Below are 171,616 nucleotides of genomic sequence, written 5' to 3' on the forward strand. Positions count from 1 at the left end.
CTTCGTCGATGAAGACGTCGTTTGCCTGCTGGACGTCTGATACCCGGAATTCCAGGGCAAGCAGTCCCAGCAGCACTGCAACCCACCCGGTGCGTCTCACAAGTAGGCGGTGCCGGCCCGCGGGCCTCCCCGTCCGCAGCTTCGAACGCACAGCCAGGACGCCGTCGATCACGGTCATGGCTTCCGTGATGGCCCGGCGGGCACGTAGTAGGTTTCCGGTTGCAGCGGGATCTCCCCTGTCGGAAACAATGCTTCGGCTTGGGAGTCGTACTGCCTGATCCGGCAGGTCTTGGCCTCGAGGCCGGACTCCCAGGTCCATGGCACAAAGCCCAGTTCTGACAAGTGCCTTTCATCCGGTCCGGCGCTGAGGTTGTAGGGAAAGTCCGAGTACATCACCAGGTTCTCCGGATGGGCCTCGCCTGCCTTGCGGGTAATCAGGTGGTCCACGTGCTTCCCCACGCCCACTGGACAGAACAGCAGCTCCGCCCTGGTCAGCGCCATGAGCTCCGCGATGTCACTTCGGAGTTGGTGGATGAGTCCCCGGTCGGCCCTGGATATCCGTCCCAGGGCAATGTCGAACCGATACGTGGGATAGCTGTGGGAAAGCTCCGGGAGCAGCCTGTCCCACGCACTGCTGCCCGGCTTCAAAGGCTTCCGGCGCCGGAACAGGGCGTCCACGTGCCCCAGATGGATCGACTGGACGCCCATGTCTTCCAACACAGCCTTGTCCTCGGACTGCCTGGCCTCAAAGAGCCCGAGGGCGTCCGGTACGGTGCATTGTCGCATGAAAGAACGCGCCGCCCGGGTATGCGGCGCGGGAAGAGCCTCAGTGAACAGGGTGGCAACGATGATCTCCCGGTCCTTCGCTTGCGCTTCCATGAGCGCTCCGCAGGACAACACGGCGTCATCCAGATGCGGTGAAAGGAACAGCCACGGCGCATCGCCGGCCAGGGACGTCTCGACTCTCGAACAGGGCATCATTTCAAAGCCCTTCCCGCTTCGTGGCGCATCGCAGCGCGTCCCTCCAGTTTGGTAACGGCGGCGGTGTAGGCGTCAGCCTGCATGTCGGCGAGCGCATCCCAGTTGTAGGCCCTGGCAAATGCCTGCCCCCGGGCGGCCACCTGTTCCAGGTCGGCCTGCTGGTACCTGCGGACAATTTCCTGACCCAAGGCTTCGACGTCGAACGGCGCAACAAGCCAACCGGCCCCCTCCGGAACGATCTCCCGGACGCACGGGATGTCGAAGGCAATGACGGGTGTACCCGCGGCCAATGCTTCGAGGGCCACCAAGCCGAACGTCTCGTGCCGGGAAGGCATCACCAACAGCCGGGCTTCACTGATGGCCTGTAACTTCCTGTCTCCTGAGGCCCAGCCCAGCAATTTCACGCGTCCAGAGATGCCGAGCTCCTGGATGGCAGCACGGGCCCTCTCTTCATCCGGACCTGTTCCCACGATCAACAAGTCGCCCTCCACCCGGGAGCAGGCCTGGGCCCACGCTCGCAGAAGGAGGTCCAAACCCTTGGCCACATACTCAAGCCGCCCCAGGAAAAGGACGTCCTTTCCCAGCTTGGGTTCGGCATTCCAGGCACGGGGATCCACGCCGTTGCCGATCACGTCCACGTGGAGATCCGGGTTTATCTTGGTCAAGCGATCCCCGATACCCTCCGAAACAGCGATCAGCCTGCGGTGGTGCCTCACACCCCAGCGCTCTATCCAGTCCAGGGGCAGCTTGTACTGCCTCGCTTTGTCCTTGGCGTGCAGCCATTGAACTACTCCGATGGTGGGACGACCGGTCCACAGGGGCGCACCCATGGTGGAAAACGGAGCGAAAAAATCCTCCACCACCAGTCGGGCAGCAGAACGGCGCTTCCGGACCTCGAAAGGCAGCCGCGCAACGTAGGCCACCAGCCTCGTCAGGCGGTTACCACCTGTACCGATGCCGATTGGCACATAGTGGACGCCGTCTTCACAGCGTTCTTTCCACCCTGGATAACGGGTGGTCAGCACAGTGACGTGAAACCCCCTCACCGCAAGCCGGCGGTTGATTTCGTGGGTCCGCACGGAGCCCCCTCCGGCACCGGGCATGCGCGGATCTTCAAAGCCTAAATGTAAAACTCTCATCATCGTCTTTCTTGTTTGAGTCCTTGGAAGCGCCGACGCAGGGAAGCCCCGGTGCATGGCAGCCCCGGTGCTTTGAGGCGCTGATCCATCACGCCCAGCGCGATCCCCGTGGATTTCGAAGGTGCCGGGCCCGGAACTCCTGCCGGTCCGGTTCCTTCTCCTTCCTGCGGCTGTTGCCCCGGCGCCGTCGGAAGATCCTGACGTCGTTCCAGATCGGAAGCAGGCCCCGCTGGTGGGCGAGGACGGTGGAACCGCTCAGGGCGGACAACGCAAGCCAGACCATGGGCTGCAGGCGGGAGGAGATTGCCAAGGCCGCGATGAGCATCATGGCAGTGAAGACAAACTTCACAGCTCCAGCGCGCGAGGCCACGATTACCGGCCACGCCAGTACGGCGAGGACCGTACCGGACACCACAGCGCCGATGGCGGAGCCCACCGCCATGCCCGCCACGGCATTCAGGTTCCAGCCGATCCACAGCCCGCCCACCACCAGGAAGCTCGCACACACGAGGCCCAGTTGGCAGCGCCGGTAGGCCCGTAGGGCGAGAAGGACAGTGGCAAGTACCATCAGTACGGCGTATCCGAGGCCTGAAACTGCCAGCCACGGCAGCAGGCCTAGCGAGCCTCGATATTTCTCCGGGACAATTAATCCGGCCATTACCGGCGGTGCAGTGGCAATGATGCCAAAGGCTACAACCACGAGTTGCCCAAAAGAGGCGAAGGATGCCCCCAGCACTTCGCTGATCCTGGCCCCCGGCGTACGCAGGAGCGGAAAGGCCACCAAAGCCGAACCCGCAGCCACGTACACGGGCCCCTTGGCAATCGTGGCGAGTGCTTGGAACCCCGCCGCCGCGATGGAGCCGTTGTCCAGGAAGCCGACAACCACGACGTCGAGACCTACCAGGACCGAAACAACGCACAACACCGATGCGATATCGCTCGTTCAGCCCAACGCCGCCTTTCGCGCAAAACCCCCGGACGCCAGCGAAGGTCCTTGTAGAACGACGACGGCACAACCATGGGAGCCGCGCAAGCCACAACGAATCCCCATACAGCTCCCCCGGCACCCCACCCGATGACAATGACCAGCAGGCTGAAAACCAGCCGGAGGACCACCTCGCCGATGGTGGATACTGCGTACCACGTGAACCGGAACTCCCCCTGCAACCATCCGGCAGGCGCATTGGCCATGAAGATGGCGATCGAGGCCAATGCCACCACCGGGGCGAGGTCAGGAGCGGCGAGCGCGAACATCACCGAGCCCGTGATGAGTGCCGCGACCATGCCTGCAAGGCAGGACACAAAGACCGAGAAGGCGACCCCGTTGCGCCGTTCCTCGGACCCTTCCGGATGCACGGCAACCACATGTGACAGGGGAAGTGGAACCAGCGCATTGGCAACAATTCCCACAATTCCCAGGATCATCGCAGCGGCGGCGAACCGCGTATAGTCCGAGGTCCCGAGCATCGTGGCCATGAGGAGGGTGCAGGCGTAGCTCACCACTCCCACCAGTCCGGCTGACACGGCAAGGAATCCGCTGTTGCCGGCAATGTTTACATCGTGATCCGGGGTCTTCCTTCTCCGCTCGGCCCTGGTCGTGGGAGGCCGGACGGTGCCAATGGATTGCCTGGTTTCATCAAGGAAGGCAGAGCTAGTGACCATCGACCGTGTCCGCGGGGGCCAAACCGGCCCAGGGTCCGGCGAGCAGCACAGTGCGCCCTGCGGGATGGACTTCGGCTGTCCGCAGGCCAAGGGTTTTCACGGCAGAAAAGGCTTCGAATTCATCGCGGCCTTTCATCAGGATCGAAACATGTCCGTCCTCGGTCACCGCCACTTCGTCCGTGGCCCGCAGGATGCTGCGCAGATCAACGCCGTCGCGTAGTTCGAAGCGCACCATCGTAGACAAGTCCGAATGCACCAAACGTGGATCGCCGCCGTCGCGACGCATCCTTTCTTCTTCCAGAAGCACTCCGGTGAGCAGCTTTGTGCTGCGATCCCAAGTGAAGGAGCCAGCCCACGCCCGGCATTCAACCGCCGTGTCCGTGACGATATCCGGCTCCGCCAGTAAGCTGAGCGTCTCCGCCAATGCTGCGCCGAATTCGCGGGGAGTATCAACCAACCAGCCGGTTTTCCCGTCAATAACGGAATCCCGGATACCCGGCACGCGAAGGGCCAGGCATGGCACGCCCCAGGCCGCGGCTTCGATGACGGAACAGCCCCAGCCTTCCGAGGCCGACATGGAGGCAGTCAACCAGGCCCTCCCCAGCAACCCGTCACGGACCTCGTTGGGCTGGTAGCCGTGGAAGGTGACGGCATGGTCGAGGCCGAGGTCCATGGCGAGCTGCTGAAGCCGGGCCCGTTCCGGTCCGTCGCCGACAATATCCATTTTCAGGTTGGGAACGGTTCGGGCGGCCACGGCAAACTGGCCCAGCAAAAGGTCCAGGCGTTTGTGGGGAACCAAGCGACTGACGACGGCGATGGTCGGCTCAGGGGCACGGTCGCCAACCATTGGCGGAATGTCGATGGTGCCGTTCGGCACCACATGGATCGGGCCCGTGAACCCGAGCTTTCGCAGTTCCAACCGCGTGGACGGAGACACGGCCACGATCGCCCGTTGTCCGTACACCGTCTTGGCGCCTGTCCCCTCCAGGAAGCGGCCCACGGCGGCCAGGGGCGGGGAGAAGCGGGTGCGGAACTGTTCCTGGTGCACATGGTGGACCAACTGGACCACCGGGATCCCGCGGGGCAGGAACAACGGCGAAAAGAACGGGATGCCGTTTTGGCAATCCACTACTGCGTCAAACTGGCCGCTGGCTCGAAAGAGACGGAAGGCTGCGTGACCGTAGATGGACAACGGTCCGCCGCCCCGAAGGATCCGGATACCGTCGATGACCTCCTCCGCCGCCTGGCCGTCGTCGCGCGCTGTGAACCAGGTGACCCTGGTTCCGTTGTCCACCCACCTGCGGGAGATCTCGTGCATGTATTGCTCGGCGCCTCCGGCCTGCGAATGCCTGATATCGCGCCAGTTGAGGACCAGGACGTGCTTTCCAGCGAGCTTGGCCGGGGAATTCACATCGGGTAAATCGTTAGTCACAGCGTTACCTTCTGGAGCTGGATCACCGAGGCGAAGCTGGCCACCCCGTCGCGGAGTGTGCGGAATGTGGACCCGGCGCCGTCTGTCCATGCCACGGGCAATTCGATGATGCTGGAGCGGTTGTTCTGGAGCCGCAGAAGCAGTTCCACGTCGAAGGCGAACCCCGTACTCCGGCACTGCACCATGGCCGCGGTGAGGGCTTCGCGTTCGAAGAACTTGAAGCCGCACTGGGTATCCCGGATGCCCTTGACCTTTGAACTGGTCAGGACCCGGAAGGCCTTTCCCCCCACCCTGCGCACAGGGTGTTGTGGACGCACAAGGCTGGAGCCCGGGGCATGGCGGGACGCGATGACGGCGGCTGCGCCCGCCGCAAGGTGGGTCATGGCGTCAGTGAGCGTCTCCAAAGGTGTGGCAAGGTCCGCGTCGAAAAAGCCGGTGAACCGGGAGGTGCCGCTGAGGAGTCCGCGACGGACCGCCGCTCCCTTTCCCCGGCGGGAGCATCCCACCACGGAAATCGGCACTTCGTTCCCCGTTTCACGCGAAATTCCGCGGACAACCGCTGCGGTCTCGTCAACGCTGCCGTTATCCACCACCACGATGCGGGAGGACCAAGGCATGGCGGCCAGGAAATCGACTGTCTTCCTGAGGGTGCCGGGAATCCGCTCCGCCTCGTTGTATGCCGGGATGACGACCTCGAGGTCCACATAGGAGCGTGGCATCGTCCCGGCCATCGGGCCCGGCTCGAAGTGACGGCGCGGTTGAAGAGCCACCCTCTTGCCAATGTGAGTGCTGTGCTGTTGCTGCAGGACCATGAGAGCCTCCAATAATCCGGGAACTGCGCGAAAACTGTGCTCGCAATATAGGAAGTGGCGGATAACGCCAGTCATGACGACACTTGACGCTGTACTAAACCGTCAGTGCCTTCGGGGCTTCCCGGCGCTGTCAGCGAAATCGCTGGTTGGGTGTCCGGGGGCGTCGATAGAGTGGCCACATGAGCCACATCTCCTCCGCACCTGCTCCTGCCATGGACACCTCCGTTACGCCCCCGGTTGCCAAACGCGTCCCCTTCCGGCGCGAACACCACGGAGACGTCTTCATTGACAACTACGAGTGGCTGCGGGACAAGGAATCCCTGGAGGTGGTTGGACACCTCAAGGCCGAGAACGCTTACCAGGAAGCAGTGACGGCGCACCAGGAGCCGCTGCGGGAGGCCATGTTCCAGGAGATCAAGGGCCGCACACAGGAGACCGACCTTTCCGTGCCCAGCCGCAAGGATGGCTGGTGGTATTACAGCCGTTCGGTGGAAGGCAAGGAGTACAGCATCCAGTGCCGCGTCAAGGCCCAGGACACCGGGGACCGGGTGGCCGACTGGACTCCCCCTTCCGTGGAGCCCGGCGTCGCCATTGCCGGAGAGGAAGTCCTCCTGGACGGCAACGTCGAGGCCCAGGGCCAGCCCTTCTTCAGCATCGGAGGCGCTGCCGTGACCATCGACGGCAACCTCTACGCCTACGCCGTGGACAACTCCGGCGACGAACGCTTCACCTTGCGCGTCAAGGACCTGCGTACCGGCGAACTCCTCCCGGACATGATCGAGAACATCTTCTACGGCGTTGCCTTCTCTCCCGATGGCACACGCCTCTTCTACACCGTGGTGGACGATTCCTGGCGGCCGTACCAGGTCAAGTCCCACGTCCTGGGCACGCCCGTCACCGAGGATGAGGTGCTGTACCAGGAGGACGACGTCGCCATGTGGCTGGGCTTCGACCTCGCCTCCGACCGCCGCCATCTGGTGCTCAGCATCGGCTGCTCGGAATTCAGCGAGACCCGGCTGCTTCGCTTCGACGACTACGAAGCCGGGCTCTCTACGGTCATTTCCCGCGACGAACACATCCTCTACGAAGCCGAGCCCTTCCTGCTCGACGGCCGCGAAACGCTTCTCCTCACCCACAACAAAGACGCCATCAACTCGATGGTGAGCCTGGTTGATCCTGAAGAACTGGCCAAGCCGCAGTCCGGGCAGAACTGGCGGACCGTCGTCGGGCATTCCGACGACGTACGCGTCAACGGCGCGGGGGTCACCTCCACGCACCTCGTGCTGTCCATCCGGAAGGACACGATCGAACGGGTCCAGGTGCTGCCGCTCGCGGGTCTGGGGACTGCTGCCCAGGCCGCGCCGGTGGAGCCGGAGTTCGACGAGGAGCTGTACACCGCAGGGGTTTCCGGCTCCGACTACGAGGCTCCCGTGATACGGATCGGCTATACGTCCTACTTCACGCCGTCGCGCGTCTACGACTTCGTGCTGCCCACCGCCGATGCTCCCGCCGGCGAGTTGCTGCTCCGCAAGGAGAGCCCGGTGCTGGGCGGCTACTCTTCCTCGGACTACGTGGCTACGCGGGAATGGGCAGTGGCCGACGACGGCACGCGGGTTCCGCTGTCCGTGCTGCGGCACGCTTCGGTCAAGCAGGACGGGACCGCGGCAGGCCTGGTGTACGGGTATGGCTCCTACGAAGTGAGCATGGATCCTGGATTCGGCGTGGCCCGTTTGTCCTTGCTGGACCGCGGAATCGTCATGGTCATCGCGCACATCCGGGGCGGTGGTGAACTCGGCCGGCACTGGTACGAGGACGGCAAGAAGCTCACCAAGAAGAACACGTTCACGGACTTCATCGCGGCCACTGACTGGCTGGCGGAGTCCGGTTGGGTTTCACCCTCCCGGATTGCTGCCATGGGCGGCTCGGCAGGTGGCCTGCTCATGGGCGCAGTCGCCAACATGGCCCCGGAGAAATACGCTGCCGTAGTGGCCCAGGTGCCGTTCGTGGATGCCCTGACCACCATCCTGGATCCCGAACTTCCGCTGTCTGCGCTGGAGTGGGAAGAGTGGGGCAACCCGATCACGGACCCGGAAGCCTACGCGTACATGAAGTCCTACACTCCGTACGAGAATGTGCGTGCCGTTGCCTACCCGAAGATCGCCGCGGTGACGTCCTTCAATGACACCCGGGTCCTCTATGTGGAGCCTGCCAAGTGGGTCCAGGCACTGCGTGCGGAATCGACGGGCTCCGAGCCGATCGTCATGAAGATCGAGATGGATGGCGGGCACGGCGGCGCCTCCGGTCGCTACGTCCAGTGGCGCGAGCGTGCGTGGGATTACGCGTTCGTGGCGGACTCCCTGGGCGCTACGGAACTCCTGCCCGGGGCGGGCCTCAAGTAGCGCTCGTGGCACTAGCGGGCGCGGAGGATTGCGTAGTAGCCGGGGATGACGTCCGGGCGGGAGGGATTGCTGAGTGGTCGGGTTTCGATGTCCGCCGAGCCCTCCTCCACCAGGTTCCAGTCCGACGCCGGGAAGGCCTTCCCCCGCTGCCTGGCGCCAAACCGTCCGGGCATCGGCAGGCCGCGGATGGCCCATTCGAGGGGCGCAGGGATGGAGTTCCGTGTTGCACCGAGGTGGGTGACGTAATCAACCGGTGTACCGGGAAAGTCGGTCTCCGCGAAGAATACAGTGCCGCGTTTTCCGACGACGGGCAGCAGGTTGGCGGCCAGGGCGGCACGGCCTTTCCTGTCCAGGACATGCAGGACGCCACGGATGAAAACGTTGGAGTCGCCCGAGAAGCCGGCCCGGCCCAGTGCCGTCGCAACAGTCCGCGAAGCGCCGGGTTCCGTCATGTCGCACACGGCGAACGACGTCGTCGGACTTCCGGCCGACTCCTGACGCGCCCGCTCCACCGCGTTCGCCGCGTAGTCCACTCCCAGCGCGTGCGGAAAGTGTCCAGCCAGAAGCCGTGTGAAACTGCCGTTGCCGCAACCGACGTCAACAATGGGAAGCGTGGCGTCCATACGGGACAGTTGGGGAAGGTAGCCCTCCAATTCGTGGCTGCTTCCGGAATCCCACAGCACGTCGCCTGAGGCACCGGTGGAACGGACACTTCCCCAGTACTGGTCCCAGGCAGTCAACGGATCCTTGGGCGCCCCGGAAGACAGCCTGATCAAGCGCGGGACCAGGAGGTACTTCTTGAAAGCGGACAGCATTCTCCCAATATAGGACGCCACAAGGCACCTACCTGCGCTTATTCCTCAACAAGCCACTCCAAGGCTTCTGTTTCGTCGGTAAAAAACCGCGTGGGACAAGGGGGTTTCATGATGCCGAGGAAGAAGTTGGCGATCACGCGGTCCACCGGGGATGAGCCCCACAGGGCAATCCGTGACGCCTGGCATGGCTTGGCAAAGACCGACCGCGCACCCCGGGTGACGTCGTCCGTGGTGGCCATGTCCACGATCATCGGATACCGGCTCGTCCCGCACAGGTCATTGACCTGGTCCATGGCACGTTGGGCGTCCGTCTCCTTGATGCGGGCGCCGCGAGGCCATGTCAGCCGAAGTATCCCGGAGTCGTCCAGGTTTAGTTGGAACGCCACTGGCTGCTGGTCTTGCGATGTCGCTGACTGGTCCACCCTGCTCCTTGGCGTTCTGCTGGGGGCACCGGCAGCATCCCCCAAACTGGCATTCCAAGCGTGTCGAATCCCCAAGCCAAAGTAAAGAGCGCGCCATCATGACCGGCGCCACCGTGCGTGCGCCGCTGGTCCGCACCTTGGGCAAGCGCTGATAAGGTGATGCCAAATCTGGTAAAACCGTGGAACAAACGTTGTAACGGAAGGGGCCCAGTGGTTGAGAACGGAGCCGGGGCGGATGACGTTACAAGCACAGCCGTGGTGGCGGATACTGACGTCGAGCGGCTGACGCTGACTTCGGCCGCCTTGGCAGCTGCCGGCTTCCGTGTGCTGACCGCTTCCAATGCGGCCTCGCTCTCGGTGAGCTTGGAACACAACAACCCCGCGATTGTGGTGCTGGAAAATTCCCTGGCCCACGGGCTCCGCAGCCCCGGTGTGCCCGTCCTGCTGCTCCTGGATGCCGGCGATTCGGTGGACCTCGAAGAAGTTGAAGCCTGGCGCGTGGTGGACTACGTCATCAACCCGGTGCGACCGGACGAACTGGTGCACCGGGTTAACACGCTCATCGGGAGGTCCCGGGAGCGCGCCCGGGCCCGCGGCCAAGTGGAAGCACTTCGGGAAAGCCTGCGCAACGTTTCGTCGGCCATCCGGGAAACCAACGATCCCCAGCTGATCGCGGACCACGTTGTCCGCGGCTTCGGGGAGGCCTTGGGCGTCGACCATGTCTGGTTCGCGACGTTCCGGGACGAGCGGGTCCCCTCCATCCGCGCCCAATGGAACCGCCCCGGAGTCTTGCAACTGCCCGCAAAACTTGGCGAAAGCGAGGGCACCATCACCGAGCTCGCCAACAGGCTGTGGTCCGAGGCCGATGTCCTGGCCGTCCTTGACCACCGGCTGGAGCCCGGGTCAAAGATCACCCAAGCCCTGCAGGAATGGTCACCTGAGCTCACCCCCGTCTCCTCCGTGATCCTGCCCGTGGGCGAAGGCGCAACTGCCTTGGGAGTGATCCTCCTGGCCACGGACCAGAGACGGCATGACTGGACTCGTCCCGAAATTTCGCTGATGCAGCACGTGGCCGGGAACGTTGCCCACGGACTGATCCAAGGGAATCTCATCAGCGCCCAGCAGAGGGTGCTGCACCAGCTGAGGCAGCTGGATAAAGCCAAGACCGACTTCCTGGCCACCGTGAACCACGAACTCCGGACTCCCCTGACCTCGATCACCGCGTACTTGGACATGATCCGCGATGGCTCCGGCGGGCCCGTCCCTGAGGGCATCAGCAAAATGCTGGACGTGATCGCCCGTAATTCGGACCGCCTGCGCCGGCTCATCGAGGACATGCTGACGGTTTCCATGCAGGACGGGAGCAACCTCGACCTCAAGCCCGTGGACATTGCCAAACTCCTGCAGGTGGTGGTGGCCACCCTGCGTCCCTTGGCAGAGTCCAGGCATGTGGCCATCTCCTACGTGGAGGCGTCCGAGGACATCGAGGTCACCGCCGACGAAGCCAAACTGGAACAGGTCTTCACGAACATCGTGGCCAACGCCATCAAGTTCACCCCGGAGGGCGGCCGGGTGGGGATTACCAGCGTGCTCTCGGCCACGGACGACGGCGGCCAGGCAGCGCTTGTCCGCGTGGCGGACACAGGGCTGGGCATCCCGGAACACGATCTCCCGCACATCTTCACCCGGTTCTACCGTGCCTCCAATGCCACGGCCGCTGCGGTGCCTGGAAGCGGGCTGGGCCTGGCCATCGCACAGGACATCATCAGCCGGCACATGGGCCGTTTGGACCTGGATTCCACCCTTGGTGCCGGGACCACGGTCTCCGTGGAGTTGCCGGTGGGCGGTCCATAGGCTGTGACAACTCTGTCAACCAGGGATTTCCAGCCTTACCCGGACAGTCACTAATCTGCGACATACAGCGAAACAAAACTGATGCCCCGGGCAGCAACCCGGGGCATCAATTTGCGTCATGGGGCCTTTGCAGGCGTCCCCCCAATTAGTTCGGCCACCAACCGATGCTGGTGGTGTTGGTCTTGGTGGTGACGCTGTTCGGCCACCAGCCGATTGCCGTGCTGTCCTGCGAAGGCTCGGCATTAGCCGGAGCAGCAAATCCTGTTACTGCCAGGACTGCTGCCATGAGCAGAGTTGCCGCAAATTTTTTCATCCGCTGTGCCCTTTCGTTCTGATGCGAATTTCTTGTCTGTGACTTGAATAAAGTCACGGGGCAAACTATACGAGCTTTTCAACAGCATTGACATGGATAATGGGCATATGCAGAGTCCACAACTAGCGTCACACGTCATCGCGGGACTCAATGCACGCGCCAAATGGAAGGAACGCGATTTCGACGAGGCCTTCCGGCTGGCCGGCGAGGCAGCGGAGCTGGCTGCGGCGGCTGAAGACGAAGACGCGTGGTGGGACATGCTCTACCTCCAAGCTGAGTGCCGCCGGGACCAAGGCCGGATCGAGGAGTATCTGCAGCTGGCCACGGAACTGAATGAACATCGACTGACGGCCACATCGCGCGAACGCGGCGTCAAGGCAGGCACGCTCGTGGCAGTGGCGCTGCAGGGACTTGGCCGCCTCCAAGAAGCCGCAACCATGGCCTCGGACTCCGCCAAGCTTGCCGCGGGCGATCCTGATCTGCTGTATGTCCAGATCCTCGCCCAGCGCGCCCTGATCGCTGCCCTCGCGGAAAGCCGGCTCCTCGACGACGCCTGGCGGGAATGCCTGGAACTGGAGAACCTCCTCACGGATGTGGACGAGGACACCGCAGGCAAGGGCTACTGGGTGATCGGAAACGTGGCATTCCTTGCCGACCGGGTAGCCGACGGCGGGCTCTACCACGACCTCGCGGCCGAGCGCCTTTCACCATCCAAGGATGTTGACCTGTGGGCCCGCTTCAATCGTGCCTCCGCCGAGATGCGCCTCCAGGCCAAGCTCAGCGATGCCGCCACGCTCCGATGCATCGAGAGGGCAGAGCTGGCCACGGACATCGTCGGCGGATCGGAACGTGACCACTTGGAGATGTCCCTGGTCCGGGCACGATGGAACTTCCTCAACCGGGACTTCCAGGAAGCCCTGGCCATCCTGGAACCGCTATGCGCCCGTTCCTCCATTCTTGCCACGCAGACCGCAGCTGAGGCCCACTTCCTCCTGGGCCGCACCCTCCTGGCCTTGGGGCGGCAGATGGATGCACAGGCCACCTTCGACGTTTCGGCAGGTTTGTTCGAGCAGGCTGCCCTCCCGGAGAGAAGCTCTGCCGTCCACGAGTATCTCCGCGATAATGTTGGGCGTACCGCAGATGACCGAGGCGGGCCGCACGGGGGGTGAGCATGTCCGAGGAGAAGGTGTCCGAAGCCGGATCGGACCCACGCCTTGCGTTGCTCCTGGACAGCATCGTCAAATTGGCCGCGGGTGACCTCGACGCCCGCATTGAGGTTTCCGAAGCACGCGATGAGATCGACGCCGTCATCATGGGCACCAACCTCCTGGCCGAGGACCTGCAGATTATCTATGCAGAACTCGAAGAACGCGTAGCGGCAAGGACCCAGCAGTTGCACGAGGCCCATCGTGAGATGCAGAAAATGGCGATGACCGATTCCCTCACAGGACTTAACAACCGTTCTGCCTTCACCGCGGCGCTCTCCGACGCCCAGGAAAGAGCACGTACCGAAGGCGGGCGCCCCGGGATTCTCCTCATGGACATGGACGGGTTCAAGGGCATCAACGACTCAATGGGCCACACAATAGGTGACAAGGTCCTGGAAGTCGTGGCCGAACGGATTACCGGCGCCGTCCGGGATGAAGACATGGTCGCGCGGATGGGTGGCGACGAATTCGCCGTCCTGCTGCGGAACGTCACTCCCGCCATCGCTTCCTCGATCGGCAACCGGGTACTTGCCGCCGTCGACCAGATCATGGAGGTCGAGGGACAGCACCTGCGCTGCGGCGCCAGCATGGGCCTCCGCATGGCCGGCCCGGACCAGAGCGCCCAAGAGCTGATGATGGAAGCGGACATCGCCATGTACGAGTCCAAAGCCGAAGGCCGTGGACGGCTCAAGGTGTTTCAGCCGGCCATGCTGCATGCCAGGCAGTTGCGCAGCCAGCTCATCAACGAACTCAAGGAAGCCATTTCCGGTGATCAGTTGGTGCTGTTCTACCAGCCCATCATCCGCTTGGACACCCGCGGAATCGAGGGCGTGGAGGCCTTGGTCCGCTGGCAGCACCCCACCCGCGGCATGATCATGCCGGACGAATTCATCCCCCTCGCGGAAGAAACGGGCATGATTTCCGATCTGGGCGGGTGGGTGCTTCGCACCGCCGTCGAGCAGTTGCAAAAGTGGCGGGTCGACCCCCTGACCGCACACCATGACTTCAACATGCGCATCAACGTGTCCGCCGCGGACCTGCAGCGCCTCGAGTTCATTGAGGACGTCCGGGATGCGCTGAACGCGGCAGGCCTCGACCCGGCGTCGCTGGTCCTGGAACTGACCGAAAGCGCCGTGATCCAAGGCAACGATCTTGACCGCTACACCCTGAAAGCCCTCGAAAGGCTCGGTGTCGGCATGGAGATCGACGACTTCGGCACGGGCTACTCCTCCATCGACTATCTGCGACGCCTGCCCGTGCACGCCGTCAAAGTGGACCGGTCACTGCTCGCCGCACTTGGCAGCGACCCCTCCCAGCCCGCGCTGCTGGCAGCCGTCCTGCAACTCATCCGTGCGTGCGGCCTCGGAGCCGTGTGGGAAGGCATCGAGACGGAGGAACAGGCCGAATACCTGCTCAGCATCGGCTGCACGAGCGGGCAGGGCTACTACTTCAGCCGCCCCCTGCCCGAGTCGCAGCTCACCGAACAACTGAAGCACCATAAGGCGTGGCCGGTGCCGGACTGAGATTTTGCCGTTGTAAAACCACGACGCCGGCCGGCCGGGTTTTGGTTGATGCGCTAGTTGGGCCGGGCGGCTTTTTCGCTCTCGCTGACGCGGCGCGCCCGCCACTCCGAATCGAGGATGGCGTAGATATCCTCGGTGGCCCACTGGCCCTTGTAATGCCAGATGTCCACCAGGGAAGCTTCCTTCCGCATCCCGATCCGCCGGCAGATACCGGCTGATCCTGTGTTGAGCGCATCGAGTTTGGCATCAACACGGTGGAACGCGAGCAGGCCAAAAGCAAGGTCGAGGACCGCTTCCGCCGCTTCCGTGGCGATGCCTTGGCCCCTCGCGTCCGGGTGCAGGATCCAGCCCACCTCCGCTTGGCCGGTACCCTCCAGCCACTTGAGCACCACCTCGCCCATGAGTCCTGGCTGATCCTGGCGTTCGATGGCAAGGCAGACCCAGTCCCCCGGCTCCTTGAACCCGAAGTTGGCATAGCGCCCCAGGACCTCCATGGACTTGGTCTTGGTCAGCTCCGGCCGCAGCAGGAACCGGGCGGTCTCCGGAAGGGACTGGTACCCGTGGAAACGCTCGAGGTCCTCGGCCTCGAAGCGCCGCAGGATGAGTCGTTCGGTGAGGATCGGAAGCTCAATATCGGGCATGCCTTCGAGGCTACAGGGTGGGCCCGGAGCAGGGTCCAATTAGGCCATGCCTACCTTGTCCGGTCTTGACAGTTGGGCCGATCTGGGATTACCTAATGAACATTCGGTAAATAAAGCTGGAGGCAATGACGCATGGTTGAAACAACCCTCTCCGGTGCTTCGCACCACATCCTGACCAACGACTACGCGTCCGAATGGATGGGCATCGAGGTCCTCAAACTCGACGACGGCCACGCCACCATCCGAATGAAGCTCCGGCAGGAAATGCTCAACGGCTTCGGCATGGCCCACGGCGGAATGATCTTCGCCTTCGGTGACACCGCGTTCGCCTTGGCCTGCAACCCGGCCAACCCCACGCCCCAGGAGGCCGCCAACATCACGGTGGCGTCCGGCGTCGACATCAACTTCATGAAGCCGGCCTTCGAAGGCCAGGTGATTACCGCCGTCGCCAACCGCCGCGCGAGCACCGGCCGCAGCGGCCTCTACGACATCCAGCTTTACGCCGCCGACGCCGCAGCTTCCCCCTCCATCGACGCGCCAGGCGAGCTCATCGCAGAGTTCCGTGGCCGCAGCCGCACCATCTCCAAGAAGTAGGAACCCATGACACAGAACACCGTCGCAGCGCCCACTGCGTCCACGTCAGATGCAGTGCTGGACCGCGAAGAGACCATGTCCCGGGACGAACTGGAAGCCCTGCAGCTCAGCCGCCTCCAGCACACGGTTGCCTACGCCTACGACCGCGTGCCGTTGTACAAACGCAAGTTCGATGAAGCCGGCGTGCATCCCGGCGACCTGCGCGAACTGGGCGATCTGGGCAAGTTCCCTTTCACCACCAAGGAAGACCTGCGGCTGGAGTACCCGTTCGGCATGTTTGCCGTCCCGCAGGATCAGGTTGCCCGGATCCACGCGAGCTCCGGCACCACCGGGCGCCCCACTGTGGTTGGCTACACCAAGAACGACCTCGCCAACTGGGCCACGTTGGTGGCCCGCTCCCTGCGCGCTTCCGGGGTCCGTCCCGGCATGAAGGTCCACAACGCCTACGGCTACGGACTGTTCACCGGCGGTCTCGGCGCCCACGCCGGCGCCGAAGCACTCGGCTGCACCGTCATCCCCATGTCCGGCGGCCAGACCGAACGGCAGATCCAGCTCATCCAGGACTTCAAGCCGGATGCCATCCTGGCCACGCCCACGTACCTCCTGACAATCGCCGATGCCATGGCACACATGGGCATCGACCCCACGTCCACGTCGCTCAAGTACGCCGTGCTGGGCGCCGAGCCGTGGACCGAGGAGATGCGACACGAGCTGGAAACCACCATGAACATCAAAGCCTGCGATATCTACGGGCTCTCCGAGGTCATGGGCCCGGGCGTCGCCGGCGAAGCCGTGGAAACCCAGGACGGTTGCCACATCTGGGAAGACCACTTCCGCCCCGAAATAATCGACCCGTTCGATCACACCCGAGTCCTGGGCGACGGCGAACCGGGCGAGCTCGTCTTCACTTCGCTGACCAAGGAAGCGCTGCCGATCATCCGGTACCGCACCAAGGACCTCACGCGCCTGCTCCCTGGTACGGCTCGCCCGGCCCACCGCCGCATGGGACGCATCACCGGCCGCAGCGACGACATGATCATCCTCCGCGGCGTGAACCTGTTCCCGTCCCAGATCGAGGAAATCGCTTTGAGGATTCCGGAGCTCAGCCCCCACTTCCAGCTGGAACTTACGCGGCCCGAAGGCAAGCGCATGGACACGCTGACGGTGCGGATCGAGCGCCGTGAGAACGTTCCGGTTGAGTCAGGCACGACGGCGGCACACGCCTTGCGCGAGCAGATCAAGATCCACGTTGGGTCCTCTTGCGTGGTTGACGTCGTTGAGCCCGGTTCGCTTGAACGATCCAACGGAAAGCTCCGCCGGATCTACGACCTTCGCCCCAAGGGCTAGTTCGCATGGGCGACGCCGCGCGTTTTGATTGACATGCGGCGTCGCTCAACCGGCCCTGCCAAGAGATCGTGAGAAAATGCCACCATGCCTACTGAGACAACAGCCAAGCGCGGACGGCCGGGTTACGACCAGCAGTCGGTGCTCCGCATCGCCGTCGAAGTCTTCAACCGCCACGGCTACGATGCAACGTCCATGGGCATCCTGGCCGAGAACCTCGGCATCTCAAAGTCGGCCATCTACCACCACGTTCCGTCAAAGGGCGACCTCCTGAAGCTGGCCCTCGACCACGCCCTGGGTGGCCTTGAAGCGATCCTGGAACAGCCCTCCGCCTTGACCGGTCCGGCCGACGCCCGCCTTGAGTTCGTGCTGCGGCAGACCATCGCAGTGCTCGTGGACCGGCTCCCCTTCGTCACGCTGCTCCTCCGGCTGCGTGGGAACACCGACATCGAGCGCGACGCCTTGGAACGCCGTCGTGCATTCGACCATAAGGTAGCGGCACTCATCTCGGCCGCCCGCGAGGACGGCTCCCTGCGCCAGGACATCGATCCCCGGACGGTGACGAGGCTCCTGTTCGGCACCATCAACTCGATCGTGGAGTGGTACAAGCCCGGCGGCTCGCTGTCCCCGGAGAAGCTCGCGGACGACGTCATCACCATGGCCTTCGACGGCCTCCACACCGCCGCCTGACGCTCTCTCGCATCCCACCCCGTCTGGCGGCGTCCCTCTCGCACATCCCACCCCGTCTGGCGCGCCCCTCTCGCACATCCCACCCCGTCTGGCGCGACCCTCTCGCACATCCCACCCCGTCTGGCGCGACCCTCTCGCACATCCCACCGCTCCACGGACCTGACAGAAATTCGTAAAGTCTTCAAAGCCACGGCGAGCGTAGGATTTTCAGCGTAGGAGGTGGCCATTATGCAACTAGCACTCAACACAGCCACAACCGTCCTGCCCGTCGATGACATGAGCCGCGCACACGCTTTCTATTCGGAAAAGCTCGGCCTGCCGCACCGAGGGACCACTCCGGACGGTAACGATTTGTTCGGCAACGACGGAGGAGCCATGCTTCAGCTGTTGCCCATCACGGATGGCGTGCACTCCAGCCATACCGCACTAAGTTTCGAGGTCCACGACATCGAGCGCTTGGTCGCTGAAATGGAAGCCAGGGGCGTCTCATTCCAGGACTACGACCAGCCGGACCTCAAGACGGAGAACCACATTTGTACCACCGAAACCGAAAAGTGTGCCTGGTTCATGGACACGGAGAACAACGTCCTCTGCATCCATGAAACCCTTGGGCAGCAGGCCGACTACCAGCTTTAAAATAAACGAGAAACGCTCTCCGCAGGGGAGAGCGTTTCTCGTATTTGGGACGGGACGTGAGCGAGCAACCACCCAAACCCGACGGGACCTGAGCGAGCAACCACCCAAACCGACGGGACCTGAGCGAGGGTTACTTCTCTACGAGGGTAAGGACATCGTAGGTGGCCACGATTTCGTCGTTCTGGTTGGTCAGCACGGCGTCCCAGGCAACCTCGCCGTATTCGTCTGTTTCGCGCGGGGTGATCTTCTTGGCGGTCAGAGTCACCCGGATGGAGTCGCCTGCGGCCACAGGTGTGATGAAACGCAGGTTCTCCAGGCCGTAGTTGGCCAGGACAGGACCCGGAGCAGGCTCCACGAACAGGCCGGCAGCCCAGCTCAGCAGCAGGTAGCCGTGCGCCACGATGCCCGGGAAGAACGGGTTGGCTTCGGCGGCTTCCTGGTTGGTGTGGGCGTAAAAGGTGTCGCCTGTGGAGTTGGCGAAGGCAGTGATGTCATCAAGGGTGACCTGGCGGAGCTCCGAGCGTACAGCGTCACCGATGCGAAGCGTGGCAAGGGACTTGCGGAACGGGTGCTCCCCCTCAGTTTCCACCGTGAAGTTCCGGTCGGCGCCGGTGTGCCACTGACCGGTGACGGCGGTGAGCATGTTCGGCGAGCCCTGGATTGCCGTGCGCTGCATGTGGTGCAGCACGGAGCGGATGCCGCCCAGTTCTTCGCCGCCGCCCGCGCGCCCCGGGCCGCCATGGACCAGGTGCGGAACCGGGGAACCGTGGCCAGTGGAGGAACGTGCGTCTTCGCGATTGAGCATGTGCACGCGGCCATGGTGGGCGGCGATGCCGGTAACCAATTCGCGGGCCACCGCGGGATCGTTAGTGCACACGGAGGCCACCAGCGAGCCGGAACCGCGGGCAGCAAGGCGCACGGCGTCGGCGAGGTCGGTGTAGCCGAGCACCGAGGAAACCGGTCCGAAGGCTTCAAGGGAATGCACTTCTTCGGCTTCCGAGTCAGCCCAGCTGAGGAGCACCGGTGCCATGAAGGCCCCGTCTTCCACCACACCTACGGCCCCTCCAACCGAGGTGACCGACGGCGATTCGAGAGATCCGTACGCAAGCTCACCGCCGGCGTCGAGCATTGACTGGACGGCCGCGCGCACGTCGGCGAGCTGCTCCAGCGAAGCGAGGGCGCCCATGGTGACGCCCTCGGCGCGAGGGTCGCCGACCACGACGCGCTCGTTGATCCGGGCTCCGATGGCGGCGGCGACATCAGACGTCAATTCGGCCGGCACGAGGACGCGGCGAATGGCTGTGCACTTCTGTCCTGCTTTGACGGTCATCTCGGTGACAACTGCCTTGATGAAAGCGTCGAACTCGGGGGTGCCGGGAACGGCGTCGGGACCGAGGATGGCTGCGTTCAGTGAGTCCGTCTCGGAGGTGAACCGGACGCCGCCCTGAACCACGTTCGCGTGAGACTTCAGCGAATTCGCCGTTGACGCCGAACCGGTGAAGGAGACGAGGTCCCGGTAGTCGAGTTCGTCCAGGAGCGTGCGGGCAGAGCCGGAGATCAGCTGGAGCGAACCCGCGGGAAGGATACCGGATTCGACGATGGCCTTGACGGCTGCTGCCGCGACGTAGCCCGTGGGGGTGGCCGGTTTGACGATTGTCGGCACCCCGGCAAGGAATGCGGGAGCGAACTTCTCCAACATGCCCCAAACCGGGAAGTTGAAGGCGTTGATCTGGACGGCAACGCCGGGAATGCGGGTGTAGATGTGCTCGCCGGCGAACGAACCGTCTTTGGACAGGATCTCCATGGGCCCGTCCACGATGACCTGCGAGTTGGGAAGCTCGCGGCGGCCCTTGGAGCCGAACGTGAAGAGGACGCCGATTCCGCCGTCGATGTCGATCATGTTGTCGATCTTGGTGGCGCCGGTCTGCGAGGAGGATGCATACAGCTCCTCGCGCCGCCCGTTGAGGTACATGGCGAGCTCTTTGAGCTTGAGTGCCCGCTGGTGGAACGTCAGCTTGCCGAGTTCCGCCTGACCGGTGGTGCGTCCGTAGTTCACGACGGCGGCCAGGTCCAGTCCGTCGGTGCTCACGTTGGCGAGGACTTCCCCGGTGCTGGCGTCCCGGACGGGAACGGATTTGGCTTCAGGCGCCGGAGTCCACCACGCATCCTGAACGTAGCTGGGGACGGTGGCTACGTCTGTAGTTTCCGGGGCGACTGCTGTTGTGGTCATCGTCGACGGGTCCTTCCAAGGCACATGAAAGCGGCTCGGTCGATGCTGGATGGGCCAACATTACTGACCGGCCGTTCGGTAATATATACCAGCGTACATGAAGGACCGCCAGAGGTCAGCCCCCTTTTTGAGTGTGCTGACCTCAGTTGGCTCCGAGCTTCACCTTCAGCAGCGAAATCTCCCGATTCGTCACGCCATTGACCGTCAGGAACCGGGAGACATCGAGCCGGCCAAGGAACTCCCGCAATGCAACCCGCCTCCGTGCGAGCAAGGCTTCAAGGTCTTCGTCGGAAAGATAGGGATCGTGGGCGTGGGGTGCGCCGTGCGTGCGGTGGCGTTCGTTGATTCCACGCGCTGCCAACTCGTAGCCACGCACGATGTCCTCGTCACCCACTCCCGCCAGCCGTTGCAGCATGATGGCAATGATTCCGCTCCGGTCACGCCCCGCCGAGCAATGGACCACTACCTTGCCCTGCGATTCGGCTATCGCCCTGAAGACCTCCGCGATCCTTTCCCCGAACAGGGTGAGGTAGTCCGCGTACTGGCTCGGTTCCTTCAAGTAGGGACCAAAGAGTGCGGCAAAGTCGCCGTGGTCCGGATCCTCAGTCGGGCAATGTACGACGTCGATCCGAGCCTTTACGTCGTCCGGCACCGCGGGGTCCGTCTCGCGTGGCCGCCTCTCGCGCGAGGCGCGGAGGTCAACGACGGTGCGGACGCCGTCGTCGTACATTTGCCGCCACCCCTCTGCGGTGACCCATTCGTGGCGGCCCATCCGGTACACATCTCCAGCGATCCGCCATGCGTTTACGGCCCCGTCCCAGTGGACGCTTTCCAGGGGCACGGCAGCCGGGTTCCCATCCATAGGACTCAGCTAAGCACATCGGTCCGCTGGTGCGGGACGTGAGCGAGGATCGCGCTCAAGCAGACGGGACGTGAGCGAGGATCGCGCTCAAGCAGACGGGACGTGAGCGAGGATCGCAGCCACGTGGGCGAGGGACGGTCACGCGCCGTACTTGGACAGCCGGTACTCCAGACCGTTCCGGACTGCCGGCCACTCGTGCTCGAGGATCGAGAAAACCACCGTGTCACGGAGCACGCCATCCTTGGTGCGCGAGTGGTTCCGGAGCACCCCGTCCTGCTTGGCCCCCAAACGCGCGATCGCCTCGCGGGACTGGTGGTTCAGCCAGTGGGTGCGGAATTCCACGGCCGGGCAGCCCAGGGTTTCAAACGCGTGCCTGAGCAAGAGCAGTTTGGAATCAGGGTTGGTTCCTGTCCCATGCGACGAGGCCGCGTTCCAGGTGGAACCGATCTCTACCCGCGGAGTGTCGGCGTCGATATTCATGTAGGTCGTCATGCCGATGAGCTTGCCCGTGCTGTTCAAGCGCGTGGCGAAGGGCAGCATGGAACCTGCCTCCTGGAGACCCAGACGGCGTTCGATCTCCGCCGCCATTCCCTTAGGCGTGGGAACGGAGGTGTACCAGAGCTTCCACAAGTCACCGTCACGGGCGGCGTCCACAAGACCGTCGTGGTGCTCGGGCGCCAGCGGCTCGAGGGTCACGAATTTGCCGGTCAGGGTGATGGGTTCGATTGAAGTCACCCGGCTAGCCTAACCGGCTCCAGCGCTTAGTCGTTCCAGTCGAAGAAGCCCTTGCCCGATTTTCGGCCGAGCTCGCCGCGCGCCACTTTGTCGCGCAGTATCTGCGGCGGGGCGAAGCGGTCGCCCAGCGTGGAGTGCAGGTATTCGGCGATCCCCAGACGGACGTCCAACCCCACAATGTCCGTGGTCTTCAGCGGGCCCGTGGGGTGCTTGTAGCCAAGGACCATCGCGGCGTCGATATCCTCGGCGGACGCGACACCCTCCTCCACCATGCGCATCGCTTCCAAGGCAATGGCGACGCCAAGCCTCGAGGACGCAAAGCCGGGAGCGTCATTAACGACGACGGCGGTCTTGCCGAGCGCCTCGGTCCAGCTTTTCGCCGCTTGAGCGAGTTCGGGAGACGTTTCTTTGGCCAGCACCACTTCGATCAGCGTGGAGGCGGGCACCGGGTTGAAGAAGTGCAACCCAACAAAGTTGGCGGGCCTGCGGAGTTCGTTCGCGAGTCCTGTGACTGACAGCGAAGATGTGTTTGAGGCCAGGAACGCGTCCCCGGACAAGTGGTCTTCCACGGCTTTCAGCGCTGCGACCTTGAGATCGAAATCCTCAGGGACTGCTTCCACTACCAGGCCGCAGTGAATGAAGGACTCGTAATCCGTGGAGGTGCTGAAGCGGGACATGGCTTCTTCGGCCGATTCGCTGAGTGTGCCACGAGCTACGGACTTGGCCACGGCTTCTGCCACCCGGCCATGCGCGCCGGCTGCGGCCTCGTGGTCTCTCTCTACAACGATCACGGTGGCGCCCTTGGTCAGGAAGGCGTGTGCGATACCGGCGCCCATCCGGCCCCCGCCCAGGACTCCTACAACGTGCGGAATGGAGGGAACGGCTGTCATTTCTGGGTCCTGTCCTGCGTAGCGTCTGCGTTCTTTTGATCAGCAGATTTCTTGTCTCCAGACTTCTTGTCCAAAAACGCCTGCATACGGTCAAACTTTGCCTGGGATTCGAAGAGTATGCCTTGTGCCAAGGTGTCGATGAGGGGGTGGGCCTCCGCCGGGGCATGGAACACCGATTTGGTGATGCGAACGGCCATCGGATCCTGGCGGCCGATCCGGTCGGCAAGAGCGTGCGCCGCATCCATCAGCTCGGGCGCCTCAACAATGGAGGTGATGAGATTGATGCGGAGCGCTTCTTCGGCCCTCAGGACCGCGCCTGCCAAGAGGATCTCTTTGGCTTTCGGTTCCCCCACCAGTTCCTTGAGGCGCCACGTGGCACCGGCGGCAGCCATGATGCCCAGGCCTGTCTCCGGGTTTCCGATCCGGACGCTTGGCGTGCCGATCCGGAAGTCGGCGGCATAGGCCAGCTCCGCTCCCCCGCCGAGGCAATAACCATCCAGGGCGGCAATGACAGGCATTGGCAGTTTGGCGATGCGGACAAAGATCGTTGAATTTATGCCCTGCAAAGCGTCATCCCGGCGTCGTTCACGCAGCTGCCCGATGTCGGCACCCGAGGCAAACACACCGTCCGTTCCGGCGATGATCAACACTTTCGGGTTGCGCTCCAACTCGGCACACACGGCGTGGAGTTCATCAACCATCGCCTGGTCGATCGCATTGCGGACCTCGGGCCGATTCAAGAGCACAATAAGCCTGTCTTCGCGTTCCTCAATCAGGAGCGCCGTGAAGTCTTCAGGATTCAGTGCCATTACACGCCTTCCAGCAGCATTGCAGTCCCTTGGCCAACACCGATGCACATGGTGGCCAGGCCCAGCTTGGGGCCGGTCGACGAAGCGAGTTCGCGCTCCATACGGCCCAGGAGCGTGATCGCAATCCGTGAGCCGCTGGAACCGAGCGGGTGCCCCAAACTGATGGCGCCGCCGTCATTGTTGACGATGTCCGGGTCCAGCCCAAGGCGACGCATGCTCGCCAGGGACTGTGTGGCGAATGCTTCATTGAGTTCCACGGCTCCGAGCTGGTCAACAGTAAGTCCGGTACGCGCCAGGACCTTCTGCGTGGCAGGAACGGGCCCGATGCCCATGATTTCCGGTTCGCAGCCTGCGGAAGCGCCGTCGATGATCCGGGCGCGGGGCGTCAGGCCGAATTTTTGGATAGCGGATTCGGACGCAACGATGATGGCCGAGGCACCGTCATTGAGGGTGGAAGAGTTGCCAGCCGTCACCACTGAGCCACCGGGGACGACCGGCCGCAGACCCGCCAGGACATCCATGGTGGTTCCCTCGCGTGGGCCTTCGTCAGTGTCCACCACTGTTTCGGACTTCCGTGTTTTGACGGTGACGGGAATGATCTCGTCCTTGAAGCGACCGCCGGCAATGGCCGCCAGGGCGCGCTCATGCGAACGGACGGCGAACGCGTCAGCGTCCTCGCGGGAAATGTTGTCCACACGGCCCACTTCCTCCGCCGTTTCAGGCATGGAGTAGGTCATCTTGCCGTCACGCGAGAGCTCGCCCCTGGTGAAGAGTGGATTAGCGAAGCGCCAGCCGATGGAGGTATCGAAGATCTGGCCAGGCTTGGCGAACGCGGTGGCGGGCTTCTCCTGCACCCACGGCGCCCGGCTCATGGATTCGACGCCGCCGGCCACCACGATGTCCGCAGCACCGGACTTGATCATCTGGCTGGCCATGATGATCGCGCTCAGGCCTGAGGCGCAGAGGCGGTTCACGGTGATTCCGGGGATATGCAGGGGAAGTCCGGCAAGGAGGGTTGCCATGCGGGCGACGTTGCGATTCTCCTCACCGGCGCCGTTCGCATTGCCGAGGATCACCTCGTCAATGGCATCGGGATCGACGCCGGCACGGGCCACGGCTTCGCGGACCACCAATGCTGCGAGGTCGTCAGGACGGACGGAGGACAGTGCGCCACCGTAGCGACCGACCGGCGTACGGGCGCCGCCAACAAGAAAAGCCTCGACCATGAGAACATCCTTCGCGAAAGAGAAAGGGACCGGCATGGAATAATATACCGACCGTTCGTTCTATAAAGATTACACGGCCCAGCGGGACGGTCAACAGATGAAGCTCTCCGCCGGACCGCCCCTCCACCGCCTCAGATCACCCGAATTCCAAGGTGTCCGGCAAGCAAGGGCGCCATCAAGCTCAGCTGGTAATCGTCGATGACCACCCCCGCAAGCCCTGCAAGGCCGTTGATTCCGCGGAATTCCGAGGTCCGCAAGTCCACGTCCTTGAACTTTGCCCCGGTCACATCCAGGGTGCCGATGGTGCAATTCTTCAAAGCCACCCGCGTTCCAGAGCAACCCCCAAGATCGAGCTCGTTGATGATGCAATCCGAGATCTGGACGTCCATGAGCTTTGAGCCCCTGAGGTTCACATAATCCAGTTTCCCGCCGTCGATCCGAACGGAGCGCCAGGTGCCCTCATAAAGTTCGGCCGACCCCCAGCGTGGGTTGGTGATCTCCACGTCCTGCCAGGAGGTGCGCGCAGCCATCAGCACGGGCGCATACGGCTCGGCCAGAACACACTCCCGGAACGTTGCCCCACGGAGTTGAGCCTCGTTGAAGGACACCCCATTGAACTCGCACTCGATGAAATCCGCGCCACTGAGCTCCTCGCCATCGGCGGAAACCCTGGTGAGCCGGACGCCGTCGTACCGTTCGCCGCGCTGGAAATCCGGGGCGTCGTCGTCACGCAGTTCCTCCAACCGCACCGGGGAAATCTTGGGGGCCGCAACCTTCGCTGCCATCAGAGGGCCTCCGCCTTCCTGGAATCCTCCGGAAAATCCGGCAGGCCAGGGCAAAGCTTCCCCAATCCGGCGTTGGTATGCTGCGTCAAAGTGGTGGGTAGTTCCATGCTTCGAGCCTATCGTTGGGCCCTGACAAAAAGCTCCGTCATCCCGCCGGCGGCTTAGTTCCCAGGAGGCGTGTACGTGCAATGCGCCGTCCCGGCGATGCTGTTGCTCTGCTGCTTGGACACGGACTTTCCGTCGACCAGGATTTCACAACCGTAGCTCGGGTTGCCCGCGCTCCAGTCATCGTTGCGCACGTAGAGGCTGAGGCGTCCATCGGATTTGGCCTGGACTGTGTTTGTGGAGTCAGTGGTGGCGTCGAAGGTGCGGTTGCTCGAGCTCTCGTCGCCGCTGGCGGACCAGCTTGAGTCTACTGAGGCCTGGCTGTTCGGGGTCACTTTGAACTCGACGGACACGTCCTTGGAAGTCTTGTCGCTCGTGGAGCTGGAGTACCCCTGGTAGTACGCGCAAGCCGCACTGGCACCTTTACCCTCGCCGCTCTCTTTCGCCACCGATGTGCCATCGATGAGAATCTCGCAGGTGACTTTGGCCGCCGTTATCTCCCGGTCCGTCGAGGTCGCCGAAACCCGCAGTATGTCTTTACCTTGGGCGGTGAATTCTGTCGCGTAGTCCTTGCTGACGGTGACGTCCGAATCTCCGGTCGGTTCAGCCACGCTCACATCGGTGGGCGTGGACGTAGTCACGATGTATTTGACGGAGACCTGCGTGTTCTGGTCCTCGTTGTATTTTTGGAGAGGTCCGAGTCCCGAACTGATCGCCATGTTGCCCAGGATCGCTAAAACGATTATCAGGACCGTTACGACGATGCCGAGCAGACCCAGGCCCTTCCCGGTCCAAGCCATGACCTTGCCGTCAAACTTTTTCACCAGGGACACCGCGCCCAGGACGATGGCGGCGACGCCGGCCACCAGCGCCAGGAAGTTGATCACCGGGATCCAGGCCAAGAGCAGGGACATGATGCCGCAAACCAGCGAGGCAATAGCCACGCCCTTCATGCCCGACGGCGCCGGTGGCAGTTGAGTGTGTGCGGGCAAGCCATGGCCCGGGCCGCTGACGCCTACTCCGCCTTGGACATAACCACCGTACTGCGGTGTACCGCCGTAAACGGCGCCCTCGACCATCTGGCGCTGGGCGTTGAAGGGCTGCTCTCCCGGCTGACGGCCGTCAGCTCCGTGACCGCTCGAGGGGGTGTTGTTTGACAAGGCGTCCTCCGAGTATTAGTCAAATGACTGTAGTAATTGGCGGTCCCCATCCTAACCGTCGTCGAGACCCCTAATCGCGAAGCTCGCGTGACCATCTCAGTGGCCCCACGTCACTAACGGGGGTTTCTGAATTTGGGCGGCGACGGAGTCTCCGTGGGCGGCATTAGCATGGGTGGGGTGAACGAGAAGATCACCATCCAGGTCGACCGGGACAGCGTCAGCATGGGCGACGACATGCGCACCCACAACCGCAAGCTGGAGGTCGAACACGGCACCACGCTGGACGCACTCATCGTCCTCACCGCACCGGACATTCACGTGCCGGGCTGGGCCTGGGTCGCGCTGGTTGAAGGTCGGCCGCGCGCGGTCTGGTCCTTCGACCACGGCGTGATGCTGCTTGGCGAGGATTCCGAGATCGTCAGCAACGGCGACGCCATGCAGGTCCATTTCCGCTACGTTCCCGGGACGGATCCGCACTGGCTTCGCGAACGACTGCCCGACGGAGCTGTGGTGGACTGGGAGGCCCTCGAGGCCGAGTACCGGCCTCTGCGTCGCGCGGCATGGGAGCAGGAACAGCGGCGCCTCGAGGCCGAGGATCCCCGTCGTCTTCTCACCCCTGAGTGCGTTGCGGCGATTCATTCCCTCGGGGGCCAGGGCGATCTGCACAACGCCCGGATGTACCGCTTCACGCTCTTCGGGACCACCTGGTCCATTCAGTTTTCGAACACCATGTTTCTGGTGTACCGCGGCGGGGGAGGAAGAGGACCGATCGCCTCCCTGAGACCGGCGCCGTTGGCCGAAAGCTGGCTCGTCGCGGCGGTCGCGGCGGAAAGCCGGGGCCAGCACGGGCTTCCACCGATTCCGGTGGTGCCCGCCCATCCGGGTCCGGCACTGACCGTCGAGACCGACCCTTCCGGGACGCCTCTGCGGTGGACAACGCCCCAGGGTGCTGTGCATGCGACGTTCGAAGATGCGATGTCCGCGGCCTGCTACCCTCTCGCCGTCGGACGATCGGTTCCCGAGGTGCTGGCCGCAATGGATCCAGGGCCGCAGGCCAGCGGTAAGTCAGATGCGCATGGAGGCGATAACCCCGGCATCATCGAGCGATCAGACTCGGCAGGTGTTTGCCTCGTGACCCCTTCGGACAGCAACGACCATCATCGGAAGCGACGCCGTCTCCGGGCCCGCGCAACCGGCGGTGGCCTGATCGCGTCCGTGCTGGTCGTCTTCGGTTGCGTTCTGCTTTTTACACTGGTCCGGACGGCGCCGGGTCTCGCCCCGCTTGGCATCACCGACTTGGCGCTCGGCCTATGCGCGTTGCTGATCAGCGCGCTTGCTTTCAGTGCGGGTCGACGGAAGCCGGTCACTCCCCAGTCAACCGGCGCCCTGAACCTGATACGCGTGGTGACCTATGCGGTCGCCGTCGGAGGCATGATTGCAACGATTGCGGGCGGCCTGGCGATCGTCCCTGCAATCGGCATGGCGCTGCTTGGACTGTTGACTGCTTTCGTCGTGGATCTCCTCGCCGTAGGCATCCTCCGCGACATCCGGCAACAGGGGGCGTGAGTCAATAACCAGCGCCTACACGAATAGTCTTCACGTCTCCGCTTGAACCAGAAGGAGAGCCGCACCCATGGCAACCATCGACTTGAGCACGCCAAGCCAGGCCGCAGGGGGATCGTCCGCGCTGAGGGGTTACCTCGCCGAGCCCAAAGGAGAGGGGCCTTTCCCGGCGGTGGTGATGATCCACGAAGCCTTCGGGCTGGATGATGTGATGCGTCGCAACGCAGACCGCCTGGCGACGGCCGGCTACTTGACCCTCGCGGTTGACCTCTATAGCGACGGCGGTCCCAGACACTGCCTCGTCGCAACCATGCGCGCCATGCTTTCGGGCACAGGGCGGGCGTTCACAGACATCGCCACCGCCAAGGAGTGGCTCCGGAAAGATGAGAGGTGCACGGGAAAGGTCGGGGTCATCGGGTTCTGCATGGGCGGCGCTTTCGCGCTGCTTTCAGCCAATGACGGCTTTGATGCGGCTTCCGTCAATTACGGCCAACTTCCGCGGGACCTGCACGGCGCCCTCGAAGGCGCCTGTCCCGTCGTCGCCAACTACGGCACCAAGGACCGGACCTTGCCGGGCGCGGCGGCCAAGTTGGAACATGCCCTCTCCGAGCTCGGCATCGAGCACGACGTCAAGGAATTCCCGACGGCGGGCCACGCCTTCATGAACGACGCGCCGGTTGGCCCCAAGCCACTCCGACCGCTGATGCGGGTCATGGGGATCAAGCCGGATCCCGCGGCGGCCCCGGAAGCATGGCACAGGATCGAAGAGCATTTCGCCAAGCACCTTCGCGGCCGCTGATGCAAAACGGCGGGCGCCCCCAGGGTGACGTCATCACCGGAAGGAGGCACCCGCCGTCGAGCGTTATAAGCCTTAGCTGAACAGCTCGCTCTTGGGCTCGTTGTTCTTGACCTTCTGCCAGCCTAGCCACAGAACCAGGGCGAAGAACGGGATGGTCGCCAGGGTCCACAGACCCAGGAGGAACACGTCGCCGGTGGCCTTGTCAGTCATGGTGTCGAAACCGATCAGCACGGTGATGGCCAGCAAAGCCACCAGGCCGAGCCAACTGGTCCACGGTGAGCCGGGCATCGGCAGGGAGGACACGGCCCCCTTCTTCTTCCGCAGCGCGATCTGGCTCGCGAAGATCGAGCCCCACGTGAAGATCACGCCGATGGACGCGGTGTTCAGGGCGAGGTCGAAGGCGTGCGAGCCGCCAAGCCAGATGTTCAGGAGAATGCCCACCAGGTAGACGCCGCCGATGGCCAGGATGGCTGCATAGGGCACGTGGCGGCTGGACATCTTGGTGAGCCACTGCGGGGCGTGCCCATTGTTGGCCATGGTGCGGAAGATACGGCCGATCGAGTACAGGCCGGAGTTGCAGGAGGAGAGCGCAGCAGTGATGACGATCATGTTCATCACATCACCCATCCAGCCCAGGCCCATCTGCCCGAACACGGTGACGAACGGGGAAGTACCCGCCTTGTACTGGTCGGACGGGAGCAACATGGCCAGGAGGGACACGGAACCGACGTAGAAAACAACAATGCGGATCACGACGGCGCGGATCGCCTTGGGCACTTCGCGTTCCGGGTTCTGCATCTCACCTGCGGTGATGCCGACGAGTTCGATGGCGTTGTAGGCGAAGATGACTGCATTGAGGACCAGGATCATCACGAGGCCGCCCTTGGGGAACATGCCGCCTTCGTCGTGGAAGAGGTTGCCCACGGATGCGTGGCCGGCACCCACCTGGGCGTTAGTGACCACCATGAAGGTGCCCACGGCCAGGAAGATCACGATTGCGGCGACCTTCAGGCAGGAAGCCCAGAATTCGAACTCACCGAATGCCTTGACGCTGAACAGGTTCACGGCCACCAGCAGCACCAGCGCTGCGATGGCGGACAGTTCAACGGGAACATTCGGGAAGAAGAACTGGAAGTACAGGCCGATCGCGATCAGCTCGGCGATGCCCGTCATGGCCCAGTTGATGAAGTACATCCAACCGGAGAGGTAGGCGCCCTTCTTGCCGAACATTTCACCCGCGTAGCTCACGAAGGAGCCCGAGGTCTGCCGGTACATGATGAGTTCGCCCAGGGCGCGCATCAGCAGGTAAGCGATGACGCCGGCAATGGCGTAGGAGAAAATCAGGGCCGGGCCCGTGGAGGCCAAACGGCCACCTGCGCCCATGAACAGGCCGACGCCGATCGCGCCGCCCATTGCAATCATGGTCACGTGGCGGCGGCTCAGGGTCTTCTGGTAACCCTCGGCGCTGAGGGAGGAACCGACGGCGGTGGTTGAAGCCGTCTGGTTCTTGAGGTCTGTGGAGGTACTTTGCGGCACAGCTGTTCCTTGTGGGTCGGGGTGTTGCTGTTGTGGTTGCGCCGGTGCCGGAGCACGGACGACTTTGGCACACAAAATTCGGGCTATTCCGGTTTTAGGAGTCCGCTGTGTGATCCAGGCCGCAGAACGCCGAACGTTCGCGCAACCCGTCTATCTTACGGCATGTGACGCGGCACCCGTGACGCAGGCAACAAAGCTTGCTGTCAAAGCATCATGCGGCCATTTTCCATGCGACGGCGCAGCCAGTGGCCGCCACCGAGGCGGGGATGCGGCCGGAAGAGGGGCTGCTGTCAGGACTCCATCGGTCCGGGTGGCGAAGATAGGCTGGTCGCATGGGCACCATATCGACTCGTAACAGGCTTTACCGGTTCAACGCCCTTGATGCTGCGGCCGTCGCCGCCTACGTGGGTTTCACGTTGTACTTCAGCCTCGCCGGCGATTCCGTGGAACGGTTGATGCTGCAGCTCTTTCCCGAGCCGGCCACTGCGTCCTACGCGGTAAATGCAGTCTTCTACGCAACCGTGGGTGTCTTCGCTGCTGCTTCGGCCTGGCGCGTGGTTGGCCGTGATTTCAGGATCCTTGCCACCCGGCCTTGGTTCACGCTGGGCATGGTGCCCTTGGCCGTGGTGGTCATGCTCATCATCACGGCGATCTTTGTCGGGGTGATCGGTGGCGTGCAGAACTCCGAAAACCAGTTGGGAATCCAGGGCCTGCTGCAGCATGTGCCGGCGTGGTTGATGGTCCCGTTGCTGGTGGTCCTTGGGCCATTCGTGGAGGAGTACCTGTTCCGGCACCTGCTGATCGGCAAGTTGTCGCAATATGTGAACATTTGGATCTGTTGCCTGGTGTCGGTTGTGGTGTTCGCTTCAATCCACACCGTTGGCCGGGAAGGGCTGGCGCTGTCCGCACTTGCCCCGTATCTGGGGATGGGCGTGGTGTTGGTTGGCGTGTATGTGTGGACGGGCAAGAACCTGATGTTCTCCTACTTCGTGCATGCGGCGAAGAATTTGTTGGCCGTGGTCCTCATCTATGCGATCCCTGCCGAGCTCCTCCCCAACTAAACCCAACGGGGAACCCGGACGGAAAGTGACCGCATCCCACTACCCGACCACCCGCCCGGGGGCCTAGCGTAAGCAGCATGACACTCAATATCCAGGTAGTAGTGGACTGCAAGAAGCCCCACGAATTGGCGGACTGGTGGGCCGAAACCCTCGAGTGGACGGTGGAACCCCAGGACGAGTCGTTCATCCGATCCATGATCGAGCAGGGCTATGCCTCGGAGGACCAGACCATCACGCACAAAGGCAAACTTGTCTGGGCCGAGGGCTGCGCGATTGTTCCGGCCGAGGACAAGGACGCAAAGCACGGCCGGCGCATCCTCTTCCAGACCGACCCGAATCTCAAGACCGTGAAGAACCGCGTTCACTGGGACGTCCGCCTGGATGGCCGGGACAAGGACGTAGTCCGCAAAGAACTCGAAGCGCGCGGGGCCACACACCTGTGGACCGCCAACCAAGGACCGCACGAGTGGCACACCATGGCCGACCCCGAAGGCAACGAGTTCTGCATCAGCTAAGGCAATTACTAGACTCGGACTGTGAACAACGATCTTCCTGCCAAGGTTTCCGACGTCTTTGACCCCTCACGCTGGCGCACCGTTTCCGGCTTCGACGACTTCAAGGACATGACGTACCACCGGCAGGTCGAGCGTTCAGCCGACGGCGTGGTCAAGGATCTCCCCACGGTCCGGATCGCCTTCAACAGGCCCGAGGTTCGCAATGCGTTCCGCCCGGGGACAGTGGACGAGCTGTACCGTGCCATGGACCACGCCCGCATGACCCCGGACGTTGCCACGGTCCTGCTCACGGGCAACGGGCCCTCTCCCAAGGACGGCGGGCACTCATTCTGCTCGGGCGGGGACCAGCGGATCCGTGGCCGCGACGGCTACCGCTACGCGGAAGGCGATACCCAGGAGACGATCGACCCCGCCCGCGCCGGCCGCCTCCACATCCTGGAAGTCCAGCGATTGATGCGGACCATGCCCAAGGTGGTCATCGCCGTCGTGAATGGCTGGGCAGCAGGCGGCGGCCACTCGCTCCATGTGGTCAGCGACCTCACCATCGCTTCGCGTGAACACGGCAAGTTCAAGCAGACGGACGCCACAGTGGGAAGTTTCGACGCCGGATACGGCTCAGCGCTGCTGGCCCGCCAGATCGGGCAGAAAGCCGCGCGGGAGATCTTCTTCCTTGCCCGCGAATATTCCGCAGAGGACATGGTCCGCATGGGCGCAGTCAACGAAGCCGTGGACCACGAACGCCTGGAAGAAGTCGCCCTCGAGTACGCCGCGGACATTGCGCGCCAATCACCCCAGGCCATCCGCATGCTCAAATTCGCCTTCAACCTGGCCGATGACGGGCTCGCCGGGCAGCAGGTCTTCGCCGGGGAGGCCACACGCCTTGCGTACATGACGGACGAAGCCGTGGAGGGCAAGGAAGCCTTCCTCCAGAAGCGCGATCCCGACTGGTCCAACTTCCCCTACTACTTCTAGGACCCGTCGTGGACATCGATCCGATTCTTAAAGCACTCGCTGCCGCCCTCCACGGCGAGGGTCCCGCCGTCGAACTCGTCACTGACCCAAACGGCCGCCCGAGCGCCGTCCCGGTGGAAACCAGCGTGGAGGATGCTGCGGTGGTTGTCCGCACTTCCGGGTCCACCGGAGCTCCGAAGGCCACGGTCCTCACCGTCGATGCCCTTGCAGCCTCTTCCATGGGGACGGCGGTTGCGCTGCGCGGCGAAGGCCAATGGCTCCTGGCCCTGCCTCTCCAGTACGTTGCCGGCATCCAGGTGCTGGTGCGTTCCCTGTACGCCGGAACGCGCCCGTGGGCCATGGACCTGTCCGGCGGATTCACGCCTGAGGCCTTTACGGAAGCCGCGCAGGAACTGACGGATAAGATCCGCTTCACGTCCCTGGTACCCACCCAGTTACAGCGGCTCCTGGACTCCCCCGCCCCGGAAACCCTGGCTGCGCTGCGCCGGTTCAACGCGATCCTGTTGGGCGGCGCCCCGGCGTCGCCTGAGTTGCTCGCCAGCGCGCAGGCTGAAGGCCTGAAGGTGGTCACCACCTACGGCTCAGCCGAGACGTGCGGCGGCTGCGTGTACGACGGCGAGCCGCTGGACGGCGTCGAAGTCCGCCTTGGCGAAGGTGAGCTGGAGGGCCGGATCCTGCTGGGCGGCGCGACCGTCGCCGCCGGCTACCTGGACGCTCCCCCTGCATCCAACGCGGCCTTCTTCGAAGAGGACGGCACCCGCTGGTACGTCACCGGCGACCTCGGCGAACTGTCCGGGGAAGGCAAGCTCACCGTCCTGGGACGGGCCGACGACGTCATCATCACCGGCGGCGTCAAAGCCTCCGCCGCGTACATCCAAAGCAAGCTTGAAGAGCTCGACGGCGTCAGGGCAGCTTTCGTGGCTGGTGTTCCGTCCCGCGAGTGGGGCCAGGCCGTGGCGGCGTACGTAGCCATGGACGACCCCACACCTGAGGGCATCAAGGGATTCACCGCGAGGCGCGAGGCTGCCCTGGGCCTGCTGGCCCCGAAGACCGTGCTTGCAGCCGGCGAACTGATCATGCTCCCGAACGGAAAACCGGACAGGCTGGCCATGATCGAACAACTGGACGCACTTCATCAGGGACAATAGACAAGTTCTTCACTGACGACTCTGACTCAAGTTCAATGCGAAACACACGAGGTACTGCACGTGGCGACAGCTGCACAATGGATTCAAGGGGCCCGGCTCCGAACACTGCCCGCGGCGATTGCGCCGGTCCTGATCGGCTCCGCAGCGGCATTCGAACTCCATGCTTTCCGGCTGCCCAATGCCATCCTTGCGGCGCTGGTGGCCCTCCTGCTGCAAGTGGGCGTGAACTACGCCAACGACTACTCCGACGGCATCCGCGGCACGGATGAGGACCGCGTCGGGCCGCTTCGCCTGGTGGGTTCGGGCGTCGCCAAGCCCGAGCAAGTGAAATGGGCCGCGTTCGGGCTGTTCGGTCTGGCCATGATCTGTGGCCTCATCCTGGTGATCATCACGCAGGCCTGGTGGCTGATCCTGGTGGGAATCGGCTGTGTCCTGGCCGCCTGGGGATATACGGGAGGAAAGAACCCTTACGGCTATCTGGGCCTCGGCGACGTCTTCGTGTTCGTATTCTTCGGCCTCGTGGCCACGCTGGGAACCACCTACACGCAAGCCGGCCAGGTAAGCCTGCCAGCCGTCATCGGCGCGATCGGCACCGGGCTCATTGCCTGCGCCCTGCTCATGGCCAACAACGTCCGGGACATTCCCACGGACACCGCCGCCGGCAAGCGTACGTTGGCGGTACGGCTGGGCGACCGCCACGCCCGGGAGAGCTACGTCCTGATGCTCGGCGTGGCCATCCTGCTGGTCATCGTCCTGGCACCCACCAAGCCGTGGATGCTGATTGTGCTCCTGCTGATCCCGGCCTGCCTCATGCCGGCGTGGCTCATGGTCAACGGCAAGAAGCGCAAGAGCCTCATTCCGGTGCTCAAGCAGACCGGCCTGATCAACCTCGGCTACAGCGTGCTGTTCTCGCTCGGACTGATCCTGACCCGCATCTGATCGCTAGAGGGAACCCGGGCGCTTGTCGTTGTTGATGGCAACGTCCGGGTTCTGCTCAACCAGGGTGTCCTCGGCGTCGGCATCCTCCACCTCACCCGCTGAGCGGATGGGCTTCGCGCGGCCCGAGAAGCGCTCCCGCATGGCCCCGGTTGCAGCGTCGCGCTGCTTCTGGAAGAACAGGTAGCTGATGGCAAAGGCAATCAGCCCGGCAAAGATCACTGCCAGGACCACTCCCGTCCCCAAAAACAGGAAAAGCACGAACAAAGGCACGAACAGCGCCAAACGGATCAGGGAATACTTCAGGAAAGCCACCATCCAAGTTTAGCCGCCCGGATGGTTGCACTCTGATCACACCCCCAAGAAGGCATCCAGCGAAGACCGTTGGGCGACTAGACTTGGTGCATGCTCCGCGTTGTTGGCGTCGTCGTCGTCCTGGTTGTCTTCGTGTACGCCCTCATCGATGTGATACGTACGGACGGCAGCGCAACCCGCGGCATCTCCAAGCCGGCCTGGATCATCGTGATGCTGGTCCTGCCCGTACTCGGGGCCCTCCTCTGGTTCATCTTTGGCCGCCCATACGGCAAACCGAGTTCCCAGCCGGCCCGCCGCTACCCCACAGCCCCGGACGACGATCCGGAGTTCCTGCGCAACCTTGAGGCACGCCGGCGGAACCAGGCCGAGGAAGAACGGCTCAAGAAACTCAAGTCCGAACTTGAAGCCAAGGAACGCAAGCTCAAGGACTCCCAGGGCAAGGACGCCGGCACCGGCAGGAAAGCGCCCGGGTTCAACGCAGGCGAAGCCAAGCGCGGCGAGCCGGACCCACACGATACCGACGAGCTGAAGTAGGCGCCATGGCCCAGCAAGCTGATGAATCACGCTCCCTCCAGGAAAGCACCGGGAAGCCACTCAGCGGGCCACCACAAAGCACTCCAGCACCACCACGCCCGGGCGTCTCCTTCGCCACGCCCCCACCCATCGCTGCTGTAGTCCGGCCGCCCGCACCTGCCCGGCTGGCGCGGGCTTTCTGGGTGGTCAGCTTCATGGCCGGGCTGGCCGTGATCATGACTGATTTCCTGGGCCGCAACGCCCATTTCGAACGGCTCAAAGGCGTTGTTAGCGGATTGGTCCAGGATGGTGACGCGAAGGCAATCGACGGGGCCACCGCCGTCGTGTTCCTGGGCAGCCTCGGCCTGCTCGCGGTGGTCACCGCCATGGAAGCGGCTTTCCTGGCCATCGTCTTCAAACGCCGTCCGTGGGCCCGCTGGGTCCTGGCACCCGTGGTTCTGCTGCACGCGGTGGTAACCGTTGTCATCGCGGATTTCCTCATCGCGCCCGGAGCCGACGGCATCCTGGTGATCGTGCTGCTGGCCGCCCAGTACATCCTCGCAGCCGCAGGCCTGCTCCTGCTCTTCCTGCCGTCGGCCTCGGCATGGCTTTGGAGCGAACGGCGGGCCGCGCCTGAACCGCAGTCCTTCCAGCGCACCTAACGGGATGCGGGGATGGCCGCGAGCATCCCTTCACAACTACGGATCACTACCCGGCAGGCATCAAGGGACGAAGGGTCTGTGAGGGGGTTTTCCGCGATGATGCGCCAGCGGTCAAGCCCGGCACGAGCCGCTTCGTTGATCGCTTCCCCGGACGGATCCGGGGGCAAGCCAAGCCTCATGGCAGGTGCCGTGCCACGCCCGCCCACCAACCGTTCCGCCTCGGTCGCCAACTCGGGACCAAGCACCACGCCACCGGTACGCAGTTGGGCCAGGAGTTTCAGTTCACGGAACTCGTGCGCTCCCGACTGCAGGCGTTCCATGGCCGTCGCCAGCGGCGTCGCGGCATGGTGCCCGGCGTTTTGCAACAGCGCTTCGAGGCCCACGACGGCGGCGCGCGCCTTGAGTGCATCCGCGCGTGTCTGGAACAGCGCAGAAATTGTTTGGAGCAGTTGGCCCAGCCCGCTCCGTCTGGCGAGCTCGTGGGCCAGGGCCGTGGGATCGTCAAGGCCTCCGCGGATGAGTGCAACTCCCAGCCGGATCCCGAACAGTCCAAAACGGTTGACCAGGGACGCCCGGGATTCCGGGTCGATCCCGGCAGGTTCGACGGCCCGGACGAATCGGTCGGCGGACAGCAGGGTCCTCTCCCGTTCAGGGCGTTCCATTCCTGCGAGCAGTCCCATCGCGCGGTACTCGGCCTGGCGCATGGTTCGTGCGCTTTGCGCGAGCAAACCCGCCACAGGGACCACTCCCAAGGCCAGGGGTTTCAAGTTTTCATCACGGCTGTAGCGGTCAGCGATCACCGCGGCGGAGATCAACGAATCAATCCGCCCGGCACCGATCTCATCAGCCCTGGACAGGACCGCGAGCGCATTGACGGTACCGGAGCCCCCGGCGGCCTTGTCCTTGAAAGACTCGAGGAAATTTACATCCGAGGCGTGCAGGTGGCGCATGAGGTAGATGACGGCGTCGGCGGCGGAAGGCGCATTCTCAGGGAGCAGGAAGGCTGTCGAACGGCCGGACACGTCCTGCGAGAGCGAGGCGATTCCCGGAGTGTCGATCAAGGTGAGTTCCTGCAATCCCGGTGCGGGCCAGTCAACTACCAAGCGCTCTACGTCCTCGGGTTCGCTCCCACCGAGGGAAAAGACCAATCGACCGTCTTCACGGGTGACAGGTAGCGCCCGCGGATCGCCAAGCTTGGGTATGAGCGTCACGCGTGGGGTGGTCCCGAACCGGTACCACGTGACGATCCTGGTGCACTCCCCCGCGTCGGTGGGGGCAATTTCTTCCCCGATGATGGCGTTGAGGAGAGTGGATTTGCCGGCTTTGACCATGCCTGCCACGGCAATCCTCAGGGGTCCCGAGAGCCTGGCTTCCAGTTCGGACAGAATCGCGGTCGCAGCAGGGTCGTTCCGGAATACTTCCTTGGCTGTTTGGAACAGGGCAGCGGTTTCTTCGATAAGCCCGGCACCCGGAGGCTCCGCCCCGTTCATCCGGCCCGCACCGCTGCAGCCCGTGGCCGGGGACCTTCGTCTGCAGGTTGCGTTGCCGGCGGCTGTTGCAGAACGACGGCGGCCTGGTTCAAGGCGTCCACTTTCTTCAGCCGGGCCCGGATTTCCCTGATCCGCAGATCGCGTTCCACCGCATAGCCAGCAGCGGCCTTTTGGGCAGCGGCCACGGAATCCGTGAGCGAACGGTGATGTTCGTCGGCCAAGTCCGTGAAGTGGTCCCGCGTGGCACGTTGAACCAGCCGCAGACGGTCCTTGAGCTGCTTGCCTACCTGGAACACGACGTCGTCAACCTGCTTCCGCACCAACGCTTTGGCCTCGGCCTGCCGGCGTTTAAGGCGTGCTTCCTTCTCTTCCCGGTACGCTTTCCGCCCCAATAGCAGCCCGGCGCCCACGGACAGCGGGTTGATCAAGGCCAAACCGAAGATTCCAGTGAGGAGACCAAACATCAGCACTCCACCGTAGGAGCCCCGCATCCCTATCAGCACCTTTTGGACGGGTGCCATCCGACCGTCCTCCAAGGTGGGCATGTCGCCGACGGGATCCAGGACGCCTCCGCTGTCAGCCACCTGCATGAGCGGAAGGGCAACTTCGTCCTGGGAAAAGTGTTCGGCAACCCTCCCGGCAAGCCATTGGGCCCGTTCACTCGTCCAGACGAAAGTGTCCGAGATCGCAGCCGCCGCGCTTTGTTCCAGCCACTTGGAGAACTGTTCCCAGGCAGGACCGGGATCTCCCTGGTCGATCGCCGCCTCGGCCTCGCGCTGGATCCGGCGGAGCCGGTCGCGGAGATCGTATTCCATGTCCGCTATGAGGTCCCCGATGCCGTCGTTCAGGGTGGTCTGCCAGCGGGCGGAGCGTTTCCTGAGCGCGTCGGCCTCCTGTTTTGCCGATTGCAGTTCGGCAATCATGTGCGGCGTGCCCTCGGGGTTTTCCAGCGCGGCCAGTTCTGCCTGCAGGGACAGCCGGAGGTGCTCAGTCACGGAGAGGAGGTCCTGGGATACCGATCGCCGCTGGATTGCCGCGGCCTTTCCGACGATGTTGTCCCGCAGGTAGCTGATCAGTTCCGGAAAACCCGATTCCTCGTTCAACTCCTGGTCGTGCAGGAGTGCGGCCTGCAGGCGGAGTTCGGAGGAGACCGGAAGCAACGGAATGCCGGGCCCGACGTCGGCCAAGTGCTGCCGGTCAAGTCCGGCCACCTGCCGCCAGCTTGGATACAGATCGGTTTTGGAGAGGACGCAAAGAACATTCGGGCAGACCCTCATGGCCTGCCGGAGGAAACGCATTTCAGGTTCGGTGTACTCCTGTGAGGCATCAGAGACGAACACCACCGCATGGGCGGACGGCAGCGCGGTGAGGGTGGTGAGCGTGTGGGTTGAACCGAGGCCGCCCACGCCCGGCGAATCGACGATCGAGAGGCCTCCACTCAGGAGTCGCCGGGGAAGGGACACTTCAGCTGCGGCGAGGTTCCTGGCATTTCCGGGATTCCCCGCCTCCGACACATAAGCCGCCAGCTCATCAAGGTTGATTTCCCGGCGCTCCAGTTGGGGATCACCGGTCGACAGTTCGGCCGCGGGATCCTGTCCGGCCTCCTTGGGGACCAGGACCACAGCCGAGGCAGGGTCGCCGTGCTTTACCACCGTGGGTACGGACGTTGCGATGTCATCATCTACCGGACAGACCGGAGCGTTGACCAACGCGTTGATGAGTTGGCTCTTGCCCTGTTTGAATTCCCCCACCACGATCACGCGGACACTCGGATCAAGCAAACGACGCCGGCTCTGTTCCAGCCGCCGTCGGAGGTCGCTCCGCTCACCCGCCCCGACCAGTTCGATGCCCTGGTCAATCAGGGCGGCCAGTCGTTCTGATTCCGTCACAGCTGCTCCTTTGCTTCCGCGCCCGTACCTACCGGCAAAAGCGCCCGGCAGGTGGTTTCCCGCCTGCCGGGCACTGCCGGGAACTGATTGGAATTGCTAGTGGGCCGGGTCGTAACCGTGGTCCGGTGCCGGAGCGAGGTCCAAATCGACATCGTTGTCGGCCACCACCACGGAGTGTTCGGCGTCGATGTCGGTGTAGTCAACGTTGAGTTCGTTGTCCTCGACGTTGATGGAGTTGTCATTGTTCGAGTCGTGGACCGAATTGTCCGTCAGCGTGTTGCCGTTGAGCGAGTCGTTCACGGAGTTATCCGTCAACGTATTGCCGTTGAACGAATCGTTCACCGAGTTGTCCGTCGCCGAGTTGTCGGTGTTGAAGGAATCCTCGATCTTGACGTCGATATCGGCGTCCACGTCCACGTCCGTGGAGTTGTCGTTGTACGAGTCCGACGTGGTGGTGGTGTTGCCCGAATGGTTGCCGTTGAAGGAATCGGAGACATTCGTCGAGTTGTCCGAGTTGTCGCTGTTGTCGGTCACCGAATTGTCGTTGTACGAATCGTTCGTCGAGTGGTCGGAGTTGTCAGTGTTGAACGAATCCCTGACGTCCACGTCAACATCGACATCCGTATTGTAGGAGTCCTTCGTGACCGAGTGGTCCGAGTTGTCGTTGAAGGAGTCCCTGACGTCGATGTCGGTGTTGCCCACGTTAACGTCGCCGTCTCCCTGGGAAATGATGTTCAGCGAGTGGTCGTCGGAGTTGTCGTTGTTCGTAGTGGTCGTGGTGGTCGTGGTGGTGTTGCCCGAGTCGCGGACATCGTCGCCGGCGGCGATGGCACCGTCACCCGAAGCGATCACTGCTTCCTGGTTGAAGACCTGGCTGACATCCCCGTTGGCCCAGATGTTCTGGTTCACGGATTGGTCGTTGATCGTGTCGCGGTCGTCGATGATGGTGGTGTAGGAGTAGTTGTTCACCACGTGGATGAGCTGCTGGACAGCGTGGGCGTGATCGTCCCAGTCGCCACCGCCACCACCGCCGTGCCCATGATCGTCGTCGTGATCATCATCGCCATGGCCATCCCAGCCACCGCCGCCGTGACCATGATCGTCGTCGTGATCATCATCGCCGTGACCATCCCAACCACCACCGCCATGCCCGTGATCGTCGTCGTGATCATCATCGCCGTGACCATCCCAACCACCACCGCCATGCCCGTGATCGTCGTCGTGATCATCCCAGCCGCCGGTGTTGCCGCTGCCGCCGCCGGGAGCGTGATGAACGCCGCCGCCGGTGGTCGCGTGGTTGCCACCGGTGTTGTATTCGCGATCGAACGACGAGCGGGCGTTGATCGGGGCGTAGTCGAGAACCACGGGACGGACTGCGTCCACGTCGGCTGAGGAAACGTTGTGCAGTCCCGCGGCTGCCAGGGCAGCTTCCGGATCGCGGACAAAGTCTTCGGCGGCCTCTGGATTGTTGAACAGGCTCATCAGGAACTGCACGAGCTGTTGTGCGAGTGTTGGCATTGGAACGCTCCCTCAAATTGTGTGTTGGTGGGGAAAACGCCCGGCGCCGTTGCCGGGCTTGTTTCCAAACTATGGCTGGGGGAAGGGACCGGGCATCGGGTTCCGTCCCCCTACCCGCTGCCCCGCCGTTAGGGGATCCATCGGGATTCCGTTAGGGGGTGGGGGTGTTACTCCCTTGGCGGCGTCGCCTCCCCTAAGGCCAGCCTGAGACGGACCAGCAGGTCGGAGCGGTTTTCCGCCCCCAAGCGTCGACGCATCCGGGCAACATGGTGTTCGGCAGTGCGCGGCGAGATGTAGATTGCCTCCCCGATTTCCCGGTAGGTCCTGCCTTCGAGGACCAGCCGTGCCACTTCCTCTTCCCGGGCGCTGAGGCCCGACGGCGCGGCAACCGTCGAGGCGGCCGACCCCGCCCGCGTCAGGGGTGCTTCAGGTCGGTTGCCCGTAGCCGGGGCAGCGACCTGGGGATGGATATCGCGCGCACAAGCCAGCAACTTCACCATGTCCCGGCGCTCATCCACCCGGGCAGCAGCGTGGCCTGCCAGGCGGGCACCTTCCCAGGGCATACCCACTGCTGCCAATCCGCGGGCAGCAGCCTCGACGTCGTGCGCGTCAAAACGGCCGGCCAGCACCGAAACCCAGGCCTTTCCGGCCCCGGCAAGCATGGCTGCATAACGACTGTGCGCAGCGGCGCGGACCAGCGCTGCGGCATGGGGGGCCAGGTCTTCCGGGCTTTCGGCGAGCAATGCGGCCTCGACTGCCGCCCAGTGCAACGGCACGGACCAAAGGACCGGGTTGCCCAGCCGCTCCAGGAGCTCCCACGCGCCCTGCATGTCATGCGCAACCCGGGCTGTTTCCCGCAGGCGCGCCGCGGTGATCAGCAATTCACCCCACGGCAAGAGGCTGTATAAATCCACAGAGACGTGCATCATCGCCTCACGGGCACGATCCCAGGCGAGGACCAGTTCATGGACTTCCCCGCCTCGGCGTGCCAGACCCACATCAAGGACTGAAAGCAGGAACTCATCCCGGGGCGTGAGCTTCCAGGGGTTCGCCTTGAGGGCTTCGTTGATGGACAGTCGCGCGTCGTCCGCATTGTCCTGTTGCATGGCACACCACGCCTGGAGCAGGAAGAGCCGTGGCCTGGCGGAGTCGCCTCCTTGGCCGGCCGCCAAAGCTGCCTTCAGGACACTGTGGGCCACTGCCGGTTCTCCGCCATGCAGTGCACACAGGGCCGCGAGCACTGCCGGAACCTCCGGCATGGGAAGGGCAGCCCCTGCCGCGTTCATCATGTCCGACGCCCGGATCAAGTACGGCAGCCCGAGTTCCGGTTGTTCGCCCAACGTCCGCAGCAGACCATCCCGGGCCTGGGAAAGAGCCACTGACAACAGGGTGGGTGATCCGGAAGAATGCGCCGCAGCCAGCAGCGCCTTCGCTCCGGCAACATCCCCCGTGCCGATCATCGCCAAGGCGGCCAGCGGAGCGGAGTTCCCGGTTCGTTCCGGGCCAATCCAGGCATAGGTATCGGCACTCCTGGCCAGCATTCCACGGTGGGCCCATACCGCAGCCGCCACATCAACGGCCAGGTTCGCGTTGTTCGGATCGGGCAACGCCAGCAGCCTGTCCACGAGCCGTCCCGCGGCGTCCAGCTCGCCGGTAGCCAGCAGGGCGTGTGCCCGCTTGGCCGCGTTCGGCAATTCGGAAGCGCCGGCCATGATTGACTCGGCATACAAGGCTGCGGCGAGTCCCGGATCCGTGGCTAACGCCGTGTCCGCTGCCTGCTCAAGTTCGGCTGCAACACGGGGGTCCTCCAGGCCCTCGCGCGCCAGTTCCCGGGCCAAATCACCCAGCCCTTGGCCACCTGCCACCAGTTTGTCCACCAGCTGCCTCCGCAGTGCCTGGACCACTGGAGCCGGTGTGGTGTTGAGCAGCGCATGGCGGGCAGTTCCCACCAAGGAGCCATCCGGCATGAGCAGCCCGGCCTGTGTGGCGGCGTCGATGATCTGCGGCAGGTCCTCCCGGGCGGCCAGCCTGTCCGGGAGTGGGGCCGGCACCATGAATCCTGCTGCCAGGGCAAGGAGGAGTTCCCTGACCGCCAGCGTGCTCGCGGACAGGCCGTGCCCTCCCTCCGGCACCTCCTCTCCGTGGGAGTGCTTGCCTGGGTAGTCTTCTGCGGAATGGTCTTGTTCCCGCATCCCCTACACCACCGCTGCCGGGGCGGGTTCCTGGCTCGGGGTGGTTTCCGTGGGAGGTGGTGCCGGAGCCGGCTCAGTCACGGGATCCGACGGTACTGGTGCCGGGTCCTGTGTGGCGGGAGGCGGAGGCGCCTGCGTGGTTGGCTGCGGCGCCGGGGTGACCGGATCAGGAACAGTGGCGGGCGGCGGATCTGCCGGCGTCGTGGGGGTTACCACCGGCGGTGTTGTGGGTTGAACCACGGGCGGCGGGGTGGAAGGATCGGGCGTCGGCCCGCTGGCCGCCCCTCCCGGGGTGGTTGGCAGTGGAGTGGATGCGCCGGGGTTGGACGTGCCGGGGTTGGACGTGCCGGGGTTCGATGCACCGGGCGCTGTGCTCCCGGGCAGCGGCGCACCCGGAGCAACACTGCCCGTGCCGGGTACCGCCGCAGAGCCTGAGCCGCCCGCAGGTTGGCTTCCTTTCCTTCCGCTTGGGCCGGTTCCGGTGGACGTTCGGGACGTTCCCGTGCGGGCACTGGCGTCAAGGCCCGCGTCCGGCTGGCCGCCAGCTGCAACTGACCCGGCAGCTCCGTCGCCTGCGCCGCCTGCCGGTCCAGCGGGCTGGCCTCCGCCGTCGCGCATTACATCGGTTGCCTGGGAGGCGAAGATGGACAAAAGGTCCTTGCCGTCGGGACTTTGGGCCGCCGTCGCCGTCACCATGGTCAGCACGGTTGCAGCGGCCGCGGCCGCCGCGGTCATCCGGACGCGCGTTCGCGGAGCATGCCGCCCTGGCTGCGCACCGTGGCTGCCCGCCGCTGCTGTTCTGAGCGCCCCCGCTCTGAGCGCAGACAGTGCCGAAGGGCGATGTACGACGCCGGCCCGCGCCAGAGCACCTTGAGTCGCCACGCCTGCCGCACGGCCAACAGTGGGGGTGGCAACAGTCTGGTCGGCTTTATCGGGTACCGGCAACACGGCGGGAAGCGCGGATACGGCCGCGCCCAGGCAGATGGAGGACTTTGGGTCCGCATCCACGGCTATGGGGCGGCCAAGTTCGGCGGAAATGAGTTCGGCAACCAAGGGTATCCGGGAAGAGCCTCCGATGAGCAGCACGGCGCTCAGGTCTCCAGGTTCAAGCTCCACGCTTTGCAGACTGCGTTCCAGCGCGTCCAGGGTTTCCCGCACATGGTGCTCAATCAAAGACTCGAACTCGGCACGGACCAGCCTGATGGATTGTTGGGTACCCGGAAGGGAAACCGAAATGCTGGCCTCGCTGTCCAAGGAGAGCGCTTCCTTGGCTTCGCGGCATTCGCGGCGCAACCTGGACAAAGCAGCAAGGGTAACGGGGTCCGCGGGGTCGAGGCCGGTCAGGGCCTCGCCGAGGTGGGATGCCAAATAACGCAAAACGGCGGCGTCGAAATCGGCGCCGCCTAGTGTTTCCAGTCCGTCCGGATGGCCCAGCAGTTCAAAGTTGCCGGCACCGGCCTTGCGGAGAATCGCAGTATCGAACGTTCCGCCGCCGAGGTCGTAGACCGCAATGGTGCTGCCGTCCTCCACCTTGGTTTGTGAAACGTAATGGAGGGCGGCCGCTTCCGGTTCGCTGATCAGGCTCACTGCAGCCAGGCCCGCTAAGTTCAGCGCAGCCAGGACCGTCGAGGTCCGGTGCCGGCCCCACGCGGCCGGGTAGGTCAGGACAATCGAGGTTGCCGGGCTTCCTTCACGTTCCGCGGCCTTGTCCGCCACCCATGCCGCCATGGCAGCGAAGACGTCTTCCGGCGCAAGCCATCCATCCCCAACGGCAAGTGGCACGGAATCGCCGATCCGGCGCTTGAATTCCCGCACGACGCGCTTAGGATCGTCCAGGCCGCGTCGTTCCGCGGCCTCCCCCACCAGGACCCTGCCGTTGTCCGCGTAGTAGAGCACGGAAGGCACAGCGCTTCCATGGAGTCCAAGGGGGAGGATTTCAGGGGCAGTGGCTGGTTCCTGGCCGTACCTGAGCACGGCTGCAGCGGTGAAACTTGTCCCGACGTCAATGGCGAGAACATAGCTCATGGTTACCTCGAAGTGAACACGGCATGGCGCAAGCGGACTTCATCACAAGCGGGTTCAAAACAAGGTAGCACTTGCTTTTGGCGGGCGACAGCTAAATTTTTGGGCCCTCACCGGGCTTGCTCCAGGAAATACTCGACTCGTTGGAGAAAGCCCAGTTCAGGCCCATGTACGGTTTAGAGACCGGAATATGAATGCAATCCGTTGAAGACGGTATTAACCAGGGTGAAGTTGATGACCACGCATGCGTAGCCCACAATCGACAACCAGGCGGCACGCGTTCCGGTCCATCCGCGGGTGGCACGGGCGTGCAGGTAGCCTGCGTAGACCACCCAGATCACAAAGGTCCATACTTCCTTGGGGTCCCAGCCCCAGAAGCGGCCCCATGCCTTCTCGGCCCAGATGGCACCGAACATCAGCGTGAAGGTCCAGCCCACGAAGGCAACAGTGTTGATCCGGTAGGACAGGTTTTCCAAGCTCAGGGCGTTGGGCACCAGCCGCATGAAGGGAAGGTTGTCGGTACGGCCTGCCGCGAGGTTCTTCTGCCGATGCGACTGCACCAACTGCAGGGCCGACATGGCGAAGGTCAGCGTGAAGAGGGCCGAGGACAGCACCGCGATGGAGACGTGGATGATCAGCCAGTAGCTCTGCAGTGCCGGAACCAAGTGACCTACGGGGGTCCAAAACGCAACGTTGGCAGCCACGAGCATGATGATGGCCAAGCCGATCACGAATGTGCCCAGGAAACGGAGGTCGCGGCGGATCAGGGCAACCAGGAACACAGCCACAGCGACGAACGCACCCGTGGTCAGGAACTCGTACATGTTGCCCCACGGCACACGACCTGCGCCTATTGCACGCGTCACAACGCCGGCTGCGTGGATCAGCACGCCCAGGATGCTCAGTGCCACGCCCACTCGGGCGGCCGCCCGGCGTTCGCCTGCGTACTTCATGTCGCCTGCCGCCGTTGACACCGCAGAGGTAGCGCCCGACGTCGGACGCTCACCACGGTCCGCGGGCCCGGCAGCGTCGGAGGCGCCCAGGCCAACCCGCCCGGCCGCCACGGTGACCCGTTCGGTCGTGGAGCTCGCTGCCGCCTTCAGATCCACGGCGCGCAAGGTCTTGCTGCTCTTGGCCAGGTCCCAGAGGAAAGCAAGGAACGCAATGGTGTACGTGCCGGCGGCCAACAGCATGAAGAGCTCGCTGTACTGGCCCAGTGTTTCGTTGATAGCGGGCATTACTTGTCCTTCGGGGTTGTGGAAGAGACGGAGTCTGGTGAGTGAGTCCGGTCAGGACCGGGTTGCGCTTCCGCCGCGTCTGCAGGGAGCTGCCATTCCTTGGCGAACAACTCCCGCAAGGCGGCGGCTTCGCCGGCCAAGCGGTGGTCTTCGCCGCGGGCCAGCAGGCCGTACTCCACCATGGTGCGGCCGTCCTGGTGGGTTCCGGTGCGGACCCATACGCGGCGGCGGCTGATGTAGAGGGAGGTGACGAGTCCCGCGACGGCCAGCAGTCCGAAGATCAGGGCATACAGCTGGCCGGGGTTGTGGTGGATGTCCACGCCGACGTACTTCTTGACGCTGTCAAAGGTGATGCTGCCCTTGCCTTCAGGCAGGGTTGTGGTCTGTCCCAGGGCCAGCACGATGCCACCGGCATCGAGCTTTCGGCCGTTGAGCTGGGTCAGGTTCTTCACATCCAGCTCAAAAACGTTCTGCGGAGTTCCCTTGTCGAGGCCCAGATCGCCGTAATACGAGTCCAGGTTCAACTGCGGATTGGCCAGCGCAGGGTCGGCGCTGAACGAGATCCCCTGTTCAGTCTGGAAAGCCGTAGGCAGGAAGAAGCCAACAAAGCCAAGCTGGTCCGGCTTGCCATCCGGAACCTTGATCACCACTGAAGAGTAGTAGTTGTCTCCCTGCAGCTTTGCAACAACCGGACCTTGGAACGACACGTTGCCGTTACCGTCACGGACCGTGACAACGGGTGCGTAGCCGTTACCGGTGAGGTACATGCTGGTGCCGCCCAGTGAGATGGGGTCGTTGACCTTGAGCGTCTCCTTCTTCTCCGGAGCGTCAGGGTTCTCCTTGGTGGTGACGTCAGCAGTGAAGTCGATCGGCTGGCCGGTCTTCTTGGGCGACTCACGATCGAACGTCGCCTGGAACTTGTCCAAGCGGACGGAATACGGCTGCAGCCATGCGCTCTGGAAATTGGTTCCCGGCGAGAACTGGTCGTAGCCCACCAAGGTGTTCACGAAGGTCTCGCCCTCAACCAGGATCCGCTGGCCGCTGTAGCCGAACAGGCCACCGATGGCCACGGACACCAGTACGCCGATCAGCGAAGTATGGAACACCAGGTTCCCGATTTCCTTGGTGAAACCGCGTTCGGCACCAAGGTTCGGAAGGTCGCCGTCGGCGTCCCTGACCTCAACGCGGTAGCCGCGCTTCCTGAGCAGCCCGGCGGCGTCGTCAATGGCCTTCGACGCCGGGACGCCGGCGTCGGCGGGCAGTACCAGCGTGCCGTACTCCGGCAGCCGGGACAGTCGCTTGGGTGTCCGCGGCGGCTGCGACTTCATGGCCTTGTAGTGCGCGATCGCCCGCGGAGTAACACAGCCGATGAGCGAGATGAAGAGCAGCAGGTAGATGGCCGAGAACCAAGCCGACGAGTAGACGTCGTAAAGCTGCAGGGCGTCGAGGATCTGGCCGTAATCAGGGTGGTCCTTGATGTACTGCGTGACATTGGCCGGATTCGCGGGACGCTGCGGGAACAACGAGCCCGGCACCGCCGCAATCGCCAGGAGGAGGAGCAGGAACAACGCAGTCCGCATGCTGGTGAGCTGTGTCCATGCCCACCGGAGCATGCCAAGGATGCCCAAGCTCGGCAGCGCGGCCTCGGACTTGGCCTTTTTCAGCTTCTGCTCGCCGGGTTTGCCGGTTTCATTGCCGGTGGCAGCGTTTTTCTTGGACTTCACGGACTCGCTCATCAGATCGGCAACTTCACGTCGGTTTGGAACCAGTACTGCAGCTCAGTCACCCAATGGCCCCACACACCGGTGGCCATCAGGATGCCGAGCAAAATCAAAATGCCGCCACCGATGCGCTGGATCGCAAGGCGGTGGGTGCGGAAGAAGGACATGACTCCCATTCCCCTGCGGACGGCCAACGCAATCAGGAGGAAGGGCACGCCCAGCCCCAGGCTGTAGACAAATGCCAGCAGCGCTCCCTTGGCCGCCGACGATCCGCCGGACAGGCTCAAAAGCTGCACTGCCGAATACGTCGGACCGATACAGGGGGCCCAGCCGAGGCCGAACGTCAGGCCAAGCAACGGCGCGCCCCAGAGGCCTGCCGGTGGTTTGGCGTGGATCTTCGCATCCCGCTGAAGCCACGCGAAGCCACCCATGAACACAACGCCCATGACGATGACCAGGATCCCCAGGACCTGGGTGATCCACGCGTTCTGGCCTCCGCCCACCAGGGTCCCCAGCTGTCCGAAAGCACCGCCCAGCAGAACGAAAATCACTGAGAAGCCCAGGACGAAGAGTCCGATCCCGGCCAGCATGCGGCCGCGCCGCTGCTTCTGGAGGTCGACGCCGGTCAGTCCGGTGACGTAGCCAAGGTAACCGGGCACGAGTGGCAGCACGCACGGCGAAAGGAAGGAGACGAGGCCCGCCAGCAGCGCAACGGGCACTGCGAGAAGCAGTGATCCGTTGAGGATGGTCTCGGCGAAAGGACTGTTCATGATGCCTACTCCGCCACGGCGGAGGTGATGAGAGCCTTCAGGGTGCTTTTCTCGATCTCGCCGAGCACGCGGGAGGCCACTTTTCCGTCCTTGTCCAGGACCAGCGTGGTGGGCACGGCGTTGGGCGGAACAATCCCGGACACGGACAGCAGTACCGCGCCGTCCTTGTCATTGAAGCTCGGGTAGGTGAGGTTGAAGCTCTTGTCGAATGCCTCGGCCGTGGCCTTCTCGTCACGGAGGTTGACGCCGAAGAACTGCACGCCCTGGTCCTTGAACTCCTGGTGCAAAGCCTCCAGCTGGGGAGCCTCCACACGGCAGGGAGCACACGCGGCAAACCAAAAGTTCAGGACGGTGACTTTCCCTTTGAGGACGTCCGGAGTGACAGCAGTCCCGTCGAAGAGGGTTCCCTTGAGCGCTACGGGCGCACCACGCTCGGCTTTGGCGAACTCGGTGACGGAGCCGTCACCTGCAACGTAGTTCTTGTTGTCACCCTTGCGGGCCTGGTCCGCCAAGGAATCAGGCTGTCCGCCGCAGGCCGAAAGTCCAACGGTAAGGCCCGCCAGGAGGAGGCCACCGGCAGTGAGCGCGCCGCGGCGCGAGAGGTTGTTCTTATCCATAGGTGTCTTTCACGCTCCCGGGGTGCTGGCGGCACCGGGCAGGAGTACGGCAGCAGGTTCGCTGTAGTCCACCCGCGCCACCTTGCCGTCGTCGTCGAAGACCAACGACGTTAGGGAGGTCAGGGTGCACTCGCGCTTGCGCGGATCGTGCGCGAGGCGGCGGCCCTCGGCGGACAGGCGGGTGGCCCAGATCGGCAACTGGTGGCTGACCAGGATGGCTTCGGCGCCGTCTCCGCCCAGTTCGATGGCCTTCAGGCGGGCGTCCTGCACTGCTGCGATAACGCGTGCCGCCTGCTCCTTGTAGGGCTCGCCCCACGAAGGACGCAGCGGGTTCCGGAAGTAGTACCAGTGCTTGGGTTTCAAAAATTCGCTGCGCTTGGGGTGGAGCCCCTCAAAGTGGTTTTCCGCCTCGATGATCCGGGGATCAGTGGTGATCTCCAGGCCCAGCGCCGCGGCCGTCGGCATGGCGGTTTCCTGCGCGCGCGTCAGGGGCGAGGCCACCAGGTGAACGATTTTTGCCCCCTCGTTGGCACGGGCCGCAAAGTGATCCGCCAACATGCGGGCCATCTCGCGCCCCCTCTCGGAGAGGTGGAATTCAGGCAGCCGGCCATACAGGACGCCATCGGGGTTATGGACTTCGCCATGGCGGAGCAGATGGACAGTTGCGTGGGGCATGTTTACCAGTTTCTCAAAGAAGCGGGGCGATCTGAAATCTTCTACCGCAAGTAGAACTCAAAGTTTTTACGAAATGTTCCGCGGGGTTGGAATAAAAGATGCATATGCATGTTTATACTAGTCACGAAGCTCGGTTGACGCTTCAAGTAACAAGTACCTTTCGACCGGGCAAGCACCAAGTCCTTCCACTACCCAAAGGAGCACCACCATGATGACCCTCCCCGCCAACGTCACTACCGGCACCTGGATCCTCGACAACTCCCACAGCGAAATCGCGTTCACCGTCCGCCACGCCGGCATCAGCAAGGTCCGCGGCCAGTTCAAGGAAGCCGAAGCCACCCTCGAGGTCGGCGAAACCCTGACCGACTCCAAGGTCACCGCCACCATCAAGACCGCCAGCTTCGACTCCGGCGACGTCAACCGCGACGGCCACGTCAAGGGCGAAGACTTCTTCGACGTGGAGAAGTTCCCGGAGATCACCTTCGTCTCCCGCCACGTCAAGGCCAACGGTGACGGCTTCGACCTCGTGGGCGATCTCACCATCAAGGGCGTGACCAAGGAAGTTGCCATCGAGACCGAGTTCAACGGTGTCGCCGTGGATCCGTTCGGCAACACCCGCGCCGGCGTCTCCGGCGAAACCACCATCAGCCGCAAGGAGTTCGGCCTGACCTGGAACGCAGTACTCGAAGCAGGTGGCGTCCTGGTCAGCGACAAGGTTGCCATCAACCTCGAGCTCGCCTTCATCGCACCGGCAGCTGCTTAGTCCTGCCGACGGCGCTCCACGGACGGCGCCCCTGCACACCATGGCTGTGCAGGGGCGCCGTTTCGCGTATTGGGAAGTCACCCGCCGATTGTTCGGCACGGACCCGGTATGAGGCTGCGAGTTCGCTCCGAATTTCCTATGTTTCCTTCAACCTGCGGTCTAAAGTGATGCCATGAGTAACCCAGACGAAGCACCACAGCCACAGCAGCCCGGCGCCCAGCCACCGCAGCCCGGCAATGTTCCTCCTGCGGGTTACCAGCCTCCGCAGGGATACCAACCTCCCCAGGGCTACCAGCCGCCATCGCAGCCCGGTCAATATCCCCAGCAGGGCCAATACTCCCAGCCCGGCCCCGGACAACCGGCGCCCGGCCAGCCCGCACCAGGGCAACCGGCGCCCGGTCAGCCGGGTGGCTTCCACTTTGAGATGCCCACCGACGGACCGCGCAGCTTCAACGACGTCCTGCCCCAAGGCGGCTTTTCCGGCATCTTCAAGACCCAAGGGCTGCCCACCGAGTTGAAGGTGTCCTACTTCATCTGGGTTATCTCGGGTCTGCTTGGCCTCCTGTTCGGGCTCATTGCCTTCTTTGCGCTCATCGCGGCTTTTGCCTTTGCACCCGGGTTAGCGGCATTTGCCTTGGTCCTGCTGCTCATCAGCCTCGCAGTAGCAGCTGCGCAAGTGATCCTGGCCATGAAAATGAAGGAAGGCAAGGAGTGGGCACGCCTGGCCCTCACAGTCCTCGCTGCCGTCTCCCTGCTCCTGGCTGTCTTCGGCTCCATCAACATGGGCGGCCCCAGTGCAGGCCTCGGCAGTAACTGGTTCGGCTTCACGGTGAGCCTCGTCGCCGTCGTCCTGATGTGGCTGCCCAACTCCCAACTCTGGTTCAAGGCAGTCAAAGGCACCGCGTAACCCAAAACCCGATGTGCCGCCGTCGGGCCTCCGGAATCGGCGCACGCTTCGCGGCTTGAAGGCCGCGGCAGTCCCTCCAGGACCGCCGCGGCCTTCATCATCAAGGAGTACTTCCACCGGGCGGAGCGTACTCCCTCGTGATGATTTATCCACATGGAGGAATTTCCTGCGTGTGATCGTCCGCGCCGCCGGATCGTGGGGGTACGGTGGACTCAGAACCATGCTGGGGGCAGGGGTTTACTTGCTGACCCGGTAGCCACACAGCAGTCGAACAAGCAAAGGAATGCCATGAGCAACCCTCCCTACCCGCCCTCCAACCCGGGCGACTCCACTCCGGAGCAGCAGGGTTCACAGTCTTCGACGCCCCAGTACGGGCAGCCCTCAGCCCCGCAGTACGGCCAGCAGTCCCAGCCGCAGGCACCCCAGTACGGACAGCCCGCTGCGCCGCAATACGGCCAGTCCGCGCCGCAGTACGGCCAGCAGGCACCGCAGTACGGGCAGCAGGCTTCTCCTTATGGCCAGTCCGCGCCGCAATACGGGCAGCAGGCACCGCAGTACGGCCAGGACACCAACTGGCCGAGCCAGCAGCCGGGTCCCAGCCGGGTTCCGCAGCTGGTCAACATCTCGTTCTGGATGATCCTGGCAGCAGGCGTCCTGACCCTGATCGGCATCCCGCTGACCATCGCGTTGCTCAACTCCAGCGAAGGCCAGGCCATGATCCAGCAGGCCCTTGATGGTCAGGGCTCACGGAGCTCCGACATCTCGGTCAGCAGCATTGTTGGTGTGGCCATCACGTTCGTGGTCATCATTTCCCTGATCATGGCCGGGCTTTATGCTTTGGTCGCTTTCAAAGTGCGCCAAGGCAAGAACTGGGCCCGGATCCTTGGCACCGTCCTGGCTGCGATCTCCCTCCTGGGCCTCTCGCAGATCGGCGTTGGCACCATCACCATCCTGCTGGGCGTGGCAGCGATCGTCCTGCTGTACTTGCCGGCGTCGGCTCCGTACTTCCGCAAGCAGCAGGCTTTCGGAAACCCGTACCAGAACCCTTACAACGGCCGCTAGGCCGGAACCCGAACCATCAGCGGGCGCGGACCCGGCGAAGGCTAAACAGCCTGGCCCGGTGTCTGCGCCCGTTGTGCGTGGTAGGCCAGGATCTGAAGCTCAGTGGCCATATCCACTTTGCGGAGGTTGACGTGCGGCGGCACCTGCAAGAGCACCGGCGCAAAGCTGAGGATGCTGCGGATCCCGGCTGCGATCACGCGGTCACAGACCTCTTGGGCCACCGTTGCCGGGAGGGCAAGAACCACCATGTTGGCATGGGTACGTTCCAGGACACGTTCAAGTTCCGCTGAGTCGCTGACCCGGAGCCAGCCCACCTCGTTCCCGATCACCATGGGGTCAGCATCGAAGATTGCCACAACGTCGAAGCCCCTGGACTCGAAGCCGCCATAGCGGGCCAGGGCCTTGCCCAAGTTTCCGGCCCCGACTATCGCTACTTTCCAGTCGTGGGTCAGCCCCAGGGCAGCAGCGATGTGGCGGCTCAGGTTTTGGACTTCATAGCCCACGCCGCGCGTTCCATAGGAGCCCACGTAGGAGAGGTCCTTGCGCAGGGTGGAGGAACTGACCCCCGAGGCCTCGGCCAGGGCATCCGACGAAACCCGTTCGACCCCCTCGGCCAGGAGCGAGTTGAGCGCGCGCAAATAGAGGGTCATCCGGGCCACAGCCGCGGGCGGGATCTGCTTGGCGGCAGCTTGGTTGTCCCCGGTTGTTGCTTCCGGGGACGGTTCCAGCGCAGTCACGGTATTCTCCATTGCGTCGCTTGTTGTTCCACTCTAGGACCCTTCGCCGGGGTCAACAAAAAGCGGTTGCTTCCGGAGTGCGGACCGTTCAGCCTTCCAGCGCTTTCTTCAAAATGCGGGTCAAACGCTGCTCGTCGATGGTCCAGAAATCCCGCTGCACGCCGTCCACCAGCACCACCGGAATCTCTTCCGCGTACCGCTCCTGGAGGCCCGGGTCGCCGTCGATCGCCTGCTCGGTCCACTGCACCCCCAGCCCGGAGGCAACACGTTCGACGGCGGCACGCGCCTCCGTGCACAGGTGGCAGTCAGCTTTGGTGAGGAGAACGACGTCGGGAATCGGCATGTCTCAACGGTAACCGCATCATCCCTCCCTCACCTCCCTCCCCCGGCTTTCGTACGGTCTCAGCAGGGAACCACCCACATTGACTAGACTCAAGGCATGCCCGAGGAGAAGAACGCCGCTGTGCTCGCTCACGCCAAGGCGCCGCAGCACATCGGCGAAGCAGCCTTCTTCGACGTGGACAACACCCTCATGAAGGGTGCCAGCCTCTTTCACGTGGCCCGCAAAATGTACGAACGCAAAGCCTTCACGCTCTCGCAGGCTGCGGGGTTCGCGTGGAAGCAGTTCAAGTTCGTCATGCGCGGCGAGAACATGGAAGACGTCCACTCGGTGCGCGATTCAGCCCTGACTCTCGCTGCCGGCATTTCCGTGGACGACATCAAGGCCCTGGGCGAGGAGGTCTACGACGAAATGATCGAGTCGCGGATCTGGCCGGGCACCAAAGCCCTCGCGGAGCAGCATCTACGGGTGGGCAGGAAGGTGTGGCTCGTTACCGCCACACCGATCGAGGTGGCCACCGTCATCTCCACCAGGCTAGGGCTTAGCGGTGCACTGGGCACCGTTGGCGAGGTGGAAGATGGCATGTACACCGGCCGCTTGGTCGGCGACATCCTCCACGGCCCGGCAAAAGCTGTGGCCGTGCAACTGGTGGCCGAACGTGAAGGCCTGGACCTGGACCACTGCTGGGCCTATAGCGACTCCGCCAACGACATCCCATTGTTGACGATGGTGGGACATCCTGTGGTCATCAATCCTGACTCGCGCCTGCGTAGGCACGCCCGGGATAACAACTGGCCGGTTTACGACTTCCGTTCCGGCCGCCGCGCAGCAACGCTCGGGCTCAAGGCAGCCACGGTCGGCGGCGCTATCTACGGACTCTGGCGGGGATTCAGCCGCTTCCGTAGCCCCCGCTGATCCTCACTCACATCCCACCCGCCTACTCGCGTTCCTCGCTCACATGAGGATCAACCGCCAGGACCTGTGGATAACTTCTGCGCCGTTAGGGTCTTTGCGGCAACAATGCCTTCATGGAAAAGCCTTCTGTGATTACGTCCGAGCTACCATCCGCCCCCTTCACGTTGCACGAAGCCAGGGCAATGGGCCTGCACCAAAAACAGCTTTGGCGTCGGCAAGACGTCGATCCAGTCAGCAGGGGTCTTTATCGTCCTGCGGAATGGGACTTTGATCTTTCATCGGCGGCTCGCTCATTGGCTTCCGCCACTCCGGGCGCTTGGATCTCCCACGTGACGGCCGCGAGACTCCACGGCCTGGTCCTTCCGGCCTGGTTGGCCGATTCGAATGAGCTCCACCTGAGCAAGCCAAGAAAGTTGCCGTCGGTCCGCCGCAAGGGAGTGTCGGGGCACACCGTTCTGGTCTTCGACGGCGAGGTAGAGGATGTCGAGGGCGTCCGTATGACTACGCGTTCCCGCACTTGGCTGGATTTGGCCAGTCTGCTACCCCTGTATGACCTTGTCTGCATGGGCGACCAATTGATCCGTCACCCGCGGCCCGAATTTGAGGGACGGACAACGCCCTTCAGTACCCTCCCGGATCTTCAGGCAATGTTGCAGCTTCACAGGAACCGCCAAGGCGTGGTCCGGGCACGGGAGGCCTGCGATCTGATGCGCGTCGGCTCCGACTCTGCACAAGAATCGCTCCTTCGCCTTGCAATGCTCGACGCCGGCCTCCCGGAGCCGGACCTCCAGATCAAGCTACGGCCGGAGGATCCGTTCTCGCCGACGGCCGACCTGGGTTTCAGGTCACGGCGGCTCGCAATACAGTACGACGGCGGCCATCACCTGGAAGAGGAGCAGATCTTCAGCGATCTGCGCAGGGACAAAGCCTTCAGAGCAGCCGGCTGGAATGTTCTGGTGTTCGGGAAAGACGATGCGCGGGACAACTTTTCTTCTGCCACACGGGCCATCAAGAAGGCACTTCGAACGGCCTGGCTGGATCCATCGGTCCGGGCCGGCTTCGCTCGATAGAGAGAGGAACCCGCCAACGGCGGCGGGAAGTGAGAGAGGAACCCGCCAACGGCGGCGGGACGTGAGAGAGGAACCCGCCAACGGCGGCGGGACGTGAGAGAGGATGCAAAAATGCCCGCCGCCTTGTGCAGGCAACGGGCATTCACGCTTGGTGAAGTATTTCTACTTCTTATTGCGGCGCTGGTGGCGAGTCTTGCGAAGCAGCTTGCGGTGCTTCTTCTTGGCCATACGCTTGCGGCGCTTCTTGATAACTGAACCCACGAAAGTTCCTTACAAACTAGATGAAGGTCCTGTCTGTTGGAACGGATCCGCGGACAAAGCTGCAGACAGTACAACTGACAGATTCTTACAATGACGTAAAACGTTCCTTAACAGGGTACCGCTTCACAGGGGCACCCAATGACCATCAACCGCAGAGCGGACTTCTGCAGGCCTTAGGCGGTCTCCGATTGCCCGTCCACAACAGCACCCTTGAGGTACTGGGCAACGGCCTCCTCAGGAACCCGGAAGGACCGGCCGAACCTGACGGCGGGCATTTCCCCGGAGTGAACCAATCGGTACACGGTCATTTTGGAAACACGCAAGACGTCGGCCACTTCAGCCACCGTCATGAAACGCGCATTCGAGAAGTTAGTCTCTGCGGACATTTCCCATATTCCTTTGCTCTCAGACAGTAGGACACCCCCAGTAGAACGGTGTGCCGATGCTGAGCCATCAAACAACCATGTGCTAGATACTCTAGAGGCTGATGGGGCCAATGTGAAAGCACTTGGGAAAAGTGGGATCGTACTTTCCGCCTACTCCCCCGTAGCGAGCCGGCGCTTCCGAGCCGAGGCCGCGAGTTGCTCCAGGACCGAGGCCGTGACGTCCCACTCCATGCAGGCATCCGTGACGCTCTGCCCGTAAACAAGTTCCTGTTCACCCGAGTGTTGCTTGGAAACGTCCAGGTTCTGGGCTCCCCCCACCAGGAAGCTCTCCAGCATGACTCCGGCAATGGGCGAGGTGGCGCCGGCCTCGAGCTGAGCACCGATCTCGAGGGCAACTTCCGCCTGCCGGTGGTGGCTCTTGCCGCTGTTTGCGTGGCTCGCGTCCACGATCAACCGTGGGTTGAGGCCCTTGCCCGCGAGCAGGGACGAAGCTGCGGCTACGTCTGCTTCGGAGTAGTTCGGACCCTTGCGCCCACCGCGCAGAATCACGTGGGTGTCAGGGTTTCCCGCCGTCGCAACCAAAGCCGCGCGGCCGTCGTCGTCGATCCCCAGGAAGGCTTGCCCGGCAGCGGCGGCGCCACACGCATCGATGGCCACCTGCAGGTCCCCGTCGGTCCCGTTCTTGAAGCCGATGGGCATGGAAAGACCCGATGCGAGCTGGCGGTGGATCTGGCTCTCGGTGGTGCGGGCTCCAATTGCACCCCAGGAAACGAGGTCTGCCACGTACTGCGGGCTGATGGGCTCGAGGAACTCTGTAGCGGTGGGAAGTCCCAGCGCGGTGACTTGCTTCAGGAATCCACGGGCCGCGCGCAGCCCGGCGGCGATGTCGTGGCTGCCGTCCAGGTGCGGATCGTTGATGAGCCCCTTCCAGCCGACGGTGGTGCGCGGCTTCTCGAAGTAGGTCCGCATGACGATCAGCAGGTCTTCCTTGTGCTTCTCCGCCTGGCTGACCAGTCGGCGGGCGTATTCGAGGCCTGCCTTGGGATCGTGGATGGAGCATGGGCCCACGATGACCAGGAGCCGGTCGTCAAGACCGTCCATAATGGCGCGCACTTCGTCACGGCCACGGTCGACGACGGCGGCCGAGCGGGCGTCCAGCGGCAGCTCCGCGATGAGGTCCTGCGGCGCAGGAAGCGGCTCGAAGCGGGCTACGCGCAGGTTGGAGGTTGCGGGCTGGGCGTTGTCCGATGTCAAAGAAGATTCGGGGGCGATGCTGGTCATTTTCTGGGTCCTGTCCGGGATGCGGAGCGGGCCCCTTGTCAGAACCCGCCGGATATGGCGAAGGGCAGAGAATGATCTCTGCCCTGTTGGCTCTGAAGGAATGTTGGATGCGTGTCAGTTAGACGCGGGCCCCTCCAGAGCCAACGAAAAATACGCATACCAACGCTTAGTCATAGCCACACCATAGCCGCGGCTGATCGGCCCCGGCAAATCGTGTCCGTCATGATGACAAAAGTTTGCGGAGGAACTGCAACTGCTTGATCCAGTGGTGTTCCTGCCCGCCCTCGTGGTTGTTGAAGCGGTACACCTCGATGTCCTTCTCCGGGGATCCGCCCAAAGCGCCGTAATTGTTGTAGCTCGCAAAGACCGTAGACGGCGGGCAGATATCGTCCATCTGCGCAGCGGAGAACAGGGCCGGGACGTTCGCAAAGCGCCCAAGGTGCACCCCGTCGAAATAGTTGAGCACGGCGAGCATGGATTCGTAGCGGTCCCGGTGCCGCCCAAGGAATGATGCGATCTCCGGGTACGGACCTCGGGGTGCGATGTCGATCGCCCGCGGAAAGTCCTGCAGGAAGGGGACGTCCGGCAGCGCGGCGATGACGCCGTCGAGCCTTCCGGCGGTGAGGCCCGCGGCGGCGACCGTGATGCCGCCGCCCTGGCTCACGCCCGTCAGGACAACTTTGGAAGGGTCGACGGCGGGATGCTGCTGTGCCGCTTCGACGGCACGGAATGCGTCCACGTAGACCCGACGGAAATAGTAGTCGTCCTGGTGTCCCGCGCCCCGGGTCATGAGGCCCGCGTAGTTGACCTCGCCGGCCGAGGGATGCGGGTCCGGGGTGTCACCGAATACGCCGCCGTAGCCCTGGCCGCGGGTGTCCATGATGAAGTGGGCGTACCCCGCCTGGGCCCAACGGGTGTTCTGGTTTGCCAACCCGCGGCCGCCTGAGTAGCCGATGTATTCCACTACAACAGGCAAGCGCCGGCCGGGTTCAAGGTGTGCGAGCACGTGCAGCCAACCCTTGATGCGGTGGCCGCCGAAGCCGGAGAACGTGACGTCAAACGTGTCGATGACGGAAAGGTAGTTGTCCACCGGCTCAAAGACCGCATTTAGCGGAAGGGCGCGGGCTTCCGTAAGCGTCCGGTCCCAAAACGCATCAAGGTCGTCCGGCGCGACGGCAGCTGAGGTGTAGTGACGGAGCTGTTCAAGAGGAAGGTCGAAGAGTGGCATTGGTCCGTTCCGGGGTGGGGAGTGGAAATGGGAAGATTTGAGGACATCCTACGTCATGTGCGCGTGGTGCCCGTCACAGAGCTTCAACAATGAGGTTGCGGTAGGCCGCGACGAGCGGCGCCATCTGACGGATTCCGAAGTAACCCCTGCCGAACGGCTCATCGGAAGGATCCCGCCAGTCGAACAAATCCAGTCCATTGATGGAGAAGGCCACCCGCGGTCCATCCTTAATGACGGACATCCTGTAGAAACCGTCGGCGTCCTCGGCGGGCGGGAGCGGATCAGCGCCTTGGGCCACGAGTTCGAATCCGGCACTCTTACGCAGGTTGCACGTCCGGAATGCCCGCTCGGAAGCGTACTTGTGGCGGAAGTAGGAGACGTGGAGCGCGTCCATGTCACCTGAGTGGTACTGCGGGTAGAAACCTGTCCGCGGCGACAAGGCCGCAGAGAAGAGGTCCTCTCCACCGTGGCCGCGCGCCGCGAAGAACACCATGGCCAGGCCCGGTTCCTTGATGGGCTTGAATTCCCATGAAATACGGATGTGGTCCGGCAACTCGTGGGGGCACCACAGTGTCCAGTGGGCTTGGTCGCCGAGTTCCTCCGGATCCAGCGCCCCGGAGAGCAGCAGCGCCGGGCCGCCGTCGTAAGCCGGCCCGCCGTCGTAAGCCGGCCCGCCGTCGTAAGTTCCAAAGCGGACCGGACCCTCCGCAATCCAGTAGGTGACGTCTCCGGGCCCGCGGAGCTGGTTGGTGTAGATGGTGGCGGTATCGACGCTCAAGGCTGCACCGCCGTTGTCACCCGCAGGCCAAGTACAAGCGTTTCGAGCTCCCGCGACACGTGCGCAGCGATCAACCGCGCGCCGTTCTCGTGGAAGTGCGTATTGTCCTCCAGGCCGCCCACCCAATGCGCATGCTCCCCCGGAGCGAAGTGGAAGAACAACTCCTTGGACCTTCCCTCCCCAAGTTCGAGATACAGCGCCCGGGTCCACTGGTTGAGGTCGATGACCTCCAGTCCCAACTGGCCGCCAAGGTCACGCACGACGGCGGGATACTCACCAAGCGTCTCCAGCGGAATCCCGCCGGAGAAGTGCCGGCGTTCCACCGGGGTGCACAGGATCGGCACGCCGCCCTTGGAGCGCACGTCGGCAACCATGCGCCGGAGGTTCTCCGCGTAGCCGGTCCGCGCCGTCAGGTGTTCGCGCTTTTGGTCGTTGTGTCCGAACTGGATGAGAATTACGTCGCCTTGGACCGCCTGGTGCAAGAGCTCCTGCCAGCGGCCCTCCTCGCGGAACGACTCGGTGGTGGCGCCGCCCTTGGCGTAATTGTGGACGGCGGCCCACCGGTAGGTCTCGGGAGCCAGGTGGGCTCCCCAACCGCTCATGGGGTATTCGTAGCTAGGGCAGCCCGCCACGGTTGAGTCGCCCGCGAGGAGGATTTTCATGGTTTGTCCTTTGACATGTGCGTCAGCCCTTGACGGAGCCGATCAGCATTCCTTTGGCGAAGTGCTTCTGAAGGAAGGGGTAGAAGATGAGGATGGGAAGGGTGGCCACGACGATCACCGCGAACTTCACCCCTTGCTCCGGCGGGATGTAGGTGGGATCCACGTTGCCTGTCCCCAGGAGGTCGGACGCGGCGGTCACCTGCCGGAGGTACATCTGCAGGGTCCACATGTTGTTGTCGCTGAGGTAGAGCAACGGGGACATGAAGTCGTTCCAGATGCCCACGGCGTAGAACAGGGCAAATGTTGCCAGCACCGGCTTGGACAAGGGCAGGAGGATGCGCCAAAGGATGCCGATCTCCGTGGCGCCGTCCATCTTGGCCGATTCCTCCAGCTCCGCGGGGAGCTCCTGGAAGAAGTTCTTGATGATAATCAGGCTGAAGGGATTGATCGCGGCCGGCAGGATCAGCGCCCAGTAGGTGTTGAGCAGGCCGAGGTCCTTGACCAGCAGGAACGTGGGAATCATGCCGCCGGAGAACACCATGGCGAAGACCACGAGGGAGAGGATCAGTTTCCGGCCCCGAAGGCCGCGCTTTGCCAGCGGATAGGCCATGGTTACAGTGAGCAGCAGCTGGATCAGCGTGCCAACCAAAGTGACCAGGACAGTGGTGAGCAGCGCCTTGGTGAACGCCGGCGTCGAGAAGATGTATTGGTAGGAACCGAACGTGAACTGCTCCGGCCAGATGAAGAACGGGCGCCGGGTGATCTCGGCTTCCGTGGCGAACGAGCCTGCCATGACGTACACGAACGGCAGCAAGGTGATGAGGCCGATCAGGGCAAGGAACACATAATTGGCAGCGTCGAAAATCCGGCCGCCCCGGGTGTTATGGATCTTCATTAGAACAGTCCGCTCTGGTTGAACCGCTTGGACAGCCAGTTGGTGCCGAAGATCAGCACGATGCCCACCAAGGATTTGAAGAGCCCGACGGCGGTGCTGTAGCTGTAGGCGCCTTGGGTGATGCCCACGAAGTAGACGTAGGTATCGAAGACGTCGGCCACGTTGCGGTTGAGTGCGTTGGTCATGAGGTAGATCTGCTCAAAGCCGGTGTTGAGCATCTGTCCGATGGCCAGGATGAGCATCACGATGATCGTGGAACGGATTCCAGGCAGGGTGATGTGCCAGACCCTGCGGAACCTGCCGGCGCCGTCGATGATCGCGGCCTCGTACTGGTCCTGGTCAACGGTGGCCAGCGCGGCGAGGAAGATGATGGTCCCCCAGCCGGTGTTCTTCCAGATTTCCTGGAGCACGATCAGCGGCCTGAACCAGTTGGGATCGGACAGGAAATCGACGTGCGTTCCCAGGAGCCCGTTGATCAACTGGAACAGCGGCCCGATGTCCAGGGCGAACAAAAGGAAGCTCAGCGAAGCAACGATCGTCCACGACAGGAAGTGCGGAATGTACACGAGTGTCTGGACAGTCCGTTTCAGGATGGACAGCCGGACCTCATTGAGCAGCAATGCCAGCACGATGGTCAGGGGGAAGGCGATGCCCAAGTTCAGGAAGGCCAGGATCAGCGTGTTACCAAGCAGCCGGGGAAAATCGGGGTTCGCGAAAAAGTCCGTGAAGTTGGAGAAACCTACCCATGGGCTGCCGTTGACGCCCAGGAATGGAACGTAATCCTTGAACGCTATGGACACCCCGTACATGGGTCCGTACCGGAAAATCGCGAAGTACAGCACTCCCGGCAGCATGAGCAGATAGAGCCACTTGTAGTGCGCAAAGTGGACAGCGAAACCACGCCGCCGCGCCCGGGCGAGCGGCTGGGTGGCCGCCCGCTCCGGAGCTTTGGCCTCAACAACCGGCGCTGTCACTTCTTGTTTTCCTGCCAGAGCTTGTTAATTTCTTCCTTGACCTTGTCACCGCCGCTGGTGTTCCACAGCTTGATGGCGTCCTTCAGGCCTTGCTCGTCGATCTGGCCGGCAAGGTACTTGATACGGGCATCGGCAACGATGTTGTCCAACTGGGCACCCTTGGCAACGTAGGTGGGCGAAACGAAGGGGGCCGCTGGGTTGTAAACGGCGCTCTTGATGTCCTCAGCCATGACTTTCACGCGGTCATCGAAGACCTTTTGCTCGTACTCTGAGGGCTGTTTGACGGCGTAGAAGTTGTTGCCGGTGACGTTGGTCCCCAGTTGCGCGTAGCTCTTGATGTCGGTGTTGACCACTTTGCCTTCGGGGGTCTCCGGCTTGATGGTTGCGGCGAGGTTGTCTTGCACCGTGAAGTTGACGCCCTCGATGCCGTTGTTCAACAACACGGCAACTTCCTTGCTGTTCATTTTGTCCAGGAACTGCAGGACGTTCTTGAGGTCAGCCTCGGTGCGGACGCTCGACTTGGGAATGGCGAGGAAGCCCGAGTAGCCGTCGGTCGGGTGAGCGTGAAGTTCGCCGTCGGGCCCTTTGAGGCTGCCCACAAAGCCCACCTTATTTTGGAAATCGTTGGGGTTGGCCTGCTTGAAGAGGTTGATCAGCACGCTGGCCCGGGAGTCGACATCCACGATGATGCCGCCCTTGCCGTTGAAGAACGGCTCGTTCCACTTGGTGGAGTCGAACGTGGCGAAGTCCGGGTTGATGAGCTTCTCGTCCACCATCTTCTTGATGAACCGGTCGGCCTCCAGGAACTCGTCCGTCTCGAAGCTCGGGATCAGCTTGCCGTCACGCTCGGTCCAGCGGTTGCCGGCGCCGAACCATGTTTCGATCATGTCGTAGGGGCTGTTGGTACCCAGCGCACCCCACTTGGGAATGGTGATGCCGTAGGTGTCGTTCCGGCCGTTGCCGTCGGGATCCTGCTCGGTAAAGGCCTTGGCCACTTTGTATAGGTCTTCGACCGTCTCCGGCGCCTTCAGGCCAAGCTTGTCCAGCCAATCCTGGCGGAACATCACTGCGGCACGGATCGGATTCCGCGCACGGAAAACACCGTAGACCTTGCCGTTGACGCTCGCGTTCTGTTCCACCTCGGGGAAGCCGGTCTTGAGGTTCGGGTAGTCCTTGAGCTTGTCCGTGAGGTCCCAGAAGGCACCGGCTTGGGCGTTCTTCACGAAGCCGGGCGATTTGCTTTGGACCACCAGCACCTGCGGAATCTCCGAGGATGCCAAGGTGATGTTCATCTTGTCTTCGTAGGAGGAGTTGGGCGTCCACGTGATGTTCACGTCCTTGCCCGTCAGTTCCTCGAGCTTCTTTTGGACTGCGCCGTCCGCAGAGGGCGGCTGCGCTTCCAGGAACGGCGCCATGATGCTGATGCTCTTCATGTCGGCAGCAGGCTGCTCGCCACCGCCACAGGCTGTGAGGGCCAGCGCGGCGGAAACGACGACGGCGGCTGCGAGCGTTGGTTTCTTACGGTTCATGATGTTCCTTTTCCACTTTTTCGGGATCGTTTTCCGTCGGGAAGTTCTGGGGGCCGTGAAACCTTTTGAGTGTCCAAAGGTATTGGCCCAGTGGGTCTTGATACGTTTCACTAACGCTCACGCCGTCGAAGGTCCGGTGGAGGACCAAGTGCTCCTGGACATCGAGCGGAGGATGAGGCGGAAGAGTGGGCTCAGGCAAGGCGGGCCTCCTTGACGGTTCTGGCATCTTGGGCGGGGGCGGTTGTGGATTGCGCCGGGGCTGCGTCCGCGTTCCCGTTGATCGAGGCTGTGGCCATGGCGTCGTCGTTAGCCGTGAAGAACCGGTCACAGAGCCAACCCGTGACGTACAGCCAGGCGCCGACTCCGAAAAAGGGAATCAGGCCAGGGACTGCGCGGCAGGCAAAAATCACGGCAGAGGACACGAACAAGAGGATCGCCGTGCCTGCAAGATGGCGCACGGCAAACCGCGACGACATCAGAAAGTACTGCGGAATGGTCAGTTCATAGCGCGCGAACATGGGGAACAGATGGCAGACCGCACCCGCAGCCAAGAGGGCCGCCAGCAGTATTGCCATGGAGGCTGCCTGCGAACCGAAATCCCACCCCACAGAGAAGAATGCCCAGTTGAGATACAGGGCCGCGGCAATCAGCACCAGCGGCAAGCCGAGGGCATTTCCCTTGGCAAAATTCCTGAAGTACTCGTGGGCAAAGCGCCGTAATAAAGGAACCGAGTCCCCGCGCACTTTCTCGCGGACCAGGATGTGGGCGGCCGCTGTGCTTGGCCCGAACCCGAGCAACACGCCACCCAGCAAGGTGAAGGCGATCCAAAAAATATTGAGGCAGGCGATCCAGAGCAGGTTGTCGAAAAACGTGTAAGCCCGGAAGCCGAAGGCGCCAGACGCCATGATTGCCCCTTTCTCCATCGTTGCAGAATGTGGCCTGGGCAGCTGGCCGAAGATGTTCTCGCGGCCCTCCGCTCCCGAAAAGTGAGTCTTGATCGGTGGGCCACATCACAAAGTAAACGGTTTCACGAAAATCTAGACCGGCCTGAAAGATGAGTCAAGGCCAAACTTGAATCGTTACATTCTGTAGCGGCCGCGCTACACTGGCTGAAGGCTTATCTAGGGAAAGCGCTTGCCGCGATTTTGCGGCAGGCGCTTTGCCCAAGCCTTTGGACACCGAACATATAGACGATGGCGTCGTTCGCTCGCGATGCCCCGGAGGAGAATCATGGACACCCCTTCCACCGAAGCGTGCCGGGACACCACACACTCCCGGACTCCGACGGCGAGAATCGCCTTGGTGGGCGTCCATGGTTTTGGCGCCCACCATCTCGACAATCTGGAACGGCTCGCTGCCGGCGGCCATGTGGAGTTGGTGGCTGTCGCCGATCCCAATCAGCCCGCGCCCGGGGCGCTCCCCGACGCCACTGCCGTGCATCCAAACCTCGAATCCCTCCTGGCCGGCAACCACCAGCCGGATGTCATCATCGTGGCCACCCCGATCCAAACCCACGCCCCCTTGGCCCTGGCTGTCCTTGCCTCGTCCGCCGATCTCTATTTGGAAAAGCCACCGGTGGCATCCATGGAGGACTTCATTCGTCTTCAACAAGCGGCACGGGAAGCCGGCCGCAGCGTCCAGGTCGGCTTCCAAAGCCTCGGATCGCACGCCCTCATCCCGCTCGCCCACCTTGCCGCCGGCAACGCTTCAGCAGAACTTCCAGCCATCGGAAGGCTCAAGAGCATCTCCGCGACGGGGCGCTGGGTGCGGGACCGCGCTTATTACAAACGCTCGCGCTGGGCCGGAAAACGCAGCATGGACGGAGTGGATGTGGTGGATGGAGTAGCCACCAACCCCCTGGCCCACGCCATTGCTACCGCCCTCTGGATCGCGGGAGCACACGAGGCAAAGGATCTGGTTTCCGTGGATGCCGACCTCTACCACGCCAACGACATCGAGGCGGACGATACCTCCGTGATCAGGATGCGCACCGTGGGCGGCATAACCATCACCTGCGCCCTCACCCTGTGCGCGGCGGAATCGGTGGAACCCTACATCACCCTGCACGGCACGGAAGGATCGGCGGTGTTCCACTACACCGAGGACCGCGTCACCGTCACCACCGGTAACGGCAAAACCACCCGGACCTTCGGGCGGGACGACCTTACCGGGAACCTTCTCGAGCATCTGGCCCACGGCACCCCGCTCCTCAGTCCTTTGGACCACAGCGGTGCCTTCATGCGCGTCCTTGAAACGATCCGGACAGCCGAGGCTCCCACGCTTATTCCGCAACCGGACGTTGAGTGGGCGGGATCCGGTGAACAGGCACATGCGGTCATTCCCGGGATCGAAGAAGCCCTGGAACGCGCCACCAAGGCGAACGCCACCTTCTCCGAGCTCGCACTCCCCTGGGCTGTTCGGGGGCCGGCAGACGCGGAGCCCCTGTTCACCACCGAGGCCGCAGCAGGGAAAGCCGCCCTCCGCCCGGGAACCTCCCTCGATGCGGGCCTGTCCCCGCGGCCCTACCTTCATCCTGTCACCACCCCGGCAGGCACCACGGTGACCGACCATCTGCCAGTCGATCACGTGTGGCACCTTGGCGCGGGATTCGCCCTCCAGGACGTCAACGGCAGCAACTTCTGGGGTGGCCGCAGCTACCGCCGTTCGGCAGGCCGGTACCTTGACCTCCCGGATCACGGCCGAATCGCCATAGGTACGGTTCGCCACGGCCAGGACCAATCGGCCCTGGACCTCGATTGGATTGGAGCCGATGGCCGGAAACTCCTGAGCGAAAAGCGCAGCTTCCGCCAGACGGCAGTTGACCACCGCACGTGGCGCCTGGACCTCAAAACCGAGCTCACCGCCGTCGTGGATTCTGCCCTGGGCAGCCCGGGTTCCCACGGCCAGGCCGGCAGCGGATACGGCGGATTCTTTTGGCGTCTGCCCGTCAACGCCTCAGCGCGGGTCTTCTCCTCCACAGCTGACGGCGAACTTGCCGTCCATGGTTCAGTTTCACCGTGGTTGGCCTGGTCAGGAAAGTTCGACGGCGGACCTGCCACACTGGTCTTCGGCGCGCCCGAGGAATCAGCGGATCCGTGGTTCGTCCGGCTGGAAGACTACCCGGCCGTGGGCTCCGCACTGGCGTGGGATGCGCCCGTGGAACTCAAAGCAGGGCGAACCCTGAGCCGCACCATCCCTGTATGGATCGCCGACGGAATCCTGACGGCCGACGAGGTTGAGGACGTAGTGTCCACACGCTGAGGGGAACCCCCGCCTACCAGTGGCGGGGGACACGCCGCCTAGCTTAGCCGGGCTGGTTGGCCCTCGCGCGTCCCGCGGACAGGTAGAGCAGCAGGCCGATCGACGCGGCTGACACCATCCCCAGGGCGCCGGTGACCACGAGTCCTGTTCGTACCCCGAAGACTTCCGTCAGCCACCCTGCCAGCAAACCGCCCAACGCGTGGCCGCCCAGGAGTAGCGGGAAATAGAGGGCAAGAACCCTGCCCCTGACATGGGCTCCGGCTTCGAGCTGCACGGCGGTTGCTGCGCTCGTGAGGAACATCAGGGTCATGAAGCCAACCACAACCAGCATCGCCACGAATGACTCTTGGGTGGGCATGACCGCCGCCAGCAGCTGGCTCAGGCCGAAAAGCCCGGCGCTCGCCACGATGCCCTTCCGGCCGAACCGCTTGAGCCGCGTGGCAAGAAGAGCGCCGGCAAGGGCACCCAGGGCGCTGACTGTATTGAAAAGGCCAAACCCGGCTGGCCCGCTGTGCCACACGCGGTCCGCGAAAGCTGCAAGCACCACGGGACCGTTCATTCCGAACGCCCCCAGCAATCCCGCCAACAGCATGGTGAGCAGCAGTGGTGGCCGGGCCCGGATAAAACGGAAACCGGCCAGGACCTGCCCCTTCCGGGCATCGGGATCCAGGCGGTCCGTAGAGTGATGCAACTCCCCCGGCCTGATGGCTGCGATCATCACCAAGACAGCCACGCACAGGACCGCGTTGGCAGCGAACGCCGCGGCCGGGCCCGCCTTGGCAATGACGACACCGGCAAGGGCGGGACCCGCCATGGCACCCAGCTGCCCGATCGCACTGTTCAGCCCGATCGCCGCCGGCAATCCCCTGTCCCCCACCACCTCATTGACAAAGACCTGGCGGGCCGGTCCATCGATTGCACTGGTGAGGCCCAAGGCGATGCAGCTGGCATAAACCACCCATAGGTCGGTGCCGCCCGTCGCGTTCCACACCGCCAATCCTGCCGCCAGGACCGCTGCAATCGACTGGCAGACCAGCAGGATCCGACGTTTGGGGAAGATATCCACCAGCACGCCGCTCAGCGGACCCACCACCAGCATCGGCAGAAACTGCAGGGCCACCGCGACTCCTACGGCAGCGGGGCTTCCGGTCAGCTGGAGGACCAACCAATCCTGCGCCAGACGCTGCATCCACACGCCGCCGCTGCTGGTCAGCGTGAGGGCCACGAAGATGCGGTAATTGTGGTGCCGGAGCGGGTAGTGCCACGCCTCCGGGTTGCTCGAGTTGCTTGGAGCAGGCTGCTCGGTTTTCGGACGCTGGGAAAACGGGCGCGGGGGCACGGGTGAGGTCAGCTCTTATCTAATGGGAACGGATCTTGATGGCGGCTGTGGCGAGAATGAGCGCGCCGGGAACTACAACGAACAGGGCCTGGAGCATCCAGACGAACACCACGGCCATGCCAAACGCGGCAAGCAACAGGAGGGAACCGGACCAGTCGCGCAAGGAATCTGCCTTGGCGTCGGCGAAGGCACGCTTCCACTGGTTACGCCCGCCGGTTTCAACCGGCGGGGTCGAGGCGTCCCACACCACGGGGCCGCTCCAGTGGGCTGTGGACCGTAGCAGGAGGACCGCCCCGGCTGCTGCGAGCACCAGAGTGGCGGGCAGGATCAGGGCCCGGCCCGGCAGTTGGCCCACCAGCGCGAGAAACAGGTTCAGGACAATCACGACGGCGGCAGCCGCCGTCGTGATTCCGTACTTCCAACTTCCCGGCAAGGCCAGGCGGAAATTGCGCCACAACGTTTTGAGGGCGTCGTCCCTGCCGCTGAGGTGCCGTTCGAGATGCGCGACGCCGGCGGCATACGCCGCCGGGGCCGTTACCAGTGGCAGGGACAACAGGAGCACGATGACGCCGGCCAGGATCGTTTCGGAGAACAGGGCAAAGCGGTTGACGGGGATGCCGGGCATTGCCGGTGACTTACCTGTGGCGTTCACGGTGCTCATTTTCTGTGGCTCCCTAGCCCTTGAGGCCTTGCGTGGAAACGCCCTCGACGATGTAGCGCTGGAAGACGAGGAAGAACACCAGGACCGGAAGCAGCGCCAGGACGGACATGGCGATCATGGCGCCGTAGTCCGAGCTCTGGGTCTGGTCCACGAACAACCGCAAGGCCAGGGGCAGCGGGTACTTCTCGGGGGTGTTGAGGTACAGCAGCGGTCCCAGGAAGTCGTTCCAGCTCCAGATGAAGGAGAAGATCGAGGTCGAAATCAGGGCGGGCTTCATGAGCGGGAGCATGATCGAGCGGAAGATCCGCACGTGTCCGGCGCCGTCGATGCGGGCCGCTTCGTCCAGTTCGGCCGGGAGGCCACGCATGAACTGGACCATGAGGAACACGAAGAACGCATCGGCGGCCAGGAACTTGCCAATCAGCAGCGGAACGTAAGTATCCACCAATCCGAGCTGCTGGAAGATGATGTACTGCGGAATGATCACCACGTGGAAAGGCAGCAGGAGGGTGGCGATCATCATGCCGAAGAACAATCCCCGGCCCGGGAAGTTGATCCTGGCGAACGCGTACGCCGAAACGCTGGCCGAGAGGATCGTGCCCACCACAGCCCCGACGGCCAGGATCAGGGAGTTGGTGAAGAACGTCAGCGTGGACACACCGCCTATGCCGTCCATGGCCGTGGCGAAATTATCGAAGCTGAAGTTGGCCGACCACAACGAGGTGTTGCCGCCGCCGATCTCCGAGTTCGGTTTGAAGGAGGAGGCCATCATCCACAGCGCCGGATAGAGCACGATTGCCACCAACACCAGGGCCACGGCGTGGAAGATGATGCTCTTGGCCTTCTTGGCGGCCCCGGATTCGGATTTGGGGTTGTAGGCGGGAGCCTTCGCCGGAGTTGGTGCGGACTGGGTTGGAGTTGCCATGGTTGTCATTTCGAATCACCGCTGTAGTGGACCCAGGACTTGGACGTCTTGAAGAAGATCAGCGTGATCACGCCGACCACAATCACCAGGAGCCAAGCCATTGCCGAGGCGTAGCCCATGCGGAAGTCGCTGAAACCACGCAAGTAAAGGTAGAGAGTGTAGAAAAGCGTTGAGCCTGCGGGACCGCCTTCGCCGTTGGAGATGATGTACGCCGAGGCGAAGATCTGGAATGCGTGGATGGTCTCCATGAGCAGGTTGAAGAAGATCACGGGGGAAAGCATGGGCCAGGTGATGTTGAAGAACTTGCGGACCGGACCGGCCCCGTCCATGGAGGCAGCCTCATACAGGTCCGCCGGGATCTGCTTCAAGCCGGCCAGGAAGATCACCATCGGTGCACCGAACTGCCACACCGTCAGCATGATCATCATGGGCATGGTCATGGATGGGTTACCAACCCAACCCCCCAGGTTGATGCCAAAGAACGAGAGCCCTTGGTCTACGGGACCGGAATCACCGAACATGGCCTTCCAGACAATGGCGATGGAAACACTCGCGCCGATGAGAGAGGGTGCATAGAAAGCCGAGCGGTAGAAACCTTGCCCCTTGCGCTTGCTGTTCAGCAACATGGCAACCGCCAAGGCAGCGGCCAGCTTCAGCGGGGTACCAAAGGCCACGTAGCTCAGCGTCACACCCACGGACTGCAGGAACCGCTCGTCCTGGAAAAGGGTGGCGTAGTTGTCCAGGCCGATCCACTTGGGCGCCTCGAACAGGTTGTAGTTGGTGAAGGACAGGTACAGGGAAGAAATCATCGGTCCCACGGTCAGGGCGATGAATCCCACCAGCCAGGGCAAAAGGAACGTGTAGCCGGCGCGCGCATCCGCACCCCGCCGCCGCGATTTGGGCAGCTGCGGAGCGGCGGACGTTTGGGGACGCCTGCCCAGGGTTGGGCTTTGAGTCACGAGATCAGTCCGTCGCTTCAGGAAAGCCTGTTTCAGGCGTTCTGCTTGATAAGGTCTTCGGCTTCCTTGAACCAGGCGTCGGCCGCACTGTCCACGGTCTGCTTGCCGTAGTTCAGTTCCGAGCTGATGCGTTTGAAGGATGCCTCAAGGGTTCCGAAGCCCACGATGGGCGGCTCAGGCGCGTCCTTGAGGTACTTCTCGATCGACTTTTCGTAGTCCACCACGAGCTTGTCGGTGCCTTCAAAGGTGGTGCCGTCGCGCTGGGTCTTCGACGCCGGAACGCCTCGGGAGGTTTTGAAGATCTGGCCTACCTCGGGATCGTTGACCATGAAGTCGATGAAGCGGGCTGCTGCATCCTTGTACTTGGTCTTGGCGCTGGCAACCATCAGCATCGAGGGCTTGAGGAACAGCCCCAGGTTGTCCTGGTTGTCCGAGGGGACGGGAACCAACTTCAGTTCCTTGGCGCCGCTGTCCGCAAGGTAGCCCGCCATGAAGTTGTCCCAAGTGACCTCGGTGGCAGTGACGTTGGAGCCGAACGGGGACTTGGGCAGGAGCTGGGTGACTTTGTCCTCGCCCACCACCGCGCCGGTTCCACGAAGGTTGGCCGCCATGTTCCACCACTTCTTCAAGTCGTCCTTGGAGAAACCGAGCTTGCCTTCGTCGGTGAATGCCTTGATGTTGTTCTGGCGCAGCCAGATGTTGAAGTTCCACCACACACCGGTGTAGTCGGTCCCACCGAAGAGCGTGCCGTTGCCCTTGGCTCCCACCTCGGTGAGGAAGGCATTGAACTCCTTGTAATTCCAGCTCCCGTCCGGCTCTGCGATGCCAAGGGTCTTGAGCTTGGCGGGGTCGTAATAGACGGCGAAAGCGTTGGTGCTGGTGGGGATGCCGAACTGCTTGCCCCTGATCTGCCCGGAAGGGAGGAGCGATTTATCGAAGGCATCGGTGTTGATTTTCACGGTGCCGAGGTCCAGCAACTGGTTCCGTTGGCCGTAGTCCCGCAGGTAGGAAAGGTCCCACTGCATGACGTCCGGAAGTCCACCGCCAGCAGCTTCGGTTGCACGCTTCTGCCAGTAGCCGTTGAAGTCGGTGAAGTTTCCGTTGACCTTCACATCGGGGTTCTTGGACTCGAACAGCGCGATCGCCTTGCGGGTGCGCTCGGCACGGTCATCATTGCCCCACCACGTGTAGGTGATGGTGACCGGGTTCTGCGCCGAACCGGCCTGGCCCGAGGACGATGACTGTCCGCAGGCGGAGAGAAAAGCGGCCGACGCCGTTCCCAGCGCCACAGTGGTGAGGAAATTCCTTCTGTTGATCATGCGAGCCTCCTTGCTCAGTTGGTGCAAGTCCTTTGTGACCTCTGCGACACGCCAGTGATCTCGCTTACACTCGTTCTGAATCGATACAATATCTGCATTAGCAAATCTGGGCAAGCGTTTTCCAAGGGAGCAATTCCAAGCGTGTGGCCAGAGGGTATAGAGCGCCACCCAGTGATCCAGAGCAGCCAACCAGACATAGGAGTCCCTTTGTCCTCTACCGAAACCTCCCGCAGATCAACGGTTTGGAACAACATTCCGGGGCTCGCCTACGGTGGCGACTACAACCCCGAACAGTGGCCGGAGGACATCCGGCTAGAGGACGTCGAGCTCATGAAGGAAGCGGGCGTCAACTTCCTGAGCGTCGCGATCTTCTCTTGGGGCCTGCTGGAGCCTACCGAGGGAAGCTACGATTTCACGTGGCTGGATGACGTCCTGGACACCCTGCACGCCGCCGGCATCAAGGTGGCTTTGGCCACCGCTACGGCGTCCCCGCCGGCCTGGCTGGCACGCAAACACCCGGAGATCCTTCCCGTTACCGCGGAAGGAACAAGGCTCGAACGCGGCTCGCGAAGGCATTATTCGCCGTCGTCGTCTGTGTACCGAACGTACGCCAAAGGCATGACCCGCGCCCTCGCCGAACGGTACAAGGACCACCCCGCCCTGGCGCTTTGGCACGTTGACAACGAACTTGGCTGCCACGTCGGAGAATTCCACGGCGAAGAAGACGCCGCCGCCTTCCGCCGCTGGCTTGAGCGGAAGTACGGCTCGATCGAGACCTTGAACGAGGCCTGGGGAACCGCCTTTTGGTCCCAGCACTACGCCTCCTTCGACGAAATCATCCCACCCGGGTTGGCGCCGACCACCCTCAACCCCGGCCAGCAACTGGACTTTGCCCGCTTCAACTCCTGGGCGTTCGTGGACTACTACCGTGAACTGCTGGCTGTCATCCGCGAAGTGACACCTAATGTCCCCGCGACCACCAACTTCATGGTTTCCAGCGCCACCAAGACCCCGGACTATTTCGATTGGTCCAAGGACATGGACGTCATCGCCAACGACCACTACCTTGTAGCCGCAGATCCGGAACGTGAAATCGAACTTGCGTTCAGCGCGGACCTGACCCGCGGCGTGGCCGGCGGAGAGCCCTGGATCCTCATGGAGCATTCAACCTCGGCCGTGAACTGGCAGCCTTACAACCAACCCAAGATGCCCGGCGAAATGCTCCGGAACTCCCTGGGCCACGTGGCCCGTGGGGCGGACGCCGTCATGTTCTTCCAGTGGCGCCAGAGCAAGGCCGGATCGGAGAAGTTCCATTCGGCCATGGTTCCCCACGGCGGCAGGGACACCCAGGTTTGGCGCAATGTGGTGGAGCTTGGCGAGGCACTCCGGAAACTGGAAGCGGTCAAGGGCTCGCGCGTCGAGTCGCGCGTGGCGATCGTATTCGACTACGAAGCCTGGTGGGCCGCGGAACTGGATTCGCACCCCAGCCAAGGCGTGAAGTACCTGGACACCATGCGGGCATTCCACCGGGCACTCTATCTTCGCGGCGTGACTGCCGACTTCGTGCATCCCGGCGCGGACCTCGCCGGTTACGACCTCATCCTGGTCTGCACGCTTTACGCCGTGACAGACCAAGCTGCAGCCTCCATTGCCGCGGCTGCACACCATGGCGCCACTGTCCTGGTCAGCTATTTCAGCGGCATCGTCGACGAACACGACCACGTGCGCCTCGGCGGCTATCCAGGCGCTTTCCGTGAGCTGCTGGGGATCCGTACGGAGGAATTCCACCCGCTCTTCCCCGGCAAGTCGGTCACCCTCAGCGACGGAACAGTTGGATCAGTGTGGAGTGAAAACATGAAGGCGTTGGATTCAACCGAGGTTCTGGCCACCTTCACCGACTATCCGCTCGATGGAGTACCGGCCCTTACCCGCCGGGCAACCGGAGCCGGTTCCGCCTGGTACCTGGCCACCCTGCCGGACGCCGACGGCATCGACGCGCTCATCGCCCGGCTCTTGGAGGAGGCCAAGGTGCCATCCGTCGCAGAGGCGACATCCGGCGTCGAACTTACCCGCCGCCGTTCAGAAGACGGCCGCAGTTTCCTGTTCGCCATCAACCACGGCCGGGAGGACGTAACGGTGAAGTCCGACGGCGATGAGCTACTGAGCGGTGCGCGTTTCAGTGGCGTGGTGCCCGCCGGAGCCGTGGCAGTGATCGCGGAAGACCCACCCAAGTAAGGGACAGATAACGTCCTTCTGACCTGCCAGAAGGACGTTATCTGTCCCCCAGATGGGTGCCAGCGCACGGAAAAGTGCCCCGGGCGAATCATTCACGATCCGCCCGGGGCACTTGGGGATTCAATCGAGGCTAGGCGCCGATTGCAGACTTCATTTCGTCCACGGCCTTCTTGCCTGCTTCCTCAGTGGAGAGCCTGTTGAACAGGACCTCCGAGCTGTAACGCTTGACGATTTCCTGGATGGCACCGGCACCCTTCGGTGGAGCAGCGGGAGCTTCACCGAGTTCCGGCTGGATCTCGCTGATGAAGTTGACCACCTTAGTATCTGCCGGGGCGAGCTTGGTCTGGATCGCTTCACGGACATCGGAGTTCGGGTAGACGCCGCGGTCAGCCAGGAGGATTTCGCCGGCCTTGACGTTGTTGGTCAGGAAGTTGATGAACTTCGCGGTCTCTTCCGGGTGCTTGGTGCGCGAAGATGCGGACCAGAACTGCGAGGCCTTGTACCAAAGCTTGGTGTCCGAGGCTTTACCGGTCTTGGAGGGGAACCGGAGGATCTGCAGTTCGCCGCCGGCCGCCTTTTCGAGTGCGGGCAACTGGTTGGACCACCAGAAAGCCATCCCGTTCTTGCCGGTCGCCAAACCGCTTTGGTCGAGGGGTGCCGCTTCGGCTTCGACAATTTCGGAAGCCGACGGGACGGCCTTCTTTTCGCTCAATTCCTTCAGGAAGTCCCAGTATCCGGCGATGTCCGAGGGCTCGAAGCCCAGCTTGCCGTCCTGGGTATACAGCGACTTTCCGTTCTGGCGCAACCAGACACCGAGCGAAGCCTCGTCGGTGCCGTAGGCGGCGGCGCCGTACGTGCCTTTGGGGGACTTCTCGGTGACCTCGGCGGCGATGCGCTCAAAGTCTTCCCACGTCCAGGTCTTGTCATCCGGGAGAGCAACGCCTGCCGCCTTGAAGACTGCGGGGTTGGCCAAAATGGTGGCTGCGTTGATGCCCGCGGCGATGCCGGTGAGACCCTTGGGACCCTTGCCCGCGTTCAACGCAGCTTCGTCCAGCTTGGAGGTATCGATCTGGTACTTGGACAGGTCAAGCAGCGCGCCGCGGCTGGAGTACTCCGTGATGTACTTCTCGTCCATCTGGATGATGTCCGGCGCATCGTTTGCTGCGACCTGCGTTGCGAGCTTGTCCCAGTACCCGGACCAGTCGCCATACTCGGCCTTGATGGTGATGTTGGGATTCTCCGCTTCGAAGGCTTTGATGGCCTCCTGCGTCAGTTGTGCGCGCTTGTCGCCACCCCACCAGGAGAAGCGGAGTTCCACTTTGCCATCGGCACTCTTGGCTTCGGATCCTCCCCCGCAGGCGCTGAGGGCGAGGACTGCTGCAGCGGTTGCTGCGATGATGGCCGAGGCGCGAAGCCTGCGCTTGGACCGCTTGGCCTTGGGTTCCAACGCACGCGCCTCCGACGCAACTGCGGGGGCGACTGCTTCACCCTTGGGAAATACCGGCACTTTAGTCTCCGATCTTCGTTGATCTCAATGCGAGTGAGAAAGCGTTTTCTCATTGAATTTATGATACAAGTCGCTATCTTGTGTGACAAGCATCAGTTTTGTCTGGGTGGGGGGAAAGGGGCCGGCGGCGGCCGACCCCTTTCTCATCGGCGGGGCGCCTTGTGGCCTATTTGATCCCCGTGGTCGCGATGCCCTTGATGAGGAAACGCTGGCCGAACAGGAAGACCAGGAATACCGGGAACAGGGACACAATGGACATGGCGAACAACGACCCCCAACTGGTGGCCGACTGGGAGTCGACAAAGGCCCGGAGGGCGACCGGGACGGTGAACATGTCAGGGTCTGTCAGATAGATCAGTGCGCCGAAGAAGTCGTTCCAGGTCCAGATGAACGTGAAGATCGTGGTGGTGGCCAGGGCGGGGACCATGAGGGGCAGGATGACCCGCAGGAAGATGCGGGGGTGGCCTGCGCCGTCGATGCGCGCGGCTTCGTCGAGTTCCTTCGGTATACCGCGGATGAACTGGACCATGAGGAAGACGAAGAACGCGTCCGTTGCCAGCAGTTTGGGCACAATGAGGGGCCAGAAGGTGTTCACCCAGCCGATCTGCGAGAACAGGATGTACTGCGGCACGATCACCACATGGAAGGGAAGCATGATGGTCAGCAGCATGATGCCAAAAAACAGCTTCTTGCCGGAGAACTGGAGCCTGGCGAAGGCATAGGCGGCCATGGAGCACGAGATCAGGTTGCCCAGGATGGAACCGAGGACCACGATCGCGGAGTTGATCATGTAATGCCCGAACGGGTGGGTCAACGCCGACCAGCCATCGGTGTAGTTGCTCATTTCCAGGTTCTGCAGCCAAAGTCCAGGCTCACGGAAGATGAGGTCGTTCGGGCGGAGCGAGGAAACAACCATCCACAGCAGCGGGTAGATCATGACCCCGCCCACCAGGATCAGGATGGCGTGCTTGATGAGTCCTTTGACGCGGGCGCTGCGGCTGAAGGCCAGTGTTCCCCGCGATTCGCGGCGGCGGGGGCTCTTGTCCGACGTCTCGGGAGTGGAACCTGCGGCAGGTGGCATGGTCTGAGTTTTAGTCATCGTAGAACACCCAATACTTTGAAGCGATGAAGTTGATGGCAGTGAAGGCACCGATGATGACCAGCAGGAACCAGGCCATCGCCGACGCGTATCCCATGTCGAATTGGCCGAAACCCTTCTGGTACAGGTACAGCGTGAAGAACATGGTCGAGTCGGATGGACCGCCGTTGCCACCGGAGACGATGAATGCCTGCGTGAACGACTGGAATGAGCCGATGATCTGGAGCACCAGGTTGAAGAAGATGATGGGGCTCAGCATGGGGATGGTGATCCGCCAGAACTTCTGCAAAGTGGTGGCACCATCGACTTCGGCCGCCTCGTAGTACATGTTCGGGATCTGGCGCAGGCCGGCCAGGAAGATGATCATGGGGCTGCCGAATGTCCAGACGTGCAGCAGGATGATGGAGCCCAAGGCGGTGTTCGGGTCCGAGATCCAGCCCGGCCCTTCGATTCCGATCATGGCCAGGACCTGGTTGACCAGGCCGGTGGTGCCGAAGATCTGCTTCCACAAGATGGCGACGGCAACTGAACCACCCAGCAGGGAGGGCAAGTAGAAGATGGAGCGGTAGAACGGAAGCCCACGAAGGCCCTTGTCCAGGACCAATGCGATCAACAACGCCACCGCCAGCTGCAGCGGTACACCCACCAGTACGTACGTGAACGTCACGCGCAAGGAGTTGTGCAGGCGGGCATCACTGAACATGCGGACAAAGTTGTCCAGGCCAACCCAGGCTGGTGGCTGGAGGAGGTTGTAGTCCGTGAAGGACAGATAGAGGGACATCAACATGGGCCCCACCGTGATGACCACCAAGCCCACCAACCACGGAAGAAGGAAGATGTAGGCGGCCTTGTTGTCGCGGCCGTTTGCCTTCTTCTCCTCCTTGGTCATGGGGCCCTTGCGGCGGGTCATCGAGGAGAGTTCGCCAATAGCGCTCATTGCGTCCTCCCTGCGTAACCCCGGACGCCCTGCGGCGTTGCGGGGTGATGCTGTGCGGCCATGTGGTCTCCTTTGGTCATCGTGGCCTTCCACGGAATTCGTGCTGGGAAATGCTGCTCTTCCGGGACCGCCGGGGCTCCGGCGCAACCCCTGGTTTTCCAGGATTCCGATCCCGGCGTTCAGCGGCTCCGTATCAAAGTAAACGTTTTCTTGACCCGTGTACAGCCTTTTGCTAATTTTTGAGAAAGCGTTTTCTGGTGAAGGCGCTCCGCAGATTTTGGCCCACGCTGAAGAAGTCCGGCGTGCGGTTCCGCACACCCGCCCGCCCCAGCAAAGCAGGACTCACGTGTTCCCAAAGACAGCCCAGGCCATCGCCGACCTGGCCGGGATTCAGCGCCGCCCAAGTGCCATTGCCGGTTATGAAGATTGGCCGGACTACTCCACACAGCACCGCCATCTGGCTGGCTCCCCGGAAGCGGACCGGCTTGCCGAAACACTCGGCGTTCCTGCCGTTGTGCCGAATCTTCGGTACCGGGTGGAAGCGGAGGCCGAAGACAACAATGTGGTTACGTCGCGGTTATCCTGGCAAACCGGCTTCGGTCCCCGGACCTCAGCCTGGCTGGTTCGTCCCGCCAACGCCTCCGGGCCGTTGCCCGGCATCCTCGCACTGCACTGCCATGGCGGCATCAAGTCGCACGGCGCCGAACGGCTTCTCGGACTTCCGTTGGGCGCGGCAGAGCATTCCATGCACGACGGCGGCACAGCCTCGCGGCCGGCGCTCGGCCCGGTGCCTCCAGGCCTGCGGGAAAAACTCTATGGAAGCCGCCCGCCGGCCACGTGGCTGGCACAACAGGGGTTTGCCGTACTGGCCCACGATGCTTTCATGTGGGGCAGCCGCCGGTTCAACCTGGACAGCCCGCCCCACCGCACCGCCCACGCACTGGCCGGGCAGGAGGCACTTTGGCGGGAGGCCGGCGTCGTACCTTCCGCAGCGGAACGGTACGACGCCGCAGCAGCAGCGCACGAAGAAACCGTCGCGAAGGCAGCCACCTTGCTCGGTTCCACCGTCGCCGGGACGGTGGCACACGATGACCTTGCCGCTTTGGGCGTCCTGGCCTCGGTTCCGGAAGTAGATGCCGGGCGGATGGGCTGCATCGGTTTCTCCGGGGGTGGCGGGCGGGCCATGCTCCTCGCCGCGCTCAGTCCGCAGGTCCGGAGCCTCGTGGTGACGTGCATGATGACCACCTTCCAATCGCTGCTTCCGGCTTATACGGACGCGCACTCCTGGCTGCTCCACTCCCCAGGGCTGTCAAAGTTGGGCGAATGGCCAGGCATCCTGGCACGCTCCAGTGCCGAGGCATTCCTGGTCCAGTACGGATTGCGCGATGAGTTGTTCCCGGAGGCGGGCATGCGCGACGCCGATGCGTACCTGGAGGCCAGCGCGCCAAGCCGCTATACGGGCAGCTTCCATGACGAAAAACACTGTTTCTCCCCTGCCATGCAGGCAGAGGCCGCGACATTCCTCGCCTCGCATCTGACCACGGAACAAACCACACCAGCTTCGACCAGGACCGCCTCATGACCCAGACTGCAACCACACCCACCCGCCCCGTGCCCGGAGTCCTTCCCCGAGTGGCCTTGGTTGGTGTCCACGGCTTCGGGGAACGCCATCTGGAGAACCTGGGGCGCCTTGGTTCCGAGGGGCGTCTTGAATTGGTGACAGTCGCAGATCCGCTTCCACCAGAGGACGGGCAACTCCCCGCCGGCGTCGCTGTCTTCGGTTCGCTGGAGGACCTCCTGGCCTCCGGAAAGACCCCGGACGTTGTCATCATTTCAACGCCCATCCAAACGCACGCACCCCTTGCCTTGGCCGCACTGGCCGCTGGTGCGAACGTTTACCTGGAAAAACCTCCAGTGGCGTCCATGGCCCAATATGAGGAAGTCCTGGCCGCGGCGAAACACGCCGGGAAGCTGGTGCAGGTGGGGTTTCAAAGCCTCGGTTCCGATGCGATCCCGGCAATTCAGGAGGTCATCGCTTCGGGGGACATTGGCGAAATTCGCGGGATCAGCGCCACAGGTCAATGGCTCCGCACCAAGGGGTACTTCAACCGCTCGCGATGGGCCGGCAAACGCAGCCTGAACGGAACCGACGTTGTTGACGGCGTGGCTACGAATGCATTGGCCCACGCAGTCGCAACAGGCCTCCGACTGGCCGGAGCCCGGACCCTCGCCGACGTCCGGCGGGTGGATACGGACCTCTACCGTGCCCATGACACCGAAAGCGACGACACCTCGGTGGTGAGGATAACCACCGCCCAGGAGACTGTGCTCACGTGCGCCCTCACCCTATGCGCTCCCGTGCAAACGGCCCCGCTGGTTACCGTCTACGGCACTTTGGGCCAGATCGCGTTCTCCTACACTGAGGACCGCTTGGACATCACGACGGCTGCCGGGACCAGGAGCCGGAGCTATGGCAGGACCGATCTGCTGGAGAACCTGATCACAGCCCGTTCCGAGGAGGACCTGCTCAGCCCCCTCGGAAAGACCGGAGCGTATGTGGCAGTACTGGAAACCATCCGGACCGCATCCGAACCCACACAGATCGATGCAGCACATGTGAGCTGGCATGGAGACGGCGACAATTCCCACCCCGTGGTTCACGGGATTGAGTCGTGGATCCAGCGCGCAGCCCTCGGCCAAGCAACGTTTGCCGAGCTCGGGGCACCCTGGGCGCGCGCGGCCGACTATCCGGAGATGGAGATCGCCGGAACCGCGGTTGCTACCGTCCAGGACGGAACCAGGGTCAGGACCACCTCCTCGCCGAGGCCCTACCTGCACCCGGTACGCACCCTCGCCGGCACGGTCGTCTCCGACCATGTCCCCGCTGACCACGTATGGCATCTGGGCGTCGGTGTGGCGGTGCAGGACGTGGACGGCATCAATTTCTGGGGTGGCCGGACCTACACCCGTGAGGCGGGTGCCTACGTCTGGCGCAAGGATCACGGCCGCATCGTCACTGAATCGGCGGAGCACTCCGACGGAAAGCGGGTGGAACAGCTCGGCTGGATCGGCCCCGACGGCACCCGGATACTCAGCGAACAGCGCAACTGGCAGTGGTCCGCCGTCGGAAATTCCGCCTGGCAGTTGGCGCTCGACTTCACCCTTGAACCGGCGGGCGGCAGAACTGTGCTGCTGGGCAGCCCGGGCTCGAACGGTCGGTCGGCGGGCGGCTACGGAGGCTTCTTCTGGCGACTTCCCAAGGTTTCGGACGCCACCATCTGGACCGCAGAAGCGCGTGGTGAGGATGCGGTTCACGGCAGCATTGCGCCATGGCTGGCCTGGTCGGGAACCTTCGACGCCGGAAGTCCGGCAGGCGGGAACGGAACCGAGCACCTTGGGCACCCGGCGACGCTCGTGTTCCTGGCCTCTCCGCAGGCACAGGATCCGTGGTTCGTCCGCCACTCGGGCTATCCCGGCGTCGGGTTGTCCCTTGCCTGGGACGCGCCGGCTGCGGCGGAGCCGGGCAGCCCCCTGCACCGCACGGTCCGGGTTCTCGTCATCGACGGTTTCCTGGCCACACAAGACATAGAGCAACTCATCACAACTTTGGGGGAAACAGCATGACCGTTCCAGTCCACTCCGCACCAGTCACTGCTGCACCGCGAACGGCCCCCGGCAACGCAGCCGACCGTGCCGTCAAGCGCAGCAGGGTCCTGGATATTCTCGACGCCTCAGGACGCGACTCCCTGTTGCTGACCAGCAATACCGCCCTTACGTGGTATCTGGACGGCAGCCGCGTCCACGTCAGCCTGGCCGGCGATCCGATCGCTGCCGTGCTGGTGGACCGCGACGGCGACCACCTTGTCACGTTCAACAACGAGGCCGGGCGGATCACAGCGGAGGAGTTGCCCCACGGGGTTACCCTGCACACCGTTCCCTGGTACGGGCCGCTGCATGCCACTGCGGCAGCCTTGGCCTCTGACGGGAACCCTTTGCCGGAGGCCGCGGTGGTCACCGAGCTGCGTGCCGCCCGCCAACAGCTGCTGCCTGCCGAAGCAGCCCGCTATGCAAAGCTTTCCGCCGACGCCGCAGAGGCCATGACCGACGTCCTGTCGCATGCAACACCTGGTACCACCGAATTCGAGCTGGTGTCCGAACTTGCCGCCCGGATCGTGGCCGTTGGGGCCGAGCCGCTTGTCCTGCTGTGCAACGGCAGCAGCCGAAGCGACTTCCGCCACCCCCTGGCTACGCACGCGCCCCTGGGCCGTCGCGCCATGGCCGTGGTCTGCTCCCGCCGGGACGGCTTGGTTGCCAACGTGACCCGATGGGTAGCGTTCGACGCCGGAACACCCCAGGAGCTTGACGCCGAGGCCCGCATCGCGGCAGTAGAGGCGGACATCTTCCGGGCGACGGTACCCGGTGCCCGCCTCAATGGTGTGTTTGCGGAGATCCAAGCGTCCTATGCGCGGCACGGTTTCGGGGCTGAGCAATGGAAGCTGCACCACCAAGGAGGCCCGGCAGGTTACGCAGGCCGCGATCCGCGGGTCACTGCGGATGTCCTGGACACGATCGTGCTCAACCAACCCTTCACGTGGAACCCTTCCGGACCCGGCGTAAAGATCGAGGACACTGTGCTGCTCACGGAGGGCGGTTTGCAGGTCCTCAGCTTTGACGAGCGCTGGCCCACAACGGAAGTTGAGGGCCGCCGTCGTCCGTTGACCCTTCGTCCATAACCTCTAACGGAACAAGAAGGGGCGGGTCACCGTGAAGGTGACCCGCCCCTTTAGCGCGTGGCTCCCAACTGGGGACAGCACATGTCCTTTGAGCGTTCAGTGGAGCATGTGCTGTCCCCTACTTGGGCTAGCTGAGGTTCAGCACGCCGTCCACGCGGCGCGGGATACCCAGAGGGTTGGCTTCGTGCAGGGCAGGGTGCAGGATGCTTTCGGGCGCGTCCTGGTAGGCGACGGGGCGCTGGAACCTGCGGACGGCCGTCGCGCCCACCGAAGTGAACAGCGAGGTCGTCGCCGGATACGGGCCGCCGTGCTGCTGGGCCCAGTTCACTGCGACGCCGGTAGGCCAGCCAGCGAACAACACACGCCCGGCCAGCTCGCTCAACTGCTCCACCAACCCCGAAATGTCTTCCCCGGGCTGGGCGTGGACAGTAGCCGTCAGGCTGCCGGGAACCTTGGAGAGCGCATCCGACAATTCGGCGTCGTCCGCATACTCAATCAGCAGGGTCGTAGGGCCGAAGCACTCCTCCAGCAGTTCCTCCGGCCTTTCCAGGACGTTGGCCGCAGTGGTGGAGAAGACCACGGGGGCGGCTCCATCAGCCTGGGCGTCCTGGTCAGCCGTGCCGCTGACCAACGTGACTCCGGGCTGGCCGGCAACGTTGCGGAGGCCATGGGGATAGGCTTCGGCAATACGGTCGGTCAGCATGGCAGCCGCGGGCTTGCCTATGCTCGCCTCGGCCAGATGTGCAGCGAAGTCCGTTCCGGCCGGGATGAAGATGAGGCCGGGCTTGGTGCAGAACTGCCCCGCGCCCATGGTGAAGGAAGCTGCCAGCCCCGTGGCGAGTTCCTCACTGCGCTCCGCCACGGCCGCTGGCGTGATGACCACGGGGTTGAGGCTGCCAAGCTCGCCGTAGAACGGGATGGGCTCGGGCCGTGACACTGCAAGGTCGAACAGGGCGCGGCCACCTGGAATGGAACCGGTGAAGCCCACGGCCTTGATCGCCGGATCCTGGACCAGTGCCGTACCTGCCTCTCGACCGCTCACCAAAGCGAAGATGCCCTCCGGAGCGCCTGCCTTGGCCAAAGCCTCTGCGACGATCTCGGCCGTGCGCTCGGACAGTCGCAGGTGTCCTGAGTGGGCTTTGACGATCACCGGGCAGCCAACGGCGAGCGCAGAGGCGGTATCGCCACCGGCTACGGAGAACGCGAAGGGAAAGTTCGACGCCGAGAACACGGCTACCGGACCTACCGGCCTCAGGATGCGCCGCAGGTCCGGCTTGGGCGGGGTGGCCTGCGGATCGGCGTGGTCGATGACGGCTTCAAGGTACGAACCCTCGGTAATGACTTGCGCGAACAACCGCAGCTGGCCGGTGGTGCGCGCTACTTCGCCGGTAAGCCTGACCGTGCCCAAGCTGGTCTCGGAGTCCGCGATGGCCACGAGCTCCGTTACATTGGCATCCAAAGCGTCGGCGACGGCGCTCAGCCAGGCCGCCCGTTCGGCGTCGGAGGCCGCTGCGGTCACTTTGGCGGCGGCCGCCGCGGCAGCAGTTACTGCCGCCAGGTCAAGAGTTGCTGTACTCAATGGTGTTTCCTTTGCTTTCACTGGCAGGAATTTCGGAGGCAAACTCGAAGCCCAGGCCTGGACGGCCTGCGGAACTGAGCCTGCTGTTACGGATCCTGATCGGCGATGGGCCGTCAAGGATGCCCAGCTGGTGGAAAGAAGCGTCCTCCACGTCTTCCACGCTGACGGACTCGGCCAAAGTAAGTGCCAACTGACCGGATAGTTCGGGAAGCAGGTGTGGTGCCACCCTGATGCTGTTGGCCCGGGCAAGCTCGACGATCCGCCTGAACGGAGTAATGCCGCCCACGCGCACGATATTCGGCTGGATGATGTCTACGGCCTCAGCCTCGATGAAGTCGCGGAACCGATAGATCGTGTGGACGTTCTCCCCCAATGCAATGGGCACCGGCGAGTGTTTGCGCAACCTCCGGTAGGCCCACAGATCGTCCGCACGGATCGGTTCTTCCAGCCACTCCAGGCCATAACCCGCCAGGACATCCAAGGCACGGAAGGTATGCGCCAGGTCCCAGCGCTGGTTGGCGTCGATCATGAGCAGCCGGTCCGGTCCAAGGACCTCCCGGACCGCGGCCACCCGTTCGGCATCCTCGCGCAGCTCCGGTTTGCCTACCTTGATCTTCACGGCACGGTGTCCTGCCGCAACCCAGCGCCGGGTTTGCTCCACGAGTTCGTCCAATGAGTAATGCAGGTTCACTCCGGAACCGTAGACTTCCACGGATTCCTGGCGCTGGCCCAGCAGTCCGGTGACCGATTGGCCGGCCTTCCGAGCTGCGAGGTCCCACAGTGCAAGGTCCACGCCCGCCATCGCAATGGTGGTCAGTCCTCCCCCGCCCGCTTCGTGCAGCCGTTTCCACAACGCGTCCCATACGATCTCCGGGTGCGCTTCCAACCCCCGGATGAAAGGGGCAATGTCGTGGTCCAGGAGGGCCTGCACAGCCTGGGGGCCGATGGTCGGCGTCCAGGAAAACCCGTAGCCGGTGCCGCCGTCGTCAGTGGTAAGTTCGGTGGCAATCACGTGGTTCTCCGGCGCCTCCACGCCCCAGCTGCGGAGCAGCGGGACTGTGAGCAGGCGCGTGGACAGCCCAGTGATTCGGCTTGTCATCAGTTACCGGCCAGCTCGTGGCCCTTGGCGAGGATTGCCTTGAGCTCAAGCAGTTGTTCCTCGGTAGGGTCCACCAGCGGCGGTCGGACCGCGCCCACTGGCAGCCCCGCCAGGCGGAGCCCGGCCTTGATGAGCGAGACACCAAAGCCAGGCGTCTGGTCGCGCAGTCGGACGAGAGGTCCGTAGAAGCCCTCAAGCAGTGCGTTCCGACGCTCTTCGTCGCCGGATACATATGCGTCGTAGTAGGCCTTGGCGATTTCCGGTGCCATGGCGAAGGCTGCGGAGGAATAGAGCGGAATGCCTAAGCCGCGGTAGGCGCCTTGCGTCAGTTCCGCGGTCAGCAGTCCGTTGAAGAGCGCAAAGTCCTTGCGTCCGCTGGCGTTGATGGCGGACACGATCTCCTGCGCGAGCCCGACGTCACCGATCCCGTCCTTGAAGCCCACCACCTTGGGGTTGGCCGTCAATCGGGTCATGGCCGCGGCGGTGAACTTCGCGGTGCCGCGGTGGTAGACGATGACCGGCAGGCTGCTGGCAGCGGCAACGGCTTCGATGTACGCCACAACGCCATCGGTGGGGCCGGTGACGAGGTACGGAGGAAGGACCAGGAGTGCGTCTGCACCGGCTTCCTCGGCAACCTTCGCGGCGGCGATGGCGTGGCCCAGGGGACCGCCGGCACCGGCGACCACGGGCACGACTCCTGCCACGACCTCGACGGCGGCAGTAACCACAGTGCGGATCTCGTCAAGGGACAGGGCATGGAACTCGCCGGTGCCGCAGGCCGGGAACACTCCGCCTGGGCCGAAGGGCAACCGTGAGCTGATGTGTTCCTTCAAGAGGGCCACATCCACCGATCCGTCTTCCTTGAAGGGCGTGACGGGGAAGAAAAGTACGCCGTCGAAGTTCATGCTGTCTCCTTGCTGTTTGCTCCCGCAGGCACCAGGCCGCGGTCATTCTCGTCGTTGAGTACTGCTGTGTCTTCGCCTTCGTAGGGCGGAGCAAGTTCGGTGCGCCAGCTGCGCTTCGGTTCCCAGCCGAGGAGTTCGCGGGCCTTGTCCACGGAGAAAGCGGAGCTGGTGCCGGTGAGGTGTTGCGCCAGTGGGCCGCTGCCCGGCAGGAACCGCGGGAACAATTCGGCCAAGGGCGCCGTAGCCAGGGCATCCTTTGCGCCGACGAAGAACGTCTGTCCGTTGGGGATGGTGTCAAGCTTCGCCAGCAGCACGTCCAGGAACTCCGCGACGTCCCGCGCATCGACGTAATTGAACAACGCCGGGGCTGACAAGGCGGGATCGTCCAACCTTTCGCGGACCGTGTGCCCTTGCTGGGTCAGTGCCCCCTCCCATTCCTCGGGGGAAATGACATAGCAGGGACGGAAGGCTGCGTACCTGATCTTGTCACCCTGGGCTGCAGCGAACATCTGGACCGTCTGCTCGGCGATCAGCTTGGACAGTGCGTAGGCGTTCCAAGGCTTCGGCGGCGTCTGCTCGTCGAGCGGGAACGACGGCGGCAGCCAACCGGCCGGTGACCCGTAGCCGAGGGCGGTGGGGCTGCTTGCCGTCACGATCTTCGGAACCCCGGCGTCGGTGGCAGCACTGATTACCGCGTAGGCGAGCCGGGTGTTCGTGCTGAAAATGACATCCTCGGGCGCGCTGAAAGGTACCGCAATAGCGGCGAGGTGGATGACGGCGTCGGGCGTTGTTTCGCGGATCAGCCGCTCCGCCTCGCCGGGAGCCAGAAGGTCTGCGCTGTGTTGCGTCGCGCCCTCAGGCAACTGATCCGCGGGGATGGCATCGCGGTCCACGGAGATGACTTCATGGCCTGCCGCGGCGAGACCCGCAACCACGCTGCGACCGAGACGGCCCGACCCGCCGGTGACGAAAATCCTGCTCATCTGATGTTCCTTGTGTCTTTTGGGATCAGGCCTGGCCGCGGCTGAGGTCCACGCCGAGGCCGAGTTCGCTGATGCGGACCGGAAGATCGCTCTCAAGGGACTGGTTTCCCGCGATGCCCACCGAGACGGAACGGAGTCCGTCGATGTAACCCGACGGACGGCCCAGCGGGTCCACTCCGGGGCCATTGAAGAGGTCCGAAAGCAGCAGGTTGTCGCCACCGCCATGGCCGCCTTCGCCATTGATGATCGGCACCTCGTAGGCTGCCTCCCAGTGGCGCTGGACGATCAGGCGCTCACCGTTGCGGCGCACGGCGTCCTCTTCCTCAATGGGAGTGGCGCTCGGGTCCACCACGGTCTTCTTGTCCGTGCTGAATTCGACGGCGGCGCGCTCCACCACTTCGAGTTCGGCGCGGCCTTCCGTTCCGTTCACGGTGACGCGGTAGCCCTCCCACGGGCTGTGCGCGTTCAACGAGTAGCTCAACGTAGGACCGCCCTGATAATCCACCACTAGCGCGAGGTTGTCCTCGATGGTGATGCCTTCCGTGAACACGTCCTGGTCGCGGCGGTAGCCGTCGAACTTCTCGTTGTCGTAATAGAGGGCCTTCAGCCGCTCGTCGTCTCGCAGGTCCAGACGGAACGGATCGCGCTCCAGCCCGTCCACGGTTCCACGTTCCGGACGCGCTCCCAGTCCGCGCTCACTGGCGTTCTTGTCACCGTAGAACCGAAGGCCGCCGGAAGCGAAAACGCGCTCGGGAACGTCGTTGATCCACCAGTTGACGAGGTCGAAATGGTGGGAAGCCTTGTGGATGAGGAGTCCGCCGGAGTTCTTCTTCTCACGGTGCCAGCGGCGGAAATAGTCGGCTCCGTGTACGGTGTCCAGCACCCAATTGAAGTCGATGGAGGTCACCTTGCCGATCACCCCGTTCTGGATGACTTCCTTGAGCGCGGAGTTGCGCGGCGAATAGCGGTAGTTGAAGGTGACCACCACGTTCCGGCCGGTTTCGGCCACGGCTGCGGTGATCCGGCGGCAGCCCTCGACGTCGATGGTGAGCGGCTTTTCAACCACGACGTCGGCACCGGCCTCGAGTGCTTCAACGATGTAGTCGGCGTGGGTGTAGTCCGGGGTGGTCACGATGACACGCTCAATGCCGTTGGCCTGGATGAAGCTGGTGAGTTCACCCGGTTCAAAGGACGCAACCGGTTCCGCACCGCCGAGTTCCTTGATGAGCTCCTGGTAGAACTCGACGCGGCCGGCGTTGACGTCGGACAATGCCACGAGCTCAGCGACGTCGGCGTGCTGGCCGAAGATGGCGCGGATATACATTTCGGAACGGCCACCTGTGCCAATGAGGGCGATCCTTGTGCGCGGGGCGGCGCTTCCCGGAGAGGCTGTGTTTGTGGCTGGGTGGGTCTCGGCGGTGTCGACGTTGACCATGGAGAATGCCCCTTTCCAAAGGCAGGAGTGAACCGCTTGACGGCCCGGCTTGTTCTGGGAAGAATCATGAGAAAGCGTTTTCTCAGAGCGTTATAAGCTTTGTATCAAGACTCTGGCGGTCGCGTCAACCACCGCCCCAAGGACGGGGCAGCACGGGCCAAGCCAATCGGAAGGGGCAGGATGGCACGCAGGAATACCAACAGGCGCGTTGGCATCGCCGACGTCGCGGAGAAGGCTGGCGTCTCCCACGCCACCGTGTCGCGCGTCATGAACGGCAACGCTGCGGTGGACCCCGGCATCGCCGCGCGCGTGCGTGCCGCCGCTGCGGAATTGAAGTACCAGCCCAATCCTGTGGGCCGGAGCCTGGCACTGGGCAAAACGGACACCATCGGCATCGTGGTGCCGGACCTGGCCAACCCCACCTTCCAGGCCATCCTTCGCGGCCTGAGCATCGCCGCGGCCCAGGACGGTTACCGTGTGCTGATAGCAGACTCCTCCGAAGTGACCAGCGAAGAAGCCATCCTTGCCGGGGAGGCTCGGCGGCGCTGCGACGGTGTGGTGCTGTGCGCACCCCGCATGCCAGATGCCGAACTTGAGGAACTGGCACCGACGCTCCACCCACTGGTCCTGATCAACCGGACCACCATCAACACCACTACTCCCAGCCTCAGCGTCGACTACGGCCAAGGAATCCAGGAACTCGCCCAGCACCTGGTGTCCCTTGGCCACCAGCGCCTGGTTTACCTCTCCGGCCCGGAACACAGCGCCTCAAACCGCCAGCGTCTGGTTGGACTGGCGGAATTCCGCAAGGAACATCCGGAAATCGAGCTCCAGATGCTGCATGGCGGTTCCAACTTCGACTCGGGGCACGACTCCACAGAAGCCATCATCGCCAGCGGCGCCACGGGCATCCTGGCCTTCAACGACCTCGTGGCCATGGGCCTGCTGAGTGGCCTGCACGAGCGGGGTATCCGCGTGCCGGAAGACATCTCGGTGACGGGGTTCGACGACATTCCCTTTGCCCGGTACACCACTCCTCCGCTGACCACGGCAGCGGTCCCGATCAACGAACTCGGCAGTCTGGCCTGGCGCAGGATGCGGGAACAGATCCAGCAGGCGGACCAAACACCCACTCATCAGCAGGACGAATTCGCCCCACGCATGGAAATCCGCAAAAGCACCGCCGCTCCGGCCCTCAAACCCGCCTGACCAACCAACCACGCGAGCCGGGGTCTCTTGCGGCCCAAAACGAAGGCAAACATAGGCCGTAAGTGACCCCGCGTTGGGCTATTCCTCGGTGGACCGCCCAACTCCGGCTTCCGCATAGAAGCCACGGATGTGTGCCGCCACCAGCTCCGCCGCCGCGCCGCCGTCGTTCGCGTTGACGGCGGCGAGGATCGCGCGGTGCTCAGCCCGAAGCCGAGCGCATGTGGCGTCCCAGTCGGGAAGATTGCCGGTGAGCTCGCCGGCGTAATTCTCGATCGCGCCACGCAGCGAAGCCATCATGGCGCTCACCACGGCATTACCGGCGGATTGGGCCAAGGCAACGTGGAAGCGGGCATCAAGGGCAAGGAACGTAATTGGGTCCGGCGCCTGGTCCATGTGGTCCAGCAATGTCGAAGCTTCAGCCAGCTCCGGCACTCCTGCATGAGCGCGCTCCACAGCCCACGACTCCAGCAAGACGCGCGTTTCCACGATGTCCGCCACCGGAAGGTGCCTGGTAGCCACGTGGAGGCGGAGCGTCGAGCCCAGTGCGGACCCGGGCTCGGCGATGACGATGGTTCCGGCATCCTTGCCGGAGCCGACGCCGGCACGGACCACACCCATCGCCTCGAGGATGCGGACGGCCTCGCGCACCGACGTGCGGGACACTTGCAACTGCTCGGCCATGGCCCGCTCACCGGGCAGCCTCCCGCCGAGCGTAAGCTCGCCGCTGGACAACTGCTTCTCAATCCACTCCAGGACAAGTTGGTGCGTTCGCATACCGGAATACTAGTTGATGTGGTCCAACCACATGCTTTACAGTGTGGTTAGACCACACAAATTCCAGGGAGAACCGCATGACCGACACCCTTGATCCGAAGCTCACCGCTGCCCCCGCCGATGCCGGCAGCGACCAAAACGTCAGCAGGGCGCCGCAGCCGACACCCGCCGTCGTACAGCCTCCGGCCCTGAAGCGGCGCGTGCCCAAGGTCTCCGACCTGGCTCCGTTGATGCAGTTCAAGAAGCCCGAATTCAGCAAGGCGGCCCGGCTCAAGCGGGCCAGCACCATCTGGGACCTCCGGGACATCGCCAAGCGCCGCACCCCTCAGGCACCCTTCGATTACACCGATGGCGCCGCGGAAGAAGAGATCACCCTGCGGCGGGCACGCCAGGCTTTCCAGGACATCGAGTTCCGGCCGGGCATCCTGCGGAACGTGTCCAGGATCGATCTCCGGACGGACATCCTCGGCCAGGAATCGAAGCTCCCGTTCGGCATCGCACCCACGGGGTTCACACGGATGATGCAGTCCGAAGGGGAATATGCAGGTTCCCAGGCCGCTGAGGCAGCCGGCATCCCTTACACCCTGTCCACCATGGGCACCGCGTCCATCGAGGACGTCGCAGCAGCAGCGCCCAACGGCCGCAATTGGTTCCAGCTCTACCTCTGGACAGACCGCGACCGCTCCTTGGAACTGATCGAGCGGGCTGCGAAGGCCGGCAATGACACCCTGATGGTCACCGTGGATACGGCAGTGGCCGGCGCCCGGTTGCGCGACGTCCGGAACGGCATGACCATCCCGCCGGCCCTGACACTGAAGACCGTCCTTGATGCTTCCTACCGGCCAGCGTGGTGGTTCAACTTCCTGACTCACGAGCCGCTGACCTTCGCCTCGCTGTCCCGCTACACGGGCACGGTGGCGGACCTGATCAACTCCATGTTCGATCCCACCCTGACCTACGAGGACCTGGACTGGTTGCGCGAAACCTGGAAAGGCAAACTCGTGGTGAAGGGCATCCAGACGGTCGAGGACGCCCGGAAAGTGGTGGACCACGGCGCGGATGGCATCGTGCTCTCAAACCACGGTGGTCGCCAGCTGGACCGCGCCCCGATCCCGTTCCACCTGCTTCCCGAGGTGACGTCGGCATTGAAGGCGGACAACAGCAACGCTGCAGTCATCCTGGACACGGGCATCATGAGCGGCGCCGACATCGTTGCGGCCTTGGCCTTGGGTGCCGACTTCGCCCTGATAGGCCGCGCCTACCTCTACGGCTTGATGGCCGGCGGGCGCGAGGGCGTGGACCGGACCATCCAGATTTTGGAAAAGGACATGACCCGGACCATGGCACTCCTCGGGGTCAGCAAGGTGGCCGACCTCAACCCGGACCACGTGCGCCTGCTACAGCACTAGCCCATGTAGGGGACAGCTCCTGTCGCTACGAGCAATCATTGCGACAGGAGCTGTCCCCTAGTTGGGTACCGCGGGCGTTAGATGAGGCCTTGGGCCAACATGGCGTCGGCTACCTTGACGAAGCCGCCGATGTTGGCACCCACCACGTAGTTGCCCGGCGCGCCGTACTCCTCGGCGGTTTCGGCACAACGGTCGTGGATGCCCACCATGATCTCCGTGAGGCGTTGCTCCGTGTGCTCGAACGACCAGGAGTCGCGGCTCGCGTTTTGCTGCATCTCCAACGCGGAGGTTGCCACGCCGCCGGCATTAGCGGCCTTGCCCGGCCCGAACAGGATCCCGGCTTCCTGGAAGACCGCCACCGCAGACTGGGTGGAGGGCATGTTCGCACCTTCGGCCACGGCAATCAGGCCGTTGCTGACCAGCTTCGCGGCAGCATCGCCGTCGAGCTCATTTTGGGTGGCGCAGGGCAGGGCAACCGTACCGTTCACGTCCCAGACGGAGCCGCCTGCCACGTAGTTGGAGCCCTTGCGCCGGGCCGCATATTCAGTGAGGCGGGCACGCTCCACTTCCTTGACTTGGCTCAGAAGTCCGACGTCGATGCCCGCCTCATCCACGACGTAACCGGCAGAGTCGGAACAGGCCACTACCGTGGCACCGAGGGACTGGGCCTTGGCAATCGCATGGATGGCCACGTTGCCCGAGCCGGACACCACCACGCGCTGTCCATCAAACGAGGTACCCCGCGTCTTGAGCATCTCCTGCGCGAAGATCACCGTTCCATACCCTGTGGCCTCCGGACGAACCAGCGAGCCACCCCAGGAAATACCCTTGCCGGTCAAAACGCCGGATTCATAGCGGTTGGTGATGCGCTTGTACTGGCCGAAGAGGTAGCCGATTTCGCGGCCACCCACCCCAATATCGCCGGCGGGGACGTCGGTGTACTCACCGATATGGCGGTAAAGCTCGGTCATGAAGGACTGGCAGAACCGCATGATCTCGGCATCGGAGCGGCCGCGGGGATCGAAGTCCGAACCGCCCTTGCCGCCACCGATCGGCATGCCCGTCAACGCATTCTTGAAGATCTGTTCGAAACCAAGGAACTTCACAATGCCCAGGTAGACGGAAGGGTGGAAGCGCAGACCGCCCTTGTACGGGCCGAGCGCGGAGTTGAATTCAACCCGGAAGCCACGGTTTACGTGAACGCGGCCGGCGTCGTCAGTCCATGGGACACGGAAAATGATCTGGCGCTCGGGCTCGCAAAGCCGCTCCAGCACCGCTCCTTCAAGGAATTCCGGGTGGCGGTCATGCACGGGGCCGAGGCTTTCGAAGACCTCGGTCACGGCTTGGTGGAATTCCTTTTCCCCCGGGTTCCGCGCCAATACGGTGTCCCGGACGGCCTCGAGCCTTGAATCCATGCGTCTTCCTATCCCTCTGTGCCACGAACCGCGGCGAGACAATCAAAGTCCCGCTCATGGTTGCACCAACAGAGGTAGGATCTCCATTCGAGCCGGTTGTGACTGTCCGGACCCGATTTAACACAAGCGAAGAAAAACCTCGTCAAGCCGGGAAACTGGAGACCAGCAATAACTCACATTGTGAGCAGGATCACTGTGAAGATCAGCGCTTGCGGCCGAACTTCGGAAGGTTCGGCAGGTTGGGAAGGTTCGCCAGGAGGTCGGCCGCCTTGGTGGCGGCCCGGCCCACGGTACGCCCGATCTGCTGTGGAACAGTATCGTCGGACTGCAACTCCACGGAAACGGGAGTCTCCGCAGCCTGGGCCATAACGGCCTGGCTGAGCGCTTCGGGACGGTCTGCCGGTTTAGCGGCGGCTGCAGCCTCCGCGGCGGGCGGCTCGACGGAGGGCGCGACCGCGGCGCTTGGCGAGGGTCCGACGTCGAACGTCTCCAGCCAGCTGGCCACCCCCGCAAGCGGCTTGGGGTTGAGGGTGTAGAAACGCTTCTGGCCTTGGGCGCGCATGCTGACGAGGTCCGCCTCGCGCAGAACCTTCAAATGCTTTGAGATGGTGGGCTGGCTTGCTGCCAATTCCTCCACCAGTTCCCCTACAGCTTTATCCCCAGAGCGGAGGGAAACCAGGATGTCGCGCCTGGTTGCCTCAGCAATGACGGCAAATACGTCGTCAGTCACCATGACACCAACCCTAGCGACATATACGTCAAATGGCATCCCTTGTTTCGTGCCGCTCCCCTGCGCGTTCGTTGACCGATTGCGGGGCCGGTGCTACAACGATGTCACGGTCCGTCCGGGCTCCCAGGCCCAGGCCGCCAACAGCACGGGGTGCATGGCCATGACTGACATTTTCCGGCGGCAAATTTTCAACATCATTGCCGCGGTATTCCTTGCCTTGTTCGTGCTGGTGTGGGCCGCCGTCCTGCTCCGGGTAGGAACATGGGTGCCCACCGGGACGGCCGAGGCGCCGGAGCTGAACGGAGCTTTGGTCACGGCCGCCGGTGTCCTTGCCACATCCCTGAGTTCCCTCACCGCCTCGGCCTTGGGCTTCACCATCTCCGAGGTCAAGAGGGACAACGCACAGTCCGGTGATTCATCGTCTCTGGTCAGTCCCGCCCAGGTGGCCACACGCCTCTCGGGCAGGGTGATCTTCGCGATCATGGTGTACATGACCATGGGAATGCTGGTCCTGGTCATCTGGCTCTTCAAAGGTCAGGCTTCCACCGACCTGATCGGGGCCTTCGCATTGTCCCTGCTTGGCTGGTTGGTGGGGGCGGCGGGCGTCGTCTTCCAGACGGAAAAGACGGACGACTAGCTGCGCCAGGTCAGTCGAACCAGGGATCCAGCCCGTAGAGGGGGAAGATTTCCTTGCGGGTAGCGATGACAGTCCTGTCCACTTCGTCCGCGGGATCGTAACCGACCTCCCACGAACGCCACCAAATATCCACGTCGTCACCCATGGACTCCGGCGCCTGCACGCCGTATTTTTCCTTCACGTACGTGCGCCATGTTTCCGGCACCGGCGTAGCGAGCGGCACGGCCCGCTGTGTCACCATGCCGATCAGGTGGCTCCAGGCGCGCGGCACCACTCCGGTAACGTCATACCCGCCGCCGCCAGTAGCTATCCAACGGTTGCCGCAATACCTGGCAGCCAGGCTCCCGACGGCGCTGGCAGCCTCCCGTTGCGCATCGACGCTGAGGTTGAGGTGCGTCAGCGGATCCAGGCGGTGCGAATCGCAGCCGTGCTGGCTCACGATCACCTCGGGTTCGAATGCGCCCACGAGTTGCGGAACCACGGCATGGAAGGCCCGAAGCCAGGCTGCATCTCCGGTGAAGGCGGGAAGTGCCACGTTGACGGCTGTTCCCGGAGCATCCGGGCCACCGGTCTCATTGGCGAATCCGGTCCCGGGGAAAAGCGTCAGGCCAGACTCGTGAAGGGAGATGGTCATCACCCGCGGATCGTTCCAGAAGATCCCCTGGGTTCCGTCGCCGTGATGGGCATCAACGTCGATGCTGACGATCCGTTGCACGCCGCCGTCGAGCAGCCTCTGGATGGCCATGGCCACATCGTTGTAGACGCAAAACCCGCTGGCTTTGTCCCGGGAGGCGTGGTGCATGCCCCCGCTGAAGTTCACCGCCCGGATAGCCGTGCCGTCCAGGACCGATTCTGCTGCTACCAACGAGCCGCCGGCCAACCGCGCGCTTGCCTCATGCATGCCGGCGAACGCGGGATCGTCCTCGGTACCAAGCCCGCGTCGTTCATCGGGTGAGGACGGGTCGTCGCTTACCCGGCGGACGGCCGCCACGTACTCGGGGCTATGCACAGAGCAAAGTTCGACGTCGGACGCCACCTTGGGTGCCTCGACGGCCACATGCTGATGGCTGAACAAGCCGAGCGACTCCGCCAGCCGGGCCGTCAACTCCAGTCGCTGCGGTGCCATGGGGTGGCCCGGACCGAAATTGTAGGCAGTCATGGCAGGGTCCCACACCACCGTCGTTGGCAGCGCGGAACGGGTGATGCTGGAAGCCGGCGTTCCAAGCGTGGAGTTCATCCAGAACAGGCTACCTGAGGCTGTGCCGGTGCCCTGCCCCGTTACGGGGAGGGAATAGTGGTTTACTACTCAGGAAAGTATGTTCAACTGAGGAAGAGCGCCATGTCTCAAAGCCAGTCGCGGTCCACCACCCCGGCCAACTGGCAACCAGGCCAGCCGGAACGTGAAGGCCTGTGGATTTTTACCCGCGTGCGCGACTTCATCGACAACATCGCCAACACGTCACCGGCCCGTTTGGCCCTGGTGGCGTTCGCTATGGTCATCCTGCTTTTCACGGGGCTTCTGTCCCTTCCGGCCTCCTCGGCCAGCGGTGAAGCGACTCCGCTGCACCAGGCCATGTTTACCGCCGTTTCCTCCGTCTGCGTCACCGGCCTCACCGTTGTATCGACGGCCACGCACTGGTCCTTCTTCGGGCAACTCGTCATCCTGGTAGGCATCTTCGTCGGTGGCCTGGGTACCTTGACCCTCGCATCGTTGCTGGCCCTCATGGTCAGCAAACGCCTCGGTGTCCGGGGCAAGCTCATCGCCCAGGAAGCCATGAACAATGCCGGCCGGCTCGGCGAAGTAGGTACCCTGCTACGGATCGTCATCGTGACCTCCGTGGTCATCGAAGGCGCCCTCGCGCTGGCACTGATTCCCCGCTTCATCCTGCTGGGTGAGCCGTTCTGGCAGTCCGTCTGGCACGGTATTTTCTATTCCATCTCCTCGTTCAACAACGCCGGCTTCACTCCCCATTCAGACGGCATCGTCCCTTATGAGACGGACCTTTGGATCCTCATTCCGCTCATGCTCGGGGTGTTCCTGGGCAGCCTCGGTTTTCCCGTGGTCATGGTGCTCCAGCAAAACGGCTTGAACTGGAAGAAGTGGAACCTGCACACCAAGCTGACCATCCAGGTGTCCTTGATCCTGCTTTTGGCCGGAACCGTCTTGTGGGCGCTGATGGAATGGGACAACGTGCGGACCATCGCCCACATGGACCTTGGCGACAAAATCATCCATTCGCTCTTCGCCTCCGTCATGACCCGCTCCGGCGGCTTCAACTTGGTGGACCAAAACCACATGGAATCCACCACCATGCTGCTGACTGATGCGCTCATGTTCGCAGGCGGCGGTTCGGCTTCGACTGCCGGTGGCATCAAGGTGACCACCATCGCCGTCATGTTCCTTGCGATCGTCGCCGAGGCACGCGGCGACGCCGATGTGAAGGTCTACGGCCGCACCATCCCCCAAGGCACCATGCGCGTAGCCATCTCGGTGATCGTCGCCGGCGCCACCTTGGTATCGGTTGCAGCATTCCTGCTGCTCTCCATCAGTGGAGCCTCACTGGACCGGGTTCTTTTTGAAACAATCTCCGCTTTTGCCACCGTGGGGCTGAGCACCAACCTCAGCGCCGAACTGCCGCCGACGGGCGTTTACGTCCTGACGGCGCTCATGTTCGCCGGCCGCGTCGGCACCGTTACCCTTGCTGCGGGCCTGGCGTTGCGCCAGCGCAGCCAGCTGTACCACTACCCGGAAGAGAGGCCAATCATTGGCTAACACCCAGGGGGCGGCCAACCGTCCCGCCCACAACGCGCCGGTTCTGGTGATCGGTCTTGGCCGTTTCGGCTCCGCAACCGCCGAGCAATTGGTCAAACAGGGACGCGAAGTCCTGGCGATCGAGCGGGACCGCAGCCTGGTCCAGAAGTGGGCACCGGTGCTCACCCACGTCGTTGAGGCGGACGCCACCAACATCGACGCACTCCGCCAACTCGGAGCGCAGGAGTTCAGCTCAGCAGTGGTGGGCGTCGGCACGTCGATCGAATCCTCCGTGCTGATCACGGTGAACCTTGTGGACCTCGGCATCCAGCACCTCTGGGTCAAGGCCATCACGCCCTCGCATGGCAAGATCCTCAGCAGGATCGGGGCCAACCACGTCATCTACCCCGAGGCCGACGCCGGTGTCCGCGCAGCCCACCTCGTCTCCGGGCGCATGCTGGACTTTATCGAGTTCGACGACGACTACGCGATCGTCAAAATGTACCCGCCCAAGGAGACCGTGGGCTTCACACTCGAGGAATCCAAGGTCCGCTCCAAGTACGGCGTGACGATCGTCGGCGTCAAGACTCCCGGTGAGGACTTCACGTATGCGCGTCCGGAAACCAAAGTGTCCGGACACGACATGCTGATCGTGTCCGGACACGTGGACCTGCTGGAACGCTTCGCGGCGCGCCCGTAGCCTTTGGGCGGCCCGCTCAGCCGAGTTGCTTGGTGATCTCCGCTGCCCGGGCGGCGGCTGCACGGGCGCCGTCGGCAATGATCTTGGGGATCCCGCCGTCGTCAAAAGCGGCGATGGCGCGCTCGGTGGTGCCGTTCGGGCTGGTGACGGCGACGCGCAGGGCGGTGGGGTCCGCCCCCGGCTCAGCGAGCATGAAGCCGGCACCGGCCACCGTTTCGCGGGCGAGCATGACGGACAGTTCCGGGTCCAAGCCCAACTCCACGCCGGCTGCGGCCATGGCCTCGGCAAGGTAGAAAGCATAGGCCGGGCCTGAACCGCTGATGGCGGACAGCGCGTCCACCTGTTCCTCGGGAACCTCAACTACCTTGCCTGCGCCCGCGAGGGCGGCCTTCGCCTGCTCCAGTTGTTCGGGCGTGCAGTGCGTTCCCGGAGACACGGATACGACGCCGCGGCCCAGCTTGGCGGGGGTGTTGGGCATCGTACGGATCACCGGCTGTCCCTCGGGAAGGGCAGCCTCGAGCTGGGCGATGGAAACAGCCGCAGCGACGCTGAGCACAATGGTGTCTTTGCTGAGCGCCGGGCTGATCTCCCGTGCAAGGTCGGTAATTCCCACCGGCTTGACGCCGAGGATCACCATGGATGACCCCTTGGTTGCCAGCTTGTTGTTGTCCGGCTCTTCTTCGCCGGCGATTGCTGTGACCCCATGACGCTGGGCCAACTCCTCCGCCCGTTCTGCACGCCGCACCGTTGCGACGACGTCCGAAGGGCTGGTCCCCGCGGCCAGGAGACCGCCAAGAATTGCCTCGTTCATTGATCCACAGCCAAGGAATGCGATTCGGTTGCTCATGGCTCCATCATGGCAGTTGGGGCTCGGGCGGGTCGAACGCTGGCCGGGAAACAAAATTCCCAGCTTGTTCACAAGGTTATTGCAGGCAGTCCCCAATGTTGGTCCGTAACTTAGTAGTTACCTCATTGAGGGTGCGAGTGATGAGGCGGGCATGGGGATGTCCGCCAGCAGCACCGGTGGCCGGGGCGGGTTTTCCCCCATTTCCCGATTCGGCCGCCGGTGCTTTCGCATTTAAAGGCTCAAATGGGGCGGTGCCGCGCGGGTTAGCGGACAGCGCCGCCGCCTATGGGCGACGGCGCTTCTGGGGATCGCTGGTGGGGGCGTCCGCTACGGCGGCCCGTCAGTTATCCAGGCTCCGGACCAAGGGAATGCTCAAGTGCTGCCGCGCAAAACGCAGGGTTTCGGCGAGCATCTCCTCGCGTTCACCGGCCACTTTTGCCTTGCGCGTGGAAATCTCCGCTACCACAACGCCGCCCCACTCGGAAGATGCCAGATGCTGCAGGACATCCGCGCACTGCTGCGTTCCCATACCCGGGACGAGGTGCTCGTCCTTCCCGGAACCCGAGCCATCCGTGAGGTGCACGTGCCTGAGCTTGCTGCCCAGTGCCTGAATCGCTTCCAGGCTGTTGGCCCCCGCAGTCGCAGCGTGCGAGAAGTCCCAAGTGACGTCGTCGTAATCCTGTCCCAACGGGTCCCAGTGCGGCAGGTAAGCCACTGCCTCGCGTCCGCGAACGCGCCACGGATACATGTTCTCCACGGCAATGTGCACCTGGTACATGGCCGCGATCTCACGAACGCCCTCGGCAAAATTCTCCGCATAGTTGGACTGCCACCGGAACGGCGGGTGCACCACAACGGTGTCGCAACCGACTTCCTTGGCCATCTGGCACGAGCGCTCAATCTTGTTCCACGCCGATCCCCAGACCTGCTGGGTCAACAGGAGGGTAGGCGCGTGGATGGAGACGATCTGCTGGTTGTAACGGTGGCTCAGCTGGACGAGGGCATCGGGGTTCTGGCTCACCGCATTGTTGGTGACCATGACCTCAACGCCCTCGTAACCGAGGTCCTGGGCCACGGCGAAGGCGTCATGCACGCTGAGCGGATAAACCGATGCGCTGGAAAGCGCCACCGGTATCTGGCGGTTGTTGGCAACAGGTTCGACGTCGGTACTCATCTCAGGAAGCCAGCCCGCCTGCCGCAGGGGCTGGGATGGGGGCTGGTGCGGGGTCGTTTACGGAGACCGGGAACTCCTTGACGGGATTGTCCGGTTCCTCGTCTTCTTTGTGCTTGTCCGGGTGCTTGCCGTCTTTCTTCTTCTTCGATTTGTCCTTCTTCCGTTTACCCACATGCGGCGCAGGGTCCAAGGCATCTTCAAAAACCAACTGGTCCAGTCGGCGCAGTATCAAGCCTTCGCGGAGGGCCCAGGGACAAATCTCCATCTTGGGAAACTCGAAGAGCTCCAAAGCAGCCTCGGCAACCAGTGCGCCCGCAAGAAGCTGCCGCGCCCGCGCATCGGAAACGCCGGGCAAGTAGAGCCTGTCTGCCACAGTCATGGCCGAAATCCTTTGCGCCCAAAGCCCAAGATCCGCGGCGTGGAGCTCGCGCTTGACGTACGGGCCCGCCGCGCTCGGAGCAGCTCCGGCAATCCGGGCCAGCGAACGGAACGTCTTTGACGTGCCCGCCACGAGGTTGGCCCTACCCAGCTCGTGGAACTCGCGGACCACGGGTTTGAGCGTGGACCGGATGTAGCGCCGCAGTTCCTTGACACTTTTGGCTGTGGGGGGATCCTCGTGCAGCCAGTCCCGGGTCAACCTGCTGGCACCCAGGGGAACGGATGTGGCGAACTCGGGGAGCTCGTCGGTGCCGTACGCCATTTCGAACGAACCGCCTCCGATATCGAGGTCCAGGATGGGACCTGCGCCCCACCCGTACCAACGGCGGACGGCGAAGAAGGTCATGGACGCTTCCTCGCTGCCTGTCAGCTCCTGCAGTGTGACGGTGGTCTCGTGCTTGACTCTGGCCAGGACGTCGGCGCCATTCGTGGCTTCACGTATCGCCGATGTACAGAAAGCCAGCAAATCCTCGGCCTTGTGGCGCGCCGCGAACTCCCAGGCTTCCAAGACGAATTCGATCAGCTCGTGTTGGCCCGCATCGTTGATGTTGCCGTCCCCGTCGAGGTACTGGACCAGGGAGAGCGGACGTTTGTGCGAGGCGAAAGCCACCGGGCGCGCGCCAGGGTGGGCATCCACGAGGAGCAGGTGGACGGTGTTGGACCCGATGTCGAGAACGCCAAGACGCATTCTGCCATTATTCACTGATTCGAAGCCCGGGAAGCAACTTCGGGACCACGTTTCGCCGACGTGCGGGTGACTTGCGCGCCTACTCTGCCGGCTCCCCGGCTTCGTCTGCCCGCTTGAAGTCACGGCGGATATTGGCGATGCCTTCGGGATCGATTTCGAAACCGTGCTCGCTGCCCGGATTGATAACCAAGCCCAGCTCATCACCGATGTTGGCAAGGATCGCCGAACCCATGGTCCCCAGGACGTGCGGAGCAGCTTCAAGGAACCGCTCGTCCACGCGGCTTGGGTGGCTGAAAACCGCCAGAACCGGCTGACCATCCACATTGGAAAGCACCAGCGGTTCCACCGACGAATCCGGGCCGTCAACCGATTCGGAGCTGACCAGGTAGACCTCGTTGTTCAGGAAAGCGAGGATGACGTCGACCGGATTGGCGTCCGGCTGTTCGGCCAGGGCGAGCTTCGCCTCGAGGTCGTTCAGGGGCTGGTTGTCCGGTGAAACCGTCTGTTCAGTCATGGTTCTACTCGACCATGCCGGCGGCCGGGACGCAATTCCCGGGCGCGTCCCGGCCTGGCGTGAGTTACTTCTTGGCCGTTGCCTTGCGGGCCGGCGCCTTACGGGTGGTGGTCCGTTTGACGGGGCCCTTGGCGCGCTTCTCGGCCAGGAGTTCGATGGCCCGCTCCCTGGTGAGTTCTTCCAGGGACGTGGACCGTGGCACCGTGATGTTGGTGACGCCATCGGTGATGTACGGGCCGAAACGGCCTTCCTTGACCACGATGTTCTTCTCCGAAACCGGGTCCGGACCGAACTCGGCCAGGGGCGGCACTGCTGCGCGCGCACCCCGCTGCTTGGGCTGCGAGTAGATCTCCAGGGCCTGCTCCAAGGTGATCGTGAAGATTTCCTCTTCCGAGCCGATGGAGCGGGAGTCCGTGCTCTTCTTAAGGTACGGCCCGAAACGACCGTTCTGGACCGTGATCGGATTGCCTTCCGCGTCCTCGCCCAAGACCCGCGGAAGGCTCATGAGTTGGAGTGCTTCATCCAGGGTGACACTGTCCACTGTCATGGACTTGAACAGCGAACCCGTCCTCGGTTTGACCTTCACCGGCTTCTTAGGCGGCTTGGGTTTGCCGTTCTTGTAATACTCCACCGGCTGGTTCGCCAGCTGTTCCTCGGTCATTTCAGGGATGATCTCGGTGACATACGCCCCGTACCGGCCGTTCTTGGCAACAACCGTGTGGCCCGTGTGGGGATCGGTTCCAAGAACGCGTTCCTCGGGAGCTGCGGTCTCCATGAGCTCAATGGCCTTGGCCGCGGTCAGTTCGTCCGGCGCCAGTTCTTCCGGCACATTGGCTCGGGCAGACTCCACCACTTCACCGGTCTTTTCATCGACGGTGGGAATCGTGCTTTCGAGGTAGGGTCCGAATTTGCCCACCCGCAGCGTAATTCCATCCGCGATCGGCACGGAGTTGATCTCCCGGGCGTCGATCTCGCCCAGGTTGTTGACGATACTCAGCAAGCCGGGATCGGCGTCTTCGCCGTAGTAGAAGTGCTTGAGCCACGCTGCGCCGATGGCCTGCCCGTTGGCAATCTTGTCCAGGTCACCTTCCATGTCAGCGGTGAACTCGTAATCCACATAGTCCGTGAAGTGCTGCTCCAGAAGGCGGATCACCGAGAAGGCAATCCAGCTGGGAACCAGGGCTGAGCCCTGCTTCCGGACGTAGCCACGGTCCTGGATGGTGGAGATCGTCGAGGCGTACGTGGACGGGCGGCCGATCCCCTTCTTTTCCAGCTCAGCGGTAAGCGAGGCTTCGGTGTACCGCGGCGGGGGTGAGGTTTCGTGGCCGACGGCGACGATCTCCGAAGCGGTCAGGGCGTCATCCTTGGCCACGTTGGGCAAGCGCCGTGCTTCATCGGAATCATCGTCTCCGCGGCTTTCGTCCTTGCCTTCCTCATACGCAGCGAGGAAGCCCGGGAAGGTGATGACCGTACCGGAGGCCGAGAACTCAGCGTCCCTGCCATCACTCGCAACTGCGCCGAGGCGGATGGTCGCAGTGGAACCCTTGGCGTCGGCCATCTGCGAGGCGACCGTGCGCTTCCAGATCAGCTCATACAGACGGAATTCATCGCCGCTGAGCTGCTTCGCAACCTGGGCAGGTGTCCGGAACGAGTCACCGGCAGGACGGATGGCCTCGTGGGCTTCCTGGGCGTTTGCCGCCTTGTTGGCATAGATGCGCGGGCTCTGGGGCACGTATTCAGGGCCATATAGCTCCGCAGCCTGCCGGCGGGCCGCAGTGACGGCTTCATCGCTCAATGCCGACGAGTCCGTACGCATATAGGTGATGTAGCCGTTTTCATACAGGCGCTGGGCTACCTGCATTGTGCTCTTGGAAGAGAAGCGCAGCTTGCGGCCGGCTTCCTGCTGCAACGTGGACGTGGTGAAGGGTGCCGCGGGACGGCGCGTGTACGGCTTGGTGTCGACGGACCGGACACGGAAGTCCGAGTTCTCCAGCCCTGCCGCCAAGGAAGTCGCGAGTTCTTCGTTGAGGTGAACGACGTTCGAGGACGTGAGCTCACCGTTGTCATTGAAGTCGCGGCCACTGGCAACCTTGGATCCGTCCACCGCGGCAAGCTTTGCCTTGAACGAACCCGAATCCGCGCCGAACTGGCCCGTCAGGTCCCAGTAGGACGCTGCCCGGAACGCCATGCGTTCCCGCTCCCGGTCAACCACCATGCGGGTCACCACCGACTGCACGCGGCCAGCGGAGAGCCCGCGGGCTACCTTGCGCCAGAGGACCGGCGAAATTTCGTAGCCGTAGAGGCGGTCCAGGATACGGCGGGTCTCCTGCGCATCAACCAGGGCGGTATCGACGTCGCGCAGGTTGTCCATGGCACGGTGGATTGCTTCCTTGGTAATTTCGCCAAAGGTCATCCGGTAGACGGGGACCTTGGGCTTAAGGACCTCCAGGAGGTGCCACGCGATGGCTTCGCCTTCGCGGTCCCCATCGGTTGCGAGATAGAGCGCGTCGGCGTCTTTGAGCTGGGCCTTGAGCTCGGCCACCTTCTTTTTCTTGTCAGGCGAGACGACGTAGTAGGGCTTGAAGTCGTTTTCGACGTCGACGGCGAACTTGCCCAGCGACGTCTTTTTCAGTTCTGCAGGCAGGTCCGAGGGCTGGGGAAGGTCACGGATGTGGCCGATGGATGCCTCGACGATGAAGCCCTCGCCAAGGTATTTGGCGATGGTCTTGCTCTTGGCCGGAGACTCCACGATCACGAGTTTCTTGCCGGTTTTTGCCTTGCTGGGCACGGTGCTCCTACATAAAAAATGTGTATTTGGGCTGGTGCCCATATTGGCCTAGTTCACCACAGTTTGCAGAATCCTGCGTTCTGGCCGGGAAAACCAGAACCCTTCCAATCGGCTACTGGCCGGGCGCCGAACGGTCGTCCGGGATCATCGACCACAGGGTGGCCATGCGCTGGGCACCCTCCGGAATCAGGGTTGGATCCTCAAGTTCGTACTCCCTGAGGACCTCACGGATCCTATCGGAAAGTTCCTTGCGCTGCTGGTTGGTCAAGTACAACAGATTGCTGGCCAAGACTACGCTTGCGGCCTCTTCCGCGGATTCGCCCCGCTGCCGCCGTTCGCCCCGGGCCTTGGCAAAGGCCGAGGCCCGGCGCCGGAACGCGTCCAGTTCCAGGTCCACCACCGCGATCTCCGGGCTGGCGACGCTGCCTCCGGAAATAGTGAAGTCCGTTCCTGCGGCCTTCCAGCGCCGTTCCCTCGCATCTCCCGCGTTCTCTGCGGGCGCTACGATGCCCCACTTCTGAAGGGCCCGGAGGTGGTAGCTCATGGCACTGGGGGTGAGGCCGGTCCTGGCTGCCAGTTCCGTGGCCGTGTGGCTGACCTGCGTGGCATAGAGTTCGGAAATAACCTCAAGGCGTGCTGCGTGGGCCAAGGCCCGGATGGCCTTGGGATCGGTGATCTCAACCGTCTTCTCGGCGCGCTTACGGCGTGGTGCCTCTCCTGATGATTCGGATATCCCGTTCTGTGCAGTCACTTCATCAGTGTAATCAGCGTCACTTCCTTCGCTGCCTGTGGCGCCGCCTCCCGGCGTGTGGTTGGTACTCACGCGGGAGCCTGCGCATCGTCCGGCAGAAGAAATCCGTCAACCACGAGGTTTCCAACCTCACGGAACAATTTCTCCCGGAAGGCAGCGGCATCGAAGCCTTCTCCGCCGCCAAGGAGGACTTCCAGCGCCGTGACAATCTGGCTCACGGACAGTTCGCCGTCGCACGTTGAGACGAACCCGGCCAGTTCCGTACTCAAAAGATTGGTCCGGCGAAGTCCTGCCCCTTGCCGCAGCAGGATTACGCCGGGGTGTTGGGCACCGGGCCTCTGGTGGCGTTCCTCCGTGACATCCTCCGCCACCACCAGGTGCGCGTTCCACAAATCGTTTGCCGCTGCCCAGTCGGCACGCTCAACAGCCGCCCCCAGGTGGGGGCCGATGGGTTGCTCAATGGGGTAAGTGATTTCCTCGAAACGCCTGATGAGGCCAGTGCGGGCGTTGCCGGAACGGTTGCCTGGGTGCTCGGCAGCCAAGGGCCGGCGCAACCAGATCATGCCGAATCCGATCCCCTCCACGTCCCTGCTGCCGAAGTCAGCGAGGTAGGCGGAGTACGACTCCTGATAGTGCTTGCGGTCCCTGTTCTCGGACGCATCCTGCAGCCACGTCTCGGCGTATTGTTCGGGTCCTACCTGCTCGCGCTGAATGAACCAAACGTCCAGTCCCGAGTCTTCAAGCCACGCCGCCGGGCGGTCGCTCCACTGCGCTCCAGTGGGGATCTCCCAATTTCCCAGCATCTGGGCCATACCGCCCGGCTCCAGGACTCCGGCGAGCGACTTCACCAAGGACGAAACAATCTGGTCTCCGGGGAGTCCGCCGTCGCGGTAGGTGAACTGGTCCTGTGAGGACTCGCCGGATGTCCGGGGGGTGATGACGAAGGGCGGGTTGGAAACGACCAGCCCGAACGATTCCCCTTCCACCGGTTCAAGGAGTGAGCCGAGACGAAGACTAACCCGGGATTCAAGGTTGTCCGGATCCAACCCGAGCTCGGAAGCATTCAAGAGAAGATTGAACCGCGTATAGGCAAGCGCCCTTTGCGAAATATCGGTTGCGGTCACGTGCTCGCAGTGGTGGAGCAGGTGGAAGGTCTGGATGCCACACCCTGTCCCCAGGTCCAGGGCCCGGCCTGTGTGTTGCCTGATGGTGGTCTGCACCAGAGTGGTGGACGCTTGCCCGATTCCCAGGACATGATCGTGCCTGAGCACCCCCGCCTGCTGGTGCGCCGCGAGGTCGCTGGCTACCCAAAGTTCAGCGCCGCCGGTCCCATCGGAGTTGGCGTCCCACCCATAGGGGCGTAGGTCTGCCGTAGCAGCCACCACACCACCATCCACAGTGACCAGGCCCAGCCGGGCAAGTCCACTCGACCCGACCCCGGGCAGCGCAGCATCAATCCCCTGGACAGATTGCGGCTCCGCCAGGAGCCACAGCCCGACGACGGCGGCCAGACCGCCGAGCTTCGCATCCCCAGCGGACCTTTCCGTGACCAACAGCGCTGGAATCAATTGGTCCCGGCCAAGTGCGGCATAGGCCGACGGCCCCAGGAAGTCCGCTACGCCGTCGACCGTGTAGCCAACGGCACGAAGGTCTGTTGCCAGCGCCGCCAGGAGCTGTGGTTCATCGCTGCGTGGAGCGTCTGGAGTGGTACCGGAGGTAAAGGCGGAGGGGGTTTGGTTCACGTTGCAAGTCTATTGGCGCCGACGCTGCGCGTTGCCCGCCGACGTAGCTATGTGGAAAAGCCCTCCCGCGAAAACCGGTAGCGTTGAACCATGCTCAAGTTTTCCTGGCCACGGCGCACTGCCGGCCTCGTTGCCATGGCCGCGGGGATCCTCGTTGCCGCCACAGCTTGCCAGGGACAGGTGGACATCGCACACGCGGATGTGCCCGCGTGGAAACAAAAGGTCCTGCCTGCAGCTTCCGGAGTGGTACTTGAAGACTCAGGAAAAATCCTGGACCGGAACCCCTTGGTGAAGGACGCCCCCAGCATCCCCGCCGGCAACTACACGCTGACCATGGCCTGCGACGGCGGCGGGAAGGCTTTCTTCGCCGTGACATCGGGCGGAAAGCAGATCGCCGACGCCGGAGCCGCCTGCAACGGCAGTCGGGAAGTTGCCAAGATCAAGATCTCCAGCGCTTCTTCGGTCTCCATCTCCACCAGCAGCGTCGATGCGCCGCTGATCTACGCCTACCAAATGGTTCCAGCGGGCAGTTAGCACCCTATGGCGACCCGCCCCCCAAGCGTAAAGTCGGAACATGGGCGGCAAGCTGGCTGGCTTGGCAACGTCGCGTCGGCTGGCGAGTGCCGCCGTCGTAATTTTGCTTGGGGTGGGCGCCACCCTGACAGGGTGTGAGTACACCTACGACGACCGCGTCCGGGCTGACGAAAGCCCTGCAGCGACGGTGGCCGGCAACGTGGTGCTTCCGCCGGACCCCTCCCTTGAACAAACAGTCACCGGCCAGGCGCTTGACGAGTGGGCGAAAACCGCATTGCCGGAATCGCAAGGGCGATCGTTCTACTCGAGCAGCGGATATCTCAGCGCGGGCGAGTCCAAGACGGAGCAAACGGTCCAACTTCCCGGGGGAACCTACGCCGTCACGTTAGCCTGCCGGGGGACGCGACGGGTATCTTTTTCCGTCCGGATGGGTGAAACGGACCTGGTGGACCTGACCCTGGGATGCACCAACGCCCGCGTCAGCGTGGTCCAACTCGATGCTGACGCGATATTGAACATCACTGTCGGGACAAGATCGGAGGCGAACTTCGCCTACCGGGTCAGCAGGCTATAAGCCGTTGGCAGGCGCTCAAGCCGCCTGGCACCCGTCCGGGCAACGCAGCGTGGCAGGGTCAGAGGCGCAATCGGCGCAGTAGAGCGTCAACGTCCGGCAGCTCGGGTTGGAGCAGTTTTCAAACTTGTTGGTGGGCGCCGAACAGCGTACGCATTCACCAATGGTCTTGGCTTCCTCGCTGAACTCCACGTGCATGCGCTTATCGAAAACGTAAAGGGAACCTTCCCAAAGGCCCTGGTCCTTATAGGTCTCTCCATAGCGGACGATCCCGCCGTCCAGCTGGTAGACCTCCTTGAACCCCCGGTTCACCATCAGGCTCGACAACACCTCACACCGAATGCCGCCGGTGCAATAGGTGACCACGGGCTTGTCCTTCAGGGCGTCGTACTTACCCGAATCAAGCTCCTTGATGAAGTCGTGCGTGGTGGCGACGTCCGGGACTATGGCGTCCTTGAATTTGCCGATCTGCGCCTCGAAAGCGTTCCGGCCATCGAAGAAGACAACATCCTCACCCTCCGCCTTCTTGGCATCCAGCAAATGGTGCAACTCCTCGGGCTGGAGGTGCTTGCCGCCGCCCACAACTCCGTTTTGGTCGACCTTCAACTCACCCGGCGCCCCGAAGGACACAATTTCATCGCGTACCTTGACGCTTAACCGCGGGAAGTCCTCGGCCCCACCTTCGGACCATTTGAAGTCGATGTTGTGGAAACCCTTGTACTCACGAGTAGTTTTGACGTACTGCTTCATGTTGTTCAGCTCGCCGCCGACGGTGGCGTTGATGCCGTCCTTGGAGATGAGGATGCGGCCCGTGAGCCCCAGCTTTTCGCACAAGGCACGCTGCCACAGGCGCACAGCGTCCGGGTCCGCGATCGGAGTAAAGCCGTAAAAGAGCACAATTCGGTTCAAAGCCACCGTTAAAGGTTACTAGGTGTACTAGAATCCCGCGGCGAAGTCACAATTCCATAAGCACCGATCACCGGGCTCACCCGGCTCTGTTGCTTCCCCGGGCGCTGGCATACTCTCTCTACATGAGTCCTGACGCCTTGGTTGAAGACATCGCGCACCTCTTGGAGGTCTGGGTTGCCGGCTGGGCCGGTTGCCGTGGCTACGAAAAAAGTCAAGAGGGACGTTTCCCGGCCGCACTGCGTGCCGACAAGACGGGTGATTGGGAGTACTTCGCCCATGATCCCTCCGACGATGAGTTTGCCGCGCTTGCCCAAAAGACCGCCGAAGCGGACACCCGCATCCTCACGATTCTGACCAACGACGTACAGCGCTACAAGTACTTGGCTGAACAGCACGGCCTGAACGTCAACTCCGCTTCCCAGACCATGATGATCGTGGACATGGAAACGCAGGATGCCGAAGATCCATGGCTTCCGGACGACGACCTGGAACTGGCCGTTTCAGAATCCAAGGGAGTCCACTACGCCGTGGTCCATTCCGGTGAGAAAGTGGCGGCCAGCGGCCGGGTATTCGTCATCAATGGAACCGCCGTTTTCGACAAGATTGTCACCGAACCTGAATTCCAGCGGCGTGGCTTGGGAAGTTTCATCATGAAAGCCCTTGCCGCACAGGCTTTCGCCCACGACGTCGAAAACGGACTGCTGCTCGCCTCGCTGGACGGCCAGAAGCTGTACTCCCACCTGGGCTGGGATGTGGTCTGCCATGTGCTGATGATGTCCGTTTCCAGCTCCGGAGGAGCCGACCTTTCTGCAGAGTGACCAACTGGTGCGGGCGCTTGACGGGCGCCCTGCGGTTTGGAGGGCTGCCGTTTCCGGTTTGCACCGGAGTGACAGAATGATTTGGTGGCTGCAGCAAATTCCCTGATTTCCCTCCTGGGCCGGACGCCGGACCCGGAGCAGCTTCGCCACGTCCACACCATCCCCGCCCGCAAGGCCGTCAACGAGCCATGGCCCGAATGGGTCCACCCCGACATCGTGGCGGCGTACCAGGACCTTGGAATCCAGGAACCATACCGGCACCAAGTCCAGGCCGCCGGCCTGGCGCATTCCGGACAGCACGTGGTCATTGCCACGGGAACGGCTTCCGGCAAGTCGCTTGCCTACCAATTGCCGTCGCTTGATGCGATCCACCGATCGGAACTCCGGGTACTGTCCGAGCCCGGAAAGATCCACGACGACGGCGCAGTCACCTTGTACCTGTCCCCCACCAAAGCGCTGGCGGCCGACCAGCTTGCGGCCATCCGTGCACTGAAGCTGCCCACCGTCCGCGCGGAAACGTACGACGGCGATACGGACATGGCGTCCCGGCGCTGGATCCGCGATCACGCCAACTTCATCCTCGCCAATCCGGACATGCTGCACTTTGGGATACTGCCGAACCACGCTTGGTGGGCTAAGTTTTTCCGCAGGCTGCGCTACGTCATTGTCGACGAGGCGCACAGCTACCGCGGAGTATTCGGCTCCCATGTTGCCAACCTCATGCGCAGGCTCCGCCGGATCTGCGCCTATTACGGGGCCGGCACGTCCTTCCCCGAGCCCGTGTTTATCGCCGCATCGGCCACCGCCTCCGATCCCGGCGTCTCGTTCGGACGCCTCATCGGTGCCCCTGCACGTGAAATCTCCGAGGACTGTTCCCCCCATGGCTCCACGACGGTGGCCTTCTGGGAACCGGCCCTCACCGATACCAAGGGAGAGAACGGAGCCAAGCAACGCCGAACGGCCGTGGCCGAGACTGCCGATATCCTCGCCAACCTTGTCTCTTCGCGGGTGCGGACAATAGCCTTCATCAAGTCCCGGCGCGGTGCCGAGTCGATAGCTTCGATCACTAAACGGCTCCTTGACGAAGTGGATCCCAGCCTGCCCGGCCGGGTGGCCGCCTACCGGTCCGGCTATCTGCCGGAAGAACGGCGGGCGCTTGAGCAGGCCCTGAGGTCCGGTCAGTTGTTGGGCGTTTCCAGCACCTCCGCCCTGGAGTTGGGAATCGACATTTCGGGGCTGGACGCCGTGCTCGTAGCAGGTTGGCCTGGAACCAGGGCGTCCCTTTTCCAGCAAATCGGTCGAGCCGGGCGCGCCGGCCAGGATGCCATCGCGGCCTTTGTTGCAAGTGACGATCCGCTGGACACCTACCTTGTAAACCATCCCCAGGCCATCTTTGACGTCTCGGTGGAAGCCACCGTGTTCGACCCCGGCAACCCCTACGTCCTGGGTCCGCACTTGTGCGCCGCGGCCGCGGAACTGCCCATCGGCCCGGCCGAGCTTGAACTGTTCGGCAGCACCGCCGAGGGCCTCCTGGACCGCCTCGTGGCTCAAGGCTATCTGCGCAAGCGACCGGCGGGATGGTTCTGGACCCACTCCGAGAGCGCTGCAGCCATGGTGAACCTCAGGGCAGACGGCGGTGGACCAGTCAGTATTGTTGATGCCGGAACCGGCTCCCTGCTCGGGACCATGGACTCGCCGCAAACCCATTACCAAGCCCACACCGGGGCAATCTACGTCCACCAAGGTGAAAGCTACCTCGTAGAGGAACTGAACGAGGGCGATCACTGCGTGATGGTGCGGCGCGTGAATCCCGACTTCTACACCACCGCACGGGACGTGACCCAGATCGAAGTCCTCGAATCCAACCGGTCCGTCCAATGGGGCGATGTCACCGTGCATTTCGGCGACGTCAAGGTCACCACCCAAGTTGTCTCCTTCCAACGCAAGGCCCTGATTTCCAATGAGATCCTCGGCGAGGAGCCCTTGGACCTCGGCGCCAGGGACCTGTTCACGAAGGCCGTGTGGTTTGTGGTGGGCAATCGCTCACTTAACGATGCGGGGTTGGTGGAAGCCCAGTTCCCGGGTGCCCTGCACGCTGCCGAACACGCGGCGATCGGGCTTCTTCCCTTGGTCGCGTCCAGTGACCGTTGGGACATTGGAGGTGTTTCTACAGCACTTCACGCCGACACAGGTGTTCCGACAATCTTTGTTTACGACGGGCACCCCGGTGGCGCCGGTTTTGCGGAGCGCGGATTCGAAAAAGCCAAGGTCTGGCTTGGGGCGACCCGCGATGCCATCGATGCGTGCGAGTGTGATGCCGGCTGCCCGTCCTGTGTCCAATCGCCCAAGTGCGGCAACAAGAACAACCCCCTGGACAAGGCAGCCGCCATCACGCTCCTCGATGTGCTGCTCAAGAACGCGGTTTAGTCCGGCGCTTTTGCAGGCTCCGGCCCTCCGACTCCGGCCCCTCGATTGCTCTCGGGTGGAGGCCCGGCCCGGGACCTGCCCGTCGCCGTCCCATACAGGAATTGCCCGGAAAGCTCTGTGGAAACTTCCACCACCTCACCCCCTTTTACCTCGCACGAGACCAAACGAGCGTCATGGTGTGCCGCAACTTCTGCAGCCACCCCACAGGGATCCCCTGACGTCAGCCCACGCGCTGCATCTGCCCCGGCGAGCGCAGCGAGATCCGAGGCCGCAGCCGCACGGGAAGCCATGATTCCGGCCTGCGCCAACAGCATCAGTGCAACCAAGAGCGCCCCCACCACCATCACCAGCGCCAGAGCCAGAATTGTTCCTGAGCCTCGTTCCCGCGTTCCCTGCCGTTCTCGCCTTGCATGGTGGGACCACATCAGCCCGAGGCACCCTCATCGGCGGCTTCTTCCCTGGCCGATGCCGATGCATTGAGGGTCCACGGAATCATGGCCCCCAGGGCACCGCCTGCCCGCGATGCAGCGGTCACTGTCAGCCAGCCGTCCCCGGACGCAACTCCGGCTTGCGCTCCCGGCCCTGCGATCCGCTGGACAATGCCCTGCACCGAACTGCTGTCCTCGCCACGCGCCAACGCCCGCGCCCCGGCCCTGGCTGCTTCCTCCAGTCGCAATTGAGTGATGCCTGCCGCTCCTCCAGCCAACAAGAACGCCAGAGTCAGGACCACCGCGGGCAGCGCCACCGCAAACTCGGCGGTAACGGCACCACGCTGACCATGGCATTCGCCGGTCCCCCCACGACCGGCTTGATCAAGGCCGCGGATACTCGAGGATTGACCCAGATTCTCCATGGGCCAACGGTCTTCGCGGCTTGACACTCTTCGGGTGGTCCGTGGCTGCGCACTCATGGCAGCGACAAGGCAGTCCGGATCAGGTTGAGCAGGAAACCACGGACTTCCTCGCTGCGAAGTATGACCACCAGGAGGCCGGCCAGCCCGACAGCTGCGAGGGTGGCGATCGCATACTCGGCGGTGGCCATGCCCGCCTCACTGCCGAACAGACGGCTGGAGAATCGCTGCTTCCTGTCCGGAATGCGATTCTCCCGGATGCGTACGCTGCCTGGTTCCTTGGAAACCGACGCAGGAGTGAGGGCCAATTCCTTCGCTGCGGCGGGGCTCGTTGGTCCGTCCATTACCGGGCGGAGCGCACCGGCATCTCCACCGTGAATGCTGCGGTTCTCTGCAAAGCGGGAATCCAGCGCGGACACCGGGGCCGGCAGCGATGACGAATCAGTTTGTCCGGTAGGGACAAGGGAGGGCCAAGCAGCCACCGATCCTCGCTTGGCGGGAAGTCGGAGCCGACGACGGGCGGGGAGGGTACTGGAGGGTGTATTCACGTTGTTTCCTTTCTTGAGGCCGGATGATGTCCCGGCTCAACTGACTCTTCCTGCCTCTGAAACCTGTTTGAAGCGAAGCCCTTCCCCAAGTGGAAAAACCACCGCATCGGGATCTTGTGGAGGAAAAGTGGGCCGGGTTCTTCGCGCACGTTTTCAGCCCGCAGGGAGCATGGCGATCAAAACGGGCACGATTCCCAAGCAGATGAACGCCGGGAGGGAGCACAGCCCGAGCGGCACCACCAGCTTGACGCCCAAAGCCGCCGCACGCTTCTCGGCTGCACGGAATTGTTCGCGGCGTTCCCTGGCAGCCTGGGCATACAGGATCGAAGCAGAAGGAGCACCGGTCAACGCAGCGAAGGCCAAAGCATCCCTGAGCCGCGCCACCTCAGGCACAGGTTCATTGGGGGCACGCCAAGCTGTCTCCCAATCGGCCCCTATGGCGAGCGCCGCAACCACTGACCGCAGGGAATTCCTGACTGCCGGCTTGGAACTGCGGGAAATCAGATCAAGCGACCTTCCGATCCCGGCACCGGCGTGCAGCATCGATGCCACCAATTCGAGCATCATGGCTGTATCAGAGAGGCCGTCGGCGTCGGCTCCGCCTTTAACGGAGCCAAGGCGTTCTTTGGAGCCCTTGAATGTCCTTTCATGCTCTGCCGGCCCGTGCGGTGGACTCAAGCGATGAATGAACTGTTCCGGCCGCCGTCTGCGGTTGCCGAATGCTGCCAGTGTGGCGGCAACGAGCACTGCTGCCAAGAGGACCGGGAGCCAGGCTGCCATCACGTTGCCTCCGCCGCCGAAGCCACGAGCCGTGAGGACCACATGCGGCCGGCAACAGTGAGTACCAGGCCCGACGTGAACGTGGCTATTCCCAAGGGATTTTTCAACAGGATGCCCAAAGGGTCCACCCCGAGGGCCATGCCCAGCACCAATCCGAAGACGGGGAGCCACGACAAGAGCCGGACCGTTGCTTTGGGCCCGGCGAGGGCCGTCTGGCGGGCAGCTTCAGCGTCTTCTTCGGCTTCCAACTGTGCCGCAAACCTGGTCAGCAGGTCGGCCAGTGGGCATCCGCTAAGCTCGGCGATCTCCAGGCATGCGGCGAGTTCAGCCCAAATCCTTCGTTCGGAACTGCCTCGGATGGGATAGCTCCTGGCCGCGGTGCTCCGGATGGCATCCGCGGGGGAATTTCCCATGGCCGCAGCCGCGCGTGCGGCAGCCAACACCTTAAGCGATTCCGCGGAGACCGTTTTCTTACTGCCGGGCGTCGGACCTGCCCCGTGGACCGTCCATAGTTCTTCCCAGAGTTGCGATGTACGCCGTCCGCCGCGGAGCAGGGCTGCGAGCTGTTGTACCAGCACCACCATGGAAGCGGGCTGCACTTTGGCCGGTTTAAGGAGCTTGAAGAGGGGTCCGGCTTCCTGCCCGTCGTCCACTTCACGCACGGTACTTAGGCGGTTCCTGGCTCTTCCCTTCCCCACCCGCGGTGGCAGTACCAACAACCAGGCCGCCGCTGCCATGACAACCATCAGAGGCACGTTCATTCCCGCGTACCATTCATAGTTGCCGGCCAAGGTCCAGGCGCCCCGCCAAAAGTGGCCAATGAGGTCCGTGCTCCACGCCATTGGGGCTCCAACTGAGTGCAGGCACAACGCTCTGTCCGGTCCCTGAATCCGTTAGGACTCCAACCGAAACAACTTTCCGGCCCACCGGAGTCCGCTCCACGTGGATCACAACATCCAAAGCGCTTGAAACCTGGAGGGCCACGGCTTCCGCGTTCATGCCGGCCAGCGCTCCGAGAGCCACCAAGCGGGCCGGGACGGCTTCAGCTGTATTGGCGTGGATGGTTCCGCCACCACCTGTGTGGCCGGTGTTGAGTGCGGTGAGCAATTCCCGGACCTCGGCGCCCCGGCATTCGCCCACAATGAGGCGGTCCGGCCGCATACGCAGCGCTTGCCGTACCAGCTCGCCCAAATCCAGCGCACCACCGCCTTCGAGGTTCCCGTGCCTGGATTCAAGCGTGACCACGTGCGGGTGCGCGGGATTCAGTTCCGCGGCGTCCTCTATGAGAACAAGGCGTTCGGAAGGGTCGCTCAGCCCTAGGAGGGTGGACAGAAGCGTCGTCTTGCCCGAGCCCGTGGCCCCGCTGATCAGGAAGCTGAGCCGGCATCCCACAACTGCACGGAGAACGTCTTCGATTTCTTCGCCGAACATTCCGCTTTGCCTGAGCTCCCCGAGGGTGAATGTCCGTTCTCGCCTGATTCGTATCGACAGTAGGGTGCCGGCTGTCGATATGGGCGCGAGGACCGCATGGACCCGATATCCGTCTTTGAGCCGTACATCGACGCAGGGCGATCCGTCGTCCAAGCGGCGGCCACCGGCTGCGACCAACCGTGCTGCGAGGGCCCGGACCTGATGCTCGCTTTCGAAGCGAACGGAAGAGCGCTCCAGGCCGTGTCCCCTGTCCAGCCAGACGGAGTCCGGCCCATTAACGAAGATGTCAGTGACAGCGGGGTCGCGGGCCAACTGCTGGAGGGGACCCAATCCGTTCAACTCGGCGTCAATTGATTCAGCCGCTTCAAGGGCCCCCGCAGTTCCCAGCAGTTTGCCGCTTGCGTGAACTGCGGCGGCGACTGTGGAGGGCGTCACGGGTCCGTGTCCGTCAAGAACTGACTCGCGGACGACCTCAAGAAGCATCGTATCCAGCCTGCGTTGCTGGTTCCGCCGGAGCCCGGTTGGCGCCTGTCCGGGGCCCGGGGCCGCCGGGTAGACCTGGCCGGCAAGCGTAGGGTCCTGGGCCTGCATGAAGCGCCGACGACGATCGCCCCGGGTCATGCGGGGTTGCCGTTCAGTTTCAGCACGTCCGCAGCGAAGCGGGTCACAGGCCGGCGTCGTCCAAGTTCCAGTAGCCGTCCCGATTCCGTGGCGGCAGCCACGCCCCGAAGGTCAGGCACAACTCCGGACAAGGGCAATCGCAATGATTCGGCAATCAATTCAGCGTCCACGGCAGATGACGAGGCACCCCGCACCAGCAAGCCTGCCTCCCCGGGTGGCAGTTGGTTGAGTGTCTGCGCCGTGGCGACGGCAGCCTTCAGCTGCGGCCTCGTGAGCAGAAGGACCTTCTCGCAATCCCACGCCAGCGTCCGCCAACCTTCTGCGTTGCGGGCAATATCCACCACAACAAGCTCGAAGCTCCGGCGGGCGGCGTCCAGGACGGCGCCCACTGAGCCGGAGTCCGGCACTGCGACTGACTCCCTTGTTCCTGGCCACGAGAGAAACGGAACGCCCCCGGCCACAGGCAAGGAGTCACTGAATTGCCCGGCGTCAATGCTTCCCCGGGTCTCCGCGAAGTCCGGCCACCGCAATCCCGGCAGGTCTTGATCCGACATCGCCAGTTCCAACCCTCCACCCATCGGATCGCCGTCAATCAGCAGTGTGCGGATGCCGTGGCCTGATGCGGCCTGGGCCAACCAGATAGCCGCGGTTGTTGCTCCGGCACCGCCGTGCCCACCAATGATGCCCACCACCGTCCCTCCGGGATCGGGCGCACCGGACATACTCAGGTGTTCAGCCAGCCAGGCCGCGCCTTCGGGCAGGACTGCCACCCGCTGGGCTCCGAGACTGGCCGCCAGCCGCCATAGGCTGTCCCCCTCCGCGGATGAGCCGAGGAGTACATCCGGTGCGCGTCGCCGGGGCGGCAACTCGCGGACATCGCTGCCCACCAGCACAACGTGGGCAGTGTCCCAGCCGTGGTTGGCGTCTTCGAAGGCTGTAACGGTGTGCAGCCTTCCGCCCGCGGCAGCAGCGATCCGCTTGGCTTCCTCCTGCAGATATGGATCCGCAGTAACCAGAAGGACCTCGGCCGTTTCCCGTGGAGTCCACGAATCGTTGTTGCCTTGAACCGTCACGTCGGCCTGTCCTGGCCGCAGGAGTCGCTTTCCCATGAAGCAACTTTCTCCGGGCCCGGTCCCGCTCATAAGGGCAAATCCACTCCATGTGGACAACCCGGCCGGGTCAAGGCTGTTGAGGGACAGTCAGGCTGAACAAACGCCCGGAGTTGACATACGCCCCGGGACTGCACCCGCAGGCTCAGTGGGGCAAGGCAGAATAGAGACCATGTATTTGCTGCTTGCTGCCCACCAGGACGGCGCAGCCATACAGAGGGTCTCCCCTACGGGAAAGCCCACGGCGGACCCCCGCTTCGCAAGCCGAGGCGAGTTGCCCGGCGTCGTGCGTGAACTCGAAAAGCAGCGGCCACGCTGGGTCTGGAACCGCGCCCAGGACTGGTACCCCGAACTCCTGGCCCACGGGGTTGAGCTGGAGCGTTGCCATGACCTCTCGCTTTGTGGAGCCATCCTCGCGAACTCGGCGGTGACCGCCCACACCGACTATGCGCAGAACGCGGAAAAGCTCATCCAGGACGACGACTCGGTGCCGCCGCGGGCGTTGCAGCCGCCTCCACCGCCCGCTGAGCAGGGAGCGCTCTTCGAGGACATCAAGGCGACCACCATAGGCCTCCCGGAACTTCGGTCGGAATTCGCCGCCCAGCAAGCGGCCGTTTTGGAAGTTCCCGGACAGGAGAGGCAGCGCCTCCAACTCCTGCTTGCGGCCGAATCCGCATGTGCCATTATCGCAGCGGAGATGCAACACTCCGGCGTCCCCTGGCAAGAACATCTCCATGAACGAATCCTGCGGGATGTCCTTGGACCCCGTCCTCCGCTCGGGCACAGGCCACCGGCCCTTGAAGCACTGTGCAGCGAGTTGCGGCAGATCCTCAACTCCCCCAGCCTCAACCCCGACTCGCCCCAAGACTTGATGCGTGCCTTGCACCGGAACGGAATCGAAGTCAGGAGCACCCGCCAGTGGGAACTGCAGCAGTCCGACCACCCGGCCATACCGCCCCTCTTGGCCTACAAGAAACTATCGCGGCTTCACACCGCCAATGGTTGGGCGTGGCTGGACGCGTGGGTGCGCAATGGCCGGTTCCACCCGGAGTACGTGGTGGGCGGCGTGGTTTCGGGACGGTGGGCCTCCCGCGGCGGCGGTGCACTGCAAATTCCCAAGAACATCCGGGCAGCAGTCCATGCTGACCCCGGCCACAAGCTGATCGTTGCGGATGCCTCGCAGCTGGAACCACGTGTGCTGGTGGCGCTGGCACAGGACTCCAAGATGGCTGAGGCCGCACGGGATAAGGACCTGTACGCGGGTATCGCCGCCCAGGGTTTCGGCGGTGACCGGCAGAAGGCCAAAGTGGCGCTCCTGGGCGCTATTTACGGTGCCACCACCGGGGAGTCGGGCCGGTTGATGCCCCAGCTCGCCCGGATCTATCCACGCGCTGTGGGCTTCGTGGAGCAGGCTGCCCGGGAAGGCGAAGCCGGACGGACTGTCACCACACGCCTCGGCCGGAGCAGCCCGGCCCCTTCCGCAGGCTGGATCCGGAGCCAACAATCAACCTCTGCGGAGGAACAGCGCCGGGCCGACAATATTGCCCGATCACGGGGCCGCTTCACGAGGAACTTCGTGGTCCAGGGCTCGGCTGCGGAATGGGCCGCTTGCTGGCTGGCGGAATTACGACGGCGGCTGCGGGCCTTGCGTTCTGAAGGCCTGCCCTCCGGGGAACTCGTGTTCTTCCTGCACGACGAAGTCATGGTCCACGCTCCCGACGGGGCTGTGGAAGCCTGTGTCAAAGCAATCGAAGAGTCGGCCAATGCCGCGAAAGAGCTGATGTTCGGGCGGATTCCAGTCGAGTTCCCGGTGAGCATCGCCGTCGTCGACTCCTACGATAAGGCGAAGTAGCCGCCGCCGTCTCGGGACCGCTTCCTTGCCCGCCCGGCGCCTTGTCCGCTCATCCCAGCGGGAGGAAACTTACCTCATGGCCTCGGAAGTCCGGGATTCCCTGGAGCTGTATGTGGCCTTCCAGCTGGCCGAACTGGAGGGCTGCTTGCCGCTGGTCGCTGCCGGGGACCAGGAAGCTGTGCACAATTCCCGGCTGGCCCTCCGGCGGCTCCGGTCCGTACTCGGATACTTTGGCCAGTTCCTTCCCCCTGTTCCGGTGGATAACCGCCGCGATATCCGTTGGCTGGCGGCGTCCCTCGGCGAGTCAAGGGATGATTACGTGCTGGCGCAACGAATGACGCTCCGGCTGGGTGCGAACTGGCGTTCTCCGGAAGCCCTGCAGGCTGCCGTGACCAACCTCGTGGAGCGCAGTGACTACTTGGCGAGGAGCGTGGCGGGAAACCCCCGCGCGAGGTCGGCGGTCGATGCCACGGCCCGGGCCGTCTTCCCCGAACCGGCACCCCCGAAAAGGCAACCTGGCCCTGACGTCCGGCAGGCAATCCTGCTCCTCCAGGCGGGACGGCAGGGCCTGCGGGAGCAGTTGGCTTTGGCGACGGGTGCCACGGCCGGCACATCCCGCAACGAACTCCTCCACCAGGCACGGAAGGACGTCAAGCGGCTGCGCTACGCACTCGAAGCCGTCGCAGGGCCCGTGGGCACGGGATCAACCACGGTCCTCCGGCCGGCCATGATTTTGCAGCGCGTTCTCGGAGAACAGCACGACTGTGTTGCCGCCTTGGCGTGGATTGATTCGCTCACCGCAAAACCCGGGGTTTCGGCCTCAGATGTGGAGCAGTTGAGGCGTATGGAGCACCAACGCCTTGCCGAGGCGGAAGCCGCGCTCCGGGATGCCATCCAAGGCACGCCCATCCCCGAGCCCCTAACCCTTCTGACCTATCAGCCGGCGCAGGAATCCTCTGGCACCCTACCGGCGGAGGAGTCGCCGGGCCAGTCATATCTCGCTATGTGAGGGAGAATGACCGTTCCGTGACGGGTACCGGGAAGTAACTTTAATTCCGTCCGGCTTCTGGCTACGGTCATTGTGTGGCGTACGGCACACGGCGCCGGGTATGCGAAGAAGCATTGACGAGGGGGCAGCATCGATGGCTGGCAGGTTCGAAATTCTTAAGGACAACGACGACTCATACCGGTTCCGGCTCACAGCCGCGGACGGCACGGTTGTGGCAGAGTCGCCCACGTTCAAGCATCTGAAGGCAGTAGTTGACGGCATCAACGCAGTGCGCGAGAACGCCGCTACGGGACTGATCGTGGACCGTTCGACGGCGGTTCGCAAGGCTGCCTGACCGCCGGCCTTAGGGTTTGAACCGCCGGTTAGATGTCGACGTCGTGCAGCTTGCCTTCGTCCCATGGGACGGTCCAACCCAGTTCATCGAAAAGCCCGCTGAGGACCATTCCGGTGAAACCCCATACGAGGAGCCCGTTCACGGTGAAACCCGGGCTGGTGAAGGTCCGGCCAAAACGGCTGATGGTGGCGGTCACCCTGTTATCCGGATCCAACAAGTCGCGTACAGGAACCCGGAAAACCTGCGCTGACTCGGCATAGTCCACCACGCGAACGGGTGAGGGTGATTCCCACCAAGCCACCACGGGCGTCACCCGGAAGTTGCTTCGGATCAGGCCCAGCTCGGGTATCACCCCGAGGACCCGGACGCCGTCGATGTCCAGGCCCGTCTCTTCGACAGCTTCACGCAACGCAGCCGCGATGACGGACTCATCTTCAGGATCCACGCTGCCGCCCGGGAAGGCCACCTGCCCTGGGTGGTCGTCCAAGGTGTGCGCCCGCTCAAGAAGGAGAACGTCCAAGTCGGCCGGCGCGATGGGGCGGTCCGACTCAGCCGGTACGTTGTCCAGCTTCCCAAAGAGCATCAGCACGGCTGCCGGCCTGTTGGTTTCGGCACTGACGGGCAGGTTGGACCAGTGCGCGGCATGGCCCGCCTCGCCCGACTCGTAGCGCGCCACGAGTGCCGACAAGTCCTCAAACGCCGTCAACAGGCCTCCTCTGCGACTCCATACGGATTTCCGCTGCCCGATGTGTCTCCGCGAGCAACCGGTCAAGTAATTCTTCGTTACCGGGTGCCAGCTCGTACTTGAGCAGCTTGGCAGCCTTGACGGGATCGGTCTCGCCGTCGCCGTAGCTCGGGCACAGGCTCGCGACAGGGCATGCACCGCAGGCAGGTTTTTTGGCATGGCAGATCCGTCGGCCATGGAAAACCACCCGGTGCGAAAGCATGGTCCAGTCCCGGGGCTCAAAGAGCTCGGCAACGTCGAACTCCACCTTCACGGGGTCATCCGACGTCGTCCATCCGAAACGCCGCGCAAGCCTACCGAAATGCGTATCAACGGTGATCCCCGGAATGCCAAAAGCGTTGCCGAGGACCACGTTGGCCGTTTTTCGTCCTACCCCGGGAAGCGTCACCAAATCCTCGAGGCGGCCGGGTACTTCGCCGTCGAATTCGTCTACCAGACGGGTACAGAGCGCCAGGACATTGCGCGCTTTCGCCCTGAAGAAGCCAGTGGGTTGCAGGATGGTTTCGAGTTCCACGGGGTCGGCTTCAGCCAACGCCCGCGCATCGGGGTACCGCGCGAAGAGGATCTTGGTGACCTGGTTGACCAGGACATCGGTGGTCTGCGCGGAGAGGACCGTGGCCACCACCAGCTCGAAGGGGTTGCGGAAATCCAGTTCTGCGTGGGCATAGGGATACTTCTCCGCAAGGACCCTGTTGATCTTGCGTGCCCGGCGCTTGACGGCAAGCGGCGAACCGGCTTCGGTGATGGCCACGGCGACTGCTAACCGCGTTCGATGTTGCTGAGTTCCCGAAGGACCCCAAGCTTGCCGTCGGTGTCCTGGACCAGGAATTCGTGGCCCCTGTCCTCCAGGGCCAGGACCCATCCGCCCGGTTCGATCACGAACGCGGGCGCCCCCGTGCGCTCGTCATAGGCGGTCCGCGGCTGGGCTACGGCGAACCAGAACGCCTCGTAGTGCGGAGCGTCCTGTGATTCGTCAGGCCGGCTGGCCGGGTCCACTGTTGCACCGATGGAGTCGGTCACCGTGCGGGTATTCGGGGAGACGATGGGCGTGGCCATGGTCGCTGCCAGCGGGCGATCGTTAGTGGGTTGCGGCGCCGCCGGCTGCGCGGAAGCTGCGGGCTGCGTGGAAGCTGCCGGCTGCGCGGGCGCCTGGCCCCCAGCAGGCGGTTGGTTGCCGGCTGGTTCCTGGGCAGGTGTTCCCGGACGTTCCGCCTGGCTGGCGGAAGCTGGCGAAACCACAGGCGAAGCCTGGGTAGCCGCCGAAGCTTGATTGGCCGGCGACGCAACGCCCTGCGGGGTCGATGCCCCTGCGGCGGGTACGGCCGTGGCTCCGGAAACCGGCCGGGAAGCGATCACAGGGGCGGCACTGGCTGAACCGTGCCCGGCGGCGCTCTGCGGGGATCCGCCGGAATCGGCAGAATGAACGACGCCGGAAGCCTCCCCTGACTGCGCAGGCGCCGAGCCGCGGAGTCCGGGGATGGAGAAGCCGGAGGAAGCCTTGCCCTGCTTGGGCGCTTTCGGTTCCTTAGGGGCAGCAGGCTTGCGGGTGGGGACAACAGCTTGGCGCGCAACCACGTGGGCGGGGGTCTCTGCACGGCCCTTGAAATCGGCGGACAGGAAGGGCAGGTGCGGGCCGAGAACCGTTGCTGCCAGGAGTCCTAACGAACCAATCAGGCCCAACAAGGCGCTGCCGTTGAAGGACATGGCTACGGTGAGGAAGAACAGGGTGGTGGCGAACGCCGCAGTAACGGATGCGAACTGATCGGTGGAGAGCGAGCCAATACGGACGTTGGTCGCCGGCTGCAAACGTCGCGCGACGAACAGTCCCACTACGGCTGCGGGCAGGATGATGCCCAGCAGAAGGAAGAAGAGACTACCTATGTTCCAAAGGTTGAATATGCCACCGAACATCGGCAGCAACGACGCTATGAACATCAAGAGCACGGAGCCGAACACGGTGAGGTCGCGAATAGTGAACGGACCCGCCACGGCGTCGTACTTGACCGGTGTGGCTGAGGGAGCCGGGGTTCCTGGCTGATCGGCCGTTCCAGCCTTGGCGTCCGGTCCCGTGGTTTGTGAATCGTTGGGGCCTGGTCTCAGCTGGTTCATCTATATCTCCTTCGTGCGGCGTCGTCCTGGGCAGTCCGGACCGGTTGCTCCGTGCGGGCACGGATAAACCTGACACGCCTCTGGGCGTCCCCAAGACCTATTCAGCCTATGCCACCCCACAGACAGTGTTCTAGCTGAAAACGGCCCTCTGGCTTCGCCCTCAGCAAACTCCAAGGTGCCTTACAGAAGGCAACCGCAGGCTGTTACGCCCGACGACGATAGGTGAATACCGCCGTCGTGGTCATGTAAGCGGTTCCACGCAACAAAAAGCACCATTCGGCGCCAAATCCGTACCGCTCGCTGCCGCCATTGTGACCACGCACACGTAGGACCTCTCGAAGAGATAGTGTTGATGGCGGACAGCAATGCGGCACTGTCGCGGGCCCAGCACGACGCCGGTTCACGGCTTGGTCCCGGGACGGCGCTTGCGCAGCAACGATCGATGAATGATGAGGTTCACCATGTCCCAGGACACCACCGGATCCACGGCCACCGCTGCAGCAACGAACGCTGGAAGCGGACAACCGTCACACGAGGCTCTTGAAAACCTCTTGCACGAGAACCGGAAGTTTGCGCCGTCGGCTGAGTTCGCGGCGGATGCTGTTGTGGCAGCTGATGAGTACGCCAAGGCTGATGCGGACCGGCCTGCGTTTTGGGCGAAGCAGGCGCGTGAGTTGCTGTCCTGGGACAAGGACTTCGATCAGGCGCTGGATTGGTCCAACCCGCCGTTTGCAAAGTGGTTCGTCGGTGGTGAGGTCAACGCCGCGTACAACGCGTTGGACCGGCACGTCGAGAACGGGCTCGGGGACCGGGTAGCGATCTACTTCGAGGGCGAACCCGGCGATACCCGCACGTACACCTACGCTGAACTGACCGAAGAGGTGAAGGAGGCGGCGAACGCTTTCGAATCCTTGGGCGTGGCCAAGGGCGACCGCGTGGCCGTGTACCTGCCGATGATTCCCGAAGCCGTGATCACGCTCCTTGCGTGCGCGCGGATCGGTGCTGTGCACTCGGTGGTGTTCGGCGGGTTCTCCGCGGATGCGTTGCGGTCCCGGATCGAGGACGCCGAAGCCAAACTCGTGGTCACCGCCGACGGCACCTACCGCCGCGGCAAGCCCAGCGCCCTGAAGCCTGCGGTGGACGAAGCCCTCAGTAAAGAGGGGCACACCGTTGAGAAGGTTGTGGTGGTCAAGCGCAACGGCGAGGACGTCAACTGGGTTCAGGGCCGGGACCTGTGGTGGGACGACACGGTCGGCGCGGCCGGGACCGAGCACACCGCCGTCGGGCACGACTCCGAGCACCCGCTGTTCATCCTGTACACCTCCGGGACCACGGGCAAGCCCAAGGGCATCCTGCACACCACCGGCGGGTACCTCACCCAGGCCGCGTACACCCACAAGGCCGTGTTCGATCTGCACCCGGAGACGGACGTGTACTGGTGCACCGCCGACGTCGGATGGGTCACCGGCCACTCCTACGTCACCTACGCCCCGCTGATCAACGGCGCCACCCAGGTGATGTACGAAGGCACCCCGGACTCCCCGCACCAGGGCCGCTGGTGGGAAATCGTGGAGAAATACAAAGTCTCCATTCTCTACACCGCGCCCACCGCGATCCGCACCTTCATGAAATGGGGTAGGGAGATCCCGGGCAAGTACGACCTCTCCTCCATCCGCGTCCTGGGCTCCGTGGGAGAACCCATCAACCCCGAAGCCTGGATGTGGTACCGGGAGGTCATCGGCGGGAACGCGGGCAAGAACGGCGAAAAGAAGAAGAACCCCGCCCCGATCGTGGACACCTGGTGGCAGACCGAAACCGGCGCCCAAATGATCGCGCCCCTGCCCGGGGTCACCTCAACCAAGCCCGGTTCGGCCCAGGTCCCGCTGCCGGGCATCGCCGTGGACGTCGTGGATGAGAACGGCGTATCCGTGGCCAACGGCGAAGGCGGCTACCTCGTGGTCCGCGAACCCTGGCCGTCCATGCTCCGCGGCATCTGGGGCGACCCGGAACGGTTCAAGGACACCTACTGGTCCCGGTTCGAAGGCATGTACTTCGCAGGCGACGGCGCCAAGAAAGACGAAGACGGGGACGTGTGGCTGCTGGGCCGGGTAGACGACGTCATGAACGTCTCCGGCCACCGGCTCTCCACCACCGAAATCGAATCCGCCCTCGTCTCCCACCCTGCCGTCGCCGAAGCAGCCGTGGTCGGTGCCGCCGACGAAACCACCGGGCAAGCCGTCGTCGCGTTCGTCATCCTCCGCGGCGACGCCGCCAACAACGGCGACGAAACCGTGCTGGAACTACGCAACCACGTCGGCAAGGAAATCGGCCCGATCGCCAAACCCAAGCAACTGCTCATCGTCCCGGAACTACCCAAAACCCGCTCCGGCAAAATCGTCCGCCGCCTCCTCAAAGACATCGCAGAAGGCCGCGACACCGGCGACGCCACCACCCTGGCCGACCCCTCCATCATGACCCAAATCGCCGAATCGCTGCGCAAATAGCGCCTTCGAACCAAGCCCGACGACGGCGCCGCCCACCACGTAAGGTGGGCGGCGTCGTCGTCGTTTGTCACCTCGCATGACGGCCGTGAGCCCTAGACTGTAGCCTGACTCAACCTTCCACGAGGTTCTCCAGAAAGGTCCTGATGCTCCAGGCAGCACGACACTCCGCAATCCTCGATGCCGTCCAGCGCGAGCGCGTCGTTCGGGTCACGGATCTTGCCCAACTCCTCGGCGTCTCCCCCATGACCGTGCGGCGGGACATCGAAGCCCTGGAGGAGACCGGCCGCGTGGAACGCATCCACGGCGGGGCGAAGCTCCCGGGTGATGCAAGCACCCATGAGCCGGGGTTCGAGCTCAAGTCCACTCAACTGACCGCCGAAAAGCACGCCATCGCCGTCGAGGCAGCCTCCCTGGTTCAGGAAGGCATGGCGATCGGGTTGAGCGCCGGGACCACCACGTGGGCCCTGGCGCAGGAACTCGTCCATGGTCCGCGGATCACGGTTGTCACCAATTCGGTGCGGATCGCGGATTTGTTCCACCACGGCTCGTCGTCGGGACCCGGCCGCTTCGGTTCAACGGTGATCCTGATAGGCGGCGAGCGCACACCATCGGACGCCTTAGTGGGCCCGATCGCCACGTCGTCGCTCAAGCAACTCCATTTGGATGCCCTGTTCCTCGGCGTCCACGGCATGGACGCGCAGGCCGGGTTTACCACCCCGAACCTGCTCGAAGCAGAGACGGACCGCGCCTTCATGTCCTCGGCACGCAGCACCGTGGTCCTTGCCGATCACAGCAAGTGGGGTGTGGTGGGTATCGCTTCGATTGCTGCACTGGACGAGGCGGACGAGCTCATCACGGATTCCCTTCTGGGCGAAGATGCGCGCAGGGCGCTGGAGGAGAACGTGGCGCGGCTGCGGATCGCCGGCGCGGTTCCCAACTAGGGGACAGATAACGCTCCAGCCACGGTCCATTGGGCCGTTTGCTGTCCCCCAGTTGGGTCTCATACCGCGGGTGGAGGTCCCGTCCGGGAGTTCAGCCACCGGGTTGACGCGGGCGCAGGGTACGGATCGGGATGCTGGATATATGAACGCCATCCTCCACGCTCAGCAACTAACCAAGCATTACCCCGGCAGCATCGCCCTGGATCACGTCGACTTCACCGCACTGGCGGGAGAGTCCATTGCAATCATCGGCCCCTCGGGCTCGGGTAAAACCACACTTCTGCACTGCCTCGCCGGGATATTAAGGCCCGACGCCGGTTCGGTCACCCTGGCTTCACAGGCCGGCACCATTGATTTGGGTACTTTGCCGGACGCCGGACTGTCCAGGCTTCGTCGGGAGGAGTTCGGCTTTGTGTTCCAGCAGGGCATGCTGCTGCCCGAGCTGACAGCACTGGAGAACGTAGCCCTGGCCTTGATGTTGAACGGTACTGACCGGCGCACTTCCGAGTCCCGTGCCGCGGATTGGCTGGGAGCCCTGGGGCTGGCCGGAATGGAACAACGGCGGCTTGGCGAGTTGTCCGGCGGCCAGGTCCAGCGGGTTGCGATTGCACGCGCCCAGGTCACCGGCGCCCGTGTTGTCTTCGCCGACGAACCGACAGGCGCCCTTGACTCTGCCACGTCCAGCGAGGTCCTCAACGTACTGCTCGGCTCGGTGGCGGCCAATGGTCGGACACTGCTTGTGGTCACCCACGATCCCAACGTGGCCGCCAGGTGCGGACGCATCGTGGAACTACGGGACGGCCGGATCGTGGCGGACAGCGCCCCTCCCGTTGCGCCCGCTGCCGCTCCCATCAACTTCAAGGGTGCGTTCAATGTCTAGCCTCTCCATGGCGCTCCGGCTCACTCCCTACATTTCCCTAAGCGGTGGCAACAGTTTCCGCGAAAACGGCCTGCGCGACGCCGGACTGCCGGTCCTCGCGTTTGGTACCGTGACAACGTTGCTGCTGACGGTTGCGGGCGGTTCGCAGGTCTTCTGGTCCTGGTCGGACGATATCGCCGGCACCTACCAAGCCTTGGCCGTCGTCGCACTGGTCCTTCTTGTTGTCCCGTTGCTGACGCTCGGCGCCTCTGCCGCCCGGCTTGCCGCCCGCCGTCGTGACGACCGCCTGGCTTCCCTCCGGCTGCTGGGAGCCAACAGCGCGACTGTCGTCTGGATGACTGTCATTGAATCCACGCTGCTCGCGGCGGTTGGAGCAGTTGCCGGTGCCGGGTTGTATGCCTGCGTCGCACCGTTCCTTGGTCTCATACAGTTCCGCGGCCACGCAATCGGCAGCTATGCCTGGTTGTCCGTGCCCTCGATTCTCGGCTGCATCTTGGCCGTGTGCCTGCTCGCTGCAACCAGCGCCGCGCTGGGATTGCGGAAGGTTGTGGTGACTCCCCTTGGCGTGCGGACCAGGCAAACGGCCGACGGCGCGCACTGGGTCCGCGGGCTTGTTGCGGCCTTCGTGGTGGTCATCGGGGCGGTGGCCATGGGGATGCTCAGCAGCTTCGGCGCGTTCATCGTCATAGTCGCGGTGATGGGCGGATGCTTTGGCCTGGCGCTGCTGGCATTGAACCTCATGGGGCCCTGGGTGCTCCGTCTCCATGCTTCCGCACAGTTGAAACGGGCACGACGACCCGGGCAACTGCTGGCCGCGCGAACCGTGCTGGAGAGCCCCAAGGAATCGTGGCGGCAAGTAGGAGGCGTGGCTATGACCAGCTTCGTGGGTGTGTTCGTGGGTGTTGGCATGGCCTTGGCTGAAAGCATGGGTGGCAGCAGCGGCGGCGACGAAACCGCGCTGCTTGTCCACGACATCAATACCGGCGTCATGATCACGCTGCTTGGCTCGTTCCTCATGGTTGCCTGTTCGGCAGGAGTGAACCAGGCCGCGGCGGTGCTGGACCGGGCCTCCACACTCGTGGCCTTGGACCGGGTGGGGATGCCCACGAAGCTCATGGTGGCCGCCCGCGTCCGCGCCGTGATATCGCCGCTGTTCCTGGTGGCCGGGATCTCGGCGGCAGCGGCCGCGGCGTTGGTTTTGCCGTTGGCGGGGACCATCCTGTTGACACAGCCGGTGGTCTTGCTGACGATCGCGACGGTTTTCGGGGCGGGCTTCCTGCTGGTGCGGCTCGCTGTTGCGGCAGGTACGGCCCAGATCGGCCAGGTCTTGTCCCGCCCGGAACGCTTCACGGCCCTGTGACGCTCTCTCACATCCCGGCCGGTTCCAGCCGTCCCTCTCTCACATCCCGGCGCGTCAGACCGTCTCGGCGAGGTATTCGATGGCCAGCTTGTAGCCCAACACGCCCGCGCCAACAATGATTGCCTGGCAAACTCCGGACAGGTAGGAGTGGTGCCGGAACTCCTCGCGTTGGTGGACGTTGGTGATATGGACTTCTACGGCGGGCACTTGGACAGCCGCCAGAGCGTCCCGGAGTGCCACCGAAGTATGCGTGAAGGCGCCGGCGTTGATCACGATCCCGACGGCAGTTCCCCGTGCAGCGTGGATTGCGTCCAGAAGATCACCCTCGTGATTGGACTGGACACAATCCACGGTAAAGCCGTGTGATTCGGCGGCTGTCAGGGCAAGCTGCTCGACGTCGGCCAGGGTGGAGGTTCCGTACTTCTCCGGCTCACGCGTACCCAAGAGGTTCAGGTTGGGGCCGTTGATAACAAGAATGGTGCCGCGCCCGGCTTCAGTGGCTTGAGTCATGGCTCCCAATCTATAGCGGTGCGCGAGCGTCCGGGAATTGCGCCCATTTCGTGAGAGAGGGACCACCAAAAACGTTCATGATGTGAGAGAGCGTCCGGCTACGTGCGGACGCTCTGCCTACTTCCGGGTGCACTGTCCGGATTCGACCGGCGTGCTCAGGCCCGGCGCCTGCGCTGCGACCGGCTGAACGTCATCCATGGTGAGGGCGAAGCCGAGGGCAGCATTCGTGGTGGTCTTGGCAAAGATCAACCCCGCCACCTGGCCATCCTTCGTGAGCAGGGGGCCGCCCGAGTTGCCCGGCTGGACGTCGCCAGCCAGCTTGTAGACCTGCTCCGGCGACGGGTTGCTGCCGTAGATATCCGGAACCAGGATGGTGGAAATCCCCTCGACCGTAGCCGGCTTGGACTGGAACGGGCCGCCATGCGGGTAGCCGGCGAAAGCCGCGGGACTGCCGTCGGGGAGGTCCGAACTTAGCGGTAGCGGTGACGCTGATAACCCATTGACGGCCAGCACTGCGATGTCCCGTTGCGGGTCGAAGTACACCACCCTGCCGGGCAGCGCACCGCCGTCGGGCACCTCCACTACGGGCTGATCCACGCCGGCTACCACGTGCGCGTTGGTGACCACACGCCCCGGGGACACGACAAAGCCGGACCCCGTCTGGTTTTGTCCACATTCGAAGGCGGTTCCTGCGATCTTCAACACAGAACGGGCCGCCTGGTTGAGGGCCGGAGTGTCCGTTGATTCGTTCGGAACCTGGACGGGCGTGGCTGAGCCGAAGCCCTCAATCAGTTTGGGAATGCCGTCGCCGATCACCGTGGACCGCAGCTGCGCCATGGTGCTCTTGACCGGCGTTGGCGTCAGGGAATCGATATACCGGATCACCCTCGACTGGGCCAGCTGCTGCGAGACGAACGGTACACCAAGGGAGCTGATGCTGAATGCGAGCATCGACATCACCAGCGCAGCGACAATAACGCTGACCACGCCGCCGATCAGGCGATCGACCGCATGCAAGGGCTTGAGCCGCACCACGTGCCGGATCCGTCGCCCGATCATGGTTCCGAGTCCGTGCCCCAAGGCGATAAGCACGACGGCGGCGCCCACCGTGGCGGTCAGCCGCCAACCGCTGTCGGTCACCCAGCCGCTGACGAGCGGGACCGCGATGAACGCCGCGATGGCGCCAAGTATGAATCCGGCAATTCCGCCCAGTGTTACCAGGAAGCCATTGCGCAGGCCATAGATCAGGTAGGAGAGCAGCATCAAGATCAATGCCAAATCCAAGATGGTCAAGCCAAACACCAATGCTCCTCAAAGCCGCTTAGCCCCAATTCTAGAGGGGCACCCTGACAGGAAACCGTTAGTCCGGTCACGATAGGGCGGCCAAATGGCCCTTAAGTTGCGCGTCTACACGGCGAGAGGACGGCGAAATCCGCGTGTTTTCAGCGTTTCACGTGCCAAGTACGTCACAGAACTCTAAAAATTCTGAAACAATGGCTGAAGCGCCACGACCGAAACTTATTCTCAGGAGACTTCATGGACATCGAGGTATTGCGCCGCGCACCCCTCTTCGCCACCCTTGACGACGATGCATTCCGCTTGCTGACGGACGAACTCACCGAGGTGGACCTTTCACGTGGAGCATCGGTGTTCCGCGAAGGAGACCAGGGTGACCAGCTCTACTTCATCGTTTCCGGCAAGGTAAAGCTCGGCCGCACCTCCCCCGACGGCCGCGAGTCCCTGCTGGCCATCCTCGGCCCGGGCGAACTCTTCGGCGAGATGGCCTTGTTCGACCCCAGCCCGCGTACCGCGACGGCCACCGCCGTTTCCGAAACGCGTCTGGCCGGCCTGAAGAACGAGAGCCTCAACGCCCTGCTCCGCACGCGTCCCGAGGTTTCCGCCCAGCTGCTGCAGGCACTGGCCCGCCGCCTGCGCCGGACCAACGACTCCCTGTCCGACCTCGTCTTCTCCGACGTACCGGGCCGCGTTGCCAAGGCACTCCTCGACTTGGCCGACCGCTTCGGTCGTCCGGCCACCGACGGCGTACTGGTCGCCCACGAGCTCACCCAGGAAGAACTGGCCCAGCTGGTTGGCGCTTCCCGCGAAACCGTCAACAAGGCACTGGCCGAATTCGTCCAGCGCGGCTGGCTGCGCTTGGAAGCCCGCGCCGTCGTTATCCTGGACATGCAGCGCCTCCGCCAGCGCTCCCGCTAAATCCTCAGACAGAAAAGCCGCCCCGGTTCGTGGAACCGGGGCGGCTTTTTTGGGCTTGGCTGGCCTGGTGAGAGAGCGTTTCCCTGAAGACCAGCGTGATGTGAGAGAGGAACGCCTAAAAGTGGCCGGGAGGTGAGAGAGCGTTGGGTTAGCGTTCGCGCTGCGGCTCTCCGGCTACTGTCCGGGCTGCTTCCACCTCGAGCATGAGCTGGCCGGCTTCGTCCACCAACCGGGGCTGGTAGACGTGCGCCTTCCGTTTGTAGCTGAGGTACGCGATGCAGCCGTTGGCGTGGGCCATCTTCTCCAGCATGATCTCCGACCCCGGAACCAGAAGTTGCCCGAGGGTGAGGCCAACGGTGTTCGGCTGCGCCACCTCGTCCCCCAAGGCAGTGGTGTCACGGAGGGAGATGGCTTCTGCAGCGTTCACCCAGCGGCCCCACACGCCCTTGCTGCCAAGGATGCTTGGCTGCTGGTTGATGGGAACAGTCGCAGCGAAGTACCGCGTGTTGAAGCGGAAGTGTGCGAAGTCCGGGCTGAGCCAATTGACCAGCGGCTTGAGCAGGTCGGTTCGAAGCGACAGCCCACGCTTGGCCAATACGTCAGTGAAGGACTTCTCCTGCGCTGCCACTGCCTCACGGGCTTTCATCCACTCCACGGTCGAGTTGGCCTCAACTGTGGAGGAAGCGTCCGGGCCTGCGAGGAGGACGCCGGTCTCCTCGAAAAGTTCGCGGATGGCGCCCACCACGTGCCGGCGGGCGAGTCCGACGTCGTCCGTTCCCATCTGCTCAGCCCAATGCTGGGGCGAGGGACCGATCCACCCGACCGGATCGTCGTCGGACGGGTCCAGGGAACCACCCGGGAACGCGAGAACGCCCAGCGGCGAGGAGCCGGGCCGGTAACCGAGCCACGTCTCCAAGCCGGTGGGCGAATCACGCAAAAGGACAACAGATGATGCGTAGCGGGCGGCCCTGGGGGTCCGCTCGCCGAGTTCAAGCCAGTTCTGTGCAGCGCCTTCGAGTTCCGGAGGCAAGACAAACAGGCGACGAGCTAGTTGCGGCAATTGGGTGAACCGGTTCCTTAGCTGAATTCAGCGATGAGCTCGACCTCGACAGGCGAGTCGAGCGGCAGGACGGAAACGCCGACGGCGGAGCGTGCGTGCTTGCCTGCGTCGCCGAAGACCTGTCCAAGGAGTTCGGACGCGCCGTTGATCACGCCGGGCTGGCCGGTGAACGTCGGGTCCGAGGAGACGAAGCCAACAACCTTGACGATGCGGGTGACGCGATCGAGGTCGCCAATGACACTCTTTACTGCGGCGAGCGCGTTGATGGCGCATACGGCGGCGTAGCGCTTCGCTTCCTCGGGGTCTACCGTGGGCTCGTCGGAGGCGCCGAGTTCACCGGTGGATACCTTGCCCGTTGCTTCGAGTTTGCCGTTAATAAAAGGCAGCTGGCCGGAGGTGTAAACGTAGCTGCCGGAGACAACAGCCGGGACGTAGGATGCAACCGGAGCGGCGACCTCGGGAAGGGTCAGTCCGAGCTCAGCGAGGCGCTGTTCAACGGCGGAAGTCGGAGCGCCGGATTCCGCGGCAGACGTGGTTTCTGCGGGGGTGGTCATGGTTACTGCTTCTCCCTTTTAAGGTATGCGACAAGGCCTTTGCCATCGGGTCCACCGACGACCTGTACAAGCTCCCAGCCGTCCTCGCCCCACTGGTCCAGGATCTGCTTTGTGGCATGGATGATGAGCGGAATCGTGGCGTACTCCCATTTGGTCATGACAGAAAGCCTAGCCCTTGCCGGTAAAGTGGAAAACATGGTGACTCGCAAGAACCCCATATTCGACACTGCCACCACCCTCGGAAAGATTCTCGGTTTCCTTGGCGTGAGCGCGATTTGTGGCGTCCTGGTAGCGGGCCTGCTGGTCCCTGCCGCCGCCGTTTCGGGCAGTGCCGCCAGTGGTTCCATCCAGTTCTTTGACACTCTCCCGGCGGAGCTCCAGGTCGACCCGCCGAGCCAGAACACCACGATTCTGGCCAAGGACGGATCGCCCATCGCGTCGATCTATGCAGAGAACCGTACAAAGGTTCCACTGGACCAGATGAGCCCCTTTATCAAGGACGCTGTCATCGCGATCGAGGACAGCCGCTTCTACGACCATGGCGGCATTGACACCACTGGCATCATGCGAGCTCTCGTGAGCACCGTCCGCGGCAACAAGCAGGGTGCCTCCACCATCACGCAGCAGTACGTCAACAACGTCATCAATGAATCGCTGGTGGCGTCTGGCAAGGACGAAGACGTCAAGCTCAACGGCCTCAACAAGGGCGTAGGAGACAAGCTTCGGGAAATGAAGCTGGCCATTGCGTTGGAGAAGAAGTTCTCCAAGGAACAGATCCTTGAGGGCTACCTCAACATCGTCTTCTTCAACCGTGACGCCTACGGCATCGAGGCAGCGTCCAAGTTCTTCTTCAGCACCTCGGCCAAGGACCTCACGCTTCCGCAGGCTGCCCTTCTGGCCGGCCTCGTCAACAGCCCGTCCGCCTTCGATCCGATCACCAACCCGGATAACTCCAAGAAGCGCCGCGACCTGGTCCTTACGGCAATGGTGAACCAGCACAAGATCACGCAGGCACAGTACGACGAGGCAGTTGCCACGCCGGTCACCACCAAGGTGACTCCGGCCCGACAGGGTTGCGCCTACGCCACCATGGCTCCTTACTTCTGCGACTACGTGCTGCACCTGCTCTTCAACAACCCCGCCTACGGTGACACGCAGGAAGACCGGATCAAGCGGATCCAGCGCGGTGGCCTCACCATCCGCACCACGCTTGATCCGACCGCTCAGACCGTTGCCCAGCAGCAGGTTGACGGCACCGCTGGCGCCAACCCGGACAAGTGGGGCGCCTCGATCGTCTCTGTCCAGCCGGGCAGCGGGCAGATCGTCAGCATGGCGCAAAACACCGTGTGGCTGCCTCAAGAGGGCAAGTTCGATCAGACCCAGAACTTCAACGTGGACGTGATGGACGCCAACGGGAACGACCTCAACGGCATCGGCGGGTTCCAACCCGGATCAACCATGAAGCCGTTCACGTTTGCTGAGTGGTTGAACGAGGGCAAGTCGATGAATACGACGATCAACGCATCTCGTCGGACGTATCAACAGAACTTCCCTTGGCGTAACAGCTGTGACACTCCAGTCAGCGGCTTCTACGACGCTAGTGTGCCTGGGAGCTTCGATTTGCAGAACTCCGACGAGGGTTACTACAAGAACATGACAGTTCTTTATGGCCTCATGAACTCGATCAACACGGCGACCTTTGCTTCAGCCTCGCAGCTTGACCTCTGCGGCATCCAAAAGATCGTGGACGCGACGGGTATCCACGGCGGTCTCCCGGCCCGTGATGACAGCGGAAAGATTACTGACCCGAACCCCAAGGTTCCCATGACGACCCTGGGTAACCTCATCGGATCAACGCAGACAGCGCCGCTGACCATGGCCAGCGCCTTCGCAACGTTTGCTGCTGACGGTAAATACTGCGAGCCGATCGCCATCACCTCGGTGAAGGACCAAGCCGGTGCAGATCTGCCGGCACAATCTCCGAACTGCAAAGATGCGGTGAAGCCTGAGGTTGCCCGCGGCGTGGCCTACGCCATGCAGGAGGTTCTGAATGCAGGATCCGGCTCACTGATTCGCCCGGCGCTCAATACCAAGTCAAACTTCCCCGTGGCGGCAAAGACAGGTACCAACGACTCCAACGGCTCCACGTGGGTGGTCGGTTACACCACCGGTCTGGCAACTGCTTCCTGGTTCGGTGACCCGCTGGGCAACCAGTTGCGTCCCGGCCGCAACATCACTGTCAACGGCAAGTTCTACCAGTCAATTGACGGTTACATGATCGCCGGCCCGCAGTTCACCAACTACATGTTGTCCGTGGCTCCGGCGTACGGCACCAACCCGTTCCAGCAGCCGCCGTCGAACCTCCTTGGGACTGCCCCCGCACCCACTCAGCGCTCGACGCCGTCGAACACGCCGCCATCCAACCCGGCACCGCAAACCGGCAACGGTGAAAAAAACGGCAACAACGGAAACGGCAACAATACCGGCCCTGGCAAGGACTAAGAGTGACTCTCCGTGATTCATTGGCAAACCGCGTCCGCACCTTCGGGCGCGGTTTTGCCGTCACTGCTTCCGTCGGTGCCACAGCGGGAGCAGCAGCTGCCGCGTACGGGTGGTGGGAGAAAGATCAGTTCCAGGTCAGGCATGAGACGTTGCCGATCCTGCCGGAGGGGTTCGAGCCTTTCCGGGTCCTGCACCTGAGCGATATCCACTTTGTTCCAGGCCAGAACAAGAAGGCTGAGTGGCTGCGCTCCTTGGCTGAGCTGAAGCCCGACCTTGTGGTCAACACGGGCGACAATCTGAGCCATCAGAAGGCGATCGATCCGTTGGTTGAGGCGCTCCGTCCGCTGATGGACTTCCCTGGTGTCTTTGTCCCCGGCTCGAACGACTATTACGCACCACGGCTAAAGAATCCGGCTGGCTACTTCCGCGGCCCTTCCAAGCCGAAGACGGACCCCATCAAGTTGGACTGGCCCAAACTGCGCACAGCGTTCGGAATGGGCGGCTGGATCGAGTTGACCAACCGTGCCCAATCAGTGGTGCTCAACGGCCTGCGCTTTGATTTCTCCGGTGTGGACGATCCCCACCTGAAGCGGGAACGGTACGCCGGCTGGCCGCGCGGGACGCGGAACCAGGATGCCCGTCCGCACTTAAAAGTGGCCGTCATCCATGCTCCTTACCAGCGCGTTCTGGACCACTTCACAGAGGCCGAAGCAGACCTGATCCTTGCCGGTCATACCCACGGCGGCCAGATTTGCATCCCCGGCTACGGCGCCCTCGTCTCCAACTGCGACCTCCCAACCTGGCGCGCCAAGGGCCTGCACGATTGGGAAAGCGACGGATTCGTGACACCGGTGAACGTGTCAGGCGGTATCGGCACGTCCCGCTTCGCTCCAGTCCGCATAGCGTGCCGGCCGGAAGCGGTGTTGCTGACGCTCACGCAGTAGGCGCCCGCACTTGTGGAGCGCCCACTGCTGTTTCAATGAGAGTTAGCAGAAGTATCTCGAATCGCTGAGCTCGACAACCCCCGTAGCCATATCAGTAATGCTGTAACCAACGGTGACACACGTGCTTCCCGGCGCGTAGACCATATTGGAATAATCTGAACCTGAATTATAGAAGCCAGCATTCATGCCCCCGCCTGGCACTGTGCCAACTCGGACCACTGCCCCATACTCATTGCCGTTAACTGTGCCGTAAAGATTAATCCAGTTCGTTTGGCAGCCTGGCGAATACATCAGTTGAATGCTGCCCTGCACCTCGTTGTAGCGGCTGTTTACCAGGCGCCAGGATGAGACTACGTAGGCCCCCGATGTGCAGCCGGTAGCAATCGGGTCGCGCCCATTGTGGTCCGCGGATGCATTGGCTGCAGGCGCTACCAGCATCGCGGAGGCGGCTATGACTCCAGCAGCAGCAAATTTAGTTGTCTTACGCATTCCCCAACCTAACGTAGAGATGTACAGGATTTGATGTTGCTGGGTCAAGGTAACAAGATCATCGCATCGAAGTAAGTCCGAGCATCAAGCCTGTGGATAACTCGCATCGGCCGCCGGCCGGAAGCGGTCCTGCTGACGCTCACCTGATCCCCCGTAGTCTTCAGAGGAACATAACTGCGCAGTCCCCGGCCCGGTCAGCACGATGGTTGACCTTATTCGCCGGGTTTGCCACGCTTCGGTGCGAATGCTGAGACGAAAAGCGTGGTGAATGCCACAAGAAACCACAAAGCGATGGTCTCTAGGGAGAACATCAGGGCTCCCATTCCGCCGTCACCCCGTTTAACTAACGCGAATCTTGAAGGATCGGGTTTCTCGGCGAGGATACCCGAAATAAACAAGGCGATGGCCAATAAGGGCAGTCCAGCCAGAAGCACCCAAGCGACGTATGTGGCCTGCCTACGGTGGGTAAGGCGCGTGTATGCGTATAACGCCCAGACGGCGCCCACGCAAATTGGGAGTACCAGATATGGATCCATAATTTTGCCTGACCTTATTTCGTGCACTTGTCCTTAAACGACGCTGGCGAAGGCTGTTTCCACAACAACCAGGGAACAATGCCACGCTTGCCGGCTTTGGATCAATTTCGGGTGAGTGGGCTGTGGAAAACCCGGATGGGACGCCGCCGGGAAGCGGTCCTGCTGACTCTCACAGCCCGCAACTGAACCCCGCCCAACATTACAAACCCCAATAACTGGCTCAAACATTCAGCCCACCTGTCAACGATCTGTGAACCCAATCACGGCATGGCATAGGGTGGTTGCTACGGGAAACTACCTCCGCACCATCTGAAGATCCAGCTGTTGAGAAGCGGGCATGTCCAAACAAACGTCATTTTTCACCTCCGTCGGCCGACTGTACCCTCACGTGCGGCCCATCCTGCCCCGGCTTTTCATGGGCTTGTTGTGTGCACTTCTGGCGAGCATCGTTGCCTTGTCAATCCCCCAGGTCTTGCGGGTCTTGGTCAACAACTCGCTTCAACCGGGCGGTGACCCGGGCGCTGTCTGGACTGCCACCGTCGTGATTCTGGCGCTTGGCGTGGGGGAAGCCGGGCTGGTGGCGTTGCGCCGCCAGTTCGTGATCAACCCGGCAACCACGGTAGAAACAAGAATGCGGGTCTCCCTCTACGGACACTTGCAGCAGCTCACGGTCTCCTTCCACGATCGTTGGGGCTCCGGGCAGCTGCTGTCCCGCGCCATGACTGACCTGAGCTTCCTGCGCCGTTGGATGGCGTTCGGCGCGATCATGCTGGTGGTCACGACGCTGACGGTGTTCATCGGCGTCGGGGTCATGTTCAGTATGAGCTGGCAGTTGGCGTTGATCTTCCTCGCTGCCGCCGTGCCGATCATGGTCAATTCGTTCCGCTTCCGCCGGCGGTTCAGCCTGGTTACGAGGCTCAGCCAGGACCAGGCCGGCGACCTGGCCACCACGGTTGAAGAATCGGTTCACGGCATCCGCGTCTTGAAAGCATTCGGCCGGAGCCGGGAAGCACTGGAAAATTTCAACGGGCAGGCCGAGGAACTCCGCCAAACAGAGATTGCCAAGGCCAAGCAGCAGGCCGGCTTCACGCTGGTGGTGACGCTCCTGCCGGAGCTGGCGCTCGGCGTCGGACTCGTGGTCGGCATCATGCTCGCGGCATCCGGCCAGCTGAGCATCGGTTCGCTCGTCGCTTTCTTCGCGACGGCGGCGGTCGTCGCTACGCCTGTGGAATTCTCGGGCATGCTTCTCGCCATGGCGCTCACCGCCAAGACCGCGCTGGACCGCCACTTTGAGGTCATGGACACGCAGAACACCATCACCTCGCCCAAGCAGCCCGTGGTTCCGTCGGCCGTGAAGGGCGCCTTGCGCTTTGAGCAAGCCGGTTTCGGGTTCGACGACGGCGGGACCCTCCTCCACGACGTCAACCTGGACATCCGCCCCGGCGAGACCATGGCCCTTGTAGGCATCACCGGCAGCGGCAAGAGCGCCATGCTGCAACTGGTCCCCCGGCTGTACGACGTGACTGAGGGATCCGTGACCATTGACGGCGTGGACGTGCGCGACTTCGACCTGCACGAACTCCGGCGCATCGTAGCCGTGGCCTTTGAAGACACAACCCTCTTTTCCAGTTCGGTGCGGGACAACGTGCTGCTCGGCGCTCCCGATCCCTCCGATGCCGCCCTCGATGAAGCCTTGGACGTGGCCCAAGCACAGTTCGCCTATTCCTTGCCCGACGGTGTGGACACCCTGATCGGAGAGGAAGGGCTGAGCCTTTCCGGCGGTCAAAGGCAAAGGATCGCCTTGGCCCGTGTCATTGCAGCGAAACCAAAGGTCCTGGTGCTGGACGATCCGCTTTCTGCCTTGGATGTGAATACGGAAGAACGCGTCGAGGCGCGGCTTCGGGACGTTCTGCGCGACACCACCACGCTCATCGTCGCCCACCGTCCCTCGACCGTGGCCTTGGCTGACCGCGTTGCCTTGCTCGAAAACGGAACCATCACCGCCGTCGGAACCCATACCGACTTGCTGGCCGGGAACGCGCACTACCGCTACGTCATCGCGAGCCTCGACACCGGTCCGAAGGACCTCGACAGCGAGTTGCAGGATCTTGAAGACGCAGAGGAGGCCACCCGTTGAGCGCCACGACATTCGGAACCGCCAACGAGGACAACACCCTCCTTTCAAAGGCGGACAGTAAAGCCGTACGACGCCGGTCGCTCGCCTTGCTTGCCTCGCTGATCCGCCCGGTGCGGTTGCGGTTTTGGCTGACGATCGTGATGGTTGTGGTTTCGCAGCTCACGAGGGTGGCCGGACCTGCGCTGATTGCTTTCGGCATTGACCACGCGCTCCCGGCTTTGCAGTCGGGTAACAACGGCCCACTTGTCCTTGTGGGCGTCCTGTACATCGCTGCGGCGATTGCGACCGCCGGGATGACCGCCCTGTACGTGACCTCCACGGCCAAGCTGAGCCAGGCCATGCTGCTGGACCTGCGCGTGCGGGTGTTCAGGCACACGCAACGGCTCAGCCTCGAATTCCATGAGAAGTACACATCCGGCCGCATCATCGCCCGGCAGACTTCAGACTTGGAAGCGCTCCGAGAACTGTTGGACTCGGGCGTCAGCTCCTTGGCCTCAGGGATCCTGTTCATGCTTTTCACCGCATTCACCGTCTTCGCTTTGGACTGGCGCAGCGGCTTGATCATGCTGGCGGCGGGCGTGCCGATGTTCCTCTTGGCGCGCTGGTACCAGAAGCATTCGCAGATCGCCTTCCGCGAGTCACGTGTTGTTTCTGCCCGGTTGATCGTGCACTTCGTGGAGACGATGACCGGTATCAGGGCAGTCAAGGCCTTCCGCAAGGAACGCGAGAACGCTGAACAGTACGGCGAAGTGGCCGAGGCTTACCGCAAGAACACGGTCCGCTCCATCTTCCTGAACGGCGTGCTGCAGCCAGGCCTGGTGCTGATCGGCAACGTGTGCGTTGCCGTGGTGCTGTTGTTCGGCGGCTTCCGGGTGCTCAGCGGGGATCTTGCCGTCGGTGTGCTCCTGGCACTGATTCTTTCCACCAAACGCTTCTTCCAGCCGGTGGACCAGATGGCCATGTTCTACAACTCTTTCCAAAGTGCCCAGGCTGCGCTGGAGAAGGTATCCGGGCTGCTGGAGGAAGTTCCTACGGTTCGTCCGCCCAAGAACCCCGTCACGCTGAAGCAACCCCGGGGAGAAATCGACTTCACCGGCGTCGAGTTCGGGTACAACGACACCAATCTTGTGGTTCCGCGGTTGGATCTCCACATCCCTGCCGGGCAGACGGTGGCCTTGGTCGGGCAGACGGGTGCGGGCAAGTCCACTCTCGCCAAGCTCGTGGCCCGTTTCTACGACGTCACCTCCGGCTCGATCACCCTGGACGGCGTAGACCTGCGGGACCTGTCCACTACGGACCTCCGCCGGGCAGTGGTCATGGTGACCCAGGAGGCTTTCCTCTTCAGCGGATCCGTCGCGGACAACATCGCGCTTGGCCGTCCTGAAGCCTCACGGGCCGAGATCGAAGCGGCAGCTGCGGCGGTGGGTGCCCACGAATTCATCACGGGCCTCCCTGATGGCTACGACACCGACGTCAACAAGCGCGGGGGGCGCGTCTCCTCTGGGCAGCGGCAGCTCATCGGATTCGCGCGGGCGTTCCTGGCAGCACCGGCTGTGTTGATTCTGGATGAAGCTACGTCATCGCTGGACATCCCTTCGGAACGAATGGTGCAGCAGGGGCTGGCGAACCTGTTGGAGGGCGTTGCCGGCGTTGACTCCGGCCGCACGGCGATCATCATTGCCCACAGGCTTTCGACCGTTGAGACGGCAGACCGGGTGCTGGTGGTGCACGACGGAAGGATTGTCGAGGACGGGACACCTGCCGAGTTGATCTCCGGAGGTGGACGCTTTGCGCGCCTGCACGGGGCCTGGCGGGACTCGCTAGTGTAGCTTGCTTTGGATGGGACAGACGGTGCCGCTGTGACGAGCGACACCGGTTCCCCGATTTCGCATCCGGGAGCGATTCAGCTATCCTTGAACAGTTGCTTTCGCAGCGGATCGGGATGTAGCGCAGCTTGGTAGCGCGCTTCGTTCGGGACGAAGAGGTCGCAGGTTCAAATCCTGTCATCCCGACCAGAAACGAAAATGGCGTCGAGAAATCGGCGCCATTTTGCATTTTCGGGGACCTCACACTATTTCCCGACATGAATGGGGTCATGCGGCGTCCTTGCAGGACTACGGATCTACGCCCGATCATCGAGTCAAGACCTCCGAAATAACCGATGCCCCCAAAATCGGGTCACGAACGCCGATTGATCTCTACATGTCACCCTTCCGGAAACGGAAGCCATGGCCAAAGACACAAAAGCGTCAACACCAAAAATTTCTCAAAACCCAATTCCTAAACGCCACCTTCCGCCGAAAGCTTGCAACCTGATAAATAATGTGATTAGGATTGCATCGCAGATCTCACAACATCGAGTGGATAAAAGGGCCTGTTTCGGTGACTACACGGATTCGTGAGGCTCTTTTATGTTCAAAAAAATTCTAGCTACATCTGTAATTTCAATTATGGGGTTCACGGCATCAGGAAGTCATTCCATTCCTGACGTCAAACAGCACAGCGCTACTCAGGTCGCAGATCAGAAGCAAGTCAAAAACTATCGTTTCTCAGATGAGGATGTCGTCTCATTCTTCATACTCCATACTGGAGCGGTCTTCGATGTGCGCCCTGATCTCGCTTCTCGCCTCGCCTACGTCAGAACGTCGCCCGGGCCAGAAGCTATTGCCACAGTCATGTCGCTTTTCGGCCAGGTTGATCCGAAGCTCCATCAACGTGTGACCGTCGCGGTGCAGTCGGGAGATCCAGTGAGGACAGAAGCCGGGCTGAAGGCACTTACCGATGATTACAACCAGGTCATGACACGAGTGAGTTTGAAAAAGGGTCTAGACGGCGGAATTAGCCCTATGTCCTACAATAATGGGCCCGTCAGCAACTTCGTGGACACGATTACCTTCGTAGCGCTAGCTGCTGTGGTCCTGGGAGCCGTAGCGGTCGTGGCCGGAGCGGTCTTCGTTCTCTTTTATGCTCCCGAAAAGAACGGAACCGAGTACGATCGGCAACTGAGTTCGCTGGCCGTTGCCAGATCGCTCGCATAAGCACACCGTGGAGACAAAAGTATATCGCCATGACCTCTACACAGTTACAACCGGACTGGGCATGCTGTCCTTGATTGTCTTGGCGATTGTTGCCGGAATCTTTAACGCCATGCCAACAACGGTCTTGAGTAACGAAAAACCGTGGAAGGTTATGACCACAGCTTTTCTACCCGAATCATGGGCTTTCTTCACCAAGGACCCAGACTCCGTAGCTCTGGTTGCATTCAAACCTGAGGCCAGTGATATGAGGCAGGACTTGAGAATTGACTCACTACCCCAATCTCTCGCAAGCAACGCATTCGGCGTGTCGAGAAATCAACGGGCCCGGGACACGGAGAAGGCAGTCTACGCAGCCAAGATCCAGGAGTGGACGGACTGCGGGGGCATGACCAACGCTGAATGCCTGCAAGATGTGGGCGGCAGAACCCCTGAGGTGCTCAGCCCGACCCAAGGTTCAGCAAATCTCTGTGGACGGCTAATAATCCTACAAACGCAGGTGGTTCCCTATGCGTTTCGGGAAATGACACCCTACGAAAGCAAAATTCAAAAGGCTGCCATGATCGAGGTGCAGTGTTGAACGCCCTAGTCCTTGCTTATGCCGAAAAGATGACCTCCTTCACTGCTAAAATCCCCACCGTCCAAGTTGCCAGGTCCGTGTTGGCGATCGCCACCATGACGGTGCTCATCACGACTTCCTGGGACAATCTCACTCCAGAAATCGCGGGGTTAGGCAGACCTTCATACTGTGAACCGCCTTTATCTATCGGCCTGTTTTGCTTGGATACCAGTCAGGACAAGGTATTAGCGAGGTGTATTGTCACGTCGATTCTCGCTTTGGTTGTTCTAGGTGTCGTGCCGGCAGTTACATCCTGGTTGCACGCTTGGGCTGCGTTCTCCTTCTCCGTTGGCATCGGCCTGCCGGACGGCGGCGAGCAGGTTTCGCAGATCGTCACAGCATTGCTGGTTCTACTTTGCGTGGACAACTGGTCCTGGTGTGCGTGGCTTCCAAAGCAGGCTGAGATGCTTAGGAGCGTGCCCATCGCGTCCAGATCCGCAGGCATTCGATGGGCCGCGTGGGTAGGACTTCGCATTCAGGTGGCCTACATCTACCTCGATAGCGGCCTCTCCAAGATTCCGCAGGAGGACTGGCTGAATGGTTCCGCTATGTACTATTTCGTGCGAGATCCTTCTTTCGGCGGAACAGGACCAATCGGCGATGCACTCCGCTGGATCACGAGCTCCGATCCGGGAGTCGCTTTCCTGACGTGGGTACCGTTACTAGTTGAGATAGCAATAGCATTACTCATTTTTGGTAGTCATTCGAAGCGTAAGCTTGCGTTAGCCTTGGCCGCTGCTCTGCACGTCGGAATTATTCTACTCATCGGTCTTTGGTCTTTCGGCTTGATCATGATTGCTTCTGTGGCCCTGGCCTGCCTTCCCTACTACCGGGGTGGTGGTTCTTTACTAGTTTCCACTCACCAGCAAAAGCCGGTGAATAACTCATCTCTCCCGAGAGAAAACTTAATAACATCCTTAAAGGTCAGCTATTTTGTAAGGAGGCTAGTGAATGTCCGGTGAAGTGATCGGCATCGTCGTGGCATTGTCATTGCTGGGGCTCACGCTTATGACAGGGGGAATTCTAGCGTTGATTGGCAGGCTGCCCTATAACCCCGTCGTCGGAATACGAATGGCCTCCACTATGAGATCTAAAGCAGCCTGGAAGGCCGGACATAGATCAGCAGGACCTTATTTGCTCATCAGCGGCTTGTCCGCGTTAGCTGGAGCGGCGGCCGCCGTAGTTATGCCCAAAGCAGACCCTCTGGCACTAGGCCTGATACCGGCCGCCGCTGTCGTAGTGATGCTTGTCATCGCGGCCGTGGTGGCCTCCAGAAGCGCGTTGCTCGTACCGTATGCGGAAACGGACTAGTGCGCAGCGGAGCGACCAGCACCGGCGCTCGTGCGTGTCTTTGCCACCGCACAATGACTTCATGACGTAGATTCCTAGCGATCGCGGACCAGCAATTGTCGCGTGCCTGAACGGGAAGTCACGAGCCGCTGTCATGCGCGACATCGATTGGGATCCAGCCAGACGTCGTCATAAGCGTGGCCAGCGTCGAAGGCAAAAAGAAACCCCGGAGCAGCTCGTGATGCTCCGGGGTTTCTTCGATGGGTGTTGCTTACATCGGATCCGGCCAGTTGCCGATGGAGGACGTGGTGTTCGTGTCCGTCGACTTGCTGGGCGCGGAAACGCGCATAGGATCGGGCCAGTTGCCTATGGCGCTGACCGAAGTGTTGGAATCTACAGCTGCGGCTGCAGAGACTACTGCGGGAGCCGCAACCGTGAAAGCAAGAGCGCCTGCCAATGCCACCGAAGCGGCGATTTTCTTGAACATAGTGTTCCCCAATGCGAGTCGGATTCGTTACGGAAATTGCACGGTCCCTGTTGACATACATTGTAAAATGTTTTCCACAGAGACTGTCAAGGTTTGGGTCGAAAGGCGCTTGGAGGAGGGACCCGTGGGGAACGGATTCGGCGAGAAGCTGCGTGCCGAACGGCTGGAACGCGGGTTGACGCAGGCCGAGTTGGGTAAGAACTTGTACTCTCCGAGCTACATTTCACTGCTGGAAACCGGCCGCCGGGAGCCCACCGCCGAGGTCATCGAAGAGCTCGCACGGCGCCTCGAACTCGCGCCCAAAGCGCTGGAGGCCTGGAGCCAACCCGTTTCCGTCAGCGACGCCGAGTACGTCCTGGCCGGACTGTACGCACGCCAGGCCTGGGACCTCCGCGACTACCAGCTGGCGGCCAGTCACGCCGCAACCGCGGCCCAGATCGCGCTTGAAGCCAAGAACAACAGCGCTTGGTGGAACATGACTTACATGCAGGCCGAGTGTGTGATGAAGCAAGGCCTCCTCAGGGAATGCCAGCAGATCGTGGAGCACTTGCTGGAACACCCCATGGCTACCGAATCGGCGGGCCTTGGAGTTCGCGCCTGGCAGATGCTTGCCGCCGTGTGTCACGGACAAGGGCAGCTGGCCACCGCCGTCGAGCATGCCAAGAAAGCCGTTGAACTGGCCAGCGAGCTTCCCCAGGGTTCCACGCTGATCATCGGCGCGCACCGCGCGCTGATCGGTGCTCTGGCTGAAAGCGGCAAGCTCGATGAGGCGTGGGAGTACTGCCTGGCCATGATCGAGCACATGGATGAACACTCCATGTCCCAGCTTGCCGGCGAAGTCGCATGGGTAGTGGGCAACGTTGCCTTCATGCGCCACGACTACGCCGAGGGCATCAAGCACCACGAACGGGCCGCGAAGCTCCTCTCCCCCGCCAACGACATTGAACTTTGGGCCCGCTTCAACAAGGCCTCGGCGGCAGTCCGTTTGTCTTCGGGCATCGTGGAGCCTGAGACACTGTCCGCCATCGAGCGTGCCGAGCTGGCGCTCTCAATCGTCGGGGGAAACAAAACGGACCAGCTTGAAGTCGCTTTCATTCGGGCACGTTGGCTGTACCTGACCGGGGACATTCCTGCCGCCGTCGAAAAGCTCCGCGAAATTTACCAGGACCGCAAGGCCCTGGCGCGCCACACTGCCGGTGAAGTCTCGCTGTTGCTGGGCAAGTCACTGAAGGCCGCGGGGGAAACGTCCGAGGCGCTCCACTTCCTGGAGGAAGCCCAGCATGACTTCAGTGCCGCCGGCGCTTCGGACCGGGTGCAGCAAGCCATGGACGCTGTGCTGGAGATCCGCCTCGCCGAGCGCCGGGCGGCCGCCTCGCACCCGGAAGCCGTTTAACGCCAACTGGGGGACAGCTCTTGCTCCAGTGGGTGCTCAATGGAGCAAGTGCTGTCCCCCAGTTGGGTGCTGCTTTACGCGAAGGTGCGGCCCGTGAGCTTCTCGTACGCCTCTACATAGCGGGCACGGGTGCGCTCGACGACGTCGGCCGGCAGTGCCGGCGGCGGGGTGTCAGAGGCCTTGTCCCAGCCGGACTCCGCCGAGGTCAGCCAGTCGCGGACGTACTGCTTGTCGTAGGACGGCTGTGACTTGCCGGGAGCATACGTGGACGCATCCCAGAACCGCGAGGAATCCGGGGTCAGGACCTCGTCCCCGAGCGTGATGACTCCAGTACCCGTATCGATGCCGAACTCAACCTTGGTGTCAGCCAGGATGATGCCGCGTTCGCGGGCGATCTCCTCGGCACGGGTGTAGATCTTCAGCGTGAGTTCGCTCAGGCGCGCGGCAATGTCATCGCCGACCATTGCCACGACGTCGTCGTAGGTGATGTTCTCGTCGTGCTCGCCAACCTCGGCCTTGGCAGACGGCGTGAACAGGGCGTGGTCCAAACGGGAACCATCCACCAAACCCCCAGGCAACGGGATCCCGCAAACCGTGCCGGATTCCTTGTACTCCGCCAGGCCGGATCCCGTGAGGTAGCCACGGGCGATGCACTCCACGGGGAACATTTCCAACTTCTTGCAGATCATGGCACGGCCCTCGACCTCGGCCGGGACACCGCCCTCGACCGTGGAAGCAAGGACGTGGTGCTCAACATCCAACTGCTCGAACCACCACAGGCTCAGCTGGGTGAGGACGCGGCCCTTGTCCGGGATCTCGCTGCTCAGCACATGGTCGTACGCGCTGATGCGGTCGCTGGCGACTACAAGCACACACTCCTGGCCGAACTTCCCAGTGATGGATTCGTCGGCAGGAACATAAAGATCGCGGACCTTGCCGGAGTAGACGTGGGTCCAGCCGGGAAGCTCGAGGGCCTCGGTTTCAAAGCCAGTCATGCTCACGCCTGCACTTTCGGGATGCTGCCGGTGGCGCCGTAAGGCACCTTGATCTCGCCGCGCGCGGCCTTGCCCGCAATATCCGTACGGAACTGCGAGCCTTCAAGCTGAACCAGCTCGACGCCGTCGTACGCTTTTTCGCGGGCCTCCACCAGATCGGAACCGAGCGCGACCACTGCAAGGACACGGCCGCCGGCCGAGACGACCTTGCCCTCTTCGTCCAGCTTGGTGCCGGCGTGGATCACGTGGACGCCGTCCAGTTCGTCCACCTTCTTGAGGCCGCGGATGCGGTCGCCCGTGCGGGGAGTGTCAGGGTAGTTTTCGGCGGCCACGACGACGGCGACTGCCGTGTCCTTGGACCAGCGCAGCTCTTCTGCCGTGTCCAGTTCGCCTTTGGCGGCTGCCAGGAGCAGCGCACCGAGGGGGGTCTTGAGGCGTGCCAAAACAGCCTGCGTTTCCGGGTCGCCGAAACGGGCGTTGAACTCGATCACGCGGGTGCCGCGGGAGGTCAGGGCCAGGCCACAGTAGAGCACGCCTACGAACGGGGTACCGCGGCGGGCCATCTCATCGACGGTCGGCTGGGCCACGCGGTCGATGACTTCCTGGACCAAACCTTCAGGAGCCCACTCGAGCGGGGTGTAGGCACCCATGCCACCGGTGTTGGGACCTTCGTCGTTGTCGAAGATGCGCTTGAAGTCCTGGGCAGGAGACAGCGGAACGGTGGTGTGGCCATCGCAGAGGACGAACAGGGAAACTTCCGGGCCGTCCAGGAATTCCTCGATCACCACGGTTCCACCGGCGTCGAAGCAAGCCTGTGCATGGGCCAGCGCTTCGTCGCGGTCCTTCGTGACAACGACGCCCTTGCCGGCAGCGAGGCCGTCGTCCTTCACCACGTAGGGAGCACCGAATGTATCGAGTGCGTCGGCAGCTTCCTCCGCGTTCTCCGCCACACGGGCCATGGCCGTGGGAACGCCTGCTTCAGCCATGATCTGCTTGGCGAAGGCCTTGGACGCCTCAAGCTGGGCGGCTTCCTTGCTGGGGCCGAACACCGGGATGCCGGCTTCGCGGACGGCGTCGGAGACGCCTGCTGCCAGCGGAGCCTCGGGACCCACCACCACGAGGTCCACCTCGAGCTTGGTGGCGAGGGCGGACACGGCTTCCGGGCTGTTCCCGTCAATCGCGTGGGTGGGAACAAGTTTGCTGATGCCCGCGTTGCCGGGAGCCGCGTGGACCTCGGAGACGTTGGGATCTTCAAGCAGAGAGCGGACAATGGCGTGTTCGCGGCCGCCTGGGCCAATGACGAGTACCTTCACAGTCTTCAAGGGTACTTTGTGAAGGCGCACGAGTCCTAAGGTGTGTCGATGGGCGGAACGCGACGACCCCCGCCAGCGCCCTAGACTTGGGGCATGCCACTGAGTTCCCATGAGACGTTCACTGTTGAGTCCGCCGTCGAACTTGCAGTGATCGAACGCAGCGGCTTCATTGAGTCCCGCCACATCGGCGCCGCGGTGGTGCTGTCCGGTGACGGGAACGTGGTTACCAGCCTTGGTGACATCGACGCTCCCATCATGGCCCGCTCCACCCTGAAGCCCTTCCAAGCCCTCGCCGCCATGCAGGCAGGCGTTCCATTGCGCGGCGCACAAGTGGCCGTGGCCTGCGGAAGCCACACAGGGTCGCTGGAGCACATGGACGTAGTGGAAGGAATGCTCAAAGCAGCCGGCGTCCGCGAAGACCAGCTACAGTGCCCGCCGGCGTGGCCGCAGGACGAGACCGCCCGGAACTGGCTGGTCCGCTCCGAACGGGGCCAGTCCAGGCTGGCGTTCAATTGCTCAGGCAAGCACGCGGCGTTCCTTTGGGCCTGCGTGGAAAACGGTTGGGACCTCCGCAGCTACCTTGAGCCGAACCACCCGCTCCAGCAACGGGTCCGCGCGGTGATCGAGGAATACAGCGGCGAGGCGATCGCGCACCTGGGCATCGATGGCTGTGGGGCCCCCGTTGCCGCAGTCTCCCTCACGGGACTGGCACGCGCCTATTCCCAGCTGGCGAAATCCCCCGGCAATTCAGCCTCCAACGCCCGCGCGGCCACCATTGCCACGTCCATGCTCGATTATCCGTGGGCCGTCCAGGGTAAAGGCGAAGCCAACACGATCGTCATGGAAGAACTCGAGGTCTTGGCCAAGATCGGCGCTGAAGGTGTCCTTGTCCTGGCAACCGACACGGGCGCCACCGTTGCCGTCAAAGTGCTCGACGGGAACCTCCGGGCAACCTCGCTCATTGGGCTCACACTCCTGGCAGTCAGCGGCGCCGTCGACATCCCCGCGGTATCCAACGTGCTGGAGCGCGTGGTGGAGCCGGTGCTTGGCGGGGGCCGGCAGGTTGGAAAGATCCGGCTGGGCCACGCCGTGTCCGCGTTGCTTGGCTAATAGGTACGTTGAGGGAGAAAAGCATGGCAGTTGCACGACGCCGTATCGATATCAACGAGGGCCGCGCCGCGCTGGAAGCCTGGCAAGCCGCCGTCGGGCTCCCCGGCGGTTCCGGTACTGCAGAAGGCGCCGCCCCGCCGTCGCGCGCGGTGATTGCGACGGCGGTCCGCTTCTCACTGGAGGAAGTCACCGCACGCGCGCCCGGCAACTCGGTGGAAGTGCGGGTGCCGCCCTTCGGCGTGACCCAGTGCGTGGAGGGTCCGCGGCACACGCGCGGCACTCCCCCAAACGTCATAGAAACCGACGCCGCCACCTGGCTTGAGTTGGTGACCGGGCGGATCAACTGGGCCGACGCCGTCGCAGCCGGGCGCGTTGCCGCTTCCGGCCTGCGGGCCGACCTGTCAGCATTGCTGCCGCTTTAGCTTCTTAACGACCGCGGCCGGCGACCCTTGGGTGGAAGGGACGCCGGCCGCTGTTCCGTCCGGTGTATTCAGTGCAGCAGGTTCAGTCGGGGCAGACCGGGGTTTCCGGCTGGCCTTTCTTGCTCATCTCGAACTGCGGAATGTTGTCCTTGGTGGGCCCTCCGCGGAATTTCGGCGAAGGCTCCTGGCCGCCGGTGATGCGCTGCAACTCCTGTTCCTCGTAGACGTCTTCCTTGCCGAGCATGATGGCGGAGTCCTCGTTGGTGATCTCGCCCTTGAAGGCGCGGAGCATGACGCTGCGGTCGAACTGCCCTTCCCACTTGGCGACGACGAAGGTGGCCACGCAGTTGCCGAGCAGGTTCACGACGACGCGCATGGAGTCCATAAGCCGGTCGGCACCGAGGAGGAGCGCGACGCCGGCAACCGGGAAGATGCCCAGCGCGGTAGCCGTTGCCGAGAGAGCCAGGAACGACGAGCCGGGAACGCCCGCCATTCCCTTGGACGTCAGCAGCAGCACACCAAGCGCGGCCAGCTGCTGGCCAAGATCCAGGTTGTGACCAAAGGCCTGCGCCAGGAACAGCAGGGAGATGGAGAGGTAGATCGCAGCGCCGTCCAGGTTGAAGGAGTAGCCCGTAGGGACCACCAGGCCCGTGGTTGCACGGGAGCAGCCGGCGTTGGTCAGCTTGGTCATGATGCGCGGCATGACGGCCTCGGTGGAGGCGGTGCCGAGGGCCAGCAGGAATTCTTCGCGGGTGTACTTGAGGAAGCTCCAGAGCGGAACCCGGGCGAAGCCCCAGGCAACCAGGAACAGCAGGCCGATGAAGACGATTGCGGCGCCGTAGCAAGCTGCGATGAGGAGCGCGTACGTACTAAGCGTGCCGAGCCCGTACTGGCCGATGATGAACGCCATGGCACCGAAGGCACCGATCGGGGCCACCTTCATGATCCAGGACATGATCTTGAAGATCAGCTCCAGGACGGTCTCCATGAGGCTGATGACCGGCATGCAGCGCTCACGTCCGATAACGACGATGGCTGCGCCGAAGAAGACCGAGAAGAACAGCACCTGCAGCAGGCTGTTGTTGGCGAAGGCGCCGATCACGCTGGTGGGGATCACGTCCAGGATGAAGGCCGCGGCATCCTTGGGCGGAGCGTTCCCCGTCTTGGCGTTGAGCGCGTCCTGGGACAGCGTTGCGGGATCGATGTTCAGTCCTGCACCCGGTTGGACGATGTTGGCAACGATGAGCCCGAACACCAGGGCGAAGAGCGTAGCGCCGGTGAAGTACAGGAGTGCTTTGACCCCGACCCTTCCGACCGCTTTGACGTCGCCGACCGCTGAGATACCCGTGACGATCACGAGGAAGATCAGCGGGGCGATGATCATCTTGATGAGTTGAATGAAACCATCGCCCAGCGGCCGGAGGGTGAACCCGATGTTCGGCCAAAAGTGGCCGATGAGTACACCTGCGACGACGGCGATCAGAATTTGGAAGAAGAGCGACTTATACAGTGGCTTCTTCTTCCGCGGAGCCGAACTCGCCTTCAGCGCCGCAGAGTCTGGGATCTTCATTGATCTGAACCAATCAGTTTGGGAACAGCCCCACATTTCGGGGGATGTTTTTCAATGTAATCCCGCTCACATCATTCCGCAAGGGGAGAATGAATTTCCACTTTGCGGAAGTCACACTTGGTTTGGTATGCCACTTTCGAGTACCGCTACGACTCTCTTTGACATAGGAAAGCCCGCGGCACGCCGCAGGAAACGGCAGGCCGCGGGCTTCGCGACGTCACGGTTGGTGGTGGCGGTACGCCGGTCGGCTGAGGGCTCAGCCGCGCCCTATGAAAGGCATGCCGGCTGCGGTGACCACCAGGGATCCAACGCTGGCCGACGCCGGCATGTTGGCCATCAGCAGCACAGCACGGGCAGCGTCGTCCACGGGGAACATGGGCTCCACCTTGCGTGACCCGTCGGCCTGCAGCGCGCCCGAGCCAACACCGATGGTGTCCATGATCTCGGTGCGGGTATTGCCGATGTCGATCTGCCCGCACGTGATCCCGTATTCCCTGCCGTCGAGCTCAATGCTCTTGGTCAAGCCGGTCATCGCATGCTTGGTCACCGTATATGCAACGGACCTGGGCCTGGGTGAATGCGCGGAAATGGAACCGTTGTTGATGATGCGCCCACCCTGCGGCTGCTGGGCTTTCATGGTCCGGACGGCCTCGGCGGCGCACAACATGGAACCTGTGACATTGACCCTCAGCGTGGCTTCCCATTCCTCCACATCGAGGTCCCCCACGTCGCCCGAAGGCCCAAAGATGCCGGCATTGTTGAACAACACATCCACCCGGCCCCAGCGTTGGCGGACCTGCTCGAAAAGCCGGGCGACGTCGTTGGGCACTGTCACATCGCACGGCACGGCAAGCGCCTCGGGGTGACCATCCGCCGTCTCAAGCAGCTGCGCTTCCCGCCGCCCGGCCAGCGCAACACGATAGCCGTCGTCGAGCATGAGCCGGGCAACCGCTTTGCCTATGCCGGAACCGGCTCCGGTAACGACGGCGACCTTCGGTTCAGCGGGCAGGCGCGGGTCAGTCATGTGGTTGCCTTTCGGGAAGTTGCCTTCAGCGCGCAGCTGTCTGGGCGGCGGGAGTTATCGGCCAGCCTATGACAGTCTTGGGGCGCGGTGCCGCGTACGTGCGGACCTTGGACGTGGAAAGGCCAAGGCGGACAAGGGACTCGGCGATGGTGACCGCAGAGGCAACCCCATCCACAACGGGCACGCCGGCGCGCTGGCGGATCTGGTCGTCGAGGCCGGCCATTCCGCCACAGCCCAGGACGATCACTTCGGCGTGGTCCTTGCTGACGGCCTCCTCAGCCTGGCCGACGATCGCCTCGACGGCACGGTCCGGATGCTCTTCGAGCTCCAGCACGGCCATTCCACTGGCGCGGACCGAGGCGCAGCGGGCGTCGAGGCCTGCCAGCTTGAGACGGTCCTCGATCAACGGGACGGCGCGGTCCAGCGTGGTGACCACCGAGTACTTGTGGCCCAGGAACATCGCGGTGCTGGCTGCAGCTTCGGTGATGTCCACTACCGGGACGTCGAGGAGTTCCTGAAGACCCTCGCGGCCATGTTCGCCATAACCGGCCTGGATGACGGCATCGAACGGCTCCGGGTAGTTCACCACGGCATCCATGACTGCGATGGCCGCAAGGTAGCTTTCGAAGTTTCCCTCGCAGGAGTTGGCACCGAACCGTGGGGTGATGCCGATGATTTCCGTTCCGGGGGCCGCAGCGGCACGGGCCTGGGCTGCGATGGAGTCCGTCATGGACTGGGTGGTGTTCACGTTTGCGACCAGAATGCGCATGGGATTTCCTTTCAACGGCAGCGCCCGCCCTGCGGCCTGGTGACCGGAAGGACGGGCGGCGCCTTTGGTATTGCCTTAGTGGGTGCTCACGCTTAGTGGGTGCTCGCGACGGCGATCGGCTCGCCGGAGACGTCCTCGTAGTGCTGCTTCTTGTCAGCGACGGCGAAGTACGTGAGGGCAGCGACGCCGGCTCCGATGAACCAGGCGAACGGTGCGGCTGCTGCCAGGCCTGGGGTGAAGGCGATGGCGATGGCGAGGGCTGCCGCCGGGATCATTGCGATGATCGCCTTCGGGTTGACTCCGCGCTTGTAGAAATACGCACCCTTGGGGTCCTCGGTGTAGAGCTCGGGAACGTTGACCTTGCCGCGGCGGACGAGCCAGTAATCAGCCATGACGACGCCGAACAGCGGACCGAGCAGCGCACCAAGGCCACCGAGGAAGTACACGATCACGATGGGGTTGTTGTAGAGGTTCCACGGCAGGATGACCAGGCCGATCGTTCCGCTGACCCACGCGGCCCGACGGAAATTCAAGTGGCGCGGGAAGAGGTTGGTCAGGGCGTAGACCGGAGCAACGAAGTTGGCCATGAGGTTCACGGCGATGGTCAGGATCAGCAGGGCAAGGCAAGCGAGGACCAACAGGAGCGTGTTGGGGATGCTCTGGACGATGTCCGAGGGACTCTCGATGACGGTCCCGTTGATCTTGTACTGTCCGCCGGCCATGACGACGACGATGGCGCCAAAGACCAGCATGTTGATGGGGATGCCCCAGAAGTTGCCCTTGACGATCGACTTCTTGGAGGTGGAGGACCTGGTGAAGTCGCAGAAGTTCAGGACGAACGTGCCATAGATGGATACCCACAGTGCACCACCGGCGAAGATTGTCAGCCACATCTCCGTGCCTTCAAGGCCCTTGATGCCGGACCACTGGATGGCGCCGCCGGCCTCAATGAAGACCCACACGGCGATTGCTGCCATGGTGATGAGGATGATCGGTCCGGCGAAGGCCTCGTACTTGCGGATCATTTCCATGCCGAAGCTGACAATGACCAGCTGCACAATCCACAGTGCAACAAAAGAGAACCAGCCCAGGGTGGAAAGCCCAAGGATGGAGTTGCTGTCCAGGTCCTTCAGGCCCGGAGCAACTGCCACGAGGAGGACGCGAAGCACGACGGAGGCCAGGTAGGTCTGGATGCCGAACCAGGCGACTGCGACGGCGCCACGGACCAGGCTGGCGATCTGGGCGCCACGGATCCCAAAGCTGATACGGCTCATGACGGGGAAAGGTACACCCGTCTTCTGGCCCATGAACCCGGAGAAGTTCAGCAAGGCAAAGAGAAGCACCGCGCCGATCCCGAGGGCCACCAGGATCTGCCAGCCGCCGAGGCCCAGGGAAAAGAGTCCAATGGCGAAGGCATAGTTACCCAGGCTGTGGACGTCATTGGCCCAGAGGGTAAAGATGCTGTAGCTGGTCCACTTGCGGCCTTTGGCCTTGGTGGGTGCGAGGTCGATGTTGTAGAGGCTGGGGCTGATGGTACGGCCTGAGGCTTCGGAAGCTATTTCGCAGAGGGCTGTATTGCCGACGGCCATGGGCGTATGGCCGTGACCGGGTGCGTCTTCCGGAGTCCCAGTGACGCCGACTGATGAAGTCGTCTGCATCGTGGATCTCCACTTCGTACTGTTTCCACATTATGAAAACAAGTTATTGAATAGTGAGAAAACTCTATGACTCAGGTCACGTCTCGTCAAGAGTCGAACTGTATGAAGGGTCACATTCTGTTGATTGGGCGCAAGCAGGGGAGTTGACTGTATCGGTCCAGCAATCCGTGTTGACGCTGCCCAGCAGGCGTGCGTAATCTCGAATTGCAGAATTTTATTCTCACAATACGAAATTCCCTTGAGCGCCCCCACAGAGCAAGCGCCCAGACATTCAATGAAGAGAGGTTGGACGTGGCTGCAGGAGAAGAGACCTCACACATCCTTAGTGGGTTGACTGCCCAGTTGCCTGATCGTGATCCGGAAGAGACCGCGGAGTGGATTGAGTCCCTTGATGCGTTGATCGCGGAGCAGGGTACGGAGCGGGCGCAGTTCATTATGCGTTCGTTGTTGCAGCGTGCCGGTGCCCGGAGCGTGGGTGTTCCGATGGTGACGACCACTGATTATGTGAACACGATCCCGGTGGACCAGGAGGCCGAGTTCCCGGGGAATGAGGAGTTCGAGCGCCGGTACCGGGCGTATATGCGGTGGAACGCGGCCGTGATGGTCCACCGGGCGCAGCGGTCCGATATTGGTGTGGGCGGGCATATTTCCACCTACGCGGGCGCGGCGACCCTGTACGAGGTCGGGTTCAACCATTTCTTCCGCGGCAAGGACCACCCTTCGGGCGGGGACCAGGTGTTTTTCCAGGGCCACGCCTCCCCTGGCATGTACGCCAGGGGATTCATGGAAGGCCGGCTCACCGAAGAGGACCTGGACGGGTTCCGGCAGGAGAAGTCCAAGGAAGGCCACGCCCTCTCCTCGTACCCGCACCCAAGGTTGATGCCTAAGTTCTGGGAATTCCCGACCGTGTCGATGGGTATCGGCCCGATGAACGCGATCTACCAGGCCCAGTCCAACCGGTACCTGCACAACCGCGGGATCAAGGACACCTCCGAGCAGCAGGTCTGGGCGTTCCTCGGCGACGGGGAAATGGACGAACCCGAATCCCGTGGCCTGCTCCAGCTCGCAGCGAACGAGAACCTGGACAACCTGAACTTCGTGATCAACTGCAACCTCCAGCGCCTGGACGGGCCGGTCCGGGGCAACGGCAAGATCATGCAGGAGCTCGAGGCGTTCTTCCGCGGCGCGGGCTGGAACGTGATCAAGGTCGTCTGGGGCCGGGAATGGGACACCCTCCTGGAAAACGACACCGACGGCGCGCTCGTGAAACTCATGAACGAAACCGCCGACGGGGACTACCAGACCTACAAGGCCGAATCCGGCGGGTTCGTCCGCGAACACTTCTTCGGCCGCACCCCCCAGACCAAGGACATGGTCGCTGACCTGAGCGACGAGCAGATCTGGAACCTCAAACGCGGCGGCCACGACTACCGCAAGGTCTACGCCGCCTACAAGGCAGCGGTCGAGTTCAAGGGCAAACCCACCGTCATCCTCGCCAAAACTGTCAAGGGCTACGGCCTCGGACCGCACTTCGAGGGCCGCAACGCGACCCACCAGATGAAGAAACTGACCATGGAAGACCTCAAAGCCTTCCGTGACCACCTGCGCATCCCCATCACCGACGAACAACTCGACGCGGACCTCTACCGGCCCCCGTACTACCACCCCGGCCCGGACGCCCCGGAAATCCAGTACCTCATGGAACGCCGCAAGGCCCTGGGCGGGTTCCTGCCCGAACGCCGCCCCGACCACACCCCCGTGACCCTGCCCGAGACCAAGTCCTACGAGATCGCCAAACGCGGCTCCGGCAAACAACAAGCCGCGACCACCATGGCCTTCGTGCGGCTGCTCAAAGACCTCATGCGGGACAAGAACTTCGGCCACCGCCTCGTCCCGGTCGTCCCCGACGAATCCCGCACCTTCGGCATGGACGCGTTCTTCCCGACCGCGAAAATCTACAACCCCAAAGGCCAGAACTACCTCTCCGTGGACCGCGACCTCGTCCTGGCCTACAAAGAATCCCCCGCCGGGCAACTGATCCACCCCGGCATCAACGAAGCCGGAGCCGTCGCAGCATTCACCGCCGCCGGAACCTCCTACGCCACCCACGGCGAACCCCTGGTCCCGATCTACGTGTTCTACTCCATGTTCGGCTTCCAACGCACCGGCGACTCCTTCTGGGCCGCAGCCGACCAAATGACCCGCGGCTTCATCATCGGCGCCACCGCAGGACGAACCACCCTCACCGGCGAAGGACTCCAACACGCCGACGGACACTCACCCCTGCTCGCCTCCACCAACCCCGCCGTACGCACCTACGACCCCGCCTACGGCTACGAAATCGGCCACATCATCCGCCACGGCCTCGAAACCATGTACGGTCCCGACAGCACGGATAAAAACGTGATGTACTACCTCACCGTCTACAACGAACCCATCACCCAACCCGCCGAACCCGACAACCTCGACACCAACGGACTCCTCAAAGGCATCTACAAACTCGCCGACGCCCCCGAAGGAAACACCAACCGGCCCACCGCCCAGATCCTCGCCTCCGGCGTCTCCGTGCCCTGGGCACTCGAAGCCGCCCGCATCCTGAACGAAGACTGGAACGTCGCCGCCACCGTCTGGTCCGTGACCTCCTGGAACGAACTCCGACGCGACGGACTCGCCGCCGAAGAACACGCCTTCCTCAACCCCGGCCAACCCACACCCACCCCCTTCATCACCGAACAACTCACCGGCCACCACGGACCCGTCATCGCCGTCTCCGACTACATGAAAGCCATCCCCGACCAAATCCGCCAATACATCCCCAACGACTTCGCCTCCCTCGGAGCAGACGGCTTCGGCTTCTCCGACACCCGCCAAGCCGCACGCCGCTACTTCAAAAACGACACCCACTCCATCATCACCAAAACCCTGCAGATGCTGGCGGCGAGGGGCGAGGTTGAGGAGGGCGCGCCGTCGTACGCAATTGACCGCTACAAACTGCTCGACGTGAACGCAGGCACCACCGGTGGCGCAGGCGGCGACGCCTAGCCCCAGGCGCAGCAAAACGGCATGAAAAAGGTGGCGGCGGTGTTCCAACGAACACTGCCGCCACCTTTGCGTTCAACCAGGAACTACGTGCCCAGGTTCCTGCGGTCCACCACGAAGCCGGTTGCCGCGTTCTCCCGGACCGCGTTGATGCCGGCTACTACTGCTGCCAGGTTCGGGAATTGCGGCGATACTGCCACTACCGTTCCGTCGTCGGCCGTGAGCCGGAAACGGAAAGTGTTGGTACCTGCCTTGAGGATTTCGAAACTGCCCGCCATCTTTCTGACCTCCACGCGTCATTGCACCAGAGCTGATTTGAACAATTCCCTTCAGACAGTAATCGCCCCGGGACGCCACCAAAAGGCCTACTCGCGAGTAGTTTGCAACCGATTTCGGTAGATGTCCGTGAAAGCCTTCGAGGAGCTAGAGACCGCATGGAACCCCGCGCGTATGGTGTGTTTATGACTCAATCCGGCGCCGCGCCGATCACCGGCGTGCTGCTCGCCGCCGGGGCCGGCACCCGGCTTGGCCGCGGCCCCAAGGCGCTGCTGCCCTTCCGTGGGCGCACGCTGGTTGAAGTGCTGGCCGATACCCTGTTCGACGGCGGCTGCCGTGAGGTGGTGGTGGTTCTCGGTGCCGAAGCTGAACGAATCGCGGGTACGACGGAACTGGACCGTTACACCGTGGTGGAGAACGCCAACTGGGCCAAGGGAATGTCGGGATCGTTCAGGGCAGGAATCGAAGCGGCCTCGCCCGGAAACAGCATCCTCGTTGCGCTGGTGGACCAGCCAGGCCTAACCCCGACGGCGGTGAGCAGGCTGCTGGGCAGCCACCGTCCCGGCCGGATCACCGCAGCTGCCTACCCTGATGAGTCGGGGCACCTGAAGCGTCGGCACCCGGTGATTATCGACGTCGGGCTTCGCGCGGAAGCCGCGGCGGCGGCGAGTGGCGACACCGGCGCGCGTTCGTTCCTGAAGGCGCATCCGGGTCTGGTGGACCTGGTGGATTGCAGCGATCTCTGCTCCGGCGAGGACCTGGACACCAAGGACCAACTGCACCTGCTTGACGGGTAGATTTGGTGCATGATCCGCATCGATTTGGATGATCCCGCGCGCCCTGACGTCCACGCGCTCTTGAGTGAACACCTGGCCGATATGTTCGCCACCTCCCCCGCGGAAAGCGTGCACGCCCTGGATCATTCGGCATTGCAGCACGAATCCATTACTTTCTGGACAGCCCGGGAGGACGGCGTGCTCCTGGGCTGCGGAGCCTTGAAGGTGCTGGGCGCTTCCGGCGAGGCGGATCAAGGTGAAGCCGAGCTGAAGTCGATGCGGACCACCTCCAATGCACGCGGGCGGGGTGTGGCCACCATGCTGCTGGAGCACATCGTCGCGGAGGCCCGGAAGCGGGGGTATGGGCGCGTTGCCTTGGAGACGGGGACCGAGGACTACTTCGCTCCGGCACGGCGCTTGTATGCCAAGCATGGCTTCACGGAATGCCCGCCGTTCGCCGACTACACGCTGGACCCCAACAGCGTGTTCATGGAACTCCCCCTTTAACCCAAGTAGGTCGCAGATCAGGTCGTTCCCAGCGCTGAGAACGGCCTGATCTGCGACCTAGTTGGGTGGACGGGGGGTTAGTTGGGGATGAGGGTCCGGTCGCGCAGGGCCAAGTAGATCTTGTCCCGCGCAATGGGGAGCTCACCGAAGCGCACTCCCGTGGCATTACGGATTGCATTGGCCAAGGCCGGTGCCACGGGGTTGAAGGGGCTCTCGCTCATGGACTTGGCGCCAAGCGGACCGGTGGAGTCGTTGGTGGTGGCGAAGTACACCTCGCTGCGGGGCACATCCGCGAACGAGGGGATGTGGTACTGCCGGAGGATGTCCGTGGTGACCCTTCCGGAGTCGTCCACCTTCACTTCCTCGTACAGCACAGCCCCGAGGGCCTGGGCAATCCCACCCTCGATCTGTCCACGGCATTGGCGGGGGTTGACCACCACGCCGGCGTCGGCTGCCTGCACGCTCTGCAGGATCCGCAACTCCCCCGTTCCCGTATTCACCGCGACCCGGAAACCGTGGACGTTGAAGGCAACCGAACGCGGCGTACCGCCCCAGTTGCCGTCGGTGGCGAGCCGGACGCCTTGGAGGCGCGCGGCGTCGTAAATTTCCTTCAGCGACAGCGTTCGCTTACCGCACTCCACGGCTCCGTCCACCAAACGGCACTCGGCCAACGGCACCCCGGTCAGCGAGGCGGCCACTGTCTGGATACGGGTAGCCAGCTCCAGCGCTGCGCCCAGCGTTGCCTTGCCGGCCACGACGGTACCGGCCGAGCCGAACGCGCCAGTGTCGTGCTCCACAAGATCCGTGTCAGACTGCCGCACCTGGATGTTGTGGGCGGAGGTCCCCAGAGCCGTGGCGGCCAGCTGCGCATGGACGGTTGTGGTGCCGTTTCCGAATTCCGCAGTTCCGACGTCGACGGCGAACCGGCCGTCCACTTCGAGGCTCACCCGGGTGTGGGCGAAGTGGCCGCGCGGGGGCACGGTATCGATCATGGACAGCGCCGCGCCCTCGCCGGTGACCCACTCCGGGCCCAGCTGGTCCAGGCCCGCGGCACGGTAGCGTTCCTTGCCCCGGTCCAGTGCATCCCGAACCAGCGCAACACACTGGTCCAGTCCGTAGCTGCCGTAGTGCACGTCCTCTTCCGGTTCGGGAGTAGTGGAGAGCATGTGATCACCAGGGCGGACCATGTTCTTGAGCCTGAACTCCAGGGGGTCCATGCCGATTCCTACAGCAAGCTCGTCAATGGCCGATTCCATGGCGAAGATCATTTGGCTCAAGCCATAACCGCGGAATGCCCCGGCGGGCACAGTGTTGGTATACACGGCCTGGGCGTCCACCTTTTTGTTGACGCATTTGTAAACCGCCAGCGACTCGCCGCAGCCATGGAACATCACCCCGGGAGCGTGGTTTCCGTAGGCGCCGGTGTTGGTGATGACGTCGAGCTGCAGCGCGGTAAGGTAACCGTCCCTGCTGGCTCCGGCCTTGAGCTTGATGGTGAACGGATGCCTGGTGGTGGTAGCAGTGAACTGCTCGGTCCGGGTGAACTCCAGCTGCACCGGGCGTTTCAGGGTGAGTGCCGCCAGGGCCACCAGGTCCTCGGTCAGCACTTCCTGCTTTCCACCAAAGCCACCCCCAACCCGTCCCGCTACCACGCGGACAGACTCCTCCGGCAGGTTGAAGAGCCGGATCAGTGTGCGCTTAACCAGGAAGGGTACCTGGCTTGAGGAACGCACCATCAGCCGTCCGTCCTGGTCAATCCAGGCAATGGAAGAGTGGGTTTCCATCGCAACATGCTGCACACGCTGGGTCTGGTACGTGTGCTCGTGGACGAAGTCCGCCTCGGCAAACCCTTCCTCCACATTGCCGAGTTCTGCGTGGACCTCGGCAACCACGTTGTCCCGGGGGCGCGCGATCCTGGTGGAGACTGCGTCCTTTTCACCATGGATGGCAGGGGCTCCGGGAAGGATGGCCTCGTGCGGGGTGAACACGGCATCAAGGAGCTCATACTCCACCTCCAACGCCCGGGCGCCGGCTTCGGCTGCGCCCACGGATTCGGCGACAACGGCCGCAACGCGCTGGCCGATGAAGCGAACCACATTGTCCAGCACGCGGGTGTCGTCGGGATCGTCGGTGTAGTGCTCGTGCTGGGCCGTGGAGAAGAGCTGCTGAGGGGCGTCCTCGTGCGTGAAGACTGCCACCACACCCGGAACGGCCAGGGCGGCGGTCTTGTCGATCGAGACGATCCTGGCATGGGCGTGCGGGGAACGCAGGAGCTTCAAGTGGAGCACGCCGGGCAGTTGTTCTGCCGGAACATCCAAGGCATACCTGGCCGTACCCGTCACCACGGCCGGGCCTGCGGGCGCCGGCACGTTGTCGCCGAGCTGCCCGTTCCCGGCTTCCCCGGCACCTGAGTGGCCGCAGACCGCATCCGCGATTGATCGGTAACCCGTGCACCGGCACAGATTGCCCTTGAGGTTCCTGGGCAGGTTGGCGCGTTGTTCGTCGTCGAACGTGGCGGCGGTCATCATCATGCCGGCGGTGCAGAAGCCGCACTGGAAACCCTGGGCCTCCAGGAACTGTTCCTGCACAGGGTGCAGTCCGTCCTCAGTGGCGAGGCCTTCGATGGTGGTGACCGCTTTGCCCTCGGCACGGACGGCAGGGTAGATGCAGCTGTGTACGGGCGTACCGTCGACGTGGACGGTGCAGGCGCCGCAGTCGCCGCCGTCGCAGCCCTTCTTGACGCCAAAGTTGCCCTGCTCGCGGAGGAACGTACGGAGGCACTGGCCGGGACGGGGTGTGGCCTGGGTGGCGGATCCGTTGATCTCGATTGTCATGGAAGGCCTCCTTCTAGGTGCCTGAAGTTTCGGGTTGGGTAGAGGGCTGCGGCGAAGTGGCGTGGGGCGGCCAGAAGTCGCCGGACACGGTCATCGATTCGTCCAGCAGTTCAGCGCGGATTTCTTCCGCCAGCCGGATGGTCATGTCCCGGCGCCATGCGGGTAGTCCATGGATGTCATCGTGGTACAGCGTCCAGGGGATGGAATGTTCGACGGCGGCTGCCAACGTTGCGGCGTCGGGAACCTGGTCCGCTGCGAACCTCAGCTGCACCGGCCTTTTGGTGGAGGCCGTCACCGTGATGACCAGGCCGAATACGGGATCCAACCGGCCGATCAGCAGCACGCCGGAACGGCCGAGGTTGCTCAGCGACAACCGCCGGAACGCCACCCGGGCGGACAGGGCCTCGGCGGGAAGGTGGATGCTGCGAAGGAGTTCGCCCGGCATCAGGACGTTTTCCATCTCGCCGGTCACACAATCTGCAACGGGAACGGTTCGGCTGGTCCCGGCAGGGCCGATGATCGTGGCAACGCCATCCAGGCCGGCACAAAGCGAGATCATAGGACCTGCAGGCAAGGACGTGCAGATGTTGCCGCCCACCGTGGACATGTTCCAGACCTTGAAGGACGCCACGAAGGAATCGCAGCTGGGACGGATGAGGGCCAGCCCTGGCCATTCGCGGTGCGCTGTTTCGGCGGATTCCGGGAGCGCATATAGTTCCGCGACAGTGCAGGTAGCGGCAAGTTCAATGCCGTCATCGGTCACGGTGGCGGCCGCCCAACCGGCGTTGCCCAGGTCAAGGAGCCGTTTGAGGACGGTGCTTCCGTAGGAGAAGAGGACGGTGCCGCCGGCCAACCAGGCATCGCCTTCGCGCCATTCGGCGGGGTCCGTAGTGGGTACCACGGCCTCGATGGTGTTCATGTCCATGTGTCCTCCTGGGAGTCAGGGTCTTCGGTAGAAACAGAGTGGATCGGCCCCGAGCTGTCCTTGAGGGAGCGGAAAGCTCCGCGGCCCGGGTGGCTCCCGCGCGAAGCAACGATCTCGGCCGTAATGGCAACAGCCACCTCCGCCGGGGTGACCGCGCCGAGGTCCAGTCCGATGGGTGAGTGGAGCCGTTCCAAGGATTCCGATGGTGTGCCGGCGTCCAGCAGGGCATCGATGCGTTGCCGGTGGCTTCGACGGGATCCCATCGCGCCAACGTAGGCCAAGTTCAACTTCAGGGCAGTTTCCAGCAGGGGGATATCGAATTTGGGATCGTGTGTCAGGACGCAGACAACCGTGCGGCCATCGATCAGTCCGGCCGCGGCTTCACTTTCCAGATAGCGGTGCGGCCATTCGGTGACCACTTGATCGGCACCGGCGAAGCGGTCTTGCCGGGAGAAGGCGGCCCGGGCGTCACACAGGGTGACGTTGTAGCCAAGGAGTTGTCCGGCCGGGAGGAGCGCTGCCCCGAAATCGTTCGCGCCGAACACCAGCATGCGGGGCGCGGGAAGGCGGCTTTCGACGAACAAGGTGATGGGCTGCGGCTCGGTCTCTTCGGGAGGATTCTCCCAACGGTCCAGGGTGACCCAGCCATCGATGCATGCTTCCGGCGGGGCAAGCCGCACCAAGCCGGCGCGGCCGCCCTGGAGCAAGGGTTCCACTTGGGCGGCCGCCGCGAACAGAGTGGCGGGGTGATCGCCCACCAGCTTGGCGAGCTCCGGTGACTCCATGGCGCGGAACCGCACGGGATCCTTGACGACCACGGCACCTCCAACGGCGTCCAGCCTGCGGATGAGTGCCAAGGGAGTGGGAGCGCGGTCCTCGGGTGCGGTTGCCCGGCCGAAGGGCGCGAGTTCCGGAAGCCCCGCTTGGAGCGGCTGGATGTGGACTTCCAGTTCGCCTCCGCAGGTAAGCCCCACGGCGAATGCGTCCTCGGAACTGTAGCCGAACAACTCAAGCCGCGGGCCGCCGTCGCGCATGGCTTCCAAGGCCGCTTCAACTACGGCGCCTTCCACGCAGCCTCCGGACAGGCTGCCAAGGATCTCGCCGTTTTCGGAGACCATCATCGATGTCCCCATGGGCCGCGGCACCGAGCCGCCGGTCCCAACGATCGTAGCCACGGCAAGGCGTTGGCCGGAGACCGCAGGCCGCCAGTTGCCCAGTGAAGGCATCAGATCCAGCATGGCAACACGTCCTTTTTCCAGGTGTCCCGGCCGGGATGGCCCGGCCGGAGCAGTGCGCGATCTTGCCCCATATTCTCATTTCGGGAGGTTGTTGAGGGGTAGTCGCGGTTATTCAATGTGGAGTCATAGGGGCGGGGGCAAGGGCTTCATCTCCCTGCCCCCGCTCCATAGCGGAGCGTCGATCCCGGCCGCCGCCCGCCGTCGTGCCTCCCCGGGGAGGGGACCACGACGACGGACGCCTATTCGTGCGGTGGGATCAGGCGGACCGCCGATCAGAGTGCCGGTTTGCCCGCCGGCCCGGGGTTAGCCTGGCCGCTAGATCCCCATTAGGGCGTTGATCGGGCCGCGGGCAAAGTAGATGATGAAGCCCGCCGTGACCACCCACATGAGTGGATGGACCTTCTTGGCCTTACCCGACGCCGCGTTGACCACCGCGAAGGAGATGAACCCGACGCCGATGCCGTTGGCGATGGAGTACGTCAGCGGCATGGTGACGATGGTCAGGAAGGCCGGCAAGGCGATGGCGAACTTGGTGAACTTGATCTCGCGGATCTGCGCCATCATCATCGCGCCCACCACCACCAGGGCTGCAGCTGCGACTTCCAGCGGGACCACGGAGGTGAGCGGGGTGAAGAACATCGAACCCAGGAACAGCAAGCCCGTAACTACGGAGGCCAGTCCGGTCCGGGCACCTTCGCCGATGCCCGCTGCCGAGTCGATGTAGACGGTGTTCGACGAACCGGAGGTTGCACCGCCCACCACCGCCCCCATGCCTTCAACAATGAATGCCGACTTCAGCTTGGGGAACGTGCCGTCCTTGTGGGCCACGCCGGCGCTCTTGGCTAGGCCCGTCATGGTGCCCATGGCGTCGAAGAAGTTGGTGAACACCAGGGTGAAGACCAGCATCGTTGCTGCCAGGCCACCGATCCGGGCGAACGAACCGAAAAGATCGAAGTGGCCGACCAGGCTCAAATCCGGAACGGAAACCAGCTGGCCGGAGAGCACGGGGGTGTTGAGGTGCCAGCCGCCAGGGTTGTCGGCGGTGCCGGGACCGATCTTGAACACGGCCTCGGCAACAGCGGCGAGGACGGTGGTGGCGACGATGCCGATCAGCAGGCCGCCCTGGATCTTGCGTGCCACGAGGATACCCATGACCAGCAATCCGACAATGAAGACGAGGGTGGGGATGGACGTGATGGATCCATCATTACCGAGCTGGACCGGCGGCCCGCCCTTGGTGGGACGGACAAAGCCGGAGTCGACGAAGCCGATGAAGGCGATGAACAGGCCGATGCCAACGGTGATGGCGGCCTTGAGTTCCTTGGGTACTGCCTTGAAGATCGCCGTCCGCGCACCCGTGGCACCGAAGAGGACGATCAGGATGCCGTTGATGACCACGAGGCCCATGGCTTCGGGCCACGTGACTTCCTGGATCACGGCGACGGCCAGGAACGAGTTGATCCCCAGGCCCGCCGCGAGCCCGAACGGAAGATTGGCGACCAGACCGAAGACGATCGTCATGACACCGGCGGTCAGGCCGGTGACTGCGCCGACCTGTGCAGCGGAGAGCCAGCCTCCGGCAACATCGGTGGGGGCGTTTTCCGCGGAGAATCCTCCGAGGATCAGCGGGTTGAGGATGACGATGTACGCCATGGTAAAGAAGGTAACCAGCCCGCCACGGAATTCGCGTGCCAGCGTGGAGCCGCGCTTGGAGATCTCGAAGAACTTGTCCAGGAAGCTCGGGGGCTTCTTGCCGTTCCCGGGTGCTCCGGCGGTGTGCTTTGCGTTTGCTGCCGTGGGCCCTGCGCCCTTGTCCCCGTTGGGGAGGAGCGCAGCCTGCTTCTCAGCTGCTGTCTGCATTTCTGCGGTATCCAGGATTTCCATGTCAGCCACCGGGCCCTAGTAGTCGATCCTGGAATCGAGGGTGTTCCATGTGTTGAACGGCTGGAGGGCCTCCGGAGCCTGGGGGTCGCCCAGCTCCAGTTTGGCTACCGGCATCAGCGCGTCCCGGTTGTCGTTCTCGAAGTACTCGTAGAAGACGGCGTCATCGAAGCCAACGGAGGCGGCGTCGTGGCGGTCTGCGGCAAAGAACACGCGGTCCACGCGTGCCCAGAGTGCGGAGGCCAGGCACATGGGGCAAGGCTCGCAGCTGGTGTAGAGGGTAGCTCCGCTCAAATCGAAGGTTCCCAGTTCGCGGCAGGCATTGCGGATGGCCGTGACTTCTGCGTGGGCGGTGGGATCGTTCGAGGCGGTAACGCGGTTGACGCCTTCGAAGGCTCGTCCGTCCGCGGTGACAATGACGGCACCGAAAGGGCCACCACTGTTCAGGACATTGGCTGTTGCCAGCTCAATGGAGGTGGCCAGGAATTGCTCGGCCGTGACGGTTGTACTCATGTTGCGACTTCCTTAGTGCTGTGGAAGCCGGGTGACCTGTTGGGGGCGCTGCAAAAAAGAGCTCCAGTTAGCTTGGTTACCAGGCTTCAGCATGTGCGATGAAGGTTAAGTTGCGCCTGGTAGATAGCTTCCCGAGGTCCGGGTGCCCGCCTTTGGCAGTAGAAGCGTAGCACCACGATTGTGAGCCGCGCCATAGTTTTTTGAAAATTTAATTTCGTCATACGAAATTGCCTAACCAGCGTGCACCCTTGAATGTTGCTTTGCCAATGTGACCGGGCACCGGTCCCGCGGCCGTTGACTGCCGACGTCGGGCCTCTTACGCTGTGGGGACCGGCGCCTTTCAGGGCCGCCGGTTCCTGGATCAGCAGACAGGGCCGAACTGAGCTGGAACGCATTCATGCCGACCAGACAAGGACCCACATGCTTTGGATCAAGAACCCGCTCGGGATCTTCACCGCAAACAACCTCGACGCCGGCAACGGACTGGTGGTTTCCGACGACGGCACGATCGTTGAACTCGTTCCTTTGGGCGGCCAGCCGACCGTCCCTTGCGCCGAGTTCGATGCCTCTGCCCACGTGGTGCTGCCGGGGCTCATCAACACCCATCACCACTTCTACCAAACGCTCACCCGGGCCTGGGGACCGGTGGCCGACGTACCGCTCTTCCCCTGGCTGAAGAACCTCTACCCGGTGTGGGCGCGACTCACTCCGCGCAGCCTCGAGCTCGCGGTACAGGTCGCTTTGGCTGAACTGTTGCTTTCCGGCTGCACCACGGCTGCCGACCACCACTACCTCTTCCCGGATGGCATGGAAGACGCGATCGACATCGAGGTCGCCGCCGTCCGATCCATGGGCATGCGGGCCACCCTGACGCGCGGATCCATGACTTTGGGAGAGGACGACGGCGGGCTGCCGCCCAGGACGACGGTCCAGTCACCTGAGGCGATCCTTGCGGACAGCGAACGGCTGATTCGCCGGTATCACGAGTCAGGTCCCGGGGCTGTTGTGCAGATCGCGCTGGCTCCTTGTTCGCCCTTCTCGGTGACCAAGGAAATCATGGCCGAATCCGCAGTCATGGCCGAGCGATACGATGTCCGGCTGCACACCCATCTTGCCGAAACCATCGACGAGGAAGACTTCTGCCGGTCCATGTTCGGCCTCCGGACCGTGGACTATCTGGAATCGGTTGGCTGGCTGGGATCCCGTACGTGGTTGGGGCACGGCATCCACTTCAACGACGAGGAGATCGCCAGGCTGGGAGCTGCGGGCACCGCCGTCGCGCATTGCCCGACCTCCAACATGAGGCTGGCCTCCGGGACGGCGCGGGTCCTGGAGCTTGAGGACGCCGGCGTTCGCGTGGGACTTGGCGTGGACGGCTCTGCCTCCAATGATGCGTCCAACATGATCCTCGAAGCCCGGCAGGCCCTGTACCTGCAAAGGCTTCGCTATGGAGCATCGGTTCCCGTGTCCCGCGCTTTGGGGTGGGCCACGCGCGGGTCTGCCGCAGTTCTTGGCCGCTCGGATATCGGGCAGTTGGCTCCGGGCCTTCAGGCGGATTTGGCTCTGTTCAAGCTGGATTCCCTGCGCTTCTCGGGCAGCCATGACCCCATTGCGGCATTGTTGCTCTGTGGCGCGGATCGGGCCGACCGGGTGATGGTTGGGGGTTCGTGGCGCGTGATTGACGGGGCGATTCCGGATCTGGACGTGGCCGGGCTCATGGCGGAACACTCGGCCGCCGCCCGGAAATTGGTAGCCGGATAGGTCTCTTTTCGGTGGCTCGCACGAAAACGCCGGAACGCTTCCCTTTCATAGGGAACGTCCCTGTGTGTCAGGCTGTCGTGTGACAGGTTGTGTGTCGCTTGCGGTCTGACGCACAGGGCGGGGAAAGGTCCGTCATGGATTTTGTTATTCCC

The 171,616-nt window shown here is 63.2% G+C and carries 157 protein-coding genes, 1 tRNA gene and 1 pseudogene (1 of these 159 cut by a window edge); 61 read left to right on the plus strand and 98 right to left on the minus strand.

What is annotated here, in order from left to right; all coding sequences use genetic code 11:
• The 7 genes from ACIPY2_RS14395 to ACIPY2_RS14425 form a co-directional block, all read right to left on the minus strand.
• A protein-coding gene (locus ACIPY2_RS14395; protein WP_400267072.1) for an ArnT family glycosyltransferase crosses the window boundary here: on the minus strand, window positions 1-178 show its 5' portion. 1,409 nt of this gene lie to the left of the window's left edge; the window shows 178 of its 1,587 coding nt (coding positions 1-178); the start codon lies at window positions 176-178; the stop codon falls past the left edge of the window.
• Complete coding sequence (locus ACIPY2_RS14400) at window positions 175-981, minus strand: PIG-L deacetylase family protein (protein ID WP_400267073.1); 807 nt, start codon at window positions 979-981, stop codon at window positions 175-177. Before ACIPY2_RS14400 ends, ACIPY2_RS14395 begins: the two co-directional genes overlap by 4 nt.
• Window positions 978-2,060 (minus strand): glycosyltransferase family 4 protein, encoded by a 1,083-nt coding sequence (locus ACIPY2_RS14405; RefSeq protein ID WP_400267074.1) that lies wholly within the window; start codon window positions 2,058-2,060, stop codon window positions 978-980. Before ACIPY2_RS14405 ends, ACIPY2_RS14400 begins: the two co-directional genes overlap by 4 nt.
• A gap of 148 nt (window positions 2,061-2,208) precedes the next feature.
• Window positions 2,209-3,042: a hypothetical protein gene (locus ACIPY2_RS14410; protein WP_400267075.1), complete on the minus strand. Its 834-nt coding sequence runs from the start codon at window positions 3,040-3,042 to the stop codon at window positions 2,209-2,211.
• The gene (locus tag ACIPY2_RS14415) at window positions 3,018-3,782 is read right to left on the minus strand and encodes a lipopolysaccharide biosynthesis protein (protein WP_400267076.1); all 765 of its coding nucleotides are present in this window, start codon (window positions 3,780-3,782) and stop codon (window positions 3,018-3,020) included. Before ACIPY2_RS14415 ends, ACIPY2_RS14410 begins: the two co-directional genes overlap by 25 nt.
• A complete protein-coding gene (locus ACIPY2_RS14420) occupies window positions 3,772-5,214 on the minus strand; it encodes a glycosyltransferase family 4 protein (protein ID WP_400267077.1) in 1,443 nt (480 codons plus the stop codon). The genes ACIPY2_RS14415 and ACIPY2_RS14420 overlap by 11 nt, the downstream gene beginning before the upstream one ends.
• The gene (locus ACIPY2_RS14425; protein ID WP_400267078.1) at window positions 5,211-5,933 is read right to left on the minus strand and encodes a glycosyltransferase; all 723 of its coding nucleotides are present in this window, start codon (window positions 5,931-5,933) and stop codon (window positions 5,211-5,213) included. Before ACIPY2_RS14425 ends, ACIPY2_RS14420 begins: the two co-directional genes overlap by 4 nt.
• A 272-nt stretch (window positions 5,934-6,205) precedes the next feature.
• On the opposite strand from ACIPY2_RS14425, the gene ACIPY2_RS14430 reads away from it, so the two are divergent.
• On the plus strand, window positions 6,206-8,425 hold the full coding sequence (locus tag ACIPY2_RS14430; protein ID WP_400267079.1) for a S9 family peptidase: 2,220 nt from the start codon (window positions 6,206-6,208) through the stop codon (window positions 8,423-8,425).
• A gap of 11 nt (window positions 8,426-8,436) precedes the next feature.
• On the opposite strand, the gene ACIPY2_RS14435 is transcribed toward ACIPY2_RS14430, so the two are convergent.
• Both ACIPY2_RS14435 and ACIPY2_RS14440 read right to left on the minus strand, forming a co-directional pair.
• Window positions 8,437-9,240, minus strand: a complete 804-nt coding sequence (locus ACIPY2_RS14435) for a class I SAM-dependent methyltransferase (RefSeq protein WP_400267080.1) — start codon at window positions 9,238-9,240, stop codon at window positions 8,437-8,439.
• Window positions 9,241-9,278: 38 nt separating this feature from the next.
• The gene (locus ACIPY2_RS14440; RefSeq protein ID WP_400267081.1) at window positions 9,279-9,662 is read right to left on the minus strand and encodes an STAS/SEC14 domain-containing protein; all 384 of its coding nucleotides are present in this window, start codon (window positions 9,660-9,662) and stop codon (window positions 9,279-9,281) included.
• A 210-nt stretch (window positions 9,663-9,872) separates the two neighbouring features.
• Between ACIPY2_RS14440 and ACIPY2_RS14445 the strand changes: the two genes are divergently transcribed.
• Window positions 9,873-11,516, plus strand: a complete 1,644-nt coding sequence (locus tag ACIPY2_RS14445) for an ATP-binding protein (protein WP_400267082.1) — start codon at window positions 9,873-9,875, stop codon at window positions 11,514-11,516.
• A 145-nt stretch (window positions 11,517-11,661) separates the two neighbouring features.
• Here the strand turns inward: ACIPY2_RS14445 and ACIPY2_RS14450 are convergent, their stop codons facing one another.
• On the minus strand, window positions 11,662-11,829 hold the full coding sequence (locus tag ACIPY2_RS14450) for a hypothetical protein (RefSeq protein WP_021473873.1): 168 nt from the start codon (window positions 11,827-11,829) through the stop codon (window positions 11,662-11,664).
• Between the two features lie 107 nt (window positions 11,830-11,936).
• Here ACIPY2_RS14450 and ACIPY2_RS14455 point away from each other — a divergent pair, with 107 nt between their 5' ends.
• Both ACIPY2_RS14455 and ACIPY2_RS14460 read left to right on the plus strand, forming a co-directional pair.
• Window positions 11,937-12,998 (plus strand): hypothetical protein, encoded by a 1,062-nt coding sequence (locus ACIPY2_RS14455; protein ID WP_400267083.1) that lies wholly within the window; start codon window positions 11,937-11,939, stop codon window positions 12,996-12,998.
• 2 nt (window positions 12,999-13,000) lie between these two features.
• Window positions 13,001-14,560 carry a putative bifunctional diguanylate cyclase/phosphodiesterase gene (locus ACIPY2_RS14460; protein WP_400267084.1) on the plus strand — a complete coding sequence of 520 codons (1,560 nt, stop codon included), beginning with the start codon at window positions 13,001-13,003 and terminating at the stop codon, window positions 14,558-14,560.
• Window positions 14,561-14,613: 53 nt separating this feature from the next.
• Here the strand turns inward: ACIPY2_RS14460 and ACIPY2_RS14465 are convergent, their stop codons facing one another.
• Window positions 14,614-15,201, minus strand: coding sequence for a GNAT family N-acetyltransferase (locus ACIPY2_RS14465; RefSeq protein WP_400267085.1), 588 nt, complete (start codon window positions 15,199-15,201; stop codon window positions 14,614-14,616).
• A gap of 132 nt (window positions 15,202-15,333) precedes the next feature.
• Here ACIPY2_RS14465 and ACIPY2_RS14470 point away from each other — a divergent pair, with 132 nt between their 5' ends.
• From ACIPY2_RS14470 to ACIPY2_RS14485, 4 genes are all read left to right on the plus strand, one after another.
• Window positions 15,334-15,795, plus strand: coding sequence for a hotdog fold thioesterase (locus tag ACIPY2_RS14470; protein ID WP_400267086.1), 462 nt, complete (start codon window positions 15,334-15,336; stop codon window positions 15,793-15,795).
• 6 nt (window positions 15,796-15,801) lie between these two features.
• Window positions 15,802-17,142 (plus strand): phenylacetate--CoA ligase PaaK, encoded by a 1,341-nt coding sequence (paaK, locus tag ACIPY2_RS14475; RefSeq protein WP_400267087.1) that lies wholly within the window; start codon window positions 15,802-15,804, stop codon window positions 17,140-17,142.
• 84 nt (window positions 17,143-17,226) lie between these two features.
• Entirely contained in the window at window positions 17,227-17,829 is a 603-nt protein-coding gene (locus ACIPY2_RS14480) for a TetR/AcrR family transcriptional regulator (RefSeq protein WP_400267088.1), read from the plus strand.
• Window positions 17,830-18,057: 228 nt separating this feature from the next.
• Window positions 18,058-18,465, plus strand: coding sequence for a VOC family protein (locus ACIPY2_RS14485; protein ID WP_400267089.1), 408 nt, complete (start codon window positions 18,058-18,060; stop codon window positions 18,463-18,465).
• A gap of 130 nt (window positions 18,466-18,595) precedes the next feature.
• On the opposite strand, the gene paaZ is transcribed toward ACIPY2_RS14485, so the two are convergent.
• The 8 genes from paaZ to ACIPY2_RS14525 all read right to left on the minus strand — a co-directional run bounded on the left by paaZ (window position 18,596) and on the right by ACIPY2_RS14525 (window position 27,267).
• On the minus strand, window positions 18,596-20,695 hold the full coding sequence (gene paaZ, locus ACIPY2_RS14490) for a phenylacetic acid degradation bifunctional protein PaaZ (RefSeq protein ID WP_400267090.1): 2,100 nt from the start codon (window positions 20,693-20,695) through the stop codon (window positions 18,596-18,598).
• 142 nt (window positions 20,696-20,837) lie between these two features.
• Window positions 20,838-21,557, minus strand: coding sequence for a tyrosine-protein phosphatase (locus tag ACIPY2_RS14495; RefSeq protein ID WP_400267091.1), 720 nt, complete (start codon window positions 21,555-21,557; stop codon window positions 20,838-20,840).
• 138 nt (window positions 21,558-21,695) lie between these two features.
• On the minus strand, window positions 21,696-22,292 hold the full coding sequence (locus ACIPY2_RS14500; protein ID WP_400267092.1) for a GNAT family N-acetyltransferase: 597 nt from the start codon (window positions 22,290-22,292) through the stop codon (window positions 21,696-21,698).
• Window positions 22,293-22,318: 26 nt separating this feature from the next.
• Entirely contained in the window at window positions 22,319-23,182 is an 864-nt protein-coding gene (locus ACIPY2_RS14505; RefSeq protein WP_400267093.1) for a 3-hydroxyacyl-CoA dehydrogenase family protein, read from the minus strand.
• Complete coding sequence (locus ACIPY2_RS14510) at window positions 23,179-23,991, minus strand: enoyl-CoA hydratase/isomerase family protein (protein WP_400267094.1); 813 nt, start codon at window positions 23,989-23,991, stop codon at window positions 23,179-23,181. The genes ACIPY2_RS14505 and ACIPY2_RS14510 overlap by 4 nt, the downstream gene beginning before the upstream one ends.
• On the minus strand, window positions 23,991-25,217 hold the full coding sequence (locus ACIPY2_RS14515; RefSeq protein ID WP_400267095.1) for a thiolase family protein: 1,227 nt from the start codon (window positions 25,215-25,217) through the stop codon (window positions 23,991-23,993). Before ACIPY2_RS14515 ends, ACIPY2_RS14510 begins: the two co-directional genes overlap by 1 nt.
• A 131-nt stretch (window positions 25,218-25,348) precedes the next feature.
• On the minus strand, window positions 25,349-26,005 hold the full coding sequence (locus ACIPY2_RS14520; RefSeq protein WP_400267215.1) for a pentapeptide repeat-containing protein: 657 nt from the start codon (window positions 26,003-26,005) through the stop codon (window positions 25,349-25,351).
• Between the two features lie 158 nt (window positions 26,006-26,163).
• Complete coding sequence (locus ACIPY2_RS14525) at window positions 26,164-27,267, minus strand: DUF4190 domain-containing protein (RefSeq protein WP_400267096.1); 1,104 nt, start codon at window positions 27,265-27,267, stop codon at window positions 26,164-26,166.
• 177 nt (window positions 27,268-27,444) lie between these two features.
• Here ACIPY2_RS14525 and ACIPY2_RS14530 point away from each other — a divergent pair, with 177 nt between their 5' ends.
• Complete coding sequence (locus ACIPY2_RS14530) at window positions 27,445-28,833, plus strand: hypothetical protein (protein WP_400267097.1); 1,389 nt, start codon at window positions 27,445-27,447, stop codon at window positions 28,831-28,833.
• Between the two features lie 67 nt (window positions 28,834-28,900).
• Window positions 28,901-29,629, plus strand: coding sequence for a dienelactone hydrolase family protein (locus ACIPY2_RS14535; protein WP_400267098.1), 729 nt, complete (start codon window positions 28,901-28,903; stop codon window positions 29,627-29,629).
• Window positions 29,630-29,701: 72 nt separating this feature from the next.
• Here ACIPY2_RS14535 and ACIPY2_RS14540 read toward each other — a convergent pair whose 3' ends face one another.
• Window positions 29,702-31,165 carry an amino acid permease gene (locus ACIPY2_RS14540; protein ID WP_400267099.1) on the minus strand — a complete coding sequence of 488 codons (1,464 nt, stop codon included), beginning with the start codon at window positions 31,163-31,165 and terminating at the stop codon, window positions 29,702-29,704.
• Between the two features lie 332 nt (window positions 31,166-31,497).
• Here ACIPY2_RS14540 and ACIPY2_RS14545 point away from each other — a divergent pair, with 332 nt between their 5' ends.
• The 5 genes from ACIPY2_RS14545 (at window position 31,498) to ACIPY2_RS14565 (ending at window position 35,800) form a co-directional block, all read left to right on the plus strand.
• On the plus strand, window positions 31,498-32,226 hold the full coding sequence (locus tag ACIPY2_RS14545; RefSeq protein WP_400267100.1) for a lysostaphin resistance A-like protein: 729 nt from the start codon (window positions 31,498-31,500) through the stop codon (window positions 32,224-32,226).
• Window positions 32,227-32,303: 77 nt separating this feature from the next.
• Window positions 32,304-32,741: a VOC family protein gene (locus ACIPY2_RS14550; protein ID WP_400267101.1), complete on the plus strand. Its 438-nt coding sequence runs from the start codon at window positions 32,304-32,306 to the stop codon at window positions 32,739-32,741.
• 21 nt (window positions 32,742-32,762) lie between these two features.
• On the plus strand, window positions 32,763-33,713 hold the full coding sequence (locus tag ACIPY2_RS14555; protein ID WP_400267102.1) for a 1,4-dihydroxy-2-naphthoyl-CoA synthase: 951 nt from the start codon (window positions 32,763-32,765) through the stop codon (window positions 33,711-33,713).
• An 8-nt stretch (window positions 33,714-33,721) separates the two neighbouring features.
• Entirely contained in the window at window positions 33,722-34,861 is a 1,140-nt protein-coding gene (locus tag ACIPY2_RS14560) for an AMP-binding protein (RefSeq protein WP_400267103.1), read from the plus strand.
• 60 nt (window positions 34,862-34,921) lie between these two features.
• Window positions 34,922-35,800: a 1,4-dihydroxy-2-naphthoate polyprenyltransferase gene (locus tag ACIPY2_RS14565; RefSeq protein WP_400267104.1), complete on the plus strand. Its 879-nt coding sequence runs from the start codon at window positions 34,922-34,924 to the stop codon at window positions 35,798-35,800.
• A gap of 3 nt (window positions 35,801-35,803) precedes the next feature.
• Here ACIPY2_RS14565 and ACIPY2_RS14570 read toward each other — a convergent pair whose 3' ends face one another.
• Window positions 35,804-36,115 (minus strand): DUF4229 domain-containing protein, encoded by a 312-nt coding sequence (locus ACIPY2_RS14570; protein WP_400267105.1) that lies wholly within the window; start codon window positions 36,113-36,115, stop codon window positions 35,804-35,806.
• An 87-nt stretch (window positions 36,116-36,202) separates the two neighbouring features.
• Here ACIPY2_RS14570 and ACIPY2_RS14575 point away from each other — a divergent pair, with 87 nt between their 5' ends.
• Together ACIPY2_RS14575 and ACIPY2_RS14580 are read left to right on the plus strand one after the other, a co-directional pair.
• Window positions 36,203-36,646 (plus strand): PLD nuclease N-terminal domain-containing protein, encoded by a 444-nt coding sequence (locus ACIPY2_RS14575; protein WP_400267106.1) that lies wholly within the window; start codon window positions 36,203-36,205, stop codon window positions 36,644-36,646.
• A 5-nt stretch (window positions 36,647-36,651) separates the two neighbouring features.
• Entirely contained in the window at window positions 36,652-37,287 is a 636-nt protein-coding gene (locus ACIPY2_RS14580; RefSeq protein ID WP_400267107.1) for a hypothetical protein, read from the plus strand.
• On the opposite strand, the gene ACIPY2_RS14585 is transcribed toward ACIPY2_RS14580, so the two are convergent.
• The 3 genes from ACIPY2_RS14585 to ACIPY2_RS14595 all read right to left on the minus strand — a co-directional run bounded on the left by ACIPY2_RS14585 (window position 37,284) and on the right by ACIPY2_RS14595 (window position 41,638).
• Window positions 37,284-38,777, minus strand: a complete 1,494-nt coding sequence (locus ACIPY2_RS14585) for a dynamin family protein (RefSeq protein ID WP_400267108.1) — start codon at window positions 38,775-38,777, stop codon at window positions 37,284-37,286. The two genes, ACIPY2_RS14580 and ACIPY2_RS14585, sit on opposite strands and share 4 nt — an antisense overlap.
• Window positions 38,774-40,666 (minus strand): dynamin family protein, encoded by a 1,893-nt coding sequence (locus ACIPY2_RS14590; RefSeq protein ID WP_400267109.1) that lies wholly within the window; start codon window positions 40,664-40,666, stop codon window positions 38,774-38,776. The genes ACIPY2_RS14585 and ACIPY2_RS14590 overlap by 4 nt, the downstream gene beginning before the upstream one ends.
• A gap of 96 nt (window positions 40,667-40,762) precedes the next feature.
• Window positions 40,763-41,638 carry a hypothetical protein gene (locus ACIPY2_RS14595; protein WP_400267220.1) on the minus strand — a complete coding sequence of 292 codons (876 nt, stop codon included), beginning with the start codon at window positions 41,636-41,638 and terminating at the stop codon, window positions 40,763-40,765.
• Between ACIPY2_RS14595 and ACIPY2_RS14600 the strand changes: the two genes are divergently transcribed.
• Window positions 41,639-42,058 (plus strand): hypothetical protein, encoded by a 420-nt coding sequence (locus tag ACIPY2_RS14600; RefSeq protein WP_400267221.1) that lies wholly within the window; start codon window positions 41,639-41,641, stop codon window positions 42,056-42,058.
• A 21-nt stretch (window positions 42,059-42,079) separates the two neighbouring features.
• On the opposite strand, the pseudogene ACIPY2_RS14605 reads toward ACIPY2_RS14600, so the two are convergent.
• The 8 genes and pseudogenes from ACIPY2_RS14605 to ACIPY2_RS14640 form a co-directional block, all read right to left on the minus strand.
• Window positions 42,080-42,184: pseudogene (locus ACIPY2_RS14605) on the minus strand (IniB N-terminal domain-containing protein); the annotation flags it as partial.
• Window positions 42,185-42,351: 167 nt separating this feature from the next.
• Window positions 42,352-44,376: a LuxR C-terminal-related transcriptional regulator gene (locus tag ACIPY2_RS14610; protein ID WP_400267110.1), complete on the minus strand. Its 2,025-nt coding sequence runs from the start codon at window positions 44,374-44,376 to the stop codon at window positions 42,352-42,354.
• Window positions 44,377-44,379: 3 nt separating this feature from the next.
• Window positions 44,380-46,401: an Hsp70 family protein gene (locus ACIPY2_RS14615; RefSeq protein ID WP_400267111.1), complete on the minus strand. Its 2,022-nt coding sequence runs from the start codon at window positions 46,399-46,401 to the stop codon at window positions 44,380-44,382.
• A gap of 173 nt (window positions 46,402-46,574) precedes the next feature.
• Window positions 46,575-47,636, minus strand: a complete 1,062-nt coding sequence (ccsB, locus tag ACIPY2_RS14620) for a c-type cytochrome biogenesis protein CcsB (protein WP_400267112.1) — start codon at window positions 47,634-47,636, stop codon at window positions 46,575-46,577.
• A complete protein-coding gene (locus ACIPY2_RS14625; RefSeq protein WP_400267113.1) occupies window positions 47,636-49,372 on the minus strand; it encodes a cytochrome c biogenesis protein ResB in 1,737 nt (578 codons plus the stop codon). The genes ccsB and ACIPY2_RS14625 overlap by 1 nt, the downstream gene beginning before the upstream one ends.
• Window positions 49,372-50,127 (minus strand): cytochrome c biogenesis CcdA family protein, encoded by a 756-nt coding sequence (locus ACIPY2_RS14630; RefSeq protein ID WP_400267114.1) that lies wholly within the window; start codon window positions 50,125-50,127, stop codon window positions 49,372-49,374. Before ACIPY2_RS14630 ends, ACIPY2_RS14625 begins: the two co-directional genes overlap by 1 nt.
• Before the next feature lie 5 nt (window positions 50,128-50,132).
• On the minus strand, window positions 50,133-50,744 hold the full coding sequence (locus ACIPY2_RS14635; protein WP_400267115.1) for a TlpA family protein disulfide reductase: 612 nt from the start codon (window positions 50,742-50,744) through the stop codon (window positions 50,133-50,135).
• 9 nt (window positions 50,745-50,753) lie between these two features.
• On the minus strand, window positions 50,754-51,419 hold the full coding sequence (locus ACIPY2_RS14640; protein WP_400267116.1) for a histidine phosphatase family protein: 666 nt from the start codon (window positions 51,417-51,419) through the stop codon (window positions 50,754-50,756).
• 211 nt (window positions 51,420-51,630) lie between these two features.
• On the opposite strand from ACIPY2_RS14640, the gene ACIPY2_RS14645 reads away from it, so the two are divergent.
• From ACIPY2_RS14645 to ACIPY2_RS14655, 3 genes are all read left to right on the plus strand, one after another.
• On the plus strand, window positions 51,631-52,182 hold the full coding sequence (locus ACIPY2_RS14645; protein WP_400267216.1) for a YceI family protein: 552 nt from the start codon (window positions 51,631-51,633) through the stop codon (window positions 52,180-52,182).
• Between the two features lie 172 nt (window positions 52,183-52,354).
• Window positions 52,355-53,089 carry a hypothetical protein gene (locus ACIPY2_RS14650; protein WP_400267117.1) on the plus strand — a complete coding sequence of 245 codons (735 nt, stop codon included), beginning with the start codon at window positions 52,355-52,357 and terminating at the stop codon, window positions 53,087-53,089.
• Between the two features lie 288 nt (window positions 53,090-53,377).
• The gene (locus ACIPY2_RS14655) at window positions 53,378-54,151 is read left to right on the plus strand and encodes a hypothetical protein (protein WP_400267118.1); all 774 of its coding nucleotides are present in this window, start codon (window positions 53,378-53,380) and stop codon (window positions 54,149-54,151) included.
• 41 nt (window positions 54,152-54,192) lie between these two features.
• Here the strand turns inward: ACIPY2_RS14655 and ACIPY2_RS14660 are convergent, their stop codons facing one another.
• Both ACIPY2_RS14660 and ACIPY2_RS14665 read right to left on the minus strand, forming a co-directional pair.
• The gene (locus tag ACIPY2_RS14660) at window positions 54,193-54,900 is read right to left on the minus strand and encodes a redox-sensing transcriptional repressor Rex (RefSeq protein ID WP_400267119.1); all 708 of its coding nucleotides are present in this window, start codon (window positions 54,898-54,900) and stop codon (window positions 54,193-54,195) included.
• Window positions 54,901-54,976: 76 nt separating this feature from the next.
• Complete coding sequence (locus ACIPY2_RS14665; RefSeq protein WP_400267120.1) at window positions 54,977-55,231, minus strand: glutaredoxin family protein; 255 nt, start codon at window positions 55,229-55,231, stop codon at window positions 54,977-54,979.
• A 96-nt stretch (window positions 55,232-55,327) separates the two neighbouring features.
• Between ACIPY2_RS14665 and ACIPY2_RS14670 the strand changes: the two genes are divergently transcribed.
• Together ACIPY2_RS14670 and ACIPY2_RS14675 are read left to right on the plus strand one after the other, a co-directional pair.
• The gene (locus tag ACIPY2_RS14670) at window positions 55,328-56,143 is read left to right on the plus strand and encodes an HAD family hydrolase (RefSeq protein WP_400267121.1); all 816 of its coding nucleotides are present in this window, start codon (window positions 55,328-55,330) and stop codon (window positions 56,141-56,143) included.
• A 113-nt stretch (window positions 56,144-56,256) separates the two neighbouring features.
• Window positions 56,257-57,213 carry a DUF559 domain-containing protein gene (locus tag ACIPY2_RS14675; RefSeq protein WP_400267122.1) on the plus strand — a complete coding sequence of 319 codons (957 nt, stop codon included), beginning with the start codon at window positions 56,257-56,259 and terminating at the stop codon, window positions 57,211-57,213.
• 162 nt (window positions 57,214-57,375) lie between these two features.
• Here the strand turns inward: ACIPY2_RS14675 and ACIPY2_RS14680 are convergent, their stop codons facing one another.
• The 10 genes from ACIPY2_RS14680 to ACIPY2_RS14725 form a co-directional block, all read right to left on the minus strand.
• Window positions 57,376-57,474: a 30S ribosomal protein bS22 gene (locus ACIPY2_RS14680; protein WP_003792170.1), complete on the minus strand. Its 99-nt coding sequence runs from the start codon at window positions 57,472-57,474 to the stop codon at window positions 57,376-57,378.
• 173 nt (window positions 57,475-57,647) lie between these two features.
• Window positions 57,648-57,860 carry a helix-turn-helix domain-containing protein gene (locus ACIPY2_RS14685; protein WP_017199160.1) on the minus strand — a complete coding sequence of 71 codons (213 nt, stop codon included), beginning with the start codon at window positions 57,858-57,860 and terminating at the stop codon, window positions 57,648-57,650.
• Between the two features lie 150 nt (window positions 57,861-58,010).
• The gene (locus tag ACIPY2_RS14690) at window positions 58,011-59,141 is read right to left on the minus strand and encodes a 3-deoxy-7-phosphoheptulonate synthase (RefSeq protein WP_400267123.1); all 1,131 of its coding nucleotides are present in this window, start codon (window positions 59,139-59,141) and stop codon (window positions 58,011-58,013) included.
• 220 nt (window positions 59,142-59,361) lie between these two features.
• The gene (locus tag ACIPY2_RS14695; RefSeq protein WP_400267124.1) at window positions 59,362-60,369 is read right to left on the minus strand and encodes an acetylxylan esterase; all 1,008 of its coding nucleotides are present in this window, start codon (window positions 60,367-60,369) and stop codon (window positions 59,362-59,364) included.
• A 73-nt stretch (window positions 60,370-60,442) separates the two neighbouring features.
• Window positions 60,443-61,147 (minus strand): DUF1961 family protein, encoded by a 705-nt coding sequence (locus ACIPY2_RS14700; protein ID WP_400267125.1) that lies wholly within the window; start codon window positions 61,145-61,147, stop codon window positions 60,443-60,445.
• Entirely contained in the window at window positions 61,144-61,809 is a 666-nt protein-coding gene (locus ACIPY2_RS14705) for a rhamnogalacturonan acetylesterase (RefSeq protein WP_400267126.1), read from the minus strand. The genes ACIPY2_RS14700 and ACIPY2_RS14705 overlap by 4 nt, the downstream gene beginning before the upstream one ends.
• A 22-nt stretch (window positions 61,810-61,831) precedes the next feature.
• A complete protein-coding gene (locus ACIPY2_RS14710) occupies window positions 61,832-62,704 on the minus strand; it encodes a carbohydrate ABC transporter permease (protein ID WP_400267127.1) in 873 nt (290 codons plus the stop codon).
• Complete coding sequence (locus ACIPY2_RS14715) at window positions 62,704-63,678, minus strand: ABC transporter permease (RefSeq protein WP_400267128.1); 975 nt, start codon at window positions 63,676-63,678, stop codon at window positions 62,704-62,706. The genes ACIPY2_RS14710 and ACIPY2_RS14715 overlap by 1 nt, the downstream gene beginning before the upstream one ends.
• Entirely contained in the window at window positions 63,675-65,207 is a 1,533-nt protein-coding gene (locus ACIPY2_RS14720) for an extracellular solute-binding protein (RefSeq protein ID WP_400267129.1), read from the minus strand. Before ACIPY2_RS14720 ends, ACIPY2_RS14715 begins: the two co-directional genes overlap by 4 nt.
• A gap of 191 nt (window positions 65,208-65,398) precedes the next feature.
• Window positions 65,399-66,112, minus strand: coding sequence for a YesL family protein (locus tag ACIPY2_RS14725; RefSeq protein ID WP_400267130.1), 714 nt, complete (start codon window positions 66,110-66,112; stop codon window positions 65,399-65,401).
• A 325-nt stretch (window positions 66,113-66,437) separates the two neighbouring features.
• On the opposite strand from ACIPY2_RS14725, the gene ACIPY2_RS14730 reads away from it, so the two are divergent.
• Entirely contained in the window at window positions 66,438-68,468 is a 2,031-nt protein-coding gene (locus ACIPY2_RS14730) for a DUF6807 family protein (protein ID WP_400267131.1), read from the plus strand.
• 43 nt (window positions 68,469-68,511) lie between these two features.
• On the opposite strand, the gene ACIPY2_RS14735 is transcribed toward ACIPY2_RS14730, so the two are convergent.
• From ACIPY2_RS14735 to ACIPY2_RS14755, 5 genes are read right to left on the minus strand one after another with little or no spacing between them, the layout of a single operon-like run.
• Window positions 68,512-69,807: an MFS transporter gene (locus tag ACIPY2_RS14735; protein ID WP_400267132.1), complete on the minus strand. Its 1,296-nt coding sequence runs from the start codon at window positions 69,805-69,807 to the stop codon at window positions 68,512-68,514.
• Between the two features lie 19 nt (window positions 69,808-69,826).
• On the minus strand, window positions 69,827-70,468 hold the full coding sequence (locus tag ACIPY2_RS14740) for a Poxvirus protein I5 (RefSeq protein WP_400267133.1): 642 nt from the start codon (window positions 70,466-70,468) through the stop codon (window positions 69,827-69,829).
• 13 nt (window positions 70,469-70,481) lie between these two features.
• The gene (locus ACIPY2_RS14745; protein ID WP_400267134.1) at window positions 70,482-71,402 is read right to left on the minus strand and encodes a carbohydrate ABC transporter permease; all 921 of its coding nucleotides are present in this window, start codon (window positions 71,400-71,402) and stop codon (window positions 70,482-70,484) included.
• The gene (locus tag ACIPY2_RS14750; RefSeq protein ID WP_400267135.1) at window positions 71,399-72,352 is read right to left on the minus strand and encodes a carbohydrate ABC transporter permease; all 954 of its coding nucleotides are present in this window, start codon (window positions 72,350-72,352) and stop codon (window positions 71,399-71,401) included. Before ACIPY2_RS14750 ends, ACIPY2_RS14745 begins: the two co-directional genes overlap by 4 nt.
• 32 nt (window positions 72,353-72,384) lie before the next feature.
• The gene (locus tag ACIPY2_RS14755) at window positions 72,385-73,671 is read right to left on the minus strand and encodes an ABC transporter substrate-binding protein (RefSeq protein WP_400267136.1); all 1,287 of its coding nucleotides are present in this window, start codon (window positions 73,669-73,671) and stop codon (window positions 72,385-72,387) included.
• Window positions 73,672-73,878: 207 nt separating this feature from the next.
• Between ACIPY2_RS14755 and ACIPY2_RS14760 the strand changes: the two genes are divergently transcribed.
• A complete protein-coding gene (locus tag ACIPY2_RS14760) occupies window positions 73,879-75,906 on the plus strand; it encodes a beta-galactosidase (protein ID WP_400267137.1) in 2,028 nt (675 codons plus the stop codon).
• Window positions 75,907-76,036: 130 nt separating this feature from the next.
• On the opposite strand, the gene ACIPY2_RS14765 is transcribed toward ACIPY2_RS14760, so the two are convergent.
• The 3 genes from ACIPY2_RS14765 to ACIPY2_RS14775 all read right to left on the minus strand — a co-directional run bounded on the left by ACIPY2_RS14765 (window position 76,037) and on the right by ACIPY2_RS14775 (window position 79,449).
• The gene (locus tag ACIPY2_RS14765; protein ID WP_400267138.1) at window positions 76,037-77,413 is read right to left on the minus strand and encodes an ABC transporter substrate-binding protein; all 1,377 of its coding nucleotides are present in this window, start codon (window positions 77,411-77,413) and stop codon (window positions 76,037-76,039) included.
• A gap of 166 nt (window positions 77,414-77,579) precedes the next feature.
• Entirely contained in the window at window positions 77,580-78,494 is a 915-nt protein-coding gene (locus ACIPY2_RS14770) for a carbohydrate ABC transporter permease (protein WP_400267139.1), read from the minus strand.
• Window positions 78,495-78,504: 10 nt separating this feature from the next.
• Window positions 78,505-79,449 carry a carbohydrate ABC transporter permease gene (locus ACIPY2_RS14775; RefSeq protein WP_400267140.1) on the minus strand — a complete coding sequence of 315 codons (945 nt, stop codon included), beginning with the start codon at window positions 79,447-79,449 and terminating at the stop codon, window positions 78,505-78,507.
• 346 nt (window positions 79,450-79,795) lie between these two features.
• Between ACIPY2_RS14775 and ACIPY2_RS14780 the strand changes: the two genes are divergently transcribed.
• From ACIPY2_RS14780 to ACIPY2_RS14790, 3 genes are read left to right on the plus strand one after another with little or no spacing between them, the layout of a single operon-like run.
• Window positions 79,796-81,031: a dienelactone hydrolase family protein gene (locus ACIPY2_RS14780; RefSeq protein ID WP_400267141.1), complete on the plus strand. Its 1,236-nt coding sequence runs from the start codon at window positions 79,796-79,798 to the stop codon at window positions 81,029-81,031.
• Complete coding sequence (locus tag ACIPY2_RS14785) at window positions 81,028-83,073, plus strand: DUF6807 family protein (RefSeq protein WP_400267142.1); 2,046 nt, start codon at window positions 81,028-81,030, stop codon at window positions 83,071-83,073. Before ACIPY2_RS14780 ends, ACIPY2_RS14785 begins: the two co-directional genes overlap by 4 nt.
• Entirely contained in the window at window positions 83,070-84,182 is a 1,113-nt protein-coding gene (locus ACIPY2_RS14790; protein WP_400267143.1) for a M24 family metallopeptidase, read from the plus strand. The genes ACIPY2_RS14785 and ACIPY2_RS14790 overlap by 4 nt, the downstream gene beginning before the upstream one ends.
• 127 nt (window positions 84,183-84,309) lie before the next feature.
• Here ACIPY2_RS14790 and ACIPY2_RS14795 read toward each other — a convergent pair whose 3' ends face one another.
• From ACIPY2_RS14795 to ACIPY2_RS14815, 5 genes are read right to left on the minus strand one after another with little or no spacing between them, the layout of a single operon-like run.
• Window positions 84,310-85,761: an aldehyde dehydrogenase (NADP(+)) gene (locus tag ACIPY2_RS14795; RefSeq protein WP_400267144.1), complete on the minus strand. Its 1,452-nt coding sequence runs from the start codon at window positions 85,759-85,761 to the stop codon at window positions 84,310-84,312.
• Window positions 85,742-86,860, minus strand: coding sequence for a mandelate racemase/muconate lactonizing enzyme family protein (locus tag ACIPY2_RS14800; protein ID WP_400267145.1), 1,119 nt, complete (start codon window positions 86,858-86,860; stop codon window positions 85,742-85,744). The genes ACIPY2_RS14795 and ACIPY2_RS14800 overlap by 20 nt, the downstream gene beginning before the upstream one ends.
• Window positions 86,860-87,765 (minus strand): 5-dehydro-4-deoxyglucarate dehydratase, encoded by a 906-nt coding sequence (locus ACIPY2_RS14805; RefSeq protein ID WP_400267146.1) that lies wholly within the window; start codon window positions 87,763-87,765, stop codon window positions 86,860-86,862. Before ACIPY2_RS14805 ends, ACIPY2_RS14800 begins: the two co-directional genes overlap by 1 nt.
• The gene (locus tag ACIPY2_RS14810; protein WP_400267147.1) at window positions 87,762-88,748 is read right to left on the minus strand and encodes an NAD-dependent epimerase/dehydratase family protein; all 987 of its coding nucleotides are present in this window, start codon (window positions 88,746-88,748) and stop codon (window positions 87,762-87,764) included. The genes ACIPY2_RS14805 and ACIPY2_RS14810 overlap by 4 nt, the downstream gene beginning before the upstream one ends.
• Before the next feature lie 25 nt (window positions 88,749-88,773).
• Entirely contained in the window at window positions 88,774-90,183 is a 1,410-nt protein-coding gene (locus tag ACIPY2_RS14815) for a Gfo/Idh/MocA family protein (RefSeq protein WP_400267148.1), read from the minus strand.
• Window positions 90,184-90,363: 180 nt separating this feature from the next.
• Between ACIPY2_RS14815 and ACIPY2_RS14820 the strand changes: the two genes are divergently transcribed.
• A complete protein-coding gene (locus ACIPY2_RS14820) occupies window positions 90,364-91,392 on the plus strand; it encodes a LacI family DNA-binding transcriptional regulator (protein WP_400267149.1) in 1,029 nt (342 codons plus the stop codon).
• A 78-nt stretch (window positions 91,393-91,470) separates the two neighbouring features.
• Here ACIPY2_RS14820 and ACIPY2_RS14825 read toward each other — a convergent pair whose 3' ends face one another.
• Entirely contained in the window at window positions 91,471-92,166 is a 696-nt protein-coding gene (locus ACIPY2_RS14825; RefSeq protein WP_400267150.1) for a FadR/GntR family transcriptional regulator, read from the minus strand.
• A 77-nt stretch (window positions 92,167-92,243) separates the two neighbouring features.
• On the opposite strand from ACIPY2_RS14825, the gene ACIPY2_RS14830 reads away from it, so the two are divergent.
• A complete protein-coding gene (locus ACIPY2_RS14830) occupies window positions 92,244-93,575 on the plus strand; it encodes an alpha-hydroxy-acid oxidizing protein (protein WP_400267151.1) in 1,332 nt (443 codons plus the stop codon).
• 77 nt (window positions 93,576-93,652) lie between these two features.
• Here ACIPY2_RS14830 and gdhA read toward each other — a convergent pair whose 3' ends face one another.
• Both gdhA and ACIPY2_RS14840 read right to left on the minus strand, forming a co-directional pair.
• Window positions 93,653-94,990 carry an NADP-specific glutamate dehydrogenase gene (gdhA, locus tag ACIPY2_RS14835; protein ID WP_400267152.1) on the minus strand — a complete coding sequence of 446 codons (1,338 nt, stop codon included), beginning with the start codon at window positions 94,988-94,990 and terminating at the stop codon, window positions 93,653-93,655.
• 202 nt (window positions 94,991-95,192) lie between these two features.
• On the minus strand, window positions 95,193-95,723 hold the full coding sequence (locus tag ACIPY2_RS14840) for an ArsR/SmtB family transcription factor (RefSeq protein ID WP_400267153.1): 531 nt from the start codon (window positions 95,721-95,723) through the stop codon (window positions 95,193-95,195).
• A gap of 157 nt (window positions 95,724-95,880) precedes the next feature.
• Here ACIPY2_RS14840 and ACIPY2_RS14845 point away from each other — a divergent pair, with 157 nt between their 5' ends.
• Window positions 95,881-96,357, plus strand: a complete 477-nt coding sequence (locus ACIPY2_RS14845; protein WP_400267154.1) for a hypothetical protein — start codon at window positions 95,881-95,883, stop codon at window positions 96,355-96,357.
• 10 nt (window positions 96,358-96,367) lie between these two features.
• On the opposite strand, the gene ACIPY2_RS14850 is transcribed toward ACIPY2_RS14845, so the two are convergent.
• Window positions 96,368-97,594, minus strand: a complete 1,227-nt coding sequence (locus ACIPY2_RS14850; RefSeq protein WP_400267155.1) for an acetoin utilization protein AcuC — start codon at window positions 97,592-97,594, stop codon at window positions 96,368-96,370.
• Between the two features lie 102 nt (window positions 97,595-97,696).
• On the opposite strand from ACIPY2_RS14850, the gene ACIPY2_RS14855 reads away from it, so the two are divergent.
• Together ACIPY2_RS14855 and ACIPY2_RS14860 are read left to right on the plus strand one after the other, a co-directional pair.
• Entirely contained in the window at window positions 97,697-99,130 is a 1,434-nt protein-coding gene (locus ACIPY2_RS14855; RefSeq protein ID WP_400267156.1) for a TrkH family potassium uptake protein, read from the plus strand.
• On the plus strand, window positions 99,123-99,809 hold the full coding sequence (locus tag ACIPY2_RS14860) for a potassium channel family protein (protein WP_400267157.1): 687 nt from the start codon (window positions 99,123-99,125) through the stop codon (window positions 99,807-99,809). Before ACIPY2_RS14855 ends, ACIPY2_RS14860 begins: the two co-directional genes overlap by 8 nt.
• A 16-nt stretch (window positions 99,810-99,825) precedes the next feature.
• Here the strand turns inward: ACIPY2_RS14860 and proC are convergent, their stop codons facing one another.
• From proC to ACIPY2_RS14895, 7 genes are all read right to left on the minus strand, one after another.
• On the minus strand, window positions 99,826-100,656 hold the full coding sequence (proC, locus tag ACIPY2_RS14865) for a pyrroline-5-carboxylate reductase (RefSeq protein WP_400267158.1): 831 nt from the start codon (window positions 100,654-100,656) through the stop codon (window positions 99,826-99,828).
• Between the two features lie 340 nt (window positions 100,657-100,996).
• Entirely contained in the window at window positions 100,997-101,830 is an 834-nt protein-coding gene (locus ACIPY2_RS14870; protein ID WP_400267159.1) for a sugar phosphate isomerase/epimerase family protein, read from the minus strand.
• 1 nt (window position 101,831) lies between these two features.
• Entirely contained in the window at window positions 101,832-102,956 is a 1,125-nt protein-coding gene (locus tag ACIPY2_RS14875; protein ID WP_400267160.1) for a Ppx/GppA phosphatase family protein, read from the minus strand.
• 79 nt (window positions 102,957-103,035) lie between these two features.
• A complete protein-coding gene (locus tag ACIPY2_RS14880; RefSeq protein ID WP_400267161.1) occupies window positions 103,036-103,470 on the minus strand; it encodes an SseB family protein in 435 nt (144 codons plus the stop codon).
• A gap of 64 nt (window positions 103,471-103,534) precedes the next feature.
• Window positions 103,535-106,258, minus strand: a complete 2,724-nt coding sequence (gene topA, locus ACIPY2_RS14885) for a type I DNA topoisomerase (protein ID WP_400267162.1) — start codon at window positions 106,256-106,258, stop codon at window positions 103,535-103,537.
• Between the two features lie 112 nt (window positions 106,259-106,370).
• Window positions 106,371-107,009: an ArsR/SmtB family transcription factor gene (locus ACIPY2_RS14890; protein ID WP_400267163.1), complete on the minus strand. Its 639-nt coding sequence runs from the start codon at window positions 107,007-107,009 to the stop codon at window positions 106,371-106,373.
• 68 nt (window positions 107,010-107,077) lie between these two features.
• Window positions 107,078-108,751, minus strand: coding sequence for a methyltransferase (locus tag ACIPY2_RS14895; RefSeq protein WP_400267164.1), 1,674 nt, complete (start codon window positions 108,749-108,751; stop codon window positions 107,078-107,080).
• Between the two features lie 90 nt (window positions 108,752-108,841).
• On the opposite strand from ACIPY2_RS14895, the gene ACIPY2_RS14900 reads away from it, so the two are divergent.
• Together ACIPY2_RS14900 and ACIPY2_RS14905 are read left to right on the plus strand one after the other, a co-directional pair.
• Window positions 108,842-109,285, plus strand: a complete 444-nt coding sequence (locus ACIPY2_RS14900; protein WP_400267165.1) for a hypothetical protein — start codon at window positions 108,842-108,844, stop codon at window positions 109,283-109,285.
• 40 nt (window positions 109,286-109,325) lie between these two features.
• Window positions 109,326-109,859: a hypothetical protein gene (locus tag ACIPY2_RS14905; protein ID WP_400267166.1), complete on the plus strand. Its 534-nt coding sequence runs from the start codon at window positions 109,326-109,328 to the stop codon at window positions 109,857-109,859.
• Window positions 109,860-109,874: 15 nt separating this feature from the next.
• Here the strand turns inward: ACIPY2_RS14905 and ACIPY2_RS14910 are convergent, their stop codons facing one another.
• Entirely contained in the window at window positions 109,875-110,771 is an 897-nt protein-coding gene (locus ACIPY2_RS14910; RefSeq protein ID WP_400267167.1) for a rhodanese-related sulfurtransferase, read from the minus strand.
• 116 nt (window positions 110,772-110,887) lie between these two features.
• On the opposite strand from ACIPY2_RS14910, the gene ACIPY2_RS14915 reads away from it, so the two are divergent.
• Both ACIPY2_RS14915 and ACIPY2_RS14920 read left to right on the plus strand, forming a co-directional pair.
• Window positions 110,888-111,583 (plus strand): GNAT family N-acetyltransferase, encoded by a 696-nt coding sequence (locus ACIPY2_RS14915; RefSeq protein WP_400267168.1) that lies wholly within the window; start codon window positions 110,888-110,890, stop codon window positions 111,581-111,583.
• A gap of 84 nt (window positions 111,584-111,667) precedes the next feature.
• Window positions 111,668-114,010 carry a DEAD/DEAH box helicase gene (locus ACIPY2_RS14920; protein ID WP_400267169.1) on the plus strand — a complete coding sequence of 781 codons (2,343 nt, stop codon included), beginning with the start codon at window positions 111,668-111,670 and terminating at the stop codon, window positions 114,008-114,010.
• Here ACIPY2_RS14920 and ACIPY2_RS14925 read toward each other — a convergent pair.
• The 7 genes from ACIPY2_RS14925 to ssd form a co-directional block, all read right to left on the minus strand.
• A complete protein-coding gene (locus ACIPY2_RS14925; RefSeq protein WP_400267170.1) occupies window positions 114,007-114,435 on the minus strand; it encodes an Rv3654c family TadE-like protein in 429 nt (142 codons plus the stop codon). The two genes, ACIPY2_RS14920 and ACIPY2_RS14925, sit on opposite strands and share 4 nt — an antisense overlap.
• The gene (locus tag ACIPY2_RS14930) at window positions 114,435-114,863 is read right to left on the minus strand and encodes a TadE family type IV pilus minor pilin (protein WP_400267171.1); all 429 of its coding nucleotides are present in this window, start codon (window positions 114,861-114,863) and stop codon (window positions 114,435-114,437) included. Before ACIPY2_RS14930 ends, ACIPY2_RS14925 begins: the two co-directional genes overlap by 1 nt.
• Before the next feature lie 53 nt (window positions 114,864-114,916).
• Window positions 114,917-115,408: a DUF4244 domain-containing protein gene (locus tag ACIPY2_RS14935; RefSeq protein ID WP_400267172.1), complete on the minus strand. Its 492-nt coding sequence runs from the start codon at window positions 115,406-115,408 to the stop codon at window positions 114,917-114,919.
• A gap of 153 nt (window positions 115,409-115,561) precedes the next feature.
• The gene (locus ACIPY2_RS14940) at window positions 115,562-116,188 is read right to left on the minus strand and encodes a type II secretion system F family protein (RefSeq protein WP_400267173.1); all 627 of its coding nucleotides are present in this window, start codon (window positions 116,186-116,188) and stop codon (window positions 115,562-115,564) included.
• Window positions 116,188-116,949 (minus strand): type II secretion system F family protein, encoded by a 762-nt coding sequence (locus tag ACIPY2_RS14945; RefSeq protein ID WP_400267174.1) that lies wholly within the window; start codon window positions 116,947-116,949, stop codon window positions 116,188-116,190. The genes ACIPY2_RS14940 and ACIPY2_RS14945 overlap by 1 nt, the downstream gene beginning before the upstream one ends.
• Window positions 116,950-116,962: 13 nt before the next feature.
• Window positions 116,963-118,102, minus strand: coding sequence for a TadA family conjugal transfer-associated ATPase (locus ACIPY2_RS14950; RefSeq protein WP_400267217.1), 1,140 nt, complete (start codon window positions 118,100-118,102; stop codon window positions 116,963-116,965).
• 134 nt (window positions 118,103-118,236) lie between these two features.
• On the minus strand, window positions 118,237-119,349 hold the full coding sequence (gene ssd / locus ACIPY2_RS14955) for a septum site-determining protein Ssd (protein ID WP_400267175.1): 1,113 nt from the start codon (window positions 119,347-119,349) through the stop codon (window positions 118,237-118,239).
• Between the two features lie 172 nt (window positions 119,350-119,521).
• Between ssd and ACIPY2_RS14960 the strand changes: the two genes are divergently transcribed.
• The 3 genes from ACIPY2_RS14960 to ACIPY2_RS14970 all read left to right on the plus strand — a co-directional run bounded on the left by ACIPY2_RS14960 (window position 119,522) and on the right by ACIPY2_RS14970 (window position 122,544).
• On the plus strand, window positions 119,522-121,201 hold the full coding sequence (locus ACIPY2_RS14960) for a bifunctional 3'-5' exonuclease/DNA polymerase (protein ID WP_400267176.1): 1,680 nt from the start codon (window positions 119,522-119,524) through the stop codon (window positions 121,199-121,201).
• Between the two features lie 76 nt (window positions 121,202-121,277).
• The gene (locus ACIPY2_RS14965; protein ID WP_400267177.1) at window positions 121,278-122,210 is read left to right on the plus strand and encodes a CHAD domain-containing protein; all 933 of its coding nucleotides are present in this window, start codon (window positions 121,278-121,280) and stop codon (window positions 122,208-122,210) included.
• A gap of 100 nt (window positions 122,211-122,310) precedes the next feature.
• The gene (locus ACIPY2_RS14970) at window positions 122,311-122,544 is read left to right on the plus strand and encodes a YegP family protein (protein ID WP_400267178.1); all 234 of its coding nucleotides are present in this window, start codon (window positions 122,311-122,313) and stop codon (window positions 122,542-122,544) included.
• 28 nt (window positions 122,545-122,572) lie between these two features.
• Here the strand turns inward: ACIPY2_RS14970 and ACIPY2_RS14975 are convergent, their stop codons facing one another.
• Genes ACIPY2_RS14975 through ACIPY2_RS14985 form a run of 3 tightly spaced genes read right to left on the minus strand, consistent with a single transcriptional unit; the run spans window position 122,573 to window position 125,398 of the window.
• A complete protein-coding gene (locus ACIPY2_RS14975) occupies window positions 122,573-123,250 on the minus strand; it encodes an NUDIX hydrolase (protein ID WP_400267179.1) in 678 nt (225 codons plus the stop codon).
• Complete coding sequence (nth, locus tag ACIPY2_RS14980) at window positions 123,237-124,040, minus strand: endonuclease III (RefSeq protein WP_400267180.1); 804 nt, start codon at window positions 124,038-124,040, stop codon at window positions 123,237-123,239. The genes ACIPY2_RS14975 and nth overlap by 14 nt, the downstream gene beginning before the upstream one ends.
• Before the next feature lie 8 nt (window positions 124,041-124,048).
• Window positions 124,049-125,398 carry a hypothetical protein gene (locus tag ACIPY2_RS14985; RefSeq protein ID WP_400267181.1) on the minus strand — a complete coding sequence of 450 codons (1,350 nt, stop codon included), beginning with the start codon at window positions 125,396-125,398 and terminating at the stop codon, window positions 124,049-124,051.
• A gap of 461 nt (window positions 125,399-125,859) precedes the next feature.
• Here ACIPY2_RS14985 and acs point away from each other — a divergent pair, with 461 nt between their 5' ends.
• The 4 genes from acs (at window position 125,860) to ACIPY2_RS15005 (ending at window position 131,083) form a co-directional block, all read left to right on the plus strand.
• Window positions 125,860-127,902, plus strand: a complete 2,043-nt coding sequence (gene acs, locus ACIPY2_RS14990) for an acetate--CoA ligase (RefSeq protein ID WP_400267218.1) — start codon at window positions 125,860-125,862, stop codon at window positions 127,900-127,902.
• Between the two features lie 143 nt (window positions 127,903-128,045).
• On the plus strand, window positions 128,046-128,843 hold the full coding sequence (locus ACIPY2_RS14995) for a DeoR/GlpR family DNA-binding transcription regulator (RefSeq protein ID WP_400267182.1): 798 nt from the start codon (window positions 128,046-128,048) through the stop codon (window positions 128,841-128,843).
• Window positions 128,844-128,985: 142 nt separating this feature from the next.
• Window positions 128,986-129,723 carry an ABC transporter ATP-binding protein gene (locus ACIPY2_RS15000; RefSeq protein WP_400267183.1) on the plus strand — a complete coding sequence of 246 codons (738 nt, stop codon included), beginning with the start codon at window positions 128,986-128,988 and terminating at the stop codon, window positions 129,721-129,723.
• On the plus strand, window positions 129,716-131,083 hold the full coding sequence (locus tag ACIPY2_RS15005; RefSeq protein WP_400267184.1) for an FtsX-like permease family protein: 1,368 nt from the start codon (window positions 129,716-129,718) through the stop codon (window positions 131,081-131,083). Before ACIPY2_RS15000 ends, ACIPY2_RS15005 begins: the two co-directional genes overlap by 8 nt.
• A gap of 54 nt (window positions 131,084-131,137) precedes the next feature.
• Here ACIPY2_RS15005 and aroQ read toward each other — a convergent pair whose 3' ends face one another.
• Together aroQ and ACIPY2_RS15015 are read right to left on the minus strand one after the other, a co-directional pair.
• Window positions 131,138-131,593: a type II 3-dehydroquinate dehydratase gene (gene aroQ / locus ACIPY2_RS15010; RefSeq protein WP_400267185.1), complete on the minus strand. Its 456-nt coding sequence runs from the start codon at window positions 131,591-131,593 to the stop codon at window positions 131,138-131,140.
• 117 nt (window positions 131,594-131,710) lie between these two features.
• A complete protein-coding gene (locus ACIPY2_RS15015; protein WP_400267186.1) occupies window positions 131,711-132,895 on the minus strand; it encodes a MarP family serine protease in 1,185 nt (394 codons plus the stop codon).
• 234 nt (window positions 132,896-133,129) lie between these two features.
• Here ACIPY2_RS15015 and ACIPY2_RS15020 point away from each other — a divergent pair, with 234 nt between their 5' ends.
• Window positions 133,130-133,807: a Crp/Fnr family transcriptional regulator gene (locus ACIPY2_RS15020; RefSeq protein ID WP_011775987.1), complete on the plus strand. Its 678-nt coding sequence runs from the start codon at window positions 133,130-133,132 to the stop codon at window positions 133,805-133,807.
• Window positions 133,808-133,955: 148 nt separating this feature from the next.
• On the opposite strand, the gene ACIPY2_RS15025 is transcribed toward ACIPY2_RS15020, so the two are convergent.
• The 3 genes from ACIPY2_RS15025 to ACIPY2_RS15035 are packed head-to-tail and all read right to left on the minus strand — an operon-like array spanning window position 133,956 to window position 135,579.
• On the minus strand, window positions 133,956-134,867 hold the full coding sequence (locus tag ACIPY2_RS15025; protein ID WP_400267187.1) for an NUDIX hydrolase: 912 nt from the start codon (window positions 134,865-134,867) through the stop codon (window positions 133,956-133,958).
• Window positions 134,868-134,884: 17 nt separating this feature from the next.
• On the minus strand, window positions 134,885-135,421 hold the full coding sequence (locus ACIPY2_RS15030; RefSeq protein WP_400267188.1) for a RidA family protein: 537 nt from the start codon (window positions 135,419-135,421) through the stop codon (window positions 134,885-134,887).
• A 2-nt stretch (window positions 135,422-135,423) separates the two neighbouring features.
• On the minus strand, window positions 135,424-135,579 hold the full coding sequence (locus tag ACIPY2_RS15035; RefSeq protein WP_011775990.1) for a DUF4177 domain-containing protein: 156 nt from the start codon (window positions 135,577-135,579) through the stop codon (window positions 135,424-135,426).
• On the opposite strand from ACIPY2_RS15035, the gene ACIPY2_RS15040 reads away from it, so the two are divergent.
• Both ACIPY2_RS15040 and ACIPY2_RS15045 read left to right on the plus strand, forming a co-directional pair.
• Entirely contained in the window at window positions 135,578-137,923 is a 2,346-nt protein-coding gene (locus ACIPY2_RS15040) for a transglycosylase domain-containing protein (RefSeq protein WP_400267189.1), read from the plus strand. The two genes, ACIPY2_RS15035 and ACIPY2_RS15040, sit on opposite strands and share 2 nt — an antisense overlap.
• 2 nt (window positions 137,924-137,925) lie before the next feature.
• The gene (locus ACIPY2_RS15045) at window positions 137,926-138,867 is read left to right on the plus strand and encodes a metallophosphoesterase (protein WP_400267190.1); all 942 of its coding nucleotides are present in this window, start codon (window positions 137,926-137,928) and stop codon (window positions 138,865-138,867) included.
• 42 nt (window positions 138,868-138,909) lie between these two features.
• Here the strand turns inward: ACIPY2_RS15045 and ACIPY2_RS15050 are convergent, their stop codons facing one another.
• A complete protein-coding gene (locus tag ACIPY2_RS15050; protein ID WP_400267191.1) occupies window positions 138,910-139,356 on the minus strand; it encodes a DUF2690 domain-containing protein in 447 nt (148 codons plus the stop codon).
• A gap of 873 nt (window positions 139,357-140,229) precedes the next feature.
• On the opposite strand from ACIPY2_RS15050, the gene ACIPY2_RS15055 reads away from it, so the two are divergent.
• The 7 genes from ACIPY2_RS15055 (at window position 140,230) to ACIPY2_RS15085 (ending at window position 146,994) form a co-directional block, all read left to right on the plus strand.
• Complete coding sequence (locus tag ACIPY2_RS15055) at window positions 140,230-142,029, plus strand: ABC transporter ATP-binding protein (protein WP_400267192.1); 1,800 nt, start codon at window positions 140,230-140,232, stop codon at window positions 142,027-142,029.
• Entirely contained in the window at window positions 142,026-143,858 is a 1,833-nt protein-coding gene (locus tag ACIPY2_RS15060; protein ID WP_400267193.1) for an ABC transporter ATP-binding protein, read from the plus strand. The genes ACIPY2_RS15055 and ACIPY2_RS15060 overlap by 4 nt, the downstream gene beginning before the upstream one ends.
• A gap of 109 nt (window positions 143,859-143,967) precedes the next feature.
• Window positions 143,968-144,044 (plus strand) — tRNA-Pro (locus ACIPY2_RS15065).
• A 396-nt stretch (window positions 144,045-144,440) separates the two neighbouring features.
• Window positions 144,441-145,067: a hypothetical protein gene (locus ACIPY2_RS15070; protein ID WP_400267194.1), complete on the plus strand. Its 627-nt coding sequence runs from the start codon at window positions 144,441-144,443 to the stop codon at window positions 145,065-145,067.
• Between the two features lie 7 nt (window positions 145,068-145,074).
• A complete protein-coding gene (locus tag ACIPY2_RS15075; protein ID WP_400267195.1) occupies window positions 145,075-145,644 on the plus strand; it encodes an SdpA family antimicrobial peptide system protein in 570 nt (189 codons plus the stop codon).
• The gene (locus ACIPY2_RS15080) at window positions 145,641-146,645 is read left to right on the plus strand and encodes a sporulation-delaying protein SdpB family protein (protein WP_400267196.1); all 1,005 of its coding nucleotides are present in this window, start codon (window positions 145,641-145,643) and stop codon (window positions 146,643-146,645) included. Before ACIPY2_RS15075 ends, ACIPY2_RS15080 begins: the two co-directional genes overlap by 4 nt.
• Window positions 146,635-146,994, plus strand: a complete 360-nt coding sequence (locus tag ACIPY2_RS15085) for an SdpI family protein (protein WP_400267197.1) — start codon at window positions 146,635-146,637, stop codon at window positions 146,992-146,994. Before ACIPY2_RS15080 ends, ACIPY2_RS15085 begins: the two co-directional genes overlap by 11 nt.
• Before the next feature lie 250 nt (window positions 146,995-147,244).
• Here ACIPY2_RS15085 and ACIPY2_RS15090 read toward each other — a convergent pair whose 3' ends face one another.
• The gene (locus ACIPY2_RS15090) at window positions 147,245-147,460 is read right to left on the minus strand and encodes a hypothetical protein (RefSeq protein WP_400267198.1); all 216 of its coding nucleotides are present in this window, start codon (window positions 147,458-147,460) and stop codon (window positions 147,245-147,247) included.
• Window positions 147,461-147,584: 124 nt separating this feature from the next.
• Between ACIPY2_RS15090 and ACIPY2_RS15095 the strand changes: the two genes are divergently transcribed.
• Window positions 147,585-148,853 (plus strand): helix-turn-helix domain-containing protein, encoded by a 1,269-nt coding sequence (locus ACIPY2_RS15095; RefSeq protein WP_400267199.1) that lies wholly within the window; start codon window positions 147,585-147,587, stop codon window positions 148,851-148,853.
• Window positions 148,854-148,927: 74 nt separating this feature from the next.
• On the opposite strand, the gene ACIPY2_RS15100 is transcribed toward ACIPY2_RS15095, so the two are convergent.
• Both ACIPY2_RS15100 and purD read right to left on the minus strand, forming a co-directional pair.
• A complete protein-coding gene (locus ACIPY2_RS15100; protein WP_400267200.1) occupies window positions 148,928-149,848 on the minus strand; it encodes a phosphoribosylaminoimidazolesuccinocarboxamide synthase in 921 nt (306 codons plus the stop codon).
• A gap of 2 nt (window positions 149,849-149,850) precedes the next feature.
• Window positions 149,851-151,161: a phosphoribosylamine--glycine ligase gene (purD, locus tag ACIPY2_RS15105; RefSeq protein ID WP_400267219.1), complete on the minus strand. Its 1,311-nt coding sequence runs from the start codon at window positions 151,159-151,161 to the stop codon at window positions 149,851-149,853.
• Window positions 151,162-151,254: 93 nt separating this feature from the next.
• Between purD and ACIPY2_RS15110 the strand changes: the two genes are divergently transcribed.
• Together ACIPY2_RS15110 and ACIPY2_RS15115 are read left to right on the plus strand one after the other, a co-directional pair.
• Complete coding sequence (locus tag ACIPY2_RS15110) at window positions 151,255-152,271, plus strand: asparaginase (protein ID WP_400267201.1); 1,017 nt, start codon at window positions 151,255-151,257, stop codon at window positions 152,269-152,271.
• A 23-nt stretch (window positions 152,272-152,294) separates the two neighbouring features.
• On the plus strand, window positions 152,295-152,693 hold the full coding sequence (locus ACIPY2_RS15115; protein ID WP_400267202.1) for a sterol carrier family protein: 399 nt from the start codon (window positions 152,295-152,297) through the stop codon (window positions 152,691-152,693).
• 82 nt (window positions 152,694-152,775) lie between these two features.
• Here ACIPY2_RS15115 and ACIPY2_RS15120 read toward each other — a convergent pair whose 3' ends face one another.
• The 4 genes from ACIPY2_RS15120 to ACIPY2_RS15135 all read right to left on the minus strand — a co-directional run bounded on the left by ACIPY2_RS15120 (window position 152,776) and on the right by ACIPY2_RS15135 (window position 157,714).
• Window positions 152,776-154,263, minus strand: a complete 1,488-nt coding sequence (locus tag ACIPY2_RS15120) for a cation:dicarboxylate symporter family transporter (RefSeq protein ID WP_400267203.1) — start codon at window positions 154,261-154,263, stop codon at window positions 152,776-152,778.
• A gap of 256 nt (window positions 154,264-154,519) precedes the next feature.
• Window positions 154,520-155,287, minus strand: coding sequence for an SDR family oxidoreductase (locus ACIPY2_RS15125; protein ID WP_400267204.1), 768 nt, complete (start codon window positions 155,285-155,287; stop codon window positions 154,520-154,522).
• Window positions 155,288-155,312: 25 nt separating this feature from the next.
• Window positions 155,313-156,056 carry an aspartate/glutamate racemase family protein gene (locus tag ACIPY2_RS15130; RefSeq protein WP_400267205.1) on the minus strand — a complete coding sequence of 248 codons (744 nt, stop codon included), beginning with the start codon at window positions 156,054-156,056 and terminating at the stop codon, window positions 155,313-155,315.
• A 92-nt stretch (window positions 156,057-156,148) separates the two neighbouring features.
• Window positions 156,149-157,714 carry an NCS1 family nucleobase:cation symporter-1 gene (locus ACIPY2_RS15135; RefSeq protein WP_400267206.1) on the minus strand — a complete coding sequence of 522 codons (1,566 nt, stop codon included), beginning with the start codon at window positions 157,712-157,714 and terminating at the stop codon, window positions 156,149-156,151.
• Between the two features lie 291 nt (window positions 157,715-158,005).
• Here ACIPY2_RS15135 and aceE point away from each other — a divergent pair, with 291 nt between their 5' ends.
• Complete coding sequence (gene aceE / locus ACIPY2_RS15140) at window positions 158,006-160,756, plus strand: pyruvate dehydrogenase (acetyl-transferring), homodimeric type (RefSeq protein ID WP_400267207.1); 2,751 nt, start codon at window positions 158,006-158,008, stop codon at window positions 160,754-160,756.
• An 83-nt stretch (window positions 160,757-160,839) separates the two neighbouring features.
• Here aceE and ACIPY2_RS15145 read toward each other — a convergent pair whose 3' ends face one another.
• Window positions 160,840-161,031 (minus strand): DUF1508 domain-containing protein, encoded by a 192-nt coding sequence (locus tag ACIPY2_RS15145; RefSeq protein WP_347108406.1) that lies wholly within the window; start codon window positions 161,029-161,031, stop codon window positions 160,840-160,842.
• A 156-nt stretch (window positions 161,032-161,187) separates the two neighbouring features.
• Between ACIPY2_RS15145 and nboR the strand changes: the two genes are divergently transcribed.
• Together nboR and ACIPY2_RS15155 are read left to right on the plus strand one after the other, a co-directional pair.
• Window positions 161,188-161,826, plus strand: a complete 639-nt coding sequence (gene nboR / locus ACIPY2_RS15150) for a nicotine blue oxidoreductase (RefSeq protein ID WP_400267208.1) — start codon at window positions 161,188-161,190, stop codon at window positions 161,824-161,826.
• A 9-nt stretch (window positions 161,827-161,835) separates the two neighbouring features.
• Window positions 161,836-162,312 carry a GNAT family N-acetyltransferase gene (locus tag ACIPY2_RS15155; protein WP_400267209.1) on the plus strand — a complete coding sequence of 159 codons (477 nt, stop codon included), beginning with the start codon at window positions 161,836-161,838 and terminating at the stop codon, window positions 162,310-162,312.
• 77 nt (window positions 162,313-162,389) lie between these two features.
• Here the strand turns inward: ACIPY2_RS15155 and ACIPY2_RS15160 are convergent, their stop codons facing one another.
• The 5 genes from ACIPY2_RS15160 to ACIPY2_RS15180 all read right to left on the minus strand — a co-directional run bounded on the left by ACIPY2_RS15160 (window position 162,390) and on the right by ACIPY2_RS15180 (window position 169,703).
• A complete protein-coding gene (locus ACIPY2_RS15160; protein WP_400267210.1) occupies window positions 162,390-165,146 on the minus strand; it encodes a molybdopterin-dependent oxidoreductase in 2,757 nt (918 codons plus the stop codon).
• Between the two features lie 13 nt (window positions 165,147-165,159).
• Window positions 165,160-166,071 carry an FAD binding domain-containing protein gene (locus ACIPY2_RS15165; RefSeq protein ID WP_400267211.1) on the minus strand — a complete coding sequence of 304 codons (912 nt, stop codon included), beginning with the start codon at window positions 166,069-166,071 and terminating at the stop codon, window positions 165,160-165,162.
• Window positions 166,062-167,309 (minus strand): XdhC family protein, encoded by a 1,248-nt coding sequence (locus ACIPY2_RS15170; protein ID WP_400267212.1) that lies wholly within the window; start codon window positions 167,307-167,309, stop codon window positions 166,062-166,064. Before ACIPY2_RS15170 ends, ACIPY2_RS15165 begins: the two co-directional genes overlap by 10 nt.
• Before the next feature lie 315 nt (window positions 167,310-167,624).
• Window positions 167,625-169,202, minus strand: a complete 1,578-nt coding sequence (locus tag ACIPY2_RS15175; RefSeq protein WP_400267213.1) for an NCS2 family permease — start codon at window positions 169,200-169,202, stop codon at window positions 167,625-167,627.
• A 6-nt stretch (window positions 169,203-169,208) separates the two neighbouring features.
• Window positions 169,209-169,703 (minus strand): nucleoside deaminase, encoded by a 495-nt coding sequence (locus ACIPY2_RS15180; protein ID WP_018778860.1) that lies wholly within the window; start codon window positions 169,701-169,703, stop codon window positions 169,209-169,211.
• Between the two features lie 420 nt (window positions 169,704-170,123).
• Here ACIPY2_RS15180 and ACIPY2_RS15185 point away from each other — a divergent pair, with 420 nt between their 5' ends.
• Entirely contained in the window at window positions 170,124-171,464 is a 1,341-nt protein-coding gene (locus ACIPY2_RS15185) for an 8-oxoguanine deaminase (RefSeq protein WP_400267214.1), read from the plus strand.
• Window positions 171,465-171,616: the final 152 nt, after the last annotated feature.

The sequence above is a fragment of the Paenarthrobacter sp. NPDC089675 genome (assembly GCF_044749185.1).
Taxonomy (GTDB): domain Bacteria; phylum Actinomycetota; class Actinomycetes; order Actinomycetales; family Micrococcaceae; genus Arthrobacter.

Bases quoted from the DNA above. Each gene is read 5' to 3' on its own strand.
- ACIPY2_RS14970 (WP_400267178.1), top strand. From the start codon at position 122,311: ATGCGAAGAAGCATTGACGAGGGGGCAGCATCGATGGCTGGCAGGTTC.
- ACIPY2_RS14455 (WP_400267083.1), top strand. From the start codon at position 11,937: ATGCAGAGTCCACAACTAGCGTCACACGTCATCGCGGGACTCAATGCA.
- ACIPY2_RS14710 (WP_400267127.1), bottom strand. From the start codon at position 62,704: ATGAAGATCCATAACACCCGGGGCGGCCGGATTTTCGACGCTGCCAAT.
- ACIPY2_RS14690 (WP_400267123.1), bottom strand. From the start codon at position 59,141: ATGACCAGCATCGCCCCCGAATCTTCTTTGACATCGGACAACGCCCAG.
- ACIPY2_RS14840 (WP_400267153.1), bottom strand. From the start codon at position 95,723: ATGGTGACTGACGACGTATTTGCCGTCATTGCTGAGGCAACCAGGCGC.
- ACIPY2_RS14810 (WP_400267147.1), bottom strand. From the start codon at position 88,748: ATGAGCAGGATTTTCGTCACCGGCGGGTCGGGCCGTCTCGGTCGCAGC.
- ACIPY2_RS14945 (WP_400267174.1), bottom strand. From the start codon at position 116,949: ATGAACGTGCCTCTGATGGTTGTCATGGCAGCGGCGGCCTGGTTGTTG.
- ACIPY2_RS14415 (WP_400267076.1), bottom strand. From the start codon at position 3,782: ATGGTCACTAGCTCTGCCTTCCTTGATGAAACCAGGCAATCCATTGGC.
- ACIPY2_RS15005 (WP_400267184.1), top strand. From the start codon at position 129,716: ATGTCTAGCCTCTCCATGGCGCTCCGGCTCACTCCCTACATTTCCCTA.
- ACIPY2_RS14470 (WP_400267086.1), top strand. From the start codon at position 15,334: ATGGTTGAAACAACCCTCTCCGGTGCTTCGCACCACATCCTGACCAAC.
- nboR (WP_400267208.1), top strand. From the start codon at position 161,188: ATGGAACCCCGCGCGTATGGTGTGTTTATGACTCAATCCGGCGCCGCG.
- ACIPY2_RS14665 (WP_400267120.1), bottom strand. From the start codon at position 55,231: ATGCCGATTCCCGACGTCGTTCTCCTCACCAAAGCTGACTGCCACCTG.
- ACIPY2_RS14960 (WP_400267176.1), top strand. From the start codon at position 119,522: ATGTATTTGCTGCTTGCTGCCCACCAGGACGGCGCAGCCATACAGAGG.
- ACIPY2_RS14510 (WP_400267094.1), bottom strand. From the start codon at position 23,991: ATGGCACTGAATCCTGAAGACTTCACGGCGCTCCTGATTGAGGAACGC.
- ACIPY2_RS14855 (WP_400267156.1), top strand. From the start codon at position 97,697: ATGTCTCAAAGCCAGTCGCGGTCCACCACCCCGGCCAACTGGCAACCA.
- ACIPY2_RS14950 (WP_400267217.1), bottom strand. From the start codon at position 118,102: ATGCTTCTTGAGGTCGTCCGCGAGTCAGTTCTTGACGGACACGGACCC.
- ACIPY2_RS15185 (WP_400267214.1), top strand. From the start codon at position 170,124: ATGCTTTGGATCAAGAACCCGCTCGGGATCTTCACCGCAAACAACCTC.
- ACIPY2_RS14670 (WP_400267121.1), top strand. From the start codon at position 55,328: ATGCCCGAGGAGAAGAACGCCGCTGTGCTCGCTCACGCCAAGGCGCCG.
- ACIPY2_RS14725 (WP_400267130.1), bottom strand. From the start codon at position 66,112: ATGGCGTCTGGCGCCTTCGGCTTCCGGGCTTACACGTTTTTCGACAAC.
- ACIPY2_RS14630 (WP_400267114.1), bottom strand. From the start codon at position 50,127: ATGAACAGTCCTTTCGCCGAGACCATCCTCAACGGATCACTGCTTCTC.
- ACIPY2_RS14850 (WP_400267155.1), bottom strand. From the start codon at position 97,594: ATGAACTCCACGCTTGGAACGCCGGCTTCCAGCATCACCCGTTCCGCG.
- ACIPY2_RS14875 (WP_400267160.1), bottom strand. From the start codon at position 102,956: ATGCGTCTTGGCGTTCTCGACATCGGGTCCAACACCGTCCACCTGCTC.
- aroQ (WP_400267185.1), bottom strand. From the start codon at position 131,593: ATGACTCAAGCCACTGAAGCCGGGCGCGGCACCATTCTTGTTATCAAC.
- ACIPY2_RS14650 (WP_400267117.1), top strand. From the start codon at position 52,355: ATGAGTAACCCAGACGAAGCACCACAGCCACAGCAGCCCGGCGCCCAG.
- ACIPY2_RS14580 (WP_400267107.1), top strand. From the start codon at position 36,652: ATGGCCCAGCAAGCTGATGAATCACGCTCCCTCCAGGAAAGCACCGGG.
- ACIPY2_RS14575 (WP_400267106.1), top strand. From the start codon at position 36,203: ATGCTCCGCGTTGTTGGCGTCGTCGTCGTCCTGGTTGTCTTCGTGTAC.
- ACIPY2_RS15130 (WP_400267205.1), bottom strand. From the start codon at position 156,056: ATGCGCATTCTGGTCGCAAACGTGAACACCACCCAGTCCATGACGGAC.
- ACIPY2_RS14740 (WP_400267133.1), bottom strand. From the start codon at position 70,468: ATGAGCACCGTGAACGCCACAGGTAAGTCACCGGCAATGCCCGGCATC.
- ACIPY2_RS14915 (WP_400267168.1), top strand. From the start codon at position 110,888: ATGAGTCCTGACGCCTTGGTTGAAGACATCGCGCACCTCTTGGAGGTC.
- ACIPY2_RS15135 (WP_400267206.1), bottom strand. From the start codon at position 157,714: ATGCAGACGACTTCATCAGTCGGCGTCACTGGGACTCCGGAAGACGCA.
- ACIPY2_RS14705 (WP_400267126.1), bottom strand. From the start codon at position 61,809: ATGAAAATCCTCCTCGCGGGCGACTCAACCGTGGCGGGCTGCCCTAGC.
- ACIPY2_RS14995 (WP_400267182.1), top strand. From the start codon at position 128,046: ATGCTCCAGGCAGCACGACACTCCGCAATCCTCGATGCCGTCCAGCGC.
- ACIPY2_RS14430 (WP_400267079.1), top strand. From the start codon at position 6,206: ATGAGCCACATCTCCTCCGCACCTGCTCCTGCCATGGACACCTCCGTT.
- ACIPY2_RS15020 (WP_011775987.1), top strand. From the start codon at position 133,130: ATGGACATCGAGGTATTGCGCCGCGCACCCCTCTTCGCCACCCTTGAC.
- ACIPY2_RS14460 (WP_400267084.1), top strand. From the start codon at position 13,001: ATGTCCGAGGAGAAGGTGTCCGAAGCCGGATCGGACCCACGCCTTGCG.
- ACIPY2_RS14515 (WP_400267095.1), bottom strand. From the start codon at position 25,217: ATGGTCGAGGCTTTTCTTGTTGGCGGCGCCCGTACGCCGGTCGGTCGC.
- ACIPY2_RS15090 (WP_400267198.1), bottom strand. From the start codon at position 147,460: ATGTTCAAGAAAATCGCCGCTTCGGTGGCATTGGCAGGCGCTCTTGCT.
- ACIPY2_RS14720 (WP_400267129.1), bottom strand. From the start codon at position 65,207: ATGAACCGTAAGAAACCAACGCTCGCAGCCGCCGTCGTCGTTTCCGCC.
- ACIPY2_RS15050 (WP_400267191.1), bottom strand. From the start codon at position 139,356: ATGCGTAAGACAACTAAATTTGCTGCTGCTGGAGTCATAGCCGCCTCC.
- ACIPY2_RS15155 (WP_400267209.1), top strand. From the start codon at position 161,836: ATGATCCGCATCGATTTGGATGATCCCGCGCGCCCTGACGTCCACGCG.
- ACIPY2_RS14770 (WP_400267139.1), bottom strand. From the start codon at position 78,494: ATGCCACCTGCCGCAGGTTCCACTCCCGAGACGTCGGACAAGAGCCCC.
- ACIPY2_RS14570 (WP_400267105.1), bottom strand. From the start codon at position 36,115: ATGGTGGCTTTCCTGAAGTATTCCCTGATCCGTTTGGCGCTGTTCGTG.
- ACIPY2_RS14645 (WP_400267216.1), top strand. From the start codon at position 51,631: ATGACCCTCCCCGCCAACGTCACTACCGGCACCTGGATCCTCGACAAC.
- ACIPY2_RS14610 (WP_400267110.1), bottom strand. From the start codon at position 44,376: ATGCGGGAACAAGACCATTCCGCAGAAGACTACCCAGGCAAGCACTCC.
- ACIPY2_RS14655 (WP_400267118.1), top strand. From the start codon at position 53,378: ATGAGCAACCCTCCCTACCCGCCCTCCAACCCGGGCGACTCCACTCCG.
- ACIPY2_RS14615 (WP_400267111.1), bottom strand. From the start codon at position 46,401: ATGAGCTATGTTCTCGCCATTGACGTCGGGACAAGTTTCACCGCTGCA.
- ACIPY2_RS14660 (WP_400267119.1), bottom strand. From the start codon at position 54,900: ATGGAGAATACCGTGACTGCGCTGGAACCGTCCCCGGAAGCAACAACC.
- ACIPY2_RS15040 (WP_400267189.1), top strand. From the start codon at position 135,578: ATGACAGAAAGCCTAGCCCTTGCCGGTAAAGTGGAAAACATGGTGACT.
- ACIPY2_RS14870 (WP_400267159.1), bottom strand. From the start codon at position 101,830: ATGAGTACCGACGTCGAACCTGTTGCCAACAACCGCCAGATACCGGTG.
- ACIPY2_RS15170 (WP_400267212.1), bottom strand. From the start codon at position 167,309: ATGCTGGATCTGATGCCTTCACTGGGCAACTGGCGGCCTGCGGTCTCC.
- ACIPY2_RS14755 (WP_400267136.1), bottom strand. From the start codon at position 73,671: ATGATCAACAGAAGGAATTTCCTCACCACTGTGGCGCTGGGAACGGCG.
- acs (WP_400267218.1), top strand. From the start codon at position 125,860: ATGTCCCAGGACACCACCGGATCCACGGCCACCGCTGCAGCAACGAAC.
- ACIPY2_RS14985 (WP_400267181.1), bottom strand. From the start codon at position 125,398: ATGAACCAGCTGAGACCAGGCCCCAACGATTCACAAACCACGGGACCG.
- ACIPY2_RS15160 (WP_400267210.1), bottom strand. From the start codon at position 165,146: ATGACAATCGAGATCAACGGATCCGCCACCCAGGCCACACCCCGTCCC.
- ACIPY2_RS14695 (WP_400267124.1), bottom strand. From the start codon at position 60,369: ATGCCACTCTTCGACCTTCCTCTTGAACAGCTCCGTCACTACACCTCA.
- ACIPY2_RS14815 (WP_400267148.1), bottom strand. From the start codon at position 90,183: ATGGTCAACGTCGACACCGCCGAGACCCACCCAGCCACAAACACAGCC.
- ccsB (WP_400267112.1), bottom strand. From the start codon at position 47,636: ATGCCCGCTATCAACGAAACACTGGGCCAGTACAGCGAGCTCTTCATG.
- ACIPY2_RS14480 (WP_400267088.1), top strand. From the start codon at position 17,227: ATGCCTACTGAGACAACAGCCAAGCGCGGACGGCCGGGTTACGACCAG.
- ACIPY2_RS15145 (WP_347108406.1), bottom strand. From the start codon at position 161,031: ATGGCGGGCAGTTTCGAAATCCTCAAGGCAGGTACCAACACTTTCCGT.
- ACIPY2_RS14635 (WP_400267115.1), bottom strand. From the start codon at position 50,744: ATGGATAAGAACAACCTCTCGCGCCGCGGCGCGCTCACTGCCGGTGGC.
- ACIPY2_RS14400 (WP_400267073.1), bottom strand. From the start codon at position 981: ATGATGCCCTGTTCGAGAGTCGAGACGTCCCTGGCCGGCGATGCGCCG.
- ACIPY2_RS15000 (WP_400267183.1), top strand. From the start codon at position 128,986: ATGAACGCCATCCTCCACGCTCAGCAACTAACCAAGCATTACCCCGGC.
- ACIPY2_RS14535 (WP_400267098.1), top strand. From the start codon at position 28,901: ATGGCAACCATCGACTTGAGCACGCCAAGCCAGGCCGCAGGGGGATCG.
- ACIPY2_RS15030 (WP_400267188.1), bottom strand. From the start codon at position 135,421: ATGACCACCCCCGCAGAAACCACGTCTGCCGCGGAATCCGGCGCTCCG.
- ACIPY2_RS14830 (WP_400267151.1), top strand. From the start codon at position 92,244: ATGACCGACACCCTTGATCCGAAGCTCACCGCTGCCCCCGCCGATGCC.
- ACIPY2_RS14800 (WP_400267145.1), bottom strand. From the start codon at position 86,860: ATGACAAGCCGAATCACTGGGCTGTCCACGCGCCTGCTCACAGTCCCG.
- ACIPY2_RS14550 (WP_400267101.1), top strand. From the start codon at position 32,304: ATGACACTCAATATCCAGGTAGTAGTGGACTGCAAGAAGCCCCACGAA.
- ACIPY2_RS14450 (WP_021473873.1), bottom strand. From the start codon at position 11,829: ATGAAAAAATTTGCGGCAACTCTGCTCATGGCAGCAGTCCTGGCAGTA.
- ACIPY2_RS14495 (WP_400267091.1), bottom strand. From the start codon at position 21,557: ATGGATGGGAACCCGGCTGCCGTGCCCCTGGAAAGCGTCCACTGGGAC.
- paaZ (WP_400267090.1), bottom strand. From the start codon at position 20,695: ATGACCACAACAGCAGTCGCCCCGGAAACTACAGACGTAGCCACCGTC.
- ssd (WP_400267175.1), bottom strand. From the start codon at position 119,349: ATGGGAAAGCGACTCCTGCGGCCAGGACAGGCCGACGTGACGGTTCAA.
- ACIPY2_RS15035 (WP_011775990.1), bottom strand. From the start codon at position 135,579: ATGACCAAATGGGAGTACGCCACGATTCCGCTCATCATCCATGCCACA.
- ACIPY2_RS14625 (WP_400267113.1), bottom strand. From the start codon at position 49,372: ATGAGCGAGTCCGTGAAGTCCAAGAAAAACGCTGCCACCGGCAATGAA.
- ACIPY2_RS14675 (WP_400267122.1), top strand. From the start codon at position 56,257: ATGGAAAAGCCTTCTGTGATTACGTCCGAGCTACCATCCGCCCCCTTC.
- ACIPY2_RS15165 (WP_400267211.1), bottom strand. From the start codon at position 166,071: ATGGACATGAACACCATCGAGGCCGTGGTACCCACTACGGACCCCGCC.
- ACIPY2_RS14940 (WP_400267173.1), bottom strand. From the start codon at position 116,188: ATGGCAGCCTGGCTCCCGGTCCTCTTGGCAGCAGTGCTCGTTGCCGCC.
- ACIPY2_RS14900 (WP_400267165.1), top strand. From the start codon at position 108,842: ATGCTCAAGTTTTCCTGGCCACGGCGCACTGCCGGCCTCGTTGCCATG.
- ACIPY2_RS15100 (WP_400267200.1), bottom strand. From the start codon at position 149,848: ATGACTGGCTTTGAAACCGAGGCCCTCGAGCTTCCCGGCTGGACCCAC.
- ACIPY2_RS14965 (WP_400267177.1), top strand. From the start codon at position 121,278: ATGGCCTCGGAAGTCCGGGATTCCCTGGAGCTGTATGTGGCCTTCCAG.
- ACIPY2_RS15115 (WP_400267202.1), top strand. From the start codon at position 152,295: ATGGCAGTTGCACGACGCCGTATCGATATCAACGAGGGCCGCGCCGCG.
- ACIPY2_RS14730 (WP_400267131.1), top strand. From the start codon at position 66,438: ATGGACACCCCTTCCACCGAAGCGTGCCGGGACACCACACACTCCCGG.
- ACIPY2_RS14745 (WP_400267134.1), bottom strand. From the start codon at position 71,402: ATGACAACCATGGCAACTCCAACCCAGTCCGCACCAACTCCGGCGAAG.
- ACIPY2_RS14880 (WP_400267161.1), bottom strand. From the start codon at position 103,470: ATGACTGAACAGACGGTTTCACCGGACAACCAGCCCCTGAACGACCTC.
- ACIPY2_RS14775 (WP_400267140.1), bottom strand. From the start codon at position 79,449: ATGAGCGCTATTGGCGAACTCTCCTCGATGACCCGCCGCAAGGGCCCC.
- ACIPY2_RS15085 (WP_400267197.1), top strand. From the start codon at position 146,635: ATGTCCGGTGAAGTGATCGGCATCGTCGTGGCATTGTCATTGCTGGGG.
- ACIPY2_RS14505 (WP_400267093.1), bottom strand. From the start codon at position 23,182: ATGACAGCCGTTCCCTCCATTCCGCACGTTGTAGGAGTCCTGGGCGGG.
- ACIPY2_RS14845 (WP_400267154.1), top strand. From the start codon at position 95,881: ATGACTGACATTTTCCGGCGGCAAATTTTCAACATCATTGCCGCGGTA.
- ACIPY2_RS15180 (WP_018778860.1), bottom strand. From the start codon at position 169,703: ATGAGTACAACCGTCACGGCCGAGCAATTCCTGGCCACCTCCATTGAG.
- ACIPY2_RS14685 (WP_017199160.1), bottom strand. From the start codon at position 57,860: ATGTCCGCAGAGACTAACTTCTCGAATGCGCGTTTCATGACGGTGGCT.
- gdhA (WP_400267152.1), bottom strand. From the start codon at position 94,990: ATGGATTCAAGGCTCGAGGCCGTCCGGGACACCGTATTGGCGCGGAAC.
- ACIPY2_RS14905 (WP_400267166.1), top strand. From the start codon at position 109,326: ATGGGCGGCAAGCTGGCTGGCTTGGCAACGTCGCGTCGGCTGGCGAGT.
- ACIPY2_RS14485 (WP_400267089.1), top strand. From the start codon at position 18,058: ATGCAACTAGCACTCAACACAGCCACAACCGTCCTGCCCGTCGATGAC.
- ACIPY2_RS14820 (WP_400267149.1), top strand. From the start codon at position 90,364: ATGGCACGCAGGAATACCAACAGGCGCGTTGGCATCGCCGACGTCGCG.
- paaK (WP_400267087.1), top strand. From the start codon at position 15,802: ATGACACAGAACACCGTCGCAGCGCCCACTGCGTCCACGTCAGATGCA.
- ACIPY2_RS15125 (WP_400267204.1), bottom strand. From the start codon at position 155,287: ATGACTGACCCGCGCCTGCCCGCTGAACCGAAGGTCGCCGTCGTTACC.
- ACIPY2_RS14785 (WP_400267142.1), top strand. From the start codon at position 81,028: ATGACCCAGACTGCAACCACACCCACCCGCCCCGTGCCCGGAGTCCTT.
- ACIPY2_RS15110 (WP_400267201.1), top strand. From the start codon at position 151,255: ATGCCACTGAGTTCCCATGAGACGTTCACTGTTGAGTCCGCCGTCGAA.
- ACIPY2_RS14930 (WP_400267171.1), bottom strand. From the start codon at position 114,863: ATGGAGAATCTGGGTCAATCCTCGAGTATCCGCGGCCTTGATCAAGCC.
- ACIPY2_RS15055 (WP_400267192.1), top strand. From the start codon at position 140,230: ATGTCCAAACAAACGTCATTTTTCACCTCCGTCGGCCGACTGTACCCT.
- ACIPY2_RS15120 (WP_400267203.1), bottom strand. From the start codon at position 154,263: ATGAAGATCCCAGACTCTGCGGCGCTGAAGGCGAGTTCGGCTCCGCGG.
- ACIPY2_RS14545 (WP_400267100.1), top strand. From the start codon at position 31,498: ATGGGCACCATATCGACTCGTAACAGGCTTTACCGGTTCAACGCCCTT.
- ACIPY2_RS14465 (WP_400267085.1), bottom strand. From the start codon at position 15,201: ATGCCCGATATTGAGCTTCCGATCCTCACCGAACGACTCATCCTGCGG.
- ACIPY2_RS14790 (WP_400267143.1), top strand. From the start codon at position 83,070: ATGACCGTTCCAGTCCACTCCGCACCAGTCACTGCTGCACCGCGAACG.
- ACIPY2_RS14585 (WP_400267108.1), bottom strand. From the start codon at position 38,777: ATGAACGGGGCGGAGCCTCCGGGTGCCGGGCTTATCGAAGAAACCGCT.
- ACIPY2_RS14925 (WP_400267170.1), bottom strand. From the start codon at position 114,435: ATGTGGTCCCACCATGCAAGGCGAGAACGGCAGGGAACGCGGGAACGA.
- ACIPY2_RS15070 (WP_400267194.1), top strand. From the start codon at position 144,441: ATGTTCAAAAAAATTCTAGCTACATCTGTAATTTCAATTATGGGGTTC.
- ACIPY2_RS14425 (WP_400267078.1), bottom strand. From the start codon at position 5,933: ATGCCACGCTCCTATGTGGACCTCGAGGTCGTCATCCCGGCATACAAC.
- ACIPY2_RS14805 (WP_400267146.1), bottom strand. From the start codon at position 87,765: ATGAACTTCGACGGCGTACTTTTCTTCCCCGTCACGCCCTTCAAGGAA.
- ACIPY2_RS14825 (WP_400267150.1), bottom strand. From the start codon at position 92,166: ATGCGAACGCACCAACTTGTCCTGGAGTGGATTGAGAAGCAGTTGTCC.
- proC (WP_400267158.1), bottom strand. From the start codon at position 100,656: ATGAGCAACCGAATCGCATTCCTTGGCTGTGGATCAATGAACGAGGCA.
- ACIPY2_RS14640 (WP_400267116.1), bottom strand. From the start codon at position 51,419: ATGCCCCACGCAACTGTCCATCTGCTCCGCCATGGCGAAGTCCATAAC.
- ACIPY2_RS14435 (WP_400267080.1), bottom strand. From the start codon at position 9,240: ATGCTGTCCGCTTTCAAGAAGTACCTCCTGGTCCCGCGCTTGATCAGG.